This window comes from Paenibacillus sp. KS-LC4 (genome assembly GCF_036894955.1).
Classification (GTDB): domain Bacteria; phylum Bacillota; class Bacilli; order Paenibacillales; family Paenibacillaceae; genus Pristimantibacillus.
On sequence record NZ_CP145905.1, the window covers coordinates 2,348,529 to 2,579,214 of the forward strand.

The 230,686-nt window shown below is 49.6% G+C and carries 209 protein-coding genes, 5 tRNA genes, 2 pseudogenes, 1 CRISPR repeat array, 1 riboswitch and 1 other annotated feature (2 of these 219 only partly in view); of the genes and pseudogenes, 178 read left to right on the top strand and 38 right to left on the bottom strand.

The window, feature by feature from the left end; all coding sequences use genetic code 11:
• The 5 genes from V5J77_RS09975 to V5J77_RS09995 form a co-directional block, all read left to right on the top strand.
• Positions 1-1,266, top strand: the 3' portion of a protein-coding gene (locus V5J77_RS09975; protein WP_338555625.1) for a glycoside hydrolase family 125 protein. Its footprint begins 54 nt before the window's first position; only the last 1,266 of its 1,320 coding nucleotides appear in the window; its start codon lies off the left edge, out of view; the stop codon is at positions 1,264-1,266.
• On the top strand, positions 1,263-4,529 hold the full coding sequence (locus tag V5J77_RS09980) for a beta-galactosidase (protein WP_338555626.1): 3,267 nt from the start codon (positions 1,263-1,265) through the stop codon (positions 4,527-4,529). The genes V5J77_RS09975 and V5J77_RS09980 overlap by 4 nt, the downstream gene beginning before the upstream one ends.
• Complete coding sequence (locus V5J77_RS09985) at positions 4,529-7,333, top strand: alpha-mannosidase (RefSeq protein WP_338555627.1); 2,805 nt, start codon at positions 4,529-4,531, stop codon at positions 7,331-7,333. The genes V5J77_RS09980 and V5J77_RS09985 overlap by 1 nt, the downstream gene beginning before the upstream one ends.
• Positions 7,334-7,776: 443 nt before the next feature.
• The gene (locus V5J77_RS09990) at positions 7,777-8,181 is read left to right on the top strand and encodes a VOC family protein (RefSeq protein WP_338555628.1); all 405 of its coding nucleotides are present in this window, start codon (positions 7,777-7,779) and stop codon (positions 8,179-8,181) included.
• 391 nt (positions 8,182-8,572) lie between these two features.
• The gene (locus V5J77_RS09995) at positions 8,573-8,779 is read left to right on the top strand and encodes a hypothetical protein (protein ID WP_338555629.1); all 207 of its coding nucleotides are present in this window, start codon (positions 8,573-8,575) and stop codon (positions 8,777-8,779) included.
• Between the two features lie 110 nt (positions 8,780-8,889).
• On the opposite strand, the gene crtI (V5J77_RS10000) is transcribed toward V5J77_RS09995, so the two are convergent.
• Complete coding sequence (gene crtI, locus V5J77_RS10000) at positions 8,890-10,407, bottom strand: phytoene desaturase family protein (RefSeq protein ID WP_338555630.1); 1,518 nt, start codon at positions 10,405-10,407, stop codon at positions 8,890-8,892.
• Positions 10,408-10,639: 232 nt separating this feature from the next.
• Between crtI (V5J77_RS10000) and V5J77_RS10005 the strand changes: the two genes are divergently transcribed.
• The 10 genes from V5J77_RS10005 to crtI (V5J77_RS10050) all read left to right on the top strand — a co-directional run bounded on the left by V5J77_RS10005 (position 10,640) and on the right by crtI (V5J77_RS10050) (position 21,772).
• Positions 10,640-12,052, top strand: a complete 1,413-nt coding sequence (locus V5J77_RS10005) for an aldehyde dehydrogenase family protein (RefSeq protein WP_338555631.1) — start codon at positions 10,640-10,642, stop codon at positions 12,050-12,052.
• Positions 12,049-13,218, top strand: a complete 1,170-nt coding sequence (locus tag V5J77_RS10010) for a glycosyltransferase family 2 protein (RefSeq protein ID WP_338555632.1) — start codon at positions 12,049-12,051, stop codon at positions 13,216-13,218. The genes V5J77_RS10005 and V5J77_RS10010 overlap by 4 nt, the downstream gene beginning before the upstream one ends.
• The gene (locus V5J77_RS10015; RefSeq protein WP_338555633.1) at positions 13,215-13,757 is read left to right on the top strand and encodes a hypothetical protein; all 543 of its coding nucleotides are present in this window, start codon (positions 13,215-13,217) and stop codon (positions 13,755-13,757) included. The genes V5J77_RS10010 and V5J77_RS10015 overlap by 4 nt, the downstream gene beginning before the upstream one ends.
• A gap of 49 nt (positions 13,758-13,806) precedes the next feature.
• Complete coding sequence (gene crtI, locus V5J77_RS10020; protein ID WP_338555634.1) at positions 13,807-15,306, top strand: phytoene desaturase family protein; 1,500 nt, start codon at positions 13,807-13,809, stop codon at positions 15,304-15,306.
• Complete coding sequence (gene crtI / locus V5J77_RS10025) at positions 15,303-16,826, top strand: phytoene desaturase family protein (RefSeq protein ID WP_338555635.1); 1,524 nt, start codon at positions 15,303-15,305, stop codon at positions 16,824-16,826. The genes crtI (V5J77_RS10020) and crtI (V5J77_RS10025) overlap by 4 nt, the downstream gene beginning before the upstream one ends.
• Positions 16,810-17,682 carry a phytoene/squalene synthase family protein gene (locus tag V5J77_RS10030; RefSeq protein WP_338555636.1) on the top strand — a complete coding sequence of 291 codons (873 nt, stop codon included), beginning with the start codon at positions 16,810-16,812 and terminating at the stop codon, positions 17,680-17,682. Before crtI (V5J77_RS10025) ends, V5J77_RS10030 begins: the two co-directional genes overlap by 17 nt.
• Positions 17,679-18,404 carry a carotenoid biosynthesis protein gene (locus V5J77_RS10035; RefSeq protein WP_338555637.1) on the top strand — a complete coding sequence of 242 codons (726 nt, stop codon included), beginning with the start codon at positions 17,679-17,681 and terminating at the stop codon, positions 18,402-18,404. The genes V5J77_RS10030 and V5J77_RS10035 overlap by 4 nt, the downstream gene beginning before the upstream one ends.
• Before the next feature lie 61 nt (positions 18,405-18,465).
• On the top strand, positions 18,466-19,128 hold the full coding sequence (locus V5J77_RS10040; protein WP_338555638.1) for a lysophospholipid acyltransferase family protein: 663 nt from the start codon (positions 18,466-18,468) through the stop codon (positions 19,126-19,128).
• Complete coding sequence (locus tag V5J77_RS10045) at positions 19,104-20,300, top strand: glycosyltransferase family 2 protein (RefSeq protein WP_338555639.1); 1,197 nt, start codon at positions 19,104-19,106, stop codon at positions 20,298-20,300. Before V5J77_RS10040 ends, V5J77_RS10045 begins: the two co-directional genes overlap by 25 nt.
• Positions 20,276-21,772 (top strand): phytoene desaturase family protein, encoded by a 1,497-nt coding sequence (gene crtI / locus V5J77_RS10050; protein WP_338555640.1) that lies wholly within the window; start codon positions 20,276-20,278, stop codon positions 21,770-21,772. Before V5J77_RS10045 ends, crtI (V5J77_RS10050) begins: the two co-directional genes overlap by 25 nt.
• Positions 21,773-21,955: 183 nt before the next feature.
• Here the strand turns inward: crtI (V5J77_RS10050) and V5J77_RS10055 are convergent.
• The 4 genes from V5J77_RS10055 to V5J77_RS10070 form a co-directional block, all read right to left on the bottom strand.
• A tRNA-Pro gene (locus V5J77_RS10055) sits at positions 21,956-22,029 on the bottom strand.
• A 7-nt stretch (positions 22,030-22,036) separates the two neighbouring features.
• Positions 22,037-22,112, bottom strand: a tRNA-Thr gene (locus tag V5J77_RS10060).
• Between the two features lie 289 nt (positions 22,113-22,401).
• A complete protein-coding gene (locus V5J77_RS10065; protein ID WP_338555641.1) occupies positions 22,402-23,091 on the bottom strand; it encodes a pentapeptide repeat-containing protein in 690 nt (229 codons plus the stop codon).
• A 220-nt stretch (positions 23,092-23,311) separates the two neighbouring features.
• A complete protein-coding gene (locus V5J77_RS10070) occupies positions 23,312-23,530 on the bottom strand; it encodes a YrzA family protein (protein WP_338555642.1) in 219 nt (72 codons plus the stop codon).
• A gap of 164 nt (positions 23,531-23,694) precedes the next feature.
• A riboswitch (cyclic di-GMP riboswitch) is annotated at positions 23,695-23,778 on the top strand.
• A gap of 95 nt (positions 23,779-23,873) precedes the next feature.
• On the opposite strand from V5J77_RS10070, the gene V5J77_RS10075 reads away from it, so the two are divergent.
• From V5J77_RS10075 to V5J77_RS10095, 5 genes are all read left to right on the top strand, one after another.
• A complete protein-coding gene (locus V5J77_RS10075) occupies positions 23,874-25,640 on the top strand; it encodes a methyl-accepting chemotaxis protein (protein WP_338555643.1) in 1,767 nt (588 codons plus the stop codon).
• A 252-nt stretch (positions 25,641-25,892) separates the two neighbouring features.
• Positions 25,893-26,267, top strand: a complete 375-nt coding sequence (locus V5J77_RS10080) for a GntR family transcriptional regulator (protein ID WP_338555644.1) — start codon at positions 25,893-25,895, stop codon at positions 26,265-26,267.
• Between the two features lie 19 nt (positions 26,268-26,286).
• Positions 26,287-26,985: an ABC transporter ATP-binding protein gene (locus tag V5J77_RS10085; protein WP_338556689.1), complete on the top strand. Its 699-nt coding sequence runs from the start codon at positions 26,287-26,289 to the stop codon at positions 26,983-26,985.
• Positions 26,982-27,725 (top strand): hypothetical protein, encoded by a 744-nt coding sequence (locus V5J77_RS10090; protein ID WP_338555645.1) that lies wholly within the window; start codon positions 26,982-26,984, stop codon positions 27,723-27,725. The genes V5J77_RS10085 and V5J77_RS10090 overlap by 4 nt, the downstream gene beginning before the upstream one ends.
• A gap of 103 nt (positions 27,726-27,828) precedes the next feature.
• The gene (locus V5J77_RS10095; protein ID WP_338555646.1) at positions 27,829-29,007 is read left to right on the top strand and encodes a sn-glycerol-1-phosphate dehydrogenase; all 1,179 of its coding nucleotides are present in this window, start codon (positions 27,829-27,831) and stop codon (positions 29,005-29,007) included.
• 204 nt (positions 29,008-29,211) lie between these two features.
• Positions 29,212-29,586: a CRISPR direct-repeat array (repeat unit 33 nt; unit sequence GTCGCACTCCGTATGGAGTGCGTGGATTGAAAC).
• Between the two features lie 623 nt (positions 29,587-30,209).
• Here V5J77_RS10095 and V5J77_RS10100 read toward each other — a convergent pair.
• On the bottom strand, positions 30,210-30,578 hold the full coding sequence (locus tag V5J77_RS10100) for a DUF6713 family protein (protein ID WP_338555647.1): 369 nt from the start codon (positions 30,576-30,578) through the stop codon (positions 30,210-30,212).
• A 296-nt stretch (positions 30,579-30,874) separates the two neighbouring features.
• Between V5J77_RS10100 and V5J77_RS10105 the strand changes: the two genes are divergently transcribed.
• The 13 genes from V5J77_RS10105 (at position 30,875) to V5J77_RS10165 (ending at position 44,522) form a co-directional block, all read left to right on the top strand.
• On the top strand, positions 30,875-32,281 hold the full coding sequence (locus V5J77_RS10105; RefSeq protein ID WP_338555648.1) for a HAMP domain-containing sensor histidine kinase: 1,407 nt from the start codon (positions 30,875-30,877) through the stop codon (positions 32,279-32,281).
• A gap of 53 nt (positions 32,282-32,334) precedes the next feature.
• Positions 32,335-33,027, top strand: coding sequence for a response regulator transcription factor (locus V5J77_RS10110; protein ID WP_338555649.1), 693 nt, complete (start codon positions 32,335-32,337; stop codon positions 33,025-33,027).
• A gap of 85 nt (positions 33,028-33,112) precedes the next feature.
• Entirely contained in the window at positions 33,113-34,738 is a 1,626-nt protein-coding gene (locus V5J77_RS10115) for a DUF2339 domain-containing protein (RefSeq protein WP_338555650.1), read from the top strand.
• Between the two features lie 197 nt (positions 34,739-34,935).
• Positions 34,936-35,535, top strand: a complete 600-nt coding sequence (locus V5J77_RS10120; protein ID WP_338555651.1) for a nitroreductase family protein — start codon at positions 34,936-34,938, stop codon at positions 35,533-35,535.
• A 439-nt stretch (positions 35,536-35,974) separates the two neighbouring features.
• Positions 35,975-36,649, top strand: a complete 675-nt coding sequence (locus tag V5J77_RS10125) for a lytic transglycosylase domain-containing protein (RefSeq protein ID WP_338555652.1) — start codon at positions 35,975-35,977, stop codon at positions 36,647-36,649.
• 164 nt (positions 36,650-36,813) lie between these two features.
• Positions 36,814-37,968, top strand: coding sequence for a cysteine desulfurase family protein (locus V5J77_RS10130; protein WP_338555653.1), 1,155 nt, complete (start codon positions 36,814-36,816; stop codon positions 37,966-37,968).
• Between the two features lie 2 nt (positions 37,969-37,970).
• Entirely contained in the window at positions 37,971-39,200 is a 1,230-nt protein-coding gene (thiI, locus tag V5J77_RS10135) for a tRNA uracil 4-sulfurtransferase ThiI (protein WP_338555654.1), read from the top strand.
• Between the two features lie 176 nt (positions 39,201-39,376).
• Positions 39,377-40,054: a TerC family protein gene (locus V5J77_RS10140; RefSeq protein ID WP_338555655.1), complete on the top strand. Its 678-nt coding sequence runs from the start codon at positions 39,377-39,379 to the stop codon at positions 40,052-40,054.
• A gap of 245 nt (positions 40,055-40,299) precedes the next feature.
• Positions 40,300-40,782, top strand: a complete 483-nt coding sequence (locus V5J77_RS10145; protein ID WP_046230390.1) for a hypothetical protein — start codon at positions 40,300-40,302, stop codon at positions 40,780-40,782.
• Positions 40,783-40,840: 58 nt separating this feature from the next.
• Complete coding sequence (typA, locus tag V5J77_RS10150; protein ID WP_338555656.1) at positions 40,841-42,682, top strand: translational GTPase TypA; 1,842 nt, start codon at positions 40,841-40,843, stop codon at positions 42,680-42,682.
• A gap of 32 nt (positions 42,683-42,714) precedes the next feature.
• Positions 42,715-43,038, top strand: a complete 324-nt coding sequence (locus V5J77_RS10155) for a YlaH-like family protein (protein WP_046230392.1) — start codon at positions 42,715-42,717, stop codon at positions 43,036-43,038.
• A 128-nt stretch (positions 43,039-43,166) separates the two neighbouring features.
• On the top strand, positions 43,167-44,225 hold the full coding sequence (locus V5J77_RS10160) for an LCP family protein (RefSeq protein ID WP_338555657.1): 1,059 nt from the start codon (positions 43,167-43,169) through the stop codon (positions 44,223-44,225).
• Positions 44,226-44,306: 81 nt separating this feature from the next.
• Positions 44,307-44,522, top strand: a complete 216-nt coding sequence (locus V5J77_RS10165; protein WP_338555658.1) for a hypothetical protein — start codon at positions 44,307-44,309, stop codon at positions 44,520-44,522.
• Here V5J77_RS10165 and V5J77_RS10170 read toward each other — a convergent pair.
• Positions 44,519-45,148 carry a YhcN/YlaJ family sporulation lipoprotein gene (locus V5J77_RS10170; RefSeq protein ID WP_338555659.1) on the bottom strand — a complete coding sequence of 210 codons (630 nt, stop codon included), beginning with the start codon at positions 45,146-45,148 and terminating at the stop codon, positions 44,519-44,521. The two genes, V5J77_RS10165 and V5J77_RS10170, sit on opposite strands and share 4 nt — an antisense overlap.
• 117 nt (positions 45,149-45,265) lie before the next feature.
• Between V5J77_RS10170 and V5J77_RS10175 the strand changes: the two genes are divergently transcribed.
• Together V5J77_RS10175 and V5J77_RS10180 are read left to right on the top strand one after the other, a co-directional pair.
• A complete protein-coding gene (locus V5J77_RS10175; RefSeq protein ID WP_338555660.1) occupies positions 45,266-46,597 on the top strand; it encodes a PhoH family protein in 1,332 nt (443 codons plus the stop codon).
• 194 nt (positions 46,598-46,791) lie between these two features.
• The gene (locus V5J77_RS10180) at positions 46,792-48,075 is read left to right on the top strand and encodes an extracellular solute-binding protein (protein WP_338555661.1); all 1,284 of its coding nucleotides are present in this window, start codon (positions 46,792-46,794) and stop codon (positions 48,073-48,075) included.
• Here the strand turns inward: V5J77_RS10180 and V5J77_RS10185 are convergent.
• Both V5J77_RS10185 and V5J77_RS10190 read right to left on the bottom strand, forming a co-directional pair.
• Entirely contained in the window at positions 48,070-49,161 is a 1,092-nt protein-coding gene (locus V5J77_RS10185; RefSeq protein ID WP_338555662.1) for a hypothetical protein, read from the bottom strand. The genes V5J77_RS10180 and V5J77_RS10185 overlap by 6 nt on opposite strands.
• A 269-nt stretch (positions 49,162-49,430) precedes the next feature.
• Positions 49,431-49,667, bottom strand: coding sequence for a DUF2626 domain-containing protein (locus tag V5J77_RS10190; protein WP_056041661.1), 237 nt, complete (start codon positions 49,665-49,667; stop codon positions 49,431-49,433).
• Positions 49,668-50,032: 365 nt separating this feature from the next.
• Here V5J77_RS10190 and V5J77_RS10195 point away from each other — a divergent pair, with 365 nt between their 5' ends.
• From V5J77_RS10195 to V5J77_RS10355, 33 genes are all read left to right on the top strand, one after another.
• Positions 50,033-50,686 (top strand): RsfA family transcriptional regulator, encoded by a 654-nt coding sequence (locus V5J77_RS10195; RefSeq protein WP_338555663.1) that lies wholly within the window; start codon positions 50,033-50,035, stop codon positions 50,684-50,686.
• Between the two features lie 109 nt (positions 50,687-50,795).
• A complete protein-coding gene (locus tag V5J77_RS10200; RefSeq protein ID WP_338555664.1) occupies positions 50,796-51,800 on the top strand; it encodes a 2-dehydropantoate 2-reductase in 1,005 nt (334 codons plus the stop codon).
• 13 nt (positions 51,801-51,813) lie between these two features.
• Positions 51,814-52,209, top strand: a complete 396-nt coding sequence (locus V5J77_RS10205) for a DUF3397 domain-containing protein (RefSeq protein ID WP_338555665.1) — start codon at positions 51,814-51,816, stop codon at positions 52,207-52,209.
• Between the two features lie 174 nt (positions 52,210-52,383).
• Complete coding sequence (bshC, locus tag V5J77_RS10210) at positions 52,384-54,024, top strand: bacillithiol biosynthesis cysteine-adding enzyme BshC (protein WP_338555666.1); 1,641 nt, start codon at positions 52,384-52,386, stop codon at positions 54,022-54,024.
• Positions 54,025-54,051: 27 nt separating this feature from the next.
• Positions 54,052-55,311, top strand: coding sequence for an adenosylhomocysteinase (locus V5J77_RS10215; RefSeq protein WP_046230404.1), 1,260 nt, complete (start codon positions 54,052-54,054; stop codon positions 55,309-55,311).
• A gap of 170 nt (positions 55,312-55,481) precedes the next feature.
• Positions 55,482-56,525 carry a DUF4349 domain-containing protein gene (locus V5J77_RS10220; RefSeq protein WP_338555667.1) on the top strand — a complete coding sequence of 348 codons (1,044 nt, stop codon included), beginning with the start codon at positions 55,482-55,484 and terminating at the stop codon, positions 56,523-56,525.
• Between the two features lie 189 nt (positions 56,526-56,714).
• Positions 56,715-57,152 (top strand): division/cell wall cluster transcriptional repressor MraZ, encoded by a 438-nt coding sequence (mraZ, locus tag V5J77_RS10225; RefSeq protein ID WP_338555668.1) that lies wholly within the window; start codon positions 56,715-56,717, stop codon positions 57,150-57,152.
• A 77-nt stretch (positions 57,153-57,229) separates the two neighbouring features.
• Complete coding sequence (rsmH, locus tag V5J77_RS10230) at positions 57,230-58,180, top strand: 16S rRNA (cytosine(1402)-N(4))-methyltransferase RsmH (RefSeq protein ID WP_338555669.1); 951 nt, start codon at positions 57,230-57,232, stop codon at positions 58,178-58,180.
• Positions 58,181-58,200: 20 nt separating this feature from the next.
• Positions 58,201-58,602, top strand: coding sequence for a cell division initiation protein (locus V5J77_RS10235; protein ID WP_338555670.1), 402 nt, complete (start codon positions 58,201-58,203; stop codon positions 58,600-58,602).
• 9 nt (positions 58,603-58,611) lie between these two features.
• Positions 58,612-60,891: a penicillin-binding transpeptidase domain-containing protein gene (locus tag V5J77_RS10240; protein WP_338555671.1), complete on the top strand. Its 2,280-nt coding sequence runs from the start codon at positions 58,612-58,614 to the stop codon at positions 60,889-60,891.
• A 226-nt stretch (positions 60,892-61,117) separates the two neighbouring features.
• A complete protein-coding gene (locus V5J77_RS10245; RefSeq protein ID WP_338555672.1) occupies positions 61,118-63,061 on the top strand; it encodes a stage V sporulation protein D in 1,944 nt (647 codons plus the stop codon).
• A 104-nt stretch (positions 63,062-63,165) separates the two neighbouring features.
• Entirely contained in the window at positions 63,166-64,656 is a 1,491-nt protein-coding gene (locus V5J77_RS10250) for a UDP-N-acetylmuramoyl-L-alanyl-D-glutamate--2,6-diaminopimelate ligase (protein ID WP_338555673.1), read from the top strand.
• Entirely contained in the window at positions 64,653-66,119 is a 1,467-nt protein-coding gene (murF, locus tag V5J77_RS10255) for a UDP-N-acetylmuramoyl-tripeptide--D-alanyl-D-alanine ligase (RefSeq protein WP_338555674.1), read from the top strand. The genes V5J77_RS10250 and murF overlap by 4 nt, the downstream gene beginning before the upstream one ends.
• A gap of 4 nt (positions 66,120-66,123) precedes the next feature.
• On the top strand, positions 66,124-67,086 hold the full coding sequence (gene mraY / locus V5J77_RS10260) for a phospho-N-acetylmuramoyl-pentapeptide-transferase (RefSeq protein ID WP_338555675.1): 963 nt from the start codon (positions 66,124-66,126) through the stop codon (positions 67,084-67,086).
• A 168-nt stretch (positions 67,087-67,254) separates the two neighbouring features.
• On the top strand, positions 67,255-68,700 hold the full coding sequence (gene murD / locus V5J77_RS10265; RefSeq protein WP_338555676.1) for a UDP-N-acetylmuramoyl-L-alanine--D-glutamate ligase: 1,446 nt from the start codon (positions 67,255-67,257) through the stop codon (positions 68,698-68,700).
• A 44-nt stretch (positions 68,701-68,744) separates the two neighbouring features.
• A complete protein-coding gene (gene spoVE, locus V5J77_RS10270; RefSeq protein WP_338555677.1) occupies positions 68,745-69,842 on the top strand; it encodes a stage V sporulation protein E in 1,098 nt (365 codons plus the stop codon).
• A 169-nt stretch (positions 69,843-70,011) separates the two neighbouring features.
• On the top strand, positions 70,012-70,917 hold the full coding sequence (murB, locus tag V5J77_RS10275) for a UDP-N-acetylmuramate dehydrogenase (RefSeq protein WP_338555678.1): 906 nt from the start codon (positions 70,012-70,014) through the stop codon (positions 70,915-70,917).
• Positions 70,918-70,932: 15 nt separating this feature from the next.
• Complete coding sequence (murA, locus tag V5J77_RS10280) at positions 70,933-72,210, top strand: UDP-N-acetylglucosamine 1-carboxyvinyltransferase (RefSeq protein WP_338555679.1); 1,278 nt, start codon at positions 70,933-70,935, stop codon at positions 72,208-72,210.
• 84 nt (positions 72,211-72,294) lie between these two features.
• The gene (locus V5J77_RS10285; RefSeq protein ID WP_338555680.1) at positions 72,295-73,044 is read left to right on the top strand and encodes an FtsQ-type POTRA domain-containing protein; all 750 of its coding nucleotides are present in this window, start codon (positions 72,295-72,297) and stop codon (positions 73,042-73,044) included.
• 356 nt (positions 73,045-73,400) lie between these two features.
• Positions 73,401-74,648, top strand: coding sequence for a cell division protein FtsA (ftsA, locus tag V5J77_RS10290; RefSeq protein ID WP_338555681.1), 1,248 nt, complete (start codon positions 73,401-73,403; stop codon positions 74,646-74,648).
• A 16-nt stretch (positions 74,649-74,664) separates the two neighbouring features.
• On the top strand, positions 74,665-75,801 hold the full coding sequence (gene ftsZ / locus V5J77_RS10295; protein WP_338556691.1) for a cell division protein FtsZ: 1,137 nt from the start codon (positions 74,665-74,667) through the stop codon (positions 75,799-75,801).
• Between the two features lie 287 nt (positions 75,802-76,088).
• Positions 76,089-77,060: a sigma-E processing peptidase SpoIIGA gene (spoIIGA, locus tag V5J77_RS10300; RefSeq protein WP_338555682.1), complete on the top strand. Its 972-nt coding sequence runs from the start codon at positions 76,089-76,091 to the stop codon at positions 77,058-77,060.
• A 5-nt stretch (positions 77,061-77,065) separates the two neighbouring features.
• Positions 77,066-77,788, top strand: a complete 723-nt coding sequence (sigE, locus tag V5J77_RS10305) for an RNA polymerase sporulation sigma factor SigE (RefSeq protein ID WP_046230421.1) — start codon at positions 77,066-77,068, stop codon at positions 77,786-77,788.
• A 102-nt stretch (positions 77,789-77,890) separates the two neighbouring features.
• Entirely contained in the window at positions 77,891-78,673 is a 783-nt protein-coding gene (gene sigG, locus V5J77_RS10310) for an RNA polymerase sporulation sigma factor SigG (protein WP_338555683.1), read from the top strand.
• Positions 78,674-78,919: 246 nt separating this feature from the next.
• On the top strand, positions 78,920-79,198 hold the full coding sequence (locus tag V5J77_RS10315) for a YlmC/YmxH family sporulation protein (protein ID WP_046230423.1): 279 nt from the start codon (positions 78,920-78,922) through the stop codon (positions 79,196-79,198).
• A gap of 33 nt (positions 79,199-79,231) precedes the next feature.
• Positions 79,232-80,086, top strand: a complete 855-nt coding sequence (gene pgeF / locus V5J77_RS10320; RefSeq protein WP_338555684.1) for a peptidoglycan editing factor PgeF — start codon at positions 79,232-79,234, stop codon at positions 80,084-80,086.
• 5 nt (positions 80,087-80,091) lie between these two features.
• A complete protein-coding gene (locus tag V5J77_RS10325) occupies positions 80,092-80,808 on the top strand; it encodes a YggS family pyridoxal phosphate-dependent enzyme (protein WP_338555685.1) in 717 nt (238 codons plus the stop codon).
• A gap of 3 nt (positions 80,809-80,811) precedes the next feature.
• Positions 80,812-81,267 carry a cell division protein SepF gene (gene sepF / locus V5J77_RS10330; RefSeq protein ID WP_338555686.1) on the top strand — a complete coding sequence of 152 codons (456 nt, stop codon included), beginning with the start codon at positions 80,812-80,814 and terminating at the stop codon, positions 81,265-81,267.
• A gap of 34 nt (positions 81,268-81,301) precedes the next feature.
• Positions 81,302-81,550 carry a YggT family protein gene (locus tag V5J77_RS10335; protein WP_338556693.1) on the top strand — a complete coding sequence of 83 codons (249 nt, stop codon included), beginning with the start codon at positions 81,302-81,304 and terminating at the stop codon, positions 81,548-81,550.
• A 27-nt stretch (positions 81,551-81,577) separates the two neighbouring features.
• The gene (locus tag V5J77_RS10340) at positions 81,578-82,366 is read left to right on the top strand and encodes a YlmH/Sll1252 family protein (protein WP_338555687.1); all 789 of its coding nucleotides are present in this window, start codon (positions 81,578-81,580) and stop codon (positions 82,364-82,366) included.
• An 87-nt stretch (positions 82,367-82,453) separates the two neighbouring features.
• Positions 82,454-82,951, top strand: coding sequence for a DivIVA domain-containing protein (locus tag V5J77_RS10345; protein WP_338555688.1), 498 nt, complete (start codon positions 82,454-82,456; stop codon positions 82,949-82,951).
• Between the two features lie 68 nt (positions 82,952-83,019).
• Positions 83,020-83,320, top strand: a binding site (T-box leader).
• A 41-nt stretch (positions 83,321-83,361) separates the two neighbouring features.
• On the top strand, positions 83,362-86,451 hold the full coding sequence (gene ileS / locus V5J77_RS10350; RefSeq protein ID WP_338555689.1) for an isoleucine--tRNA ligase: 3,090 nt from the start codon (positions 83,362-83,364) through the stop codon (positions 86,449-86,451).
• 177 nt (positions 86,452-86,628) lie between these two features.
• Positions 86,629-86,976, top strand: coding sequence for a DUF5665 domain-containing protein (locus tag V5J77_RS10355; protein WP_338555690.1), 348 nt, complete (start codon positions 86,629-86,631; stop codon positions 86,974-86,976).
• Between the two features lie 113 nt (positions 86,977-87,089).
• Here V5J77_RS10355 and V5J77_RS10360 read toward each other — a convergent pair whose 3' ends face one another.
• Entirely contained in the window at positions 87,090-87,830 is a 741-nt protein-coding gene (locus V5J77_RS10360) for a TraR/DksA C4-type zinc finger protein (protein WP_338555691.1), read from the bottom strand.
• A 123-nt stretch (positions 87,831-87,953) separates the two neighbouring features.
• Between V5J77_RS10360 and lspA the strand changes: the two genes are divergently transcribed.
• The 4 genes from lspA (at position 87,954) to V5J77_RS10380 (ending at position 91,662) form a co-directional block, all read left to right on the top strand.
• Positions 87,954-88,478, top strand: coding sequence for a signal peptidase II (lspA, locus tag V5J77_RS10365; RefSeq protein WP_338555692.1), 525 nt, complete (start codon positions 87,954-87,956; stop codon positions 88,476-88,478).
• A gap of 127 nt (positions 88,479-88,605) precedes the next feature.
• Positions 88,606-89,454: an RluA family pseudouridine synthase gene (locus tag V5J77_RS10370; protein ID WP_338556695.1), complete on the top strand. Its 849-nt coding sequence runs from the start codon at positions 88,606-88,608 to the stop codon at positions 89,452-89,454.
• A gap of 126 nt (positions 89,455-89,580) precedes the next feature.
• Entirely contained in the window at positions 89,581-90,816 is a 1,236-nt protein-coding gene (locus V5J77_RS10375) for an LL-diaminopimelate aminotransferase (protein ID WP_338555693.1), read from the top strand.
• Between the two features lie 402 nt (positions 90,817-91,218).
• On the top strand, positions 91,219-91,662 hold the full coding sequence (locus V5J77_RS10380) for a hypothetical protein (protein ID WP_338555694.1): 444 nt from the start codon (positions 91,219-91,221) through the stop codon (positions 91,660-91,662).
• 235 nt (positions 91,663-91,897) lie between these two features.
• Here V5J77_RS10380 and V5J77_RS10385 read toward each other — a convergent pair whose 3' ends face one another.
• The 3 genes from V5J77_RS10385 to V5J77_RS10395 form a co-directional block, all read right to left on the bottom strand.
• Positions 91,898-92,995 carry an endospore germination permease gene (locus tag V5J77_RS10385; protein ID WP_338555695.1) on the bottom strand — a complete coding sequence of 366 codons (1,098 nt, stop codon included), beginning with the start codon at positions 92,993-92,995 and terminating at the stop codon, positions 91,898-91,900.
• A gap of 262 nt (positions 92,996-93,257) precedes the next feature.
• Entirely contained in the window at positions 93,258-94,463 is a 1,206-nt protein-coding gene (locus tag V5J77_RS10390; protein ID WP_338555696.1) for a Ger(x)C family spore germination protein, read from the bottom strand.
• An 18-nt stretch (positions 94,464-94,481) separates the two neighbouring features.
• On the bottom strand, positions 94,482-96,002 hold the full coding sequence (locus V5J77_RS10395; RefSeq protein WP_338555697.1) for a spore germination protein: 1,521 nt from the start codon (positions 96,000-96,002) through the stop codon (positions 94,482-94,484).
• 418 nt (positions 96,003-96,420) lie between these two features.
• Between V5J77_RS10395 and pyrR the strand changes: the two genes are divergently transcribed.
• From pyrR to V5J77_RS10470, 15 genes are all read left to right on the top strand, one after another.
• The gene (gene pyrR / locus V5J77_RS10400) at positions 96,421-96,966 is read left to right on the top strand and encodes a bifunctional pyr operon transcriptional regulator/uracil phosphoribosyltransferase PyrR (RefSeq protein ID WP_338556697.1); all 546 of its coding nucleotides are present in this window, start codon (positions 96,421-96,423) and stop codon (positions 96,964-96,966) included.
• Positions 96,967-97,866 (top strand): aspartate carbamoyltransferase catalytic subunit, encoded by a 900-nt coding sequence (locus tag V5J77_RS10405; RefSeq protein ID WP_338555698.1) that lies wholly within the window; start codon positions 96,967-96,969, stop codon positions 97,864-97,866. It abuts the gene before it with no gap.
• Between the two features lie 31 nt (positions 97,867-97,897).
• Positions 97,898-99,187 carry a dihydroorotase gene (locus V5J77_RS10410; RefSeq protein ID WP_338555699.1) on the top strand — a complete coding sequence of 430 codons (1,290 nt, stop codon included), beginning with the start codon at positions 97,898-97,900 and terminating at the stop codon, positions 99,185-99,187.
• A 62-nt stretch (positions 99,188-99,249) separates the two neighbouring features.
• Positions 99,250-100,401: a carbamoyl phosphate synthase small subunit gene (locus V5J77_RS10415; RefSeq protein WP_338555700.1), complete on the top strand. Its 1,152-nt coding sequence runs from the start codon at positions 99,250-99,252 to the stop codon at positions 100,399-100,401.
• On the top strand, positions 100,388-103,609 hold the full coding sequence (gene carB, locus V5J77_RS10420; RefSeq protein WP_338555701.1) for a carbamoyl-phosphate synthase large subunit: 3,222 nt from the start codon (positions 100,388-100,390) through the stop codon (positions 103,607-103,609). The genes V5J77_RS10415 and carB overlap by 14 nt, the downstream gene beginning before the upstream one ends.
• Positions 103,610-103,743: 134 nt before the next feature.
• Positions 103,744-104,475 carry an orotidine-5'-phosphate decarboxylase gene (pyrF, locus tag V5J77_RS10425; RefSeq protein WP_338555702.1) on the top strand — a complete coding sequence of 244 codons (732 nt, stop codon included), beginning with the start codon at positions 103,744-103,746 and terminating at the stop codon, positions 104,473-104,475.
• A 1-nt stretch (position 104,476) separates the two neighbouring features.
• Positions 104,477-105,124 carry an orotate phosphoribosyltransferase gene (pyrE, locus tag V5J77_RS10430; RefSeq protein WP_338555703.1) on the top strand — a complete coding sequence of 216 codons (648 nt, stop codon included), beginning with the start codon at positions 104,477-104,479 and terminating at the stop codon, positions 105,122-105,124.
• Positions 105,125-105,443: 319 nt separating this feature from the next.
• The gene (locus tag V5J77_RS10435; RefSeq protein WP_338555704.1) at positions 105,444-106,214 is read left to right on the top strand and encodes an ABC transporter ATP-binding protein; all 771 of its coding nucleotides are present in this window, start codon (positions 105,444-105,446) and stop codon (positions 106,212-106,214) included.
• Positions 106,180-107,253: an efflux RND transporter periplasmic adaptor subunit gene (locus tag V5J77_RS10440; RefSeq protein ID WP_338555705.1), complete on the top strand. Its 1,074-nt coding sequence runs from the start codon at positions 106,180-106,182 to the stop codon at positions 107,251-107,253. The genes V5J77_RS10435 and V5J77_RS10440 overlap by 35 nt, the downstream gene beginning before the upstream one ends.
• Positions 107,254-107,256: 3 nt before the next feature.
• Positions 107,257-110,184 (top strand): ABC transporter permease, encoded by a 2,928-nt coding sequence (locus V5J77_RS10445; RefSeq protein WP_338555706.1) that lies wholly within the window; start codon positions 107,257-107,259, stop codon positions 110,182-110,184.
• Positions 110,185-110,189: 5 nt separating this feature from the next.
• Positions 110,190-111,074, top strand: coding sequence for an ABC transporter ATP-binding protein (locus tag V5J77_RS10450; RefSeq protein ID WP_338555707.1), 885 nt, complete (start codon positions 110,190-110,192; stop codon positions 111,072-111,074).
• Between the two features lie 6 nt (positions 111,075-111,080).
• Positions 111,081-112,664, top strand: a complete 1,584-nt coding sequence (locus V5J77_RS10455; RefSeq protein ID WP_338555708.1) for an extracellular solute-binding protein — start codon at positions 111,081-111,083, stop codon at positions 112,662-112,664.
• A gap of 127 nt (positions 112,665-112,791) precedes the next feature.
• A complete protein-coding gene (locus V5J77_RS10460) occupies positions 112,792-112,956 on the top strand; it encodes a hypothetical protein (protein WP_172455662.1) in 165 nt (54 codons plus the stop codon).
• A 149-nt stretch (positions 112,957-113,105) separates the two neighbouring features.
• Positions 113,106-113,182, top strand: a tRNA-Ile gene (locus V5J77_RS10465).
• 21 nt (positions 113,183-113,203) lie between these two features.
• Positions 113,204-113,289: transfer RNA gene (locus V5J77_RS10470), tRNA-Leu, on the top strand.
• Between the two features lie 177 nt (positions 113,290-113,466).
• Here V5J77_RS10470 and V5J77_RS10475 read toward each other — a convergent pair.
• Positions 113,467-113,643 carry a hypothetical protein gene (locus V5J77_RS10475; RefSeq protein ID WP_338555709.1) on the bottom strand — a complete coding sequence of 59 codons (177 nt, stop codon included), beginning with the start codon at positions 113,641-113,643 and terminating at the stop codon, positions 113,467-113,469.
• Positions 113,644-113,901: 258 nt separating this feature from the next.
• Here V5J77_RS10475 and V5J77_RS10480 point away from each other — a divergent pair, with 258 nt between their 5' ends.
• The 8 genes and pseudogenes from V5J77_RS10480 to V5J77_RS10515 all read left to right on the top strand — a co-directional run bounded on the left by V5J77_RS10480 (position 113,902) and on the right by V5J77_RS10515 (position 121,095).
• Positions 113,902-114,636 carry an NERD domain-containing protein gene (locus V5J77_RS10480; RefSeq protein ID WP_338555710.1) on the top strand — a complete coding sequence of 245 codons (735 nt, stop codon included), beginning with the start codon at positions 113,902-113,904 and terminating at the stop codon, positions 114,634-114,636.
• A 23-nt stretch (positions 114,637-114,659) separates the two neighbouring features.
• Positions 114,660-115,289: a hypothetical protein gene (locus V5J77_RS10485; protein WP_338555711.1), complete on the top strand. Its 630-nt coding sequence runs from the start codon at positions 114,660-114,662 to the stop codon at positions 115,287-115,289.
• Positions 115,289-115,723, top strand: a pseudogene (locus tag V5J77_RS10490) (DUF6884 domain-containing protein); the annotation flags it as partial. The gene V5J77_RS10485 and the pseudogene V5J77_RS10490, both read left to right, overlap by 1 nt.
• Before the next feature lie 397 nt (positions 115,724-116,120).
• Positions 116,121-117,182, top strand: coding sequence for a hypothetical protein (locus V5J77_RS10495; protein WP_338555712.1), 1,062 nt, complete (start codon positions 116,121-116,123; stop codon positions 117,180-117,182).
• A gap of 309 nt (positions 117,183-117,491) precedes the next feature.
• Complete coding sequence (locus V5J77_RS10500; RefSeq protein WP_338555713.1) at positions 117,492-118,202, top strand: glucosaminidase domain-containing protein; 711 nt, start codon at positions 117,492-117,494, stop codon at positions 118,200-118,202.
• A 56-nt stretch (positions 118,203-118,258) separates the two neighbouring features.
• Positions 118,259-118,779 (top strand): annotated as a pseudogene (locus V5J77_RS10505) (gamma-glutamyl-gamma-aminobutyrate hydrolase family protein).
• A gap of 530 nt (positions 118,780-119,309) precedes the next feature.
• A complete protein-coding gene (locus tag V5J77_RS10510) occupies positions 119,310-119,831 on the top strand; it encodes a pyridoxamine 5'-phosphate oxidase family protein (protein ID WP_338555714.1) in 522 nt (173 codons plus the stop codon).
• 37 nt (positions 119,832-119,868) lie between these two features.
• Positions 119,869-121,095 (top strand): benzoate/H(+) symporter BenE family transporter, encoded by a 1,227-nt coding sequence (locus V5J77_RS10515; RefSeq protein WP_338556699.1) that lies wholly within the window; start codon positions 119,869-119,871, stop codon positions 121,093-121,095.
• Positions 121,096-121,175: 80 nt separating this feature from the next.
• On the opposite strand, the gene V5J77_RS10520 is transcribed toward V5J77_RS10515, so the two are convergent.
• Positions 121,176-122,606, bottom strand: coding sequence for a PLP-dependent aminotransferase family protein (locus tag V5J77_RS10520; RefSeq protein WP_338555715.1), 1,431 nt, complete (start codon positions 122,604-122,606; stop codon positions 121,176-121,178).
• 409 nt (positions 122,607-123,015) lie between these two features.
• Between V5J77_RS10520 and V5J77_RS10525 the strand changes: the two genes are divergently transcribed.
• On the top strand, positions 123,016-123,816 hold the full coding sequence (locus V5J77_RS10525; protein ID WP_338555716.1) for an alpha/beta hydrolase-fold protein: 801 nt from the start codon (positions 123,016-123,018) through the stop codon (positions 123,814-123,816).
• A 5-nt stretch (positions 123,817-123,821) separates the two neighbouring features.
• Here V5J77_RS10525 and V5J77_RS10530 read toward each other — a convergent pair whose 3' ends face one another.
• On the bottom strand, positions 123,822-124,745 hold the full coding sequence (locus V5J77_RS10530; protein WP_338555717.1) for an AraC family transcriptional regulator: 924 nt from the start codon (positions 124,743-124,745) through the stop codon (positions 123,822-123,824).
• Positions 124,746-124,976: 231 nt separating this feature from the next.
• On the opposite strand from V5J77_RS10530, the gene V5J77_RS10535 reads away from it, so the two are divergent.
• From V5J77_RS10535 to V5J77_RS10545, 3 genes are all read left to right on the top strand, one after another.
• Complete coding sequence (locus V5J77_RS10535) at positions 124,977-127,058, top strand: alpha-glucuronidase family glycosyl hydrolase (protein ID WP_338555718.1); 2,082 nt, start codon at positions 124,977-124,979, stop codon at positions 127,056-127,058.
• Positions 127,059-127,136: 78 nt separating this feature from the next.
• Positions 127,137-127,925 carry a Nif3-like dinuclear metal center hexameric protein gene (locus V5J77_RS10540; protein WP_338555719.1) on the top strand — a complete coding sequence of 263 codons (789 nt, stop codon included), beginning with the start codon at positions 127,137-127,139 and terminating at the stop codon, positions 127,923-127,925.
• Between the two features lie 264 nt (positions 127,926-128,189).
• The gene (locus V5J77_RS10545) at positions 128,190-128,420 is read left to right on the top strand and encodes a hypothetical protein (protein WP_338555720.1); all 231 of its coding nucleotides are present in this window, start codon (positions 128,190-128,192) and stop codon (positions 128,418-128,420) included.
• A 27-nt stretch (positions 128,421-128,447) separates the two neighbouring features.
• On the opposite strand, the gene V5J77_RS10550 is transcribed toward V5J77_RS10545, so the two are convergent.
• Together V5J77_RS10550 and V5J77_RS10555 are read right to left on the bottom strand one after the other, a co-directional pair.
• Positions 128,448-129,236 (bottom strand): VOC family protein, encoded by a 789-nt coding sequence (locus V5J77_RS10550; RefSeq protein ID WP_338555721.1) that lies wholly within the window; start codon positions 129,234-129,236, stop codon positions 128,448-128,450.
• Positions 129,233-129,877 carry a TetR/AcrR family transcriptional regulator gene (locus tag V5J77_RS10555; RefSeq protein WP_338555722.1) on the bottom strand — a complete coding sequence of 215 codons (645 nt, stop codon included), beginning with the start codon at positions 129,875-129,877 and terminating at the stop codon, positions 129,233-129,235. Before V5J77_RS10555 ends, V5J77_RS10550 begins: the two co-directional genes overlap by 4 nt.
• 212 nt (positions 129,878-130,089) lie before the next feature.
• On the opposite strand from V5J77_RS10555, the gene V5J77_RS10560 reads away from it, so the two are divergent.
• From V5J77_RS10560 to V5J77_RS10585, 6 genes are all read left to right on the top strand, one after another.
• Positions 130,090-130,233, top strand: coding sequence for an RAxF-45 family protein (locus V5J77_RS10560; protein WP_338555723.1), 144 nt, complete (start codon positions 130,090-130,092; stop codon positions 130,231-130,233).
• 167 nt (positions 130,234-130,400) lie between these two features.
• The gene (locus tag V5J77_RS10565) at positions 130,401-132,386 is read left to right on the top strand and encodes an ABC-F family ATP-binding cassette domain-containing protein (protein WP_338555724.1); all 1,986 of its coding nucleotides are present in this window, start codon (positions 130,401-130,403) and stop codon (positions 132,384-132,386) included.
• Positions 132,387-132,479: 93 nt separating this feature from the next.
• Positions 132,480-132,887, top strand: coding sequence for a LysM domain-containing protein (locus V5J77_RS10570; protein ID WP_338555725.1), 408 nt, complete (start codon positions 132,480-132,482; stop codon positions 132,885-132,887).
• A 194-nt stretch (positions 132,888-133,081) separates the two neighbouring features.
• Positions 133,082-133,714: a Bax inhibitor-1/YccA family protein gene (locus tag V5J77_RS10575; protein WP_338555726.1), complete on the top strand. Its 633-nt coding sequence runs from the start codon at positions 133,082-133,084 to the stop codon at positions 133,712-133,714.
• A gap of 256 nt (positions 133,715-133,970) precedes the next feature.
• On the top strand, positions 133,971-134,633 hold the full coding sequence (locus V5J77_RS10580; protein ID WP_338555727.1) for a ribonuclease H family protein: 663 nt from the start codon (positions 133,971-133,973) through the stop codon (positions 134,631-134,633).
• A 27-nt stretch (positions 134,634-134,660) separates the two neighbouring features.
• A complete protein-coding gene (locus tag V5J77_RS10585; protein ID WP_338555728.1) occupies positions 134,661-135,338 on the top strand; it encodes a uracil-DNA glycosylase in 678 nt (225 codons plus the stop codon).
• 160 nt (positions 135,339-135,498) lie between these two features.
• Here V5J77_RS10585 and V5J77_RS10590 read toward each other — a convergent pair whose 3' ends face one another.
• Complete coding sequence (locus tag V5J77_RS10590) at positions 135,499-136,488, bottom strand: S-layer homology domain-containing protein (RefSeq protein WP_338555729.1); 990 nt, start codon at positions 136,486-136,488, stop codon at positions 135,499-135,501.
• 186 nt (positions 136,489-136,674) lie between these two features.
• Positions 136,675-136,851: a YjfB family protein gene (locus V5J77_RS10595; protein ID WP_338555730.1), complete on the bottom strand. Its 177-nt coding sequence runs from the start codon at positions 136,849-136,851 to the stop codon at positions 136,675-136,677.
• 780 nt (positions 136,852-137,631) lie between these two features.
• Between V5J77_RS10595 and V5J77_RS10600 the strand changes: the two genes are divergently transcribed.
• The 3 genes from V5J77_RS10600 to V5J77_RS10610 all read left to right on the top strand — a co-directional run bounded on the left by V5J77_RS10600 (position 137,632) and on the right by V5J77_RS10610 (position 138,592).
• On the top strand, positions 137,632-137,775 hold the full coding sequence (locus tag V5J77_RS10600; protein WP_177217873.1) for a hypothetical protein: 144 nt from the start codon (positions 137,632-137,634) through the stop codon (positions 137,773-137,775).
• Positions 137,776-138,123: 348 nt separating this feature from the next.
• On the top strand, positions 138,124-138,369 hold the full coding sequence (locus tag V5J77_RS10605; RefSeq protein ID WP_338555731.1) for a YolD-like family protein: 246 nt from the start codon (positions 138,124-138,126) through the stop codon (positions 138,367-138,369).
• Positions 138,370-138,519: 150 nt separating this feature from the next.
• A tRNA-Val gene (locus V5J77_RS10610) sits at positions 138,520-138,592 on the top strand.
• Positions 138,593-138,965: 373 nt separating this feature from the next.
• On the opposite strand, the gene V5J77_RS10615 is transcribed toward V5J77_RS10610, so the two are convergent.
• Together V5J77_RS10615 and V5J77_RS10620 are read right to left on the bottom strand one after the other, a co-directional pair.
• Positions 138,966-139,847, bottom strand: a complete 882-nt coding sequence (locus tag V5J77_RS10615) for a DNA ligase (protein WP_338555732.1) — start codon at positions 139,845-139,847, stop codon at positions 138,966-138,968.
• On the bottom strand, positions 139,844-140,689 hold the full coding sequence (locus V5J77_RS10620) for a Ku protein (RefSeq protein WP_338555733.1): 846 nt from the start codon (positions 140,687-140,689) through the stop codon (positions 139,844-139,846). The genes V5J77_RS10615 and V5J77_RS10620 overlap by 4 nt, the downstream gene beginning before the upstream one ends.
• 130 nt (positions 140,690-140,819) lie before the next feature.
• On the opposite strand from V5J77_RS10620, the gene V5J77_RS10625 reads away from it, so the two are divergent.
• The 4 genes from V5J77_RS10625 to V5J77_RS10640 all read left to right on the top strand — a co-directional run bounded on the left by V5J77_RS10625 (position 140,820) and on the right by V5J77_RS10640 (position 142,448).
• A complete protein-coding gene (locus V5J77_RS10625) occupies positions 140,820-141,482 on the top strand; it encodes a hypothetical protein (RefSeq protein ID WP_338555734.1) in 663 nt (220 codons plus the stop codon).
• Positions 141,442-141,990, top strand: a complete 549-nt coding sequence (locus V5J77_RS10630; RefSeq protein ID WP_338555735.1) for an accessory gene regulator B family protein — start codon at positions 141,442-141,444, stop codon at positions 141,988-141,990. The genes V5J77_RS10625 and V5J77_RS10630 overlap by 41 nt, the downstream gene beginning before the upstream one ends.
• A complete protein-coding gene (locus V5J77_RS10635; protein WP_338555736.1) occupies positions 141,968-142,090 on the top strand; it encodes a cyclic lactone autoinducer peptide in 123 nt (40 codons plus the stop codon). Before V5J77_RS10630 ends, V5J77_RS10635 begins: the two co-directional genes overlap by 23 nt.
• 106 nt (positions 142,091-142,196) lie before the next feature.
• On the top strand, positions 142,197-142,448 hold the full coding sequence (locus tag V5J77_RS10640) for a DUF3892 domain-containing protein (RefSeq protein WP_338555737.1): 252 nt from the start codon (positions 142,197-142,199) through the stop codon (positions 142,446-142,448).
• Between the two features lie 102 nt (positions 142,449-142,550).
• Here V5J77_RS10640 and V5J77_RS10645 read toward each other — a convergent pair whose 3' ends face one another.
• Positions 142,551-143,276 carry an MBL fold metallo-hydrolase gene (locus V5J77_RS10645; protein ID WP_338555738.1) on the bottom strand — a complete coding sequence of 242 codons (726 nt, stop codon included), beginning with the start codon at positions 143,274-143,276 and terminating at the stop codon, positions 142,551-142,553.
• Positions 143,277-143,414: 138 nt separating this feature from the next.
• Between V5J77_RS10645 and V5J77_RS10650 the strand changes: the two genes are divergently transcribed.
• The 3 genes from V5J77_RS10650 (at position 143,415) to V5J77_RS10660 (ending at position 144,940) form a co-directional block, all read left to right on the top strand.
• The gene (locus V5J77_RS10650) at positions 143,415-143,618 is read left to right on the top strand and encodes a hypothetical protein (protein WP_338555739.1); all 204 of its coding nucleotides are present in this window, start codon (positions 143,415-143,417) and stop codon (positions 143,616-143,618) included.
• A gap of 226 nt (positions 143,619-143,844) precedes the next feature.
• Positions 143,845-144,408 carry a stalk domain-containing protein gene (locus V5J77_RS10655; protein WP_338555740.1) on the top strand — a complete coding sequence of 188 codons (564 nt, stop codon included), beginning with the start codon at positions 143,845-143,847 and terminating at the stop codon, positions 144,406-144,408.
• 217 nt (positions 144,409-144,625) lie between these two features.
• Positions 144,626-144,940, top strand: a complete 315-nt coding sequence (locus tag V5J77_RS10660; RefSeq protein ID WP_338555741.1) for a DUF1292 domain-containing protein — start codon at positions 144,626-144,628, stop codon at positions 144,938-144,940.
• 219 nt (positions 144,941-145,159) lie between these two features.
• Here V5J77_RS10660 and V5J77_RS10665 read toward each other — a convergent pair whose 3' ends face one another.
• A complete protein-coding gene (locus V5J77_RS10665) occupies positions 145,160-146,629 on the bottom strand; it encodes an aminotransferase class I/II-fold pyridoxal phosphate-dependent enzyme (protein WP_338555742.1) in 1,470 nt (489 codons plus the stop codon).
• Positions 146,630-146,752: 123 nt separating this feature from the next.
• Between V5J77_RS10665 and V5J77_RS10670 the strand changes: the two genes are divergently transcribed.
• From V5J77_RS10670 to V5J77_RS10680, 3 genes are read left to right on the top strand one after another with little or no spacing between them, the layout of a single operon-like run.
• Positions 146,753-148,039, top strand: a complete 1,287-nt coding sequence (locus V5J77_RS10670; protein WP_338555743.1) for an MFS transporter — start codon at positions 146,753-146,755, stop codon at positions 148,037-148,039.
• Positions 148,040-148,060: 21 nt separating this feature from the next.
• Positions 148,061-149,236: an MFS transporter gene (locus V5J77_RS10675; RefSeq protein WP_338555744.1), complete on the top strand. Its 1,176-nt coding sequence runs from the start codon at positions 148,061-148,063 to the stop codon at positions 149,234-149,236.
• A 44-nt stretch (positions 149,237-149,280) separates the two neighbouring features.
• A complete protein-coding gene (locus V5J77_RS10680) occupies positions 149,281-149,556 on the top strand; it encodes a hypothetical protein (RefSeq protein WP_338555745.1) in 276 nt (91 codons plus the stop codon).
• 132 nt (positions 149,557-149,688) lie between these two features.
• Here V5J77_RS10680 and V5J77_RS10685 read toward each other — a convergent pair whose 3' ends face one another.
• From V5J77_RS10685 to V5J77_RS10695, 3 genes are read right to left on the bottom strand one after another with little or no spacing between them, the layout of a single operon-like run.
• Positions 149,689-150,351, bottom strand: coding sequence for a DUF1054 domain-containing protein (locus tag V5J77_RS10685; protein WP_338555746.1), 663 nt, complete (start codon positions 150,349-150,351; stop codon positions 149,689-149,691).
• Between the two features lie 4 nt (positions 150,352-150,355).
• Positions 150,356-151,051, bottom strand: coding sequence for a response regulator transcription factor (locus V5J77_RS10690; RefSeq protein ID WP_338556701.1), 696 nt, complete (start codon positions 151,049-151,051; stop codon positions 150,356-150,358).
• A gap of 12 nt (positions 151,052-151,063) precedes the next feature.
• On the bottom strand, positions 151,064-152,233 hold the full coding sequence (locus V5J77_RS10695) for a sensor histidine kinase (protein WP_338555747.1): 1,170 nt from the start codon (positions 152,231-152,233) through the stop codon (positions 151,064-151,066).
• Positions 152,234-152,460: 227 nt separating this feature from the next.
• Between V5J77_RS10695 and V5J77_RS10700 the strand changes: the two genes are divergently transcribed.
• The 7 genes from V5J77_RS10700 (at position 152,461) to gndA (ending at position 160,751) form a co-directional block, all read left to right on the top strand.
• The gene (locus tag V5J77_RS10700) at positions 152,461-153,405 is read left to right on the top strand and encodes an ABC transporter ATP-binding protein (protein WP_338555748.1); all 945 of its coding nucleotides are present in this window, start codon (positions 152,461-152,463) and stop codon (positions 153,403-153,405) included.
• 12 nt (positions 153,406-153,417) lie between these two features.
• Positions 153,418-154,578: an ABC transporter permease gene (locus V5J77_RS10705; protein ID WP_338555749.1), complete on the top strand. Its 1,161-nt coding sequence runs from the start codon at positions 153,418-153,420 to the stop codon at positions 154,576-154,578.
• On the top strand, positions 154,571-155,725 hold the full coding sequence (locus V5J77_RS10710; protein ID WP_338555750.1) for an ABC transporter permease: 1,155 nt from the start codon (positions 154,571-154,573) through the stop codon (positions 155,723-155,725). Before V5J77_RS10705 ends, V5J77_RS10710 begins: the two co-directional genes overlap by 8 nt.
• Positions 155,726-155,968: 243 nt before the next feature.
• Entirely contained in the window at positions 155,969-156,526 is a 558-nt protein-coding gene (locus V5J77_RS10715; RefSeq protein WP_338555751.1) for an RNA polymerase sigma factor, read from the top strand.
• Positions 156,480-158,207, top strand: coding sequence for a DUF4179 domain-containing protein (locus tag V5J77_RS10720; protein WP_338555752.1), 1,728 nt, complete (start codon positions 156,480-156,482; stop codon positions 158,205-158,207). The genes V5J77_RS10715 and V5J77_RS10720 overlap by 47 nt, the downstream gene beginning before the upstream one ends.
• A 241-nt stretch (positions 158,208-158,448) precedes the next feature.
• The gene (locus V5J77_RS10725) at positions 158,449-159,045 is read left to right on the top strand and encodes a hypothetical protein (RefSeq protein ID WP_338555753.1); all 597 of its coding nucleotides are present in this window, start codon (positions 158,449-158,451) and stop codon (positions 159,043-159,045) included.
• 293 nt (positions 159,046-159,338) lie between these two features.
• A complete protein-coding gene (gene gndA, locus V5J77_RS10730; RefSeq protein WP_338555754.1) occupies positions 159,339-160,751 on the top strand; it encodes an NADP-dependent phosphogluconate dehydrogenase in 1,413 nt (470 codons plus the stop codon).
• A 39-nt stretch (positions 160,752-160,790) separates the two neighbouring features.
• Here gndA and V5J77_RS10735 read toward each other — a convergent pair whose 3' ends face one another.
• Positions 160,791-161,114, bottom strand: a complete 324-nt coding sequence (locus V5J77_RS10735) for a hypothetical protein (protein ID WP_338555755.1) — start codon at positions 161,112-161,114, stop codon at positions 160,791-160,793.
• Positions 161,115-161,252: 138 nt separating this feature from the next.
• Here V5J77_RS10735 and V5J77_RS10740 point away from each other — a divergent pair, with 138 nt between their 5' ends.
• The 6 genes from V5J77_RS10740 to ptsP all read left to right on the top strand — a co-directional run bounded on the left by V5J77_RS10740 (position 161,253) and on the right by ptsP (position 168,122).
• Positions 161,253-161,780, top strand: a complete 528-nt coding sequence (locus tag V5J77_RS10740; protein WP_338555756.1) for a shikimate kinase — start codon at positions 161,253-161,255, stop codon at positions 161,778-161,780.
• Entirely contained in the window at positions 161,781-163,076 is a 1,296-nt protein-coding gene (gene aroA, locus V5J77_RS10745; protein WP_338555757.1) for a 3-phosphoshikimate 1-carboxyvinyltransferase, read from the top strand.
• A gap of 48 nt (positions 163,077-163,124) precedes the next feature.
• A complete protein-coding gene (locus tag V5J77_RS10750) occupies positions 163,125-163,544 on the top strand; it encodes a CoA-binding protein (RefSeq protein WP_338555758.1) in 420 nt (139 codons plus the stop codon).
• Positions 163,545-163,700: 156 nt separating this feature from the next.
• Positions 163,701-164,324 (top strand): hypothetical protein, encoded by a 624-nt coding sequence (locus V5J77_RS10755; protein ID WP_338555759.1) that lies wholly within the window; start codon positions 163,701-163,703, stop codon positions 164,322-164,324.
• A 163-nt stretch (positions 164,325-164,487) separates the two neighbouring features.
• Complete coding sequence (locus tag V5J77_RS10760; RefSeq protein ID WP_338555760.1) at positions 164,488-166,374, top strand: glucose PTS transporter subunit IIA; 1,887 nt, start codon at positions 164,488-164,490, stop codon at positions 166,372-166,374.
• Complete coding sequence (ptsP, locus tag V5J77_RS10765) at positions 166,371-168,122, top strand: phosphoenolpyruvate--protein phosphotransferase (RefSeq protein WP_338555761.1); 1,752 nt, start codon at positions 166,371-166,373, stop codon at positions 168,120-168,122. The genes V5J77_RS10760 and ptsP overlap by 4 nt, the downstream gene beginning before the upstream one ends.
• A gap of 40 nt (positions 168,123-168,162) precedes the next feature.
• On the opposite strand, the gene V5J77_RS10770 is transcribed toward ptsP, so the two are convergent.
• Positions 168,163-168,699, bottom strand: a complete 537-nt coding sequence (locus V5J77_RS10770) for a type 1 glutamine amidotransferase domain-containing protein (protein ID WP_338555762.1) — start codon at positions 168,697-168,699, stop codon at positions 168,163-168,165.
• A 52-nt stretch (positions 168,700-168,751) separates the two neighbouring features.
• On the opposite strand from V5J77_RS10770, the gene V5J77_RS10775 reads away from it, so the two are divergent.
• The 15 genes from V5J77_RS10775 (at position 168,752) to V5J77_RS10845 (ending at position 182,833) form a co-directional block, all read left to right on the top strand.
• The gene (locus V5J77_RS10775; protein WP_338555763.1) at positions 168,752-169,177 is read left to right on the top strand and encodes a VanZ family protein; all 426 of its coding nucleotides are present in this window, start codon (positions 168,752-168,754) and stop codon (positions 169,175-169,177) included.
• A gap of 172 nt (positions 169,178-169,349) precedes the next feature.
• On the top strand, positions 169,350-169,763 hold the full coding sequence (locus V5J77_RS10780; protein WP_338556703.1) for a hypothetical protein: 414 nt from the start codon (positions 169,350-169,352) through the stop codon (positions 169,761-169,763).
• A gap of 150 nt (positions 169,764-169,913) precedes the next feature.
• The gene (gene ccpA, locus V5J77_RS10785; protein ID WP_338555764.1) at positions 169,914-170,918 is read left to right on the top strand and encodes a catabolite control protein A; all 1,005 of its coding nucleotides are present in this window, start codon (positions 169,914-169,916) and stop codon (positions 170,916-170,918) included.
• Between the two features lie 5 nt (positions 170,919-170,923).
• Complete coding sequence (locus tag V5J77_RS10790) at positions 170,924-171,622, top strand: 5'-methylthioadenosine/adenosylhomocysteine nucleosidase (RefSeq protein ID WP_338555765.1); 699 nt, start codon at positions 170,924-170,926, stop codon at positions 171,620-171,622.
• Positions 171,623-171,932: 310 nt separating this feature from the next.
• Entirely contained in the window at positions 171,933-172,106 is a 174-nt protein-coding gene (locus V5J77_RS10795; RefSeq protein WP_338555766.1) for a lysine biosynthesis protein LysW, read from the top strand.
• A 12-nt stretch (positions 172,107-172,118) separates the two neighbouring features.
• On the top strand, positions 172,119-173,015 hold the full coding sequence (locus V5J77_RS10800; RefSeq protein ID WP_338555767.1) for a RimK family alpha-L-glutamate ligase: 897 nt from the start codon (positions 172,119-172,121) through the stop codon (positions 173,013-173,015).
• A gap of 74 nt (positions 173,016-173,089) precedes the next feature.
• The gene (locus tag V5J77_RS10805; RefSeq protein WP_338555768.1) at positions 173,090-173,773 is read left to right on the top strand and encodes a degT/DnrJ/EryC1/StrS aminotransferase; all 684 of its coding nucleotides are present in this window, start codon (positions 173,090-173,092) and stop codon (positions 173,771-173,773) included.
• Positions 173,763-175,085 (top strand): DegT/DnrJ/EryC1/StrS family aminotransferase, encoded by a 1,323-nt coding sequence (locus tag V5J77_RS10810; RefSeq protein WP_338555769.1) that lies wholly within the window; start codon positions 173,763-173,765, stop codon positions 175,083-175,085. The genes V5J77_RS10805 and V5J77_RS10810 overlap by 11 nt, the downstream gene beginning before the upstream one ends.
• Positions 175,082-176,143 carry an N-acetyl-gamma-glutamyl-phosphate reductase gene (argC, locus tag V5J77_RS10815; RefSeq protein ID WP_338555770.1) on the top strand — a complete coding sequence of 354 codons (1,062 nt, stop codon included), beginning with the start codon at positions 175,082-175,084 and terminating at the stop codon, positions 176,141-176,143. The genes V5J77_RS10810 and argC overlap by 4 nt, the downstream gene beginning before the upstream one ends.
• Positions 176,143-178,029, top strand: coding sequence for a M20/M25/M40 family metallo-hydrolase (locus tag V5J77_RS10820; RefSeq protein ID WP_338555771.1), 1,887 nt, complete (start codon positions 176,143-176,145; stop codon positions 178,027-178,029). The genes argC and V5J77_RS10820 overlap by 1 nt, the downstream gene beginning before the upstream one ends.
• Positions 178,001-178,807: a 1-deoxy-D-xylulose-5-phosphate synthase N-terminal domain-containing protein gene (locus V5J77_RS10825; protein ID WP_338555772.1), complete on the top strand. Its 807-nt coding sequence runs from the start codon at positions 178,001-178,003 to the stop codon at positions 178,805-178,807. The genes V5J77_RS10820 and V5J77_RS10825 overlap by 29 nt, the downstream gene beginning before the upstream one ends.
• Positions 178,804-179,739 (top strand): transketolase, encoded by a 936-nt coding sequence (locus tag V5J77_RS10830; protein ID WP_338555773.1) that lies wholly within the window; start codon positions 178,804-178,806, stop codon positions 179,737-179,739. Before V5J77_RS10825 ends, V5J77_RS10830 begins: the two co-directional genes overlap by 4 nt.
• Positions 179,729-180,949, top strand: a complete 1,221-nt coding sequence (locus V5J77_RS10835; protein WP_338555774.1) for an MFS transporter — start codon at positions 179,729-179,731, stop codon at positions 180,947-180,949. The genes V5J77_RS10830 and V5J77_RS10835 overlap by 11 nt, the downstream gene beginning before the upstream one ends.
• A gap of 33 nt (positions 180,950-180,982) precedes the next feature.
• Positions 180,983-182,218: an ATP-grasp domain-containing protein gene (locus V5J77_RS10840; protein ID WP_338555775.1), complete on the top strand. Its 1,236-nt coding sequence runs from the start codon at positions 180,983-180,985 to the stop codon at positions 182,216-182,218.
• 63 nt (positions 182,219-182,281) lie between these two features.
• Positions 182,282-182,833 (top strand): NAD(P)H-dependent oxidoreductase, encoded by a 552-nt coding sequence (locus V5J77_RS10845; RefSeq protein ID WP_338555776.1) that lies wholly within the window; start codon positions 182,282-182,284, stop codon positions 182,831-182,833.
• 113 nt (positions 182,834-182,946) lie between these two features.
• Here the strand turns inward: V5J77_RS10845 and V5J77_RS10850 are convergent, their stop codons facing one another.
• Together V5J77_RS10850 and V5J77_RS10855 are read right to left on the bottom strand one after the other, a co-directional pair.
• Positions 182,947-184,185: an acetoin utilization protein AcuC gene (locus tag V5J77_RS10850; RefSeq protein WP_338555777.1), complete on the bottom strand. Its 1,239-nt coding sequence runs from the start codon at positions 184,183-184,185 to the stop codon at positions 182,947-182,949.
• A gap of 43 nt (positions 184,186-184,228) precedes the next feature.
• On the bottom strand, positions 184,229-184,864 hold the full coding sequence (locus tag V5J77_RS10855) for a GNAT family N-acetyltransferase (RefSeq protein WP_338555778.1): 636 nt from the start codon (positions 184,862-184,864) through the stop codon (positions 184,229-184,231).
• A 178-nt stretch (positions 184,865-185,042) separates the two neighbouring features.
• On the opposite strand from V5J77_RS10855, the gene acsA reads away from it, so the two are divergent.
• The gene (gene acsA / locus V5J77_RS10860; RefSeq protein ID WP_338555779.1) at positions 185,043-186,767 is read left to right on the top strand and encodes an acetate--CoA ligase; all 1,725 of its coding nucleotides are present in this window, start codon (positions 185,043-185,045) and stop codon (positions 186,765-186,767) included.
• 92 nt (positions 186,768-186,859) lie between these two features.
• Here acsA and V5J77_RS10865 read toward each other — a convergent pair whose 3' ends face one another.
• A complete protein-coding gene (locus V5J77_RS10865; protein WP_338555780.1) occupies positions 186,860-189,973 on the bottom strand; it encodes a transglycosylase domain-containing protein in 3,114 nt (1,037 codons plus the stop codon).
• 282 nt (positions 189,974-190,255) lie between these two features.
• Here V5J77_RS10865 and V5J77_RS10870 point away from each other — a divergent pair, with 282 nt between their 5' ends.
• Together V5J77_RS10870 and V5J77_RS10875 are read left to right on the top strand one after the other, a co-directional pair.
• The gene (locus V5J77_RS10870; RefSeq protein ID WP_338555781.1) at positions 190,256-190,783 is read left to right on the top strand and encodes a protease; all 528 of its coding nucleotides are present in this window, start codon (positions 190,256-190,258) and stop codon (positions 190,781-190,783) included.
• A 140-nt stretch (positions 190,784-190,923) separates the two neighbouring features.
• Positions 190,924-192,483 (top strand): flotillin family protein, encoded by a 1,560-nt coding sequence (locus tag V5J77_RS10875; RefSeq protein ID WP_338555782.1) that lies wholly within the window; start codon positions 190,924-190,926, stop codon positions 192,481-192,483.
• A 58-nt stretch (positions 192,484-192,541) separates the two neighbouring features.
• On the opposite strand, the gene rpsD is transcribed toward V5J77_RS10875, so the two are convergent.
• Complete coding sequence (gene rpsD, locus V5J77_RS10880) at positions 192,542-193,141, bottom strand: 30S ribosomal protein S4 (RefSeq protein WP_338555783.1); 600 nt, start codon at positions 193,139-193,141, stop codon at positions 192,542-192,544.
• A gap of 378 nt (positions 193,142-193,519) precedes the next feature.
• Between rpsD and V5J77_RS10885 the strand changes: the two genes are divergently transcribed.
• The 5 genes from V5J77_RS10885 to V5J77_RS10905 all read left to right on the top strand — a co-directional run bounded on the left by V5J77_RS10885 (position 193,520) and on the right by V5J77_RS10905 (position 198,352).
• Entirely contained in the window at positions 193,520-195,469 is a 1,950-nt protein-coding gene (locus V5J77_RS10885; protein WP_338555784.1) for a sensor domain-containing diguanylate cyclase, read from the top strand.
• A 205-nt stretch (positions 195,470-195,674) separates the two neighbouring features.
• On the top strand, positions 195,675-196,379 hold the full coding sequence (locus tag V5J77_RS10890) for a hypothetical protein (RefSeq protein ID WP_338555785.1): 705 nt from the start codon (positions 195,675-195,677) through the stop codon (positions 196,377-196,379).
• An 88-nt stretch (positions 196,380-196,467) separates the two neighbouring features.
• Positions 196,468-197,583 carry an aminopeptidase gene (locus V5J77_RS10895; RefSeq protein ID WP_338555786.1) on the top strand — a complete coding sequence of 372 codons (1,116 nt, stop codon included), beginning with the start codon at positions 196,468-196,470 and terminating at the stop codon, positions 197,581-197,583.
• Positions 197,584-197,686: 103 nt separating this feature from the next.
• A complete protein-coding gene (locus V5J77_RS10900) occupies positions 197,687-197,929 on the top strand; it encodes an HPr family phosphocarrier protein (RefSeq protein ID WP_338555787.1) in 243 nt (80 codons plus the stop codon).
• Positions 197,930-198,064: 135 nt separating this feature from the next.
• On the top strand, positions 198,065-198,352 hold the full coding sequence (locus V5J77_RS10905; protein ID WP_056038636.1) for a YlaN family protein: 288 nt from the start codon (positions 198,065-198,067) through the stop codon (positions 198,350-198,352).
• 318 nt (positions 198,353-198,670) lie between these two features.
• On the opposite strand, the gene cax is transcribed toward V5J77_RS10905, so the two are convergent.
• A complete protein-coding gene (gene cax, locus V5J77_RS10910) occupies positions 198,671-199,729 on the bottom strand; it encodes a calcium/proton exchanger (RefSeq protein ID WP_338555788.1) in 1,059 nt (352 codons plus the stop codon).
• A 150-nt stretch (positions 199,730-199,879) separates the two neighbouring features.
• Between cax and V5J77_RS10915 the strand changes: the two genes are divergently transcribed.
• On the top strand, positions 199,880-200,266 hold the full coding sequence (locus V5J77_RS10915; RefSeq protein WP_338555789.1) for an Asp23/Gls24 family envelope stress response protein: 387 nt from the start codon (positions 199,880-199,882) through the stop codon (positions 200,264-200,266).
• A 103-nt stretch (positions 200,267-200,369) separates the two neighbouring features.
• On the opposite strand, the gene ftsW is transcribed toward V5J77_RS10915, so the two are convergent.
• Positions 200,370-201,539: a putative lipid II flippase FtsW gene (ftsW, locus tag V5J77_RS10920; protein WP_338555790.1), complete on the bottom strand. Its 1,170-nt coding sequence runs from the start codon at positions 201,537-201,539 to the stop codon at positions 200,370-200,372.
• Between the two features lies 1 nt (position 201,540).
• Positions 201,541-201,885: a YugN family protein gene (locus tag V5J77_RS10925; protein ID WP_338555791.1), complete on the bottom strand. Its 345-nt coding sequence runs from the start codon at positions 201,883-201,885 to the stop codon at positions 201,541-201,543.
• A gap of 229 nt (positions 201,886-202,114) precedes the next feature.
• Between V5J77_RS10925 and V5J77_RS10930 the strand changes: the two genes are divergently transcribed.
• From V5J77_RS10930 to V5J77_RS10965, 8 genes are all read left to right on the top strand, one after another.
• On the top strand, positions 202,115-203,299 hold the full coding sequence (locus V5J77_RS10930) for an amidohydrolase (RefSeq protein WP_338555792.1): 1,185 nt from the start codon (positions 202,115-202,117) through the stop codon (positions 203,297-203,299).
• 264 nt (positions 203,300-203,563) lie between these two features.
• Complete coding sequence (locus tag V5J77_RS10935; protein ID WP_338555793.1) at positions 203,564-205,246, top strand: DNA repair helicase XPB; 1,683 nt, start codon at positions 203,564-203,566, stop codon at positions 205,244-205,246.
• A gap of 54 nt (positions 205,247-205,300) precedes the next feature.
• A complete protein-coding gene (locus V5J77_RS10940) occupies positions 205,301-207,157 on the top strand; it encodes a helicase-associated domain-containing protein (protein WP_338555794.1) in 1,857 nt (618 codons plus the stop codon).
• A 71-nt stretch (positions 207,158-207,228) separates the two neighbouring features.
• Positions 207,229-207,723 carry a YlbF family regulator gene (locus tag V5J77_RS10945; protein WP_338555795.1) on the top strand — a complete coding sequence of 165 codons (495 nt, stop codon included), beginning with the start codon at positions 207,229-207,231 and terminating at the stop codon, positions 207,721-207,723.
• 45 nt (positions 207,724-207,768) lie between these two features.
• Positions 207,769-208,032 (top strand): YlbG family protein, encoded by a 264-nt coding sequence (locus tag V5J77_RS10950; RefSeq protein ID WP_338555796.1) that lies wholly within the window; start codon positions 207,769-207,771, stop codon positions 208,030-208,032.
• A 205-nt stretch (positions 208,033-208,237) separates the two neighbouring features.
• A complete protein-coding gene (locus V5J77_RS10955; protein WP_338555797.1) occupies positions 208,238-208,675 on the top strand; it encodes a hypothetical protein in 438 nt (145 codons plus the stop codon).
• Positions 208,676-208,834: 159 nt separating this feature from the next.
• Positions 208,835-209,746, top strand: a complete 912-nt coding sequence (locus V5J77_RS10960) for a selenium metabolism-associated LysR family transcriptional regulator (protein ID WP_338555798.1) — start codon at positions 208,835-208,837, stop codon at positions 209,744-209,746.
• 11 nt (positions 209,747-209,757) lie between these two features.
• On the top strand, positions 209,758-210,621 hold the full coding sequence (locus V5J77_RS10965) for a PHP domain-containing protein (protein ID WP_338555799.1): 864 nt from the start codon (positions 209,758-209,760) through the stop codon (positions 210,619-210,621).
• 129 nt (positions 210,622-210,750) lie between these two features.
• Here V5J77_RS10965 and V5J77_RS10970 read toward each other — a convergent pair whose 3' ends face one another.
• A complete protein-coding gene (locus V5J77_RS10970; RefSeq protein WP_338555800.1) occupies positions 210,751-212,544 on the bottom strand; it encodes an NFACT RNA binding domain-containing protein in 1,794 nt (597 codons plus the stop codon).
• 189 nt (positions 212,545-212,733) lie between these two features.
• Here V5J77_RS10970 and V5J77_RS10975 point away from each other — a divergent pair, with 189 nt between their 5' ends.
• From V5J77_RS10975 to V5J77_RS11045, 15 genes are all read left to right on the top strand, one after another.
• Positions 212,734-215,526 (top strand): calcium-translocating P-type ATPase, SERCA-type, encoded by a 2,793-nt coding sequence (locus tag V5J77_RS10975; RefSeq protein WP_338555801.1) that lies wholly within the window; start codon positions 212,734-212,736, stop codon positions 215,524-215,526.
• Positions 215,527-215,647: 121 nt separating this feature from the next.
• Entirely contained in the window at positions 215,648-216,478 is an 831-nt protein-coding gene (gene dapF, locus V5J77_RS10980; RefSeq protein WP_338555802.1) for a diaminopimelate epimerase, read from the top strand.
• Between the two features lie 13 nt (positions 216,479-216,491).
• On the top strand, positions 216,492-218,390 hold the full coding sequence (locus tag V5J77_RS10985; protein WP_338555803.1) for a bifunctional homocysteine S-methyltransferase/methylenetetrahydrofolate reductase: 1,899 nt from the start codon (positions 216,492-216,494) through the stop codon (positions 218,388-218,390).
• A gap of 313 nt (positions 218,391-218,703) precedes the next feature.
• Positions 218,704-218,964 carry a DUF370 domain-containing protein gene (locus tag V5J77_RS10990; RefSeq protein WP_005548256.1) on the top strand — a complete coding sequence of 87 codons (261 nt, stop codon included), beginning with the start codon at positions 218,704-218,706 and terminating at the stop codon, positions 218,962-218,964.
• A gap of 13 nt (positions 218,965-218,977) precedes the next feature.
• Positions 218,978-219,595: a guanylate kinase gene (gmk, locus tag V5J77_RS10995; RefSeq protein ID WP_338555804.1), complete on the top strand. Its 618-nt coding sequence runs from the start codon at positions 218,978-218,980 to the stop codon at positions 219,593-219,595.
• 15 nt (positions 219,596-219,610) lie between these two features.
• Positions 219,611-219,820, top strand: coding sequence for a DNA-directed RNA polymerase subunit omega (gene rpoZ, locus V5J77_RS11000; protein ID WP_338555805.1), 210 nt, complete (start codon positions 219,611-219,613; stop codon positions 219,818-219,820).
• A gap of 642 nt (positions 219,821-220,462) precedes the next feature.
• The gene (locus V5J77_RS11005; RefSeq protein WP_338555806.1) at positions 220,463-222,532 is read left to right on the top strand and encodes a bifunctional aldolase/short-chain dehydrogenase; all 2,070 of its coding nucleotides are present in this window, start codon (positions 220,463-220,465) and stop codon (positions 222,530-222,532) included.
• 22 nt (positions 222,533-222,554) lie between these two features.
• Positions 222,555-222,926, top strand: a complete 372-nt coding sequence (locus V5J77_RS11010; RefSeq protein WP_338555807.1) for a sensory rhodopsin transducer — start codon at positions 222,555-222,557, stop codon at positions 222,924-222,926.
• A 32-nt stretch (positions 222,927-222,958) separates the two neighbouring features.
• Positions 222,959-224,179, top strand: coding sequence for an L-rhamnose isomerase (rhaI, locus tag V5J77_RS11015; RefSeq protein WP_338555808.1), 1,221 nt, complete (start codon positions 222,959-222,961; stop codon positions 224,177-224,179).
• Positions 224,176-225,642 carry a rhamnulokinase family protein gene (locus tag V5J77_RS11020; protein ID WP_338555809.1) on the top strand — a complete coding sequence of 489 codons (1,467 nt, stop codon included), beginning with the start codon at positions 224,176-224,178 and terminating at the stop codon, positions 225,640-225,642. Before rhaI ends, V5J77_RS11020 begins: the two co-directional genes overlap by 4 nt.
• A 28-nt stretch (positions 225,643-225,670) precedes the next feature.
• A complete protein-coding gene (locus V5J77_RS11025) occupies positions 225,671-226,429 on the top strand; it encodes a DeoR/GlpR family DNA-binding transcription regulator (RefSeq protein WP_338555810.1) in 759 nt (252 codons plus the stop codon).
• Positions 226,430-226,590: 161 nt separating this feature from the next.
• The gene (locus tag V5J77_RS11030; protein WP_338555811.1) at positions 226,591-227,319 is read left to right on the top strand and encodes a (Fe-S)-binding protein; all 729 of its coding nucleotides are present in this window, start codon (positions 226,591-226,593) and stop codon (positions 227,317-227,319) included.
• Positions 227,316-228,842, top strand: coding sequence for a LutB/LldF family L-lactate oxidation iron-sulfur protein (locus V5J77_RS11035; protein ID WP_338555812.1), 1,527 nt, complete (start codon positions 227,316-227,318; stop codon positions 228,840-228,842). Before V5J77_RS11030 ends, V5J77_RS11035 begins: the two co-directional genes overlap by 4 nt.
• Complete coding sequence (locus tag V5J77_RS11040) at positions 228,835-229,563, top strand: LUD domain-containing protein (protein WP_338555813.1); 729 nt, start codon at positions 228,835-228,837, stop codon at positions 229,561-229,563. Before V5J77_RS11035 ends, V5J77_RS11040 begins: the two co-directional genes overlap by 8 nt.
• A gap of 39 nt (positions 229,564-229,602) precedes the next feature.
• A complete protein-coding gene (locus V5J77_RS11045; protein WP_338555814.1) occupies positions 229,603-230,319 on the top strand; it encodes a FadR/GntR family transcriptional regulator in 717 nt (238 codons plus the stop codon).
• Positions 230,320-230,380: 61 nt separating this feature from the next.
• Here the strand turns inward: V5J77_RS11045 and V5J77_RS11050 are convergent, their stop codons facing one another.
• Positions 230,381-230,686 carry the 3' portion of a GNAT family N-acetyltransferase gene (locus V5J77_RS11050; RefSeq protein WP_338555815.1) on the bottom strand. Its footprint extends 165 nt past the window's final position, so the window shows 306 of its 471 coding nt (coding positions 166-471); the start codon falls outside the window, past its right edge; it ends in the stop codon at positions 230,381-230,383.

Below are 230,686 nucleotides of genomic sequence, written 5' to 3' on the forward strand. Positions count from 1 at the left end.
GCGGTTCAGCAGGTATTGGAAGAAGCAGAGCAGAAGCTTGCGCATCGCCCGAAGCTTGCGCAGCTGTTCAAAAACTGTTTCCCGAATACGCTGGAGACGACGACGAAGCTCTTGGACGACGGCACAACCTTTATTATCACGGGAGATATTCCTGCCATGTGGCTGCGCGATTCGGTGGAGCAGGTTATTCATTATGTGCCGCTGGCGAAAAATGACCCGTACTTGCGCCGTATCATTAGCGGCTTGATCAAGCGCCATATGGCCAACATTCTGATTGATCCTTATGCGAATGCCTTTAATGAATCGGCCAATGATTGGCACTGGAACACGACGGATGAGACAGACATGTCGCCGTGGGTGTGGGAGCGCAAGTTCGAGCTGGATTCCATCTGCTTCTCGATGCGTCTTGCTTATGCGTATTGGAAAGAGACCGAGCAAACCGATATTTTTGACTCCAGCTTTAAGGCAGCAATGCGCCGTATCGTGGAGCTTTGGAAAACCGAGCAGCGCCACTTTGAGCTTTCCCCTTACCGTTTTGTAAGGGACAACGGCATTCCTACCGATTCACTGCGAAATAGCGGAATGGGTATGCCGGTTAATTATACCGGAATGATCTGGTCGGGCTTCCGTCCGAGCGATGACGCTTGCGACTTCCATTACAACATTCCAGCGAATATGTTCGCGGTTGTAACGCTGCGGCAGATGAGAGAGATGGCGGAGTGGGTATTCCGCGATATGGCTTTTGTGAAGGAGCTTAAGCAGCTGGAGGAGGATGTCGAGCATGGTATTTTGCTGTATGGCATTTATCGTCACCCGGAATTTGGCCCTATTTATACTTATGAGACGGACGGCTTCGGCAACTATTGCTTAATGGATGACGCGGGCACGCCTGGCTTGCTCTCCATTACTTATTTGGGCTACACAACCGCTGATGATCCGATTTACCAAAACACGCGCAAATTTGCGCTTAGCAAGGAAAATCCTTTTTATTATGAAGGAACAATCGCGAAGGGCATCGGAAGTCCGCACACGCCGCAAGGCTATATTTGGCATATGGCGCTTTCGATGCAGGGCATTACTGCGAATAACGAGGAAGAGAAGCTGGCGATGATTGCTATGCTGGAAGCGACTGATGCCGATACCGGCTTTATGCATGAAGGCTTCCATGCAGATGATCCAGCCATTTTTACGCGAAAATGGTTTGCTTGGTCGAACAGCTTATTCTCGCAGCTTGTTTATCGGGCGATGAAGGATGGACTGCTATGAGCCAGCGGAATGTCATCATCTTTTATGATCCGTCCTTTCCTATAGCCTCGGAGTTCCCTTTGGAATTAGATGGTCTGCTTGCAGGAGCAGGCCGTGTTGTTCGGGCAGGCGAGCTTGCGGATGCGCTTGATGCTGCGAAAGCAGGAAGCTTCATCAATATGCATGCGCCTTACTTTCCGAAGCAGGCTTGGAGAGCTATCATCGGCTATTTGCGGCGCGGCGGCGGCTTGATCAGCTTGGGCGGCGCGCCATTCAAGCGTCCGGTTCGCCGCAGCGAGACTGGCGAGTGGCAGGTGGAGACGGAGCAGACGGCCTATCATCGCGAGCTTCATATTCATGAAATGCTGCCAGTCGCTGCTGCTCCCATAGCGGCGCTTGCAGCAGCGGAGGACCTTCCGCTGCTGGCGGGCAAGGAAGCGCTGTTCACTGTGGCGCCAACCTGGAATCTGGTGCCGCATGTGACGAAAAGCAGCGATTTGCCGCATCAAATGGGCTCTGCCGGCCCAATGGATGCCCATATTTACCCGCTGCTGAAGGGGATTTCCTCCAAGGGGCGCGAGGTAGCTGCGCCTGTCGTGCTTTGGGAAAATACGAAGGGGATTTTCGCAGGCGCGCGCTGGCTGTTCGTTAACCAGCCGCTGACGAAGGCGTTCTGGCTGGAAGGAGGAGCAGCAGAGCTTGCGCGCTGGGCAGCCTTTTGTGCCGCTGGTGTAACCGAGCTGTGGCTGAAGCCGAACTACGCTTCCTTCGAGCCGGGCGAGCGGGCGATGCTGACGCTACAGGTGCAGCAGCTTCGTCAGGAGCAAGCTGCCGGGTGCGAGTCCTCTGCTTATGAGCGTGCAGAGCAGAAAGCTGCTTTCGATGGACAGGCTGACCTGTACACGGCGGCGGAGTGGGATTTTGCTATAACGGTTGAGCATGACAGCTCGCAGCAGAATTGGACATGCCGTTTGCAGCAGAAGGCGGGCAAGCAGCAGCAGATTGTAAGGCTGCCCGTGCCGCTTGAGCTGCAAAGCGGCTACTATAAGGTCGTATGCCGAGCGGAATCGACGTCGGGCGAGGTGCGGATTTTGCGCCAGGGCTTCTGGGGCTTTGATCAAAAGCTGCTTACAGAGGGAAGCCCGGTGACGAGCGGACGGGATTATTTTCAGAAGGACGGGCGTCCGCTTCCTGTTGTTGGAATGACGTATATGACGTCGGATGTGGCGCGGAAGTTTCTGTTTTTGCCGAATGCTTCCGTATGGGACCGTGACATGGCGCAAATGCGCAAGGCCGGCATCAACTGGATTCGAACCGGTATTTGGACGGCATACCGCAATGTGATGCAGGTGGACGGCCATGCCTCCGAGGAGGCGCTGCGTTCGATCGACGCTTTTCTGCTGACGGCGAAGCGTCACGATTTGCAGGTGACCTTTACGTTCTTCTCCTTTACGCCGGAAACGTGGGAAGGGCTAAATCCTTATCTTGATCCGCGCAGCGTAGAGGCGCAGAAGCGTTTTGTGCGTGCGATCGTTTCTCGCCACAAGCAGACGATGAATGTCGACTGGGATTTGATCAATGAGCCGTCGATGTTTGATCCGCCGCGGATTTTCTCGAATGGGCCGCGTTCAGCGCGAGATCCTTTTGAACAGAAGGCTTATACCGCATGGCTGAAGCAGCGCCACGGATCGCTTGAGCGGCTCCAAGAGCTGTGGAATATGTCACCGGAGCAGCTGCCAAGCTATGAAGCGGCAGTGCCGCCGGAGCCGGAAGAAATCAACTTCGATGTGCAGGACATGCATCAGGGGAAAAATGGCACACGCTGGCTCGATTATGTGCTGTTCTCGATGGAGATGCACAATCGCTGGGCGAAGCAGCTGTATGCGGCGATCAAAGACGAATGCCCGGACCATATGGTAACGGTTGGTCAGGATGAGGCGCTGGGCGCTCAGCGCCCTTCGCCGTTTTTCTACGAGGAGGCCGCCGATTATACAACGGTTCACTCCTGGTGGCTGAACGATAATCTCGTGTGGGACAGCTTGTTTGCGAAAACAGCAAACAAACCGAATGTCGTGCAGGAAACTGGCATTATGTATGTGGAGACGCCAGATGGCAGAGCGAAGCGCTCGGAAACGGAGCTGCACAGCTTGCTGGAGCGCAAATATGCGTATGCCTTTGCGACAGGCGGTGCTGGTGCCGTCCAGTGGATCTGGAATACAAACTTCTATATGGACAATGCCAATGAATCGCATATCGGCGCACTGCGGGCGGATGGAACGGAAAAGCCGGAGGCGGATGTTTCGTATGATTTTGGCAGCTTTATGGAGCAGATTCGAGATTTATTCGAGGATCGCAAGCTGGAGGATACGGCGGTATTGTTCCCGTATTCCAACGACTTCTCCAATCGCAAGCTGGCGTTTGATGCGACAACGCGTGCGACACGTGTGCTCGCTTATGAGCTGAATACGCCATTCCGCGGCGCTTCGGAATATCATTTGCAGGAGCTGGAGGCGAATCCGCCGAAGCTGCTCCTTGTGCCGAGTGCGCACAACCTGGATGATGCGGCATTTGGTCGCCTAATTGCACTTGTAGAGCAAGCGGGCGTTACGTTATTATGGATGGGACCGATTGGCCTGGACGCTTATTGGAAAGCGAGCGATCGCTGCTCGAAGCTGCTTGGCCACCTTGAGCTTCGCAACGTGCAGCGCGAGGAACAGCTGCGTATTGGCGAAGCTGTCTATCCTGTTTCTTACGGCAATCGCCGAATTGCCGAGGTTTCGAAAGAGGTTCTAGTTAGCGGCGCTGCTGCGAGTGAAGCGGCTGTCAGTGATGCTGGCGCTGTTCATCGAGCAGCAAAGGGCGGCGACGAGCTTGTTGAGCTGGCTGTAGGCAAAGGACGTCTGATATGGAGTCCGCTGCCGCTGGAGCTCAACGAGCGTACGGAGCCGATTAAGGAGCTGTATCGTTATGCACTGGAGTCGGCCGGCTGCGAGCAGGAGCTGAATTGGCTGCAAGGCGGCAAGCTGCCGGGAATTTATGGGCGTAAGCTTACATTTAAGAGCGGCGCGCTATTCGTATTCGTATCCGAATCTGGATTCGATGCAAAGATTGAAGTGCAAGACCCGGCGACGGGAGGACGGTACGCTTTTTCACTGGAAAAGGATCGTTCTGTGCTGTTCGCAACGGATGCAAGCGGCAAGCTGCTTGCTGTCTATCGCCCCCATCAAGTAGAGGTAGCGGTTTCGCTGCCCGATCAACAGGAAGAAGGAAGAGGTGCGCAGTAATGGCTTCTAAAAGAAAAGCCCACATTATTTCCCACACACATTGGGATCGCGAATGGTATTTGCCATATGAGAAGCATCATGTGCTCCTCGTGAAGCTAATGGATACGCTGCTTCATACGCTGGATACGGACCCCGATTTCAAAAGCTTTTATTTGGACGGCCAGACGATCATTCTTGAGGATTATTTGCAGGTACGCCCGGAAAATCGGGAACGCCTTGAAAAATATATTAAAGAAGGACGTATTCCGATCGGTCCTTGGTACATTTTGCAGGATGCCTTTCTGACGAGCAGCGAAGCGAATTTGCGTAATTTGCAGCTGGGCCATCAGGATGCAAGCCGTTATGGCATCATTGCCAAGGTCGGCTACTTCCCGGATACGTTCGGGAACATCGGGCAGGCACCGCAAATTTTGCGACAAGCTGGCATTGATAATGCGATATTCGGCAGAGGCGTGAAGCCGACGGGCTTTAACAATACGGTAGCAGATTCAAATTATGAATCCTCATTCTCCGAGCTGCTGTGGGAAGGTCCTGACGGCTCGCGCGTGCTGGGCATTCTTTTTGCCAACTGGTATTGCAACGGCATGGAGGTTCCAGTAGACGAGCAGGAGGCGAAGCTCTATTGGGACAAAAAGCTGGAGGAGGCCGAGAAATATGCGGCTACTGGCGAGCTGCTGTTCATGAACGGCTGCGATCATCAGCCTATTCAGCAGGATTTGTCCGCGGCGCTGGCGACAGCAAGAAAGCTGTACCCGGATACGGATTTTATCCACTCCAACTTTGAGGATTATTTGGCAGCGGTAAACAGCGGACTTGACCGCGAGCTTTCGGTCGTGAAGGGCGAGCTGCGCAGCCAACGTACAGATGGCTGGTCTACACTTGTGAACACGGCTTCGGCACGCGTTTATTTGAAGCAAATGAATCAGCTCGGCCAAGCGATGCTCGAAAAGGTAGCGGAGCCGCTTGCGACGATTGCCCACAAGCTTGGACAGGAATACCCGCATCATCTGTTTACCTATGCTTGGAAAACCTTAATGCAAAACCATCCGCATGACAGCATTTGCGGCTGCAGCGTGGACGAGGTGCACCGCGAGATGGTCACTCGTTTTGACAAGAGCCGTCATGTTGCGGAGACGATTGTTGCCGATAGCACACAAGCGATTGCCGAAGCGGTGGATACCTCGGTATTCGCTTCGTATGGTGAAGCTGCACTGCCGTTCGTTGTTTATAACACGACAGGCTGGGAGCGCAGTGGCGTTGTAGAAATTGAGCTTGATGTGGAGCGTCTATACTTCCGTGAAGGCTTGCCGCTGCCTGAGGTGAATCGCCGGATGAATGCCGTCGATATTTCGGGCAGAGTGCTCGTAGACACTAACGGCGCAGCGGTTGCTTGCTCTGTGGAGGATTTGGGGCTGCAGTTTGGCTATGATCTGCCGGATGATAAGTTCCGCCAGCCTTACATGTGCCGCCGAGTGAAGCTGACGTTCGCTGCGGTGAACGTGCCAGCGCTTGGACTGTCGTCCTATGCATGGGTTCGTCATGCTGCTGGAGCAGAGGTTGGGTTGGCGGGCGAAGCGGTTGCGAGTGCGAGTACTAGTGCTAGTGCTAGTGCTAGTGCAGCGGCTAAGCTTGCGAATCCGGCTGTGCTTGAAAATGAATGGCTGCAAGTCGCTATCGCTGAAGATGGCTCCTATGATTTGACGGACAAGCAAAGCGGTCAAGTATACCGTGGGCTTGGTGTTTATGAGAATACAGGCGATATCGGCAATGAATATATGTACAAGCAGCCGGATAACGAGCAGGCGATTACGACGAAGGGCTTGAAAGCAACGATTCGTTTAGTGGAGCAAAACGCTTATCGTACCGCTTATGAAATCGTGCATGAATGGGAGGTTCCGGCTTCGGCGGATGAAACGTTCGAGCTTGAGAAGCAGGAAGCTGTTTATTACCCTGAGCGTAAAGCACAGCGTGTGACGGACATGGTGCCGCTCACGATTAAGACAGTTATTGCGCTTTCCAGCAGCTCCAGAAGCTTGGAACTACAAGCTTCGTTTAACAATCAGGCGAAGGATCATCGCGTTCGCGTGCTGTTCCCGACGGATGTAGAGACGGCGGTTCATCATGTGGATTCCATTTTTGAAGTCGCTGTGCGTGACAATGAGCCTTCGGCAGAGTGGGAAAATCCGAGCAACACCCAGCATCAGCAAGCCTTTGTTGATGTGAGCGGCGAGCAGGGCGGACTTGTTGTAGCGAACCTCGGCTTGAATGAATACGAAGTGCTGCGCGACGGGCGCAATACGATTGCTGTTACGCTGCTTCGGTCGGTTTCCGAGCTTGGCGACTGGGGCGTATTCCCGACTCCAGAAGCACAATGCCTTGGCGAGCAAAGCTTCCGTCTGTCGATCATTCCGCATAACGGCGACGGCGCTTCATCAGGTGCTTATGCACAGGCTTATCAATTCCAAGTGCCTTGGACGGCGAGCCAAACAGCGGTTCATGCAGGCGTGCTTGCACCTGTTGGCGGCTTGCTTGCTTGGGAAGGCGACAGCATGGCCTTCTCCTCGCTGAAAGTAAGCCAGCAGTCCGGCGACGCTGTGCTGCGCTGGTTTAATATGAAGCAGCAGGCGGCTGAGCTCAGCTTGTCGGATGCAGGCTTTATTGGCGGCAATGCTGCTGTTTTCAAGCAGCTGTATAAGAGCGATGTGCTGGAGCGTATAGGTGAAGCGATTGAAGTGAGCGCTGAGCAAGGGGCAGCTTTGAAGGTTGGTCCTTGTGAGATTGTGACGGTTGGGTTTAAGCTTTAGTATATGAGAGAGTATGCTTTATAAAAGTAGAAGGGAGGCCCTTATTGCCGTCAAGTTGAGGCGTAAGGGTCTTTTTTGTGGTTTGTTAGAGAAAACTAGCAGTTTGGCTGAGCTTTTTCGGGGAAAAGGAAATAGGTGAAAAAGAGTGAATTTTATCGTTACATGCAACAAATGGGGTGTGGTCGACAAACAATAATCACCCTCGATAAAGTTCGGGCCTATCACTCTTTTCCTATGATTTCTTCATAACAACACTGCTGACACACTGTTACTACTGACACACTGTTGTCAGTAGTGTTTTTGTATAGTAGGAGTAATTAATCGTAAAGGAGTAGGAGTAGGAGTAGGAGTAGGAGTAGGAGTAGGAGTAAGTGCGAAGCATTTTTGGTCCAAAATGCTATGTACGGTATTGTATCACTTATTATTAGGAAGGATGATATTTCGTGAATTTTGCTTCTGTACGCATCATTACTGATGATGTGGATCGTCTCGTCGAGTTCTATGAGAAAATTACGGGTGTCGCGGCGGAACGCCCAGCGCCGGTCTTTGCCGAACTCGTTATGCCATCGTGCACCCTGGCGATCGGCCACACCCAGACGGTGCAGCTGTTCGGCGCGGGTTCCGCTATGGCGGCCAATAATTACACTGTCATCATCGAGTTCCATGTCCACAATGTTGATGCCGAATATGAGCGCTTGAAGCCGTTTGTCAAAGAGTGGGTAAAGGAACCTACCACAATGCCGTGGGGGAATCGTGCTGTGCTGTTTCGCGATCCTGACGGCAATCTTGTTAACCTCTTCACGCCGGTGACCGAGGAAGCAATTAAACGGTTCGGTGGCAGGTATTGAAGAACAGTTAAAGTGAATGAGGCGAATTTCGTAATTCGTAATTTTACTGACTGCTGAATGAGACCATAGCGACGGGCTATGGTCTCTTCATTTTGTCTAGGTACTTCATAATTTTAGAGATAGGGACCTATTTCGCGATCTTCGCAGACGCTGGTAGCCTATTTGTAATTGTGCAATCCTTAGGGCATCTTTGTGAATATAGGAGGTGCTCGCATCCTTGGCGGGCTGACGTTCCGCTATTGGAGCATTTTTCCCCGTTTTGGCAGATGAGCGGACAGGAAAGCGCTTATTTCCTTGATTATTGTGTTAAAAAAGGGATTCGGGTGCCCTTAGCGACTGCTGTGTCCGCGAGCCCCTCCTAAAACGACAAATGAAGGATATAGCGGTTGCTGTGTCCGCCAAAGCTCAGTTGCCATCTTATCGCCTAAATGCGATCGAAACCGAAACCGAAACCGAAACCGAAACCGAAACCGAAACCGAAACCGAAACCGAAACCGAAACCGAAACCGAAACCGAAACCGAAACCGAAACCGAACAGTTTAGCTCAAACTCCTGCCACTTTCCCGTCACACTCTCGTTTTCAACGTTCGAAGGCTAACTCAGGCTTCAATGTCACAGCTAAATACAGCTCTAAAACTATAGTTTTACCTCGCAGAATCCCTATCTCGCATTAACTCTATCCCGCAGAATCCCTATCTCACAGTAACCCTACCCCGCAGTAAACCTGCCCCTAGAGCGGCTATCCGCCTGCTCTTTAATGAGGTCTGCCGTCAGCTGACCCGACAGCGTAACCATCGGCACGCCGCCGCCGGGGTGAGTGGAGCCGCCGACAAAATACAAGTTGTCGAGCAGCTCGCTTTTGCTCGGAATTTTGAAGCCGCCGTTCAGCTTGCGATCGGTGACAACGCCATAGATGGAGCCGCCGTTGGCGCCATAAAGCTGCTCCAGATCATTAGGCGTAAAGCTGTATTCGAACGAAATGTGCGAGCGCAGGTAATCGAGGCCCATTCGTTCCAGCTTATCCAGCACCAGCTCGCGATAGGTCTCTTTGTAAATGTCCCAGTCCTCGCCGGGCTTAAGCGGGGGAACGTGGGTCAGCACGAATAAATTTTGTTGTCCTATTGGTGACTGTGTCGAGTCGGAAATGCTGGATACTCCAATGTAGACGGTTGGGTCAGGCGTTGGGATGCCAGTGACAAACACATCCTGGAACTCCCGCTCTGGATTTTGCGAGAACAGGAAATTGTGATGGCGAAGCTGATCATAGGTTTTGTCGATGCCGAGCAGCAGCACGAGGCCGGATACGGTTGGAGCATATTTTCTCAGGCCATCTGCCGCCGCGGCAGTACCAGGATGATGGCCGAGCAGCTTGCGATGGGTCGGAATCGCCTCCAGATTGGAAACGACAAGATCGGCGCCAAGCACCGTACCATCCGCAAGTGTAACGCCCGTTGCCGTCTTGCCCCGTGTATTGATTGCTGCGACAGGCGTGCTCGTCCGAACCTCCACACCAAGCTCGCCGAGCAGCTTCAGCATGCCAAGCGCAATATTGTACATACCGCCCTTGACGTAATAAATGCCGAGCCCAAGCTGCACATGGATGAGCTGAGAAAGCACCGCTGGAGCTGCATAGGGCGAGGAACCAATATACATAATGAAAAAATCGAACAGCTGCCGCAAGCGTTTATCCTTGAAATAGCGGCTCGTGCTCTGATGCATTGTGCGAAGCGGGTCCATCGCCAGCAGCTCCTTCATGCTGTGCTGTCCCCGCAAATCCTGCAGCCCGCTTAAGCTTTTGCCATATACGCTTTTCATGCTGAGCTCATACATCTGCTGGCAGTATTGCAGGTAAGCCAGAAAGCCCTTGGCATCCTCCGGCGACACACGTCTTAGCTGCTCCAGCATCATCGGGAGGTCTCCGGTCACGTCGAACTGCGAGCCATCCTCGAAAAAGGTTCGCCACTGCGGCTCAACCCGCTCCAGCGTCATGTAGTCCGCCAGCCGTCTTCCTGCACTAGCGAATAGCTGCTCCAGCACCCAAGGCATCGTCAAAATGGATGGGCCTGTATCGAAATGAAAGCCTTCACCCGAGCGGATGTTCAGCTTGCCGCCAACGCGCTCCTGCTGCTCCAGGACGGTGACGCGATGGCCGTCAACCGTTAGCCTGATAGCGGCGGATAGGCCGCCTAGACCTCCGCCAATTACTATGATTTTTTTACTCGTCAATTGTTTCTGCCTCCCTTTTTACTAAAATCAAACGTCATTTTTCAAAAAAAATAGTTATATAAACGAAAAAGATGTTTTATAATATACCCAATGGTTAATTAATAAATAGATAGCTTCGATTCTAGCAGGTGCCAGCCTGTATTTAAGGTGTTGCCCATTATTGGTGAGTTAAAACCTGTTAGACCCATTTTGCCAATGAAAAACCGGCGGCTCCTGCTGGAGGGATGGAAGGATGAAGGAAATGCTTGCTGCCCGCGCAGCTGCTCCGAGGTGGAGGGAGCTGTCTGTGCAAGGCAGAATTCGGCATATCCGTTCGGTGCGCCAGCTGCTCGTCCGTGATTTGGACGAGTGGATTGCGCTGCTGGGCCAAGAGGCGGGCAAGACGCCAATGGATGCGCTGACGACGGATCTGCTCACGGTCATTGAAGCTATTTCTTATTATGAAAAAAATACGGCAAAGCTGCTGCGCTCCCGCCGCGTTCGCACACCGCTCTGGCTCGCAGGCTCCTCCTCGCATATTACATACGAGCCTTGCGGCGTGGCGGCCATTATTGCACCATGGAATTTCCCGCTGCAATTAACGCTCATTCCTGCGCTGGCGGCAGCTGCTGTAGGCAATACGGTGCTGCTTAAGCCATCGGAGAAGCTGCCGCTGCTGAGCAAGCGCATTGCCGCTCTAGTTGAGGAGGCTGCCTTTCCAGCAGGTGTCATTCAACTGATTGAAGGCGGGAAGAGGGAAGCGGAGCGCTTAATTGATGCACGTCCTGACAAGCTCTGGTTTACCGGAAGCGAGGCGGCCGGGCGCAGCGTGTTGGCGCGGGCAGGGGAGCTGCTCATTCCTTGCGTGCTGGAGCTTGGCGGCAAGGACCCGCTGATCGTATGTGCGGATGCTCATGTAGAGCGAGCTGCTCGCGCGGCAGTATGGGGTGCTTTTTTGCACAGCGGTCAAGTATGCATGAGTGTGGAACGAGTTTACGTACACGAAAGTATTTATGCGTCTTTTTTGGCTGCGGTCGTCGCTTATACGCAGGAGCTTAGGCAGGCGGGCGGCGGTTCTTGGTCAGAGGTAGGCGTACTCGGCACAGAGGAAGGCTGGTTTAAAGTGAAACGGCTGCTAGGCGATGCTGTAGCCAAAGGAGCTAGCATCGCAGCAGGAGGGCTGCTGCCCGGAACGGAGCCGCCGCTGTTTCCGCCGACGGTACTGACCGGCGTGACGGAGGAGATGCAGCTGATGCAGGAGGAGATTTTCGGTCCGCTGCTGCCCATTATGACCTTTCAGTCAGAGGAGGAGGTCATTCGGCTGGCAAATGCTTCGCCATATGGGCTTAGCGCAAGCATTTTTACCGCAAATCGAAAAAAAGGGCTTGCGCTGGCTGCTCAGCTGGAGACGGGAAGCTGCTCCATAAATGATGTTGTAAGGCATATTGGCAACATGCACCTGCCTTTTGGTGGGGTGAAGGCGAGCGGCTTCGGCCGCGCACATGGAGAAGAAGGGCTGCGGGCCTTTTGCCGCTCGAAGTCGATTATGGTGAATGCCGGACGCAGAAGCTCGCAAATCAACTGGTTTCCTTATCGGGAGCAGGCATTCAATGGGCTAAAGCGAGCCATTGGCTACATGTACGGGAGAAAGAAGGGGAAGCGATGAGCCTCTCGATGATTTGGGCCGTTTTTGGTTGGTTATGCGGCTGGCTGCTGCAAAATCGGGTAAGCAGGCTGCCTGAATTGGACGCTTTAGTCGAGCATGAAAGGGACAGGGCACAGGGAATTAATGGGGCGAGCGTGAAAAATAATGCAGTTCCGCTCTCTCTTTCCATTATTATTCCTGCTCGCAATGAAGAAGGCAACATAGGCAAGCTGCTGCATTCCTTAGGACAGCAGAAGCTGCCGAGTGTGGAGGTTATCGTTGTGGATGATGGCTCAGAGGATGCAACGGCAAGCCTTGCTGCCGCGCATGGTGCTGCTGTCATTAGGGCTGAGGAGCTGCCGGAGGGCTGGGTCGGCAAAAGCTGGGCCTGCTGGACGGGAGCCAAAACGGCGCAAGGCGAGCTGCTGGTGTTTCTAGATGCCGATGTGGAGCTGGGAATGAATGCTATGCAGCAGCTAGTCGCCAGCCAGAAGGAGGCAGGCGGCCTCGTATCGGTGCAGCCTTACCACCGTATGGAGCGAGCTTACGAGCAGCTGTCCGCTTTCTTTAATCTTATCGTCGTCGCTTCGGTTGGCGACGACAACCGCTGGGCTGGGGCGTTTGGGCCTTGTCTCATATGCCGCAGGGATGACTATTTTCGCATCGGCGGGCATGAGGCCGTTAGGGGTAAGGTGCTCGAGCATTTCGAGCTGGGACGGGCCTTTAGCTCGGATCAAATGCCAGTGTCCAATTTTATAGGTTATGACCGAATTACGTTTCGCATGTATCCCGACGGTTTATGCAGCATGTTACGGGGCTGGAGCAAAAGCTTCGCAGCAGGGGCCTCATCGACCGCACCTTTCGTAGCCTGTGCCGTCTCGGTCTGGCTGGCCGGAGCGATCTCGGCTGTGTCCCTTATGCTTTCTTCGCTTGCGGGGCAGGTCGAGGCGAATAATTGGCTGCTGGGCATAGGCATCGCAAGCTATGCGGCATATAGCGCGCAGCTTGCGCTGTGGCTGCGCAAGGTGGGGAGCTTTAAGTGGTGGATACCGCTGCTGTATCCGCTTCCGCTCGGTTTGTTTATTATATTTTTCGCCTATTCTTTGTTCTCTACCCACATAAGGCGGAAGGTGGCTTGGAGAGGGCGAGTCGTATCCATGGGTAAACGGGAGCGAGGCCATTTATGAGCGTTCAGGCCTTGCCTCCGCTGGCTGTCATTGCTCTTAATATTGGCGGCTGGCTTCTCGTCCATCTCGGTGCCTCCTATTTACTTGCGAGCCTGCCGCAGCGCTGGTTTACAGGAGCAGGCGGCCGAAGCGTTGAAACGGGGCGGAGCAGCAAGGAGAGGTGGCGCTTCGAGAGAAGAACGAAGGCAAAGCCGTCTTTTAAAAGCGGCGAGGAGCGTTTCTACGAGCAGGTGCTTTTCATCCGTGCCTGGAAGGATCGCATGCCGGATGGCAGCTTTTTATTCCGCAAGGGATTTCAGAAAAAAAGACTTGCTCGCCGAGGCAAGGCCTATTACAAGGAGTACCATGGGGAAACGCTTAGAGGAGAATGGGCGCATTGGCTATCCATCGTGCCTGCTCCAATATTTTTCATCTGGAACGAGCCTTTGTATGGCTATTTAATGGTTGGCTATGCGCTGGCGGCCAATTTGCCGTTTATAGCGATTTTGCGATATAACCGACTGCGGCTCAGGAGAATTTGCATGGGCAAGCGCATATGAGGGGCATATATAGAAAGCTGATTCTAGCAGGGGAAGGAAGAGACTATAAATGAAGACAAGGCATGTTGTCGTTGTAGGCGCCGGACCAGGAGGACTTGCTGCCGCCATGCTGCTAGCAGGTCAAGGCTATAAAGTTACGGTGCTGGAGAAGCAGCCGTACATTGGAGGACGGACTTCGCTGCTGCAGGTGGGCGATTATAAGTTTGACCGAGGCCCAACCTTCTTTATGATGCCTCATTTGCTGGAGGAATTGTTTACGGCAGTGAACCGAAGGCTTGCAGATTACGTGGAACTGATTGAGCTGGACCCGCTGTACCGATTGAAGTTCGGAGCTTCGGCGTTCGAGCCTTCTCGCAATATGGAGCAGACGCATGCGGAAATTGAAAGGCTGTTTCCCGGAGACGGGGCAGGCTATAGACGGTTTATGCGCGATGAGGAAATCAAGTTTAGCCGCGTGTCGCCGCTGCTGCAGCGTCCCTTCAGCAAGCCGCGCGATTATATGGCCAGAGATGTGCTGGCGGCTCTGCCTAGCCTTCATGCAACGGATACGGTGTATAACCGTTTATCCAAATATTTTAAGGACGAGCGGCTAAAATACGCCTTTACATTCCAAGCGAAATATTTAGGGATGTCGCCGTGGGAATGTCCGGGCACCTTTACGATTTTATCGTATATGGAGCATAAATACGGATTATTTCATCCCGTAGGCGGCTTGAATCGGCTTTGCGAGGCAATGGGCGAGGTCATTCGTGAGTATGGAGGCATCATTTCTACTGGAACTGGCGTGCAGCGCGTGCTGACAAAGAGCGGGAAAGCTAGTGGGGTTTTGCTTGCCAATGGGGAGAAGCTTGAGGCTGACCATGTTATTTTAAACGCGGATTTTGCGACGGCGATGAACGAGCTGTTTGAGCCGGGTGAGCTGAAGAAATATACGCCTGAGAAGCTTGCCAAGAAAAAATACTCCTGCTCGACCTACATGCTCTACCTTGGCATTAACAAAGAAATTAAAATGCCTCATCATACGGTATTGTTCGCCGGCGATTATAAGACGAATGTTAATGAAATGATGGCGCAGAAAAAGCTGTCCGCAGACCCGTCCATTTATGTCCATAATCCGGGCATCCATGACCAGACGCTCGCGCCGGAGGGCAAGACGGCGCTGTACGCACTCATGCCTGTGCCGAATTTGAGGAGCGGCATTGACTGGCAGGAGCAGGGGGCGCTAATAAGGGAGAAAATGCTGCACCGCATGGAGCAGGAGCCGGAGATGCGCGGCCTTTCCCGGCATATTGAAATCGAAGCGATGATAACGCCGCAGGATTGGCAGCAGGGACACGGCGTATACGAGGGAGCCACATTTAACCTGGCGCATTCCTTTAATCAAATGATGATGCTGCGCCCGCATAACCGCTTTGAGGAATATGGCAATTGCTGGCTCGTTGGGGGCGGAACGCATCCCGGCAGCGGGCTGCCAACGATTTTTGAATCCGCACGAATCAGCACCCGGCTGCTTATGGAGCAGGATCGGTTGAAGGAGGGGGCCATATGAATAACTTTGCTATTGCAGGCGGTGGCATCGGCGGCCTCATTGCGGCGCTGCTGCTCAGGCGACAAGGCAAGCACGTAACGATTTATGAGCGCATGAACCGCCTCGGAGGCAGGCTGGCCTTCGAGCAAAATGGGAGCTATTGCGTTGATCAAGGGCCGACGATTGTACTGCTGCCTGAAATGCTGCTGGACATTTTGGCGGAGGCAGGCATTGACCGCTCGCGAATCCCGCTCGTGCGCTGTGATCCAATGTACCGCATTCATTTTGCCGACGGCACCGTGCTGCATAAGTGGAGCGACAGAGAGCGCCAGCTGGAGGAGCTTGGACGCCTATTTCCGGGCGAGCAGGAAGGCTTCATTCGCTATATGGATGAGATGAAGCGTTCCTTCGTACAGGGAAAAAAAGCTTTCTTGGAGCGGCCGTTTTTGCGCAAAAGGGATTTTTTCACCGTGCGCAATATCGCTCTGCTGGCCAAGCTGCGGGCTTACAAAAGCGTGCGCGCCCTCGCTGCCGAATATTTTAAGGATAAGCGGCTGCACGACGCCTTCTCGCTGCAAACGCTGTATATCGGGGGCGCGCCATTTGAAGCGCCGGGCTTGTATTCGCTGCTTCCGTATGCTGAGCATGAATTTGGCGTTTGGTGCTTGAAGGGCGGCTATGCGAGCCTTATTCCGCTGCTGGAGGAGGAGCTCGCGCGCCAAGGCGTTGCTGTGAAAAAGAGGACGGCTGTCAACGAGCTTCTAATCAGCGATGGACGCTGCTATGGCGTGCGGACTGCCGAAGGGGATACGCGCTATGATGCGGTCATCTATAACGGCGAATTTCCATCTATTGCTGACGTACTGCCTGTGCAAGAGACCGCTCGCCCAAAAAATAAAATGAAGGATTACAAGCCTTCATCCGGCTGCGTGCTCATCTATTTGGGCTTGAACAAACAGTGGCCGGAGGCGGCGGCGCATCAGTTTTTTCTGCCGCCTTCGCTTGAGAAGGGGCTTGGGGAAATTTTCAAGGAAAATCGGCTGCCCGATGATCCGTCCTTTTATATTTTTTATCCGACCGCCTTTGATGATACTGCTGCACCAGCGGGGGAGAGTGCGATGTATGTGCTCATTCCATCGCCTGCCGCTCCGCATGTCGATTGGGCGCAGGAGACGGATAAACTCACCCTGCATGTGCTTAGCGAAGCGGAGCGCCGCGGCTTTCCCGGGCTGCGGGAAGCGATTCGCTGGCAGCACGTTCGCACGCCTGCGGATGCCGAGGCTGACGGCTTGTACAAGGGAGGCAGCTTCGGCATTGCGCCGACGCTGCTCCAGTCCGCCGTCTTTCGTCCGCAAATTGTGCCGTATGGCATTGAAGGGCTTTATGCCGCAGGCGCTTCGGTCCATCCCGGCGGCGGGGTGCCAATCGTTATGCAGGGTGCGAGGCTGCTTGCCCAGCATTTATCTACAGCAGCTACGTCTCAAAGAACAATGTCAATGTCCACTATGATCAAGGAGGTGCCGGATGGAAACCGTATTTAGCCTAAATCAGTGCGAGGCGATGATTCGCAAAGGTTCATCTAGTTTTTATAAGGCATTTGGTTTTTTGCCAAGCCCACGCAAAGAAGCGGTTTACGTCATATACGCCTTTTGCCGGATTATCGACAATGCGGTCGATGAGCCGGAGCATTCTCCCTATACAATAGACGAGCTGGAGGCGCACTTCACCGACTTAGAGCGGGCGGATGGACACTTTATATGGCCGGCGCTGCGCTGGCTGTTTCAGCATTTTCCAGTCAGCAAGCAGCCTTTTTTTCGACAAATGGAAGGACAGCGCCGAGATTTGGTGCTGACCCATTACGAGACGATGGAGCAGCTTGAGGACTACTGCTACTTGGTTGCGGGAACGGTTGGTGAAATGCTGCTGCCCGTCCTGCATAACGATCCGGACGAGCAAATTGTAGAGGCGGGCATTTATTTGGGCAAGGCGATGCAGATCGTCAACATTGTGCGCGATGTTGGAGAGGATCAAGGCCGTGGCCGTCGCTACCTGCCGCTAGAGCTGCTGCGTCAGTACGGCTATAGCGAGCAAAGCTTCGAGGCTGGGGTCATTGACGATCATTTTCGGGCACTGATTCATGCGCTGGAGCGCCAAGCGAAGGAATGGTTCCGCAAGGGGCTGGCGAATGTAAGCAGCTATCCGCCGGAAAGCGCGTTTGCAGTAGAGCTTGCGGCTGGCTTTTACGGGGCTATTTTGAATCAGGTGATCGCGAATCGTTATGAGGTGTATACGAAGCGGGCGGTCGTGGGGCCGCTGACGAAGCTGAAAATTTATAGATCAATTAAAGAGAAGTATTTGACGGATTGTGCGCTGGAAAGCGGAGCTGTATCGTTATGATGCGGAAGCTGTTCTTATTCTGGTATGCGGTGGGCCTCATTCTTATGCTGACGATTGGCGTTCCGACGCCGCTGGCCTTCTCGAACGGCTTGTTTCTCGTCTTTTATGCGATGTATGCGGTTAGCCTGGAGCAAGGCTTGCGCGAGCGGACTCCATTAGGCTGGGGGCGCATCGCATTTGTCGGGCTATCGACGTTCGGTGTAGAATGGCTGAGCGTGACAACGGGCTGGCCGTTTGGTGAGTACAATTATACGCCGGTGCTCGGTTTTCTGCTTGGCGGCGTGCCGGTAACGATCGCTTGCGCATGGGTCGGTGTATTTTTGAACGGCATGCTGCTGTCGAAGGGCGTCAATCGCTGGGCGCGGGCGCTGCAAACCGGGCTGTTTACCGTTACGCTTGATCTGGTGCTTGATCCGGTAGCTTATGCTAGGGGCTTCTGGCTATGGGAAGAGGACGGTGCCTACTTTGGCATTCCAGCGACGAATTTCATCAGCTGGTTTATGATCTCGGCGGCGCTGTCGCTGCTGTTTCCAGTTCGTGAAATTTCGAACGCTGTACGCCGGGAGGCGGCAAGGCTGGGCCAGCTCATGCTGCTCATGTTCGGTGTGCTTGGCATGAAGGAAGGGCTGTATGTGCCAATGCTCATAGCTGTCGCTGCGGCTGCTGTGCTGGAGGGAGTCGTGATTCGCTATCATTACATCGCAAAAAAACAGGTGGTTTGAGGCGGTATTTTCCCGCTACAATAAACACTATTTACTAAAACGGCATTTTCATGAAGTGTCGATGCGAGGAAAGCTGGAGCAGGCTCCGCCTGATCGTCCTTTGCTGATCATGATGAACCACAGCAGCTGGTGGGACGGGCTGCTCGTCTACCATATGATTCGGAGCGAATCGCAGCGGCAGCATTATATGATGATGGACGAGCGGCAAATGAAGCGCTATGCTTTTTTTCGCCGTATTGGGGCATTCTCGGTCAATAAGGAAAATTTACGGGAAACGGCAGCTTCGCTTCGTTATGCAGCTGATCTCATGCGAAGCGGTGGAGCCGTCTGGCTGTTTCCGCAGGGCGATATTTTTCATTTGGAAAGCCGTCCGCTGCAATTTCAGACGGGGGTCGGCTATTTGCTGGAGCGCTGCCCGGAAGCTGCTGTGCTGCCTGTAAGCTTGTATTATACGATGGGGCTGCATCAGAAAGCGTCTGCCTCCTTCTCTATTGGCAGCATGATCGAGGCGGACTGGCGCGCTCTGGGACGCAAAGAAGCGACCTTGCTGCTTGAACGCAGACTGGAGCAGCAGCTCGACGAGCATCGGCTCGCTGTTATTGCGAGTGCAGACGGAAAGCGGGATGGTTCTCGCCTGCTGCTGGCAACCGGGCGCTCGGTTAATGAGACGTTCGACCGAATGAAGGGGAGGACGGCGAAATGGAAATCGTTTTTTGGACGATAGCAGCCGTTCTGGCGCTGCAGCTGGTGTTCGTGGTTTGGAATTTGCGCCAGCTGCCGCAGCTCGGCGGCACGGGGGAAGGGCGGCTGTGGCTTGCTGGAGGCGAGGGGGCAGTCGCTGACTTGCCGCCAAGGCTGTCTGTGCTTATTCCAGCACGCAACGAAGCGGAGCGAATTGGAGCCTGCGTGCAGGCGGTTTTGGCGGCGGAGCAATCGCCGCTGCTTGAGGTGCTTGTGCTTGATGATCAGTCTGCCGATGGCACGGCTGATGTGGCGATGCTGGCCGCGCAGGGGGATAGGCGGCTGCGCGTGCTGCGGGGGGCGGACTTGCCAGACGGCTGGCTGGGCAAGTCGCATGCTTGCCAGCAGCTGGCGCAGGAGGCGCGCGGCGAATGGCTGCTGTTTCTGGACGCCGATGCGACGCTGCGGCCGGGAGCTCTGCATGCCGCGATGGACACGGCGCTGCGGCAAGGTAAGGGGCTGATAACGGGCTTCCCCCATCAGCAGACCGGATCTTGGCTGGAGCGGCTCATCGTGCCGCTTATGAATTTCACAATCGCCTGCCATTTGCCGATTAGGCTGGTGCGTAGTTCTGCTGACGCTAAATTCGTGGCGGCTCATGGCGCTTTTCTGCTGATCCATGCTGAAAGCTATGCAGCGATTGGCGGACATCACAGCTTCAAATCCGAGCTGCTCGATGATATGGAGATGGCGCGTGCGGTGAAGCGTGCGGACTTGCCCATGACGCTCGCCGATATAACGGGTCAGGTGAGCATGCGCATGTATACAGATGCAGCGGGCGTGTGGAACGGCTATAAGAAAAATATTTTTGCCGGAACGGGTCGTCAGACGGGCCTTCTCGCGGCACTGGGTCTATTTTATGCGCTCGTCTATTTGCTGCCGCCTGTTATGTTCATTGCAGCTTTGCTAGCTCATGCCGTTTTTTCGGCAGGGACGCTGGCAAGCACGCTTGCTCCCTGCCTGCTGCCGGCCGCGGTAGGCTGGCTGCTGGCGATCATTATTAAAGCGGTGATTGATCATCGCGGTCGTGTGCCAGTGTGGTTTGCTTTATTGCTGCCAGCGGGCATAGTTATGCTTATCGGCATTGCTGCGGCGTCATGGCGCGCAGCGGTGAGCGGAGAAGGGTATTTATGGAAGGGCAGGCGGTATCTATGAAGCGGGTTGTCATCATTGGGGGCGGCATCGGCGGTTTATCAGCGGCGGCCCGTCTTGCGCATGCAGGCTATGCGGTCATTGTACTGGAGCAGCAGGACAAAGTGGGAGGCAAGCTCCAGCGTATCCAGCTCGGGGAATATCGCTTTGATCGGGGACCAAGCACCATAACGATGACGGAGGCTTTTCGCAAGGTGTTTGCTTCAGTAGGCCGCCGTATCGAGGATTATATTGATTTTTATCGACTGGAGCATGGAACGCGCAACTGCTTTGCAGATGGATCAGTCGTGGATTTATCCGCTGACCCGGCTGTGATGGAGGAGCAAATTTCCCGCTATAGCCCGCAGGATGCCCGGCGGTATCGGGCTTTTATGGCCGAAGCGGCGGTGATGTATGGACAGGCGGAGCGTCATTTTATGAACAAAATGATGGTTTCCTGGCAGGATAAGCTGAACCCTGGACTGGCGGCAGCATTTGTCCGCATTCGCCCGCTGACGAAGCTGTCCGTGCTGCTGCGCCGTTATTTCCATCATCCGAACACACTGGCCTTGTTTGGACGATATGCGACCTATGTCGGCTCGGCCCCTGATCGGGCGCCAGCCATCTTCGCGATGCTGCCGCATGTGGAGGCGGAGCTTGGCATTTTCGGAGTTCGTGGAGGCACATACAGCATGGTTGAAGGACTACGACAGCTGGCGGAGGAAATGGGGGCGGAAATACGCACCTCGACACGTGTACAGCGCATTGTTGCCAGTGGCGGCCGAGTAAGCGGGGTAGAGACGGAAAGCGGTTTTGTGCCAGCTGATCTGGTTCTCGCGAACGGTGATGTGCTGTCCGTATGCCGGGATTTGCTCGAAGAACAGCTGCGGCCCGCGATGACAGACCGCAAAATGGCCAGCTACGAGCCATCGCTGTCCGGCTTTGTTACGCTTGCCGGCATTCGCAAACGTTACGATAAGCTGCTGCATCATACCGTATTTTATCCGCAGCGATATGGGGAAGAATTTGAGGCGATTTTCGAGCGCCGCGTGGCGCCAGCTAATCCCGCGATCTATATATGCTGCTCGGCCTATTCAGAGCCGGACATGGCGCCGGAAGGCGGCAGCAACCTGTTTATTTTGGCGAATGCTCCTTATACGTCGGACGCTTGGAGCTGGGAGAGAGAGGCGGAGCGTTATCAGGGACGTCTATTCAAGCAGTTAGCTGTCTATGGCTTGGAGGGTCTCGACCTTAATACGGAGCAGCTTGCTGTTTATACGCCGGAGGATCTGGAGCGGGATACATCAGCCTTTCGCGGCGCCATCTATGGCATTTCCTCGAATTCAGCGAAGCAGACGTTTATGCGGCCGTCCAATCGTGCGGATTTGCGTGGACTGTGGTTTGCAGGCGGAACGACCCATCCTGGCGGAGGGACGCCAATGGTTGCCATGTCGGGGCTGCTCACCGCAGAGGCGATGATTCGGCAGCATTCATGAATGGTGCTTTATTATGGTACAAAAGAAAAGCCGTGCTTAGTTAAGAGCAGTAATGCCCTGAAGCCAAGCGCGGCTTAATTCATATAAAGGTTGATGGAGCATGTCCGTGAACGGAATAAGGGTTGGAAAAAAATAAAAAACCCTTCTAAATTAGAGGGCCTGCTTGAAACAACTTATTAAATATCGGGACGACACGATTTGAACATGCGACCCCCTGGTCCCAAACCAGGTGCTCTACCAAGCTGAGCTACGTCCCGAAAAAAATGGTGCCGTCGAGAGGACTTGAACCCCCAACCTACTGATTACAAGTCAGTTGCTCTACCAATTGAGCTACAACGGCGCGGTTATGTATCGGACACAAGATGTATTATGCCATAGAACGCTAGGAGGATGCAAGACCTTTTTTTATTTTTTTCGAAAAAAAATTCGGGCAGCAGTCAAATACCCGAATAGAACTGATTTTTAACTTAACTCTTATCTATAAGATTGTTGCTTTGTTTGAAGGCGGTCCGTTCTTACGGCGATGTATCCCCCATTATTTCAACTTCCTCGGTACGATTTGAGCTTCTTACGAATACTCGCTTATTCGCAGGGTTGCGCCTGGTTGGTTTGGGATAAGTGCTTATCCTTTATTTGTTTCTGATTAAATCCGAAATTAAGATACCGTTTATTTTCAATCCAGTAATGTCACAATCAGTTATTTCAACATTTGATAAATCACAATTTTTTAATTGCCCATTAGATAGATTGCAGTTATGAAAACTTACTGGTTTATATCGCCCATCGGGATTATAATTCCCTTCTCCCTCCATAGGAAGAACCACATTATGAAATTCTGTACCAAATAGATGGACTTTGTCAATAACAGCATGGCTAAAGTTAGCATGCTGAATTTTAATTCCACTCATATTAACATCATTCAAAGTCATTTCACTCATATTTACGTTATTAATTTTCGTCTTCGCCAAACTGACATTATCAATGTCAAGTTCTTCAGCTCTAACCTCTTGCCACTTTGACCCTGATATATCCGCCTTTTGCAAATCCAACTGCTCTACCTTTAAGCTCATTTTCATATCTCCTTCCAGATTATAATTAAGCTGCTTTTGTTGCTTCGACATTCGACCTGCATTTCCCTTTATTACCCAGTTATCTAATCGCCCGTTATTTTTTATCTTCTTTAGGCTGACTTGAGCGTTCGCACAGGCGAGAATACTGCTTTTTGGCAAGCATCGAGGTCCATTAAACGTTTCAACATTTTCTTGCTCATCTGTTTGTGTAATCGAAGATGCTTCAGCAATGAACGCAAGTAAGATCATTGCTGAATCGAGCTTCGCGAGTATCCTCAGCTAAATTGGCAGTATCTTCTCTGGATTCAGGAAGGAGCGGTCTGCATGGCTTGAAAAAAGCTGCAACTGTTCCGGCTTTGGCAACTCATCAAAATGTTCGTATTGCCTTAACCAATCCATTTCCTTCATTGTCTCATTGAGAACTGATGTTCTCATTTATCATAACAGAAAAAAGGTTTAGTAACAATCCTTACGAAAAAGAGCCTTTAACTTTAAAATGAACGACTGCGCTGTACAGCATTTTCCCGCGATCTGGATGAAACACGGCATGGTGGCTAATTGCATGAACGTGTAGGAGCAGAGCCTTATTGGTTTCGATTTGCTGGTCAATTTGTTTTTCCAGCGTTCGTAAGTCGAATGCCTCAAAAAACTCGATCTTATCTTCGATTAAATCTAGGCGAAAATCCATCGTAAACCTCCTTAAATCTCTTTCATGTCTTGTTATGTCTGGCTATTAAAGCGGTGCTCAACATTAATTTAACGCATCATGTCAGCTTATGACGCTTTTTGTAATTTACAAAAAGGTTTCCCTAAATTATACTTTAAAAGTGGCAAAATAAATAGAAAATTACATACTGAAAAAGGCAAACTTATTGAAAAATAAGGGCGCAAAGTTATGGGCCTAAGGTATTGCGCTATGGCTGCCAAACCACCGGTGCAGGACTATAGACTGAGTCAGCTATTCAACCGGTAACGGTGGTTGAATAGCTTTTATTTTTTTCAGTGTAATTAGGAGAAATGGAGAGAAAATAGTGATTACCCGATTGAGAGAGGCAAAGTGGTTAAAATGGACCTCAAAAATTTCTGATTTCTTCAAGAGACAGAAGGTCACAACGAAGCTGCTGTTTATTACTTCCTTAATTACGTTGTTTAACGTAGTGGCTGGCGGTTGGATTTTTATGCAAAATGCTTCGGTTAGAAGTGCCGTGAATGCTTCAAATGAGCTTCAGGAGGCAAAAAAAGAATATCAAGGCGTGTCGGATTCGATGCTGCGAACGCTGCTTTCGATGATTGATGCTGTAGAAAATGGAAGTACTGGCGATGATGGGGTTAATTTGGCACTTAAGTCAATGCCCGAGCGGGTGGACAAACTGAAGGTGACACTAGCAGCCCTTGATGAGAAATATCCTCACGGAGATAATGGCAACGCCTATGCGAACCAAGGCAATGTGTTTGGTCTTGCTCTGGAGCAGCTTCGTGCAGAAAACGGCAATTATAGCCAGCTCTCCATTGAAGACCGTTCCGCCAAGGTTAAACAGCTTGTTAGTACATATACGATTGTTCTAAGCTTTGCTAATGAAACGGTAGAGAAATGGCTTGAAGTGGATTCAATCGCTACACAGGATGCTTTGAACAAAAGTCTTGCGGCTGCCAATATGATTATTATCATCAATATTGTGCTGCTTGCCGTATTGCCGTTCCTCATGTCCTATTCGTTAAGCCGGAATGTGAAAAAAGGCATCGTTGGCTTAATGAAGCGAATTGCCTCCTATCAAAATAACGATTTCACCTATGATGGAAAGCTGAATCGTCAAGATGAATTTGGACAAATTGACCGTTCGCTGGAGCAAATGGGAAGCGCGCTTCGCGATACGCTTCGTTCGACTATGGATGTCAGTACGGTTGTTCTGCAAGCCTCGCGCAATATGGGTGATATGATTGTTCGTAATCAGAATGCTTCCGAGCAGGTGAAAGAAGAGATTAGCAACGGCAAGACGATTTTGATGACCCAGTATGATGATGCCACTTCCATCTCTGCTGTAACAGAGCAAATATCGGCAAGCTCGCAGCAAATTGCTGCCTCCACCGAATATATTAACCGCGATATGAAAGAAATGAGAGAGTCGTCGCGCACAGGCTCCACCGATATGAAGGGCGTCGTGCAAATGGTCAATCAGACGGTGCAGCAATTTGCCCGAGTAACCGAATCCTTCGACCGGATTAATGAGCGTTACAATAATGTAACGAAGTTTTTGGGCGGTATTCAGGATTTGAACACTCAGACGAATTTATTGTCGCTGAATGCTTCGATTGAATCGGCGCGTGCAGGCGAGCATGGCAGAGGGTTTGCTGTAGTAGCAGAGGAGATTCGCAAGCTGTCGAGCCAGACGGACATCATCTCCAAAGATATTACGAAGGAGCTTAAGCTTATTCAGAACGATTTTGCCGACAGCAGCCAGAGCTTGAGCAGCTTCTCAGAAGTGATTGAAACGACGAAGCAGGCGTCGGTGACGGCGAGCGAAATGTTTAACGGCCTGGAAAATCAAAGCAGCGCCTTGTCCGAGCAAATGGGCGAAATCTCTGTCGGTATTGATGAAATTACAAAGGGTATTACCGATATTGTTGGTTCTGTTGACAAGCTTCTGCAAACCTCCTCGGAGGTGAATGGCAAAATGGAGCAGATGAGCGGAATGTCCGAGGATCAATTTGAGGTATCGCTTCAGCTTCAAGAGCTGGCGGAGAAACTACAGGGCTCTTCCACTAATTTGCGCGAGAAAGCGGCTGTATTCAAGGTGTAAGCTCGCTTTCTAATGGGAATAGAAAATGGAACAATGCAGATGAATGCTAAAGATGGAATACTAAAGAGAATAGTAAAGAGGGATAGTAAAGAGGAATAGTAAAGAGGAATAGTAAAGAGGAAATAGCTGCTTTCAGCGCCCGTGGGCGATTGGAGGCAGCCTTTTTTTATCCAGCCCTTTACAAAAACAGATTACTAGTGTACTATTAAGATATAACACTAACACGCTAACACATTAATACGGAGGTGACTTATGCCGATTGAATTTGACAACAACCAACCAATCTATATCCAGATTATGAACTACATTAAACAGCAAATTATTAGCGGGAAGCTTCATCCCGGCGATAAAATCGAATCGGTGCGCGAGCTTGCAGTGGAGCTGCAAATCAATCCTAATACGATCCAGCGTACTTTTCAGGAGCTGGAGCGTGAAGGCATCGTCGAAACAAGGCGCGGACTTGGAAGATATGTAACGAGCGAGGAGGCGGCTATTGTGAGTATAAAGAAAGAAATGGCGGCTGATTTACTTGGACGTTTCATTCAGGGGATGCGTGATTTGGGCTTTAAGCAGGAGGACATTGTAGCGATTGTTACGGAAGCGGTTAGCAAGGAAGAGCAGAAATAGGCGGGGGGAAAATAAAGTGATGAAGAAGATTGTTGAACTGCAAGCCGTAACAAAAAACTTCGGATCGAGAAAAGCGCTGCATAATATTCATTTGAACCTAGAGGCAGGCAAAATTATTGGTCTGCTTGGCAGTAATGGCAGCGGCAAGAGTACACTCATGAAGCTGGCTGCCGGACTTATTCAGCCAACCTCAGGAAGCGTTCGGATATGCGGAGAGCCGATTGGCATTGGGACGAAGGCGATTACGTCCTTTATGCCGGATCAGCCGGTAACCGAGTCGTGGATGCGGGTGAAGGATGCCCTTCGTTTTTTCAGTGATTTTTATAAGGATTTCGATCAGGAGAAAGCGGGGAGCATGCTCGATTTTTTGAAGCTGGATCGCAATGATCGTATTAGCTCTTTATCAAAGGGGATGAATGAGCGGCTGCAGCTCACGCTCGCGATGTCGCGTCAGGCTAAGCTTTATTTGCTCGATGAGCCGATAGGCGGCGTTGATCCCGTGGCCCGGGGTAAAATTTTGGACGCTATCGTTAAGTTTTATAATGAAGACAGCTGTGTGCTCATCTCGACGCATTTAATTACAGATATCGAACGGGTTTTCGATGAAGTCATTTTTATTCAGCACGGCGAAGTTTCACTGCGTCAGGACGTGGAGAGCATTCGCTCCAAGCATGGTAAAAGTGTAGATGAGCTATTCAGGGAGGTATTTTCAGAATGATAAACTTATTGAAATATGACTGGAAACGCAATGCGAATTTAATTATGGGCTCGGCGGCGGCGCTTATTATTTTGCAGGGAGCTCTCTCTTTTTTTAGTACAACTCGCAATTGGCAGCCTGCAATGTCGCTTACATTCATGTTCATGGGCTATTTATTCGTTGCCTTCATGCTGATCATATTTTCCTCAAAGACGTACTCTCACAACCTTAAATCGTACGGTCGCCGCTTATTGCCGCTGGCCACGTGGAAAACAATCGCTTCGCCGCTTCTGCTGCAATTCATATTATCGGCTGCGCTGAGTGGACTCGTGCTGCTTCATATTTGGCTGTTTAAATGGCTTGCTCCAAGCTCCTTTTTGGATGCAATGGGTCCGCCTAACTTCGAGACGGGTATCCTATTTTTTGTTTTAATATTTTGGACGCTCCTATTTTTGATGCTGATCGTCTATTTTTCGATTACAGTAGGGCATCTCTTTAATAAGAGGCTTTTTCCATGGGTAGCAATAGCCGCCTTCGTCCTGCTGCAATTTGTCATTGGCTATGTGGAGGAATTGTTGTTTAACGATAATTTATTCGGTACGATGACCGCAGATACTACCTCTTCAAGCTTGACCATCTTAATGTCTCCAACAGGCGATATTTCGATTGGAAACTGGGGCGTTATGTCGTTTGAAATCGTAATCGGAGCTATCCTTGTAAGCATCATGCTGTATTTGCTTGACAAAAAGCTGGATGCGTAGAGGAAGGTGCAGCGGAGACGTGATTGCCAAAGGTTGACAAACCTGCTATTAGCGCGTGACAATGCTCGTATACAACTTCGAAGATAGAAGGGACAACGAACTCATGACGCTAATGGAAAAATTCAAGCTGGCAGCCGCAGGCTATGATGCCGCTGTCGTTCAGTCTATTGAAATTGAACCGCTGCTTATTGAGTGTGGTGCTGCTGCGCAGGTCGCACCTTATTTGCAAAGGAAGGACTATCGCCACGTTTTAATCGTATCCGACAGCATCACGTACGAAATAATAGGAAAACAACTGGAGGCAGCAATTGCTGCAAGTGATATGGCCGTTAAGGCAACGCTGATCAAGCCTGACAAGCAGGGAGATGTCATTGCGGACGAAGTATCCATTGTTCAGCTGTTGCTTGATATTCAGCATTATGCTGCGGAAGTGGTCATTGCGGCTGGCTCTGGAACGCTTCACGATATTACGCGTTATGCTGCTTTTACGGCGGGGATTCCGTTTGTATCAGTCCCGACCGCTCCTTCCGTAGACGGCTTTAATTCCAAGGGAGCTCCAATTATAATTCGTGGTGAGAAGATTACGATCGCCGCGATTGGCCCGGACGCGATTTTCGCTGATCTCGATGTGCTGATGGAGGCTCCTGTCGCGATGGTCGCCGCAGGCTTTGGCGATATGCTCGGCAAATATACGTCCTTGTTCGATTGGTCTTACGGCTCGCTCGCGGGCGGGGAAGCTTATTCGGATATCGTGGCGACGATTACTCGTGACGCTTTAATGCAGTGTGTAGAAAATGTAGAGCTGATTGCATCACGCAGCGAAGAGGGCATTCGCGTGCTGATTAGCGCTTTGATCGAATCGGGTCTTGCGATGCTGCTGTTCGGGCAGTCCCATTCAGCCTCTGGCGCGGAGCATCATTTGTCCCACTATTGGGAAATGGAATATATTCGCCTCGGCAACCGTCAACTGCTGCATGGAGCGAAGGTTGGCGTCGCATGTGCAGAAATTTCTAGACTGTATCATCGCTTGGCGGCTGAGCAGGCGCCAGCCATTAGCGGGACGGAGCATGCGGAGCGTATCAGCCAGCTGATCGCGGAAATTCCGAATGAGGAGACGATTCGCGGCTGGCTTAGTCTGGTTGGTGGGCCGTCCACAACAGCTGAGCTCGGTGTGAGCGATGAGCTGCTGGCTCGCAGCTTGAGTCAGGCGCATCTGGTGCGGCCAAATCGTTATACGCTGCTGAGAGCGTATAACGAAGGGGCGGAAAGTAATATTCGATAGATAGCGGATGGAGTGACGTCGTGGTGCGAATGTGAAGCTCCCATAAAAACCCTAGGGGATTCGCACCTCAGAAATTGTAGAAATTTGTCGAATTTGAGTTGCTTCAAAAAAAGTCAAGGCTTGATCCAGATTTTTTTAGTCTTAAATTTATTGAAAAATGGGGTGATTGATGCCATGATGGGATCAATCACTTGTATTTTCGCTGTCGCACTCCGTATGGAGTGCGTGGATTGAAACCCCTCTATAGGGGGTTACGCCGTCTTTTTCACTTCAAGTCGCACTCCGTATGGAGTGCGTGGATTGAAACGTCTTAATGTTGCATTAGGCGTTGCCAGCCATGTGGTCGCACTCCGTATGGAGTGCGTGGATTGAAACCGTCCCCTTTGTATGCCGTTATCGTTGGTGCAATAGTCGCACTCCGTATGGAGTGCGTGGATTGAAACATCGTCTGTACCGACGTCAACCGGCTCAGGCACCGTCGCACTCCGTATGGAGTGCGTGGATTGAAACATTTGGCTGAACAATCGTGTCGTCAGCGCCCGGCTGGTCGCACTCCGTACGCAGTGCGTGAATTTCAACCGAAACGACATAGTAATAGGAAAGCGTCTCGGAATTTTCGCACTATTACACTGATAGGCAGCATGAGGGTGTGTGCAGACGATAAAAGAAATATTGGCAGTTTGGCGGACTCAGAAACCGCTATTTCAATGGAAACGGGTTATCTGAGAATCCTGCGGACTTAGGAGCAGCTATTGCTTCGCTGAACGTCATTTTGAGGCGATTATGAGGGTAATAGCGGATTTCCTGTCCGCTTAAGGGCTGAAATCGTATAAAAAGCCATAATAGCGGAAGCTCAGTCCTCTTAAAAAGGAAAAGTTTCCCATATGCCTCGTCAACGGCATAATCGCCTCCTTCAGTCTCCAAATTCGACTGCATAGCACGGGGTTGGCTTCAATCAAAGCCTTGATGCAATGTGGAGCAGGACAACTTGGTTTTGCAAGCTGGTCGTTGACCCAAAACCCCATTCGATTTAGAGAACAATCATTCTAATTTAAACAAACTAAATTAAACAAAAATAAGACCGCCAATAGCTACGGGCGGTCAAGCATTTTTCTAACCATTTGTATCTTCACCTCTAGCGCACCAACTCTAAGCCTCGTTAAACCCTACATATCTATACATATCCGAGCATATCCAGGCACTCACTTTATAACCATCAGCAACAAATGAATCGCCGCAATGATCCCCATTGGATAAATAAAGGCTCGCGAGAACGTATTTTTGAAGCCATTGCGGGGATGCTTTTCAAAAAAGAGATGCAAGATAGCATGGACGATAAAAAATAAATCCAGCACCCAAAACGTAACCGTCTGATAATCGCTGAACAGCAGGGCGAGTATAATCGTATACATCGGCAGATGAATGAAGGTGAACACCTTATAAGCCTTCGCATCGTCCATATCCTTAAGGAAGATAAACAATCGCCATTCCGAATGGCGGATCGCATCCATTTCGTGAAGCAGAAACAACGATAGATTGAACAAAAATAGCACAAGCAAAAAATCGGGCATAAGTGGCCTCCTACAATTTTATAACAGCACGGCAGTTTATGTATTACATTTATATGCTCAAATATACTCGAAAAAAATATAAGCCGCTTTCTCTATACGTGTAAATGACGATATAGTAACAAAATAACTATTTTGAGGTATGGCCAATAAATGTCCAAGCTCCTAATCTCATAAATAGGCAGACAGTACTATGCCAATCGGCGCACATATTTTCTCAGAGGCTTGACGCTTTCCGCGCTCCGCTATATGGTTAGAGCAGAGCATGATAGAGCATATAGAGAGAAGAGGGCTGCGGCGTGTTATTTGTCCTAATTGCCTTATGGGGAATTGCTTTAATTTTGATGCTGTCCGACCCACGTTCGGTTGTAAGCAGGCGGCTTAGCGGGGTACCTTTTACGGGTGGAGCCGGGGCGATGTCTGTCGTGCTGGATGAGCGAATTATTCCTTTTGTAAGTCATCATTATATGAATGAAACGGCTGACCAGCTGTTGTACATGCTGCAAGCATTTTGCTCGCTGCTATCCTACTACGGCTTGCCGTACACCTTCCTGCTGTTTGCCCTGGCGTATCGTCCAATTGAACGGTTGCAGCCGTATGAGCGTGTATTGCCGCTGCTGCTGTTTATTCCGATTGCGGCCTGTCTGCTGTTTACACCGGGCTATACAGAAACGTATCCGATTACATTTACAGTTGTTGTATGGTGGGCTGTGCCTTATGTGGCGGTCGGAGCGGTGAATATTTTATTGAAAAATCCGGGTTATTTGGCTCAGGCGAGACGCCACTGGATCGTATGCACATCGGTGCTGACTCCGGTGCTGTTTAGCGCAACGATGAATTATGTACTGCCAAGCCTTGGCTTCCTGCGGATGTGGGTGTACAATACCTGGTTTGTCGGCATAGGGGCGCTGGTTTTTGTTATAGGTCTGTTTACCTACGGATTTCTGGGGGTACGTGTATTTATCGACCGTCGCCGTCTGGATTCGACATTGCGAGCGGTTACATCAGGTACGGCTATTCTCAATCATGCAATTAAAAATGACGTCGGAAAAATGCGGCTCTTCGGCGAGAAGATGCGCGCCTATGCGGTATCCACGAACCAGGAGGAACTGCTTGCCGATGCGGAGACGATGCTGCGGACGACACGGCATATTCAGGAAATGATTGGCCGTGTTCATCATGGCACCGAGGATTTGGCGCTGAAGCCTACGCAGGAAGAGCTTGGGGAGCTGCTGCTCATGACGCTTGAGCCTTACAAGCTGATTGCCGAAGGCGTTCATTTTACAAGCAGCCTGCCTGATGGCTGGAGCTGTATGATTGACCGCGCGCAGGTTACAGAAGCTCTCGGCAACGTGATCTCGAACGCCATTGAAGCGATGGATGGCAAAGGCGCGCTGAGCCTTACAATGAAAGAGACGAAACGCGATATTATGATAGAGGTACGCGATACGGGGCCGGGTATGGATCGTACGCAGACGGCCAAAGCGTTCGAGCCCTTTTATACGACCAAGCGCGGGGGCAATACGAATTTCGGCCTTGGCCTGCCGTATGCGTATCATGTGATGCGCAAGCATGGCGGCTCTCTGCATATTCAGAGCAGGCTTGGAGCAGGGACTCTCGTATCAATGATATTTAAGAAAAAGGCGATTCAGGCGCGGCACGTATCGGAGCTCAACCCCGCATCCGGGCACAAAGAGTCAGAGTGATAAATAGAAAAAGAAATAGACAGAGATAAGGCTGAGAGAAGGGGAACATGCCGATGGAAAACATACAAGTGTGGATTGTGGAGGACGACAAGGATTGGCTGCGTGGGCTCAAAGCTTTTCTAGCGGCCCAGCCGAACATTGAAGTTGTATTCACTTCGGATAATCCGCAGGAGGTACGGGAGGCGCTCGCGGGCGAGCGCAAGGCGCCGGATGTCGTGCTCATGGATATTATGCTCGGTGATGAGCCAGCTGGCATTGAGCTGGCGGAGGCGACGGCGATGTCGACGGGAGCAAGGGTCATTATGCTGACGTCAATGGAGGAGAAGGAGCTGATTTTGCAGGCTTTTCAGGTGGGGGCGATCGACTACCAGATCAAATCCGACTTTGAATCGCTGCCTGCGGCAATCGCGGCGGCGGCAAAGCGCCAGTCTCCGATCAGTGCGGCGGCGGCGGCGCAAATGCGTGAGGAGTTTCGCAGACTGAAGCAGCTGGAGCGGGATTTTGAGGTGAAGAAGGTGCGCGATCTGATTACGCCTGCGGAGCTGCAATTGCTGGAGCTGGTCGATCAAGGCTATTCGCAGTCGCAGATGGCGGATAAGCTGTTCGTTTCCATTCGAACGGTCAAAAACCATATTAACCACATCCTCAAGAAGCTGCAGCTGGGCGGCTCGAAGGAGGCTGCGCAGCAGGTGAAAGCGCTTGGGCTATTAGAAAAAGATAATAAGGATGAAAATGGTACCACGTAAAGTTGGTACTATTTTTTTTGCCCTATTTTTCTAAAATAGAGCTAAGACCAAGTCACAAAAATGCAGTTAAACGGAGGTATAACCAATGAATATATGGATTCGCAAACAATGGACTTTGCTGCTCGGCGTGTTATTTGTCCTATCAGCGTTCGTTACTTTGTTCAAATATACGGTAGAGCAGGGCTGGGTAACGAATGCGATGAAAATCGGGCTGGGATTGCTGAGCGGCGCAGGCTTTGCCGCAGCAGGATTTTCGTTGATTAAGCGGGAAAAGTGGCCGCTCGTCGGCGAGCTATCAATCGGACTAGGCGCCTGCCTGCTGTATATGACGGCTGCCTTTGCAGGTGTCTATTATGAAATGTGGGACTCCATGACGGTATTGCTCGGCATGACAGCTGTTACTGCGGCGCTTACGGTTTATGCTTACCGCTTTGAATCGCGCCTGCTCACTAACATTGCTCTTACGGGCGGGTTGCTGTCGCCTTTGCTCATGCGTCCAGAGACGGATCAAGTATTTACGTTATTCCTGTATATGCTGGTGCTTAATTCCGCATTTTTCTGGCTCAGCACGGTGAAGAGCTGGAACGAGCTCAGACTGATCTCCTTTATCGGAAGCTGGATTATGTATATCGTTTATTTCTTCACCTTTGATCCGATCGTAGAAGGGGTATGGAATTTGCCGCTGCGCTACGCGCTTGCCGCATTTCTGTTTTACCAAATCGGCTTCCTGCTTGCTTCGCGGGCTAATAAACAGAGCTTTGACGGGATGAATATGTTTGCGGGACTGTCCAATGGCGTTATTTTTGGCTTCTGGTCGCTGCTGCTCATTCATGGTGAAGTGCATTATGCTTATCCGCTGGCGTTTATCGGCTTTGTGTTGCTGCTTGCCGGCTCGTTTATTCACTATCATATGAAGCACATGGAGACAGCCTCGGCTACGTATGGTTCTGCTGGTGTACTGCTGATGCTGCTCGCGCTTAATCAGGTAGGAAGCGGTCTGGCTGTTAAACCAATCGTTAATGTATTTCTATGGTCGACAGTGGCTGCACTGCTTGTTATAGCAGGCAAAAGGTTCCGTTGGCAGGCTATGAATTTGGCATCGCTCATTATATGGTTTACGACGGTATGCTATTGGTACGTCATCACATGGTTTACACCGCGCGGCGAATGGTTCGGCGTCTTCATTCCGTTTCTGAACTGGGGCGCAATGGCATGGCTGGCGCTTGCGGCATTGGGCTTCTATTATTCGGCACGGCAGACATTTGCGTCACTTGGAGATGCAGGCAACCGCGTAATGGGGAACATGTACGCGCTTTGCTCGCATTTAATAATCGGCGGCTTGCTGACCGTTCAAATGATTCGGTTGTTTCAGGAGCATCTTTATGATCTTCCAGGCATCTATATGCAGCTTAGCCTCTCGGCTTCATGGGGCGTATACGCGCTTCTGCTCGTATTGTGGGGGGTCAACCGCGGCCAATCGGTGTTCCGCTGGTTTGGCTTCTCGGTTCTGGGGCTGACGGCCATTAAAGCGATTTTCTTCGACCTGAATGGCCAGGAAAGCTTATACAAGGTGCTCGTTCTGCTGTTGCTTGGAGGAATCTCCTTCCTCATTGCTTGGATCAATGGCAAATGGAATAAAGTAAGAGAGCTTGGCGACCAATCTTGGGAGCAGCAAAGTGCAGAGTCCGAAATCAAGAAAGATAACGGGTGACTGTCGGCTCATGAAAAATGAACAATTGGGGAATGAATAAAGCGGTTCGAAAGCCTTATTTTGATCAAAATCCAGTGGAAAAGCTTGACTAAATGAGGGGTAATATATTATCGTTACTTACGTAAAGTAATTAATGTTACTTTGATGTGCATCTAATCAAGCATGAAGCTAAACCATTTAACGGGAGGTATTTGATTATGTCACAAAGCTTTTTGGAATCTGTACAAGCAAGACGTACTTACTACGGAATTAGCAAAGAAGCCGTCGTTTCTGATGAGAAAATCGTAGAATTGGTAAACGAGGCCGTTAAACATTCCCCTTCATCCTTCAACTCTCAAAGTGCTAGAGCAGTCGTTCTGCTCGGCGAAAATCATGATAAATTGTGGAGCATTGTGCTGGAAGCTCTTCGCGCAATCGTTCCTGCTGATCAATTCGCTTCGACAGAAGGCAGAATTGCTTCTTTCAATAATGGCTACGGCACGATTCTGTTCTTCGAGGATCACAATGTAGTTGCAGGCCTGCAGCAGCAATTCCCTTCGTATGCGGACAATTTCCCGCTCTGGTCGCACCAATCCTCGGGCATGCTGCAATTTGTAGTATGGAATCTGCTTGAAGAAGTAGGCTTCGGCGCTTCCCTACAGCATTACAATCCGCTGATCGACGAAAAGGTAAAAGCGACATTCGGCCTGCCTGAATCATGGGGCCTTATTGCGCAAATGCCTTTCGGCAAGCCGACAGCAGAGCCAGGCGAGAAAACATTCCAGCCGCTTGAAGATCGCGTTAAAGTATTCAAATAAGTATAAATCGCACGAATAAGCTTGAAAACGAATAAGCTCTAAAATAGAAACGAACAGCCTTCGAAGCAAACTTTGGAGGCTGTTTTTGTGCAAATATAAGAATGTATATGTTTTTCACTTATAAATAGGTTTATATTTCTAAGGCAAGCTCTTCACGCGTTCCAGAAGGACGACGAAGTCGTTTTTGCTTGGTGATGCGCTAATCCCCCGATAGAGTAAACATGCGTATTTTACGATTTGCTGGCGAATAGGGGTAAAAACATGTACAATAAAAACCGATACATCATTATAGAGCTTTCTAAATATAAGCATTTGTAAGTTTTCCCTTATAGATAAGCTTATCTTTTATCGCGAAACGGTTACTTTGCCGCCAATGGACGGCTTCGGCCGTTTACGCTTAGACCAGCAGAGCCAAGCGATTTGGTTCAAGGAGGAAATTATGAGTATCGATCCGCGCATTATGAAGCAAATGATCAAGACGCAGCTTGCTCCTAATCTTGACTTTAAGACAGCAGCAAATCCGCTAGGCACGAATAAGGATAAAAGTGTAACCTCGTTGTTCGACATGCTGCTGTCCCAATATATGCATGAAGCTTCGAACGGCTCAAGTGAAGACGCGGATGTATCCGCTCAGGCGTCCGAGGCGCTGGCACAGCTTGCCAGCATGAATAACGCTTATCAGGCGGAGGGCGAGACGTTTGCAGTTGGCTCGACTGACTACGATGCGATGATTGCACAGGCAGCCGCTCAATACGGTGTAGATCCCGCCTTGATCCGCGGCGTCATTCGCACAGAGTCCGGCTTCCAGCCAGATGTCGTATCCGGCGCAGGGGCCAAAGGGCTTATGCAGCTAATGGACGCGACGGCACGCGGCCTTGGTGTAACGGATTCTATGAATCCGCAGCAAAATATTAATGGCGGAACCCGTTATTTATCCTTTCTACTACGCAAATACAATGGCAATGAGCAAGTAGCTCTAGCCGCATACAATGCCGGCCCAGGTCGTATTGACCGTCTCGGTATTACGACAGACAGCGAGCTGATGGCGAATTTGGACAAGCTTCCTGAGGAAACGCAGCGGTATATTGTGAAAGTACAAGCAGCACGATACTAAGGAGCTGCGAGGAAATGAGTACCCGCATTTGTCAACAAACTAGCGAACCTTTATTTTTTCGCAGACTTAAGGCTGTAAAAGCACTTTTTTTAGATCACGAATGGCAACCCGTTTGCCGTCGCTGATCTTTTTATTTTTTCTAGTAGGAAAGGAACGTTCGGCATATGTTATATTTCGATCATTGCGCATCCTCGCCGCCTTATGAGGAGGTAATTGATACGCTGGCTGAGGTAATGAAGGCGCATTATGCGAATCCTTCATCCATTCATCAGGCCGGTGCAGACGCAGATAAGCTAATTTCGCGCTCACGCTCACTGCTTGGCGAGCTGTTTGGTGTAAAGGCTGAGGAGTGGCTGTTCACCTCTGGGGGCACGGAGAGCAACAATCTTGCAATTAAAGGAGCGGCAAAGCAGTACCAGAGCCGCGGCAAGCATCTCATTACGACCCAAATGGAGCATGCCTCTGTCTACGATACGTTCAAGCAGCTGGAGCAGGAAGGCTTCGAGGTCACTTATTTGCCCGTTGACAAGTCGGGGCAGGTAAAGCTGGAGTCGCTGCGGACGGCGCTTCGCGACGACACGATTCTCGTCAGCATTATGCATGTGAATAATGAGGTAGGGAGTGTGCAGCCGCTCGCAGCCATTGGCAAGCTGCTGCAAGCGCATCCGCGCACGCTATGGCATGTGGACGCGGTGCAAAGCATCGGCAAGCTGCCGATTGATTTGCGAGGCTGGGGCATTGATCTGCTCAGCGGCTCTGCGCATAAGCTGCGCGGACCCAAAGGGGTCGGCTATTTATATGTCCGCGAGGGTGTAAGCCTGACGCCGCTGCTTTCAGGCGGCTCGCAGGAGCAGGCCATGCGCGCGGGAACGCAAAATGTGCCCGGCATCGTAGCTTCAGCGAAGGCGCTGCGCATGGCGATGCAATCGGCACCGGAGCGGCGCGTGCGGATGTACCGTCTGCGTCAGCAATTGACGGATTTCATTGAGGCTGCGCCGGAGCTGATTTTAAATGGCGGAGCGCCGGAGAGCATGGCTCCGCACATTGTCCATTTTTCCTATCCGGGCATGAAGCCGGAGGTCATCGTTCACATGCTGGAGCAGCATGGCATTATCGCTTCTACGAAGTCAGCCTGCTCCTCGCGCGACAATAAGCCGAGCCGAGTGCTGCTTGCGATGGGGCTCGGGCAGGAACGGGCAGCCAGCGGCGTGAGAATTAGTCTGGGCGACGAGCATGCGGAGCAACATATTTCACAGCTGTGCGAAATGCTGCGCCTTACCATTAGCAAGCTTAAGCCGCTTGAAAGGAGCGCAAGGTAAAAATGATGTATGATAAAGTGATTATTCGCTACGGTGATCTGGCTATGAAGGGACGCAACCGCGGGATGTTCGAGAAACGGATGCTCCAGCAGCTTCAGCTGCGATTGAAGGATTTTACCGCGCTGACGTATTCGAAAATGTTCGGCCGCCTTTATATTAATTTGAACGGGGAAAATTATGCGCTCATCGCGGAAAAGGTCAAGGACATTTTCGGTATTTCCACCTTTAGTCCAGTCGTAAGCGTTCAGCCGGAGCTTGCGGAGATTCGGGCAGCAGCGCTTGCGCTGATGAAGGCTATCCCGCAGGAGCCAGCGACCTTTAAAGTAAGCGCAAAGCGTGCTTGGAAGAAGTTCCCTCATACGTCACAGGAGATGAACCATTTGGTTGGGGCGCATGTGCTGCGCGCGCTGGAAAATTTGAAGGTGGACGTCAGAATGCCCGAGGTGGAGCTGAAGGTGGATATTCAGGAGGAAGCGGCCTATATTTTCAACGAGGTCGTAGACGGTCCGGGCGGCTTCCCCTTCGGGACGAACGGCAAGGCGATGCTGCTGCTGTCTGGCGGCATTGACAGTCCGGTAGCGGGCTGGATGGCGATGCGCAAAGGGCTGGAGCTTGAAGCGGTTCATTTCCACAGCTATCCGTTTACAAGCGAGAAGGCGAAGGAAAAAGTGATTGAGCTTGCAAAAAGGCTTTCTTATTATAGCGGCGCCCCGCTCAAGCTGCATCTGGTGCCTTTTACGGAGGTTCAGACGACGCTTGCCCAGTCGGGACAGGACCCGCTTATTATTACGCTGATGCGCCGGGCGATGCTTCGCATTACGGAGCGTCTTGCGGAGCTTAGTGGCGCCCATGGCATTGTAACAGGCGAAAGCTTGGGTCAGGTAGCAAGCCAGACGCTCATAAGCATGGACGTCATTGGGCGGGCGACCGAGCTGCCGCTGCTTAAGCCGCTTGTTATGATGGACAAGCAGGAAATTATTAATGAGGCGGAGCGGTTGGGCACGTTTGCCACCTCGATCTTGCCTTATGAGGATTGCTGTACATTGTTTTTACCGAAATCCCCCAGCATTAATCCGAAATTGCGGTTTGTGGAAAAGGTTGAAGGTTATTTGAATGAGCAAAAAAATCTGAATCAGCTGCTGGTTCAAGCCGCGGAGCAAACGGAAGTGCTGATGATTACGCCAGAAGACACGGAAGCCGAAGCAGGTGCCGGGGAAGACCGCTGGTTCTAATAGCAACGAATAGCGGCATGCTGCAAGCCGCTTCTACACATCGGCCGTCTCACCATGAAAAGGGTAAGGCGGTCTTTATTTGTTAAGAGGCTGGAGAGCAGGGTTACCCGCTTTAGGCTTTCCGGCATATTCGCCCCAGCTTGGACATACAGGTGGTAGTATAGGGGGCGAGTATAATGGAAAGCTTTTTCATATTTATGCAGATCATTCTGATTAATCTTCTGCTCAGCGGCGATAATGCTATTGTAATTGCAATGGCGAGCAAAAATTTGCCGGAGCGTCAGCGCAGGCGGGCGATTTGGTGGGGAACAATGGCTGCTGTCGTCCTGCGCTGTGTACTGACGCTGGCGGCGATTTCCTTGCTACAGACTCCGTTCTTGCAGGCCATTGGCGCTGTAATGCTGTTTTATATTGCCGTGAAGCTGCTAGCGGATGCGGGCGAGCAAGGTGACGAAGACGGAGCTTCCCATAAAATTGGCCGAGCGACCTCGCTGCTCGCCGCGGTATGGACAATCGTGACGGCTGATTTTATTATGAGCCTTGATAATGTGCTCGCCATAGCGGCCGTGGCGAAAGGACAGACGATGCTGTTGATTATAGGAATCGCTTTAAGCATTCCGATGATCATTTGGGGCAGCCATTTGCTGACGAAGCTGCTGCAAAAATTTCCTTCGCTTATTTATATTGGCGCTGGTCTGCTCGGCTTTGCAGCTGGAGGCATGCTTGTGCATGATCCAGGCATGCACCGTCTGCTATTCAGCAGCTCAGCCACCGCTACTCAGGCGATTCCGCTGCTGAGCATCCCCTTCGTCATTATTATCGGCATCCTGATGCGCCGTTCGGCGATGTCTTAAGCCGATATGATTGCCAGAGGAGTCGACGGCAGAAGTTCGAAAAGGGACAAAACGACAGTATCGGCGTTTGTTGATTTTGTAAAACTCCCACAGGGAGAGGGCGTTTCGGGCGCTTTGCTAATTTTTTTTTCATGTTGCCATAGTTGCACTGGTATTTTCACTTCACTTCCTTTAAACTAGTAAAGATAAAAACTGTCGTCTTTCGTCAGGATATGCGTAAGGCGTTGTAAGGAGCGGAAGCGCGGATGCCTAATAACAAATATTCCGCTGGAATTATTGTGCTGCTGGCTGGTATCGTAATATTGCTTGGCAAACTGGGTGTGTTCAGCTTTTTGGGATCCAATTTTTGGCCGCTTCTCGTTCTTATTCCGGGAATTCTGCTGCATGTGCTGTATTTCGGCAGGTTGTTTCCGGCAGTTGTGCTTATTCCGGGAGGCATGCTGATCGTTTATTCGATATTGTTCATGCTTTGTATCATGTTCGGATGGGATACGCTCAAATATGTTTGGCCGCTGTTTATAACGGGTGTAGCGGTTGGGCTGTACGAGTACCACTTGTTCGGCGCATCCCGTGAACGCGTTTTTTTTAACGCCTCCGCCATTCTCGCTGTTACATCGGCTGTACTGCTGATTTTGGCGCTCGTTTGGAGCTGGGGGATATATGCGATTGCTATTATCCTGATTGCGGCCGGAGCATGGATGATGATGGGGAAACGATCCCGCTGGTAGACGGCAAGCAATCGGTTAGGATTATACAAAATTAGACAAATGGAGTGGATTATTAGTTATGCAAGCAAGAGAGAACATTCGGAACATCGCGATTATCGCGCACGTTGACCATGGCAAAACAACATTGGTTGACAAACTGCTTCAGCAATCAGGAACTTTCCGTGAGAACGAAGCGGTTCAGGAGCGTGCGATGGACTCCAACGATCTAGAGCGTGAGCGCGGCATTACCATTTTGGCGAAAAATACTGCGATTACGTACAAAGATTATTTGATCAACATCGTTGATACACCAGGACATGCTGACTTTGGCGGCGAGGTTGAACGTATTATGAAAATGGTTGACGGCGTATTGCTCGTCGTTGATGCTTTCGAGGGCTGCATGCCGCAAACGAAATTCGTATTGCGCAAAGCATTGGAATCGAACCTTAAGCCTATCGTCGTATTGAACAAAATTGACCGTCCTAATGCTCGTCCATCAGAAGTTGTGGATGAGGTGCTTGACCTGTTCATCGAGCTAGGTGCAAGTGATGAGCAACTGGAGTTTAATGTCGTTTATGCTTCCGCATTGATGGGGACTTCCAGCCTTGACCCTGACAAACAAGATGAGAACATGGAAGCGATGTATGAAACTATCATTAAACATATTCCTTCCCCAACAGAGAATGTAGAGGAGCCACTGCAATATTTGGTGACGCTGCTTGATTATAATGAGTACTTGGGGCGTATTGCGGTGGGCCGTGTAAACCGTGGTATCGTTCGTCAAGGACAAACCGTTGCCGTTATGACGCGCGATGGCGGCAAGAAGCAGGCTAGAATTGAGAAGCTGTTCGGCTTCCAAGGTCTGAAACGGATTGAAATCGAAGAAGCAGGCGCTGGCGACATTGTAGCGATTGCAGGTATTAAAGATATTAACATCGGTGAGACGATTGCTGATCCAGCAAATCCGGAAGCATTGCCGGTACTGAAAATTGACGAGCCAACGCTGCAAATGACGTTCCTTGTCAACAACAGTCCTTTTGCTGGCCGCGAGGGCAAATGGGTTACTTCCCGTAAACTCCGCGAGCGTCTGTTCAAGGAGCTTGAGACGGATGTTGCTTTGCGCGTAGATGAAACGGATAGCCCGGATGCTTTTATCGTATCGGGACGCGGTGAGCTTCACTTGACGATTCTGATCGAGAACATGCGTCGTGAAGGCTTTGAGCTTCAAGTATCGAAGCCGGAAGTAATCGTTAAGGAAATTGACGGCGTGAAGCAGGAGCCTTACGAGGGTCTGATCATTGACGTGCCGGAAGAAAGCATGGGCGCGGTTATGGAGAGCCTTGGCTCACGCAAAGCTGAAATGGTCAATATGGTGAACAATGGCACAGGCCAAGTTCGCTTGGAGTTCATCATCCCTGCTCGCGGTCTTATCGGCTACCGTACGTCGTTCCTTACCCTTACACGCGGCTACGGCATTATGAACCATGCGTTTGACAGCTACGGTCCGCTTGCCGGCTCTGGTGTTGGCGGCCGTCACCAAGGCGTGCTTGTCGCTACTGAGAATGGCGTATCGACTTTCTATGGCATGATGGGCGTAGAGGATCGTGGTATTCAGTTCCTGGAGCCAGGTACTGAAATTTACGAAGGCATGATCGTTGGCGAGCACACGCGTGACAACGATATTGTCGTTAACATTTGTAAAGAAAAACAATTGACGAATATTCGTTCCGCTGGTAAAGACGATACCGTTAAGCTCAAAACGCCTCGTCTGTTCTCCCTGGAGAGCGCGCTTGAGTATTTGAATGATGACGAATATTGCGAAATTACGCCGAAGTCGATTCGTCTTCGCAAAAAAATCTTGAACAAAAGCGAACGCGAGCGTGCAGAAAAACAACGCAAAACATCACAAGCTGGCGTTTAAGGCGCTAGCCGCCTGATTGGAGGTTTAACGGCATGCAGCAATGGTTTAGTGAACATTGGGTCGTTTCTTATTTGCTCATATTAGGATTCACGATTTATATTTTCAATACCGTGTTTCGGGCGAATAATGCGAAGCTGCCAATTTTAAAGGAAGTACTGGTGTACATTTTGATCGTATTCGGTTCTTTCGTGCTTTGGATTTTACAGGTGGATTCGCTGCCGATTATTCAATGTATGGGAATTGCTGTATTAATGATGCTTATGCTTCGCGGTCGCCAGCTGTATGACAAGCTGCAAAGTAAACGGGCAGGCAAGCACGCTGTAAAGGAATCAGACTCCGGAAGTAACGGCATATGAGACGTTAGCGTGTTCTTAAGATCGGATCTGCCTTCTACAGCAGCGATATCCGCGAGAATTCGTGGGTATCGCTGCTTCTTTGCGTAACAAGGCAGAAACGAAATACAACGGATTTGAAGGTGGTTGCTATGACCGAAGGCTCTAAAGGATTACCCCCAAGAACGGCTGCAAGCAGGCCGGGTAGTGCGAAGAAAACAGCTCCAAAGCCTAAGAAGAAAAAGAAAAAAGGCAGCGTATGGATCAAAATTATGTTTGCCGTGCTTTCTGTTCTTATTCTAATTATGTTTTATGTCGGTTATCTTGCTTACGTCGCTACCAATGCGGTTGATACGATTGGTACAGTGAATAATATCGTCGTTCCAGAAGAGGAGTCCGTTAAGAAAAAACCTACGGGCATGGTGCTGCTCGGTATTGATTCTCGTGAAAATGGCGGAGGTTTAAATACCGACGTTATGCTGGTCGCCATTTTTAATCCGAATACAAAATCAGCTTCCGTCGTCTCGATTCCACGTGATTCGGTGCTGCAAGTAGACGGGTATCGCGAGCGGAAGGCGAATGCGAATTACAGTACTTTCTTCAATAATGCCCGCACCGAGAAAAAAATGGACAAAGAAGCGGCAGAGAAGGAAGCAAAAAAAGAAATTCGTGATATGCTGTCGAAATATTTTGGCGTTGATTTGAAGTATACCGGTATTATTAACTTTAAAGGCTTTACCGACGTTGTTGATGCGCTTGATGGCGTTGAGGTGAATGTTGAGATGGATATGCGTTACCGAGATACGGCCGATGGCACAAACATTAATTTGAGCAAGGGCCAGCAGGTGCTGGATGGAAAAAATGCCCTCGATTATGTGCGCTATCGCAAATCGAATCAGGGAACGGCTGAGTCCAGCGACTTTGACCGCAATCGCCGGGAGATGGAAGTCATCGGAGCGATTTTTGATAAAATGAAATCGTTTGAGGGCGTTACGAAATATGATAAGGTCATCGGGGCAGTCGGCAATAATTTGACGCTCGATATGCCTCCATCCGAAATTAAAAATATGCTGAGTACATATTTGGGCATGGGCAGCTCCGACATTGCGTTCCAAGCGTTAAGTGGAACATGGAAGAGCCCATATGTATATGTTGATTCTACATCCCTTGAAGAAGCACGTGCGGTGCTTCAGGCAAAAATGGCTGAATAACCATAGACGTTGGATTCAATAATGGCTATAATAGGAGCTAAGGATACCGAATGCTATTCCTGTTAGAAGGAGGTCATGCTGATGACCGTGTTCCTAGCCGCCAATTTCGAGCAAATCATCGAAGCTGATAGCATGCCTCGTTTTAAGCGTGGCTTTGCAGGCGTGGCTATGACGGCAGCAGCTTGTCCAACAGCCGTATCGGTTATCTATACTTCTCATGAACAAGTATGTACGTCTATAAGAAAGCCTGACGATCTAAGGATCGTCAGGCTTTCTGTGCGTTTGCATGAGCGTTAATGCTTGTCCACATTCGTTGCATGCTTTTGAATTTGCTTCTCACGGAGCTGATGCTCGTGCTCCTGCATGTGAGATTGGGTGTGCGATTGCGTCTGTGACGGAGGCTGCTCCGGTTGATGTGGCGTTACATTGCGTGGTATTTGCGGGATGATGCGGCTGATAATATCGGCCATTTCTTCAGCGAAGCCCGTTATCGGCTTTCCGCGCCGAATATCGGCTCCCATTTCCTTCAACCGCTGAGAGACATCCATATCTGCTGTTACGACAGCATCCATGCCGTAAGGATCTTTATGGAAAGCCTCGGCAACGGAATATTTAATCGTACCGACACGTGCGCGATCCAGCTTGCTGTCGATATCAATGCCGACAACGGCTGTTTTGCCCAGCACGACGCAATGGGCATTGTTTACGCCGCGAACGCCTTTTGCCAGCTTTTCAAGATGCTCAGCAACTTCCTTATTTGTTTTTAATGGTTTAATGGAATCTTCCGCAAGCTGCTGCGCCTTTACTGCGCCATTCGCATGATTTTGATGTGGAGAGGGTGATGCCATTTCGTTTCGCTTGACGGTGCTGCAACCAGCCGCAATAACAGCGATTGCGATTATAACCAATAACCGTTTATACACGTGAGCCACCTCGTCTTTCTTGTTGCAGATCGTTATGTCAGAACCTAGTGTGCCCGCAGTATAGTATCGCTATGTATAGGCCTTTCAATTGAATGTCCACGCCGGGAGGGTTTTTTCATGAAAAAAATATTCGTGCTCGATACAAATGTGCTGCTTCATGATCCGCAAGCGATCTTCGCCTTTGGCGATAATGAAGTAATCATTCCCGCTGTGGTATTGGAAGAGATTGACTCCAAGAAAAGATTGGCTGATGAGCTTGGCCGCAATGCCCGCTCTATCTCGCGCACGCTCGATAAAATGCGTGAGCAAGGGCGGCTTCACGAAGGTATTCCGCTGCCTGGCGGCGGCATTCTCAAGGTAGAATTAAATCACCGCAGCTTCGTGCGGGTGCAGGAAATGTTCGGTGAGATGTCCAATGACAACCGAATACTGGCAGTAGCACTGAATTATCATTTAGAGCAATTGGATCGTCAGGAAATAAGCTCTGTCGTGCTAGTGAGTAAGGACGTGCTCGTCCGCATTAAAGCGGATGTGCTCGGGCTAATGGCAGAAGATTACATGTCTGACCGCATTGTAGCGCCTTCTGATGTATACGCCGGTTATGTGACGTTGTTCGTTCATCCTTCGATTATTGACGAGTTTTATTCGTACCGGTTTTTGACGGTGAAAAATTTACAGCTTGGCAGCAGGCTGAATCCGAATGAATTCGTCATACTGCGAGATGAAATGGGCACCTCCAAATCCGCGCTGCTTAAGGTGTCGCAGGATGGTTTGAAGCTGGAACCGCTGTTCCTCAGCAATGATCCAGTGTGGGGCATTACGGCCCGCAACGCTCAGCAGCGCATGGCGCTGGAATTGCTGCTTAACGATGAAATTCCGCTTGTCACCTTAACGGGTAAAGCTGGTACAGGCAAAACACTGCTTGCTCTAGCTTCTGGCCTGCTCAAGGTAGAAGATGAGCATAAATACAAAAAGCTGCTAATTGCTCGTCCGGTCGTACCAATGGGCAAGGATATCGGTTATTTACCAGGAGAGAAGGAGGAGAAGCTGCGCCCTTGGATGCAGCCGATCTACGACAATTTGGAATATTTATTCGATACGAAAAAATCCGGAGATATTGAAAAAATATTGATGGGTCTCGGTAGTATTCAAGTAGAAGCGCTGACCTACATTCGCGGTCGTTCTATCCCCGGCCAATTCATTATTATTGATGAGGCGCAGAACTTGACCAAGCATGAGGTGAAGACGATTGTATCACGCGTAGGAGAAGGCAGCAAAATCGTCCTCATGGGCGATCCGGAGCAAATCGACCATCCGTATTTGGATGCGACAAGCAATGGCTTAACGCATATTGTGGAGCATTTCAAAAAAGAAGGCATCAGCGGCCATATGACACTGGAGAAGGGCGAACGCTCCAAGCTTGCCCAACTGGCAGCTGATTTGCTTTAAGAGCTGAATGATAGTTTTGCATAAGTGGACTGCGACGAAAAAAGCGCAGTCCTTTTCTCTGTGCCTTCATCTATTCCATCAATCCCCGCTCTCTACTAACTTGGACAATACTTGTATTAATTGCTATGATATAAAATGTGCCGAGATGATGGCGGAGGGGAAGGGTTGCTGTGTCGATTAGGAAATACGCTACAATGACAGCGGTATTGGCTTTATTCATTATTATTTTTCTTCTATTAAACTTTAGCGATAGCACCCTCAATCGGGCTGAAAATTTAAATAGAGATACGAATGCCGAGCCGGCGGGCGGAGAAGAGCAGGCAGATCAATCGCAAATTTTAAATGTAACCGTTTCCATGGCTGAGGATGAGTTTTCTAAGCTTAAGGAAGCGACAAATAGCTATCAAATGAAGCATGTCAATACAATGGTCAAGCTGACGAATATTGCGGATGAAGGCGATGGCTATGCTCAGTGGAAAAAAGCACTGGAGCTTGGAGCGGCACCCGATATAATGCTCATGAATAGCGAATGGGTACGCGAGTTTGCAGTACGCGGCTTGTTGAATCCCGTCGATGTCCCAAGCACCTCTGACACGATGGCAGAGCGGCCCGCGAGGCTGCTTGATCCGCTGAGGTGGAACAGCTATTTGTGGGGTATCCCTGCTGATGCCAATCCCTATGTGACCGTGTGGAACAAGACATTGCTCGCTGATGCAGGCTTATCGAAGCCGCCAGCGGATTGGAGTGCTTTTACCAATCTGCTTCATAAGCTGGAAAGTGGTGCAAAAGCTTGGCAGGCGCTATATGTAGAGCCTCATAATGTCGCATCCCTGCTAGTTTGGCTCGACGAATGGACAGCTGCAGGAGAAGGGGCTGGAGCGTCCTATTTGAAATTTGACAGCAAGGCTGTGCAGGAACAGCTAAAACGCCTAGACTCGATTTCCGGACGAATTACTTCGTCAGCTTTGGCAGATTATAGCTTGTCCATTGGCACGCAAATGGAGGAACGGCATATCGTCGCTGCAAGTATTCCTTGGTCCATTTACAGCAAGCTTTCCGCGAAGGAGCAAAATAAGCTGCTGCTTGATAAAGGTGCGATGCATGATGTGTGGCTTGGAAGCAGGAGCTATGTCGTCGCGGGAACGAGTGAAATGAAAGAAGAAGCGTTTACGTGGATTAAAGAAATGGTGGAGATTGGCGGGCAGCAGCAAAGCTATGCTTTAACAGGGAAGCTGCCCGCCAAAAACTCCTTGTATACAGGGGGCGAAAATAGTATAGAAAGCGGTACGGCGAAAGCCGGAGGTCCACCGCAATGGTGGCTTAAGGTGCTCAATGGCGAGCCTTCCGCTCAGCCGCCCGATCCTGACTGGCACGAGCGCTTCCTGCATACGCAGCTGCTTTGGCAGCAATATGTAGAAGGTGAAATCACGATGAAAGCATTTATCCAAACTATACAAGCTATAGGGAAACCCCTATAGCTTAACTTGCAAGGTTACGATAAGCTCACCGTCTTTAATTTCCACATCGGTTGCTTGCAGGAAGGAAATAATGAAGGAGGGGTAGAAGCCAAGGTCAAATTGCTTCTCCAGCTCCTGCTTCGTCGTGTCAGGCAACGATAGACCGTTGAATAAAAGCTCGTCTACATGAAAAATAATGCCATTGCGAGGCTCTTGCTCAACTGTATAATGGCCGCTCACGCTTAATTCCAGCGCATCCCGCTTGCCATATGCAGTTAAGGAGCCATCCTCAAAAGAGAAGGAAAATTGCTCAAAGCGATCATCTTGTTCCCGTAGAAACTTATTCAAGGCATCTTCGGGAATACGTATCGTGTAAGTAAGGCCGCTAGTTTCCAAATACTGCTTATTATTTTGCAGCCAATCAGGCAGCTTCCGCATCGCTTTGGATAAGGCGCTGAAATGCTGTTTGACTTCATAAAGGCCAATTGACTCCCAGTAGCTGGTTAATTCCTCCATCATCAGCCGCAGCTTGTCGGCGTCCGAGCGTCCGGCAAGTCCACCTTCTATTTGCTCCTGCAGCGCAAGCACTCTGGTACGCTGCTCTGTGAGCCTTTGCTCGATTGAGGCGAGCTCTTGCTGCTTCTTGCCGAGTTGCTCGATTCCTTGTGCGAGCTGAGCATATTCCTCCTTGTACAGCTTCATCACATCGCGGTCATGCGCGAAAATCAAATCCGCATATTCCATGACCATCAAAAAATCCGATATGGATCGTGCTGATAACAAAGCGGTCAGCCAAATATCCCGATCGCCCATATAATATGCACGCAGTACTTTACCGGCTTGCTCGCGTTTGTGTTCGATTTGCTGCTCCTGTTGTTCCAGCGCTTGCTTGGCGCTTGCTGTTTCTTTGGTCAGGTCGGCCTGTTGTATCTGGATGCGCTTGATTTCATTATCCATTTCAACGACTGACAGACTTTTTTCCAGCAGCAGCCGGGTTTCCTCGCTATTGGAGGGCTCGGCGAAAGCAGGCATCACACACCAAAGGGTCAGCATGCCAGCCATCAGCGTAATCAGCGCAAGCCGTGTAGGAAAGCTTTGAAATGCCACGCTCGGCCTCCTCTCTTCTTGGCTATATAAAGGGAAGTTGATATCCTACAGCCACCATTATATGCAGCGAATTATTTTATTATATCTTACATTTGGAAAGGCATGAACAGGACTATAGGGCAATAATCGCGGCATTTCAGTATATTCAGCCTATTTAGCGCATCAAAAAACGGCGGACCCATGAGGATCACGCCGTCTTTTGCCAACATTAAAGCGGACACAAGGTGAAACGGCCGAAAGCTGTCCTTTGACAGCGCGGCGCGTTTCCTCTAGAAAGGATTGCCCATTTGGAACACGGTCCAATATGTAAAGCCTCCAAATGCAATAATCATGTAGCCCCAGAACATAACGATGTACGTTTTTTCTGTAAAGTTCAAATAGCCTAGAAATACGAAGGCTACTGCTTGGGCAAAAAACAATAATGCAAATTCTGTCATATGCCCAGCAAACGCCATAAGGCCAATAACAAGGGTCCAAAAGCCCAAAACCCGATACATACGTGCCATATCTGTATATCCCCCTTTCGCTTTGGACACGATTTTCTACAGATTATTATAACGTTTGTACAAATAGGTGTAAACCTGCTATTTCAAAATATAAGCATGAATTAGTTTGCTCCTAAAAATGCGCTTATAGTTCTCGGAGCGAAACGTCCCGCCAGAAGGACGACAAAGTCGTTTTTTGCTTGGCTAAGGACAACCTTTATTGTGAAGAAAATATGCTTTCTGCATAAGTTTGCACCAGAAACAGTCCGAATATGTATGAGGGCTTGAAAAAATGGTTATACAATTTAGTATCCAATAGATTCTATGAACTCTACCAAGGGCATAGATATAAGGTAAGCGTCTTTACGTTAGGAGGTTTTGGTTGCATGACAGCAGTCAGACAAGATGCGTGGAGTCCAGACGACGATTTAATTCTCGCCGAAGTGACCCTGCGCCATATTAGAGAAGGCAGTACCCAGCTTGGAGCTTTCGAAGAGGTAGGGGAGCGGATTGGCCGTACATCCGCAGCATGTGGATTCCGCTGGAACAGCTGTGTTCGCAAGCGTTATGAAGAAGCTATACAAATTGCCAAGCAACAGCGGCAGAAACGCAATTATTTGAAAAAACAAGCGATAGCGGCAACTCCGCAAGTATCTTCGCTGCCGGCTTATGAGGCGACAGAGGAGAGAGGCTTCAAGGCGGAATCGCAAGCGACGGAAGAATTGCTTTCCATTGATTCGGTTATTCGTTTCCTGCGTCAAATCAAGACAACGTATCACGATGTGGGACGTCAGCTCAAGTCGTTCGAGAAAGAGCTGAGAGAGAAGGAAGAGGAGCTTGGCCGTTTGCGGGGCGAAAATGAAAGATTGTCTCGTGAGGTGAACAACGCTCAAAGTGATTACCACACCGTCAATGATGATTACAAAACGTTAATTCAAATTATGGACCGTGCCAGACGGCTTGCCGTGCTGACGAATGATGAGGAAGCGAAGCCGCGCTTCAAGATGGATGCCAATGGCAACCTGGAGAGAATTGAATAGAATTGATAACAGCCCGCCGGTTGATTCGGTGGGCTGTTGGCGTCTTTAAAGGATATGCGTATAATGGAAGAAAGCGTAAGGAAGCGTAAGGAAGCAGGGGGTAGAGGGAATGCATATCGCTCTAGTAGGCGGGGGAGCGCTGGGTCTGCTTTATGCAGCGAGGCTGGCCATTACGAAAGCTGAGGTTACGGTATGGACGCGAACGGAGCGTCAGTCCGCTCTACTGGCAGAAGAAGGCATTCGCTTGCTGGAGTTAGGCGAAGCAGGAGGAGCCAGAGAAGCGTCACGGCATGCTGTAAAAATAGCAAGTGTACATAGCAGAAGCCTAGAATCGGCAGCAGCTGAAGCAGAGGCTGACTGCACGGGGCGGCAGGCGCCAGATTGGATCATCGTCGCCGTCAAGCAAGCAGACTTGACGAGAGAGCTGCTTCGAGCTATAAGGAAGCTCGCGGCGCCTGCTGCGGCTGTTCTTTTTTTGCAAAATGGCATCGGACATCTGGAGCTGGCGGCAGAGGAGCTTCCGGGGCTGCCATTATTTATTGGCGTTACGACCGAAGGGGCGCTGCGCCAAGATGAAAGAACGGTAAGGCATACCGGCAAAGGACAGCTTGCACTCGGCCCATCGTCTTTAAATAGTCAAGCAGCGGGCAAAAGGGATGAAAATCATCAAATTATGTTGCAAAATGCCTTGCAATTGGCAGGATTTACGGTGTTGCTGTCGAAGACAATGAACAATCGAGTTTATGAGAAGCTCCTCATTAACGCAATTATTAATCCGCTTACAGCAATATTTGATGTGACGAACGGCGAGCTGCCACAGCATTCGGCGAGGCTGCGGCTTATGCGCGCTTTATATGAGGAAACAAAAGAGATTTTACGTGTGGCTGGCGGGGCAGAGCTTGGCGAGGGCGCTTGGGAGAACGTGCTTGCTGTTTGCGAAGCTACCTCCGCCAACGTGTCATCAATGCTTAGCGATGTACGGGCAGGCCGTCCTACTGAAGTACAGTGGATAAATGGGGGCGTTTCCAGCCTAGCTAGACGTGGTGGCATGGAATCGCCGCTGAACGATGCCATGAGCGAAATGGTACGGCATTTGCAGGATGAACGGCTATAGGGAGGCGATACGGATGGGGATAATATGGGAGAGCATCAAGCATTTTTATGCTTATATGGCGGTTATTCCAGTAATACCTTTTCTCTTGATTTATTTTGGCTACGGAGCTATTATACGAGACCGCAAAAAAGCCTTTCGTCTGGCGATGGATATAACGACCGCTTTGCTGATCGGCTGTGTGGCGGTATTGCTTGATTCCTTGTTCAATAATTCCTTTGGTTTGTATGGCATTTTGTTGATTATGCTAATTGGCGGCGGCTTGCTGGGCAATGCCCAGTTCCGCAAGCGCGGCAGCGTCAATGTGAAAAGAATTTTTCGCGCCGTATGGCGGCTTGGATTTTTCACGATGAGCATGCTTTATCTGCTGCTTATGTTTATTGCCATCGGGCAATCTATTTTTTCGATATAATGGCGGACTGTAATTAGGCTGCTAATGGCTTCAGAACGGGTCTTTTTGCAAAGGCCTGTTTTTCTTTTTGACGCGCGCCCTATAACTTGTGTACAATTAATTTGTCTGTTACAGGCAGAATCATAAGCGTTTACGCTTAAATATATGGTTTCAATTAGGAGGCAGGGGTGGCTTATGTCTACCGAAACTTATTCATTACCAAGCACTCAGCCGCTCACCGACGCCTATGTTAACCTAACGGACTCAAGGCTTGAGTCCTTGTTTGGCTATCATCCGGGTCGCAAGGGCGATTGGGAGCTGCGTGCCAAGCGGCTTGCACAATCAGCGGGCACAAGGGCGGATGCTGCTTCAGTCGCAGCGGTGCTGCGCGATTACAATAGCAAATGGAACGCTGCGCCCGAGGCGCTGGCTGCCATTGATGCGATTGCGGAAGGCGCGCCCGTTATCGTTGGCGGTCAGCAGGCAGGGCTATGGTCGGGACCGCTTCTAGTTATACATAAAGCCGTATCCATTATCGGCGCAGCCCGTCATGCCGAGCAGCTGCTTGGGAGAAAGGTCGCTGCTGTATTTTGGATTGCTGGAGAGGATCATGACTGGGACGAAGCGAATCATGCCTATGTGCTGACCGCTGATCAAGGGCTGCGCAAGCTGGCGGCTGCCCGTCCGGAAGGGGCAAGAACATCGGTTAGCCGTACCGCTATTGAATCGGATACGTGGGCGGCACTTCTATCCGAGCTGGAGCAGGCGCTGCCACATTCTGATTTTAAGCCGGAAATTGTTCAGCAGCTTAGGCAGATTACGGAGCAAGCACAGTCGCTATCAGAAATGTTTGCCGGTGTAATCAGCTGCTTGCTAAGCAAGCATGGCATCGTTCTCATGGATGCTGATGATCCACAGCTGCGGAGGCTTGAGGCCCCTTTGTTCGAGAAGCTGATCACGCACAACGATGAGCTGGAGCAGGCGTATACAGCTGCCGCCAATCAGGTGAAGGAGCTTGGCTATCCTTTGCAGGTTGATGTAACGCCCGGCAGCTCTAATTTGTTTGTTTTCCAAGCAGAGAAAGGGCAGGAGAGAACGCTGCTATATAAGCAGGAAGGAAGCTTTCAAAGCCGCAAGGGCGATTTTTCGCTATCCAAGGAGCAATTGCTGGACATTGCGCGGCAGCAGCCAGAGCAGCTCAGCAACAATGTGCTGACACGCCCGCTGATGCAGGATTATTTGTTCCCGGTGCTAGGGACGGTACTAGGCGCCGCTGAAATTGCTTATTGGGCAATAACTGGGGAAGCTTTCCGCAAGCTGGATATGGAAATGCCGATTGTATTGCCACGCATATCCTTTACGCTTGTAGAGGGTACAGTTGCCAAGCATATGGGCAAGTACGAGCTGACGCTTGAGGATGTGGCCTTGCGCTTTGAGGAGCGCAAGCAGCAATGGCTGGCAGAGCAGGATCAGCTGTCCATAGAGGAGAAGTTTGCCGCAGCAAAGCAGGCGTTTGAGGATTTATACGCGCCGCTGCTGGATTTGGCTGCTTCGATACAGCCGGGTCTTGCCAAGCTCGGCGATACGAACCGTCAGAAAATCATCGAGCAAATCACTTTTCTTGAGACGCGCACGAGGGATGCCCATGAGAAGCAGTACGAGGCAGCTATTCGCCAGCTGGATCGTATTGCGCTGTCTTTGTGGCCGAGCGGAAAACCGCAGGAGCGGGTATTGAATATGACCGCTTATTGGAATCGTTACGGAACTTCATGGCTCGACAAGCTGCTGGAGGCTCCGTTTTCCCCGCTAGGCGGTCATCAAATCATTTATTTATAAATTTAAATTTGGAGGATGAATATACGCATGAGTACAATTGATAAAAGTATTATTCGTGATATTAAGCTTGCCCCTGAAGGGCATTTGAAAATTGACTGGGTCAGCGCTCATATGCCAGTGCTTTCGAGCATTCGTGAGCAATTTGAGAAGGAGCAGCCATTCAAAGGCTTGAAGGTGTCGATTGCGCTGCATTTGGAAGCGAAAACGGCTTATTTGGCTAAAGTCGTAAAGGCTGGCGGAGCGGAGGTTACAATTGCGGGCAGCAACCCGTTATCTACTCAGGATGACATTTGTGCGGCGCTGGTAGAAGACGGCATTACGGTTTTTGCAAAGCATAATCCTAGCCCGGAAGAGTATAATGAGCTGATTATTAAAGCAATCGAATCGAAGCCGGATCTTATAATTGACGACGGCGGCGAGCTGATTACGCTGCTGCACAAAGACCGCCCGGATTTGCGTGAAAATTTGCGTGGTGGCGCAGAGGAAACGACGACGGGTATTATTCGTCTGAAAGCAATGGAGAAGGATGGCACGCTGCAGCTTCCAATGGTTGCAGTTAATGATGCTTACTGCAAATACTTGTTCGACAACCGTTATGGTACCGGTCAATCGGTATTTGACTCGCTGAACAAAACGACGAACCTCGTTATTGCTGGCAAAACCGTCGTCGTTGTAGGCTACGGCTGGTGCGGCAAAGGCGTAGCTATGCGTGCCAAAGGACTAGGCGCCAAAGTTGTCGTTACGGAAGTGGATGCAATTCGTGCGGTTGAAGCACATATGGACGGCTTCACTGTGCTGCCGATGATGGAAGCGGTCAAGCTTGGCGATGTGTTTATTACAGTTACAGGCAACCGTGACAATATTCGCGGCGAGCACTACAAGGTGATGAAGGGCGGCGCTATTTTGGCGAACGCCGGACATTTTGATGTGGAGTTCAATATTCCGGAGCTTAAGGCGCTTTCTACTAATGTGCGCACCGTTCGCAACAACATTGAGGAATATCAATTGGAGGATGGCAGAAGCATTTATGTCATTGCCAAAGGCCGCCTTGTCAACTTAGCAGCGGGCGATGGCCATCCGGCAGAAATTATGGATACGACGTTTGCGCTTCAAGCACTGTCGCTTCGTTATGTAAACGAGCAATATAAAGCACTGGGCAAAAAAGTAGTTAATTTGCCTTATGAGCTGGACGAAAGCGTAGCACGCATCAAGCTGGAGTCGCTTGGTATCAGCATTGATACGCTTACAGCAGAGCAAATTGCATATCAGGATAGCTGGAACGTTTAATCTCAGCCCCTTAACGTGTAGCAACTAAGAAACACTGAAACGGTGAAATAGAGGAACAGCCGCTTCTGCCGCTCAAACGCGGTGGCAGCGGCTGTTTTTGTTTCCAATTAAGCAACCTTTTGTCAAAATTTACGTCTAGGACGTTAATTAGAGCAAAGGGGGCCATTTTTATGAACAAAATAGAGAAAACAAAATGGAGAATGAAAGAAAGCGCAAAGGAAAGCGCAACAGAAAGCTGTGTAAATAAAATATTCATTTTACTGCCGACATCGCTCATGCTTGCTATTATGCTGCTGCTTTCGGCCTGTTCGTCTGCAAACACCGGGACGGAAATGGGCACAGCCCAGAGCTCCAGCGTCAAGCTTGAGGAGCAGAGCAGCTTAAGCATGAGTGATAGTGCGGCTGCTGATGCGGAAACGAGCAAAGCTTTAGACAATAAATCGTTAACAGCAGCCCCGGCAGACAGTCCGATAGACAGCATGGCTATTGGTGGGGAAGCGTTTAACCAAAAGCTGATCTATACGGCTACAATGACGATGGAGGTTGACGATTATGAGGCGGCGGCCCAGCAGCTGCGTAATGCCATCCATCAGGCTGGCGGGTACATTCTTGCTTTTCAGGATGGTCAGTATGGCAATGAGCAGGGAGCAAGCTATACGATTAAAGTGCCGGCTCAAGGGTTTATGTCATTTGTGGAGCGGCTGGAGGGAATCGAGAACAAGCATCTGGAGCGCGAGCTGAAAGGAACCGATGTGACGGAGGAATACGTCGATTTGGAAGCGAGGCTGAAGGCGAAGCAGGTGGTGGAGCAAAGGCTGCTTTCCTTCATGGATAAGGCGCAGCAGGCGGATGACCTGGTCAAGTTTTCGCAGCAGCTTGCAAAGGTACAGGAGGAAATTGAACAAATTAAAGGGCGTACGCGTTATTTGGACAAAAATGTAGCTTTCTCCACGATTGAGCTAAGGCTGTATCAGCCTATTGATCGTACGTTCAAGACGGGCAAGGAAGAGCAATCGCTAGGCGGCAAGATGGCGGCATCCTTTAAAACGAGCTATGAGGGAACATGGAACGTCCTTCAAGGGCTGCTCGTCTTCCTCGCGGGAGCGCTGCCTGCACTCGTTATTCCTGTAATCATTGGGCTGGTCATCTGGTGGTTTGTACGGCGTTCCCGCGCCAAAACACCGCCTGCAAAGCCGGAGCAGGAGCAGCAATAAAGCGCAACAAGCTTGCTTGAATTGCTGGATACGAACGGTAAGATGATTATTTATTAATAAGGTCAAACATTTTAATAAAATCCTGCTCCTATGAGCAGGATTTTATTGTTGTATGGCGAATTACACTATGTTATGTGGGGGAAAGTGGAGCAAAGTGGGGAATTAGGGAGAGAGGGTGGAGGCGATCTTATGTTCATGGGCGAATATCAGCACAGCGTTGATGACAAAGGTCGGCTTATCGTTCCAGCCAAATTCCGTGATTCACTAGGCGCTTCCTTTATTGCCACCCGCGGTCTCGACAATTGCTTATTTGTTTATCCAATGAGCGAATGGACCGTGCTTGAGCAGAAGCTCAAATCACTTCCGCTCATGAAGGCAGATGCAAGGGCGTTCACTCGGTTCTTTTTCTCCGGGGCAACCGAATGCGAGCTGGATAAACAGGGAAGGGTAAACTTGCCGGGACATCTTAGAGATTACGCGAAAATTGATAAGGATTGTATGGTTCTGGGGGTTTCAAGCAGGGTAGAAATATGGAGCAAGGCGGTTTGGGACGGCTACTATACAGAGTCTGAGCAAACCTTTAATGAAATTGCCGAGAAGCTGGTCGATTTTGACTTCAACTTTTAAACGGACGATTTCAATAGCTTGCTAATGATGGAACTGGACAACGATGACTAGGGCAACAAGAACGGGAGGGCAATTGCGTGTTTCAGCATGTAACAGTACTTATGGAGGAAGCGGTTGACGGCCTGGCCATTAAGCCGGACGGCATTTACGTCGATTGCACGCTCGGCGGGGCGGGACACAGTGAACGCATTGCGTCGAGTTTGGGCGAGGGAGGACGGTTAATCGCTTTTGATCAGGATGATATTGCGCTGAACCACGCAAAGATCAGGCTTGCACCGTATTTGGATAAAGTAACACTTGTGAAAAGTAATTTCCGTTATTTGGAGCAAATGCTGCTCACCTGCGATGTGCCGGTTGCGGGCGGCGTACCTCAAGTCGATGGCATCCTGTTTGACCTTGGCGTATCGAGCCCTCAGCTTGATGAGGCGGAGCGCGGCTTTAGCTATAATCATGACGCGCCGCTTGATATGCGGATGGATCAAGGCGGGGCTATGACCGCGCATGAAATCGTCAATACATGGGATGAACGCGAAATATCGCGGATTTTATCCCATTATGGCGAGGAGAAGTTTGCCAGATCCATTGCCAAGACGATTATCAAGACGAGGGAAAGCAAGCCGATTGAGACAACGGGAGAGCTTGTGGAGCTCATCAAGCTGTCCATCCCTGCGGCCGCAAGACGCACAGGCGGACACCCTGCCAAGCGTACGTTTCAGGCGCTGCGGATCGCAGTCAACGATGAGCTGCGTGCGGAGGAAGAAGCTTTGGCCCAGGCGATTCGCTGTCTGAATCCAGGGGGCCGGGCGGCTGTAATAACGTTTCATTCCCTTGAGGATCGAATCTGCAAGCAACTATTTGCGAGCCTTTTAGAAAAATGCACTTGTCCGCCGGATTTTCCGAAATGTGTATGCGGCGGCACAGGAAAGCTTCGGTTAGTAAACCGCAAGCCGATCGTTCCGAGTGAGCAGGAGCTGGAGTCCAATCCACGTGCTCGTTCGGCCAAGCTGCGAATCGCAGAAAAATTGTGAGATCTTGAGGAGGTTCTGGAGTGGCCTATACGAATGGGAATTTGGCTCTGCAGCCGAAGAGAAAGCCGGAGCAGAAGCCAGCAATTAAGCAAAACAAACGGGTGGTCGTCAAAAGAAAAACGTTAACGATGCAGGAAAAGCTGCTGTACCTGTTTACTGTAATAGCATGCGTGCTTGTTGCAGGCGTTATTATTTTCAGGTATGCCGAAATTTATAAACTGAGTGTGGAAATTAAACATGTGACCAGTGAATATGAAGCGGTAAACGTCGAGCTGAAAGAGCTGAAGAAGCAGGTTGAAATGTTGAGCGATCCGGAGTTTATTCGGAAAATGGCGGAAAGCCAAGGGATGGTCAACAATTATCAGCCGGGAATAACGGTTAATACAGGCAAAGAGGAAACGGCTACTGCAATGGGTGAGTAAGGAGGACGTATGGTAAAACGAATCAGAATGCGCACGCTATTTTTTGGAGGGGTAATTACCCTCCTTTTTCTTATTCTAATTGGCAGAATTTTCTATGTGCAAGTCGTTGATAGAGACACTTGGTATACGATGGCAAAAGAACGTTGGGCTGATTCAGAAACTTTAGTAGCGAATAGGGGGACCATTACGGATCGAAATGGCAATGTGCTGGCGATGGATGCGCTTGCGTATAATGTGGCAGTCAATCCGAAGCAGATTGATAGCTTGGGTATTGCCGATAAGGTCGTAGAGGGGCTGAATGCGATTTTGAACAAGCCGCAGGATGGGCTGCGCAAAATCGTAACCGCCAAAAACGATAAAGGTGAATTTTACGCGCAGCGTGAGCTTCGTGATGGCGGCTGGAATATTGATAAATCGGTGGCTGACAAAATCAAAGAGCTGCGGGATGAGCTGAAGAAAGAAAACAAAGTAAATGACGTTGGCATTTATTTATATGATGATCAAAAACGTTATTATCCCCGCAATACGATGGCATCCCAACTGCTAGGCTATGTGGACAAGGACGGCAAAGCGCTTGCGGGCATCGAATCCTTTTTCAATGACAAGCTTAAGGGCACGAATGGTGAAATCAAGTATGAGAAGGACGGCAAGCGTGTTCAGCTAGCGGAAGGAGACGTCGTTTATGAGCCAGTCGTAGACGGACAGGATATTACGCTGACGCTGGATAATGAAATTCAGCATTATGTAGAGGAAGCGATCAAGCAAGTAGCAGATAAATATCAGCCTAAAAGCATCACGGCTATAGCTGCTGACCCTAATACGATGGAAATTCTCGCCATGGCGAATTATCCGACCTTTAATCCGAATACGTACTGGGATACGAACTTTGAAAATGCGTATAATCACGCGATTAAATCCTTGTACGAGCCGGGTTCAACGTTCAAAATTGTAACGCTGGCCGCTGCGGTCGAAGAAGGGCTGTTCAATCCAAATGCAGAATTTCAATCAGGGAGCATTAATGTGCCGGGTAATCCTGTTCGAGATTCGAATCGGGTAGGATGGGGGAAGATCTCCTATTTGGATGGCCTCAAGCATTCCAGTAACGTCGCTTTCGTAAAACTAGGCTGGCAAATGCTCGGCGGCGAGAAGCTCGTTGATTACATTAATCGCTTTGGCTTCGGTCAGCCGACAGGCATTCAACTGGGCAATGAATCCAAGGGTGTTATCAACATTAATCTGAGCATCCCCAGTGATATTGCACGGGCGTCATTCGGGCAAGGTCCCGTATCCGTAACGCCGATTCAACAAATTGCCGCAGTCGCTGCTGTAGCAAATGGCGGCAATTTGATGCAGCCGCAAATTATTAAGCAAATATACAATCCGAATACAAATACGACCCAGAAGTTTGAGCCGAAGGTCGTACGCAGAGTGATATCCGAGGAAACATCGAATAAGGTCGGCGAATATTTGGAGCAGGTTGTATCCGACCAATCAAACGGAACTGGAAAAAATGCCTATATTGAAGGCTACCGTGTAGCAGGTAAAACCGGTACGGCACAAAAAATTATTAATGGGAAATATTCCAAAAATAAATATGTCGTTTCGTTCATTGGCTACGCACCGGTAGAAAATCCGAAGGTCGTTGTCTATATAGTCGTCGATGAGCCGAATGATCCGCTTGCGGGCGGGGGTACAGTTGCCGCTCCAGCCTTCAAGGAAATCGTCTATAAAACGTTGCGGCACATGGGCGTTATGCCGGATAACGCGCTGGAGGAAGCAATTACGGATAAGAAAACGCCAACGGTTAAGCTGCCGGATGTTACCGAAAAGAATTTGTCTCAGGCGCAGGCCGAGCTTAAAGCACGCAATGTGATGTTTGAGGTTGTTGGCACCGGGACTACAGTAGTCAAGCAGGTTCCGGCTGCCGGGGAGAACATCGCTCCGACCCAGCGAGTGTACCTTGTTACCGAGCAGCAGGATAAGCTAACTATTCCCGATATGACGGGGCTGTCATTGCGTGATGCTCTGGAGGTTGCTTCACTGATGAATGTGCAGCTGCTTGCAGAAGGCGAAGGCTTTATCATTTCCCAGAAGGAAGACAAGCAGGGGGATAAGCGGATTTTGCGCGTACAGCTTTCGCCGCCAACTGGAGCAGAGGGTGCTATAACGGCAGAGGAAGCTTTAGAAAATGCAAAGGAGCAGGAGAACGCTGTTACAGAGGACGAGGCTTCTTCTAGCAGCTCGATGCAGGATGACGTAGAGGATACGCAGGAAATTCAAGAGCAATAGCCTTACTAGCACAAGCTGGTATGTACTAGTGTAAGAACTAGAGTAAGAGTACGTATAAGAGTAGGAGTAAGTGTAAGAGGAAGTTTAAGAACTAGTGTTAGCATTAGCGCAGCTAGCAAAGGAGACATGTCAGGGGCTTGTTCTATCTCCTCCGCCGTAGGAATAGGCTGGAAATGAGCGTCAGTGTACGCTCTGCCTTAAGCAAAGGGCGGAGGAGGAGCAAGCGATGAAAGTATCAAATGTGACGGTGCGCCGTCGACTGTTTATGGTGCTTATTTTTGGAATCATTGCATTTGCCGCTTTAGGTGCGCGGTTAGGCTATGTCCAGCTTTGGAAGGGCAGCGAGTTGGCTGAAAAGGCGGAAAACTCATGGCGCAGGGACATTCCCTATATGGCAAAACGGGGAGAAATTTGGGACCGCAATGGCGTCAAGCTGACTTACAATGTCACCTCGCCTACCATTTGGGCGATTCCTGCACAAATTAAAGACAAGCGGGCGACGGCTGATGCGCTCGCACCGCTGCTGGATATGAAGGCAGATGAGCTGTATGGCAAAATCAATACGAAAAAATCAATGCTCGTCCAGCTCCGTCCCGGTGGCCGTAAAATGACGCTGGAAAAAGCGCAGCAGGTGCGGGAGCTCGCGCTTCCTGGCATTGTTGCCGCCGAGGACAATAAGCGTTTCTATCCCTTTGGCAGTTTGGCGGCACATGTGCTAGGCTTTACTGGCATAGACAACCAAGGATTGACTGGTGTGGAAGCGAAGTATAATGACGAGCTTAGCGGCATTCAAGGGAATGTCTCCTTTCTGTCGGATGCGCGCGGCAGGCAGATGCCCAATTCCTCGGATACCTATGTGGAGCCGAAGGAAGGGCTGACGATGCAGCTGACGATCGACAAGCAAATTCAGGCTATAATGGAGCGAGAGCTGGACCAAGCGATGGCTCAGCATCAGCCCGACCAAATTATGGCCATTGCAATGAATCCGAAAAGCGGCGAAATATTGGGAATGGCGAGCCGCCCGACCTATGAGCCGGATAAGTACAAGGAAGTTGCGTCTGAGGTGTACAATCGGAATTTGCCAATTTGGATGACCTATGAGCCGGGCTCGACATTTAAAATTATTACGCTCGCGGCAGCCATTGAAGAGAAGAAGGTCAATCTGACCAATGAGCGATTTTATGATCCGGGTGCAATAGAGGTTGGAGGCGCAAGGCTGCGCTGCTGGAAGAAGGGCGGCCACGGCAGCCAGACTTTTCTGGAAGTAGTTGAGAACTCCTGCAACCCGGGCTTTGTGACGCTTGGACAGCGGCTGGGCAAAGAAAAGCTGTTCGAATATATTAAAAATTTTGGCTTTGGCACAAAAACGGGCATTGATATTGGCGGCGAGGAGAACGGCATTATGTTTAAGCTGAGCCGGGTTGGACCAGTGGAGCTGGCGACGACCGCGTTTGGTCAAGGGGTCTCGGTTACACCGATTCAACAAATAACCGCAGTCTCGGCAGCTATAAATGGCGGAACGCTGTACAAGCCGCATGTAGTGAAGGGCTGGATTAATCCGGATACCGGGGAGACGGTGGACACCGTAGAGCCGGAGGCGGTGCGAACGGTCATTTCCGAGGAAACGTCGAAGGCGGTTCGGGAAGCGCTGGAAAGTGTCGTAGCGAAAGGAACGGGGCGAAATGCGTTTATTGATGGCTACCGCGTTGGCGGCAAGACTGGAACCGCGCAAAAGGTAGTGAACGGCAAATATTCGCCAAACGAGCATATCGTTTCCTTTATCGGCTTTGCCCCAGCGGATGATCCTGAGCTCGTCATCTATGTAGCGGTCGATAATCCGCAAGGCATTCAGTTCGGGGGCCTCGTTGCGGCGCCGATCGTGCGCAATATGATGGAGGATGCCTTGACGGTATTGCAGGTTCCGCAAAGAGAGAAGCAGATTGGCAAGGTGTATAAGTATGGCGAGACGCCGATTGTCACTGTGCCTAATCTAATTGGCAAGACGGTGTCTGATATTTATGAGGACTTGAATATGAACTTCAACCTTAGCTCGGCTGGAACGGGACCGATGGTTATTAGGCAGGCGCCCGCTGCCGGAACACGAGTAGACCGCGGCTCTACGATCCGTATCTATTTAGGCGAAGAGGATGATATATCTCATACGCATTGACTATACTGGTAGACATAATAAATAATAAAGGACATAATGCTTGGTCAGGCAGCAAGGCTTCTTGTCTTCTTGTTTACCAAGCAATAGGAGGAGAAGATAGCATTATGAAATTAAGCGAATTGGCAAGCAGATTAATTACCTCCAAGCTAATTGGCAGCGGTGATATAGAAATTACATCCCTTGAAACAGATTCACGCGCGGTGCAGGCGGGCAGCTTGTTTATTTGTTTGCCGGGCCACACAGTGGATGGGCATGACTTTGCTCCGCAAGCGGCGGAGCGCGGGGCGTCAGCCTTTGTAGTGGAGCGCGAGCTGCCGCATATTGCGGCTCCGCAGCTCATTGTAGGGAGCAGCCGCCATGCAATGGCGGTGCTTGCGGACTATTTTTATCAGCAGCCTAGCAGCTCCTTGCATTTGATTGGGGTTACCGGCACGAATGGAAAGACGACTACGACGTATTTGATTGAGCAAATACTGAACGACCAGCGCAAGCCAGCTGGTGTTATCGGTACGGTGGAGCGACGCTATGCGGGAATAACCGAACCGATGTCCGGCACGACGCCGGAGGCGCTCCAGCTTCAGCGTTATTTGGCAGACATGCGTGATGCCGGAACGCAATATTGCGCGCTGGAAGTATCCTCTCATGCGCTGGAGCAGGGCCGGGTGAAGGGCTGCCGCTTCCGCACGGCGATTTTTACGAACCTGACGCAGGATCATCTGGATTATCACGGCACGATGGAGCATTATGCTGAAGCGAAGGGGCTGTTTTTCTCGCGGCTTGGCAATGTGTATGCTAGTGACGAGGCGGAGCGCTCTTATGCGGTACTCAATGCGGATGACCCAGCCTCGGAGGCTTTTGCAAAAGGGACAGCTGCGGATACCATTATGTATGGAATTGATCATGAGGCGGATGTCCGTGCTTCGTGTATTCAGATTACGGCGCAGGGCACGTCGTTCCATGTCGATACCTTTGCGGGCAGCGCGGATATTACGCTCAAGATGGTCGGCAAATTTAATGTGTATAATGCGCTTGCAGCTATCAGTGCGGCATTAATTGAAGGCATCGCGCTAGAACAAATCAAGGCGAGTCTTGAGAAAATGGCCGGTGTGCCAGGTCGCGTGGAATCGGTAAGCGCTGGTCAAAGCTTTGCCGTTATCGTGGATTACGCCCATACGCCGGACGGGCTCGACAATGTGCTGCGCGCAGTTAAGGAGCTTGCGCCGCCGCGCATCATTTGCGTTTTTGGCTGCGGGGGTGACCGCGATCGGACGAAGCGTCCGATAATGGGGGCGATTGCTGCTAAATACAGCGATTATGCGATTATTACCTCGGATAATCCGCGTACGGAGGATCCTGAGCTCATTTTGCGGGACGTGGAAGCCGGGCTTTTGCAAGGGAATGTGGACAAGAGCCGCTATGAGCTGCTTGTCGATCGTCATGCCGCAATTCAAAAAGCGGTTGAAATGGCAAGCCCCGGCGATGTAGTATTGATTGCGGGGAAAGGTCATGAAACCTATCAAATTATTGGAGGCGTAACGCATCCGTTTGATGACCGACTAGTTGCGAAAGAAGCGATAAGGGGATTATTACATTGATTAGACGTACGCTTGAACAAATAGGCGGCATGTGCAAGGCGGAGTGGAAGCCGTCTGATTCCGCCGTTGCTATCACTGGCGCAGGAACTGATTCTCGTAAAATTACAGCGGGGCAGCTGTTCGTGCCGCTGGTGGGAGATAAATTCGATGGGCATGATTATGTAGCTCAATCGCTTAAGGATGGGGCTGCCGCTGCACTATGGCAGCGCGGCCATGCCATTCCGCCAGAGCTTGCAGACGCGCCTTTGCTTCTGGTTGATGATACGCTTGCAGCGCTTCAAGCGCTGGCGAGCAGCTATCGCACCGAGCTTACAGGGCTTCGTGTTGTGGGCATTACAGGCAGCAATGGAAAAACGACAACGAAGGATATGGTTGCCGCGGTTCTCGGCACCTCGCTTCGCGTGCACAAAACGGCAGGCAATCTGAACAATCACATTGGGCTGCCGCTGATGGTGCTTGAGCTGGATGAGCAGACGGAGGTAGCTGTGCTGGAAATGGGCATGAGCGGCTTTGGCGAAATCGAGCTGCTGACGCAAATCGCGCGGCCAGATGCTGCGATTATTACAAATATTGGGGATGCGCACATGCTTCAATTGGGCTCGCGCGAGGGCATCGCGAAAGCGAAGCTGGAAATTGTGTCTGGCTTACAGCCTGGCGGGCTGCTGCTGTATAACGGTGATGAGCCGCTTCTTGTCTCAGGCTTGGGCGTGACGGCGCTGCCAGCTGGAGCAAGATTGGAAGCTTTTGGCCTAATGGACGGAAATCAGTGGACAGCTGCGAATATGAATATAGACGCTGTATCGGCTACCTTTGAGCTAAAGGTCGGAAAAGTCAGCACACAAGATGAGGCAGCTGTGCAAGCAGCGAATGAAGCAGCTAACGCAGCTAATACAGAAGCTTATGCTATTCCTATTCCGGGCAAGCACAATATTAGCAATGCGCTGGCCGCTATTGCGATTGGTTACCATTTTGGAATCTCTGGGGAGCGGATTCGCCAGGGATTGTCCAGCTTACAGCTGACAGGCATGCGTATTCAGCCAGTGAAGGCTTTCAACGGCGCAATGATTTTGAATGATGCGTATAACGCGAATCCGACTGCGGTCAGGGCGGCCATTGATTTGCTGGAGAGCGTAAACGGCTTCCGCAAAAAATGGATCGTGCTTGGCGACATGCTTGAGCTGGGACCGGATGAGGAGCAGCTTCACTATGAGACGGGCGTATTTATTACGCCAGCGAAAGCGGATGCCGTGCTTACTTGCGGACAGCTGTCGCGTCATACGTCGCGCGGGGTGAAGAGCAGCTTTGGCACTGCGGCAGACGCAGTGGACATTATTCATTTTGAAGAGAAAGAAAAGCTGGCGGAGTGGCTTAAACAGCAGCTTCAGCCTGCGGATATTGTGCTGGTCAAAGGCTCGCGCGGTATGCGTATGGAACAGATTGTCCAAGCTTTAGAGGTGGGGTGAGAGCATGGACATGATGATTATTTTATTCACACTAGGCCTATCTTTTTTGCTCGCGGCACTGCTTGGGCCCATTTGCATTCCCGTGCTGAAACGCATGAAATTTGGTCAGCAAATACGCACAGATGGACCGCAAAGCCATTTGAAAAAAAGCGGCACACCGACGATGGGCGGCATCATTATTATGCTGGCGCTGCTCATAGCCTTTTTGAATTTTGCTGATAAAACAGCGGATTTCTGGGTGCTGCTTACCGCATCGCTAGGCTTTGGCCTCGTTGGGTTTCTCGACGATTACATCAAAATCGTCTTCAAGCGTTCGCTTGGCTTGACTGCGCGCCAGAAGCTGTTCGGGCAACTGCTATTTTCGATTATCGTCTGTGCGCAGCTGTACCAGATGCACCATAGCACGGAAATTATCGTTCCCGGCACGTCCTGGAGCTTCGATATGGGATGGTTTTATTATCCATTTGTCGTCATTATAATGTTCGCGGCCAGCAATTCGGTTAATTTCACCGATGGGCTGGACGGACTGCTCGCCGGTACAAGCGCGATTGCCTTTGGCGCATTTACAATTGTGGCGCTGCAGGTGTCGGCTTATGGCTCTGCCATTTTCTCGGCGGCGATGATTGGAGCTGTGCTCGGCTTTCTGATCTACAATGCCTATCCTGCCAAAGTGTTTATGGGGGATGCCGGCTCGCTGGGCATCGGCGGGGGTATTGCTGCGGTAGCGATTTTGACGAAAATGGAGCTGCTGCTCATTTTAATTGGCGGTATTTTCGTACTTGAAATGCTGTCGGTTATTTTGCAGGTGGGCTCCTTCAAGCTGCGCGGCAAGCGGATTTTCAAAATGAGTCCGATTCATCATCATTTTGAATTGTCCGGCTGGTCCGAGTGGCGCGTTGTATCCACGTTCTGGGCGGTTGGCCTCGTGTTTGCGGTGCTGTCGCTGCTGTTGATACGCGTATTTTAAAATGTGATAGCAATATAGAGAAAGGATGGAAGGATCATATCCTTTCTTAAATTATCTTTCAAAAAAATAGGGATAGCAGCTTGCGCCTCAAGCAATACCGCGATTCTAACTTGCGAATTGCGGTGCTGCGGGGATCATGCTGCTGGCCTTTACAAGGAGCTGTCATTTATGGATCATCCGGCATCATACCGGGGCCGCCGCGTTGTGGTGCTTGGCCTGGCGAGAAGCGGAGTTAGCGTCGCAAAGGTGTTTCATTCCTATGGGGCGAAGGTAATAGTTAACGATAAGAAGGAGCAAGACCAATGTCCCGAAGCGGAGGAGCTAATCGCTTTGGGCATTTCTGTGCTTTGCGGTTCTCATCCAGACGATCTTATAACTGCTGATACAGCGCTGCTCGTTAAAAATCCGGGCATCCCTTATGAGGCTCCGCCTATCAGGCAGGCCGCAGCGGCAGGCGTCGAAATTGTGACCGAGGTGGAAGTAGCCTACTGGCTTTCACCGGCACCGATTATTGGTATTACAGGCTCTAATGGCAAAACGACGACGACAACCTGGATCGGCGAGCTGCTGGAGGCGGCGGGTAAAAATCCCATCGTAGCCGGCAACATTGGCCGTCCATTATGCGAAGCAGCAGTTGAGGCAACGAAGGACAACTGGCTTGTCGCCGAGCTGAGCAGCTTCCAGCTTAAAGGGACATCGGGCTTTCGTCCCCGCGTCGCCCTGCTGCTCAATGTAGTAGAGACGCATCTGGATTATCATGGCGGCATGGAAGATTACATAGATTCGAAGGCAAAGCTGTTTGCCAATCAGACGGCAGAGGATACGGCTGTGCTGAACTGGGATGATCCGGTTTGCCAGCAGCTTGCTGATCGTCTGGATGCTACTATTTTTCCCTTCTCGCTATATGAAAAGCTAAGCTTTGGGGTGGCGATTGAGCCTCCATACGTGAGGACAGCTGCGAGCGCTTCTTCAGGTGAAGATGAAGCTGCTGAAGTGCGCCATATCGTATGGAATAAGCAGGATGGGACGCAAGCGAGGCTGCTTGAAGTAGGCGAGCTTGGCATTCCAGGGCGCCATAATGCGGCAAATGCGCTTGCGGCCATTGCGGGATGTCTGGCAGCCGGAGCATTGCCGGAGCAGCTTATCGAGACGCTGCGGGGCTTTAAAGGTGTAGAACACAGGCTGGAGTATGTATGCGAAGTAAACGGGGTCAAATATTACAATGATTCCAAGGCTACGAATCCGACAGCGACGATGATGTCCGCTCACTCCTTGACTGCGCCAATCGTGCTGATTGCAGGCGGCCTTGATCGCGGCTCGGATTATATGGAGCTGCTGCCGCTGTTCCGTGACAGGGTCAAGGGGCTTGTAGCGCTCGGCGAGACACGCGGCAAGCTGGGGCATGTTGCGGAGCTGGCAGGTTTAGCAGCCGTTCAATTGGTCGAACCTGTTGAGGACGCCGAAGCGACCTTGCGCGAAGCGGTGCGGCAAGCTGCCGCGTTAGCAGCGCCAGGCGACATCGTATTGCTGTCGCCGGCCTGTGCAAGCTGGGATATGTTTACATCCTATGAGCAGCGCGGGCGCATTTTTAAAGATTCGGCGCATACCTTGTAAGTAGGGGGCTAGTCCCTACTTTTACATGCAAAGAGGTGTACGCTATGGCCAAAGCCAGGTCTGCCCCGGACGTATGGATGATCGTCTCCATTGCGCTCATTCTGGCTATCGGAATCATTATGGTATACAGCGCGAGCGCAGTGCTCGCTTTTCATGAATTCGGAGACCGCTATTATTACGTCAAGCGCCAGCTGCTGTTTGCCGGTCTCGGCGTCTGTGCGCTTTTCTTCACCATGAATATGAATTATCTCGTTTGGCGCAAATGGGCAAAAATCACCTTAATTATTTGCTTCGTTCTGCTCGTCATTGTACTGATCCCCGGTGTGGGCGTCGTGCGCGGCGGAGCGCGAAGCTGGCTCGGCATTAGCTCGTTCGGCATTCAGCCTTCCGAATTCATGAAGCTGGCGATGATTTTGTTTTTGGCAAAATGGCTTTCCGAGAAGCAGCAGACAATTACGCTGTTCGTCAAGGGACTGCTTCCTCCGCTTGGGATGGCGCTGCTCGCCTTCGGCCTTATTATGCTGCAGCCGGATCTTGGCTCCGGCGCGGTTATGGTCGCGGCATCGCTGCTTTTGATCTTTACGGCAGGCGCACAGCTCAAGCATTTGGGACTGCTCGCGCTTGCAGGCGCCCTGGGGCTTGTCGGCCTTATTTTGGCTGCTCCCTATAGGCTGCAGCGTATCTCGGGCTTCCTTGATCCATGGGCGGATCCGCTAGGCTCAGGCTATCAAATTATTCAATCGCTATATGCGATTGGCCCAGGAGGGCTTGTCGGGCTTGGGCTTGGCATGAGCCGACAGAAGTTCAGTTATTTGCCGGAGCCGCAAACGGACTTTATTTTCTCCATCGTTGCAGAGGAGCTTGGTTTTATTGGTGGTTCAGCACTGATTGTACTGTTTATGATCGTGGTATGGCGCGGCATTCGAACGGCTATATATGCGCCTGATACGTTCGGCAGCTTGCTCGCAGTTGGCATCACGAGCATAATCGGCGTTCAAGTGCTCATTAATATCGGTGTCGTTATCGGAATGATGCCTGTAACGGGCATCACACTGCCGCTCGTCAGCTATGGCGGTTCATCGCTTACGCTTCTGCTCACATCGCTGGGCATTTTACTTAATATTTCACGTTATTCAAGGTGAAGGAACAACTAGGCTTGCGACGCATGCCCATGCAATAAGCGGGCTTGCAGCCTGGCGCTATAGGCATTTGTCACACTACCCGGGCACAGGGCATAGGATACTCTTATAAATCGTGACCATCGCCGAGCGGGCCTGTTCTTCACCTTGAAGCAGAAGGAGGTTAGACAGCATGGAACATGTAGCTGAGCTGTTGGAAAATGCAAAAATTGGAAAAATACTCATTAATGAACGGCTGGAAAATCATACTACTTGGAAAATAGGCGGTCCTGCCGATATTCTTATTATACCGGATGGAAAGCAGCAAATGATGTCGGCTGTCCGGCTGCTTCATGAAAACGGCATACCGTGGACCCATTTGGGACGCGGCTCCAATATGCTGGTGAGCGACAAGGGCATTCGCGGCGTTGTCATTAAACCCCGGGGCGGACTGGATTATGTTCGCTTCGATGGGAACACTGTTCATGCCGGAGCGGCTTATTCCTTCATTAAATTGTCTGTGATGTCCGGTAAGGAAGGACTGACGGGCTTGGAATTTGCCGGTGGCATTCCGGGTACTGTAGGCGGGGCCGTCTATATGAATGCTGGTGCGCATGGATCGGATGTGTCGCGTATTTTCAAGTCAGCCGAGATTTTGCTGGGAAATGGTGAATTGGTAACCTACGGACCCGAGGATATGCAATTTTCTTACCGACACTCTGTGCTGCATGAGCGCAAAGGGCTCGTGCTTTCAGCGACCTTCGAGCTCGCGCCTGGAGACCGTCAGGAAATTGCTGCAACACTGGCCTCGTACAAGGAAAGGCGGCTGCGTACTCAGCCGCTGCAGCTGGCATGTGCGGGCAGCGTCTTCCGCAACCCGCCAGGCGATTATGCCGCCAGATTGATCGAGGAGGCGGGGCTTAAAGGCCACCGTGTAGGTGCAGCTGAAGTCTCCGGGCTGCATGCCAATTTTATCGTCAACACCGGGCAAGCGACAGCTGAAGATGTGCTTACCCTCATGGCTCACATTCAAGGCGTCATTGCGGATCGATATGGGATCAGCTTGGTGCCGGAAGTGCTGGTGGTGGGTGAGCGGTAAATCGGAGGTGAGACATTGGACAAATTGGTGATTGAAGGCGGGAAACCACTCTCAGGAACCATGGTTATCCAAGGAGCAAAAAATGCCGCTTTGCCAATATTGGCAGCCAGCTTATTGGCCGAAGGCGAAACGACGCTGGAGCATGTGCCAAAGCTGCTTGATATCGACGTCATGCTCAGCATACTGCGGGAACTCGGATGCCATGCGGAGCATGAGGGCGATACGGTACAGCTGAACACGGAAAGCCTTCATCTGTCCCATGTGCCGGAAAAGTTAATGGGTCAGATGCGCTCGTCCATCTTTCTAATGGGGCCGCTTCTTGCGAGGTTTGGTGAAGTTCAGGTGTATCAGCCTGGCGGCTGCGCAATTGGGCAGCGCAAAATTGATTTGCATCTGGAGGGGCTTCGGGCGCTCGGTGCTGATATTGAAGAAGTGGGCAATCGTATTATTTGCCGGGCAGATCGTCTCAAAGGTGCTGATATTCATTTAAGCTTCCCTAGTGTCGGAGCGACGGAGAATATGATGATGGCCGCGGTGCTTGCAGAAGGGCGAACGATGATTACGAATGCTGCTCGCGAGCCGGAAATTCAGGATTTGCAGCGGTTTCTGAATGCGATGGGTGCCGAGATGATCGGTGCTGGTACAGATACCATTACGATTAATGGCGTAAAGTCGCTTTCTCCCTGTAAGTACAGGATCATTCCTGATCGGATTGTAACCGGCACCTTAATGGTTGCGGCTGCTGCGACGCGCGGTCAAATTACTCTTCTGAATACTTGCCCCACCCACTTGTCTTCCTTAATACATGTGCTTCGTCGGTCAGGTATTCAAATCACTACCCACGATGATATAATAAAAGTTAGCTGTGCATCCCGACCCAGAGCCATTGAACGAATTGTTACTTCTCCATATCCTGCTTTTCCAACCGACCTGCAATCGCAAGTGATGGTGCTGCTGGCTCTTGCAGACGGAACAAGCATTATGAAGGAAACGATTTTCGAAGGCAGGCTGAAGCATGTTGACGAACTATCACGAATGGGTGCGGATATACGGGTTGATATGAATGCGGCTTTTATCCGGGGCGTTCCTCGTCTTTATGGAGCGACGGTGGAGGCAACGGACTTGCGCGCAGGGGCAGCGCTTGTAATTGCGGGCCTTGCTGCGCAAGGGAAGACGGTAGTGGAGCAAATACATCATATTGATCGGGGCTATGAGCGCATTGAAACGATGTTAAGCAGACTTGGAGCAAGAATTGCTCGCAATTCTCCTGTTCCTCAAGCTCCTAATAACTAGTGTATGCGCATAAGCGCCTGAATAGAAACACCCGGCTCCTGCTATTTGGGAACCGGATGTTTTTGGGGAAAGAAGGGACAAGTTATGAGCGCGCCGATGCCAGTGCTTAAAAAACCGGTAGGCAAACGAAAGGGCAATCGCAAGCTGCTTAGCGTGCTTGTGCTGCTTTTTGTCATTTTGCTGTCCGTATTGTTTTTTAATTCTTCCATTAGTAAAATTTCGGAAATTCATATTGAAGGCACTGCCTATACGACTGCTGCAGAAATTGGACAGGCTGCCGCTATTTCAGTGGGAGACGCTTTTTTTGGTACAACGTCGGCAACGATTGAGGAAGCGGTTAAAGCAATTCCGACCATTAATAATGTCACCGTGGACAAAGCTTTCCCAGGGAAGGTGACGATTACAGTAGAGGAATACCCTGTCGTAGCCTTTGAGCTGTTCAGCGATGGCCATTTGACAGCGCTGCTGGCGAACGGATCGGAGCTTCCAGCAGCCAACGAGGAGCTATTGGTTAATAAGCCTGTATTGTCTGGGTGGAAGCAGGGAGATGCTTACCGCGTAAAGCTTGCGGAGCAGCTTGGCAAAATTCCGGCGAAGCAGTTGTCGGATTTATCCGAAATTATGCCATATCCTTCTAAGGCGTATCCAGACCGCATCAAAATTTATACGCGCACGAAATTTGAGGTTGTGACAGCCATTTCATTGCTGAGCGAGAAAATCGAAACGATGAATGCGGTCATTGAAACACAAGAACCTGGAAAAATAACCCTGCTGCTAGCGGATACTTATGATTCTTTTATAAAAACAGATCCAGAAAATGAAGAAGGCAGTTGAAAAACATACTACTCATTTTTAGAAAACAGTGATAAGATTTTATAGGTGGACTTTTTTAGAATAATGCAAAACGACGTGCTTGGCGCTTAAACACCATATGAGTATTCTTAAAAATAGAGGGAAGGATCTGATAGTGTCATCCTTTCTCTATATTTCTCGGAATGAAACGCGCCTCGCCGCCAAAAGATGGAGACAACCGTTTCACCTTGATGAAAATTAAAATTCATATAGAGTTAGAAAAATAGTGCTCTTAAAAAGAGGGATACTATTAACTGCGTTGAATATGTAAAAAGGCGTTTTGTGATTAAACTGATACAAGCTGTATAATTTATAAGTTGAAACGGAGGTGCCGCGGGTTGAGCAGCAACGACATCATCGTCAGTTTAGACATCGGTACATCCAAAGTTCGTGCTATTATTGGCGAAGTGAATAACGGAGCCATTAATATTATTGGAGTTGGATCTGCCGACTCAGAGGGTATTCGCAAAGGAGCTATTGTAGATATCGACCAGACCGTTCAGTCGATTCGCAATGCGATAGAGCATGCGGAACGAATGGTAGGTATTCAAATATCAGACGTCTATGTAGGGATTCAAGGCAATCATATTGCTTTGCAAACCAATCATGGCGTCGTTGCCGTATCCAATGAGGACCGTGAAATTGGCGAGGAAGATATTGAAAGAGTTGTACAGGCTGCGAAAGTAGTAGCCTTGCCGCCTGAACGCGAGATTATTAATTTAGTGCCAAAGCAATATTTGGTAGACGGACTGGAGGGCATATCCGATCCTCGGGGGATGATCGGCGTGCGTCTGGAAGTGGAAGCCACTATTGTAACCGGTACTAAGACAGCGATACATAATTTGATGCGCTGTGTGGAGAAAGCAGGGCTCCGCATTTCTGGTGTCATATTGATGTCATTGGCATCCGGCGTTATATCGCTGACGAAAGATGAGAAAATGATGGGTACTGTACTTGCGGATATCGGAGCAGGCTCCTGTACGATTACGATTTTCGAGCAGGGTGGACTTGCAGCGACTTCTACGCTTCCTATCGGCGGAGAATACGTAACGAACGATATCGCATATGGTTTGCGTACCCAAAGTGATCAAGCTGAGAAAATCAAGCTGAAATACGGCTGCTCCTACATTGGCGATGCTGCGGAAGATGTGAAGTTCAAAGTTCTCCGTATGGGAAGCAATGTAGAGAAGGAATTTTCTCAAGTCGATTTGGCGAGCATTATCGAGCCTCGGATGCAGGAGATTTTCAGCCTGATCAAGCAAGAGGTTCGTCGTCTTGGTTATCATGACAAGGTCAGCAGCTATGTGCTGACTGGAGGAGCAGTGACAATGCCGGGCACATTGGCGCTTGCTCAAGCAGAGCTTGAATCCACCGTACGCGTGGCACTTCCGGATTATATCGGCGTGCGCGATCCTGCTTACAGCAGCGGTGTAGGAATGATTCAATACGTATCGAAATATATGGGAGTGCGCGGAACAACCAGCACAGTAAAAAAAGCCGCAAGCAGCCGCAAAACGGGTTCCACCGCTTCATCCAAACCCGGTATGTTCGAACGGATAAAAAATATGTTTAACGAATTTATTTGATCGGGGGAAATTGATGATGTTGGAATTCGACATGGAATTAGAGCAGCTCGCTCAAATAAAGGTTATCGGCGTCGGCGGCGGCGGCAGCAATGCGGTTAACCGAATGATTGAAAATGGGGTGAAAGGTGTTGACTTCATTACGGTCAACACGGATGCTCAGGCGCTGCACTTGGCAAAATCCGAGCATAAGCTGCAAATCGGCGACAAGCTGACACGTGGACTTGGCGCGGGTGCTAACCCTGAGGTGGGCAAGAAGGCCGCTGAGGAATCCCGTGATCTCGCACTTAACCAGCTGAAAGGCTCGGACATGGTATTTGTTACCGCAGGTATGGGCGGCGGCACAGGAACAGGCGCTGCGCCTGTTATTGCCGAAATCGCAAGAGAATGCGGTGCGCTGACTGTCGGCGTAGTAACCCGTCCATTCACCTTCGAAGGCCGCAAGCGTGCCGCACAAGCGGAAATGGGCATAGAAGCGCTTAAAGAGAAAGTAGATACACTGATCGTTATTCCAAATGATCGTCTACTTGAAATTGTCGATAAGAAGACTCCTATGCTGGAGGCATTCCGTGAAGCGGATAATGTGCTGCGTCAAGCGGTGCAAGGTATTTCCGACTTGATCCAAGTACCAGGTCTGATCAACCTTGACTTTGCAGACGTTAAGACGATTATGACAGAGCGCGGCTCTGCACTGATGGGAATTGGTGAAGCCAGCGGTGAGAACCGTGCAGCAGAAGCGGCGAAAAAAGCCATTATGAGCCCGCTGCTGGAAACGTCTATTGACGGCGCGCGAGGCGTTATTATGAACATTACAGGCGGCAGCAACCTGAGCCTGTATGAAGTCAATGAAGCAGCAGAAATTGTTATTTCCGCTTCTGATCCGGAAGTGAATATGATTTTTGGTGCCATCATTGATGATAATTTGAAGGATGAAATCAAAGTTACCGTCATTGCGACTGGCTTTGAACACAAGGGTGCTCCGGCTGCTAGACGTACGCCGCAGCAGCAAGGAGAATCAGAGACTCGCCAGCAGTCGGCAGGCTCGGGCTCCACGGCTGCTTCGACATCGTCTGTCAAGCCTTTTGGCGCTAGCACTTCGAGCGATCAGCTTGAAATTCCAGCCTTTTTGCGCAACCGTCCACGCAGCGATCGTTAGGTGGCGGTTTATAGCCTGCAATAAAGTCCGCTTTCCCTATTACCAATTAGGGAGCGGGCTTTTTGCGTTACTTGCCGTTAGGCAGCAGGTAGGCAAAAGCACTTTTAATGCTGTCAAACGACCGCTTGTCCTGCCGTTTTTTATTCGCACGCTCGACAAAAAAAGATGGCTCACCCCGTCATGATTAGACAGACTTTGAAATAGGATTTTAATATACTAGTCTCAATCGTTCTCACCGACGCCATGCATCAAGCTTGGCGGACGGTATTCGCGGGAAGGTGACGATTGTGGCTGTATATGTCGATGTCATGTTTGTGCGGGAGCTGCTGGTCGATGGCGGGCTGCTGCTGACGACAGCGTGGGCGAGGAACATTCGAGCCAAGCCCTGGCGGGTGCTTGCCGCTGCAAGTGTCGGTGCCAGCTACGTCGTGCTTATGCTTTTTCCAATGCTTTCGATTTTGTTTACCTTAGTTGTCAAGCTGGGCTTTTCCATACTAATGCTGTGGATTGCCTTTGGTTACGGATCGATTCAGCATTTCTTGCGCACGACAGCAGCCTTTTATGCTGTTAATTTCGTGGCGGCGGGAGCGATCATCGGCATTTATTATTTGCTGATGCAGGGCTCGGGAGAAGTATGGAGAACGATTGCCTTTGTCGATGGAAGCATGCATGTTGAGCTGAAAATGAGCCTTATTTATTTATTTGCAGCGTTTTGTATCGGGCTGTATATATACCGCACCGTGTTGACGCAGCGTCGTGAAAGGGAGTTGGTGCAAACTCATCTTGCCGATGTAAGTATTCACATTGAAAATCTGGAATTCCGCTGCATTGGATTGATTGATACGGGCAATCAGCTCTATGATCCATTGTCACGAACTCCGGTAATGGTCGTTGAAGCCGCTCTTTGGCAAAATGAATTACCACCTTCATGGCTGCAAAGCATTCGTGAGGCCGAGGTGGATCGTCTCGTAGCGGGCATGGGCGCTGACGTCTTTATTTGGCAGCATCGCTTGCGGCTCATTCCTTACCGCGGCGTGAACCGCGGCTCGCAGTTTATGCTGGCGCTAAAGCCGGATTTTGTCCGAATCGAGCGCGATGGCTCCAGTTACGTGGCGAAAAAAGTGTTGATTGGACTCGATGGCGGCAAGCTGACAGCAGACAGCTCGTATCAGGCAATCATTCATCCCGCCCTTGTGCAGACTCCACAAGCAGAAGCGAGGCAGGAGACTGAAAATAATACGATTATCGGGGAGGGATAGGCCGGATGCTCGTCAAGTGGAAATTGGTTCTGCAGTTATATTATTATCGGACTTTATTTTTATTCGGACTAAAGAGCGAAGAGATTTATTATATCGGTGGAAGCGAAGCGCTGCCGCCTCCCTTGACGCGGGAAGAGGAAGAATATTTGCTGGGCAAGCTGCCCTCTGGGGATACGGCTATTCGGGCGATGCTCATTGAGCGCAACCTTCGGCTCGTCGTATACATTGCCCGCAAATTCGAAAATACAGGCATCCATATTGAAGATTTGGTGTCCATCGGCGCCATTGGCTTAATTAAAGCGGTCAACACCTTTGATCCAGAGAAAAAAATCAAGCTGGCGACCTATGCTTCACGCTGTATAGAGAATGAAATTCTCATGTATTTGCGCCGCAACAATAAAACGCGTACCGAGGTTTCTTTTGACGAGCCGCTGAATATTGATTGGGATGGCAATGAGCTGCTGCTGTCGGATGTGCTCGGAACGGAAAATGATACGATTTACCGCAATATTGAGGAGCAGGTCGATCGCAAGCTGCTGCATAAGGCGCTCGACAAGCTGACGGAGCGTGAACGCATCATTATGGAGCTGCGCTTCGGGCTAGCAGATGGGGAAGAGAAGACGCAGAAGGATGTTGCCGATCTGCTCGGTATCTCTCAATCTTATATTTCGCGATTGGAAAAACGCATTATTAAGCGGCTGCGCAAGGAGTTCAACAAAATGGTATAAAAGGGCAATCCATAGAGTTGCAAAGCGAAGGTCAAAACAGGAATATTTCGGGCGTGCGAGGAGATAATGAACATTAATGTTTCTCCTTGGGAGGTAATCACGTTGGCACGAAATAAAGTCGAGATCTGTGGAGTGGATACCGCGAAACTGCCTGTCCTGACAAATGTTGAAATGCGGGAGCTGTTCACCGCTTTGCAAACCCGCAATGAGTGGGCAGCCAGAGAGAAATTGGTTAATGGCAACCTGAGGCTTGTGCTTAGTGTCATTCAACGCTTTAACAATAGGGGAGAGTTTGTAGACGACTTATTCCAGGTCGGCTGCATTGGACTTATGAAGGCGATAGATAATTTTGATCTTGGCCAGAACGTCAAATTTTCCACCTATGCCGTCCCGATGATTATCGGGGAAATCCGCCGTTATTTGCGCGACAATAACCCGATTCGCGTATCGCGAAGCCTGCGGGATATCGCTTATAAAGCGCTGCAAGCAAGAGACAGCCTGACGAATCAAAATTCGCGCGAGCCGACGATTTTTGAAATTTCCGAAATGCTGAATGTTCCCAAGGAAGATGTCGTGTTCGCGCTTGATGCGATTCAGGACCCGGTATCGTTGTTTGAGCCGATCTACCATGACGGCGGCGATCCGATTTATGTGATGGATCAAATTAGTGACGACAAAAATAAAGACGTGTCATGGATCGAGGAAATTGCGCTCCGCGAAGCGATGCATAAGCTGAACAATCGGGAAAAAATGATTTTGTCGATGCGTTTTTTCGAGGGCAAGACGCAAATGGAGGTCGCCGATGAAATCGGCATCTCGCAGGCTCAAGTATCACGCCTGGAAAAGTCGGCCATCCAGCAAATGCAGAAGCATGTTAAGACGTAGATGCACGTGAAAAAGATTCAGAGCTGCGTGAAGGCTTAGTTGTCACGCAGCTCGTCTTTTGGAAAGCAGGCCGGACAATGATGTCCGGTCTTTTTCATTATCTAAAGGCGGTTATTTTGCGAAAGAGGACATTTTGGGCGCGTCTTACATATACTAATACAAGGAACAGCATAGCTAGGTTCGGCTAGGCAGGGTGCCCGGTCATTAAAAAGTTATTCATCCCGCTGGAAAAGTGGTGAGCAGAAGATGAAAATATCTGATTTTCAGACGAAGGATGTCATTAATATTGTGGACGGCAAGAAGCTTGGACATATTACCGATTTGGAGCTGGATTTGCGGCAGGGACGTATCGATTCCATCGTCATTCCGCAGTATAGCCGCTTTATGGGGCTGTTTGGCGGGCCTGGCGGCGAGGTCGTCATTCCTTGGCGCAACATTGTGAAGATCGGGGCAGATGTTGTGCTTGTTCGCATGGATGAAACGAAGCAGCGCCTGGAGGAAGAGGATTTGCACGCCAGAGGATAACAGAGTAAACTGCATAAAGAGGTGATGACTCGAATGGAAGCTTTTAAGTGGAATCATTCAGCGAAGAATCCTTCGCTTTTTTTGTTGTCTAATTGGATGGATGAAAATAAACAGCTGACAGCCGGCTTTACCGGCCGCGATGGCGGTGTAAGCGCCGCGCCTTGGGCGACGCTGAATATGGGGCTGCATGTCGGCGATGAAGACCTAGACGTCGTTGTCAACCGCCAGCGGGTTGCTGCTGCGGTCGGCTTTCCCTTCGAGGCTTGGACCTGCGCGGAGCAGGTGCATGGCGCGGATGTCTACAAAGTAACCGAGCAAGACGCTGGGCGGGGCAGGGAATCCCGCAGCGATGCGATTGCGGATACCGATGCCCTGATGACGGATGTGCCCGGCATTTTGCTCGCTTCCTTTTATGCGGATTGCGTGCCGCTTTATTTTTATGATCCGGAGCATCAGGCGGTAGCGCTTGCCCATGCAGGCTGGAAGGGAACGGTTTCGAGCATTGCGAAGGTGACGCTTGAGGCGATGAATGCGGAATATGGCACAAGAGCAGAAAAGGTGCGCGCAGCCATCGGCCCGTCGATCGGAGGCTGCTGTTATGAGGTAGATCAAACGGTCACGAGCAGGGTGCAGCCAATTCTGGATACATTCGCTTTGCAGGGCGAGGAAGCGCGCAATAAGCTGATTAAGCTGCTGCCAAATGGCAAGGCAATGGTCGACTTGAAAGAAATTAACCGTCAAATTATGATGAAAGCAGGAATTATGCCGATCCATATCGAATTAACACAGTGGTGTACTGGGTGTCGTCGCGATCTATTTTTCTCCCACCGGATGGAGGGCGGCAAAACAGGACGAATGGCCAGTTGGATTGGAATTGCAAAGAGGTGACGAAATTGGAGAGCTCATTAACAGAGCGGATAGCAGAGGTACAGCGCCGGATCGATGCAGCGTGCGAGAGAAGCGGTCGTAAGCCGGAGGATGTGAACGTTATTGCGGTGACTAAATATGTATCGCTCGCTACAGCTGTACAGGCGTTTGACGAGGGGCTTCGCCATTTAGGCGAAAACCGCTTTCAGGACGCGCTGCCCAAGTGGGAAGCGATTAGCGGCGAGACAGCCGAAGGGGGCGATGGACAAGCCATTTGGCATTTCATCGGTTCGCTGCAAACGAATAAGGTTAAAGATGTCATAGGGAAGTTTACATACATTCACTCGCTGGATCGTTTGTCGCTTGCACAGGCGATTGAGAAGCGAGCAGCGCAGCTTGGCGTGCAGGTGCCCTGTATGATTCAGGTTAATGTATCGGGCGAACAATCCAAGCATGGACTTGAACCGGAGCAGCTGCCGGAGCTTTTGGAGGCGATAAAAGGCTTTCAGTATGTACAGCCGATTGGCTTAATGACGATGGCGCCTTATGAGGCTGAAGCTGAGCAGACCCGGCCGGTATTCCGTGCCTTGCGGGAGCTGAGGGATAAAATGAATAGGGAAGTGGCTTTGAACGCACCGCTGACGGAACTTTCCATGGGCATGTCAGGCGACTTTGAGGTCGCGATTGAAGAAGGCGCAACGTGGATTAGATTAGGAACGATACTTGTGGGAAAAGAGGGATGACGAATGGGCGTTATGAATAAGTTTATGAATTTTCTTGGTTTGCAGGAGGAAGAAGAGATCATTGAACGGGAAAGAAGCGTACAGCCAGAGGAGCCCGATCATGAAATTGAAACCTCTCCGTTCGAAGCACGTAAAAATACAAAGGGCAACAACATTGTAAGCATACATTCGCAGAAAAATGTACGAGTCATCTTGAGCGAGCCGCGCTCCTACGATGAGGCGCAGGATATTGCCGATCATTTGCGTTCGCGACGTGCCGTCATTGTAAACCTGCAACGTGTGCGTACTGACCTTGCGCTTCGCATAGTTGATTTCCTCAGCGGTACAGTGTACGCTTTGGGTGGCAATATTTCGAAGCTCGGCCCCAACATTTTCCTATGTACGCCGGATTCGGTTGAAATTCAAGGGTCGATTACGGAAATGATGGCAGAGGACAATGAATACTCCAAAATGAGGTGACCACCGATTGTACAGTAGTGTATCAGGGCTCATTATGAACCTTCAAAGTATTTACAGCTTTATGATTATTGGTTATGTTTTATTGTCATGGTTGCCGAATGCGCGCGAAAGCTTTATTGGCGTATTTTTAGGCAAGCTGGTTGAGCCGTATCTAGGCATATTCCGCCGTTTCATACCACCAATTGGCGGTATGATTGATATTTCCCCAATCGTAGCGATTTTTGCGCTTCGTTTTGTGGCAATGGGGCTCATTGCGGTAGTAGGCTTTATACTGCCTGGCTAGATTTCAAAAGTTAGGAAGGGAATTTCAATGAAATTACCTATATATGACCATTTCCACCCGGACGAGAAGCCATTCGTTGATCGGGCGTGGGAATGGGTAGAGCGGTCCGCACAGCAGCATGAGCTGAAGCGGACCGATTTTTTGGACCCGAGACAGGCACAGATTTTGCAAAGCCTCGTCAATCGTCATCCAGATGTGGAGTTGAGGCTGGATGGCGGCTATCCTGAGGCTGAGCGCTGCCGGGCAATTATTGGGCCGGATTATCGGGATTTGGATCAGGAGCTTGCCGCTATTTCCGTGCTGGAGGTTCAGGTAAGCGGCCCGAGCGGGACGAGCCAGCAGCTTGATCATGGCGATTATCTTGGCGCCTTGCTCGGCCTCGGCATCAAGCGTGACCGAGTAGGGGACATACACGTGCATGAAGGCTTCGCTCACATTATGATGACCGATGACATCGCCGACTATTTGAATGTTCATTTGCGGCAGGTGCATCGGTCGAGTGTGCTCACTGAAATGATTCCGCTGTCTTCCTTGTTGCCGGTTGTGCCGGAGCTGCAGGAAATGAGCTTTACAGTCGCTTCGATGCGGGTGGATGGCATTGCAAGCGATGTGCATCGAATTAGCCGGACAAAGATCGTCGATCCTATCCGCGCCGGCAGATGCCGGGTGAACTGGAAAACGGTGGAGGACCCGTCCGAGCAATTGCGCGAGGGCGATGTCGTATCCATTAAAGGGCTGGGCCGATTTAAAGTTTTGGAGGCGGATGGCGTGACGAAGAAAGGCAGAATTCGGCTGAGGGTAGGCAAATTTATTTAGCCCTATTGCAGGATTTTGCTGGCGGTTGTCGAATCCTTTCCACAGCAAATGTTTTCCGGTATGGAAATAAGTCGAGGAGGTGCGCCGATGCCGTTAACGCCATTGGACATACATAATAAGGAATTTGGTCGCCGGTTGCGCGGCTATGACGAGGATGAGGTCAATGAATTTCTTGATCAGGTCATTAAAGATTATGAAACGATTATCCGCGAAAATAAGGAGCTGCAAAACCAGATCCTTAATATGCAGGAGAAGCTGAACCATTTCTCAAACATCGAAGAGACGCTGAGCAAGACGATAATCGTCGCACAAGAGGCGGCTGACGAGGTTCGAAGCAATGCGAAGAAGGAAGCACAGCTCATCATCAAGGAAGCGGAGAAAAATGCGGATCGCATTATTAATGACTCGCTGAGTAAATCGCGCAAAGTATCGGTTGAGGTTGAAGAGCTGAAGAAGCAGGCGTCTATTTTCCGCGCACGGTTCCGCACGCTTGTAGAGGCGCAGCTGGAGCTGCTCAGCCAGGACGATTGGAGAACGCTTGATCCAGGCCAGCATTCGGAGCTGGAGCAGCTTTCCCGCGGTTAATCCGCGCAAGGCTGATTGACAATAGGTCAGCGATACGCTATAAATAGGATTAATGATTGTTCAGATGTAAAACTTCGTTGACGAGAACGAGTATGTATCGTTGCTTGATCCACAGAGAGTCGTTGCGTTGCTGCAAGACGACGTTCAAGCGGTTACAGAATATCCTCTCCGAGAAGCGGCGCCGAAACTTCGACTGACCAGCTGCGATTTAAGGCTGTATGGTAGAAGGAGTAAGGGCTGACGGTCTGTCCTCCGTTACAAGGACCGTGGATGCTAAGGCATTCACGCCAAAGGTGCCGTCCTTTAAGCTGCATATGCAGCGATGATGACGGAACAAGGGTGGTAACGCGAGCAAGCCTCGTCCCTTTACAGGGGCGGGGCTTTATTTTTTTTTCGGGAGGAATATGAAGATGCAACGTGTAGATGTGAAGGAAAAAGCAAGAACGCGCGAGCTTCGTGTATTGAAGCAGTGGGCAGATAACGATACGTTCAAAAAATCAATTGAAAACCGCGAAGGTAAGCCGAATTTCGTATTTTATGAAGGTCCTCCGACCGCAAACGGCGCGCCGCATATCGGACATGTGCTGGGCCGAGTCATCAAGGATTTTATTTGCCGCTACAAAACGATGTCCGGCTATCGCGTTGTTCGCAAAGCGGGCTGGGATACGCACGGTCTCCCTGTTGAGCTTGGCGTTGAGAAGCAGCTCGGCATTTCTGGCAAGCAGGAGATCGAGAATTACGGTGTAGAAGCTTTTATCAAAAAATGCAAGGACAGCGTCTTTGAATATGAGAAGCAATGGCGTGAGCTGACCGAGGGCATCGCCTATTGGACAGATTTGGATCATCCGTACATTACGCTTAAAAACGAATATATCGAAAGTGTATGGCATATTCTTTCGACGATTCATAACAAGGGCTTGCTGTATCGCGGCCACCGCGTCAGCCCTTATTGCCCTTGCTGCCAAACGACGCTTAGCTCCCATGAGGTTGCGCAGGGCTATGAAGACGTTAAAGATTTGAGCGCTACTGTCAAGTTCAAGCTTGCCGGCAGCGGCGAATCAGTACTGGCGTGGACGACAACCCCTTGGACATTGCCGGCGAACGTAGCATTAGCTGTCAATCCTGAGCTGGAATACGTTCGTGTCGCAAGCGGCGGCGAAGTATTTATCGTCGCTCAAAACCTGGTGGAGAGCGTATTTAAAGAGGAGCACGAGGTGCTGTCCTCGCTAAAGGGCTCTGAGCTGGTAGGCGAAAGCTACGAGCCGCCTTTCCGCTACGTTGCCGTAGAAAATGCGCATAAAGTGATTGCTGGCGATTTCGTAAGCGATACGAGCGGTACAGGTATCGTACACATTGCGCCGGCTCACGGTGAGGATGACTACAGAGTGGCACGTCAGAACGGCATCAGCATGCTGAACGTCGTGAACAATGCGGGACGTTACGTCGATGAGGTGACGGACCTCGCTGGCCGCTTCGTTAAGGATTGCGATGTAGACATTGTGAAAATGCTTAGCGAGCGTGAACTGTTGTTCTCGAAGGAGCGTTATGAGCATAGCTATCCGTTCTGCTGGCGCTGTAAATCGCCGCTATTGTATTACGCGACTGAAAGCTGGTTCATCGAGACGACGGCGGTTAAAGATCAGCTGATCGCTAACAACAATGGGGTAGACTGGTACCCAGGCCACATCCGCGATGGCCGCTTCGGTAAGTTCCTTGAGGATCTAGTAGACTGGAACATCAGCCGCAACCGCTATTGGGGAACGCCGCTGAACGTATGGATTTGCGAGGCGACAGGCAAGCAATATTCGCCGGGCAGCATTGCCGATCTGCGCGAGCGTGCAGTTGGCTTTGTGCCGGAGGACATTGAGCTGCATAAGCCTTACGTCGATGAAATCAAGCTGAAATCGCCGTTTGCCGAAGGCGCAGTTATGACGCGTACACCGGAAGTCATTGATGTATGGTTCGACAGCGGCTCAATGCCGTTTGCGCAGCATCATGTGCCTTTTGAAAATGCTGAGCGTTTTGCCGAGCAGTATCCGGCTGATATCATTTGCGAGGGCATTGATCAGACGCGCGGCTGGTTCTACAGCCTGCTTGCGGTATCGACGCTCTACAACGGCAAAGCGCCGTATAAAGCGGTTATTTCGACCGGGCATATTTTGGATGAAAATGGTCAGAAAATGTCCAAATCCAAAGGCAATGTCATCGACCCTTGGGAGATCATTAATGAGTACGGCACAGATGCATTCCGTTGGGCTCTGCTTGCAGATAGCGCGCCGTGGAACAGCAAGCGTTTCTCGCGTTCAATCGTAGGCGAAGCAAAATCCAAGGTCATTGACACCATTGTCAACACGCACGCTTTCTATGCGTTGTATGCAACCATTGATGGCTTTGATCACAAAACGCATGAAGAGCGTCATTCGGCAAATAAGCTGGATCGCTGGATCGTCTCCCGTCTGAACAGTCTGATCAAAACGGCTGTGAAAGGGCTGGACGGAAATGACTTCCTGAACCCGGCGAAGGCGATTGAAATATTCGTTGACGAGCTGAGCAACTGGTACATCCGTCGTTCCCGTGACCGTTTCTGGGGCAGCGGCCTGACCGAGGACAAAATCAATGCCTATCAAACGCTGCGTCATGTGCTGCTGACATTGGCACGCGTCATTGCGCCATATGCCCCGCTGCTGGCGGAAGACCTCTATGGCAATCTTGGCGGCGGAGAAAGCGTCCATCTCGCAAACTATCCTACAGCAGACGAGTCCGCTATTGACTTAACACTAGAGCAGGATATGGAGAGCGCGAAGCAAATTGTGGAGCTTGCCCGCAACGTCCGCAACGAAACGGGCATCAAGACGCGTCAGCCGCTGTCTGAGCTGATCGTGTCCCTTGACCGTGAGTTTGACGTCGCAGGCTATGAGGAAATCGTGAAGGACGAAATCAATGTCAAGTCGATTGTTGTGCAAAACAGCGACAGCGGATTTGTAGATTTTACATTCAAGCTAAACCTCAAAGTCGCTGGTAAAAAATACGGCAAAAACGTTGGTCCGATTCAGGCGCATCTGAAATCGCTGACGGCAGACGAGACGCGCGCCATTATAGCGCATGGCTCGCTCGCTATGGCCGTGGATGCGGAGGAGCTGTTCATTCCGGTCGAGGAGCTTCTCGTTGAGAAGCAAGCGAAATCCGGCTTTGCCTCCGCCTCCGGCAGCGGCATTACCGTAGCGCTGAACACCGACATTACGCCTGAGCTGGAGCAAGAGGGCTGGGTGCGAGAAGTCATTCGCGCGGTTCAAGATACGCGCAAAAAGCTGGATTTACCGATCGAGAAGCGCGTTGATCTTGTGCTTAGCGTCGATGACGAGCTTCGCGCAGCGCTTGAAGCATTCAGCCATGTGCTGAAGGAAAATGTATTGCTGAGCAGCGTTTCCTATGAAGAGCTGGAAGGCAGCGAGCGTATCCAACTGGGCGAGAAGGAAATTGGTATTTTGATTAAAGGGTAAGGCGAAGGCATAGGCGTACGTGCACGCGCACGCGTAGGTGCGAATAATTTTGTGCCGAGCTTCTTTTAAATCAGCATAAGAAAAAGGCGTTTAAGGATATAGTATAAGGAGCTATTAAAAAACGAGCATAACCAATGCTCGTTTTTTCCTTATTTTATGCCTGGGAGGGATGCCGAGATGAAAGAGCAGGAGCGCAAGCCGATTCGTTCCGTGAAGGATGAGCAGTCGCTTGAACATACGCTGAGCAAGCTGGATAGCAGGCTGAGCAAAATAGCGGCAGAAATGGAACGTACGCAAATCGCTGAATATGTAGATTTGCTCAATCGACCGTTTAGCCTCATATGGCGCAATGTGCTTGCTGGACTGGCGAGAGGCGTCGGGATCGCAATTGGCTTTACTTTTTTTGCAGCGACGATTCTTTATGTATTGCAAATATTAGGTGCGCTCAATTTGCCGATTATCGGCGACTATATTGCGGATATTGTTCGCATCGTTCAGATTCAGCTGGAAGGGAAAAACTATTAAGCAGCGGTTTACATACACGGCAACGCTCCGCTATTTATTCATAATGCCAGCAGGCAAGAGCAGGGCATCTTATGAGCAAATAACGGAGGCTGCCGTCTGTTAGCGAAATGGCTTTAACTGTCCGGCTCCAAATGATGGTCGCCTTCATTGCTTTCCATATAACGCTTATATTGTGAATTATGAATAATGGACACATGGCGTCCGGTTATATCGGTGGCGACGAAGCTTTCAAGCTGCTCCACAAAACCTTCATTTTCCTCTGAAGCGGAGCCAATATGCTCATAATCATATGCCTCGCGATTAGCAGACATGGCCGGGGAGTCCGAGTTGCCCCATTGCTCGACAATTTGCCAAGCGTCCTCGCCGTCGAAGCCGGCCCAGCCCGTGTATGCTTTTTCACTGGAATAGCCGTAAGGCAGCTGGATCGTTTCTTCCTCCACAGGACGATGATAAGTTAAATCCTGACGCGGGGCATGGTCCAGGCAATATAAGCAATCAGGGATGGCCTCCAGCCGCTCATAAGGTATCGGCTCCTTGCACACGATGCAGGTACCGTAGGTTCCGTTTTGAAAAGCTTCCAGCGCCGCGTTGATTCTGTTTAAATGCAGCTCCTCCTGCTCCAGCAGGGCAATGTCCTTACTGCGCTCGAATAAATCGGTTCCAGCATCTGCCGGATGATTGTCCACTGCTGACAGCTCGCTGTTGCTTGCTTTCCACTCGGAATCAAGTCCATAATGCCCGTTATGTTCAAGTCGCTCTTCAATGTCTTGTTTGTCTGATATTAATCGAGCATGAAGCTCGCTAAGCTGTTCCATCGTAGGCAGCCGCATGGGCAGGCACCATCCTTTGTTCATTTAGTCCTCCGCGCCGCAGAGGCTGGCTCATTCCATATTGACTATGCTACAATAGCTTGGGATATATGACGGAATGTTATGCAGACGGATAGGCCGTGCATGTACAACGAAAGGAGAAAGTAGATGCGTTATTACTACTACTGGATCGCTTTATTCGTATTTGTTGTAGATTTTATAACGAAGAAAATAATTGCGACAACGATGAATCTGGGTGATTTGATTAGTGTAATTGGAAATTTCTTTTACATTACTTCACATCGCAACAGGGGGGCTGCCTTTGGTATTTTGCAGGAGCAGCGATTATTTTTTATCGTCATTACGATTGTTATTTTAGCCGCGATTATCTGGTACATACAGACGACTCGGAAGCTCGGCAAAGCATGGCTGCTGACAGGTCTTGGACTTGTGCTTGGCGGAGCGTTCGGCAATTTTCTTGACCGGGCGATGTACGGCGAAGTTGTCGATTTCCTGTTGTTTAATTTCGGCAGCTATTCATTCCCGATTTTTAATGTCGCTGATTCGGCGATTTGCGTAGGTGTCGCGCTAATATTGATTGATGCCTTGCTAACCTCGAAACAAGAGAAGCAGGATCAACTAAGAAGTGAAGAGGATAAGGAGTCTAACCAGAATGAGCAGCAAACCGTTTAATGAGCAAGAAATAGAGCAAGAGCTTGAGCAGGAGGAGCAGGAGCAGGAGCAGGAGCAGGAGCAAGTGGGGTTTGTCATTGACGAGGATCAAGCTGGCGAGCGTCTGGATAAAGTCGTAACCGAAGCGATGGATGATCCCGCAATATCGCGTACGCAGGTACAGGAATGGCTTAAGGCAGGAGCCGTTACGGTAAATGGACAAACAGGCAAAAGAAATTATAAGGTTGCTGCCGACGACGTTATCGTCATTACAATTCCAGAACTGGAAGAGGCGATCATCGCTCCTGAAAATATTCCGCTTGATATCGTCTATGAGGATAGCGACGTCATCGTCATTAATAAGCCGCGTGGACTAGTCGTTCACCCTGCGCCGGGGCATTCATCCGGTACCGTTGTCAACGCGCTCATGTATCATTGCAAGGACTTATCGGGGATCAATGGTGTATTGCGTCCCGGCATCGTCCATCGCATTGACAAGGACACCTCAGGACTGCTGATGATTGCGAAAAATGATTTGGCCCACGCTTCGCTAGCCGCGCAGCTGAAGGACCATTCGATTACACGCAAATACATCGGCTTGGTGCATGGCAATTTGCCGCATGACCATGGCACAATTGATGCGCCAATCGGCAGAGATACGAATGATCGTAAAATGTTCACGGTCACGGAGCGCAACAGCAAGCATGCGGTCACGCATTTCATGGTTATCGAGCGTATTGGGGAAGACTATTCGTTAGTGGAGCTTCAGCTCGAAACGGGTAGAACGCACCAAATCCGTGTGCATCTAAAATATATCGGCTATCCGCTCGCTGGAGATCCTATGTATGGCCGCAATAAGACGGTGGCGCTTAAGGGGCAAGCCTTGCATGCAGCCGTGCTTGGCTTTAAGCATCCGCGCACAGGCGAGCTCATGCATTTCGAAGCGCCGATTCCTGGCGATATGAACCATGTACTAAGCATGCTGCGCGGCCGTTAAATCGAACACAGCTTGGCAGGTTTGCTGCTTTGAAGTAGCGCAAAAATACAAACTTTTGGGCAATTCCTTTATTAAGTCTCGGGGAAAAGTAAGCTATTCTTGTAGTTAAAGGATTGGTGATAAATAATGACGAACATTAACCATAATTACCAAGAGTTGCAAGGCAGCTATTTATTCTCTGAAATTGCTAAGCGTCGCACACAGTTTATTAAAGAAAATCCGAATGCTGAAATTATTAGCTTAGGAATTGGCGACGTTACGCGAGGCTTGCCGGAAGCGGTAGTTAAAGCGATGCATGAGGCAGTGGACGAGCTGGCTGTACCGGGCTCTTTCCGCGGCTATGGCCCGGAGCAAGGGTATGACTTCTTGATTAATGCTATTATCGAGAATGATTACAAAGCACGCGGCGTCGATATTCAAACGAACGAAGTCTTTTTGAGCGATGGCTCGAAATGCGACGTAGGCAACATTCAGGAGATTTTTAGCCAAAACAGCATCGTAGCCGTTCAAGATCCGGTTTACCCGGTTTATGTGGATACGAATGTGATGGCGGGGCGCTCCGGCAAATACAATACCGATTCGAAGCGTTATGAAAATATCGTTTACCTGGAATGCACAGCGGAAAACAATTTCACGCCAAGCTTGCCAGACCGCAAGGTGGATCTGATTTATCTCTGCTACCCGAACAATCCGACGGGCATGACGCTTTCCCGTGAGGAATTGAAAAAATGGGTCGACTATGCGAAGAGCAACAACTGCATCATCCTGTATGATTCGGCTTATGAGGCTTTCATTCAAGAAGTGGATGTGCCGCATAGCATTTATGAAATTGAAGGCGCGAAGGAAGTCGCAATCGAATTCCGCAGCTTCTCCAAAACAGCAGGCTTCACAGGCGTTCGTTGTGCCTACACTGTCGTTCCTCGCGAGCTGAAGGGCTTCGATGACAACGGCGTAGAAGTATTGATCAACGATCTGTGGAATCGTCGTCATACTACTAAATTCAATGGTGTTTCTTATGTAACGCAGCGCGGAGCAGCAGCGATCTACTCGCCAGAGGGCAAAGAGCAGATTAAAGCGCTTGTTGATTACTACATGACGAATGCCAAAATCATTCGCGACGGTCTTGCTTCGCTTGGCCTTGAAGTATTTGGCGGCGTCAATGCCCCTTACATTTGGCTTAAGACACCAAACGGCCTTGATTCATGGGCGTTTTTCGATAAGCTGCTTTCGGAGGCTAACATTGTTGGTACGCCGGGCGTGGGCTTCGGTCAAAGCGGCCAAGGCTACTTCCGCCTGACTGCTTTCGGCAGCCGCGAGAACACGGAAAAAGCGGTTGAGCGTATTCGCAAAATGTCGCTGTAACTCATTTGAATATGATGTCACGAAGGAGCTGTCCAGAAAGTCAGTGTAAACTGACTGCTGGACGCTCCTTTTCTAATGAATCCCGCGATGTTTCGAACGTAACAAACAAAATCGGAATTCTCATTAAAGAATGGCAATACAATCCCTCGGTGATGTGTTAATTAAGACAGTACTCTCTGCGAATTAAAAGTATATATTTTGATTAATCATAAAGGGTTAAGTTCAATAAATAACAGATAATCACTCTAAAACTTTTGAACTAGGAAAAAAGAACGAAAAATCAAAAAATGAATTTTTATTTGTACCTATAATATGTTAAAAGTGATATTATATAGGTGTGAGTTGGCCGACTCCTTCATCTAAGACATACCTTCAAAATAATATTTAGGAGGTAATTTTCTAATGAAGTTTGCTAGGTCGATTATACTAACCCTTGTTTTGATGCTGTCTCTAGCCACAGTAGCATCGGCAACTCCACTGAATCAGGACTTCTCTGAGCCCGCGAATAATTCTCCATTAACAACCTATCAATTTAGTCAAAACGAGGTCCATTCGTGGATTCAGTCACCAACAGATATTGACTTTTGGAATTTTGTTTCGCCCAAAACAGTTGTTCAACAAATCTGGCTGCAACCACCAAGCGGAACATTTTATGAACTGGCAATTTTTGAGTATCCTGGCGGGAGTTCTTTAGCACATGTATTTGCATATGGAGGCACTGCTTCGTTACTATATGTTTACCTTCAAGCAGGTAAAAAATATTCTATTATGATAAAGTCGCATAATGGCTCTTATGATGACACCTCTACCAACTTTTACACCGTTGGGCTGCCTGGTCTATTCTAGTCTAGTCGGGGCTGTCCAAAAGGTCAGTGAAAACGGACTATTGGATGCCCCGTTATTGCTGAATGTTTAAAATGGAGACAAAAAAATCGTCTTTCCTGTAAAATGGAGGTTACAACAAAACCCATTTACAGAAGGACGATTTTTTGCGTAATCAGATGGCTACTATAGAACAGTGCACCATGCATGGACGAGCAATTTTTTGATTTTTAATCATACGCCCATTTGACGCAGTTTTCTATTTTTGCTTGAATTTTTTTCTAATGAAGTAAGTGACCAAGAGCAGCGCAGGAAATATAAAAGCATAGGTAAGATCCCAGTCCACCCAGTAAGGTACGATGGTTTTCACATAATATAAAATGTTGGGGGCAATCATCAGAGCCAGTCCGAACATAAGGAAGGCAGTCGTGACAGTAAATGGCTTATAGGTCGTAAGCTTTAACAGTTGGGCGGTGCCAAGCGTAAAGGCGTAGAAAAACAAAACGGTTTTGAAGAAGGTGGAAATGACCCAGGCGGTAGCCATTAAAGCTTCAATACGCTGGAGAAATGCGCCTATATTTATTTTTTGTGTCAGCAAATAGGTCGAATAAATGTTGTGCTCCGTAAAGTATGCGCCTAGCACGGTCAAGGAAATAAACACGAGCAGGGCGAGCAGAAGAGAGGCGAATAAAGCTGCGAGCAAGACATCCTTATTCCGATGGGAGGAACGGGTGGTATACGGATAAATCATCATAAATGAGCATAGCTCCCCGCATGGATAAACGCTGGACAGCAGCGTCGCATGGGCAAAGGAGGTGGTTTCCGAGCCTAGGTATGGCTTTAGCTGCTTCAAATCTACCTGAGGCAACAGGCATATTATAAGAAACAAGCATATGGCAAGGAAGCAGGGCAATAAAATTTCTGCGCTTCGGGCAATCGGCTCTAACCCGTTCCACACTCCCCATAGCAAGGCGAGCACAAAGAGTAAGTGGATAAAGCGAATCGGTGTCTTCTGATACAGCTGCGTCGTTAGGAAATCACCGACCTCGCGAATAAAGGTTGCGCCCGCAAACAGGAAAAAATATAAATAGGCGCAGCTGATCAGAATACCGAGCCATTTACCAAGAATGCGCTCATTGATTTGAATCAAATTTAGCTGCGGGTACAAGCTGCTTACCTTAAGCATCAGCCATAGGAAAAAAAGTCCGAACGGGATGCCGAGCAGGGCGGCAATCCAGGCATCCTGCTGGGCATAGCCTGTTGTTACGGATGGAAAGATTAATATCATATCGCCAATGACCGCCAGAAAAACAAGAACGGACAACTGTCTTACGCTAATTTTGCCTCTTTCCAGCATAGGGACTCCCTTCATCATTCAAGAATGGAACAGCTGATCAAAAAATTGATTGAATGGCTCATATATCCAAATAATCGGATGAAGCGGACTGGGCGTAATTATCAAGTTTGCCGCTAATATGCTGCATGCTGTTCCAGCGCATAATAGCACGAAATAAACGGCTGCTTCGCGCTTCAGCCTTTGCTTGATTAGAGCAGGCATTTGTATCATTCCGAAAGAAAAAGCGACAGTGAGCACAATGAAGGTGGGCATGCTCATGGGTCTATTCCTTTAAATCCTGCAAAATCGAGTCGTCCAGCATACCGACGCGGCGTAATTTGCTGTGTGCCTCATACTCAACCTTAAGAGTGGTGAATTCATCTTCCCAGTTATCGCGCAGCTGTGCCCACAGCTTCGGCTTCTCGCGGCTAATGGCTAAGCCAAAGCCGAAAATATCTGAATGATAGCGCCTTTGAGCAGCAGTCACACTGCTTCTCATAAGCTGGATAAGCTTTTCTTCGCTACTATTTTGAATCGCCTTGATATCACTTTGATTAGAGATTGGTGTTGTGCAGCCATCTCCCAAAATACTTGAGGTGTTTGTAAGCGTGATATGAATAACAGGTTTTCCGGCAATGACTTTTACTTTTATGTCGGTGTTCGAGCGTAAAACTAATAGACTCAGCCTGCCCTTGTTGTCCGGACAAGGCAAATTGCCTGATGTGGTTTGTACATTGTTCGTGATGTAGTTATAGCCTTTGCTCTCCTGTTCATTCATCCACCCCAGCAGCTTGTCCTTCCTGAGTACACCCATTCCTGTGTAGGTGAGGGTTGCTTTGGGCTTGATGGAGGCTAAATTGTCCTTGCTGCCGCCCTCCGACCTGTTGCCTATGATTTCGATGCCGGTCATAACAGGCTCTACCCCCTCATTAATCATTTTTTCGAGCAATTCATCGGATTGGGTCGTAATAGTAGGTGCCCATGTAGTAGAAGAGTTTTGCAGCGAAAGAAACATGTTGTTGGCAGGGATCGTTTCCAGTGGAGTCAGCACATTCAAGATGTCAGCTGCTTTGGAATGCCGAGCAATCATAACAAAAAAGTCAGGGCGCATTTCTGGATGGCGGAGCATATTTTCCAGTTTGTCGGCAATGCCTGTACGGGCAACGGCTTCGCTGAACACCAGTACGCGAATATGGGAGATATAACCGTTACGCGGACTACTCAGGCTCATTTTATGAATGGCGTCTAAAATCGTTTGGGCCTCTGTCTGATAAAGCGTAACGGGTGTCGTCGTGCTTTTCCCTGAGTTGGAGGCGACCTCGGAGGGCACAACAATTTGAAAGGATACGCTCAGCATGTTGTTTTTGCCTTGATCAATACCCATGGCGAGCACAATACCCAAATCGTTCATTTCCTTGCGATCCCAGCAGCCAGGTAGAAGCAGCATAAGCAAAGCGGCCGTCAGCAAGGAAGATATTTTTTTGTTCATGGAGACTTCCCCACCTTTCTATAAGCGTTTCGACCGCTGCTTTTGCCTTGTTTTCTGTCCATTTCCGCTACTCAGAGGACGTCTTAGCATATGGGTCCACGGCATGCGAAACAGCGAATCCTTAATATCAGAGGCTGCAAATGGACCGAATGGACTCATATAGGGGGCACCGAATGAACGGAGGCTCGTCAAATGCAGCAAGATGACCAACAGGCCAATTAAAATGCCGTAAAAGCCAAAGGAGGCTGCCAGCAGCATAAGGATAAAGCGCAAAATGCGGACGGCGATCGACATGCCGTTTTCTGGAATGACGTAGCTCGATATGGCCGTTATAGAGACGATAATGACCATCGCCGCAGAGACGACGCCAGCATCGACCGCCGCTTGTCCGATGACAAGTGTTCCGACAATCGACACCGCTTGCCCGACCGTCTTCGGAATGCGCACGCCAGCCTCCCGCAAGATTTCATAGGTAAGCTCCATAAGCACCGCTTCAATAAAGGCAGGAAACGGAACGCCCTCGCGCTGCGCCGCCAAATTAATGAGCAGACTTGTAGGCAGCATTTCCTGATGAAAAGTCGTAATGGCGATATAGAAGGAAGGCGCAAGCATAGCGATAAAAAACGATAAATAGCGAATGAGCCGAAGGAGGGTGCTAATATCCGCACGCTGGTAATAATCCTCAGCCGATTGAAAAAAATGGACAAACAACGAAGGAACAAGCAGCACGAACGGCGTACCATCGACTATTATAGCGACCCGCCCTTCCAGAAGTGCAGCAGAGACGGTATCGGGCCGCTCGCTGTTGTAAATGGTCGGAAACGGGGTTAGCGTTACATCCTGAATCAGCTCCTCGATATAGCCGCTTTCCAAAATGCCGTCGATGTCAATATCGTCGAGTCTGCGTCGTAATTCGTCGAGCACGCTCCTGTCGACCAGATGATTTACATACAGGATGGCAACGGAGGTTTTGGTTACATTACCAATTTGCCGAGTCTCTATCCACAGCTGCGGATCTTTAATTCTTCTTCTAATCATTGTCATATTGGTGCGTAAATTTTCGGTAAAAGCTTCCATCGGTCCGCGAACGACCGATTGCGATTGTGCCTCCGTAATGGAGCGGTTCTCCCATCCGGCTGCGCTGATGGCGATAGCCAGTGTGCTGTTATCCAGCAGCAAAATAATAGAGCCGGATAGCAGGCGATGGAACAGGGATTCCATTTCTTCCATATAATCCGTATCTCCTGAAATCAATACATCCTCCTTTACATGCCTCAGTCGGTCAATTGAATTATCAAATTTCGGGGTATGCTCATTCGGGTAGCCCATGAGTGAAGCGAGCACTGATTGATGAAGCATTTGAACATCTATCATGCCTTCCATATACACGAGTGCGCCGGGCCATAGATGCAGGCAGGAAAAACGCTTGACGACGAGATCGGGGCTGCCGCCGATTTCGGTACGGATATGCTGGAGACATGCTTCGAGTGAAGTCGGCAGGCTGATTTTTTCATGCGGCTGAACGATTTGTGACTGCATCAAGTTCCCTCCTGCTGGCAAAATGTGCGTAGCTGCTGCTTAGTATGTCTGCAAACTGTAAAAAATATGTTAGTCATCCAGTCATAGGCTGGAGGCTCGTATTTACTGCCGCCGCCCCTTGACATCTTATGTCGAACGTGGGATAATTCCTTTGGTATAAAGTTGTACCTTTAACTCAGTCCTGTGAGGCTGGCAAGGTAGCGTGAATAGTTGATTAATCAAGCTGGGGACATGCAACTCCTCATCTTCCGCAACTCATGAGGTTGGCGGGGATGGATGGAATCCGCAGCGGTTAATCATGGGCTCCTTGCGAATACGCAAGGAGTCTTTTTTATAAAGCGCCTTGATGAGAGTTGGCAGTTCAACCTGCGCTAGGATGGGAGGTTACGTAACGGTGGAAGAAGAGCACTTGGTCATTATGGATGATGCAGCCATTCGCCGCGCACTCACCCGCATCGCCCACGAAATTGTGGAGAAGAACAAAGGCATCGACAACTGTACGCTGGTCGGCATTCGGACAAGAGGCGTTTATATCGCCCGAAGAATAGCGGAGCGCATTCAGGAAATCGAAGGCAAGCCGGTTGCGGTAAAAGAACTGGACATTACGCGCTATCGCGATGACGGCAAGGTATTAGGCAGTCGCACCGAGATGGAAGCGGGCATGATCGGCGAGATGGATGTCGAATTGTCGGTCGTACAGGACCGCAACATTATTTTGTTCGACGATGTGCTGTATACCGGTCGGACGATTCGCGCCGCGATGGATGCGGTGATGGATTGCGGCAGGCCGCAAAGCATTCAGCTTGCCGTGCTGGTTGACCGTGGTCATCGGGAATTACCGATCAGGCCGGATTTTGTAGGCAAAAATGTGCCATCCTCCAAACAAGAGCAAATCTCCGTTACGTTAACCGAGATTGATTCCTTAGACCAGGTGAAAATTATTCATCAGAGGGGGCAAGCCTAAATGACACTTTTACAGCTCAGACAGCGCAGTTTGCTTGGTTTGAAGGAGCTTGACGCAGAGGAAATTATTGCTATATTGGATCGTGCCGCTCATTGGGAGCAGCAGGAGACGAAAGTACAGAGCGTGCTGCCGGGCAAGTTTGCAGCTAACATGTTTTTCGAGAACAGCACGCGCACACGCTTTTCCTTCGAGGTAGCGGAGAAGCGGCTTGGGGCGGAAGTGCTGAACTTCTCGGCAGCCGTATCGAGCGTGCAGAAAGGCGAGTCGGTATATGATACCGTTCGCACCCTTGAGTCGATGGGCATAGACGTCGGCATTATCCGGCTTAAGCCGATTGGCTTGCTTGCCGAACTGGCTACGAAAATTAAAGTGCCGCTGATTAACGCAGGCGATGGCAACAACGAGCATCCAACACAGGCGCTGCTTGATTTATATACGATGCGCAAGCAATTCGGCGAAATTAAAGGCTTGACCGTCTCGATTATCGGAGACATTCTGCACAGCCGCGTAGCGCGTTCAAATTTGTACGCTCTGCAAAAGCTGGGCGCAACGGTGAAGTTTTGCGCTCCTGCGAACTTGCAGGCGCCGAGCCTTGACGCTCGTTATGTGACGATGGAGGAAGCGCTGAAGTCCGATGTCGTGATGATGCTGCGGGTACAGCTTGAGCGTCACGAAAGCGGCATGCTGAGCTCGGCTGAAAGCTACCGCGAGCAGTTTGGACTCACGGTGGAGCGAGCAGCGACAATGCCGGAGCATGCGATTATTATGCACCCGGCGCCGATCAACCGCAATGTTGAAATTGACGATGAGCTGGTCGAGCATGCCAGGTCCCGGATTTTTAAGCAGATGGAGCACGGGGTTCCGGTCAGAATGGCCGTCATAGAACGGGCTTTAAACTAACTTTTAGATGAAATCGGGAGGGTGAACCAATATGTCCTTGTGGATTATTAACGGCAGCGTATGGGATACAGCTGCAAGTGGCCTAGTGAAGCAGCATATTCGAATTGAGGATGGCAAAATCGCCGAGCTTGCAAGCGGCGAGGCAGCGCCAGATACAGGTTCAGCAGAAGTGATTGACGCAGAGGGCAAGCTCGTATCAGCAGGCTTTATTGATATGCACGTCCATTTGCGTGATCCCGGCTTCGAATATAAAGAAGACATTGCAACAGGGACGCGTTCAGCAGCGAAGGGTGGATTTACAACCATCGCCTGCATGCCGAATACTCGCCCGGTGACAGATACACCTGAAACGATTGAATACATTTTGAACAAAAATGCGAAGGAAGGCATCGTTCGCGTCCTGCCTTACGCCGCCATTTCCAAAAATCAGCTCGGACGTGAGCTGACGGATTTTGCAGCGCTGAAGGCGGCAGGCACGATTGGCTTTACCGACGATGGTGTCGGCGTACAAAGCGCCCAAATGATGAAGGATGCGATGGCGCTGGCAAAGTCGCTTGACATGCCAGTCATTGCGCACTGCGAAGATAATACGCTCGTTGAGGGCTTGTTCGTCTCGGAAGGCAAGTTCTCCAGCGAGAACGGACTGAAGGGCATTCCGAATGAATCGGAAGCGATTCATGTTGGCCGCGACATTTTGCTCGCCGAAGCGACAGGCGTTCATTATCATGTCTGCCACGTCAGCACCGAGCAATCGGTAAGGCTGATCCGCCTTGGCAAGCAAATCGGCGTCAACGTAACCGCTGAGGTTTGCCCGCATCATCTAGTGCTGTCGGACGAGGACATTCCAGGCTTTGATGCCAATTGGAAAATGAACCCGCCGCTGCGCACGCCGCGCGATGTGGCCGCGGTCATTGAAGCGCTGGAGGACGGCACGATCGACATGATCGTAACGGATCATGCCCCGCATAGCGCGGAAGAGAAAGCTCGCGGCATGCAGCTTGCGCCGTTTGGAATCGTCGGCTTTGAGACAGCCTTTCCGCTGCTGTACACGCAGTTCGTCAAAACCGGCAAATGGACGCTTGGCTTCCTGCTTGATCGTATGACGGCTGACCCGGCACGAGTGTTCAAGCTTGAGACAGGCCGCTTGGCAGCAGGTGCGCCAGCGGATCTGACGATTGTGGATCTGGATAGCGAGCGTGCAGTTGATCCTTCAACCTTTGCCTCGCGCAGCAACAACACGCCTTTCGGCGGCTGGAAGCTGCAAGGCTGGCCGGTAGCGACAATCGTAAATGGCAAGGTTGTATGGTCGGAGCAAGCATAAGAGCGTTAACTTGGATATGCTAATTGACATATAGGAATACGAAGACCTGAGGAGTGAGACGGATGCAAGCGAGATTATTATTGGAAGATGGAACATTGTTTACAGGATTATCCTTCGGCGCGGAAGTGCAAACGATGGGTGAGGTTGTTTTTAATACAGGAATTACGGGATATCAGGAAGTATTGTCTGATCCATCCTATTGTGGACAAATCGTCACGATGACTTATCCACTAATCGGCAACTACGGCATTTCGCGCGATGACTTTGAGTCGATTCGCCCTTATATCCATGGTTTTGTCGTACGCCGTAATGAGCCGGTGCCGAGCAACTGGCGCGCCCAATATTCGCTTGAGCAGCTGCTTAAGGAATATAGCATTCCGGGCATCAGCGAAATCGACACGCGTATGCTTACACGGATTTTGCGTCAGCATGGTACGATGAAAGGTCTGCTTACGACAGGCAACGAGCGCATTGAGGAACTGCAAGAGCGTCTTGGCTTATCTACACTGATGACGGATCAAGTGGCACGCACTTCGACAAAGCATGTATTTTCCAGCCCAGGCAATGGCGAGCGCATTGTGCTCGTAGACTTTGGCGCTAAAAGCGGTATTTTGCGCGAGCTGACTAAACGCGGCTGTGATGTCGTAGTTGTGCCTCATGACACGACGGCTGAAGAAATTCGCCGCCTTGCACCGGATGGCATTCAGCTTTCCAACGGCCCTGGGGACCCGAAGGATGTTCCACATGCGGTTAAAATGATTTCCGAGCTGCTCGGAGAGTACCCGATTTTCGGTATTTGCCTTGGACATCAGCTGTTCGCACTCGCTTGCGGCGCTGATACAACGAAGCTTAAATTCGGCCACCGCGGCGGAAACCATCCAGTGAAGGAGCTGGCGACGAACCGTTGCTATATTACTTCCCAGAACCATGGCTACACTGTACTTGAAGATTCGATTGCAAGCTCCGGTCTGAGCGTAACGCATATCAATAACAATGACCGTACGATTGAAGGGCTGAAGCATAATACGCATCCAGCATTTTCGGTGCAATACCACCCGGAGGCTGCTCCAGGACCGTATGATTCCAGCTACCTGTTTGACGAATTCCTGAGTATGATTCGCACACATAAATTAAACAACCCGCCACAGCGTCGTCAAGTCGTACTCGCGGAAACGTTGAAAGTGAAAGGGGAGCTTCAATATGCCCAAAAATAATAAACTCAAAAAAATTCTTGTCATCGGCTCCGGCCCGATTGTAATCGGCCAAGCTGCTGAATTTGACTATGCTGGAACGCAAGCTTGTCAGGCGCTTATGGAAGAAGGCTACGAGGTTGTATTGATCAACAGCAACCCGGCTACGATTATGACAGACACAAATATGGCGGATAAAGTATACATCGAGCCAATTACCCTTGAATTTGTATCGCAAATTATTCGTCAGGAGCGTCCAGACGGCTTGCTGCCGACGCTTGGCGGCCAAACAGGTCTGAACATGGCAGTAGAGCTGGCTCGCGCTGGCGTATTGGAAGCGGAAAATGTACAGCTTCTCGGCACGCAGCTGACAGCTATTGAGAAAGCGGAGGACCGCGATTTGTTCCGCGAGCTGATGCGCGAGCTGGAGCAGCCGGTACCTGAAAGCGACATCGTAACGACTGTAGAAGCAGCAGTGGCTTTTGCCAATGAAATTGGCTACCCGATTATCGTTCGTCCTGCCTACACGCTTGGCGGTACAGGCGGCGGAATTTGCGCAAATGAAGAAGAATTGCTGGAGACGGTTGCTTCAGGTATTCGTTACAGCCCAATCGGCCAATGTCTAATTGAAAAGTCGATTGCCGGCATGAAGGAAGTTGAATATGAAGTTATGCGTGATGCGAACGACAACTGTATCGTTGTCTGCAACATGGAAAACTTCGACCCGGTTGGCGTACATACTGGCGACAGTATCGTAGTAGCGCCTAGCCAAACGCTGTCGGATCGCGAGTATCAAATGCTTCGTTCCGCTTCGCTTAAAATTATTCGCGCTTTGAACATCGAAGGCGGCTGTAACGTACAGTTCGCGCTTGATCCACAAAGCTTCCAATATTATGTAATCGAAGTTAACCCGCGTGTTAGCCGCTCCTCGGCGCTGGCTTCCAAAGCGACAGGCTACCCGATTGCCAAAATGGCTGCTAAAATTGCCATTGGCTATACGCTTGATGAAATCGTGAACCCAGTAACAGGTCAGACCTATGCTTGCTTCGAGCCTACGCTGGATTATATCGTATCGAAAATTCCACGCTGGCCGTTTGACAAGTTCGTAAATGCAAACCGCAAGCTCGGCACGCAAATGAAGGCGACAGGCGAGGTTATGGCGATTGGCCGTACGTTCGAGGAGTCGATGCATAAAGCAGTACGTTCCCTTGAAATTGGCACGCATCGCATTCATTTGAAGGAAGCGGCAGACCTGAGCGAGGATGTGCTGCGCACGCGCCTTCAAAAGCCGGATGATGAGCGTATGTTCCTCGTAGCGGAAGCGTTCCGCCGTGGTTATGCATTGCAGGAAATTCAAGATTTGACGAACATCGACTGGTGGTTCCTCGACAAAATCGAAGGCATCATTGCATTCGAGGATAAAATTCGCAAGGAAGCGACGCTTTCTCGTGAGACGCTGTACCAAGCGAAGCGCAAAGGCTTCTCCGACCGTTCGATCGCTGAGCTTCGCAAAGAAGGCAACCCGAAGGGCAGCCTTACGAATGAGCATGATATTCGTGCGTACCGTAAAGAGCTTGAAATTGTACCTGTATACAAAATGGTTGATACTTGCGCTGCTGAGTTTGAAGCGAGCACGCCTTACTACTATTCAACATACGAGGTAGAGAACGAGGTAGCGCCTTCGACGAAGGAGAAAGTGCTTGTACTCGGCTCTGGCCCGATTCGGATTGGACAAGGCATTGAGTTTGACTATTCGACGGTTCATGCGGTATGGGCCATTCAGAAGGCTGGCTATGAAGCGGTTATTATCAACAATAACCCTGAGACGGTATCGACCGATTTCAGCACATCGGACCGCCTGTACTTCGAGCCTTTGTTCCTTGAGGATGTTATGAACGTTATTGAGCAAGAGAAGCCAATCGGCGTCATCGTGCAGTTCGGCGGCCAAACGGCGATCAACCTCGCAGCTCCGCTAGCCAAAGCTGGCGTGAAAATTCTTGGCTCCAGCCTGGAGAGCATCGACATGGCAGAGGATCGCAAAAAGTTCGAAGCCTTGCTTCGCGGCTTGAACGTTGCTCAGCCAGAAGGCAGCACAGTAACGTCTGTTGACGAGGCAGTTGCAACAGCTCAAAGACTCGGCTATCCAGTACTCGTTCGTCCTTCTTACGTCTTGGGCGGCCGCGCAATGGAAATCGTATATTCGGATGAAGATTTGCTGAGCTACATGGAAGTAGCCGTGAAAATCAACCCGGAGCATCCTGTCCTCATTGACCGTTATATGCTCGGTATGGAAGCTGAAGTCGATGCCATTTGCGATGGCGACACTGTGCTCATCCCAGGCATTATGGAGCATATTGAGCGCGCAGGCGTTCACTCCGGAGACTCGATTGCCGTGTATCCGCCGCAATCGTTGTCTGACAGCGTGAAGGAGCAAATCGTCGACATTACGATTAAAGTATCGAAGGCGCTGAACGTAGTCGGCCTGGTTAACATCCAGTTCGTTATTCATAACGAGGTTGTTTATGTCATTGAAGTAAATCCGCGTTCGTCACGTACAGTTCCGTTCCTGAGCAAAGTAACGAACTTGCAGATGGCTAACCTTGCGACACAAGCGATTCTTGGCACGAAGCTGGCTGATCTTGGTCATAAAGACGGTCTGTGGCCTGAAGATGAATATGTATCGGTTAAAGTTCCGGTCTTCTCGTTCGCGAAGCTGCGCCGTGTTGACCCTACCTTAACACCGGAGATGAAATCGACGGGTGAGGTTATGGGACGCGATGTGCAATATGCGAAAGCCTTGTACAAAGGCTTGCTAGGCGCAGGCATGAAAATTCCGACAACGGGCTCGATTATTGCGACCGTTGCGGATAAAGATAAAGAAGAAGCGCTCGAATTGCTTCGTGGCTTCTACAGCATTGGCTACAAAATCATTGCAACTGGCGGCACCGCAGCTATGCTGGAAGAAGCAGGCATGACGGTAACGACAGTGAATAAGCTGAGCGAAGGATCACCGAACATTCTTGATCTGATCCGTGAAGGCAAAGCACAATTCGTCTTCAATACGCTGACAAAAGGCAAAACGCCTGAGCGTGACGGCTTCCGGATTCGCCGTGAAGCGGTTGAGAACGGCGTCGTATGTATGACGTCGCTTGATACGGTTCGCGCCTTGCTGCGGATGATGGAAACCATCAACTTCTCCTCGCGTTCGATGCCTACACTGCTGCACAAATAAGTTTTAGCAAGCACGGCCAGCGCCGATTGCCTGCGGCCCGCAAATGGCTTTACCTTTGCGGGTGCGCGTGGCCCGGCGGATGGCCTTTTTAATGCGTATATTTGGCAAAAATACGGCAAAGGGGACGGTTAACGATGAGTTTGACACGGGAACGGGAACAGGCAGCCGGAAAAATTATGGTTGCGCTCGATTATGCGGATGCGGCTTCTGCAGAGCGCTTATTGAATGAGCTGGAAGGTATTCCTTGTTATATGAAGGTGGGCATGCAGCTCTTTTATGCGGCAGGGCCTGCTTTCATAGCGGGTCTTAAGGAACGGGGCTACCGTGTTTTCCTTGATGTAAAGATGCACGATATTCCGAACACGGTCAAAGGCGGCTCAGGCAGCGTGACCCGGCTTGGCGTCGATATGTTCAATGTCCATGCTGCGGGCGGAAGCGCGATGCTTGAGGCAGCGGTCGAGGGCATGGAAGCTGCGCTTGCTGCGGGTCAAGCAAGGCCGAGTATTATTGCGGTGACTCAGCTAACGAGCACCAATCAAACGACGCTCAATGAGCAGATTGGTATTGAGGGCACAGTTGAGCAGGCGGTTCTGCGTTATGCAGAGCTTGCCCGCGCTGCTGGTCTGAATGGCGTAGTAGCATCGCCTGCTGAAGTGCAGGCCATCAAGCAGGCATGTGGCGCTTCCTTCCAGACAGTGACGCCAGGCATTCGCCCGAAGGGTGCCGATATAGGCGACCAATCGCGCATTATGACACCAGCTGAAGCGTTAAAGCAAGGAACAGATTACATGGTAATCGGTCGGCCAATTACGGCAGCCGCTAATTCAAGAGCAGTATTAGAAGCCATTATTGAGGAGCTGATTTAAGATGAGCCAAGTTAAACTTTCAGAGTTGCCTAAAACAATTGCGGCCAGCCTGCTCGAAATCGGAGCAGTAGCCCTTAGTCCAAATGAGCCATTTACATGGACATCAGGTCTGAAGTCGCCGATCTATTGCGACAATCGCCTCACGATGTCTTACCCAGCTATTCGCGAGCTCGTTGCGGATGGCTTCGCAGCTGTTATCCGCGAGCGTTATCCGGATGTTGAAGTCATCGCGGGCACCTCGACAGCCGGTATTCCCCATGCAGCTTGGGTCGCGCATAAGCTTGGATTGCCAATGGCTTACATCCGCGACAAAGCGAAGGGTCATGGCAAGCAGAACCAAATCGAAGGCCGCATTGAGCCTGGGCAAAAGGTTGTTGTCATCGAGGATTTGATTTCAACTGGAGGCAGCTCGCTTAAAGCGGGGCTTGCCGTTCGCGAGGCAGGTGCCGAGGTGCTAGCGGTGCTAGCGATTTTTACCTACCAGTTCGAGCAGGCGACTTCGGCATTTGCCGAGGCAAACATGCCGCTTGAAACGTTATCCAATTATTCCGAGCTGATTGAAGCAGCCGTAGAGCTTGGCAAGGTGAAGAGCGATGATATGCTGAAATTGCAAGCATGGCGCGAAGATCCGCAATCGTTTGGCAAATAGTGCAAGCAGTGCTCCAGCCTTTTCCATCCGGAAGGGCTGGAGTTTTTTTATTATAGGCTCATTCATAAGTATTTTATTTATAATGGGTCTAAATCTCAACGCAGAACGATAGCTTAGCCGTCAGAAAACGGCTTCAGCCGTTTACGCTTGTCATGATTCAAGTTTACGTAAAAATTTTAAAATCTTCGGTGATTTTTGTAACTTTTTGCTGTAATCGTTCGTCTAACACGTTAAGATGAGAATTATGAAGTTTTTTTAATTGAGCAGCCTGATTGTCATCCTAGGGCGCTCTGCTTAAGAGGAGGTAGAGAAATCAGCTATGATATTTAGCAAGAAAAAAAAGGATGAGCAACCGGCACAGCAGCCCGACCTAGTGGAGGAAGAAAAGCAGGATCTAAAGCTAGAGAAAGAAGTACATAATGAAACACTGCTTTCCGTTGTGAATGTTGAACGGGTATTTCAAGCTGGCGGCGCGCCGTTGCGCGTGCTCAAAGGCATTAATATGCAGCTTCGCCAAAATCAGCTCGTTATGCTTCGCGGCCGTTCCGGCTCGGGCAAGACTACGCTGCTGAACTGTCTAGGCGGACTAGATACGCCAACGGAAGGCGAAATCTGGTTCAACGGCAGGCCCTTTCATAAGCTGAGCGACGACAAGCGTACACTTGTCAGGCGCAAGGAAATGGGCTTTATTTTCCAGGCGTTCGCCTTGATGCCGCTGCTGTCTGCGAAGGAAAATGTCGAGCTGTCGCTGAGGATGGCCGGCGTTCCGCGTGCAACGTGGAAGGAGCGGGTGAACCACTGCCTGGAGCTGGTTGGTCTGGAGAAGAGGATGAACCATCGGCCCTTCGAGCTATCGGGGGGAGAGCAGCAGCGCGTAGCTATCGCGAAGGCGATTGCCCATAAGCCGATCCTGCTGCTGGCGGATGAGCCAACCGCAGAGCTGGATTCAAACATGTCCGCTCAAATTATGAATGTTTTTAAAACCATTATTCGCACGGAACAAGTCACGATCTGTATGACGACACATGATCCTACTATTATGGAGGTTGCCGACCATGTCTATGAAATGGTTGACGGGAAATTTATTTAAGCGTCCCGCAATATTAAGTCTTGCTGCAATCATGTTAATAACTAGCGGCTGCTCCCTGCTGCCCGCTGAAGATGAAGAGGAAGTTTTGCCTTCCATTGCACCGCCTCAAATTTCCAAGAAGCCAGAGTACGAGGTAACGACAGCTACGCTGGAGACGAAGGTTAATGTTATCGGCAAGCTGATTTCGTCTCGCGAGGAGCCTGTTTTTTTCACTCTGGATGGTAAAAACCTGAAGGAGCTGAACATTAAAGTAGGCGATAAAGTGTCCGCAGGGCAGGTCATTGGCCAGCTTGATGTCGATTCCCTCTCCAAGACGCTGCGCATGGATAAGCTGGCCTTCCGCAAGGAAGAGACAGCGATGAAGGAAGCGCTGAGAACACGCGATGAGATGGACCCGATCGAATTTGAGGAAAGATTAATTTTATTTGAAGAGAAGAAGCAGGCACTGGTCGATCAGGAGTCTGACATTGCGAAAGCTACGCTGACAGCGCCGATTAGCGGAACGGTTGTTTCGCTCAACGTCGAGAAGGGGGCAGCAATTAAAGCATATAGCACAATTGCGGTCATTGCCGATACAACGACGCTTATTCCAGCAGCGAAGCTGACGAAGGATGAGCGGGCCAAAATCGTCGTCGGCATGCCGATTGTAGCTGAAATCAGCAATGCTGGCCAGTTCAAAGGCACGGTAAAAATGATGCCGTTAACCAATGACGATTCCACTGGCGGCAACAACGGTGGCGGCACCGGAACGAATACGGATAAAGAGAAGCCGGAAGATTTTATGCAGGTAGAAATTAAAAATATGCCAAAAAACTTAACTCGCGGCACCCCGCTTTCGATCAGCATTATTACGAAGCGCAAGGAAAATGTCATTGTAATCCCGCCATCTACACTACGTTCCATTGGATCGCGTACGTACGTGCAGGTCATTGATGAGGATGGCAAACGTGAAGTGGACGTAGAGGTTGGACAGCAAACGGCTACGCAAATCGAGATTTTGAAAGGCTTGGAGCCGGGACAGAAAGTTGTAGGTCGATAGCCGATGGGAGTGCCTCTATTGCGATTTTTGTTCCGCAAAATGTGGAACACCCGTTGGCTGACCTTTAGCGCCTTGGCGGGGCTGACGATTGCGGTTGCTTTTGCAACCAGCATCCCGATGTATGCGGATGGAGCGCTCAAGCGTGTAGTCGCTGCTTCACTCAAAGAGAAAAGCACCGGCTTGCCGGCAGGCTCGCTGCTGATGCGGTATCAGTCGCCAGGCGGCCAGACAACCAATCTTTCAGCCTTGACTGAGGTCGACCGATACATTAAAGAGGATGTACCGAATGAAATCGGGTTTGCTTATCAGCACTTTGTTCGCAGCTTGTCGCTCCGCGGCGCCGATGTCGTGCCAGAAGACCCGACTAAGGTGGATGCGAGCCGTACTCGTCAGATGACACTGATGTCGATGACAGAACTCGAAGGCAAGACCGAAATTACGCAAGGAAGCTGGTTTACCGACAAGGTCGATAAGGACGGCGTAATGGAAGCGGTCATGCTTGAAGAAGCGATGTATCGCAATGATGTTCATATTGGAGATGTTTTCGAATACCCGATTTATAGCGGACTGAATTTAACGCTGCGCGTCAAAGTCGTCGGTGCTGTCAAGCCGCTGAATGACACCGATCCTTATTGGTATCAAGGGCTTGAAGGACTGATGAATACGCTCCAGATTCACGAGAATGTGTTTTTGAAGACGCTGCTGGAGCAGCAAAAAATTCCGCTTAACAATGCAAGCTGGTATTATGCCTTCGATTTGTCACAAGTGAAGACGAGTCAGCTTTCACCGCTCGGAAGAACGCTGGATCGCTTAAATATAGAGCTGTATCAGCGTTTGACGGACACGAAGGTGGAAATTTCATTTGCCGATACACTCATTGAATTTAAGCGGCAGAGCTTGCAGCTTCAGACGCTGCTATTTACGCTGGCAGCTCCAATGCTTGCAATGGTGTTTTATTTTATCGCGATGAATGCCCGGCAGTCTCTCGATAAGCAGCGCAGCGACATTGCGGTGCTCCGCAGCCGCGGCGCTGGAACGAGGCAAATCATTTGGATTTATTTGCTGGAGGGCTTGCTCCTTGGGGCGATCGCTTTAGTATGCGGCCCGTTCCTCGGCTGGTTTATGGCGAAAAGCATCGGCTCGGCCAATGGCTTCCTGTCCTTCGTCAATCGGTCGTCCATCCCTGTCGGCTTCTCGACAGAGGCGATGATTGCTGGCGTGGCTGCCGTTGTGCTGGCGCTGCTCTCGACCATTATTCCGGCGATTATTTATGCCAGATCTTCGATTGTAAGCTATAAGAGGGATCTGGCACGCTCGGACCGCAGTCCGTTTTGGCAGCGCTGGTTTATTGATGTTTTGCTGCTTGGCGCAGCCGGATATGGCTGGTATATGTTCAATCAGCGCCAGATGCTGACCTTTCAGACGGGACTGACGACGGACCAGCTTAATGTGCAGCCGTTTCTGTTTTTCGTGCCGGCGTTATCCATTTTTGCAATGGGATTGTTTTTCCTGCGGTTGTTCCCGTGGCTGCTGAAGGTGTTTAACTGGCTGGGCCGCAAGTTTTTGCCCGTTCCGCTTTATTTAACGCTTACCCAGCTATCGCGTTCTTCCAAAGGCTATTATCCTTTAATGATTTTGCTCGTACTGACTCTCGGGCTTGGTGTATATAACGCATCTGCCGCCCGTACGATTGATTTGAACTCGACGGAGCGCACGCTGTATAAATTCGGTACGGACGTCGTCATTAAGACGAATTGGGACGGAACGCCAGAGATCAAATATACCGGTGGAAATAATGGAAACGGCGGCGGCAATGGCGGCAGCGGTGGAAATGGCTCCGGCGGTGGCGGGTCGTCAGGCGGCGGCTCTGGTGGTGCTGGCGGAGGGTCCGGCGGCGGTGGAGGCGGTGCGCAGCAGCCTGTGCCTACGCGCATTTTGTACAGTGAACCGCCGTTTGAGCTGTTCCGCAAAATGGAAGGCGTTGAAGCAGCAGCACGCGTGCTGCAAACGAAAGGGAATATCGTCGTATCGGGGCGCTCCATCGGTCAGGGCACGGTGATGGGCATCGACAATGTCGATTTCTCCAAGGTAGCTTGGTTCCGCAATGACTTGTTCCCCACACATCCGTTTACGTATTTGAACTACCTAGGGATGTATGAGCAAGCGGCGCTTATTCCAACTGGAGTAGCGGAGAAATATCAGCTTAAACCGGGAGATACCATATCGGTTGGCTTTACGGATGGCAAGCTGGATTTTGTGGTCGTAGGCATCCTGCCTTATTGGCCGACGCAATATCCGGATCAATCGCCGTTCGTCATTACGAATCTCGATTACATTTACGATCAGCTTCCGATTATGCCTTATGAGGTGTGGCTCAAAATGAAGGATGGCGCCAAGGTTGCGCCGATTTTGGAGGAGCTGCAAAGGCAGGACATTGATGTGGCTACCATCAAGGATGTACGCAATGAACTGATTATCCAGTCCAAGCTTCCGACTCGAGGTGGCGTATTCGGCATTCTCAGTCTCGGCTTCCTCGTATCGGTCATCGTTACATTGACGGGGTATGTGCTGTATTGGTTCTTTAATCTTTCAGGACGGGTCGTGCAATTTGGCGTACTGCGGGCGATGGGGCTGTCACGCCGGCAGCTTACGGGCATGCTCATGCTGGAGCAGCTGTTTACAGCGGGGCTTTCCATCGGTCTAGGCGTTTTGATCGGCAAGCTGACGAGTCTGCTGTTCCTGCCATTCCTGCAAACGGCGGAAAATGCGACAGAAACGGTGCCGCCGTTCCGCGTCGTCTTCGAAGCGAAGGATACGAATCAGCTGTTTATCGTCGTCGCTTTCATGATGATTACTGGAGCGCTGCTGCTCTTCCTGCATATTCGCAGGCTGCGGGTGCATCAGGCGGTTAAAATGGGAGAGGAGCGCTAACAGCTATGATCGATTGCGAAGGCTTAGTCAAAATTTACAAAACGGATGATCTCGAGGTTGTCGCTTTGCAAGGTCTTAATCTTAAAGTAAACCCGGGCGAGCTAATGGCGATTATCGGGAACAGCGGAAGCGGGAAGTCGACGCTGCTCAATATTTTGGGCGGCCTCGACCACCCGTCTGCTGGTCAAGTCAGAGTAGGGCCATGGGATTTGCTGAAAATCAACCCGGACGATCTCGTGAAATACAAGCGGGAAACAGTCGGTTTTATATGGCAAAATAATGCCCGCAACCTGCTGCCATATTTAACGGCATTGGAAAATGTCGAAATGCCGATGATGCTTTCGGGCAAGGTCGACCGGGCCTATGCCAAGCAGCTGCTGGAATGGGTAGGGCTCAAGGAGCGAATGCACAACAAGCTCCATCAATTATCCGGCGGGGAGCAGCAGCGGGTCGCGATTGCCATTTCCTTGTGCAATCGTCCGCAGCTGCTGCTGGCGGATGAGCCGACGGGATCGGTAGATACCGCCACGTCGGATCTGATTATGAATATTTTTCGCAAGCTGAACCGGGAAATTGGCATTACGATTGTCATTGTTACCCACGATCTGTCACTTGCGGGCAAAGTGGACCGTGTCGTTGCGATTCGCGATGGCTTGACGAGTACCGAGTTCATTAAGCGCAATCCCAATATGAATACGGTTGGGGGTGAGGAAGAGCAAACAGGCAAAGGGCTTCAGGCTGTGCATGAAGCTTATGTCGTCGTAGACCGGGTGGGAAGACTCCAGGTGCCGAAGGAATATTTAACCGCACTAGGCATCACAGATAAAGCGACAATGGAGTTTGATGGTGAGCGAATCGTCATTTCGCCGCCTAAATCATTAGGGGGGTAATATAGGATGGAGAAACGGTTGTCTAATAGAAAAATGATTAAAAAGTGGGTTGTGGTCCCTGCGACACTGATGGTGGCGACATCAATTTTGGCAGCTTGTACCGGCGGTGCCCAAAGTACAGCGGAGAAGCATGTCCTTCGTATAGGTGTACTATATGGCGGAGCAGATAATGAACCGTACTTCCGTTCGCAATATACCGATACGTATGAAATGATGAACCCGGAGGTCGATTTTGAAATCGTAAGCGCGATTGACTACTCGGATATGCGCTTCCAGACTCCAGATGAGAATGGCAATATCGACCAGCCAGATCCATATGCGAAAATGAAAGAGATGCTGACAGGCGATAATCCTGTCGATGTTGTTGTATTGGATTACAGCATGCTGCGCCGTCTAGTGCAGGATAACTTGCTGAAGCAGCTTGATCCATTGATCAGCCAAAGCAAATTCGATTTGACGGATTATGTGCCGACTGTCATTGACGGCATTAAATCGGCAGGCGACAACAACATTTATGCGCTGACGCCAACGTTCAGCTCATCGGCTCTTTTTTACAATAAAAAGCTGTTTGAAGAAAATGGCGTAGAGCCGCCTACTGACAATATGACCTGGAAGGACGTTATGGACAAAGCTCGTCTTATGAGCAAGGGAGAGGGCGCTGACCGCAAATATGGCATGACCTTCAGCCGTTGGAACGGCGGCGATTTCAACTCCGATGTCCAAACGTACAGCTCGGCGCTTCAATTGAAAATGTGGGATGATAAAGGCGAGAAAATGCTGGTCAACACGCCGCAATGGGAAACTGTATGGAATACGATCGCAGGATTGTACAGAGAAGACATTGTGCCGGACCAAGACGATATTAACAAAATCAATGAAGAGTCGAACAAGGCTTCCGAGGACGGCAACTACGTGTACAACCCGACGCAAGGCGATTTGTTTGCGAGTGGCAAAGTAGCGATGACGATTGCTGATTACTATTATGTGAACGAGCTGAACTCTACGATGAACAATGCCTCCAAAATTAAAGGCTTCGAGGCGTTTGATTGGGATGTCGTCACTTATCCGACCCATGAGGAAGCACCAGGCATTGGCGGCAATATTTCCTTCAGCCAGCTGATGGGGATTAATAACAATGCTCAGAACCCCGAGGATGCTTGGAAATTCATTCAATTTACAAACAGCAAGGAATGGGCGGAAATGAAATCCCGCAGCACGTATGAGCTTGTAGCGCGCAAGGAGTTCCTAAAGCCTAAAAACGGCATGAATTACAACATTGACGCGTTTACTTCCCTTAAACCGATTCCGCCGCAAAGCGTGGATACCGAGCAGTTGTTCCGCGACAAGCCGGGCATTTGGGAAGCGCAAAATGCTTCTTATGAATTGTTCCAGAAGGTCATTAAAGGCGATATCACTTCGAAGGAAGCGCTCGCTGAGTGGGAAACGAAGGGTAATTCTATACTGGAGAAGCTTAAGAAACAGCCGGCCAAGACAGATTCCTCCAATGCGGCTGACGGTGGCAGCACGGATGATGCCAGCACGCAAGTAGAGGAAGAAGAAACAACAGCAACAGAAGTGCCAGCAGGCTAAAAAAAGAGCGTCCCGTATGAAGCCTGAAATGGCTCTGTGCGGGACGTTTGTTTTTGCAGGTGTAAAAGTCGATGGATTACTGTATTTGGCCTTTATTGGGTATTCTAAGGAGTGAGGAGGGATACCAATGAGGTGGATCTATTGGGTTCGATTATATGAGACAAAATTTCAGGCAGGCTGCCTGGTGCGGAGAATGGAAAATGATTGGTGGATCTACGGCTACGAATGTCCGCAGGAGGTCGAGGTTTTTCGCTCCAAGCGGGGACGTTACGGCGTGAGATTTTTGATTTAATTAAAAAGATTAAAAAAATGAAGAAAAATGCTTGACTTCACTATCTCATATATTGTATATTAATTGATGTCGCCATTTCAAATTGATGCGCTGTACGAATGGAATATATAGCCGCTTTCTATTAAATCGTCTTACTAGACGTTTTATGAGGGCCCTTAGCTCAGTTGGTTAGAGCGGTCGGCTCATAACCGATTGGTCGGGGGTTCGAGTCCCTCAGGGCCCACCATTGTACACCTCAATCTATTATGCCGGGGTGGCGGAATTGGCAGACGCACAGGACTTAAAATCCTGCGGTAGGTGACTACCGTACCGGTTCGATCCCGGTCCTCGGCATACAGAAAACACCTTGAGAAATCAAGGTGTTTTTCTTTTGTGTACTTATACAAAATTAGAGTGCTGTGCATTTTAAACTAAGGACACAGGATTAATTAATAAACCTCCTTTAGCTATCTGACTAAATCAGATGACCATAGGAGGTTTTTTCGTAGCTTATGACTTGAAAAGCGCCGATCAGGCAATCTTTTTTTGAGCCTGAATAATTTCTTTTACTAACTCCTCAGATAAACTGTCTTTGTCAGAATAGCGTGCAGCTTGGATAGCAGGTTTGCTCATTTCAAGACATGCGGGCTTCTCTTGAATTGCTTTGACTAATAGGTATATCAGAACGATTGGTGCTTTTTGATCCATCTATATACCTATTATTTTTACCTAAAAGCAGGAAAATAGTCGTAAGAGGTCGAAAGTGTATGCCTTGGAATTATTTGTGTCGCTTATTCTTTGAACATTAACCTATTCTTTTAAGAGGAATCTTCATACTTGGGGGATTGATCATTTATTTCAAGGTTACGGATCAACATATCATATAAGCTGGATAGATGGCGCAAAGCAGATCAAGGCAGGATGAGACGAACGAAAATATAGAAAAAACAAAGATAGAGGTACCTAATGATATATTTACTTGCTGGACTAATGTTAATGCTAGTCATACTTTCAAAATCACCCATTTTTAAAGGCTTTATTGGCGAAGTTTCTGTTCGTTCAAAGCTAAAAAAGCTTAATCCGAAAGAGTATATCATTCTAAATGATATCATGCTTAAGAAGGCGGATGGAAGAACATCGCAAGTTGACCATATAGTGATATCGAAATACGGTGTGTTCGTCATTGAGACTAAAAATTATACAGGTTGGATCGTAGGCAATGAGAAAGCGGAATATTGGACACAGGTGATCTATAAGCGTAAAGAGAAGCTATACAATCCAATACGTCAAAATTATGGACATATTAAAGCGATAGAAGCTGCGCTGGATGACACTACGATTCCAATTATCTCTATTATTGCCTTCAGTACACGGGCAGATTTAAAGCTGGAGCCGATGAGTGCGGAGGTAATCTACACCACCAAACTGGTGCCTACCATAACGAAATATAATGTTCCCGTGCTGACGGGCAGCCAGGTAAAGCGTATACACGATATATTATCAACAAGCACGGTTAACGACAGACAAGAGAGAAAGCAGCATGTGAAGGTTATTAAAGAGAATCTGAACGTAAACAGAGCAAAAACAACTAGTGGCATTTGTCCAAGGTGCGGGAATCAATTGATGAAGCGTAATGGGAAAAATGGTGCTTTTATTGGCTGCAATAGCTATCCAAGATGTAGATTTACCAGCAATGCATAAATATTTGGATTGTGAGGGGTAGTATGAACACTGTATGCAGCGAGCTTCATCATTTTGCTTGGCAATTACCCAGGTACAACTTCACCTTCGATAAAAAGCTAATTCCGCAAAACGGAATATACCTCCTATTTGAAAAAGGAGAGCGAGGTCACGGCAGTGATCGCATTGTTCGAATTGGGGCACATACTGGCGTAAATCAACTTCGTTCACGGCTCATGCAGCATTTTACGAATGAGAAGAAGGACAGAAGTATTTTTCGCAAAAACATTGGAAGATGCCTCTTGCATCAAGCGAATGACCCTTATCTTGCCGTATGGGAGCTCGATGCGACTTCATCAAAAAATAAAAGTAGTTATAGTCATCTCATTATGCCCGATTATCAGAAAGAAATTGAACAGCAGGTTAGCAGCTATATGCGCGAGAATTTTACTTTCACAGTGCTGGAAGTTCCAAGCAAGGAAGATCGGATTTATTTTGAATCGAGAATTGTTTCTACTGTGTCCTTATGCAAGGAGTGCTCTTGCTCCCAATCGTGGTTAGGGTTGTCTTCTCCAAAAGCTAAGATTAGAGAGAGTGGGCTTTGGCAAGTAAACGAGCTGTACAAGACAGGCTTGTCAGTGGAAGATTTTCAAAGATTGGTGGAAAGTACCTAATGGACAAACGTTTATGTATCATCCCTTGCGGTTCAGCAAAAATATGGGATAAGCAGCCAACTGCGGGACCTCAGAAAGCGAAGAATGTATATACGGGGGTATTCGCAGGAACTTGTCAAAGATATGCGGAGGCTTTTTTTGACCACTGGGTTATTTTGTCCGCTAAGCATGGATTTCTATTTCCTGATGAAATTATTGAGGAGAGCTACAATGTAACATTCACGAAGCCATCTGATGGAGTAATAGGTATAGATCAACTGAAAGAGCAAGCTAGAACTAAAGGACTCCTTGATTTCAAAGAAATAACCGTCTTGGGCGGGAAACATTATATAGATCGTGCCGTGAGGGTGTTTGAGCAGGGGAGCTCACTAGATTTTCCGCTTAGCGATTGTAAAGGTATGGGCTATATGCTCCAAAAGCTGACGAGTGCGCTTGGCTCTAATGTTACAATCCCAACAAATGAGAAGAAGAGCGTAACAGAAAAAGCAAATGATTCAGACAGAGTGATGGGTAAGTATGCCCCATTGTACCATTACATAAGAATTCAAACAGATGAAACAATCACCTTATCGCTTGAGCAGATTGAATCAATCTTGGGCTTCAAGCTACCAGCATCAGCATTCAAATATCGTGCTTGGTGGTCGAATGATAAGACCCATTCACATGCAAAAGCATGGTTATTTGCTGAATGGAAAGTGGATATTGTAAGTTTGCCATCTATTAACTTTAGAAAAATGGATAAATTATGAGGACTATAATGAATTTTGTTTGTTTTGACTATCTGGGCTAAGTATATAAATTGGGATATAACTCAACAGGAGTGGATACCAAATGAAAATTGAAATAGCTGAATCTCTAATGTTGTCTTGGTTAAGACATGCAAAAAACTGTCAAATGGTTCAACTAAACTGGAAGCCATCGGTTAGTTCATGGGAATTACACAACGAAAACACCATTGAGTCAGTAATGAAGAGTACTGATGCATACTTTAGCGAGAAGCATGGGTTGGACTTGTTTAAGAAGAACAGCTCAGTAGGTCAACTTCTTCAACAGGGAGAAATTGATGCTCTTGGTATCGAGATAAACAGTGGCGGCGTTCTGAGCATATACGCAATTGATGTAGCATTTCATGAAAATGGACTGAACTATGGCTCCAAGGAAGAGACTATCGCCAGAGTTATGAAGAAGATGGTTCGCACAGCTATGATTCTCCACGGGTTCTTTAACGTGATTAAAGGGGAAATCATCTTTGCCTCGCCTAAAGTTTATGGGATCATTAGCAACCCTTTGCAGGAGTATCTCCAGGAATTACAGCAGCTACTTCAAAGCTTAGGATTGAACTTTCATTTCTCGTTTATCTGCAATGAGGATTTCAAAAATAAGATTTATAACGTTGTGACAGCGCTATCCAGCACAGTTGCAGATACGTCGGAGTTATTCATGAGGGCGGTTCAGATGTCAAATATGTTTGCTGACGATACTGGTGTTGCGAAATTAGTTAAGGAACGTAAGCAAAGGGCAATAGGGAGCATTAATAAAACCAGAGAAACGGGATTTGATGAAATGAAAATTGGTATTCTCGTCAAATCCACCTTTGTTAGACTAAGTCATGATGAGCAAATTGATCCAGCTGAAGTTGAACGGCTTCAACAAGTTGATTATTCTAAAAAGACGTTTAATATCAATTACCCTGTATTGAAGGAATATGATGCTATAAAATCTCTTTCTAGCCAACGTACAGTTAATGGCTATCCACGATATTATGCTGACCTTTATTTTGTCCGAGAAAAACGGTATTTGTTATGCAACCATTGGGTTGAGGAACAAAGTAGAAGCTACTTTGAGTCATGGTTAAACAGAGTAGGGACGAGGCAGCATTCACACCTAGAGTAATCCTCCTAGATGCTTCATCGGTGTGGTAACTGTAGTCCTAAAAAAAAGAGAAAGCGCCATTTGTAGCAATTTTCAGAGTTTCGAGATTTTAATTACTGGCATCCTTGCTGGACAAGCTGCTCGTGATGTCGGGGCTAATTTTCTACGTACTGTCGGTCTATCCTATCGCAAATGGCTATGATTTATGGCTAATGCCTACCGATTCGGGTGGGAGAACTACTTCTAAAACTATTGTTAAAATGATAGTTTCAGAACTATAAGTAATCGTTAATAGAGCTTCCCAAAGAGGAGCTAAAGGAGGAAAAGGCAATGACTCAGTATAGTCGAGCGGCGTTTATCGAGACATTAGCGCCTCATGTTTTGCGAGCTCGGCGGGAGGGATCGCCGATGCTGCCATCGGTGAGACTCGCTCAAAATATTTTGGAAACTGGCTGCAAAATTCACGATTGGAATAATCTTGGCGGCATTAAAGTCGGTAAAGGTAAGCCTAACGCCTACTGGCGTGGGAAGGCGGTCAATAAAGGAACATGGGAGGAGTACAACGGTAAGACGGTCAATATCACGGCTGCATTTAGGGCATATGATACCCTGTATGATTTTTACAAGGATCAAGATCTATTGTTTGGCCTCAGTCGTTACGCCCGTGTAAGGGCAGCTCAAACACCGGAGGAGCAAGCAGCAGCGCTGTGTGCCTGTGGATATGCGACTGACTCGGCTTATGCAAGCAAGCTGCTGGCAATTATTAAAGCGAATGACCTTAAAAAATATGATGTTGTTGAGGCAGATGCACATGAACATGCACATAAAGATGCACATACAGATGTAGAGGCAAATGCAGTAGCAGATGAACAAGAAATGAAGCTATCTGTGGCTCAGAAGAAAATGCTAGTAGCGGCGCTGCAATCCCTATTTGATCAAAAGGTAATTACAGACAAGACATGGATTGAGAAGGCGCAAAAAGGAACGCTTACCCTGTGGGAGTTGACCTGGCTAAATACGATTATACTCGCACGTAAATAAGTGAAAGCCCTACCGACCCAATAGTTAGTGAAGACGCAGGTGGAATTCCGTTTGTATTGCCACTTACCTCAGATGCAGAGAATATAACTCGAATAGCGGATATGTTTGACGGCTTTCTTTTTACAGGCGGGCACGATATTAATCCTGAAATTTATGGGGAGCAGATAGAGGCTGTTTGCGGAGAGCTGTGTCAGGAGCGAGATGTGATGGAGAGCGCCTTATTCAAACAAGTGATAGATTTGGATAAACCAGCATTCGGAATCTGCCGTGGATTACAGCTGTTTAACGCCTTGCTAGGAGGCATGTTGTATCAAGATATTCCGACTCAATTCAAGCCGGAGAGCAGCATTAAACATAAACAAGCTCCTCCATATTCTGAACCTATTTATCATGTGTACATAGAAAAGGAGAACCCCTGCACCGAATCATCGAAACGGAGAACCTTAAAATCAATAGCTACCATCATCAGGGGATTAAGGAGCTGTCCAAGCAACTAATTTCTGTGGCAAAGGCTGAGGATGGTTTAATAGAAGCGGTTATGATGCCTGAGAAAAAGCTTGTTTTAGCCGTTCAGTGACATCCAGAGTGTAGCTAAAAATCGGATATACATAACTTTAGGCTATTTGAGGAATTTGTAAAATCGTGTTAGAGGTTAAACTACAGTGTATGGATTAGCGCAGACATTGAGTCACATGCTACAATTGGGATAAACAATATGGAGCTATAACATCTATCAGTAGCTATATCTATTAAAGGAGGCAAGCGCTTTGAATTCAATATTGTTTATAGCGGGTTGGGCTATAGTTGGCATTTGTATTGGTGGTTTAATTGTGTTTATAAAATCCATGCCTAAGAAAAAATAAGCACGTCATGTTAATCTCGCCGCTTCAGCTGAAGCGGTTTTTCTTTTGCTAACTTTATGTATTTTATTCCCCTTGGTTCCCCCACTCGGCTATACCGTCCTTTTAAAAATTTATCATCAAGGATCTGAACTACTCTACTTAGTTGAAAATATGGACTGCTCAAATGCATAGTTTTTGGATGTACTCATTCAATCCAATGACTGATATACTTACGAAAATTCAGCATTTGAGGAGTGGCCTGAGAATGAATGGAGTTCGTTACAAAATAAGAGAAGTGTTGGACAGTGACCAAATAGATGCCTTTTTGCATAAAGCGCGAATTGGGAATCTGGGCATGGTTGATGGTCAGCTGCCATATGTGGTTCCGCTTAATTTTGTTTGGGCAAAGGGGAAGCTTTATTTTCATGGAGCCGCAGGCGGGAGGCGCAATCAGGTGATGAGTGCGAATTCCGAGGTCTGTTTTACGGTTTGCGAGGAATATGGAACTATTACCGATCCCGTACCTGCTAAGACGGACACGGCATATATGAGTGTTATGATTTTTGGAAAGGCCGAGCTTATTGATGATCTGGACGAGGCTACCTACATGCTGCAAGAAATGCTTCATAAATATGTGCCTGGCTACTATAATCGTCCGTTGTCCAAGCAGCATGTAGACAAATATAGGTCTGCTATTTTCCAATCACCTGTTCAAGTCTACCGGGTTGATCCTTATCATATTACGGCGAAAGCCAATCCAATCGAGGAAGAAAAAATGTACAAATAAGAAAAATGAGGTTGTTAACATGTTAAAGAGAGTGCAAATGAACCCAACATCATCTTCGCTGCGCGGCCGTGATTGGATATCGCCCACTATAGCTGCGTTAATTTCTGTCATTGTCAACTATGGGGGGACATTTATTCTCGTATTTCAAGCGGCAAAGGTCGCGGGTCTGAGTCCCGAAATGACCGCTTCATGGATATTGTCAATTTCCGTAGGCGTGGGGATAACGGGTATATGGCTAAGCTATCGCTATCGTGAACCGATCATTACAGCTTGGTCAACACCAGGTGTGGCTTTTCTTGTGTCGGTATTAGCGATAACTCCCTATGAGGAAGCGATAGGTGCTTATATGATCTCCGCTTTAGGATTTATTGTTCTAGGACTGTCGGGAATGTTCGAAAGGTTCGTCCGGCTTATTCCTCCGGGCATTGCTTCTGGACTGCTAGCAGGTATTTTACTACAGTTTGGTATATCGGCCTTTGGCGGAGCGAAAGCTGATCCTTTGCTGGTCATTGTCTTGTTTGCTGTTTATGTACTATTAAAAAGGTATACGTCCCGTTATGCTATCGTCGGCATTTTAGTTATTGGACTTATTTATTTGATCAGCTTGGGAAAAGTAGATTTCAGCACGATCAAATTAGCTATCGCTTCACCGGTATTCATCGTTCCTGCGTTTTCACTGCATGCTTTATTAGGTGTTGCCTTGCCGTTATTCATTATTACATTGACGGGACAATATATGCCTGGGATGCTAGTCTTGCGAAATGATGGGTTTAAGACGAGTGCGAATCCGATTTTGCTCGTAACGGGCTTGGGCTCGCTTGTAGCAGCGCCATTTGGCTCGCATGCTTTCAATGTAGCAGCTATTACTGCGGCGATTTGTACAGGGAAGGATGCGCACGAGGATTCAACAAAACGTTACATTGCGGGTATTGTCTGCGGCATTTTTTATATAGTTGTTGGGATATTTGGTGTTACGCTGGCTGCTCTGTTTCTAATTCTTCCAGCTACCTTCATCGCGACGTTAGCGGGGCTCGCCTTGCTCGGGACAATTGGCAGCAGCCTTGCGGGCGCTTTAACGGAGCCCAAGGGTCGTGAGACCGCGCTCATTACTTTTTTGGCAACGGCAGCAAATGTTACATTGCTTGGTGTTGGCGGTGCATTCTGGGGTCTGGTTGCAGGCTTGGCCGCACATCTTTTGATCCATGGACAATTTCGCCGCAAACCTAATAAGGCGAGTGGCATACAGCAAGGCGAACAAAAATAATAAGCAGCATGTAATAGGAATATAGGTACAAATGGGCAGAAAGGGCTGGGGTTGCTTTAGCTTAGCCGGAGCTGCTTAAATTATAAAAGCAGCTCCGCAAGACGCTGAATGCCCGTCTCTATTGCTAACTCGTCTACTTTAGCAAAGCCGAGCACCCATCCCTTTCGATCACTTTCCAAACCATAATTGCTAAGTGGATAAACACGTATGCCTTTTTCGAGCGCTTGGTTTGTAGCAGATTGTTCATCAAATGAGTTTTCCGCTTCAAGAAGCATATGCAAGCCCGTCTCTACACCGCTAAGTTTAAACCGTGCACTTAGACCGGTCGCGATGATAGCCTTTGTCATGGCTTCGTGTCTGCGCCGATATACATTTCTGACCCTTCTCATATGGCGCATGAAATGCCCGTGCTCGATAAAATGGGCAAGCGTCAATTGCTCCATAATCGGAAGATGGCGATAGGTTAATTCATGGACATGGGCAAGCTGGCGAATGGCCTCTGTTGGGCCAACAATGGCGGATATTCGAATGCCAGGAGCGACCATTTTGGAAAAACTCATCATATACAGCGTGCTCTGAGGCTGCTGGCTAAACAAGGTTGGGAGTGGGTCGCCGCGATATCGAAACTCGCTATCGTAGTCGTCCTCAACGATCCAAAACTGATGTTGAGCCGCCATATGCAGCAATTGCTGTCTGCGAGGCTCCGACGTAATCACCCCAACTGCACACTGATGTGAAGGAGTAACATAAACAAGCTTTGTTTGAGCGGGAATACGATCTGCTTGTATTCCGTAATCGTCGACAGGGATGGGAAGTACATTCATGTGCCGATATTTCATCGCCATCCATGAAGCAGGAAAGCCCGGATCCTCTACGCAAACGGTTTCTCCTTCATTTAACAGAGCTTGGGCAATTAAATCCAGACTATGCTGTGCGCCCGAGGTTAATATGATTTGATCAATATGGACGTGGACGCCTCGCTCAAGTGACAAATAACGTTGAATCTGCTCGCGCAGCGGCACGAAGCCATAGGGGTTGCCGTAAGCCCAGCTGGCTAAATCTGTTTTTTTGGAGGCTTGTAAAAAAGAGTGTCTCCAGTTTGTTTGAAAATGTTGATCCAAATAAGGCTCGTGCGGGCTAAAGTCGATCTCCACATTTCTATTTTCCTTGCCTCTGAACCAATGCTGCAACTGGCTGACTGCATCGTTTAATAAAGGCAGCTCAGGGGTAACAGGTCCCCCAGTTATAACTTCCTCCATAGAACGGCTTTTCTGGCTCCAGTCGCTAACTCGTGTTCCTCCGCGCCTGGAAGTAACCGTATAGCCTCGACTGAATAATTCCTCATACACAATCTGTATAGTTGAACGAGAGACACCGACGAGCAGGGCGAGCTCACGAGTAGGCAGCAGCAATTCGCCGGGAGGCCAATTTCCGCTCGTAATATTATGTATCGCTTGATCAAGCAGCTGCTGCCAGATGGGACGTGCGTCGTCACGGTTAACTTTGAGCATCTATTTCACCTCTAGTTGTGGTTTCGTCAATAATAGGGCTTGTTCTGTTCATGAATGGGAGCTCTTACTGTAACTTTAAACAAAATAAAGAAATATATCTATATTTATTCATTGCAGGCTCGACGAAAGGTTATAGGCTCTAATCAAAATAATGGATATAATCAAGCGTATAGAACTGTGCCAATGACGGTGATTGTGACCATTCTATTAGCTGCCCTTGCATCTAGGGATTTGACAAAAGGCACCTTAATTGGAGCAATAAAGGGATAAGGGAGTGGGAAGTCGAAGAATAGGTATAAGGAGGGCAAAATATTGGACGTATAAGAAGTCATGGACACGGTTATATTTGATGCTTGCAGCGCTCGAAAACAATCAGCCGCATACAAAAAATAGATAGGGGATATGAACAATGGCAATGATGCAGGTTCATTTTTATTCAAAGTCGATGAGAAGAGAAGTTACCTTTAATGCACTGATTCCATTAGACAAGTTTGAAATGCCGGGACAAGCGGCAGCGGAGAAAAAACCGATGAAGGCACTCTATTTATTAAATGGTTATACGGGAAGCTTCACGGACTGGATTAGCTACACAAGAATTAGGGAGCTTTCCAATAACCACCAAATCGCGGTGTTCATGCCATCCGGAGAAAATCATTTTTATGTGGACGACCCAGGCAAAGGTGAATTATTCGGAGAATATGTCGGCAATGAATTGGTTGCGTTTACAAGGGAAATGTTCCCTTTGTCAGCAAGAAGAGAGGATACCTTTATTGGCGGTTTATCCATGGGCGGCTACGGTGCGATCCGTAATGGCTTGAAGTATGCCGGGAATTTCAGCAAAATTATGGCGTTCTCCTCTGCCATTTTACCCTATCAAATTGCGGGAGCTGCTGAGGATTATCGGGATGGAGTAGCGGATTACAACTATTTTACACGGGTATTCGGCGACTTAAATCAACTGCTAGGGAGCGATAAAGATCCGGAAGCGCTGATTTTAAACCTAAAACGGAGCAACGAGGAGATTCCTCGTATTTATATGGCTTGCGGTACCGAGGATTTTCTACTCGACGTCAATCAGAAGTTCCATAACTTTCTGGTTGCCGAAAATGTTGAAGTCTCGTATACCGAAAGCCCCGGTGCCCATACATGGGACTTTTGGAATGATTACCTCGAAAAAGCGATCCTTTGGGCGCTGGATGATGAAAAATAACGGTTCTATTTGTTTTCGTCATGCGAGCGTCGATACTCACTCGGCGAGGCACCATGCCAGCGCTTGAACTGCCGGCTAAAATGCGAAATATCACGGTAGCCGAGAATGGCGGAAATTTGGCTGATTGACATTTGCGGATCATGAAGCAGCATCTTCGCCTCATGCAGCATCTCGTTAGAGAGAAACACGCGCGGCGATATTTCAAAAACCTTCCTAAACACGCGGTTGCAGTGGGAGACACTAATGCCAAGCTCAGCCGCAATGTCGTCAATACCGTAATGCTGGCTGACTGCAGCAGCATCCTGCTTGAATTGCTGGTAGATAAGACCCTGCAGCTTGTCGCGAATTTGATGAGCCAGTTGGACCTTCTCATAGGAGACGGAGGAGTGGAGGTCGGCCTCCGCAGAAAGGGCTTCCCAAAGCTGGCCGAACAGCTCAAACACAGCGGATTGAAGCCGCATCCGTTCCGTAAGCTTGACTGTGGAATGCTCAGCGAGCTGGCTCGACATTTCAATAACCTTGTTGAGAGCGGGCCTTAATTGCTGGACGACATGGCTATCGGTATCAAACAGAACAGAATCGAGCCGACTTAATAAGGATAAAAACATCCGATCATCAATGTCAAAATGCAGGCAAAAATATGTGAACGGTTTGCCATTCCCGCTTTTGCTGGAGTGGGAGGCGCCTGGCTGAAGGAACATGAGAGCCCCAGCCTGCTGGAAATAAGGACGGTCATTGACGATAAACAATTGCTCGCCCTCAAGCACGTAATTGATTTCATATTGGGGATGGGTATGCACCGGATAGTCCCATTGTCCGCTTACTTTGCGCAAATGCATGCCAAACAGGTTTATCGTTGTTTTGACATCGGGGACAATCGCTTCGCTAATGAATTGCCCCAGTTTAGGCGCTATAAAATTGGCTGCCATCCTGTAACGCCTCCGTTCCATTTCTCACAAATTTCCATGTCATGCTTCATTATGAGTATAGCGTATTTAGCCCGATTTGGGTAAATAATTGCTCGATTTGACAATGGCTTCGGCTTAACCTGACGTGCTAGGATGAAAATAAATCCTGCAAACGCTTTATTTTAATTTTAGTTAGCGATTAGGAAGGGGTAGCAGCATTGGCTAATCACAATAAGACGAGGTGCAAAAAAGATGAATGAGAATGCGAGTAAGCATAAGTCAGCGGAAAGCGGCTATCGTGCTTGGCTCAGCTATAACAAGGCTTTGCCAGGTGCGCAATTGGAGAAGAATCGCCAGTGGGGCGGCGCAATCGTTTCCTTGGAAGAACAGGAAACGATTCAGGCTGCGGCGGCTGAATTAAAGCTTGGTCTGGAAGCTATGCTGGGTCATTCCGTGTCAGCCTCTGCCGAGCAGGGGCAGCGTTATATCACGCTCGGAACGTTTGCTGCCTTAAATGTGCGCTATCAAGGCTTGTTTAGCGAAAAAGATATTCGGGCCGCAAAAGCGGAAGGGTTCGTTATTCGCACGAGCCATGCACATTCCTGTCTAGCAATCGGTGCTGCATCGCCAGCAGGTGTGCTTTATGGCGTATTTCATTTGCTGAGGCTTATAGGTACAGGCGCGGCAATTGATGAGCTTGATCTCGTCAGCGCTCCGGTAAACGGACTGCGGATGATTAATCATTGGGATAATTTCGACGGCAGCATTGAGCGTGGTTATGCCGGAAATTCTTTTTTGTATACAAATAATCGTTTTACGAAGGATCAGGAGCGGCTGCGCGATTACGCCAGAATGATGGCTTCGGTTGGCATTAATGCGATTGTGATTAACAATGTCAACGTTCATCAGGAGGAGACGCTGTTTATTACGTCCACCTACCTGCCGCAAGTGGCGAAGCTTGCTGCTATTTTTCGCGTTTATGGTATTCGTCTGTACCTCAGCATCAATTTCGCGAGTCCGATTCAAATCGGCGGGCTGGTGACGGCCGATCCGCTGGATCAGAAGGTGCAAGCCTGGTGGAGCAATAAAGCTTCAGAAATATACGCAGCCATACCGGATTTTGGCGGTTTTCTGGTCAAAGCCGATTCTGAAAATCGTCCGGGTCCCTTTACGTATGACCGCGACCATGCAGAGGGAGCCAATATGCTGGCGCAGGCGCTGGAGCCGCATGGCGGCATCGTCATTTGGCGCTGCTTTGTTTACAACTGCAAGCAGGATTGGCGCGACCGCACGACCGACCGCGCACGGGCGGCGTATGACCATTTTAAACCGCTAGACGGCAGATTTAACGATAATGTCGTGCTGCAAATTAAGAACGGACCGCTTGATTTTCAGGTAAGAGAGCCTGTATCGCCGCTATTTGGCGCGCTTGAACATACGAATCAGCTCATTGAATTTCAAATTACGCAGGAGTATACAGGGCAGCAGCGTCATCTGTGCTATCTTGTTCCTCAATGGAAGGAAATTTTGGAGTTTAATACATATGCGGAGGGTAAGCAGGCTCCGGTCAAGCGTATAGTGGACGGCTCCTTGTGGGGCAATTCGATAAACGGGATGGCAGCCGTCACTAATGTAGGAGCAGACTCCAACTGGAGCGGGCATTTGCTGGCTCAAGCTAATTTGTATGGCTACGGCAGACTGGCATGGAACCCGGAGTTAACCTCTGAACAAATTGCGAGTGAGTGGATACAGCTTACCCTAACTTTGGATACAGCTGTTCATGATGTCGCTCTCGGATTGCTGATGGATTCGTGGAGCATTTATGAATCGTATACCGCACCGCTTGGCATTGGCTGGATGGTCAATCCAGACCATCATTACGGTCCTAACGTCGATGGTTATGAATATTCGCCGTGGGGAACGTATCATTTTGCAGATAACAACGGATTAGGCGTTGACCGCACGGTGCAGACCGGAACCGGATACAGTGCGCAATATATGGGGACAAATGCGGAAGTGTATAATTCGCTGGAGCATTGTCCGGATGAGCTGCTGCTCTTTTTTCATCATGTTCCGTATACCCATGTCCTTCATTCTGGAAAGACGGTCATTCAGCATATATATGATACTCATTTTGAAGGGGTGGAGCGGGCGGCACAATTGCTTGCAGCTTGGAGCACTCTGAAGGGGCAGTTAGAGGAAGGGCTGTACTTGCAGGTTGAGGAGCGCTTGCGGGAGCAGGCTCGCCATGCGGAGGAATGGCGGGATCAAATCAATACGTACTTCTTGCGCAAAAGCGGCATAGAGGATGAGCATCACCGCAAAATCTATTAAGCGAAATGCTCGGTTGCAAAAGAAAGGAATGTGCACGGCATTTTCCATTAAGCTAATTTTGCAAGAAAGGTAGCTGCGATGAACATTACCATTGGACATGTGATTAAAGATTTGAAAGCAGACCTGGAGCTCCCTGATTCTACCGTTGATAGATTGCTCTTTGGGCATGAGCATACCGTGGTCAAAGGGATTGTTACAGCCTTTACAGCCTCGCAATCTATTATTGAGCGGGCATCCGCTTTGGGCGCCAATTTTATCATATCGCACGAGGGGATTTATTATAAACACCGTGAGCCGAGTGACTGGCTTCGCAACGATGCTGTAGTTGAGGTCAAAGCGGCTGCTATTGAACAAGCAGATGTCGGCATTTTTCGCCTTCATGATTATATTCATCGCTACCAGCCTGACCCTATCGAGGTCGGTTTGCTGCGTAAGCTCGGTTGGGTCGCTTCTGAAATGCACGCAGTAGGTGCCATTGTGGACATCCCGGCCATGCAGCTGATAGAGGTAGCCGAATATTTGAAGAGCAGACTGCACATTCCCTATGTGCGGGCAGCAGGGGAACCGACGATGCTGTGCGAGCGTGTCGGGGTTCTCGTAGGGTACAGAGGGGGCGGAAGCTCGGCGATTCCCTTGCTCCAGCAAGAAAATGTGGATTTGATTATAGCAGGCGAAGGACCTGAGTGGGAAACGCCGGAGTATATAAAGGATGCGCTGCACCAAGGGCGCAGCAAAGCTTTAATTATGCTCGGGCATGCCGAGAGCGAAGCGCCGGGGATGGAATATTTAGCAGAAAGGCTAGCGGAGAAATATCCGATGCTTCCTGTTCATTTTTTGGCAGATGAACCTGTATTCCGAGTGTTCTAAATAGGAAAGGATGTTTAAAGCATCGAATAGATATCGTGAAAACGGCATCTATTCGATGCTTTTTTGTTTAATCACAACAACTGAATTTTACATTTCATGGAACGATTATTTATTTTTCTAAATTATCAGGACATGTCCCTAGTTTTCTGGCAAGCTCATCTTTCCCTGTCAGCACCTCGGTCATAATGCCTGCTCCAATTCGAAATCCGTAAGTAAGGGTTTTTAAGAGGGAGATCAGCAGTTGAAGCGTTATACAGATCTGCTATGAAAAGTGTTTTAGAGAAAAATGAAGGCTGGTCATCGCAAGATATCGACGATCACACCGCATGGTCAATGATTCATTACGACAAAAGTCTGCTGCAATTTTTATCTACAGATGATCATATTGAAAGCATTCAGGCATTTTTCATAGAGCGATTGAAGGAGCTGTACAAGCTAAAGCAGCAAACTCCGGAATTGGAGTGGAAATCCAAGGGCAGCGGTGCTGCTGGCTAACGGAAAATACGGAACATACCCGTGTATTTATACCGACTTCATCATAATTGCCGCGCCATGGGACAAATCTGGCTGGAGCCTAAGCTCATTTTTTAATGGAAGCGAGGTAATTAAGTGAATTTCTGCCAGTCGATGCTGCTTAGCCAGCCGAAGCACGACGGTGTGATTTTTGCCCAAAACGAACGTGCATTGCTGACCGTCCCTTGAAAATTCGGCTCCCGTAAAAATAAGCTTATAGCTTTCAATCCAGTTTTCCAGATCGGGGACATCAATAACGAGCCTATCTATGCCTAGCGCGCCATTGCTATGGCTGATTTCTTGCTCTGTACACGCCAGCTCTGGATCATATGCACTCATTAGAAATGGCAAACGAGGCTCCTCGGGAACGGCCAGCCACCACGTTTGCTTGCGTCCATCAGGCAAGGTTTTACTCTTGTTGATCGTTTTTCCGAGCTTGGCGCCAGCCTGACTGATTTCCCGCACATTCGCCTCGGCCTGCTCTAGCTGAACGCTATCCAGTGCGTAATCATTTAAGCCTTCCTCACTGTTCAAGTAATGGAGGAAACGATTGACCATGGCTGGATGGAGTGGACGAAGCAGTTGAAAAACAGCTCGAAGCAGCCGATCTGGAAGATGGAAGGGCTTCGGATTGAACAGCTCAAGAAAAGAGCCATCCTGCAAATAAATGAGTGCATTATATGCTTTGGAAGGAGCAGTGCGGTAGGTTACGGTGAAACCGAGCTGTTGAAAGCTTTGCACAGCCTGCTTTAGCTGCTTTGTTTTGATTAAGACATGTCCGATCGCGAAGCGGTTCATGTTGCTTCCTCCTCTGATGTATTTTTCCTTAAAATCGTACTCCATCCCGCATATAAAAACGGAATCAGCAGCTGCATATATTCCAGCGCTTCCTCACGGCTCATTTGCGAAGCTACGATTTCCAGCACCTGCTTATAGCTTTGCTTAACAAGAATAGCTAGATGGCGAGGCAGCGGGGTTTGCGCCAGCAGGTTCATTTGCACCATTTTTTCAAGGTAGGCTTGGGTAGAGGCAAGGTCATGCTCGATTAAGGAATCCATATAATTTTCCCACGCAGAGCCCGCTGAACGATTGATTAATAAATCAAACACCTCAAATCGGCTGAAAATGAAGTCGACGACTTGAAGCAAGCCATCGCTAGACTCGGCTAATTCCTCAATTTTGTTGTTTTGCTCCAGCATCTTTAATTGGAAGCGCGCCAGCTTCTCGAAATGCTGCATGATCTCGTCGGCAGTCGGACCAACTAAAGCGGCGAACAGTGCATTTTTATCGTGAAAATAACGGTAGATGGCTCCCGTAGTCATTCCCGCCTTCTGAGCGATTGTACGCATATTTGCCCCTGCATAACCCATTTCCATAAACTCTGCTTTGGCATAGGCGAGCAGCCGTTTTTCGGTTTTTTCTGCTTTGCTTTCAGTCATCGCGTTTACCTCCAAAATAAAATAACAATGTTATTTTATCATGCGTGAATGCTTTTGACGATGCAGGATTGTGATACTAATCCGTTTTTATATCGGCTTGGGAGGCGGCAAAGATTTAAACGTGAAACAAACGTTAAATGAAGGCTTGAGATTGCCATAGCACCATGAATTATGTTAAATTAGAATAACTAACGTAAAGGGAGGTGAGGTAGGTGAATCACGAATGGGTCAATAACCGAATTAGCCAGCTGCCGATTGCTATGGCTGGCATTATGCATGCATTTTCCGCGAACGGGATCAGTCTGTCCATTTTTAATCATACGGATATACCATTCGCGAGAAGACGCCTACCTTAACCACAACGGATTGCTTTGCTATTCGAAGGGTCGCGGGCTTGTTGCTGCGGCTCTTTTTTGATTTTTAGGAAAGCATATGATGTTTCTATCGGTCAAAAGACAGCGACAGCCGGATCACCTTGTGTTTACAAGCTAGGGTCTTCCTCATCAATTAGGAGGATCTTCAAATGATCATTGTAAATATACAACAAATAAAAAAATACCACGCGGCAAATCTGGTGCTTGATGGTTTAACGCTTCAGCTTCAGGAGGGAGAGAAGGTAGGGCTCATTGGCCGAAACGGCAGTGGAAAATCGACGCTGCTGCGGCTGATTGCCGGACATGAGCAGGTTGACGATGGCATGCTGACTGTGAAAAGAGATTTGCTAATCGGCTACTTGCCGCAAATTCCAGCGGCGTTTGATTCGCTTACCGTCTATGAGGTGATGGCTTACGGCTTTCGCGAGCTGACGGCCTGCAGGCAGGAAATGTCGGAGCTTGAGCGCGAGATGGCAGGGGAAGAAGCGGCAAATGACGCTGTGAAGATGGAGAGGCTGCTGAACATGTACGCTGCTGCACAGGAAAAATTCGAGCAAGGCGGCGGCTACGACATGGATACGGCGATTGATCAAGTAGCCAGCGGCCTGCGCATTGACCGAAATTACGATCAGCGGAGCTTCGGCAGCTTGTCGGGCGGGGAGAAAACCCGGATTGTTCTAGCTTCACAGCTCGTTGTACGTCCAGCCTTGCTGCTGTTGGATGAGCCGACAAATCATCTCGATCTTAAAGGAATTGAATGGCTGGAGCAGTTCATTCAGCACTATGAGGGCGCTTGTGTAATCGTATCGCATGATCGTTATTTTCTTGATGCCGTCGGCACAAAAATGATTGAGCTGGAGGATGGCGAAGCCCATACCTATCACAGCAACTATAGCGGTTATCTGAAAGAGAAGGAGGAGCGGCTGCTCCAGCAATTCGCCGAGTTTCAGGAACAGCAGAAGGTCATTCGAAAAATGAAAGAAACGATTCGCCAGCTGGAAGAATGGGGGCGCGTTGGCGGCAATGAGAAGTTTTTCAAGCGTGCAGCGTCGATCCGCAAAGCGCTGGAGCGGATGGAAACGGTTAAGCGCCCGATTTTGGAGCGGAATACAGCTGAATTTGAGCTGATGCCGCTTGACCGCTCTGGTCGTCATGTCATCTCGTTTGAAGGCTTGACGAAGCAGTTCGGGGAACGAATGATTTTACGGGAGGCAGAGGGCAGTCTGCTATATGGCGAGAAAGTCGTGCTGCTTGGCGATAACGGCTCCGGAAAAACGACGCTGTTCAAGCTGCTGCTAGGCGAGTTGCAACCTGACAGTGGGCAAGTGGAGCAGGGCACACGTTTGGAAATCGGATATTTGGCGCAGCAGGAGCCGTTAAAGGACAATAAGCAAACCGTGCTGGAGTATTTCCGTCTGGAGGGCGGCTTGGAGGAAGGCGAAGCACGAAATGTGCTAGCTAAATATTTATTTTATGGGACGGACGTATTCAAGCCGCTCGCGGCGCTTTCCGGTGGAGAGTGGTCACGGCTGCGGCTCGCACTGCTTGTAAGACGCAAGCCCAATCTGCTGCTGCTCGATGAGCCGACCAACCATTTGGATGTGGCATCACGCGAGGCGCTGGAGGAGGCGCTGGAGGAATTTCCGGGCACGGTGCTTGCGATTTCGCATGACCGCTATTTCATCAATCGCTTGGCGAAGCGGGTATGGGAGCTGGGACACGGAAAGGTCGCTGCTTATATAGGCAACTATGACGATTTTAAGGCGAAGCGAGAGGAGCGGATTCAAGCTAACTCAACTGGAAAAGGAATGCAAGAAGCAGCAAGTGGTGCACGCAACGAGAAGAAGCGCTCGAATAGAAGTACGGCTGCTGCTGAAGCGCCCGCTACTAAGCAGAAAACACGGCGGGAAAATGCAGCAGCCCATTCGAGTACGTTAAAGTACAAGACAAAGCTTGAGCATGTCGAGCAGGATATTGCAAAGCTTGAGGCCGAAATTGCAATAGCAGATGCAGAGCTGGAACAAATCGAGCGGATGGGGGAAACGGCAAATCTTGAGCAGAAATGGACGGAGCGGGAAGAGCTGCAAGCAAGGCTGGATCAGCGTTTGGAACAGTGGCTGGAGCTGTCAAGCTAACGCCCACTCATCCTATTTGCAAAAAAAATTGTCACCAATTGCGCCCAAAATAATACGCTATATAGACAAATGACTATATCAAACGGAGGTATTATGATGGATCGTGCATTTTTTCCTGGTGGTGGCTTTGGCGGCGGGTTCGGTCGTCCTTTCTTTCGTCCGTTCCCGCATCCCTTTTTTCCTAACCGTGTGTTGTTCCCATTTTTCTTCTTCTCACCCTTTTTGTTTCCTTTTATTAGAGAAGGCAGCTCGGACGATATGATTTATGCTCAGCATCAGGCTCAGCAGGGTGAGACGCTGGCGGCAGTTTGTCACAAATATAATATTCCTCATGCGATAATGGAGGAAGCCAATCCTCATATTAACCCGGCTCAGCTGAATGCTGGAGAAATGGTATACATTCCGCGAATTTCTAATATGATGTGTCAAAAGACATATTCCGAGATGCCGGTTGGCAGCCAGCAAGCTCAGCCCATGATGTATCACGGGCAGCATTCTTAATCTTTTCATTTGCAAATGAGAATAAGCCGCCGATCACTTTGATTTGGCGGCTTATTTCTTTTATCTGTAAATATTCAGTTGCTAAATGCATAATCTGCTGAAAAGTCATGCTTACATAGAGTGTTATTATTAAAGGAATTAGTGTAAACTAGATAATAGATTAAACTAAATTTAATATTAAAGGAGCTTGTTTTATGGATACGATTCATTCGTCGCAGCTGTTACTGCCGAAAGTTTTTCGGGTTTTATTTCTTTCCCTGATTGTATCGCTTGTCGGCTTCTTGGTCGGTCAAGTTGTACCGCCTGTGCTAGCTATGCCGCTGTACATTGTGGAAATTGGTCTGCTGATTGCATTGCTCTTTTTACGGAAAAAGAAATCAATCGGCTACACGCTGATGTACAGCTTTATGTTCGTCTCCGGCTTGACGATGTATTTCGTCATTGTTAGCTACATTAGCCTTCTTGGCGCTTCGCTGGTGCTGCAAGGCCTTGGCGTTGCAATTCTCGCCTTTGGCGGCACCGCGCTTTATGCGATTAAGTCGAAGCAGGATTTTTCATTCCTCGGCGGCTTCTTGTTCGCTTCAACTATTGTGCTTGTACTCATGACGCTCGTTGGCTTATTCCTTCCGTTCTCGGGCACGACAGAGCTAATGGTATCCGGCTTCGGCATTTTGATTTTCATCGGTTGGACGTTGTTTGACTTCTCGCGTCTTACTCGCCAAGGCTTTAGCGATGAGGACATTCCAATGATCGTCGTGAGCATTTATTTGGACTTCGTTAATCTGTTCCTGTTTATACTGCGTTTCCTTGGTGCTAGTCGGGACTAAGGAGCTGCTCGTAAAGGAGCTACTCATCAGGGAAGAGCGATCAGCGCTGCTGATCGCTCTTTTTTTGAAAATACTAGGTAAGGACAGGATGGTTCCATCCCTTCTCTATATTTCTCGGACTGAAACGCGCCGCGCCGCCAAAGGACGGCTTTCGGCCGTTTTCCCTTTTTTAATTGTGCCGCTTTGGTGGACAGGAGCTGCATTTTTCGATTTAATAGAGGAATGAACGTTTGGTAAAGGTGGTAAGCACACGCTAATGGCGAAATCAAAATATTATGTCGTATGGGTAGGCAAGCAAGCAGGCGTATTTGCAACATGGAAGGAATGTCAGGAGCAGGTCAGCGGCGTTCAGGATGCGAAATATAAATCCTTTGAATCCAAAGCGCTGGCGGATGCCGCCTTCAAGGAAGGCTGGCGCAGCCACTGGGGCAAGGGGAAGAGTGCGACAAGCGGAGCAGGCAGCAGCTCGGGCGGTTTTAAGAAAACCGCTGCCAAGCCGCAGGAGTCTGGAGAAATCGACTACGACAGCATTTCCGTAGATGTCGGTACGCGGGGCAATCCGGGGCCGGTGGAATACAAGGGCGTCGATACACAGACGGGAGAAATTTTATTTTATGTCGGACCGATACCGAATGGAACCAACAATCTCGGCGAATTTATCGCCGTTGTGCACGCACTCGCTTATTTGAAGCAGAAGGGCAGCGCAAGAACGGTATACAGCGACTCTCGAACGGCACTAAGCTGGCTGCGTAATAAGAAGGTTGCTTCAACGCTCGTAAGAGACGCCTCAACCGCGAAAATTTGGGCACTGACCGATGAAGCGGAGAAATGGCTGAAGACGAACACCTATCCGAACAAGGTGCTCAAATGGAACACGGAGGAATGGGGAGAAATTAAAGCCGATTTTGGACGAAAATAACGTTGTACATAGAGAGGGGACTTCGCGGTGTTTCAGCAGTTGAACAATGATTGGGCGGATAAGCTGCAATCTGAATTTGAACAGCCTTACTTCAAGAAGCTGGAAGCTTTCTTGACGGAGCAATACAGCACGAAAACCATATATCCGAAGCAGGAGGATGTATTTAATGCGCTTAACTACACTTCCTATGAGGGCACGCACGTCGTTATTTTAGGACAGGACCCTTATCATGGAGTTGGCCAGGCGCATGGCCTGAGCTTTTCCGTGCAGCCGGGAGTAGCTGTGCCAAGGTCGCTCGGCAACATCTACAAGGAGCTTCATGCAGATTTAGGCTGCACCATTCCAGCCCATGGCTCGCTGCGGGCGTGGGCTGAGCAGGGAGTATTGCTGCTTAATACGGTGCTGACAGTGGAAGCGGCGGCAGCCAACTCGCATAAGAAGAAGGGCTGGGAAACGTTTACCGATCGTATTATTACTGCGCTCAATGAACGCGAGCGTCCGGTCGTATTCATATTATGGGGAAATCCCGCGCAGAAGAAGCTGGAGCTCATTGACACCGGCAGGCATAAAATCATTACCTCCGTGCATCCTAGCCCCTTGTCCGCCCGTGGCGGATTTTTCGGCAGCAAGCCATTCTCGAAGGCGAATGCTTATTTGCAAGAGCTGGGAGAGCGCGAAATAGATTGGAGCATCCCGGCATTATAGCTTTTCAAGCTAGGCGTACACGATGCTCCTACCTGAACGGCAGTTGCTGCCTATGCTCCAAACGTATGATCCAAACGAGAAAGCCGCTGAATGCGCGTAGTTGCCTGCGCGTTGTTCAGCGGCTTTTTGATTATGGCTTTAGTTGGAATCCATCATGTGATTAGGAAGCGACAGACGCACTGCTGCCCGCAGGAGCAGCAGAGGAGCTGCCTTGAAAGGCATCAGTGGCTGCTGGAAGGACAGGCTTGAATTTGGCATCCACATAAGTCGTAACCTTTACCTCTGTAATCACTTGAGGATACATTTGATCTGGTTTAGGCTCCGTGCGCTCAAGCTGAATAGTAGCTTGGTCGCCATCAAACGTGATGCCGGAAATTTGAATGCCATATCCCGGGTGTGGCACCGTTGCTGTTACCGTCACTTTATTAACTTCCGCATTAACGGCTGTAACCGTTAGTCTAGCATCTGTGAAGGGATTGTCAGATGGCTCTGGCTGGCTGACAGGTGCTTCAATTTCTTTCATTTTCTTCATAAAAGCAATGCCATCATGGAGCCATGCTGCAGCGTCACCACGTTTGATCGAAGCGGTTGGGTAAAAATTTTGCTTTGCATCAAGTGTTGCGATTTTGCTGAGGAGCAGCTTTTGGATATTACCCATGAAGTCTGGATTGACATCAGCCTCATCATTAAGCATTACGTACATTTCAATCATCGCATACGTCACTTTCTGATCTATCGCTTTGAACAAATGCTGAGCGAATTGCTCGCGAGTCATCATGTCATTTGCTTTCACATCCTTAGCTACACCAAGATCGTAGAAATGGGCGATGATGAAAGCTTGGGAATACCATTTGTCATCTTTAATATTCGTATAGTAGTCGGCTGCCAGCGGCTGCTTAATAAAACGAATATGATCAAAGTTAAGCTCCAGTCCTTTAACAATCATGGAGATGCCTTCTGCATAAGTCAGATTTCCCTTTGGACGGAAATTGCCGTTTTTGTCACCGGTAATAATGCCCTGCTGCTGGAGCGCTTCAATTTTTTTGGCATTAGGTTCGTTTTTGACATCGTTGAACGCCCAAGCGCTTTGTCCGATTGTCAGCATCATCATGGTCAAGATAACGATTAATAGTAGTGGTTTTTTCTTCATTTCCATTCACCTCTGTATATTTTTTGTTGCTTCTATGATCTCAGACGGTGCTATTTCTTTTATTGTTGCAGAACGAAGTAAAATCAATTCATTTGTTCGCATTTAGGCGAATGGACAAGTATGAAATTTCTGTAGGACATGAAAAAACGGGAAGGCTCAACCTTCCCGCTCCACACTTACCTGTAACTACACTTTGATATCTAGTAGGCTGCCTACATTTGGATTGACACTGAGCTCCATCATTTTGATAAGCCCTTGCGCCTGCACCTGCATCTGCTCTTGACCCATATCCAGCATGCTAATAGATACGGCCGTGCCAAGTGATGCTTGACTAAGTGACGTTGATAATGCTGCTATATCCATTATTCACCACCTCCACCTTTATTATCGGCAGGCATGGCGGAGGGATGAATACAACTAGGCAAAAAAAATAACTCGCATCGCTGCGAGTCACAACAATATATGTCGAAAAGAGAGTAAAGTCAGTATGCGCTTCGTACCTTAAGAAAAAATGAAATGAAGCTGATTTTTAGCTTAATCCTGTATTTTTATCATTTAGACCGCCCAAGCACTTTCTTGAACAAAAAAAGAACCCGCCGAAAGGCAGGTCGTCAAGGTTATACTATATAAATAGTGGGGGGTCATGTGTTTAGTATAGGTTAACCACCTTAAAATAAAATGAATGCTAACTGATAACAACCTTAAATTTAAAAATGAATGACATCCAACAGATTTTTATGAAGATAGGCAGGAGAAATGGCCGAAAGCCGTCCTTTGGCGGCACGGTGCGTTTCAGCCTGAGAAATACAGAGAGTGGGTGGCGAAATCATATCCTCTCCTATATTTCAAAAAAAATGGCCCGCTATTCAAGCGGACCCAACTGTATATTAAAAGGGAGTATGCTGCTAGTATGGATTAACCATCTGAAGATGAACTGAAACGAAGCTGAAATGAAAATAAAAAATCTCCCCTTGTGTCCGGGAAGCCTTGGCGCTGCGTTATTCTTTTTTCTCCTTTTTGACAAAGACTTCATCTCGCGTATCGAACGGCGAGGCGAATACCCATTTTGCCTGAAAGCCCAACCCTTTTAAGCGTTTGACCATATGATGCTGTGTACCTTAAAAAAAGGAGATGAGCAACGAAATGGGATATGAAGTAGGAAATGTAGGAGTAGGTCCAGGATACGGTGGCTGCGGAAATAAAGTAGGCGGTGCTTTCACAAGCCCAGGCGCTATTCTAGTACTGTTCATTCTATTGGTCATCATCATTTGCTCCTGTATGTGGTAATATAAGCAGCTTAGCACGATCCTGATATCCTGACCGCATCAGCAATTTCCTTAACCATGCATTTAAAGTTAAAAATAGAGAAGAAGCGTCCCCTTGCCAGGTATCTGGCAGGGGGATGTTTTTTTGAAATATAAGAATTTATAAGTTTTGCACTTATAAATAGGCTTATATTTCTAAGGCAAAGCTCTTCGCACGTCCCAGAAGGCCGACGAAGTTGTTTTTCCTTGCCTAATTTCATAATCTCCATGACAAATGCTTTAAAGAAAGGGTATGATTGAACGACGGGTTAAAAAAGGCATGGATGACAGCAACGGACATGTACTAAAACATAGAATGGAGACGGAGGCAATGGCAAAGAAACCAAAGCGCCCGACAAGGGACGAGTTTGAATTAGAGGAGCTCGGAGAGCGTCTGGTTGAAGCATATCAAGAGGGGATTGAGCTGCTTTTTGAGGTGTGGAACTGGGAAGAGCCTGTCGCGGGGGTCATCGTAAAAATGGATTCGCGCACAAAGCTGGTTCACGTAGCGAAAGGCGAAGCAATGACCAAAATACCTTTTATGGATATTATGAAGGTGAACAACAACGCAAGCTAGCCAAAGCGGGAAAAAATGAATTAAAGGCTTCGTTCTCCGATTTGTAGGAGGGAGAACGAAGCTTTTTGTTTGAAATTCCAAAAAAAGTAGTAGTGAAATGGTTGACTTTTCCGTTCAAACTTGGTATATTAATAAACGTCGCTAATACATGATCTGTTAGCTCAGCTGGGAGAGCACTATCTTGACAGGGTAGGGGTCAGTGGTTCGAGCCCACTACAGATCATACAATGAAAAACCCGCAATCCCTTATGGGACGCGGGTTTTTATCTGTTTAGCAGGTATTGTTTTTTGAACTACCGCAAAACGGAACATTGCAGCAGTCAAGCATGGCTTGTTTGTTCAGTTTACGCCTGGAGATTATGGATCAGCTACAGCAGCATTCGCCGCTTGATGGTATACGCTCTAATGGTAAGTATCGGGAGGCTGCATATTTAATCAACATCCTGATCCTTTATTCTGTTACGTATTCTTAGGAAACGAAAAAGCCTGAAATCCTTTCTATATGAGGGTTTCAGGCTTTTTTGCGTACGGTCAGTGAATATCGGACGGGGACAATCCGGCTTGAGCATCCACGAGCTTGAGCTTATTGCCTTTTTTCATTCGCCATCTCCAAACCCAAGTAATCTAGGCTGTCTTAAAATGCCTGATTCCGTAAATTCGAGCGCACTTACCCGGCAGCTGAAGGGAGGGGCAATCCAAACGATGTCAGATTTTTTCATACTATTAGAAAGGTCGTGGAAAGGGCATTCGCCCGGATGCTCCATCATAAATTGCTTTAGCACCTGCTTTGAGGCATTGTCCAGCCCAGATACATGCCCGATGTATCTTCCTTCATAGCGTAGGACAAGGCTTGATACCTGTCCGTCACGCTGTTTAATGCCGACGACGTCTGCAACTAAGCGGACTTCTTTTCTTTTTTTAAACCAATATTGATGTTTTTTTCCCTCCACATAAGGGCCATCTAATCTTTTTGAAATAATACCTTCCCATTCACGCTCATTAAGCCATTGCCAAAGCTGCTGTCCATCAAAGTGCAAATCGGTTACAAATAGACGAGGCGTTTTCTCAGGGAAGGAGGCCTGTAGCCTCTCAAAGCGCTCTTTAAAAGGGAGCTTCCGTATATCCTCGCCATCCGAGTTGAGCATGTCAAACATGACAAATAGAAGTCCATCATCTTTGACGCGTTTTCGGACCCCGAGCTTGGCTCTTTGAAAGTTCGGGCGTACACCGTCAAAATAAGCGATCTCGCCGTCCAAAATGCAAGGCCCAACGCGTATGGGTTCTAATAAGGACACAATTTCGGGGAAAGTGTGATTACGCGGCTCTAAACGCCGCCCAAACAGCTCTACACCTCCTTTTCCATCTAAACGGGCCAAAGTACGTACACCATCCCATTTAATCTGATAGCACCATTGCGGCCCTATCGGTATATCAGGTGAGGTTATCGGAGCCATAGGAACGGCGGGGAGCTGCATCATGATGCAGTTCCTTTTGCTTTGGAGGTGCGTTTTTTCTTAGGAGCCGGCGCAGGCGGTGTCGCGCTCTTTGTTGCATCCAGGCTGGCCTGAAGCGCAGCCATAAGATCAATGACATTGGTTCGGCCTGAAGCTGCTGCTGGAGCGGATACAATGTCAACACTTTGACCGGCTATTTTTTGCTGTATCAGCTCGGTCAGCGCGATGCGGTAGTCATCTGTATATTTAGCAGCGTCAAAGGGCTCGCTGAGCTGCTCAATCAGCATTTTAGCCATATCGAGCTCCTTCTCATTGACAGCCGCTTGAGCTGGTAGGTTTGGCACCTGGCTGACCGCACGAATTTCATCGGGAAAAAACATCGTCTCCAAACACAAGCAGCTGCCGACTACCCGAACCGCTGCAAGACTGCTTTTGGAGCGAATAGATATTTTGGCTATACCTATTTTGCCTGTTTGTCGAATTGCCTCTAGCAGCAGGCTATACGCGCCAGCGCCCGCCATGTCAGGAGAAAGGTAATATGCTTTTTGATAATAGACGGGATCGATTTCAGCGAGGTTTACAAAATCTAAAATTTGAATGATCTTGGCGGAATCTGGCTTGATGGCCTCAAGCTCCTCCTCATTAACAATGACATATTTATCCTTTTCATACTCGAAGCCCTTCACAATTTCGTCAGGGCCAATTTCCTTATTACAATGCCGACATGTTTTCGCATAATTAATCGGCATGCCACAATCCTTGTGTAAGCTGCGAAAGGATAGGTCCCTGTCCTCCGTCGCCGAGTGCATTTTAACGGGGACATGCACCAACCCGAAGCTAATTGCCCCTTTCCAGACGGTATGCATAGATGTCACTCCTTATTGTTTTAATTTAGAGTGTACATTTACTGGAAAGCTATTCATTTAGCATCAAAATCTGTATTGCATTCAGCATGTCCACATGCAATGATGGATGAAAAGATAAAGGGAGAAAATAATGATAGAGTTTGTATTATTTATGCTTTTTTCAATTATCGAAGGTTTTGGCATTCTCCTTCTTATGCTAAAGATTTACAGGCATGATACTTCCAGCTTTTACTCTGCTCTTATCGTCATAACGCTATCGAGCTTGCAGAGTTATTTTTTGAGGGAGGAGCTTGCGCTTGAAAGTATAGTTCCAGTCATTCATATTTTCATATTCGTAATATTCCTAAGTTTTATTAAAAAGATTCCGTTTTTTGCGTCGTTGATTATTACTGGATTGGGCTTTTTTATTTTTGCCATGATACAGGGAGCAATTGTAAACACATTTCCTTTCTTTTCAGTAGCAGAGATAAAAGCACAGCCATATATGGGATACTTGCTGCAGTTGTTCACTGCCTGTATTAATTTATCTATAGCTTGGGGCTTAAACAGGCTTAAAATAGGTTTTGTAGAGGAAATTTCTGAGAAAATGCGCTTTCCGCATGAACGGCGTGTAGTCGGAGGCTTTATTATTGCAATCTTAATAGGCTTTGCCTTCATTTTGCATCAGCGCAGCGAGATTCTTAATATCGTTTATTATTTTGTAACTGCGTTATTTTTCTTTGTGTATTCATACCTGAAGGAGGTTATGTTCAATGTTGGAAACTTTTTCGAGAAAACTGGCAATAAGCATTAAGGCCATTGTTCCAGAGCATCCAGCTTCGGCAGCGCGACTGCAATACGGTTTGTCATTAATTTTAAACGCTCTATTTATTATTTCAGGGGCGCTGCTCATCGCGTTATTTACAGGCAAGGTGAGCGGTGTATTAGCGGCTCTTATCTCGTTTGCGATACTTAGGCAGGCATCGGGTGGGCTACATCTTAAATCGGGAACGATGTGTGTTGTGGTGTCGATTGGGGTGGCGACGGCGCTGTCGTTCACACCAGCATTTTCGAGCGGAACGCTGTTCATAATCAATTTAATTAATCTTCTGCTTGCATTGTTATTCGCACCATCAGACATTGAGAAGCAGTCGCGTATTCCTAGACGCTTTTACCCGGTGCTAAAACTGATTTCGGCTGTAATTATATGTAGCAATTTATGGATAGAATCGTCTATAATTGGATTAACATTGCTAGTGCAGTGCGTTACCTTAATTTTGGCTAAGGTGGTGAGTACTCATGCTAAAAAAGCTGGTTTATAAATTGGCTACATTTTTGGACTGCACAGCTGTTCTTTCAGTAAGAACAGCAAGCTATCTTTACGTCAATCAACCAGAGACACCGGAAGAGCTTCTGAAATAGTGGAAGCCATCTCACATAAAATCCTCAAAAGCTGCGCATCCTATCGACTGAATGCCGAGTGGCGGGCGGTAATTACCGCTCTCAATACGAAGGAGGCGAGCTTGATATGAGCGCGAACGAATGGAGCAATGTGGAAAGGGATCATTTTGTAGCGGTTCAGAAAAATGGAGACGGTGACCTGACGAGCTTTAAAACGTCATCGGGCCGTGTACTGGATTATCAGACGGCGCTGCAAGAGGTACAGGCAGGGCAAATCGCTGGCGTGAATGCCTTCAAGGGCAAGGATGGCGAAATGTACATCCGTGGCGATGCAGACGGCGATCCTACGAACAATTTGGATCAGCTTCCGCTGTTTTAAGCGGCAAGCCTGAGCCTAGCGCAACGATAACAAAAAGAGCCTGACGCGAAAAAACGCCAGGCTCTTTTTAATATCGTTGCTGATCATACGAGCTACGCGTACCTACACCGTGTAAACTTCACGCTGCTGTACAAACCGCATTTTCCCGGTATGACCTATGTAATTTTCCATCGTATCCCCATAATGCATGAGCCATATCCTCTCCTGCAACGGCTCCGGCAGTGTCAGCAGCTCGTCGAGACAGGCATGTACAACACCTGGCGCAATCAGCTGGCAGTCGTGAAAAATCGTATCCACGCCATCCTCCACAAGCCGCTCCAGCAATGACGGACTGAACTTCATATCCGCCGAATAGAAGAAGTGACGATTGAAAATAAACGAATAGCTATCTTTCCCCACAATATGCTCGGTCTTTAGCAGCTTCACCGTCAACCCTGGATGCAGCTCATGCTGGGCGCCTTCCTCCAGCCGTCTCACTTCAAAAAAATCATCAATGGATTGCAAGGGTCCTTGCGTCAGCCCGCCGCGCAGCGTCTGCTCCCACAACGGCTCGACGAGCGAGGAGGCGATGTACAGCACGGGCTTTTTTCCGTAAAGAAACATCATTTGAAAAGCATATTCCTCCAGTCCGCCCACATGGTCGCCATGAATATGGCTGATCAGCACGGCATCCAGCTCATCGAACGAAAGCTTCGCTTCATGCAGCGCTTTGGGCAGCGTAATGCCGCAATCGACCAGTAATTTAAATCCTGGCACTTCAATTAACGCATTGTTATTATCATATTTCTTGGCAAAAGCACTCCCTGTTCCGATCATTTGTATATGCAATGGAACACCTCCGTCTTCGAAATCATCTCGCTACATTTAATGTATCAAATGATTGGCAAACTGACAAATAGAGATACCCTTTGCCGGAGACCTACATATAATGCAGGAGCAAGATCCGGCAGGGAGGACAGAGCAGCAATGAGCAAAGGAAAAGGCAAAAACGCTAAGAAAAAACAAACGTCAGGTGAACGGAAGCAGTACCAATATAAATTGGTGCTATCCCCCGTCTGCGAAGTGTGCCCGACACCTTGTGCAAGGGGACTCGCGTATTTGGAGCGAATGTCCGAGCCGGGCGCAGTTGGAAAAGGGGTTCCTTGCGTGCTCACCCGCACTTATCATTAACCGGAATATTTCCCAGGCAACCGCATATTTCTACATTTTTTTCGCACGGGCAAGCTGCTTAAATCCCTGCAAAGGTTGATCTAATAAAAGGGAGAGCGCAAGCCTATGCTGGAGACAAAATATAGCGCTGGTACAGGGCTGAAAAAGTTTCTGTAACAGCGCAACTCTATTCATTTTGAAGAGTATAACCATATATCCAGACAAAGCGGATGGAGGGTACTCACCTATGAAATTCAGAAAAATAGCGATCTTGCTGCTGGCGCTTTTTTTATGCAGCAGTACCTTAATGATTGCGAGTGCGGCATCGCAGACCGTGAAGGTTCTCCTCAATGGCAGCGAGCTTGAAGAAGGCGGCATTATGGTGGATGGCAAAACTTACCTGCCGATTCGGGAAATAGCCAATAGCCTGCAAACCATCGTCACTTGGGATGGGCAGAACAAGAAGGCAACCTTAACGAGACCGAATGTACATATTGTACTCATGCAGGATAGCAAGCTGTTTGGCAATGTGACGAAGGGCAACTCGTATACGTTCAGCGTATTGTCGCAGGTGGACAATTTGAAGACGGATATTGCCGCGGTTAAAGTATCCATATTTGATCCGTATGGCAGCGAGAAGGTCATTCAGACGCAGACCGATACGATAACGAAGGACAACTTTTGGTATCGGACAGAAGACTTGAAGTACAATTTCGAATATTCAGGGAAATATGCGGTGAGATTTTTCCTGAAAACGAGCGCATCCGATGATTGGACGCTCGTCTCGGAGAAGCTGATTTCTTCGCAATAACGGCGATTGCCTGTGCTTCTTCCAAGTGGAGCAAACGCGGGCTTTTTCGAAATATAAGAAATTATTAGTTTCAAGCTTATAATTTCTTATATTTCACCCTCGAAACGGTAGCTTTACCTCCGGATGACGGCGACAGCCGTTTACGCTTGTTTGACCGCTGCTAGGTCTCATGGTACGATACTCAGGTATGGATAATTGACTGAAATGGGGTAAAACAATGACTGAGCATAATCATGGCGCAGATTGCGGTTGCGGAGAAGACCATGAACATGAAGAAAGTGTATTTATTGTAACGGACGATGAGGGCCAGGAACGTGAAATGGTCATGGTTTATACGTTTGAATCCGAGAACAACGCTTATGCGGTATTGCTGGATCGCAATGATCCTGAAGCAGACGGCGTTATTTTCCGCATCGAGGAAGAGAACGACGAGGCATACCTCGTTGGGATCGAAGACGATGAAGAATGGGATCGCGTAACGAAGATTTACGAAGAAATTGCGATTACTGAAAACGCAGCAAAAGAAGAGTAGGCTTTCCTCTCTTTTCACTGACCTTGCAAGTCATCATGCACATTAGCTGTTTATACACAAGACACCTGCGTCACCAAGAGCGAATGCTTCTGGGACAGCAGGTGTCTTTTGTTCAAATATAACAATTTATAAGGATCACACATATAAATGGACTTATATTTCTAAGGCAAAGCTCTTCATCGCCATGGAAGGACGACGAGGCCGTTTTTGCTTGAACGATTAGGAAATGGCCGTTTCCTCGAAAATAACTTTAACGAATTCAACGTTGCGATCCTCTGGACCTTTAACAGGGAGGCCTACCTCCACATGCTCTACAATATAGTCAATATTTTTCTGGGAAATAACCTCGCCCGGGAGTAGAATCGGGATGCCTGGCGGGTAAACATAAATAAATTCGGCAATAATTCGGCCAGCCGACTCTTTAAACGGAACGACCTCGGTATGCCCGTAGAAAGCATCGCGCGGCGAGAGCGACAGCTGGGGAATATCTGGAATTTTGACAACGAGCTCGCGAGCCTCTGCGCCTTCGTGGAAGCTGTCTGACAGCGCACGCAGCGCGACCAGCAATTTTTCTACTGAATCGGATGTATCACCCGGCGTAACAAGGCAAAGAATGTTATACATATCGCTCATTTCAATTTCGAGGTTGAAATGGTCACGGAGCCAGTTTTCCGTCTCATAGCCGGTAATGCCGAGATGGCGGACATGAATCGCGACCTTGGTTGGATCGAGATCAAAGGTAGCCTCTCCACCTAATATTTCCCGTCCAAAGCAGTACAAGCCGGGAATTTCATTGATGCTCTTACGAGCATACTCGGCAAGCTCAATTGCTTGCTCGGCCAGCTTGTGGCCGTTGAGAGCCAAATTGCGGCGCGACGTATCGAGCGACGACAGCAAAATATAAGAGGTCGACGTTGTCGTCAGCATGCTTATAATCGTTTGTATACGGTGGGGATTAACTCGGCCTCCGCGCACGTTCAGCACGGAGCTTTGCGTCATGGAGCCGCCTAGCTTATGAACGCTCGTCGCTGCCATATCTGCGCCAGCCTGCATGGCGGACATTGGAAGCTTTTCATTGAAATGAATGAGCACCCCATGCGCTTCATCTACCAGCACAGGAATATCGAAGGTATGCACTAAATCGACGATTTCCTTTAGGTCAGCGCATACGCCATAATACGTCGGGTTGATAACAAGCACAGCTTTAGAATCGGGATGCTTGTCCAGTGCGCGCTTGACAGCACGTGTCGTAATGCCGTGATCAATGCCGAGATTTTCGTCACGCACGGGTGAAATAAAGATTGGACGGGCACCTGCAAAAATAATGGCCGCCATAATCGACTTATGCACATTGCGCGGGACGATAATTTTATCGCCGGGAAGGCAGACGCTCATGATCATTGTAATAATGGCACCGCTCGTACCTTGTACGGAAAAATAAGTATAATCTGCGCCGAAAGCATCGGCTGCAAGCTTCTGGGCTTCCTCAATAACACCGGTAGGCTGATGCAGGTCATCCAGCGGAGCTATATTTATTAAATCGATCGATAACGCGTTATCGCCGATAAAGGCACGAAATTCGGCATCGCTGCCTAACCCTTTCTTATGTCCTGGAATATGAAATTGGGTAGGATTCTGTTCCGCATGGCGGCGTAATGCGCTGAAGAGCGGGGTTTTGTTATGATCCATCGCTTTCATCCCTGCCTCTCTAGTTAAAATACAAACAAGGTTGAGTATAGCAAAAACAAGTCGGAATGCAAGCAGCTTTTTTCAAAACGCTTGCTTGCGGCAGAAACGGAGGCTCGATATTAAATGAAAGAACGTTCAGGCAAAAAGCCATCAGGCGTCGTTATTTGGCGCTCTCCTTTTATTATTCAACTTCTGATCATTATGTTTATTATTGAATTTGTAAAGGGAGCGCTGCTCATTTCCATTCTGCCTGTGTACATGGGAACGGTGCTTGGCTTATCAGCTTACGCAATTGGCTGGGCACTGGCGCTGCAATATATTGGTGACAATTTGTTTCGCAGCCCGATTGGCTGGCTCATTGACCGTTTAGGCTACCGCTCCGTCATGCTTGCGGGTATTATACTGACCTTTACGGCCGTATTACTGGTCGCTTTTGCCCAGCATACGAGCTGGATAGTTGTCGCTTGTCTGCTGCTAGGCATTGGGACGTCCCCACTATGGCCGTGCGTCATTACAGGAGCGACAGAGGAGGCTGGAGAGGAAGCGAATGGGCGGGCGATGAGTGTTGTCTATGTCTCCTGGCTGGTCGGTGTGGGCGCAGGACCAATTGTAATTAATTTCCTGCTATCCAGCTCGTATACGGCAGCTTTCCGCCTCATCATTGGCGGTATGATCGTCGTTGTGCTCACGACGATGTTTCTGCCCGGACGCGGTCGCATGAAGCAGCGTTCAGGTGCAGCGGAGGACTCAGCGTCACAGACGGCTCGGCATACAGCAGGGAAAGGTGATGCTGCCAAGGAGCCGTTCAAAGCTCGCGCCAGCCGTTATTTTGCCAAAGTAGGCAAGTCGCTGCATGCCAGCAAGCTGCTTTATCCGGCGATGTTTGTGCAGAACTTCTCGCTTGGTCTGCTGACGCCGATCTTAACGCTGTTTGCGCGTTCGGTGCTCCATCTGACGCCCGCTCAGTACAGCTGGTTTCTCATCGCTGGCGGGGCTATTACGGTGCTGGGGCTCATTCCGGTAGGGAAGCTTGTGGACCGGGTCGGGACAAAATGGTTTTTGCATGTCGGGTTTCTCCTCGCCGCCATTTCGCTGCCGCTGCTTGGCATGACCCGTTCACTGCCGCTTGTGCTTGTTATTGTGGCGATTGTAGGCATTGGCTATGCCTGCATCATTCCGGCCTGGAATGCTTTAATTGCCCAAGCGATTCCAAAGGCGGAGCGCGGTGCCGTATGGGGCTTCTTTTTGACGATTGAAGGCTCAGGCATGGTGCTGGGCACGATTTTGTCCGGCAAGCTGTGGGATACCTTCGGCCATCAGGCGCCTTTTCTAGTAAGCGGAGCGATGCTGCTTGTCTTATTTGTTCTCCATTTGTTCATTACCAGAAAACAGCCAGTTATGATAACATAACGTGTGGAGGGGATGAGCTTAATGGACAGACGCTTGTTAATTGTAATGGCTACCTTAATGACAACATTTATTGGCTTCGGGATTATTATCCCGGTCATGCCCGAAATTATTAAAGCTGCGGACCCGCTTGGCGCGGAGGCGCATACGGGCTTAATGCTCGCGGTATATTCGGCTGTATCGTTTGTGCTTTCTCCGATATGGGGAAGCCTGTCTGACCGAATCGGCAGACGGCCTATCATTCTCATTGGCGTACTTGGCTTCGCTCTAAGCTTTGTCTTATTCGGCTTGTCGTCGGGCAATTTGACGCTGATGTATTTATCCCGCGTGCTGGGTGGCTTGTTCTCCGGTGCAGTAACCTCGGTTATCGTTGCTTACGTAGCGGATATTACAACGCCTGAGGAACGCACCAAGGGCATGGGACTGGTCGGCATGTCAATCGGCCTTGGCTTTACGATTGGGCCTGGGTTTGGCGGGCTGCTGAGCCTCGTGTCGCTGGAAACGCCGTTTTATGCAGCCTCTGCGCTTGCACTGATTACATTCGTGCTCGCATGGGCCAAGCTCAAGGAATCGCTTACGCCTGAGCAGCGCCGCATGGGTGCAAGCCGCCGGGAGTCACGCTGGAAAGCTTTTACCGGGCCGCTGAAATATTTGTACATACTGGCATTTTTCGTCACGTTTACGCTTGCAGGACTGGAAGCGACCTTGCAGTTTTTCGGCATGAGGCGCTTTGATGTAACGCCGCTTGAGGTAGGGATTTTGTTTTTCGTCTGCGGCTTTGTGGGTGCATTAATTCAAGGCGGTGTCGTGCGCAGAAGGATCAAAGTGGGCGAGGAGGGCAAATACATTGCCATTGGCCTCGTCATATCCAGCATCGGCTTTTTCATGCTGCTTGCTGCGCATTCGCTTTGGTGGGCCACGCTTTCCTTGGCCGTGTTTGGCATTGGCAATGCGCTCATTCGCCCTTGTGTAACGTCTTTAATTACTCAGAAGACGACGGTTGGACAGGGGGTTGCCTCTGGTCTCAGCTCTTCGATGGACAGCTTGGGACGTATTGCGGGGCCGCTGGCAGGCACGTTCCTGTTCACACTGGATTTAAGGCTTCCCTATGTATCAGGGGGCATTCTATGTTTGGCAGCACTTCTGCTGCTCATGCAATTCCGTCAAATGGATAAAAAGAAGGCAGCAGCGCAAGCTTGATTTCTATAATAATGAGGATAGGAATACAAGGAGAGGAGACGTAGATGAAAAATACGGTTTTTCGCGCCTTGCTGACAGGAGTTGTCTTTGTCATTGTTTTTTATGGTGTGCAGCTAATTGGCGGCATCTATATGACGGAGCAATATGTCCCCGACATCATGGCGCAATATGAATCGGTTGACTATTTGCAGAAAAACGTAGCCGTCGGCTGGGTGGACAACACTCCTAGTTGGGCATGGCTGCAGGTATTGCTTGTCATGTTAGTTGGGGCAGCTGCCTATTATGTGGTAAGGCTATTGAAGCGCAAATTATCCAAGTGACCAGACTACTAACTTGCCGATCGTTTTTCATCAAGCAGGCACTTCTACGAAATCTGCTAATCGCTCAAAAGCCGCTGTACCTTGCAAGAGACAAGGGCAGCGGCTTTTGGCGTATGCAATATATGATGTGATTTATTCCTGCAAGAGCGAGCGGCGGTATAGCGGCAGCAGCGATTCATAGGTTGAGGAAGCAAGCTTCACAAGCGCTTCGCCATCACGCAAAATCGGGTCGTCAGCCGCAATATGCTGACCGATGAGCAGCTCGGACTTCTTGACGTCGCGGAAGCGGACGAGGGCTTGCTTCCATTGCTCCTCCGACATTTCACTGACGGGAGCGGATTCCTTTTTTGTATGATCAAGCGAAATGACATAAGAGGAAGGAACCTGCGCGATAATTTCATCCAGCTCATTTAAGTAGGCGGAGGCGATGCGGGATTTATTCGGCGTCTCGTAAATGAGGGCGAACCAAATAAACAGATGATCGTCAAACAGTCCCAATTGAAAATGCGGATGCGCCTTATACCCGCGCTTATTATTGCAAATCGCGAGCCACGTATCCTTAGGCGGATTAACGGAGCGGCGGGCATGCTTCGCTACATGCAAAAACATTTCGTCGCCTGCCTGCATGGACAGCTCGGTGCGCAAGCGCTCGCCAAGGGAGCGAAACTTAGGCTGGATTTTTTCCTGGATTCCCGCCATCCGCTCCGCTAGTCCCTGAAGCTGAAACACCTCGAAATCCTCTTGTGTAAATCCTTCAAGCTCGGTCCTGCTACTCTCTATCGTTTTTATGCTCATACGGTTATCTCTCCTTGCTTGGAATGAATGATAATTTCAAATAAAAAATCGCCATTTGCGTGCGATCCCGCAGCCCCAGCTTGTGCAGCATGTCGGAAATGTAATTTTTGATCGTACCCTCACTCAAAAAAAGCGATGCGGCAATTTCCTTATTTGATTGCCCTTCGGCAACGAGGCGAATAATTTGCTGCTCGGCCTGCGTCAAGCTGTAACGCTCTGCAAGCTCGCCGCTAGTACGTTCTTCAGGGGAAAGTACCGGCAGTGCAGCTTCTTCCGCATCTGGCATCGTAATCATGCCCGCCAGCTTGCGGGCAATATCGGGATGAATGAGCAGCGAGCCCTCGTAAACGGTTTTAATGCCATTAATAATGCGGCTTGGCGGTACGTTTTTCAGCAAATAGCCGCCGGCGCCGCAGCGGATAGCCTGCACGATATAGTCGTCATCGTCGAAGGTGGTCAGGATGAGGACGGCAGGGGGCTGCTCCAATGCCCGAATGAGCCGCGTGCCTTCGACGCCATCACAGCCGGGCATGCGAATATCCATCAATACGACATCGACCTTCGTCCTTTGCACAAAATCTGCTGCGGCTTTGCCGTCTTCGCATACGCCCGCCACGTGAAGCTCAGGGTCGAGCTGCAAAATAACCTGCATGCTTTCCCGAATAAACGGATCGTCATCTACAATTAATACGGTAATGATAGCGGCGTCCTCCTATCTTTTCACAAATCCATGCTTCTCGTCAGCGCCGCTAGCGCCTCCTAGCAGCGGGAGCTCGGTCGTCACGCTAAAGCCATCGTCCGCCCTCCAAGACAGCTTTCCGCCGATTAATGATATACGCTCCCGCATGCCGCGCATGCCAAGCCCTGCTGTAATGGCCCCTTCGGGCACAGCTCCATTGTTGGCAATCGTCAGGGCTACGGTGCGCGGTTGAAATAGCAGCGTAACCTTAACCCTTGTGGCGCCTCCGTGGCGAACCGCATTTGTAATGGCTTCCTGGGCGTTCTTGAACAAAATAAATTCCATACTCGGGTAGAGAGGAAGTGGGTTTCCTTGCACCTCAAAGGCGACGGCGATGCCGAGCGCTTCGCCGGAATCTTTAACGAGGCGATCCAGCGCATATTGCCTGGAGTCTCCTTCGCTGGGTACCGCGAGCCTGCGCACGGTTTGGCGCATCCGCTCCATGCTGTCCTGCAGCTGGTCGCGAATTTGCCCGACGGTCGCCTGCGCACGGGCAGGGTCCGCCTGAAACAGATGCAGCGCGGCCTCAGACATCATTTTCACCCGGATTAAGCGATGTCCGAGATCATCATGTATGTCTCGTGCAATCCGATTGCGTTCTTCAGTCTGTGCGTATTGCTCGATTTGCGAGGCATAGCTTTGCATGCGGCGCCTTGCGGCTTCCAGCTCCTCATGGCTATGTGCAAGCGCTGCATACAGCGCCTCTACTTGGCTTCTCTTGCCCTCCACCTGCTGGGTAGCCTGAAGCACCGCCCCAATCGTCAGCCACAACAGCAGCATAGCAGCCATCATGCTTGGCGCTAGCCCGCGCATGGCGATCCAGAGGCATATCCCTCCTGCCATGAGCCATATTGCGGCAAGCCCGGCTGATGGCTTCGTGCTTAATGCTGCTATTAAAGTAGAGAAGAGGAGCAGGAACAAGACGCCGCCAAAATGATAGGCGAACCATCCGAAGCCCAACAGCTCCATAAACAAAATCAGCACCACATATTTAGGAAACAGCGTAACTAGTTTAATGGCAGACAATGAAACCAAGACGCCGATCGTATAAATGGCATAGCTTGCGGATGAAATGGAGAATACGCTGATGACTGCGGGTACGGCAATCAATAGGCCGCGAAACCAGTAAAACGGTACAAACATGTCGGATTAGCTCCCGCATCGCCATAGGCTATTATCAGCCTAATGCGTTTTTACTTTTAATTTCTATCGTTTCATTATAGCATAATCGTCCAAAAACCGGCTGTATACAGCCAGCGCTAAGGATATGACTTTCGTCACCTTCAGCTTGTGACTTTGTAGAGCTGTATGCCCTAAGGGCGGCGTTTTATAATAAACACAAGATGATGAATGGGAAGGATGAGGCGTAGATGAGTCTAGTAACATTTCGAGATGTAGTTAAAAAATATGACAGCACCATTACCGTCAACCATTTGACTTTTGATATTGGCGAAGGCGAAATTTTCGGACTGCTTGGACCGAATGGCGCAGGGAAAAGCACGTCGATTCATATGCTTTCAGGCCTGCTTCCGCTGAGCGGCGGGGAAATTAAGGTGGGCGGCTATTCGATTCGCAAGCAGCCGCTTGAGGTTAAGCGTCTAATCGGGTTAGTTCCGCAGGAGCTGGCGATTTACGATACACTGACCGCTTGGGAGAACGTTGCCTTTTTTGCTAGGCTGTACGGTCTTAGAGGCAAGCAGCTGAAGCAGCGAGTGGAGGAATCGCTGCAATTTGTCGGGCTGCTGGAACGGGCGAAAGACAAGCCGCAAACCTTCTCTGGCGGCATGAAACGCCGGCTCAACATTGCCTGCGCCATTACGCATCGCCCGAAGCTGATTATAATGGACGAGCCGACGGTCGGCATTGATCCTCAATCGCGGAATCATATATTGGATTCGGTTCGAGAGCTGAACCGGCTGGGCTCAGCGATTATATATACAAGTCATTACATGGAGGAAGTGGATGCGATTTGCTCGCGAATCGGCATTGTCGATAAGGGCAAGCTTATCGCCTGCGGAAGCAAGGAGCAGCTGAGACAGCAGGTGGGGCAGGAGGAGCGAATTATTTTCGAAGTCGATCAGGCGCATCAGGCTGCGGCAAAGGAAATGGGCGAGCATCCGGCAGTTAAACAAATAGATGAGCAGGAAGGCATGCGGAGGCTTGAGGTTACCGTCAAGGAATCGCCCTCCGTTCTTCAGGATTTGCTGTTTATTTTGCAAAAGCATGGCATTTCGCTGCGGCAGCTCACGAGGGTCGAGCCGAATTTGGAGTCGCTTTTCCTCCAATTAACCGGCCGTTCGCTGCGAGATGAATAGGAGGTGTGGAATATGCGGACATGGTGGATTACGTTTACTTATGAATGGATCAAAATGAGCCGAATGCATACGCTGCTTGTCGTGCTCACCCTGCTTCCACTGCTATTGATTTATTTGCTGGGCAGCGCCTTTGACAGTGTCATTAAGCCAGCAAAGGTAGCGATATACAACAGCGATCAAGGAGCACAGCGAGCGAGTGTAGATGCTTTTTGGCAGGGGGCTGATGTCGTTCCGTACGTCATTCCCACAGTATTCACCAATGAGGACAAAGTGCGGGAGGCGGTGCAAAATGGCTCTGCCGATTACGGTGTTGTTATTCCTGCGGACTACTCTGACAAGCTTGCGGCGGGAGAAGCTGTTAGCTGGCGAACGTTCGACGGTAACGATGGAAGTAAAAATATTGCGGCAAATTCGGTCATTCGCTCGTACCTGTCTCAAGTAAACATGCAGTCTGCAGCTGTTAAGGTGCTTGGGCCAGAAAGCTTATCTGGGCTGGCAGGCAGTCAGAAGGAGGCTGCGGCGCGGGTTAACGTGCAGACGCTGGGCGGTGGATCAGATCAAACCTTTGGCTCCGTATCTGCAATTCAATATTATTCAGTTGCCTATTTAATCATGTTTTTGCAGTATGGCGGCATGACGGGAGCGGTTGCTTTGCTGCGGCAAAAAAGTGCAGGAACGCTCCAGCGCTTATTTGGCATCCCTACGTCGTTTGGTGCAGTTGTAGCGGGCATCATTAGCGGAGCCGCAATGCTCGGTGTCATGCAGGCCATTATTATCATTGTTGTGACCAAATATGTTTACGGCGTCGATTGGGGAGGGGCTTATTGGGGCATTGCTCTGATCTCACTGCTGACGATTATTGCCGGCTCTGGCCTTGCGCTCACGATTGCATCATTTGCCGCTACCGTCAAAACGATGCAGACGCTGTTCAACACCTTGCTGTTCAGCATGACCTTCTTAAGCGGAGGCATGGTGGCGATGATTCAGAATAAGCTGGGCCTTATCAGCAAGCTGAACATTAATTTCTGGGCGAATGCGGCGCTGCGTGGCTTAATGGATGGCTCAAGCCGAGTTCTTGTTTGGCAAAATATCGGTATTTTGGCCGCGATAGCCGCAGTTCTTGCTATTTTAGCTATTATTCGCTTGCCTAAGGTGGTGAAGCAGCATGCCTAGCCTGCCAATTGCGATGCAGCTCATTCGTCGAACGATGGGAACACGCCGGGGCTTTTTTCTTAATGTACTGCTTCCTGCAATCGCCTTGTCTGTTATTGCTGGCTTGTTCAGCAGCCTGCAATTCGGTAAAGAAGTCATTATAATCAGCAATGCAGATCGAGGAGCTATGGGCGCTTATGTGCTGGATACTGTAAATCAGGACTCGCTTTATGAGGTGAAAATACAGCCGGATTGGGCAGATAAGCAGGTCAGGGAGGCTGTTGCAGCTGGTGATGCGGATGCAGCGATTTTTATTCCAGCCGATTTTACGGAGCGCTTGCTTGCTGGCGAGCAGCCGCAGCCGGTGCTGTACCGCTGGACGGAGCAGCTGTGGAATGCCTCGCTGCTATCGTCCCTAGAGGCTCAGGCAAGCAGCCTAGCCGCTGCCGCTGAATTGCTGCAAGCGGCTGGTGGAGGGGGTGTTCTCGATGCCGGGAAGCTTAGCGAGCTGCTGGAGCAGCAGCAGGCAAGGCCTGCGGTTGCCTTGGAGCATACGCCGATGAAGCTAGGGGTAGTTGCTGCCAATCCGATTATGATTGGAGTGATTTTGCTTTTTCTCATGCTGCTGGTCAGCCAGTCTGTCGGCTTTATTATGGAGGATCGGGAAATAAGGACGATGGCCCGCATGTATACAGCGCCGCTTCGTGCCCTTGATATTGCTTTGGGCAATTACTTGGGCAGCATATTGGTGGGCACCATTCAGCTTGTGCTTGTGCTCTCGCTTACTTATTATGTGTTTGGATATTCGCCGGGCGTTTCCTTTGGTGCGATGCTGTTGGTCTTGGAAGCCTTCATGCTGGCCGCCATTGGCGTGATGACAGCTGTTGCAGGGCTTGTGCGAAATGCCCACCAGCTCAGCCAAATCAATTTGCTCATCGTTACGCCGACCTCGATGATCAGCGGTTGTTTTTTTCCGCTATCCATGATGCCGGAGTTTATGCAGAAGCTGGCCAATTTTATGCCGCAAAAATGGGCGCTGCAAGCGATTGACAAGCTCAGTACAGGAGCGGGACTCAGCGAAATTGCACAGCCTATGCTTATTTTAATGCTGTTCGCTGTTGTCCTGCTGATTTTCGGCGGAGCCGTGCTGCGTCCGAGTCAGAGATAAACAGCTAGCTTGCAGCAGCAAGCATTCAGCTTATCTATAGAATCGTTTAAAATAGTGCATGTACTTGCTTACTGGCGAAGTCCGCTGGTAGAGGAACATGCGCTATTTTTGTGTAGTCGTATGGTGGCTCAACATTCGTGAAAATAAAGGTTATAAAAAATTGAGAGCAGAAAATGAACCTTTTGACTCCTTTAATTGTTTATAGGGTGTACATGGCGAGTGCGAGAGGAGGAAAAGCGGGTTATGACGGAAAGAGAGCTGTTCGAGCAATATAATAGGGACGTGTATAAAACGTGCTACTACATGCTCCGAAATGCAGCGGATGCGGAAGATATATGTCAGGAAGTGTTTGTGACGGCCTTCCGCAAGGAATGGCGGCAGGTTGATCAGCTTAAAGCATGGCTGCTGCGTTTGACAGTTAATTCCTGTCTAAATGCAATCCGCCGCGCCAAAAACGGGCGGCTGAAAGAAAGCTTAAGCGGCTGGCTGATGCGCAGACACCCGGAAACGGTGGAGCAGGTGGTCGAGAAGCGGGAAGCGCATCAAGAATACAGCATGCTCGTGGAGCAGCTGCCGCTAAAATTTCGCACAGTAATAGCGCTGCGCTATATGCAGGAGCAAACACTGCCAGAAATAGCGGACATTCTAGGTATTCCAGTAGGTACGGTGAAGTCGCGGCTGCACAAAGGGTTAAAGCTGATGAAGCAGGCGCTGGAGGCCAAGGATGGAAAATATGAACAAGGAGGCATGCATTATGAAACTATTAGAGAACGAAATGATTCAGCGCTTGAAAAAAGCTGAACCGCCAGCCTATCCTGATTTTGAGGCGATGTGGCAGCGGATTGAGCATATAGGTAAGGAGGATGCTTTCAGCGGAGGGGAGGCGGTCGGGACAGCGGGTTTTCAAGTTAGCAGAGCAAGCTCGCAGCAGGGCAGCGATACGGAAGCGTCGGGGCGCGAAGCGGAAGCGGTGCACCTGTTGAAGAAGCCGCGCAGCCTAAAGCGTGGTCTAGTGATTGCGGCGGCAATTGCTTTAGTCGCGGCGACTCCTGTTTTTGCCTATCAATTAGATTGGGCTCATCTGTTGAATGGCAGAAGCGGTATTCAATCGGCTCTTGCTCAAGGCATGGGACAAAAAATCGAGAAGTCGTCCGTTCAGGACGGCGCGACCTTTACCATTCATACGGCAGTTGTTGATGACAACCGTACGGTTCTTCTTTACAGTCTCGCTCCAGCGGGCGGAGAGGCCGGTTATTTATCCTTTTCAGATATGCGATTGATGGATTCAAAGGGGAAAGCGATTGAAGGCAACTATTCGATGAGAGGCTGGGATGAGGCAAGCCATTCATATCGTGGTTATTTCGAGACGGAATGGACGCCGGAGCAGGTTGTGGAGCAGGTGGATTTTTCAGCGTCGGGGGCAAGCTTTATTTCGAACGCCGTCATCCCAATAGAGCTCGACCTGACTAGCGATGACATACAACGCTTTAATTTGGATCAGGATGGAATCGGCAAGCTGGAGGTTCAGCTTTTCAAGCAAAATGGGGATGAGGTTTTGCTTTCCTCCGCGCTCACCTTTACAGATAAAACAGTAGAGGGCTATGCGTTCCCTGAGTTAACAATCGAAAGCGGGAACAGTCGTGTTAAAACAAGCCGCAGCGGTACATTTGGGAAGCCGGGGCCTAATGGTGAATATACGATGCTGCAATATTTTAAGCAGAGTGATTTGACGAGCAGTCATTTAACCTTCAGCCTTAGCTATGCCCGTGAAGAAGGACGAATTGACGGAGGGTGGAGCATACCGCTTGAGCTAGACAAGCAGCAGATGCTTTCTGGCACGATTAAACATGACGTTCAGGTGCCGATTGATTTGCAGCAACATAGCTTTAAAATTGATCAGATTGTCATTACGCCAACCCAAATCAGGCTTACAACAAGCCATGAGCAAAAATATATGCAGTACCCCTTCCAAAATTATAAGCTAGATGTTGGAGGAACATTGTTAGAAGGTTACCTTTGGAGAGGCAATGAGCCTTATAATAATGCTATACGGTTTGAGCGTCCGCAGGGACTTGTCATTTCGGAGCAGACCCCGATTACGCTCATTCAAAGCTATGAGGTAACAGAGCATACGGATAAGGATGCAGTCATTCACTTGAGCAATATAAAGGAAGAAAAGCAGTACATGACGACGGAAGTGGGCGGCTATCCAGTTAAGTGGACCTATTACCGTAAGGGCTCAGATGTATTCCTGCAAAACGAAAGCGACGACAAAACGTTCGGCGGCGTCAACCAGACGTTCCGCGGAAAAGGGAGAGACAGAGTGCCTAGTGAAATACTAACCGCTAATTTCTCCGGCGACGGCATTAACAGCTCGACAGAGGTTTATCGGAACTACGAGGGAGACAGCCTTGATCTGTCCATCTATTATTACACGACGGATGCACCGGATAAGGAGCTGCGCACACCGCTGCTGCCATAAAAACGATAAGATGCCTCCTAAATAATTCGTAGGGGCGCGTTCAGCGCTTGCTGCAAGCCGCCCAAATGGGGCGGCTTGTATTATTTTTTTACCCAAAATCAGCTTTTGCTTTAAAATTAGTCAATAAACCAAGTTGCCAGAACATATGATGGAGTATAAGATAGAATCAAGAACAAATTGTCAGAACATTTAGTCAAATTTGTGAAAGGTGTTACGACACTGCCTTGAAGGAGGGATTGCCGTGAATAAGAGCCACGAAGTCGAGTATTGCAATTTGGAGCTGCGATTTGAACGGCGGCAAATCCAAAATCTCATCCGCGATCTCATTCAGGAAGGGTACTCCTTGTATTGGAGCGAAACGGAGGTTCAGTTTCTCATCTCGATACGAACAGGCCGCAAGCTTGTAAAGCTTAAGTTTCAGCGGATGAAGGATAGCTACAAGATGGTGGGAGACTATGTAATCCGGGACGAGAGGCTGTCGGAGCTGCTGGAAAAGCTCATTAATGATTCAAGAGGTCATGCCGTGGTCAAGCGAATGAAGGATCGTCAAATCGTCATTGAGAGCATTATGTTCGGTGAGATTATACGACTTGTGGAGGTGTCCGGTATGGAACATCGGATTATTTATCAGAAGAAGCCGCTTGTCACCATGGAAGAGATGATCAAGGCTTTCCAATCCAAACGAGCAGAGGAGCGCGCTCCGGTGCTGCGCTATGAGCTTGATTACGAGCTAGCCGTTCTGCATGAAGCTTTAGGAGCTAAAGATGAGGCGGCGGTTCTTTCGTCAAAAGCAAAGCTTGGCGAGCTGCGGCTGGAAATGCTGCAACTCGAATTGTAAACGTCGTCTATTTCAGAACAATGGTTGTACAAAATAGATCAAGCGGGAGCAGCCATTGCGGTTATTCCCGTTTTTTTTTGCATCTTGCTTAAAATAGTTGTAGAACAGCAGCATTGTTTGTTAGCATGAGGTCGCATTCTGGCGCAATATAAGGTAAACTTTCTAAAGCGGTCAATAAAACTGATGGTGTTTTGGTTATATTTTTAAACCCTACTAGTTTTCTTCTCCGCACAAAAGGAGTAAAATAGAGCTATTGTTGACCCAAATACAATAACAAAGGATGGAAGAACCAGATGTCTAAACAGCAAATCGGTGTAATTGGCTTGGCAGTCATGGGCAAAAACCTAGCCCTTAATATTGAAAGCAGAGGTTTTACGGTGTCGGTATTTAACCGCTCCCGCGAGAAAACGGACGACCTGATTCAGGAAGCAGCAGGCAAAAACCTCGTTGCAACTTATACGGTTGAGGAGTTCGTGCAATCGCTTGAAGTACCGCGCAAAATTCTGATCATGGTACAAGCAGGCGCGGGTACTGATGCTACAATTGACTCCCTGTTGCCGCATCTGGACAAAGGCGACATCATTATTGACGGCGGCAACGCTTATTTCCCTGACACACAGCGCCGTTCCAAAGCGCTTGAAGATAAAGGCATCCGCTTCATCGGCACGGGCGTATCCGGCGGCGAAGAGGGCGCACTGAAGGGCCCTTCCATCATGCCAGGCGGACAAGAGTCGGCTTACAAGCTGGTTGAGCCAATCCTTACAGCTATTTCGGCAAAAGTCGGCGACGACGCTTGCTGCACATACATCGGACCAGACGGCGCAGGCCACTATGTAAAAATGGTGCACAACGGCATCGAGTATGGCGATATGCAGCTGATCTGCGAAGCTTACGACTTGCTCAAAAACGTGCTTGACGTTAGCGTTGAAGAGCTGCACAGCATTTTCAGCGAGTGGAACAAAGGCGAGCTGGACAGCTACCTGATTGAAATTACAACGGACATCTTCTCGAAATACGATGAAGAAACAGGCAAGCCAATGGTAGATGTAATTTTGGACTCCGCTGGTCAAAAAGGTACTGGCAAATGGACAAGCCAAAGCTCGCTTGATTTGGGCGTTCCGCTTTCCATCATTACAGAATCCGTATTTACCCGCTTCCTGTCCGCAATGAAGGAAGAGCGCGTTGCAGCGAGCAAAGTGCTCAGCGGTCCTGCAAAACAACCATTCCAAGGCGACAGAGCGGCATTCATTGAATCCGTACGCAAAGCTTTGTTTGCAAGTAAAATTTGCTCTTATGCGCAAGGTTTTGCTCAAATGCGTGCAGCTTCCGATGAATATAACTGGAACCTGCAATACGGCGAAATCGCGAAAATCTTCCGCGGCGGCTGTATTATCCGTGCTCGCTTCCTGCAAAACATTACAGATGCTTACAACCGTGATGCGGATCTGCGCAACCTGCTGCTTGATCCTTACTTCAAGGAAATCGTTGAATCGTACCAAGGCGCATGGCGTGAAGTGGTATCTGCCGCTGTTGCTAACGGTACGCCAGTTCCTGCATTCGCAAGTGCACTTGCTTACTTCGACAGCTACCGTACAGAGCGTCTTCCAGCGAATCTGCTGCAAGCACAACGCGATTACTTCGGCGCGCATACGTTCAAGCGTCTGGACAAAGAAGGTACTTTCCACTACAACTGGATTCAATCCTAATCCAATTTTAATCGAGCCTTATCAGAGGAGCGAGCGGCATTATTCGTGCGGCTCGCTCCTTTTTGCTGCGATTAAACCGTAGGACGCCTCCTTCAGCCAGCTCCGCAAGCGGTCGGCTTCCTGATCGGAGGCGCGACCACGGTGAATGAGGCTCATGGCGGCCTCGGCAAAGCAATGAAAATTACGCAACAATCGTGGCTGCGACAAACCTGTTAAACCAGGATCCTCGTCGGCCACCTTTTTTTTAATATATTCGAGCATCCAGATGACATCTTCGCGGGATAGCGGATGTGTGGGGTTTAGCATACGGTTAATGCGCAGTTCCGCCTTTTGTGCGGCTGAGTATTCACGATCATTTGTCATGACGGCCACCCTCCTATCGTTCTAATTATTATCAACGATACGGCAAAACGAACTTTTTTATACCCGATTCGCTGCAAAAAATGATATGATGGTTGAAGAAATTAATAGGATACACTAATTTGATGGGGGCACTAGAGAATGAATCAGGAGGCAGGCCGCCACGGCAAAATTGTGCTGGTAGGCTTTATGGGAACAGGGAAATCGACCGTCAGCCGCCTGCTGGCCGAGCAGCTCGGTTATGCAAGATTCGATACCGATGAGGAAATCGAACGCTCGCAGGGCAAGCGGGTCGCGGAGCTGTTTGCGGAAATCGGAGAAGCAGGCTTTCGTGATTTGGAGAGCAGCATGATTCAAGAGCTGCTAAGCCGCGAGGAGCCAGCTATCATTGCGACAGGTGGAGGCGCTGTTTTGCGTGAAGCCAATCGTGATGCAATGCTGAGCGGGAGTCTCGTTGTCGCGCTCAAGGCTAGCGCCGAGCAGATTATTGCGAGGGTGCAGTCCGATTCGTCTAGGCCGCTGCTGCAAGGCGACGTTGCCGCGAATGTGAATCGGATTATGGAGCAGCGCAGGCACGCTTACGATTTTGCGCATCTTGTGCTGGATACGACATCGCTCAATGTGCATGCTGTATGCGCAACTATATTACAAACAAGGGAGACAAAATAAATGACAGATGTTTTAGTTACGCCAACCCCTAAGCTAAGCGGGGAAATTCAAGCGCTTTCCTCAAAAAATTATACAACCCGCTATTTGCTTGTTGCGGCTCTTGCTGAAGGCACGAGCACGATTTATTATCCCGCTCACAGTGAAGACAGCGATGCGATGCGCCGTTGTATTCGCGACTTGGGCGCTGTTGTCGAAGAGGACGAAGAGAAAATCGTTATTACCGGCTTTGGCCGCAATCCAAAGGATGTAAAGGAGCTGGACGTAGGCAATGCAGGAGCCGTTCTTCGCTTTCTGATGGCCATTGTATCGCTTTGCCCAGAGGTAACCTTCGTAAACCGTTACCCAGATTCCCTTGGCAAACGCCCGCACAGTGATTTAATTGATGCACTTGGACAAATTGGCGTACAAGTGACTCATAATGAAGGCAAGCTGCCGATTACCATTAAGGGCGGACAAGCAAAGGGCGGCAAAATTCAAGTGTCAGGCGCTGTTAGCTCGCAATTTTTGAGCGCCTTGCTGTTCCTGACTCCGCTGCTTGCAGAAGACAGCGAGATTGAGGTGCTGAATGATTTGAAATCAAAGGTTGTTGTCGGACAAACACTGGAGGTGCTGGAGCAAGCAGGCATCGTTATTCACGCAAGCGAGGATTTGATGAGCTACCGTATTCCGGGCGGCCAAAGCTATGCAGCCAAAACCTATTCTGTACAAGGTGACTACCCAGGCTCGGCAGCGATTTTAGCAGCTGCGGCAGTGACGCAATCGGATGTCATCGTGCATCGACTCGTTGAGAAAAGCAAGCAGGGCGAGCGTGCGATCGTGGATGTGCTTAAAATGATGGAAGTGCCGCTTACTCATCATAATGACATCGTTCATGTCAAGGGCAATGGCAGGCTGAAAGCTGTAGAATTTGACGGCGACCAAGCGACGGATGCGGTGCTGGCAATGGTAGCAGCAGCCGTATTTGCTGAAGGCACCTCACGCTTCTATGATGTTGAAAATTTGCGCTATAAGGAATGCGACCGCATTACCGACTATTTGAACGAGCTTCGCAAAGCGGGCGCGAATGTAGAAGAGCGTCAAAGCGAAATTATCGTTCACGGACGACCTGAAGGCGTTGAAGGCGGCGTTGAAATCAATGCGCATTATGATCACCGCGTCATTATGGCGCTCACGATTGTCGGACTGCGCTCGAAGCAGCCAATCCGCATCCGCGACGCGCACCATGTAGCGAAGTCTTACCCGATTTATTTTGACCATTTGAAGGCGCTTGGTGCGAACGTAGAGTGGGTAGAATAAGCTAGCGTTAGGGAAATAACGAGGTGGATGATGGGAGGAGTGGCTCATATGGCATTTGAAAATCCTTCGCGTGAGAAAATAAAGCAGCTTCTTGAGCAAAGTGCTACTGTAGCGGTGGTCGGCTTGTCGGACAAGCCTGACCGCGTCTCCTATATGGTATCGCAGGCCATGCAGGCGAAAGGCTATCGCATTATTCCGGTCAATCCGGCTGTGAAGGCGGCAGAAATTTTGGGTGAAACCCGCTACGAGACGTTAAGCGATATTCCATTTAAAGTGGACATCGTCAATGTTTTCAGACGCAGTGAGCACACCCCGCCAGTTGCAGAGGAAGCGGTTGCTATTGGTGCGAAGATTTTGTGGCTCCAGCTCGGCATAGCGAGTGATGAAGCGGCAAGCATCGCTGAAGCAGGCGGATTGCAGGTCATTATGGACCGCTGCATTAAGGTTGAGGATTCGATATTGCTGTAAATATAGGAAAGGATATGATTTGTCATCCTTGCTCTATATCCAAAACCTGACTGTAATAAAAAACCGAGCGACTTAGGCATAATAAGAAAGGCTTCACGGGCGATACAGTGTGTCGTTCATGAAGACTTTCTTTTTTAATGTCGAGGAGGACAACACGTGAATCAAATGTCGCAACAGCCAGGATATTTCCAAGGGCAGCAAGGTCAACTGGGTCAGCAAGGTCAATTTTCGAACCATTATCAACCATCAGGCTTTGTTCAGTCGCATTACCAAGGCCAACTGAGCCAACCGACCTTCAACCAGACCCAAAGCAGCATTGTGCAATCTCCATTTGGCGGTAATCAGGCGACGAATCAGCACAGCTACAGCTCTGCTGCATATATGCCAAGCTATCAACAAAATACAGGTTTAACGCATCAATATCAGCCAAATAGCGGTTACCAATCGTTCACGGCTCAGCAGCATATGCCAAGCTATACATCGCATCTTGGCTCAGCTAATTATGCTACAAACCCGGTCATTTCGCACTTAGGCTACCAGGCGAGTCCGCAGCAGCATTATGCACAGTCTCATACGGGGTACACGGGGTATGCGGGCCAAAACCAAAACTTCTCAAGCGGCGGATATGCAGGAATGTCCAATAACCAAAACCAAACGCATGGCGGCATGCCGGTGCAATCGGCGACAGGTCAAAATCCGGTATACCATGCAACGAACGCTTATGCACAGTCCGGTCCGGTCATTTCGCAATTGGGGTGGCAGGCTGGCCCAAATCGCTAAGCCAATCACGCAGGGCTTAAGCTAAGCCCGCCGCTGTTGCGTTATTATAAGGAACAATCATCAACAAGAGCGGGCCGAAAGGCCCGCTCTTCACTTTGACAAAACGTGCGGAAAGCCTTACCATCGAGGAAAAGACATTTTAATCAGCAAAGGGGGTACGAAAGTGAACATATTAGGAAGCCTGCAGCAGCTCGGAAGAGCATTTATGCTGCCAATGATTGTGCTTCCAGCAGCAGCCATATTTTCGAGCCTCAGTCAATTGCCATGGGATTATATTGGAATGCCGCAGCTTACGGTTTATTTGCAGGCCGCAAGCCATGCCATTTTTACTTACCTTCCTTATTTGTTTGCGGTAGGCATTGCGCTCGGCATGACAGGAAATGCGCTCGCAGCTGCTTTATCGGCGCTTGGCGGGATGTTCATTTATGTAGGCATCACGCAGACAGCTGTGCCGGAAATTGAGCCGACGGTGTTTATCGGAACGTTGATGGGTATTATCTCAGGCTTTAGCTACGAACGATTTAAAAATTTGCGTTTGCCTGAATACATACAGTTTTTCGGAGGGCCGCGGTTTGTGCCGCTGTTCGTCAGCTTTATATCGGTCTTATTTTCTATATTTATGATTGGACTCACGCCATATATTGAACGGATGCTTGAGGAGCTAGGAAACATTGTAGCTTCAGGAGGCGGGTTCGGTGTTTTTCTTTATGGCTTTGTCCATCGGATTTTGGTTGTGTTTGGCCTGCACCATCTTGTCAGCCATGTTTTCTGGTTCCAAATTGGCGGTTATACGATGGCGGATGGGACAACCGTGTATGGCGATTTGCCGCGGTTTTTCGCTGGAGATCCGACAGCAGGCGTGTTTATGGCGGGGATGTATCCGACGATGATGTTTGCACTGCCCGCCATCGCGCTTGCCATTATTCATGAGGCAAGGGAGGATCTTAAGCCTAAAATCCGCAAAACGTTTATGTACGCGGCGTTAGCCTCCTTTTTGACCGGTGTGACCGAGCCTGTGGAATTTGCCTTTCTGTTCGTTGCGCCCTATTTGTTCGTCGTTCATGCGCTGCTCTCAGGCGTCATTATGTGGGTGACGTATGAGCTGGGCATTCGCCATGGCTTTTCATTTTCGGGCGGAGCGATTGATTTTATCGTCAACGAGCATTTGGCTACGCGGGGCTGGCTGCTCATACCTATTGGTATCGTGGTCGGGCTCATTTATTATTTTCTATTCCGCTGGGCGATCGACCGTTTTCAAATTCCGACTCCAGGGCGCGAGGAAGGCTCGCATCTCGATGAGTGGGCTGGCGATATTCCGCAGCGTGCGCCGCTTATTTTACAGGCGATTGGCGGCAAGGACAATATTGTGAAAATGGAATCATGCATTACGCGGCTGCGCTTGAAGGTAGCTAATGAGAAGCAGCTTGATATCGCGGCGCTGCGTAATTTGGGAGCAGCCGGGGTCATTCGTCTTGGCGGCGGCAATGTGCAGGTCGTATTCGGTACGTATTCGGAGCTGATTCGCGGTGAAATTTTGAATACGATTCAGCGGGACCAACAGCAGGTGCTGTTCAGCTCACCGATGCAAGGAAAGATGATTGCGCTCAGTGAAGTGCCCGATCCGATTTTTTCCGGCAAGCTGGTTGGCGATGGTGTTGCCTTTATACCGGATAAAGGGGAGCTCGTCTCGCCTGTCAAAGGGGAAGTTATTCATATTTACCCGACCATGCATGCGATTGGCATTCGAACCCCGGAAGGGCTTGAGGTGCTGCTTCATATCGGCATTGATACGTCACTGCTTGGCGGCAAAGGTTATTTCAAGGCCGTTGTCAAAGAAGGGGACATGGTGCTTCCAGGCGAATTGCTCATTCGCTTTAATTTGCAGCAGGTGCGCAAGGAAAGCAAATCGCTGGCGACTCCGATGGTCATTACCAATTCGGATCTCGTGCGTTCATGGCGATTTGCACCATATAAAACGGTTAAAAAAGGACAATCTTCCGTAATGTCGGTCGTGCTTAAAGAGATACAAGTTGGAGGGGAAAGGCCATGATACAAGGTATTGGAGCGTCAGCAGGCATAGCGATCGGAAAATCTTTCGTATTGCCCAGCTGGGAGTGGGAGCTGCCGGAGCAGCGCATCGATGTAGCTGATTTTGCTCGTGAGTTCGAGCGTGTTTATGAAGGCATCCGAACGTCAAAATTCGAAATCGAGCAAATGAAGGACGAGCTGCGGGAAGTGGTTGGTCCTTCGGAAACCCATATTTTTGACGCGCATCTTGCGATTTTGGACGACCCGGTGTTTATGAATGAAATTCAAGGCATTATTAGCCGGCAATACAAGGCAGCAGAGGTTGCAGTCAAGGAAGCGATTGATCATTTTGTGACGATGTTTGATTTGCTGGATGATGAATATATGAAGGAGCGTGCGCTGGACATAAAGGATGTCGGCAATCGGCTGCTCAAGCATTTGCTTGGTGTGCCGGAAATTAAGCTGCCATCTAACACAAAGCCGTTTATTCTTGTCGCCAAGGAGCTTTCTCCTTCGCAGCTTGCCCATATTAATCCGCAAAATGTACTTGGCATTGTTACGCTGGCAGGCAGCACGACTTCCCATTCCGCTATTATGGCGAGGGCGCTCGGCGTTCCGCTCGTCGTTGGAGTGGAGGCGAAGCTGGAGGAACCGATTCAGACGGGCCAAATGATCGTGCTCGATGGCGGTGACGGTGTCATGTATGTACAGCCGCCTCAGGAGATTGTCGAGCTTTATTCAGCGAAACAGCGGCAGCAGCAAGAAGCAAAAACCCGTCTGCGCGATATCGTCGATCATAAGCCGATAACGCCGGATGGCAAGCGGCTGGAGCTTGCGGCCAATATCAGCTCCTTCAAAGAGCTGGAAATTGCTTTATCGAGCGGGGCGCATGGCGTCGGTTTGTTCCGCACCGAGTTTTTATATATGGACCGCAATCGCTTCCCGCGGGAGGAGGAGCAGTTCGAGGTATACCGCAGCGTAGCGGAGAAGCTTGAAGGCAAAACGGTCATCATTAGAACGCTTGATATAGGCGGTGACAAGCAGCTCGATTATTTTAATATTGCTGAGGAAGACAATCCGTTTCTAGGCTATCGTGCCATCCGCATCTCACTGGATCGCAAGGATCTGTTTAAAGTACAGCTTAGGGCAATATTGCGGGCAAGCCATTATGGACAGGTTAAGCTAATGTATCCGCTCATTTCCTCGGTTGAGGAAGTTCGTGCAGCAAATGCAGTCTTAGCTGAGGCGAAGCAGGAGCTGGAGCAGGAAGGCCAGCCATATAACCGGGATTTGCAGGTTGGTGTCATGATTGAGGTTCCGGCTGCGGTTATTATTGCTGATTTGCTGGCAGGCGAGGTTGATTTTTTCAGCATTGGCACGAATGATTTGGTACAGTTCACCCTTGCTGTAGACCGAATGAATGAGGAGATTTCGTATTTGTACGAGCCATTTCATCCCGCAGTGCTGCGAATGCTCAAGCTCACGATTGATGCGGCACGCCGAAACGGCATTAAGGTGGGGGTTTGCGGAGAGCTGGCTGGCGATGTTAAGGCGCTGCCAATATGGCTGAGCCTTGATGTCGATGAGCTTAGTATTTCATCGCATTCACTGCTGCAGGTGAAGGAGCGGCTGCTCCGCACAAGGCAGGAAGACAGCCGCTTGCTGCTTCCGAAGCTGCTGGAATGCCGCACAAGTGCGGACATACATGAGCTGCTTGGGAAGTTTATGGATGAAAATGATGCCAGAAGACAAAGCGCCTCTATGTCTTAAAGTATAACCATTTATGCCGCCAAAGGACGGCCTCAGCCGTTTACGCTTGGCCTTTGTACTGCTCTAATGCGTCAACGAAAGCTTTGGCGTATGGCGGGAGATCTGGCGGACGTCTCGCAGAGATGAGGTTTCCGTCTACGACAACCGCCTCGTCAAACCATTCGGCACCGGCATTTTCCATATCGTCGCGAATGCCAGGCGTGGAAGTGACCTTGCGTCCTTGCAATATTTTAGCGGAAATAAGCACCCAGCCCGCATGACAAATTTGTCCAATTGGCTTGCCAGCTGCGTTAAGCTCCTGCACAAGCTCAAGCACCTTAGGGTAGCGGCGAAGCTTGTCCGGCGCCCAGCCTCCAGGAACAAGCAGGCCAATAATGTCGCTGCTGCTTACTTCATCAAAGCTGAGGTCGGCAACGGCGGGCACGCCATATTTTCCAATATGCTTCTTGCCCTTCTCAGGACCTGCATAAAGAACGGTAGCTCCCGCCTCGCGGACGCGATATACCGGATACCATAGCTCTAAATCTTCAAATTCATCATCCAGCAGGCAAATAACGGTTTTATTGTGTAAGGTCATAGCGATTCCCTCCATTTCATATTGTCTTACCTATTGTATCGAAGGAGAACTTATGAAGCAAACCATAGCAAAGCGTACGGTAAGAGTGCTCCGCTGTATTCCAGCCGTATTTGTCATGGCAGCGATTTTTGCCGCATCAGCGACGACGGGCGAAGAGATGAATACGCTGCTGCCCTTTTTTCAAAAGCTTTTTCCGCAAATGGTCAGCTTTGATTGGGGACATTTTGTCGCTTATTTTATGCTCGCCGCCACTATAGATTTTGCTATCGGAGCAAGGGCCGACCGTCTGGGCATGAAGGTCATCATCGTCGTATTATGCGGCCTTTATGGCATAACCGACGAATTTCACCAATCTTTCGTAGGCGGAAGAATGCCGGATGCAGCCGATGTCCGCAATGATATGATCGGAGCAGCCATATGGGCTGCTTTGGTGGCGCTGCCGCCCGTGCGTCGGTTATGGCGATGCATTGCGAGGTAGTGTGATGGAATTTAATTTTTCTTTTATCATTTAGAATGCTAATAGTAAAAATTACATGAGGATGAAAGCAGGATTTATCGCGAAAAAGGTCGAATATTTTACGCATCTCAAATTATGAGCATATACGGAGATGAAGGGCGGTACAGCCGTCCGCGTGAAGGAGTGGACCAACTTGGAAAAGCGGTGTCATTGTGGCGACATCATGAAGATGAAGCTGCGAACCGTCATTTATTCTGGGAAAGTGGAAATCGACAATGTGCCTATTTATTCCTGTGTAGCCTGCAGTCGAAGTGAAGTGTTTCCAGAAGTAAAGCCCGATTTGACTGGCCTGATTGCTCAGCTGGGCGCGGAGCCATCCAAGCAAACCTTTCTATTCGATGAATGCAATGAATGGGCGAGCCTGCTCGTTACTGCCATAAACACGAAGAAGCAATCCGATCCTGCTGCGGTGGAACGGCTTATTCAGGAGCGTATTGATGCGCTGCTGGATCTGCTGCTGCTTGCTCAAGGGCTTGAGGATGAAGGTTGGATAGCGGATATTACGAAGCGGCTGGGCCAAATTAGCCGACCGACAAGGCATACATAATGCAATAAAGGAATGAGCTTGCGGGCAGAGGCTTGTTCAGAAATGAAGGCGCCTAGTCGCTAACATTGCGAAAAGTAATATTTTGTCGTATGATTATTCTATTGTGCAGTGGGCGAAAGTGAAAAATCTGAGATAATGGAGAGAAGGACCTTGACGGTAACCATTTATGATGTAGCAAGAGAAGCAGGAGTATCTATGGCTACGGTTTCCAGGGTTGTCAATAACAATCCGAATGTGAAACCCGCAACCCGCAAGAAGGTTTACGAGGCCATTGAGCGTCTGGGATACCGTCCTAATGCGGTAGCTAGGGGCCTTGCCAGCAAGAAAACAACAACAGTTGGTGTCGTAATCCCCGATATTTCCAATGCTATTTTTGCTGAAGTGGCACGGGGTATTGAAGACATTGCGAATATGTACCACTATAACATTATTTTGTGTAATGCGGACAAGAAGAAGGATAAGGAAATCCGCGTTATTAACACGCTGCTGGAGAAGCAGGTTGACGGTTTGCTTTTTATGGGCGGTGCTGTAACGGAAGAGCATATGCAGGCGTTCAAGACAACGAATGTCCCAATCGTATTATGTGCAACGACGGATGAGAACGGTGAAATTCCTTCCGTTGATATTAATCATGAGGAAGCAGCTTTTGATGCGGTCAACAAATTGCTGGAGCAGGGCCACCGCCGCATTGCAATGATCAGTGGCACGCTGCAGGATCCTGCGAATGGCTATGCTCGTTTCCAAGGGTATAAGCGGGCGCTGGAGTCGGCTGGTATTGCCTATGATGATACGCTTGTTCGTATCGGCAACTACCGCTATGAATCGGGCATTGATGCCATGAAATATTTTATTGAACTGGACGAGCGTCCGACTGCGGTATTCTCGGCGACAGATGAGATGGCCATTGGTGCTATTCATATGATTCAGGACTCTGGTCTGAGCGTACCAGGCGATGTCTCCGTAATTAGCGTAGATAACAGCCGTATGGCTTCGATGGTTCGTCCGCAATTGACGGCTGTTGCCCAGCCTATGTATGATATCGGAGCTGTATCCATGCGTCTGCTCACGAAGCTGATGAATAAAGAAAACGTCGATCACTCCAAAGTTATTTTGCCGCATGAAGTGATTGTGCGCCAATCTGTTGGAGGGGTATAGAAAGCATGACTTTTAACACAATAGGCATCATTGGGGCGATGGTAGAAGAGCTTGAGCTTCTCGGTCAGCACGTCCAAGTCACTAGGGAAACGGTGAAGGCTGGCATTACTTATTATGAAGGTCAATTTCATGATAAGACCGTTATTTATTGCAAATCCGGTGTTGGCAAAGTCAACGCTGCTGTATGTACGCAAATTTTAATTGATTTGGGCGCGGACTGTGTGTTGTTTACCGGCGTTGCCGGAGCCGTTGATCCGGCCCTAAATATTGGGGATATCGTCGTATCTACAAGCTGCATTCAGCATGATATGGATTGCTCGCCGCTTGGCTTCGCACGCGGTGAAATTCCATTTCACGTGCGGTCGGAATTTGTAGCAGATGAGCGACTCGTTCAACTGGCTGTTGATGCAAGCAACCGCTTGTTTGAAGGACATAGTCTACAAGGCATTGTATTATCCGGCGACCAATTTATTGCGAGCCGTGAGACAGTTGCCTTGCTGCGAGAAACGATGAATGGTGCTTGTGCAGAAATGGAAGGCGCTTCGGTGGCTCAAGTATGCGATATGAATGAGGTGCCCTTCGTGATCATCCGTTCCATGTCGGATAAGGCAGATGGATCTGCACATGTCAATTTCCCAGAGTTCACTGTGCAAGCGGCGGCTAATTCCTATGCCATTATTGATGACATCGTTCGACATATATAGTTCATAAGTAGGTGAGAAACCGCCATCCGGGCATTCGGATGGCGGTTTTTTATTTTTGGAAATGGATATAGAAAACAGGAAATAGATAGAAATAATTATATTCCGATAGGAATTATCTATTTTAATTGACAACGATAGGAGAGACATTGTACGATTCATCTTGCCACCAGCATTTTACTATTTTTGGTTAAATGAGGAGGAGAGAACAAAAAAGATAGATAGAGCTGTGCGATAGCGAGTTAGAAGACTGAATATTCTGAAAATGTAGCTGTTGGCGAAAAATAAACTTGTGGATAGGTGGAGATTGGTAATGGCGGACGTTAGCTGTATCGTATGCAAATCGGAAATTAGTGTGGAGTCTGATGCAATAAGCGGAGAAATCGTAGAGTGCTCATCATGCGGGCAAGAGCATGAGGTCCATGCTGTAAATAATAGCATTTCAGTAGCATTAGCCCCCGAGATTGAAGAAACTTGGGGCGAGTAAAGGAGCCTGATCATGAAGCAGACAAATACGGATATTTTGCTTTGTGTAACGAAGCTGCGTGAGGAGGAGAAGCGGATTTACGAGCTGCTCCAGCAGGCAGGTCATCATGTTCAGGTGAATTTGGACTCAATGGAGCTGCCTCTTGAGCAGGGGTGGGCAGATCAATATGGTGTCGCGCTCATTCGCTGCCTCTCTCAGAAAAAAGCGTTAAGCCGCTCAACGATGCTGGAACTATCCGGCATTGAAACGATCAATTCCGTTAAAGCGATTAACATTTGCACCAACAAGATCCATCAAGCACTGGTGTTTCAAAAGCATCATATTCCGCAGCCCCGCTTCAAGGTAGCTTTTACCGCAGACAAAATCCTCGAATCGTTCGAGGATTTTGGCAACATATTTGTAATCAAGCCGCCGAGCTCTTCTTGGGGAAGAGGTATTGCCCGCATTGTCGGCAAGGAATGCCTGGATGGCTGGATCGCGGCAAGAGAATCGCTTGATCCGACCCAGCAGTCCTTTCCTGTGCTCGTACAGGAATACGTGGACAAAGGGGATTATGATATTCGCGTCGTCATTGTCGGCAAGCGGCCAATCGTTGCGTTTCGGCGGGTATCGGTCGACAACTGGAAGACGAATACGCATTTGGGAGCAGAGGTTGAGCCCATTGCTATCAATCAGGAAATAGAATGGATTAGCGGCAAGCTGGCCGAGGTGCTTGGTGAAGGTATCTATGGTTTGGATTTATTTTATGATTATCAGCATAAACGATATCTCGTATGCGAGGTCAATCAAAATCCGGAGTTTTCGAAGTCTTGGAAAATTCATGGTGTCGACGTGGCCGCCCATATTGCGCTTTATTTGCAGGGAAAATTAGCAACTAAATCAATGCCGAGACAGAAGGTAAATGCATAACCATAACGCATCTTAGCCTATTCAGCCCCCATTCAAAACCTTGAAAGCAAGTCAAGAATAAAGGAGAATCGGCAATGGCCCATACGACAATTATTACAGCGCCAGAGAAGGTGACACCCATAATCAAAAAGGAGCAATATTTTTCGCTATCCTTTGTTTTATCCCGTGTGCTGAATTCCGGCGTCATCATGAGTATTGAAAAAAATGAGAATGAACTAAAGGGGCTTGAGAAAAGCATTGGCAAGCTAACACAGAGCAAATACGTCTCCTTGTTCAATAGCTACACAGGCGCTGTGCATGCCGCGCTTTGGGGTCAGGATATCGTCCATGGCTCGCTGACGCGCCTAGAGGGGGCAAGCGAGCAGGATCAGCGTTTTTTAAACTGGCTGGGAGTGGGGCTGGTGACAGATGCGGAAGTAGAGCAAGGCTTTGAGAAGGTCAGTGTTACGTGGGACAATTTGCCGCTTCTTGAACATGAGTTGCAGCAGAAGCTACAGCAGCCCCCGGTGCTGGTGCTCGATTTTACGGAGTTGGGCTTCGGCCCTTGTGCCGCTATTGCCGCAAATGACGAGAGCGTCTGGACCAAAGCGGAACGTTTGAAAATATTTGGCGCCTTCGATCTGAAGACGATGTGGACGCAGGAGGAGTCGGAGCCGGATATCCAGCCCGGCGCACAGTTCAACTATAGGCTTAGCCCGCTCGTGGCGGCATGCGTCAAATTATCGCTTTTAAGGAGGAACAGCAGCCATGAAGACTGACTTTATCCGTAAGCCGCTGAGCTTGCCGTCCGAAGCCTGGATTAATGAGCAGCTTGCTTATTATGGGGGGCCAGCGGTCATTCCCGAGGATAGCCGGAAGACGACCTTTCCGTCCATTACGAAAGAGGACATCGTGCAAATGCTAGTGTCGATTCAGCAAAGCCCGGAAGAGGTTATCCATGAGTTTACAGAAAAATACCGTGGCTACGTCGGGGCGAATTACGCGATTGCTACCGCAAGTGGAACGTCAAGCCTGCATTTGGCGCTCGTTGGCGTAGGCGTACAACCGGGCGATGAGGTCATCGTTCCTGCGTTTACGTTCATTGCGACCGCACAGGCCGTAGTGGCGGCGAAAGCGATTCCTGTGTTTGTGGATATTGATCCACTAACCTATAACTTGAATCCCGCGCTCGTGGAGCAGGCGATCACGGCGAGGACGAAGGTCATTATGCCGGTTCATGTCCATGGCTTGCCAGCTGATCTGGCGCAGCTCAGGGCGCTCGCTGACAAGCATCATTTGCGGCTGGTAGAGGATGCTTCCCATGCGCATTCTGCTTCGATTGGCGGTCAGCTTTGCGGGTCTATCGGGGATGGAGCGGGGCAGAGCTTAATGGCGGACAAAAACTTCCCCGTAGGGGGAGAGGGCGGCATCGCCTTTTTCAAGGAGCGGGTGGATTATGAGCGGGCACTGACCTTTCTGCATGAGACGGGCATTGATTACCGAATGTCCTGGATCGCTGCGGCATTTGGCATTAGCCAGCTGGAGCGCTTGCCGTATTATGATGCGATTCGGGCTAGAAATGCGAGCTACTTAACGAATATTTTAGCGCAAACGAGGCTGTTCAAAGGCCCGTATGTGCCTGAGGGCCATAAGCACAGCTACAATATGTATCGTATTAAGCTGGACCCGGAAGCAGCGGGGCTGGGAGATTTGCCGGATTACCAAGTGAAAGAAGCTATTCAGGAGCTGGCAGCAAGCGAGGGCGTGTTTGCACGGGAATGGCAAAACGTGCCGATTCCGGGCCATCTGCCTTTTCAAAACCGCAAGGGGTTCGGCAGGGGGTATCCCTTTACGCTGTCGGAGCGCAAAGACTTTGGCTACCACATCGACCACTTCCCGGAGACGCTGAAGATGCTGCGCTCAACGCTGACCATTTGCCGCGAGCTGCGTTCGCCCATTGAATATGAGCGCATAGCCGCGTATGCGCTGGCGTTTCAGAAGATTGATGCGAACCCGTCTATTATTCGTGAACTCGTGCTTAAGAATACGGCGGCCAAAAAATCATATGAGAGGGATGCGAGACTCGGATGAGTGTAATCGAAAGCAGCGTGAAGCGCGTCGCTATTTTGGGCGGCAATGGCTTTACAGGAGGGGAGCTTTACCGGCTGCTAAAGCGGCATCCTTATTTTAAAGTGGATTTTGTATCCTCGGAATCGAAGGCGGGGCTGCCGCTGGATAAGTTTTTTGTTTCGGCGGCTCGCCAGAAGCGGGCGGATGGCGGGAAGTTTCAGAAGCTGGCTGCGCTTGCCGGACATTATGATTTCATCTTTTCCTGCTTGCCAACGGGTGTATTGCCTAGGCATATCAGTCACATTGCTGAGCATGCCGAATATGTGATTAATGTTAGCGGCGATTATCGGCTGAACGATCAGGAGCTGCTGCGGCAGCATTATCCAGAAAGCCTCAACCATCCAGCGGTAGGGGGCAGCCATTATTTTATCCCAGAGTTTAGCGAAATTAATTTGGAGGCGAAGGTGGTCAATTTGCCGGGCTGCATGGCAGTCGCCACGATTTATACGCTGTTTCCGCTGCTGGCCGCTAATCTGATCGAGCCACGCGTCATCTCAGACGCCAAGACGGGCTCAAGCGGCGGCGGGAAAGCGAGTACAGAGCATCATGCGGAGCGCGCCCATAATTTCCGTCCATATAAAGTGCATGGGCATCGTCATCGGCCGGAAATTGAATTTGCGCTGGAGGAGCATTTGGAGCGTTCCGTAGAGCTGCAATTTTCCGTACACAGCTTGGATTTGCCGCGGGGCATTCTCGTCACGTCCTACTCGCTGCTGAAAGAGCATGTTAGCGAAATTGATGTGAAAAAAGCGTTTTATGGCGCTTACGCGACCAAGCCGTTTGTCCATTACTTTAATTCCAAAAACGGCTCCTACTCGTATCCCATGATTAAAACGACTACAGGAACGAATTACGCTGAAGTCGGGGCGTATGTGGAGGGCCGCAATTGCGTCTCGATTGCCTCCATCGACAATTTGATTAAAGGTGCGGCGGGTCAAGCGATCCAGGCTGCGAACCTATATAGCGGCATTGCGGAGGAGGCAGGCTTACAATTTGAGCTGGAGGGGGCGTGGCCTTAATGTCAAGCCGGAGCTTGTATGTCATTAAACTCGGGAGCAGCACGATTATGCATCATCCCGAAGTGTTCGCCGAGCTTAATGCTTTGGTGCAAAAAGGAAGGAAGGTGCTGCTTGTAGCGGGTGGAGCAGAAGGCATCCGGCAAAAATACGAGCAGTTGAGCAGGAGCATTCCGGTTCTCACTTTAGCGAATGGAGACGAGGCGCGGTACTGCTCGCCATCGGAAATGCCGCACATTCGGGCGGCGTATCAGGAGTTTATTTTAGCGAAGGTTCATGCGCAATTAAAAGACTATCAGCTGAGCGTATTCGCCCAAATTGGCGGCGACAACGAGGTTGTGCTTGGACAAAAAGCTAAGCCGATCAAAGCGGTCAAGGATGGAAAAATCGTTATCGTTCGCGATTCTCTGTTCGGCTCCTTTACAGGGTGCAACGTCGATTTTTTACAGGCTACGCTGCACGTATTCGACGTCGTATGCTTGACTCCGCCTATATATGACCGCGAGCTAGGGGAATACATTAACATTGATGCGGACATGCTGGCGGCTCATTTGGCAACTGAGCTTGCAGCCGAGCATCTGCGTTTTGTGACAGGCACGGCAGGGCTTTTGCAAAATGTGGATGAACCAGCTTCTACAATTGCTGACGTCTATTTAGGTGATGAAATTCACTCCATTCAAGGACGAATGAAGCAAAAGGTACGGGCGGCCAATTATGCGATCAGCCAAGGCATTTGCGATGTAAGCATAACGGGACCTCATTCGCTGAATCAGCCCGATACGGGTAAAACGTGGTTTTGGAATATGCAGCGTGATGTCAGCGGGACGGATTTGCTTAGAAAAGCGATTCGGATACCATCCGTATCGGGCGATGAGTCGGAGCTTGCCAGCTACTTGGTGAATGCGGTGCAGCTGCCGGGGGTCAACGGCTTTGTCGATGAGGCTGGCAATGCCGTGTTTCGCAAAGGAACAGGGCCTAACCAGCTGCTGCTGCTCGGCCATTTGGATACCGTCCCTTATAATTGGCAGGTTACCTGCGATGAGGAGCGAATTGCTGGCCGGGGAACGGTCGATGCCAAGGGCAGCCTGCTGAGCTTCATTCACATGCTGTATGCTGCGGAGGTGCCAGAGGATGGCTCGCTGCTCGTCATCGGAGCCGTGGAGGAGGAGGTCTCCTCGTCCAAGGGTGCCTTCTATGTAAGGGATCATTACCGGGCGGATGCGGTTATTATCGGCGAACCGAGCGGGGAGGACAGCTTGACGCTCGGCTACTATGGGCTATACAAGCTAAGCATCTCGATTAGCAAGCCGCAGGAGCATTCCGCTGGCAAGGATAGCCTTAGCGTGCTGGATCAGCTGTATACAATTGTTGCGGATATTCGGGAGCAGGTCAGAGGCGTTGATCCGAGCAGCTTATCCTCTCTTATTGATATAAAACATAGTAATCACAATGGAATACTTAGTGCTATTGGCCTTTTAAACTTTAGAATTTCCCCGCTTGCGGGCAAGGATTATGCAAAGCAGATCCAGCTGGATTATGGCGATGGCGTGACAGTTTCCGTGCTGCGTGCCACGCCAGGCTTCGCAAATCCGCGAAACAGCCCCTTAGTGAAAGCCTTTGTACGCAGCTTTGCGAGCAAGGGAAAAGCCATTCATTATATTAAAAAGCGCGGAACAAGCGATATGAATACGCTGGCCACTACATGGGAAGACGTGCCGATGGTCGCTTACGGCCCAGGTGATGCAAGCCTCGATCATACGAACGAGGAGCATTTGCTGCTGAGCGAGGTGCATGGAGCAAGAGCGATATTACAGGGCGCTATTGAGGAATGGTATCGCCTGAAATCGGAGGAGGGTTCCTATGGGTACGCTGGCACAGTCGCCAAGTAATTCAGCAGGCCTTGAGGAGCTGCTGGCGAAAGCGCAGGCCGCGCGCAGCTCTATTATTGATATGGCGGCTCGCGAGACGGGCTGCCATATCGGAGGCAGCTTATCCGTCATTGATTTGCTTATTGGCGCTTATGCCAAATTTCATCAGGACGCAGACACGGCCATCGTGCTGAGCAAAGGTCATTCCGCAGCGGCATTATATGCAGTGTTGTATCAGTATGGGATTCTATCGGATGATCCTGCCGCCTCCTACGGCGGAGCGGAATCGCTGTTCACCGGGCATCCCAATCCGAAGCTGCCCGGCATTCCGTTTGCGACAGGCAGTCTCGGGCATGGGGTAGCCTATGCAGCCGGCTGGGCGCTCGGACAGAAGCTGCGGCGCACGAGCGGGATAGGGATAGCGATAGGCGGCGATGGCGAGCTTCAGGAGGGCTTGTGCTGGGAAACGGCTCAGCTCGTACAGGCGAAGGGCATAACGAATTTTATTTATGTCGTCGATTGCAACGGAGGACAAAATGATGGCCTGCTAGCCGATATTTCGCCGTTGCCGAATTTGCGAGAGCGATTTGTTGCGTTTGGCTTTCAGGTCAAGGAGATCGACGGGCATGATCTGGAGCAAATTATTGCAGCGCTGGAGCCGGATGGGGAGAAGCCGCTGGCGATTTTGGCCCATACGGTGAAGGGCAAGGGTGTTGCTGCCATTGAAGGCAATCCACACGCCCACTATGCCAAAATTTCCGAGAAAATAGCGCTGAAATGGAAGAGGGGCTTGCAATGAGCAGCTTAGCAGCAAGAGAGGCCTACAAGGATGAACTAACGAAGCTGGCAGCGGATCATACGAATATTATTTGCCTTGAGGCAGACTTGGGCGGAAAAGAGCATCCTTTTCAGCAAAGCTATCCGGATCGTTTTTTTAATTTAGGCATTGCAGAGCTCGCCAGTGTAGACATTGCCGCGGGGCTGTCGAAGGCCGGCTTCGTCCCTTTTTTCTCAACCTTTGCATCATTTGCCGCCTTGCGGGCGGCGGAGAGTGTGAAGCTGGCGCTAGGCTATATGGGCGAAAATATTAAAATCGTCGCGGCCTATGGCGGGGTATCAGGCGGCTGGTTCGGAACGACGCATCATTGTCTGGAGGACATCGCGGTTATCCAGTCGTTCCAGAACATTCGCATCGCTTGTCCGCATGGGGAAGCGGAGACGAGGCGGGTTGTACAGGAGGCCGCAGCGTCGAGCGAGCCCTACTACATTCGTCTGGCGCGCAATGACAAGTTTGACAGCCTCGCCCGTGATGAACAGGGAAGCTGCCGCGAGCTGCTGTTCGAAGGGACTGTCCGCAGCGATGCGCCGCTGTGCTTGGTGTCGATTGGCGAGCAGGCTACTGAATTGTGCAGCCGGATCTATCAGGAGAACGCGCTGGTCAATCATGCGCACCTTTGCTATGTAGACCGCGACAGCCTGAAGCGATATAAAGCAGAGCTGCAAGCGGCAGCGGAAACGTTTCTCGTCGTCGAAGAGCATCGGGCGGCTGGCGGCACAGCGTCGAGTCTGTCTCTGCTGCTGCCGGAGAGCCGAGTTTACTCTCATGATTGCGGCGAGGAATGGCCCATCTATGGCGGCAGCCATGCAGACGTGCTGCATTATTTAGGCTTTGGCTATGAAGCGCTGACAAGGCAGATTGCAGAGCTCGGAGGAAATAGCGATGATATTTAGCGTGCTGCGGCCAGCAAAATTCCGTTATTTTTTTCTCTCGGACATCATTTCCGGCTTTGGAGTAGGGATGAGCACCATTGGCGCCAACTGGTTTCTAATGGATCAGACGGGCTCGATTAGCGCCATTGGCTTTATGCTGGCTCTCAATGTCATTGCGGGCTTCCTGATCTCGCCGTTTGTCGGCAGCTTGACTGACAAGTTTAACCGCAAGGCGATCATTCAGTGGACGTATTTTATTCGTGCGGCAGCGGTGCTGGCTATTATGGGCTTGTTCTTATGGACCGGCTTCCATATTGAATATTTATATTTGTTTACAATCGTGAATGGCATGGGCTGGACGATCTATATGTCGGCCTCCCGCAGTCTGGTGCAGGAGCTGCTGCCCGAGAAGGACTTGATTAAGGGCAATTCCTTAGTTGAGATCAGCCTGCAGGTGGGGATGTTTATGGCGGGAGCAGCCTCGGGCGTACTGTATAAATATTCGGGCTTCGAAGTCATTCTGCTCATTAATGCGCTTGTGTTCATTATAAGCAGCCTGCTGCTGTACCGGGTCAGCTATGAGGCGATTGCGGTTGAAAATAAAAAAGAACCGTTTGTATCCAGCTTTAAAAATGGACTCAGCTATTTGGCGGAGCGCCCGTTTATTTTTTTCCTCGGCGTAATTGCCATTATTCCATTAGTATCCACGATGATTTATAATGTCGTGCTGCCAGGCTATGTCAGCGATGCGGTGAAGGGCGACTCGGTCGTATTCGGCTTGTCGGATATGTTTTATGGCGTTGGCGGGCTAATATCCGGCTTTATTGCCGCTCCGCTTGCTGCGAAATTATCAAAAAATACGACGATTGCTTTATTTTTCGCTGTAGCTGTCGGTGTCTTGCTCGCCATCGCCTTTAACACATTTGCGCTTGTCCTATATTTGGGCAGTGTGCTTATTGGACTCAGCAATTCCTCGCTGCGAATCGTCATGACGACGACGCTGATGGAAACGGTATCGAAATCCTACATGGGCCGCGCCATGTCGGTATGGATGGCGATCTCGCTGCTGCTTCAGACGGTGTCTGCGTCGGCGCTGGGCTTGCTTATCGACCATTATTCCGCAGCCGCAGGCTTTCTCTGTATGAGTGGGCTGATGCTCGTCGGGCTGATTTTGCACCGAATGCTTGTAGCTAGCAGCGGCGTGAAGGCGAAAAAAACGCTGGAGGTATAAATTCATTATTCTATCAACTAAAGGAGAATGGCTATGACCGAACCTAAAATCGTCGCTTTTGTGGAGCCTAGCTTCTACGGAGTGAGCTTTGCAAGAGCGGCCTTTCAGCAGGGCTGCAAAGTAATTTCGATTGTATCCTCTGTGGATAACCCTCGCTTATACGGCTATGAAGGCATCTATCACGATTTAATAGTTGCAGATATTCGAGATGAGGAGTCTGTATATGGGGCGATTCGCAGCTCAGCGTATTTCGGCAAGCTGGATGCTTTAATTCCGGCGACCGACTATGCCTCGCACTTGACGGCAAAGGTCGCAGAGCGGCTGGGACTTAGAAGCGTGCCGTATGAGGCGGCGTTGAAATCAAGAAATAAAGATTTGGCCCGCGAAGCCTATGAGGCCTTTGGGGTGCCCAGCGCCAAATACAGGAAGGTGAGAACCTATGAGGAAGCGGAGGCTGCGGCTCGTGAAATTGGCTATCCAATCGTACTTAAGCCGACCAATTGTGCAAGCAGCCAAAATGTCTATTTTATTTCCGGGCAGGATGAGCTAAAGGCTGCGATGGCAATCATCTCTGATTTTAAAGTGACGTATATGGATTTCAAAGTGAGAGAGGAATATTTGGTTGAAGAATATTTGGAGGGTCAGGAGTTCAGCGTGGAAATTTTTCTTGAAAATAGCGAGCCAGCCTTTGCGGTCGTGACCGAAAAAATAACGTCGCCGCTGCCTTATTTCGTCGAGGTTGCGCATACGCTGCCGACCTCCGTGCATACGGATAAGCAAGCGGAAATTATTGAAACGGCGGTAAGCGCACTGCGAGCCATTGGCATTACGGATGGTCCTAGCCATGTGGAGGTGAAGCTTTCGGAGCAGGGTCCGCGAATTATCGAGGTGAACGGCAGACCGGGCGGCGATAATATTTCCTCCGATTTGCTCGTTCAGGCGCTGGGCGTTGATTTCTTTGAAGCGACCGTCCACTATTATTTAGCCGAGCCGGTAAACGTTCATGCAAGCCGCAGCCGGGCAGCGGCCATTGCCTATTTGCTGGCTGAGAAGGACGGCATCGTAGCGTCCGTGGAAGGGCTTGAGCATTTGCAGACAGGAGAAGCGGTCGTTCGTTCACATATTTCCGTGCGGCAGGGGGATCAAATTTCCGTAGCCAAAAGCTCGGATGACAGGCTCGGCTATGTCATTACCGTAGCCGACACGCCGCAGGAGGCGAAGCAGGCCGCGCTTGAATTAATAAACAAGGTGGAGCTTGTCTATCAATAAGCTAGGTATCAGTAAGCTAGGCGGGCCAGCTATATCCAATAGACACAGGAGGACGACAAGCAGATGACGAACATTCTGATTGTTAACGGACATGATTATTATGACAGAGCGCAAGGGAAGCTGACCCAGACACTCGTTGCAGCGGCAGTTTCACAGCTTTCGAAGCAGCATGTCGTTCAGACAACGACGGTTGCTGATGGCTATGAGGTCGAGCAGGAAATTCAAAAATTTCAATGGGCAGACGTTATTATTTTTCAGACGCCTATTTATTGGTTCAGTATAACAGGGCTGCTCAAAAAATATATCGACGACATTTACCTGCCGAATATTTTCTTTGGCAAAGCGAAGGAGTTTGGGCGCGGCGGCCTGTTCACTGATAAGAAGTATATGCTGTCGCTCACATGGGGGGCGTCCGCTGCTGCGTTTTCCGATCCAGCGAACTTTCTGGAAGGGAAAAGCGAGGATGAGGTGCTGTTCAGCGTACATAAAACTCAACAATATTGCGGGCTGAAGCGGCTGCCTACCTTCTCGCTTTACTCTTCCATGCGCGAGCCAGATGTGGAAGATGGCTTAGCGAGGCTTGAGATTCATTTGAAAAAGACGTTCGAGCTTTGATGAATGGAGGAGAGAGGGTGAGGAGAGAGGGCTTCGATAGCTTGTTTGAAAGCATGGTCGAAGCTCCTCACGCCGCATTATTTCCTTGCCGTCCTGCTTTCGGCGAGAGCCGCTTATAAATCCTGGATCGCGATTTCGCAAATTGTACGATTTTTGGCTTCAATTTCACTGCGGCGGGGAATAGGCGGAATTTGCGCCAAATCGTCCAGCCACCATTGGGGCAGCTCACTCGGGCTGCTTTTTTGCCATTTGTCGAGCCATTGCTGCGGCAGGCGCAGCTTGCTCTCAAGAGGGCGTTTCACTTCTTCAAGCGCTTCTGCCTCTAGTTCTGCTGTAGTTTTGCCTATAAGCTCGGCTGCAATTGGATGATCGATCATCGTCAGCCATACGAGAGCCCATGCACGCGGAACGACGCGCCATAGATCGTAGCCGCCACCGCCCAGAGCGACCCATTTGCCGCCCGTATAGGTATGCGCAAGCTCGTGAATGATAGCGGGCATTTCACTATAAATGCGCATGCTGCAATGAATATGCGACAGCGGATCATAGGCGTGAGCGTCGCAGCCATGCTGGCTAATAATAATATCAGGCTTGAAGGCGGCTGTGACCTGCGAAATGGAGGTGCGGAAGCATTCCAGCCAGGAATCGTCCTCCGTATAAGGCTCCATAGGCAGATTGAAGCAGGTGCCAACGCCCGCATCGGTTCCTTTTTCATACACATAGCCGGTGCCTGGGAAAAGAAACTTGCCCGTCTCATGGATGGAGTAGGTGCATACATCGGGATCATTGTAAAAAATCCACTGCACCCCGTCGCCATGATGGACATCGGTGTCAATATAAAGCACCCTCGCGTTGTACGTTTCCCGCAAATGCTTAATGGCTACAGCTGCGTCATTATAGACACAGAAGCCGGAACCGCGCTCTGGAAAAGCATGATGCAGCCCGCCTGCCATATGATAAGCATGCAGCGTTTGTCCGCTCATCACCAGCTCCGCCGCTTCTACGGAGCCTGCAACGATAGCTGCCGCTGCCTCATGCATGCCAGGGAAGAAAGGCGTATCCTCCGTATTAAGTCCAAATTGCCCGGAGCTGTCCTGCTCTTCCGGTGCAGGCGCCAGTGAGCTGAGCTGCCTAACGGCTTCTATGTAGTCCTCGCGATGCGCCAGCGCGAGCATTTGGCTGCTTGCTTGGCGGCTGGTCTCATGCCATTGCTCCTCGGGGAGCGCGCCCAGTGTTTGAAGCAGATCGACCGTAAGCGTCAGCCTGATCGGATTGAAAGGATGCTCCTCGCCAAATTTATAAAGCGAGCAGTCTGGCTGATGCACAAAAATAGCATTTGACGGCACAATCATAAACGAATCACGTCCTCCTCCGGCCCATTACGCCGCTCTATCCTTAATACATAAACCGCTGCCGAAACCGAACGCGGTCAAACTGTTCGATTGATGCCAGCGGCACTTCGCTGCCAATCCGCACCATCAGGCAGTTGGCGGGATGGGAGCAAATTTCCGGATCATCGGTTGCGTACCAAATCATATCAACTGACTTCATCAGCTTCTCCATCATCGTGCGATAGTCCCAGACGCTGAGTCCCGTGCTTTTCAAATCCCAATGCCAATAATATTCCGTTGTGAAAATAATCAGGTTTTCCATCTGCTGCTCCGCGAAGGCGAGCTGGATCATTTTTTTGCCGAGCCCATAGGAGCGGTAGTCATTAGCTACTTCGACAGCGCCAAGCTCGACCAAGTCGATCATATTTCCTTCGGACCAACGCTCCAGCTCATCAGGGTAATGGAAGGTGACATAACCGACGATGCAATCGGCTTCCCGGGCTAAAATGATGCGCCCCTCCGCCAAACTGGCGATTTCAACTAGCGCTTGATGCTGTTCCGCAGGCTTGCGAAATGCATCAAGGTCTGGATGCATAGCAAGCAGCATTAGCTGCTCAGCAGGAACAGGTCCTTCCAGCACAAGCTCTCGGCCATCTGCGAGTATAATTTTGTCCTGCTGGTAGTGTTTGCGATGCTGCAAGGCATACTCCCCTCTCTGTGGTGCTGCCTAAAAGGTAAGGCTTGTTCTACTAATGGTTATAGCAAACATTTGGCCAAATGAAAAGCATAGTCGAAAATAAAGCAGATATGTTATAATCGTCCATGTAAGCGTATTCCACTCGGTAAAGGTGTAATAGATTTGATGGGAGAGTGATAGAATGTCTGATCTACATCAAGAGCGAATTTCAGCAGTAGCTAATAATTCTAACCTGGTTGATTATGATGAAGCTGTAAAAACCTTCCGATGGGAAACGATTGAGCAGCAGTTCAGCTGGCACCAGACCGGAAAGGTGAATATGGCTTATGAAGCGATAGATCGCCATGTATCTGTAGGCAAGAAGGATAAGGTTGCCCTTTATTACAGTGACAGCTCGCGCGACGAGTCCTACACATTTGGGCAGCTGCAAGCGCAATCGAATCAATTTGCGAATGTGCTGCGGGGGCTCGGCATTACGAAGGGCGAGCGCGTATTTGTGTTTATGCCGCGAACGCCTGAGCTGTATATAAGCGTGCTCGGAGCGCTCAAAGTCGGTGCTGTTATCGGCCCGTTATTTGAAGCGTTCATGGAGACAGCGGTCAAGGATCGCCTTCAAGACAGTGAAGCGTCTGCCATTATAACGACGCCAGCGCTGCTCAGCCGGATTAAGCGCGATGAAATTCCATCGCTGCGGCATATTATCGTTTATGGCGATGAGGTGCAGACAGATGACGTAATCGTCGATTACGCCGCTGAGATGGAGCAGGCATCGACCGATAGCGAGATTGAATGGCTCGGGCGCGAGGATGGCCTTATTTTGCATTATACATCTGGTTCGACTGGAAAGCCTAAAGGCGTCTATCATGTGCAAAATGCGATGATTCAGCATAAATATACTGGCCAGATTGTCCTCGATTTGAAAGAGGATGATATTTACTGGTGCACCGCCGACCCGGGCTGGGTTACGGGAACATCCTACGGTATTTTTGCGCCATGGCTTAATGGGGCAACAATTGTCGTAAGAGGGGGCAGGTTCAGTCCGGCAGATTGGTATGGCACGATTCAAAAATACGGCGTCACCGTCTGGTACAGTGCCCCAACAGCGTTCCGCATGCTGATGGGCGCAGGCGATGACGTCGTATTGAACTACGATTTGTCCAGCTTGCGCCATGTGCTCAGCGTGGGCGAGCCGCTTAATCCGGAAGTTGTTCGCTGGGGGATGAAGGTTTACCAGCAGCGTATTCACGATACGTGGTGGATGACGGAAACGGGCGGACAGCTAATTTGCAATTATCCATCAATGACGATTAAGCCAGGCTCCATGGGCAAGCCGCTGCCGGGTGTGGAAGCGGCGATTATTGATAATCAAGGCAATGTGCTGCCACCATATCGGATGGGCAACTTGGCGATTCGCACGCCATGGCCTTCGATGATGCGCAAAATTTATAATAACCCTGCCAAATACGCGGAATATTTTCATCTGGAGGGCTGGTATGTATCGGGTGATTCCGCCTATATGGATGAGGATGGCTATTTCTGGTTCCAGGGCCGCATTGATGATGTCATTAATACAGCAGGCGAGCGGGTAGGGCCGTTTGAGGTGGAGAGCAAGCTTGTTGAGCACCCTGCGGTTGCAGAGGCGGGTGTTATTGGGAAGCCTGATCCGATGCGCGGCGAGATCATTAAAGCTTTTATCGCCCTGCGCGAAGGCTATACGGCATCCGATGAGCTGAAGGCGGAAATTGCCCAGTTTGTGAAGGTGGGCTTGTCTGCACACGCGGCACCGCGGGAAATTGAGTTCAAGGATAAGCTGCCGAAGACGCGCAGCGGCAAAATTATGCGTCGTGTGCTGAAGGCATGGGAGCTGAATTTGCCAACAGGCGATTTATCAACGATTGAGGATTAAGGACAAAGCTCAAAAAAGCTCCGGTTCCATGCAACGTTAGTTGCGGAACCGGAGCTTTTGTTTTAGAGCGATTCATCTATAAAATATAATAGTTAACCGCCAATGCTTACTTTCGAGGAAGGAGCAGACTGCCCGGCAGCGTTCTCTGCTGTCACATAGAACGCTCCTGCTGCAAGCGGCGAGGCGTAGACGAAGCTCGTCTCTGCGGTAGTGCCTATTTCTACATACTTCCCATCGTTGCTCGCGGCAAAATAAACATGGTACACCTTGACCTGCTCGTCGGCTGCACTTGCCTGCCAAGACAAGGTAACGCCCGTTTCATTGCCTTGCGCGGAAAGGCCAGCAGGGGCTGCTGGTGCAGACAAGCCGATTTCTGGCGTTGGCCGCGCATCAGGTCCTTGTTCTGGATCGCCGCTTTGCTCAGGCGGCTGTGCCGGATTTAGTGGATCAGGAATTTCAGGTGTCACAGGTGCTTTGCCAAAGCGAACAATTTGGCTAGGTGCTGATTCCTTGCCTGCAACATCTACCGCTGTTACATAGAAGCTGTAGCCGTTGCCCGCACTGACGGTAAAGCTCGCGCTGTAGGTGTCTCCGAGCAGGATGGAATTTCCTACTTTGTTAAAGGAGCCTTCGTTAACAGCTTGATATAACCGGAAGCCGACAACATCATTTTGGCCCGGAGCGGAGAAGGAAAGGCTGACTACTCCCTGACCGATTGATATGAGTGCTACATTGCCCGGTGCGCTTGGCGCGCTTCCGTCATCCTTACGAGGATCGACCTTGGAAGGCGCGTTTTTGTCTGCATCCGCCGGCAAGTAGTAGCTTAGCGCTCTGCGGCTGCTAGCCGGAACGCGAGAAAGCACTTTGCTGATTTCATCCATAAGCTCGTCAAGCGGCTTCTTGCGCTTAATAACCGTCTGCTGCGATATGAAATCGGAAGGCGTTGCATCTTGAGCGACATAATTGACGCCGTTGTAGCGTATGAATGACATATTCACAAGGGCATCATCCGCTTGCTTAGGAATATACTTTTTGTTGAACCAGTCGGTTACGAGCATGCCCGCTGATCTTGTTACTGCGGTAGGCAGCTTGCCGCTGGCACTAGATACAGTAGCTTTAACAACGCCATCAGGCTGCTTGAAAGCCTTGGTCGCAAACATGTCCGGCTTCTGCTCGGCAAGCTGATTCATCATCTTCGCCCAAATTTCGCGGGCGCGCTTGCGGCTGTCGCCTTCGAGCGTGTAGATCGGTTTCTCATAGCCGGCCCATACGCCAAGCGTGACATCAGGGGTGAAGCCCATGAACCAGACGTCGCCGTAGTTTTGCGTAGAGCCCGTTTTGCCCGCATACGGAATTTTACCGTAGTTTTTGAGGCGGGATGTAAGCGAGTTCGCTGTACCGCTTGGGCTGGAAATAACGGTGCGAAGCATATCCGTCATTAAGAAAGCGGTCTGCTCAGAAAATACGCGAGTCGGCTTGTGCTGATGCTCGTAGACGATTTTGCCGTTAGCATCGGTAATCTTCGCGATCATATAAGAATCATTGTACAGGCCTTGATTCGGAATCGAACCATAAGCACTCGTCAATTCTTCAACGGACACCCCGATGCTGAGTCCGCCGAGAACGCCAGTTTGTGCGGCATCATCTGCTGGCTGCAGCGTTGTAATACCGAGCTTTTTAGTAAACTTCCATGCTTCCTTAATCGTAACCTCATCAAGGAAAATCTTTAGCGCTGGCAAGTTAAGCGAGCGATTGAGCGCTTCGCGAGCGGTAACGAGACCGCTGTAACGATTATTTGCATTTTTTGGAATATGATAGCTGGAACCGCTGTTTTTCAAAATAATCGGCGCATCATCCAAGACGCTTGCTGGTTGGATCAGCCCTTTATCAATAGCCGGCAAATAGGCGGCGATAGGTTTCATCGTTGAACCTGGCTGCCGAGTCATCTGCGTAGCAAAGTTCATCTGCTCCTCGTAAAAATCGCGGCCCTCCAGCATGCTAAGTATAGCTCCGGTTTTGTGGTCAACGAGCACGGCTGCAATTTGCTCAATGCCTTTCTCCTTACTGTCGGGAGTGAAATTGCTCGGGTCATTTCCAATATCGCGCATCATTTTATAAATATCTTTGTCAATCGTCGTATGCACCTGATAGCCGCCACGGAGCAGATGCTCACGCGCTTCTTCAATCAGATCGGCGTTTTCCTTCTTGCGAAGATCGGCTACGGTCAGTGTCGGGTCCTGCTGCATAAGCATGACTTCAGCTGCTTGACGCTCCGCCTCCAGCATGAGGTAAGGATAGGTCGTATAGGCTTTCGCTACTGGCTTCGCGAGCGAGCCGCGAATATCGAATTTTTTCGCCTCATCATACTCCTGTTGGGTAATGCGCCCAGTCTGCAGCATTCGCATCAATACGGTTCCTTGACGCTCAATCGCGAGATCAAAGCCGCCCTCATTGAACTGTCCTTTGCCGTTAAACGCGGTATAAGCGGAAGGACGCTGCGGCAATCCGGCCAAATAAGCCGATTGCGCAATGTTCAGCTTGCTCAAATCGGTAATGCCAAACACACCTTTGGCAGCCGCCTTGATGCCATATAAATTGTAGCCGCTTGAGCCATTTCCGAATGGTACTTTATTCAAATACGCTGCAAGAATTTCCTTTTTCGTCAAATAACGCTCCATTCGCAGTGCAAGAAAAATTTCCTTCACTTTACGGCTGTCCGTCACGTCTAGGCTTAGAAATACGCGGCGTGCCAATTGCTGGGTAAGCGTACTGCCGCCTGTCTGCGTATCTTCATTAAGCAGCTTTTGCTTGACAGCCCGTCCCAAACCGTTCAAATCGACGCCATAATGCGATTCGAAATTATTGTCTTCAATAGCAAGCACAGCGTCAATAACTTGCGGGGGAAGCTCATCGTAATCAACTAGAATACGATCTTCTTCCGTACGAAGCTGTCCAATAAGGGTATCATCATTAAAGAAGACAAAGCCTGTAACTGAGTTTTCGTTTATTTTCTCTTCAATTAAGGTTCGCGGTCGTACTTCTTCTCCTTTAACCAAAGAGGCCACATAGCCTGTAACGGCTCCCCCCGTTAGCAAACCGGCGAATATGACGAGGTAAACAAGCCACTTTACTGTCAGCCATGTTACGAGTCCAAATGTGCGCCAGCCGCTTCTGCGGGATGATGATGGTTGTTGATCTTCCTGCATATGAATTTACTCCTCCTCCAATACACCCAACTATTATAGCATAAAACACCAGTTCGAAAAGAGGTAACCTGATTGACTTCGCTCATTTGCTATGTTATGGATGCACGAAAAACGACATACCCAATATTTGAAGGGAATTAATAGTATGACAAAAAGAAATATAGCCTAGTAATCGAATTAAAAAGGGCAATTCCATTTGAGAATTGTGAAACATTTCCCAAGCAAACGCGTATTAAATAAAAACAGTTATAACAGCATTTGGTTGCAGAAAGGGGGGGCAAGGTGGAAGCGTTGTTCTGGGGCTGTCTGATTGGCGGCGTGCTTTATGCAATTGTAAGCGTTATATTTGGCGATATCCTTAGCTCCGCTTTTGACGGAGCACTCGATTTCCTCGCCAGCGAAGGTTATGGCTGGCTTCAGCCTACCTCGCTCGTAGGGGGGATCACCGCCTTTGGCGGCGCAGGGCTGCTGCTGCAAAAATATTCACCACTGACAGCTGGAATTGTAATTGTCCTTGCTGGATTAGTCGCAATTGTCGCAGGCGGAGGCGTTTACTTCCTATATGTGAAGCCGATGAGTGAAAGCGAAAATTCCACAGCCGTCTCGATTCATGATTTTACGGGGCGGCTTGGTGAAGTATTAGTGCCGATACCAGCGATAGGCTGCGGCGAGGTGCTGATGCCGGCAGGGGCAGGATACTCCAATCAAATTGCCGCAAGCTTTGATGGCGAGCCGATTCCAAGCGGCGTTCGTATTGTCGTAATTGAAGTAAAGGAGCATACGCTGTATGTTTCTCAGCTTGAAATATAGAGAAAGGATATGATTTCGCTATCCTTTCTCTATCATTCTCGGATTGAAACGCGCCGCGCCGCCAAAAGACGGCGACAGCCGTTTCACCTTAACCCACTGTTATAACTGGCTATTCGACAAACAGAGAGGAGCTTGATGCTATGCCTGAATTTTTGCTTATTCCAATCATTGTTGTTGCTGTATTCGTCGTACTTGGTCTCGCGTTCTGGGCGCGCTACAGAACGGTTAGCCCGGATGAGGCGATGATTGTAACCGGCTCATTTCTTGGAAGCCGCAATGTCTTGATGGATGATAGCGGTCGGCGTATTAAAATCGTCAGAGGCGGAGGAGCCTTTATACTGCCGATCTTCCAAAAGGCTGAATTTCTTTCCTTGCTCTCCCATAAGCTGGATGTTTCTACCCCAGAGGTGTATACGGAACAGGGCGTTCCGGTTATGGCTGATGGTGTTGCTATCATTAAAATTGGCGGAATCGTTGAGGATGTTGCAACTGCTGCCGAGCAATTTATGGGTAAGCCGACAGAAGAGCTTAAGAGCGAGGCGCAGGAAGTGCTGGAAGGACATTTACGGGCGATTCTTGGTTCAATGACGGTAGAGGAAGTGTACCGCAACCGCGATCGGTTTGCCCAAGAGGTGCAAGGTGTAGCAGCTAAAGATTTGAAAAAGATGGGTCTGCAAATTGTCTCCTTTACAATCAAAGATTTGCGCGACAAGCACGGGTATTTGGATGCGCTCGGCAAGCCTCGTATCGCGGCTGTGAAGCGGGATGCGGACATTGCACAAGCTGAAGCGGTGCGTGATGCAAGAATCAAGAAGGCGAGCGCTGAGGAGGAAGGACAGAAGGCTGAGCTGCTGAGGGATACGAATATCGCTGAAGCGGAGAAAATGAAAGAGCTCAAAATCGCGTCCTTCAAAAAGGATCAGGATACCGCGAAAGCGGAGGCGGATCAGGCTTATGCGATTCAAGAGGCTCGTGCAAAGCAAAGCGTAGTCGAAGAGCAAATGAAAGTTGAGCTCGTGCGTAAAGAGCGGGAGATTGACCTCGAAGGGAAAGAGATTTTACGCAGAGAGAAGCAATATGACGCCGAGGTGAAGAAAAAAGCGGATGCCGATCGTTATGCAGTCGAGCAGGCGGCAGAAGGGGAGAAATCCAAGCGACTGCGCGAGGCGGATGCGCTCCAGTACAGCATTGAAGCTGAAGCGAAGGCTATGGCTGAGCAGAAGCGGCTGGATGGCTTGGCCGTAGCGGATGCTGAGCGCGCCAAAGGTACGGCAGAAGCCGAAGTAATCAGGCTGCGCGGCTTAGCGGAAGCGGAGGCAAAGGAGAAGCTGGCAGAGGCGTTCGAGAAGTTCGGAGAGGCAGCGATTCTCGATATTATTGTGAAAATGCTGCCTGAGCTGGCAGGCAAGGTCGCTGAGCCAATCAAAGGCATTGATAAGCTGACGGTTGTCGATACAGGCAATGGCGAAGGGGCGATGCGTCTGAGCAACTACGTCACTTCCCTGATGGCAACAGCGCCAGAAATGCTGAAAAGTGTAGCAGGCATTGATGTTAATGCTTTAATGAAGGGTTTGACGACGAAAAATACATCATCCGCTGCTCCAGTGCTGCCTGCTGCTCCGGATAAAGCTTCCTCAGCGAGCGATGCCTTGCTTCAATTGCTGTCAACGAAGGAAGCTGGTCAAGAGGACAACAGCTAGCCATTATAAGCAGACAAAAAAATCCCTGGCATCATAAGATGACCAGGGATTTTCGTTATTAACGGCTGTAGAACTCGACGATTTGTTTAACGTCGATTTCTTGCGTCAACTCAGCACGCTCTGGGAAACGAACGTACTTGCCTTCAAGCGCTTGGTCGTTAAACTCAAGGTAGTTAGGCAGGTGATGACGGCCTTCAATAGCTTCTTTGATCGTTTTCAGACCACGGCTGCGCTCGCGCAGGCCGATTACGTCGTTAATTGATACAGTGTAAGAAGCGATGTCGACTTTTTTGCCGTTAACTGTAATATGACCGTGAGATACCAATTGGCGTGCACCAGCACGCGAGTTGGACAGGCCAAGACGGTAAACGAGGTTATCCAGACGGCTTTCCAAAAGCACGAGGAAGTTGTCGCCGGAAATACCTTTCAATTTAGCTGCTTTATCGAACAAGTTGCGGAATTGCTTCTCGTTCAAACCATACATATGGCGCAGCTTTTGTTTTTCTTGCAATTGAACGCCGTAGCCGCTCAGTTTCTTGCGTTGGTTCGGGCCGTGTTGGCCTGGTGGAAATGGACGTTTGAGATCTTTGCCCGTTCCGCTCAGGGAAATACCAAGGCGGCGGCTTAATTTAAATTTAGGTCCTGTATAACGTGACATGCGTCGTGTTAACTCCTTCAACAAATGGGATTTTTGAAGATGGGGTTGTGTTTCGCGGAACAAGCTCAAATGCTCAAGTCAAAACTTAGAGCCTAACAAGCACCTCAGCCGCAGGCCTGTCAGTGAACTTATTCTCGAGGGTGACACAAAACCGTACGCCCATGTATTCAACAATTAATATTATATGAAATTCAAGCAGAAAGTCAAGAAAATTCAATGTTTGTACTTTGTATCATCGTTATGGGGTCTTTAGGCCTATATACCAACTGCCAATTAGTGCAATATTCTTAAAAATAAAGTATGATGAAAGTATCTTCTTCATACATAGATGACTGCTCATCTCCTTGTTTAGACCGACAGAAGGGTTGGGTGTTGCAGATGAACAATCGAAACCGAGATGGAAATTCTAACAACCATTTTGCTCAGGCTGCGGCTCCTGTAGAGCAGTTGCAACCTGAAATATGGTTTATGCACGAAGATATTAACGATGCGGACAAGCCCTATTTAATGCCGTTGCTTCACGAAAGCTTCGGGCAATGGTTCAGGGAAGCAAGCGAAGACAAAGAAGCGATGCAGGGCAGCTCTTTCTTATTTGACTGGGAACTGCATTTAATTGATAGCACGGGTGCTGTGGAAGGGCAGGAACTGTTGTGGCACGAAGAGCTGCGGCTGCTAGCTGCACAAGTGGCTGCGACAGGCAGCTTAGCTACGCTGTCATTTGGAGACCCGCTTAATTATGCTGCTGCTGTTCCTGTCCGCAAACGCTCGAATAGTGAGCCCTTTAGCATATTTATACATATTGCCACAAGCAGTGCCGTCGAAGCCGAGCAGCAGGCAAGGCTTGGCGCCCTTCATTTCCGAAGCTGCTTCTATCGCGCTTTTGAACATATATATGTCCAGGATTTGCTGCTCCAGCAAACACGAACGGAGAAGGACGCAAAAATGCGGGATGCGCTTTTTATGGCAGCTAAGCGATTGTATGATCAATTCGATGTTACTGCCGTGCTGTCCGAAATGCTGAGCAGCTTGGGCCAGCTTTACCCAAGCTCCGAAGTTAATTTGTTTTTGTCACAGGACCATTTGAATGGCGACGTGCGCGTCAAGCCGCTTATTTTTAAAAATGCAGCACACGACATTGTCGCGAAAGCTTTCATGGAAGGCAAGCCGATGACGCAGAAGCAGCGTGATGGCACGATACGCCTTGCGGTTCCAATGAACGGCAAGCAGGCTGCTTACGGCGTGCTCTGCATCTCGATTGACGCTGAGCGCTGGGATATTGCAAATATGCCGGCCTTCGTGCTGCTTGCGGATACGGCGGGTTCTGCGTTTGAAAATGCCAAGCTTTACGAGCAGTCCAATTTGCTTATCAATGAGCTTCGTGTCATTAATGAACTGGCGAAACGGCTGAATCAATCGCTGAAGCTTAAGGATATATTCAAGTTTGCGATGAATGAGCTGCTTAATATTTTTGAAGCTGATTATTGCTCTATTCTCCAATTGGATAAAGATCGCAATCAATTTAAAGTGATGTCCAGCAATATTCCAATGCTTGCACGCGAGCAATTTGTGCCGGATTACGGCTTTAGCGGCATTATTAACCGCACGAAAGAACCGCTTATTTTATCAGATTATTGGCAAACCCGAGTCGTAACGTCTAAAATGATGGATCACACTGGCTCTCGCTCGCTTATCGCCGCACCTATTATGGTTGAAGATGAAGTAGTGGGCGTGATCATGGTTACACATAAAAACCCTCATTATTTCTCCTACGACAACTATAAGCTGCTCCAAATTATGTCCACACATATTGCCTTGGCGGTGACGAACGCTTCGCTGCATTCAGAAGTGAGGCGGATGGTCATTACGGACAATTTAACGGGGCTGCACGCCCGCCACTACCTGAATGAGCAAATTCTGAGCCGTCAGCGCAAAGATCCGCTAGGCTCACTTGTACTCGTCGATGTTGACCATTTTAAGCGCATTAATGATACATTCGGTCATCAGGTTGGGGATCGTATTTTAATTCAGGTTAGCGAAATTATACGGACCACGATTAGGCAGGGAGACATCGCTGCCAGGTGGGGCGGAGAGGAGCTGGCCGTATATTTGCCAGGCATCCGTTCTGAACAGGCTTTTCGGATTGCTGAACGTATACGTCTGCTTGTGGAAGAGGAGACGGACCCTAAAGTGACGGTTTCCTGCGGCGTGTCGGAATGGACGTTTGAAAATGAGAAAATCAGCGTTGAATCGTTATTTTATCGTGCAGATATGGCCTTATATGATGCGAAAAACAACGGAAGAAACTGTATTCGACTTGGGGTAGGGTAGAAGCTTCAACTGGACAATCGGGTATTGAATGATCTTGTGAGGAAGAAGAGAAGCGCCATGGGCATTTTGCTCAGGCGTTTTTTATTTTTATATCCAGAAGGCCGCCTTTGTTCCATTAAACAATACCTGCCCTGAAAGGAATAAGGAGTCTGCTGCTTCGGGGAAGCTAATGATTAGGAAATGCAACCTTAGGAGGGAAGCGGAAATGAGAATAAAAAAGTGGACTGCTCTATTACCTTTACTAGCAGTGACGGCTTGGCTGAGCGGCTGTATGAATGTGGCAGACAAGCGAACACCGGAGCAGTGGCTGACTTTATCAGCTGCTGGGCTTGCGGCAACGGATAAATACAGCTTCAGCGGCTCGACTGCTATTATTGGAGCAGATGGCTGGAGCTACACTCCGCAGCGCTTCTCGGGAGAGGTGTTGAATCATGAACAGATTAGATCGTATGCAGGGACAGCAGCGAATGAGAGCGCATCTCGCACGCCAGCGCAGCTGCTTAAGGAGCTCCAGCAGTCGACTAATATGGCAAGCATTCAAACAGAGTCCACAGCGGAGGGCTACCTTGTGCTTCATGCGGCTCTTGACAAGGAGACGGCGAAGAAAAGGTGGGAGAAGCGCCTGACGGCAGAAATGGAAGCTCTCGCGAGCCGGGCTCCCTCAGTGGATGGAGCGCTGCGGCAGGAATGGCTGCGCACGTATGAGGCGTCTCATCAGGAGCTGAAGCAAATGCTGGCTACCTTAGAGGTGGATGGACAATACGAGCTGACCATCGACCGCAGCAGGCTGGTGCCGCTCCAGTTGGAAGAGCAAACGACATTTGCTTATCAAAAACAGGGCAAAAGGATCATGGAGAAGCGGACGACGAACATTTCGCTTAGCGCTTTTGATGGTTCTGCTTCGCCATGAAGGGTGCACGCGCCTGTTAAACATGTTACGATGGGGTTGGCAGTAAACGTCAAATATAGAAAAGCAATGATTTGGAGGAGAGTTTAACATGCGTGACCCAAGAATTCAGCAGCTAGCTGCCAATTTGGCAGGCTATTCCATTGGCGTTCAGCCGGGAGAAAATGTACTCATTGAAGTCATCGGCTCGGAACGCGAGTTGACGAAAGCTCTAATTGAAGAGGTAGCAAAGCTCGGCGGAAGACCATTTGTAGAAATTACAGACCCTGCGGTAACACGTACGCTGCTGCGAAACGGAAGCAAAGAGCAAATCGAAGAGTGGACGAAATATGATTTGCAGCGCATGAAGCAAATGGACGCTTACATCGGCATTCGTGCGGGCGGCAATGTCAATGAAATGAGTGATGTGCCGGAAGATAAAATACGGCTGTATGAGCAAATTTACCGCGATGCTGTACATATGGATCAGCGGGTCAAGCGCACGCGTTGGGTCGTTATGCGCTATCCGAACGAGTCGATGGCGCAGCTCGCAAAAATGAGCACGGAATCATTTGAGGATTTTTATTTTAACGTCTGTAATTTGGATTATGCGAAAATGGATAGAGCGATGGACCCGCTTCAGGCTTTGATGAACAAAACCGATCGTGTAAGAATTGTATCGCCAGGCACCGACCTTACTTTTTCCATTAAAAATATCGGCTCCAAAAAATGCTCCGGCCACCGCAACATTCCGGATGGAGAGGTTTTTTCGGCTCCTGTGCGAGACTCGGTACAGGGTACCATTTCCTACAATGCACCGAGCGTATATTCAGGAGTAACCTTCTCAGACATTTGCTTCACGTTTGAAAATGGAAAAATCATCAAGGCGACAAGTAATGATACAGCCCGCTTGAATGAGATTCTGGATATGGATGAGGGCGCACGTTATATTGGCGAATTTGCGATTGGCTTTAATCCGCATATTTTGCACCCGATGAATGATACTTTATTTGATGAGAAGATCGCGGGAAGCTTGCACTTTACACCGGGCCGCGCCTATGATGAAACGGACAATGGAAATCGGTCTTCCGTACACTGGGATCTCGTACTTATACAGCGTCCAGAATATGGCGGAGGGGAAATTTATTTCGACGATGTGCTTATCCGCAAGGACGGCCACTTCGTAATTCCAGAGCTCGAAGCATTAAATTCCGAAAATTTGAAATAAATGAAATAGAAGCGTTTAACAATTTGCCTCTTGCCCGATCAATGATTTCAGGTTATCATGATTTCGAAGGTAAGCTTTACTAATTTAATTGGAGGGGTTCCCCATGTCTAACAACGCAGCTATTGTAGAAATATCCCAAGCAGCAGGTCAATTCCGCTCATCAATCGTTCTGCAAGCAGACAACAAATATATTGATGTTAAAAGTATTTTGGGGTTGTTCACTACGCTGGTAGGCGGTCACTCCTACGAGCTTCACGTCCACGGACCAGATGCTGAAGAAGCAAAAGTCGCAATGGCAGCTGTTTTCGCTAAGCATAACCTGAATGTTGCAGTCGTTTCTGAATAAACAGGTTATACCAGTACATGCACCTCTTCGCTAGCCGAAGGGGTGCTTTTCTGTTTTGTCCTTGTATATTGGCTCTTTTTCGTCTAATATAAAGGGTATAGACGACGGCGGGTACACGCATTAAGGGGGAAAACGATGTCTTCACCGGAAGTCACGGTTCAATTGCATGAGAAAGCTCTTCGTCTCCTTATGGAGGATGCGGCTAAAATAGAAAAATTGATTGAGGTTCAGATGGAGAACTTGACGACCCGTCAATGTCCGCTGTACGAGGAAGTTTTGGACACGCAGATGTATGGATTCTCGCGGGAAATTGATTTTGCAGTACGCGCTGGATTGATCGCTGAGCATAGCGGCAAGGAGCTGTTAAGCCGATTGGAGCGCAATCTGGCTCAGCTTTACGAAGCGTTGAATAGAAAGGAGTAGGCGTTTTATGCGGCCTGCTCCTTTTTTTTGTTGGTCCTCCTTTGTTTCTATCTGTAAGCTATCTGCTTGTTTTAATTGTTCTACATTTCCTTGTTTCCTTAAGAAGGAACATTTTTGCGGCTTTTGTCTTTATTTTGGTGGGAGTGTGTTGAAAAAGGCGGGGCGGAGCAAAAGGTTTGGAAGTGAGAAGCGGTAGCGCTCGCCTTTGCTCTTGGATTTCCACCATTGAGATGGTGTATCAGGGAATCCAAGAGTAACAGCGATTGAACTCCAAGCCTTTTGCGCAGCCCAGATCCTTTTTCAGCGCGCTCCCATCCTTTATACCAAATAAAAAGCAATGCCCAAAATACAATAAACCATTAGCAGCAGCGCGCCTTCGTACCAATTGGTCTGGCCGTCACCCGATACAGACTTCGCTATAAAGACAGATACCGCAATAGCGGTCAGCTCAATCGGTGTGAAAATAATGTCCATCGTCTTGCCCATAACGGCGCTGGCGATAATGAGCACGGGAGCGACGAACAGGGCGATTTGCAGGCTGCTTCCAATGGCAATTTCGACGGCAGCACCGATTTTATTCCTCATCGCCAGCATGATTGCTGCACTATGCTCCGCGGCATTGCCGACAATGGCGATGATGAATGCGCCGACAAACAGCTCAGACAGCCCGAAACGCGTTGTAAACGTATCTAGCGTGTGGACCAGCCACTCGCTAATAAAAGCGACCATCACGGTGGCGACAACGAGCATGAGGACGGAGCGGCCCTTAGACCAGGCAGGCTCGTCGCCATGGTCATTACTCATTTCGTTGTCGGCAAGCATCTGCTTGTGCGTCACCATCGAGAACAACAGCCAGAGCACATACGAAAGGATCAAAATGCAGGCCACGGTCAGGCTGAGGAAATGATCCTTTTCCAGAGAGAAATGCTCGGCTCCAACAAATATCGCTGGTACGAACAAGCCGATGACAGCGAGCATCATCAAGGTTGAGTTATGCTGAGCAAGCTGATGATTGAAATGCTGCTGCTTGTATTTGAGTCCCCCGGCGAGCAGACTGAGCCCGAGAACAAGCAGCAGATTGCCGATAATGGAGCCCGTTATGCTCGCTTTTACCATGTCGAATAGCCCTTCCTTGACGAGGAAAAAAGCGATAATCAGCTCGGCTGCGTTGCCGAAGGTCGCATTAAGGAAGCCGCCGAGCCGCTGGCCGGCATAATGAGCGACGCTCTCGGTCGCTTGCCCGAGAAAGCCCGCTGCAAATACAATCGCTATAGCGGAAACAGCAAATTGCAGCGTCATGTCTAGGTGGGCGAAATGAGCGATTGCACTGAAGGCAAACATGACGATTAATCCGGTGAAAAACAGCTTTCGTCTCACGTGGACACCCCTTTGTGATAATCTGCAAACCTGTTATTTAATATATCCAATTCTATTCGACAGATAACCGTTAATTTAATCGACAAAAGTTGCTTCCGGTTAATTCATCCAGTACAATATACATATATAGCAAATGGAGGAGTGAAGAAGATGACCGAGGACCTAAAAACAGGCATTATTCGTATTTCTGATGACGTAGTAGCAACAATCGCGGGACTCGCCGCACTTGAGACTCCAGGTATAGCAGCCATGTCTGGCGGAATTTCCGAAGGGCTAGCAAAACGGCTAAGCGGAAAAAACGTGCAGAAGGGTGTTTCCGTGGAAGTCGGACAACTCGAGGCCGCAATTGATTTGCGTATTATCGTTCACTATGGCATTCCGATTCAGGAGGTATGTCGTCAGTTGCAGCTTAACGTAAGGGAAACGGTATCGAACATGACTGGTCTTCAAGTCGTTGAAGTGAATGTGAAAGTAGAAGGCGTTGTGTTTAAGGAAGAAGAGGTTCTTGAGGAAGCAACGGCTCCGCGTATAAAATAATCGGTGATCGCTTGTCGCATCGTGCGGCTAGAGCTGCTCATTCTGATATAAAATAACAACAATAAACAAGCTTCCGCGCCTCATAGCAGGTGGGAAGCTTGTTTTAGCTTTGACGTTTGTTTTTCGGTTTTGCATTGCGATTCGCTTCTCGTGAAATGCTAAGCAAAACGCCGATACACATGAGACAGGCCATAAGCGACGAGCCGCCATAGCTGATGAAAGGAAGCGTTACTCCCGTCAAAGGTATAGTGCCAGTTACTCCGCCGATGTTTATAAATGCCTGAATGCTGAACAAACCTACAATGCCGACGCCGATAATGGTGCCGTAATGATCCGAGCAGCGCAAAGCGACGATCAGACCACGCCATAAAAAAGCTAGAAAAAATAAAATAAAAAGCGAGGCTCCAATAAAGCCAAATTCCTCCGCGATGATGGCAAATATAAAGTCATTATACGCATAGGTCAAATAATGCAGCTTTTGTACGCTCTCGCCGAATCCAGCCCCGGTCAAGCCGCCATGCCCTAAAGCCTGTAACGAGGAAACGAGCTGAAGTCCTGTATCCTGCTTGTCCGCGACAGGGTCCAAAAAAGCAGTAAATCGCGCAATCCGGTAAGACCACTTTGTCGGGCTGATCGCCATAGAAATGCTGACTACAACGGAAAGCACGAGCCCCATTAGTCCGCCGGTTACGAATACCTGCTTCAGGTTGGCACCACCGGCCATAATCATAATGGTTGCGCAGCCTGCGAGCACCATACAGGAGCCCAAATCCGGCTGCTGCATAATTAGGAAACAGATGAAGCCAGTAACAAGAAGGACGGGAACGAGACCTTTTTTGAAGTCGCGGAATTTCTCGCCTTTTTTGGAAATAAGCGCTCCCAAATATAAAATAAGCGCCAGCTTTGCGGGCTCCGTTGGCTGTATAGTTAGCGGCCCTAACTTCAGCCAGCTGTGAGCACCGTTAATGTTATCACTCACAAAAGGAACGATTGCAAGCAGAATAACAACAGGAATAAAGAAAAGTAAAAAAGATTTCTTGTAAAACTCATAACGTATATTCATCATTAAAAGCATGAGGAATACGCCTACGGCTGCAAAAGCAGCCTGTTTTTTAACAAAATAAAGCGGATCATTCAAATACTTTGGTGAATACAAGGCAATGCTTGAGCTCGCGCTGAATACCATCACGAGCCCAAAACCGACGAGCAGAAGCGTGAAAATAAGAAGCAGAAAATCTGGCCTGCCACGGCTGCCGTTTTGCGTTTTGCTCATACTACTCAAGCAATTGCTTTAGTTGCTGCAATCGCTGCGTAGCTGTGTTCAAAATAGGCTGCGGCACCGGGGATTCGTACTCCATACCATGCGGGAATGTTGCTTTGCCGATGTATACGGCTTCAATCGCAAGTACAGCATGTGGAGACTCAAGCTTTCCTTCAACGGCACGCGTGTTGATGCGCAAAAAGTACTCAGCGTTCGTAGCTTTATCTTCCAGTTTCAAATCATATGTAGCGCGGTAGTATTCCCATTGCCAACGAACAAAGCCGAGCTTTTCTGCTGACTCATCCAAATGGAACAGCTCGCTCTGAACACCGTTCAAACCGGTATTCTCAATAATCATGATGTTTCCTCCTCATTATTCATAAACCAATTGTTGAACATTCATTTCTCATGATAGTATGTTTCCCCAGTCAGTGCAAGCCTTACCCGTGACTACAAAGCAATCAGAAATCAACATTCCTGCAATTAAGCTTACTCATGTGAGCTTCGTTCTGTTAAAATAGAGTAAGTTTATACGCTTGAGGCGATAGGTCTGTCATTTATGTAAAAGGTGAAGGAGGTTTGCTGTTATGTTGACCAGTGTCTATACGTTAGAAAAGCTGCAACATCTTTATCCAGAGATGGTACAGTGGCGGAGATACCTCCATCAGCATCCTGAACTATCCTTCCAAGAGGAGAAAACCTCAAGATGGATCGCAGGAAAGCTGACGGAATTCGGCTGCGAGTTTGAGGAAGGTGTAGGCGGATATGGAATTGTTGTGACGATAAAAGGCGAACAGCCAGGGCCAGTCGTGGCTCTGCGCGCCGACATTGATGCGTTGCCGATTCAAGATGAGAAGCAATGTGACTATGCGTCAACGGTACCTGGAATCATGCATGCTTGCGGGCATGATGGCCATACGTCGTCGATGCTGGCGATAGCTAAGTTTTATCAGGAGCATCGCGGAATAATTAAAGGAGAGCGGAGGCTATTATTTCAGCCTGCTGAGGAAGTGACGCCGGGCGGCGCCATTCACATGATAAAGGACGGCGTGCTTGAAGGCGTGGATGTCATCTATGGCATTCATCTGTGGACTCCGCTCCCATTTGGGCAAATATCGTCAAGAGCTGGCGCTTTCATGGCCGCAGCCGATGAATTTACAATTGAAATTATCGGGCTGGGCGGACATGGCGGTATGCCGCATAAAGGAATTGATACGATTGTAGTCGGGGCCTCTCTGGTGCAGTCGATTCAATCAATTGTTAGCCGGAGCATCAATCCGCTGCATCCGTCGGTTATTTCTATAGGATCTTTTCAAGCGGGAACGACGAATAACGTCATTGCCGAACGCTGTGTAATGAAAGGCACGGTTCGTTCATTCGATGAGGAAAGCCGTTATTTCATTCATGAGCGGTTGAAGCAAGTCATTGAGCATACCTGCCAAATGTACGGAGCCAATTATGACTTCCAGCTTCGCATTGGCTATCCAGCCGTCATCAATAATGAGCATGAAGCGGAACGTTTTTTCCGTGTAGCTGAGCCGATGCTGGGAGAGGGTAATGCGGTGCGGGGCGATGAAATGATGGTAGCCGAAGATTTTTCTTACTATCTGGGCAAGGTTCCCGGCTGCTTTATGATGGTAGGGGCAGGCAATGGCGAGGTGTCCACCAGTTATTCGCATCACCATCCTAAGTTTGATTTCGAAGAAGGCGCCATGCTTAAATCCGCAGAGCTGCTTATACGGTTGGCTGAAGATTATGTGTCAGAGCCATAGATGGTCGGAGCATTAAACTAAACGCTGGATAAGTATGTTAATAGCAGTACGATGAACGTAAGAGCCTGTCACGAAAAACGGTGGCACGCTCTTTTTTTTGTGCGAAACGAGCTTTGACGACTAAGGAAACAACAACGTGTGCATTTGCATAAAATAGGGCTTTCTTCCGCATACTGCTCCTATAGGTGGCCATTATGGCCGAAGCGTTGGTCTTGCAGTTTTGCGAGCGGCATACAGTTTGCTGACAGAGGAGGAGGGCTTTCTATGCTGAAGCCAAGCGGCAAGCCGCTCATTGTTCAAAGCGATATGACGCTTTTGCTCAATATGAAGCAAGCCGGTGCAGAAGAGGCTGCTGGAAGGCTGCTTGCTATCGCAGAGCTCGTTAAGCGCCCGGGAGGGTGGCATACGTACCGGATGACTGCCATGACGCTATGGCAAGCCTGCGCGTCAGGCCTCTCGGCAGAGGATGTCATGGCGCTGCTGATGAAGTATGCAGCATCAAGCATTCCAAGCTACACGGAAATGAGCATACGCAAATGGATGGGGCGATACGGCAAATTGTACCTTGAGCTGGCAGGAGACAGGCTCATGCTAAGCGGCAGCGCAGAGCTAATTTCGGAGCTGGCTCGCCATCCGAATATAGGGCCGAAATTTACAAACTTGGATTTTACAGCCTGCCAGAATGGTTTAGGTGTGGTGATTCGCGGGGAAGAGCGAGGGCTGCTCAAGCAGGAGCTAGCTCGGCTCGGTTATCCCGTCATTGATCGGGCGGGCTATCACGCCGGTGAGTCGCTGCCGGTGCAGCTGCGCGAGGAAACGCGCCACGGCAAGCCATTCAAGCTGCGAGGATATCAGCAGCAGGCGGTAGATGTTTTCTGCGCTGAAGGCTCCGTGCATGGCGGAAGCGGAGTTGTCGTGCTGCCATGCGGAGCTGGCAAGACGGTTGTCGGGCTGGCGGCACTCGCAAAGCTAAGCAGCGCCACGCTGATTTTGACCTCCAGCACGACCTCGGTCAAGCAATGGAAGCGCGAGCTGCTGGACAAAACTACGCTGCAGGATGAACACATTGGAGAATATGCAGGCGGGCTGAAGCAGGTGCGTCCGGTGACAATTGCCACCTATCAAATTTTGACGAGCCGTAAGGCAAAGTCGGCAGACTACCCGCATATGAAATTATTTTCCGAGCGTGATTGGGGACTCATTATTTATGATGAGGTGCATTTGCTGCCTGCACCCGTATTTCGAATGACGGCAAATATTCAAGCGACGAGGCGCCTTGGTCTGACGGCAACGCTCGTTCGTGAGGATGGCTGCGCGGAGGATGTTTTTTCCCTCATCGGTCCGAAGCAATACGAATGGCTGTGGAAGGCGGTAGAAGCAGAGGGACATATAGCGGCTGTTCATTGCACTGAAATTCGCATACCGCTGGATGAGGCTGTCCGCAAGCGTTATACAGCGGCCAATCCCCGCTCTCAATTGCGGCTTGCTGCAGAAAATCCATTGAAGGCAGCCGTCATTACGGAGCTGCTGAAGCGACATCAGGGCGTGCCAACGCTCATTATCGGTCAATATTTAGATCAATTGCATGCGGTTGCCAAAACGCTCGCAATTCCCGTTATAACTGGGGAGCTGGAGCAGGATAAACGCCAACTGCTGTATGATCGTTTTCGCTCGGGTGAGGCTCCCGTGCTGGCGGTTTCAAAGGTTGCCAATTTTGCAGTTGATTTGCCGGATGCGGCAGTAGCCATTCAAATATCGGGCAGCTATGGCTCGAGGCAGGAGGAGGCTCAGCGCATTGGGCGTATTCTCAGGCCAAAGCAAGGAAGAAATGAAGCATGGTTTTATACCGTTGTTAGCGATGGCACTAAGGAGCTGGATTTTGCGCTTAGGCGCCAGCTATTCATGGTGGAGCAGGGATATCGTTATGCGTTGGAATCGCGGGTGTAGCCTTTTCTTAAATTTGGGAAGAAATCCGATGCAAACTTTGTAGGGGGAGAACAAATGTACGTCCACGAGCTCGCCGACAGGCTGACGGATTATCGGCAGCAAACGTTTATGGAAGCACCGATGTGGTGGTATGCGGTTAAAGAAAAGAAGCAGTGGAGCGATGCGGTTAAGGATCGCCGTTCCGTGCTTGAGGCTATTCAATCGCTATCTTCTACGACGCTTGCGGTGCTCAAAGCGGTTATGAAGCTTGCGGGGGCTGATCCCGCTTCTGACGAGAAGCTTTTTCGCCTCGGCCCGAAGCTGGCACGAATGTCAGGAGCGGAGTTTCGCTGGGCTCTGGATGAGCTGCAGAGTGGCGGACTCGTATTTTCGATTAGCCGCAATTGGGGCGAGCGCGTTTATTTTGTGCCGCGCGACAGCTTCGCGCTATGGCAGCAGCTGCTGTTTCCATTTCATTTGGAGGAGAGAGCGCTGAATGCTTTGCCAGAAGGTGAGGTGCAGCTCCGAGCACCCGAGAGGCTGCTTGGGCTTCAATTGCTTGATGCCTGGGCGGAGCTTGCGCGTAGCGGGCTTGTGCTCACGAACAAAGGAGTTTTGCCTAAAAAAATAATTGCTCGTCTAGGAACCGCCGTGTCGATTAGTGAGAAAAACATCGCTCGCTTGAATATATCCATTGATAGGGTAAGTAAATATGGGTGTATAGCTGCCTTTATTTTGGAAACGGCGACAAAGCTAGGTGTGCTGGAGGAAGAGGAGGAACGGCTCGTATGGGTAAAGGACAAGCTGGAGCAGTGGCTGATTTTAAGCAACTCTGCCCGTGAAGCTTGTCTGCACAGCCTGATTGTAGAGCATTATTTATATAGGCAGCCGCTGTTGGCTCATGCGGCAGCCGCACTGTCTGCCCTTTCCGCGGGGCAATGGTACGAGGCCAGCGATTGGTTGCACCATGTGCAGAGCGAGGCTGCGTCTGCAACTGGCTTATTGGCTTCAGGTGATAGGCAGCTGCTGCTCAGTTGGCTGGACACGCTGCATGCTTTTGGCTGGCTTGAGCGGATTGAGCTGCCTGAGAATTGCAGCTGGTTTCGCTGGATAGTGGACCCCCAGCAGGGGGCAGCTGATTCCTCAATACCGCTTCCAAATGAAAGTGAAGCTGTCATCGTGCAGCCAAACGGAGAAATTATCGTCCTTCCAGAATGCGACGGGCGTATACGCTGGGAGCTGGAGCTTATGGCTGAACGGGTGAGCGAGGAACAGCTGGGACTGTATCGGCTTAGCCGCAAGTCGATTGAACGGGCGATTGCTTTCGGGAGAACGGAAGCAGCGATGCAAGCTTTTCTGGAATGGGCTTCCGGGAGCCCGGATGCGGCAGCGGAAGCAGCGCCATTGCTGCGAGACTGGGGAGGCAAGCTGGATCATCTAAGCAAGCTGGCATCTGGCGGAGGGAGCGTAGGAGGAGAGGGCAAAGAGTATCCCTCCTTTCACACGAGCTCTCAGTCATTTCCAATGGCAGATTTGCGGACATATCCGGTTTATAGAATGGTTGTATCCAGAGCAGGGCAGGAGGACTCGCTTAGCCATTATGAGCTTATCCAGCATGAAGATGAGGACAAGCAGGTCGTCTATGCAGGGCTTAAGCAAATACCCGCGAGCTGGTTGAACCAGCGACGCGCCTACCATCATTCCACAAGCCGGGAGATTATGGAGCGTGCGCTGCAGTGGCAAACGCCAGTCGAGCTGCATCTGGTGGGGGAAATTGTTTCTTTTGTGCCGTGGGAGCTGCATTTGGAATCCAATAGCTGGTCCATCACGGGCAGCTTCTCAGGAGCGCAATATGGGGTAAGTGTGAGATTGTCGCCTGAAAGCTGGCAGGCCATGAGGCTGCTTGTTCCAGGAATTAATTTTCATACATAAAATGGTATGTACTATTTAAGCTAGTATGCTATGATAGATAAGGAAGTAAGCGAATGAGATGAGGTGGAAAAATGCCTGCTACTAAGGAGCTCTCGGCTGTTCTGCCCATACACCCTGAAGGTGCAAGCGGTGTTTCTTCGCTCGATATGGCGTCGCTGCTGCTTTGTGCTTACGAGCTGGGTGATTGGATTAATCAGTCGGCTGAGGTTGCCGAATATTTATATTGGAAAGACGCAGTCAGCGAGGATGCTGATGTTAAGACGCTGACCAGGAAGTTCGAGAAGGCGAAAGAGCTGTTTGAGGAATGTCAGCGTTTTGGACGGTTTCATCCCGATTTTCATGCAGCTAAAGATAAAATGAAGGCGGTAGAAGCTGAGCTGGCTCAAATTGAAGCGGTCGTTCGTTTCAAATCGGCGGAGCAGGCTGTTGATACTATGCTGTTTGAGGTATCACGGACCATTGCAGAATCCGTATCGGATACGATTAAAGTGCCGAGTAATGAAGCAAGCGGCGGCGGTTGCGGAAGCGGCGGCTCCTGTGGCTGTGGAAGCGGCGGCTGCGGCTAGGCGGCTCTGCTCGGTGTGAATTTTACACAGGTGGAGGGAATAGTATTGTTACCTGAACGGACGGGTTATATTATATGGGTCAGTGACCTGAAGGCGGCAAGAACGCTTGAAAAACACGGCACCGTTCATTACATGTCGCGCAAAATGCATTATGTCGTCATTTATGTGAATGCCGAACGTGCCGAAGAAGTGCTGCGTCATATTGGACGTCTGCCTTTCGTACGCCGAATCGAACGTTCCTTCCGGAATGAGCTGCGAACGGAATACACGAAAGACAGTGAAGACAAAACAAGGTTTTACAGCATGTAGCTGCTAGAAGTGAACAGGCTGTGTGCAATAGCCCAGATGGGGGAAACCCCCTGGGCTATTTTTTATGCACAATAGGATTCAGTATATCTCGTGAATAGTTATTTTTAAAATTCAGCATTTTTTTCTGTTGTAAAATCGGCTAATCATGGTAAAATAATTGATATCATAGTCATAAAGGCCTGGTTCTTTAGGAGGAGGATTCGTGATGAAGGACAAGTTGACGAAACGATGGAGCACCTATGAAACGTTCTATGTCGATCTGGGCGATATGAAAGTTTCTGATATTGTCATTACGAATCATGCCCGTAGCCGCTGGATGGATCGTGTTGAACATGAGAAAACCGGCTATGAGGACATCGCAGAGTTTTTGTGGGAATGCTTGAAGCAGGGTCGAGTCGAGTCGTATTATCGCAATGAGCAGGATGTTTATTTAATTGACAATGATTTGGTATTCGTTGCTGAGTTTTCATCTTCCCTGACAGATACGGATATTTTGGGAAACCCGCTGCACAAAATGATTATTGTGACCTTCCTTGGCCGAATGTCGGAAACGATGGAGCTAAGAGATTTGAAATCCTACTATTCTTGGCTGCGCCACTCTCGGCGGATGACGCTCGTTAAAAATAGCCGCAAGAAAAAATAAACCGGCCCTTATACTTACTTAAAAATGAAAGCGCAACTTCGATTCGCAAGCATGGTGAAGCAGCAGCAAGCCGTGAGATGAACGAGGCTTGCGCTTTTTCGTGCGTTTTGGCCTAGCCATATAGTATAATATAGGGCATAGGAAAGGGTGGGCGGACAGATGGCGCTTAATTTTCATCAACTGCATATTTTTTATACCGTTGCGGAGCGGGGCAGCTTCTCGGCTGCAGCGCAAGCGCTCCATATGACCCAGCCGGCGGTGACGATGCAGGTTCAGTCGCTGGAGGATTATTTTGGAACGAAGCTGCTGCTGCGCTCAACGAAGCGGATCGAGCTGACGGAAGCGGGGCAGGAATTGATGCCATACGCGAGACGCAGCATTGAGCTAATAAGAGATACAGATCAAGCGATGAGCTTGTTTACGAAGCAATTAAAGGGACGGCTACTGCTGGGAGGCAGTCTGACGATAGGCGAATACATATTACCGCGGCTGCTTGGGCCCTTTGGGCAAGCTTATCCGGACATTGCCATCAGCATGAAGGTGATGAATACGGCGCAAATTATGGAGGATATTATTAATCACCAGCTGAATTTTGGACTCATTGAAGCGCCAGTCAATCATCCAGATATGCAAATGGAGGCTGTCATGAGCGACGAGCTGCATCTCGTTGTGCCGCAGGGACATCCGCTAGCGGGGCGGACGGATGTGACGCTTACCGAGGCAGCGAGCTATCCATTTGTGCTGCGAGAGCAAGGCTCTGGAACGAGGCTAGTGATGGAGGAGCAGCTTAAGCGCAAAAATATTGATCCTGCTAGCTTGAAGGTCGTCATGGATCTTGGAAGCACTGGCGCGGTAAAATGTGCGGTAGAAGCAGGCCTAGGTATTTCATTTCTGTCCTCCTCATCGACCAAGCATGAAATTGCGCTGGGCCTGCTGCATAGCGTGCCGATTGTGGATACGAAGTTTAAACGGCAGTTTTATTCTATTTATTTGAAGTCGGCGCTGCTGCCGATTTCTGCGGTCACTTTTTTAACGTTTCTTAGGGAAAATGATTTGAGGAAATGGCTATGAGGAGTGAAGTTATGGGAAAGGTAGACTTACATACGCATACGACAGCTTCGGACGGCACAGGCTCTCCCAGCAGTAACGTACAGCTTGCAAAGGCAGCCGGCCTTTCAGCTATTGCGATTACCGACCATGATACGATGGCTGGTGTGGAAGAGGCGCTTGCGGAAGGCGAGCGTATAGGCATCACGGTGGTGCCGGGAGTAGAGCTTAGTACGGTGGCAGATGGTCAGGACATACATGTGCTCGGCTATTATGCGAATTGGCGGGATGAATTATGGCAGCAGCGTCTTACGGGGCTGCGTTCTGTCCGTGACATTCGCAATGCATTAATCGTTGCCAAGCTGGTAGAGCTGGGCATAGACATAACGCTTTCGGAGGTCGAGAAGGTTGCGCTGGAGCACTCTGGAGGCGCGCTGAGCGAGAAGACGGTAGGCCGTCCGCATATCGCAGAGCTGCTCGTTCGTAAAGGAGCAGTCTCCAACATGCGGGAGGCGTTTGACCGTTATCTTGCTTCGGGAAGCGCAGCCTATGTCAATCCGCCTCGTGTAAATCCCTATGAAGCGATTAACTGGATCAAAGAAGCGGGTGGCGTGAGCGTGCTGGCTCATCCAGGCTTATACGGCAACGACGAGCTGGTAGAGCAATTGATACGCAGCGGCGGCGTTCAGGGCATTGAGGTGTATCACTCTGACCACGGGCCGCAGGAGGAAGCGAGATATTTGCGGCTTGCTGAGCAATATAGCCTGATAATAACCGGAGGCTCTGATTACCACGGTGAACGGGAAGGCAAAGTATTTCACGGCGCAATTGGCAGCCGGACGGTGGATGTAGGTGTCTTGAAGCAAATGAAGTCTGGATTGAGCAACGTGAATTCGTAAAGATAGATATGAATTAACAAATAGGACGTGAACAGCTGTGCTTAGCAGCGGGTTCACGTCCTTTTTGTAAAAATATACGAATGTATAAATATCACCCTTATAATCAATCGGCAGGCCGATTGTTCTATTTTAGGTGATTTTTGATGGCAGTGCTTTAATGCGCTGCTCGTCTGGCGTAATGAAAAGCGTCTTCTGATGGTCATAGATGACGAAGCCGGGCTTGGCTCCGCTCGGCTTATGGACATGGCGAATCAACGTATAGTCCACCGGGATCATACTGGATGATCTTGCCTGGCTATAATGCGCTGCCAGCATGGCCGCTTCTTCAAGTGTAGCATCGCCGAAGCTGCCGCTGCGAATGACGACATGCGAACCCGGGATGTCCTTCGTATGCAGCCATGTGTCGGAGGAGGAAGCGAGACGGTTCGTCAAATATTCGTTTTGCGTATTGTTTTTGCCTACGTAAATCGCAATGTTTTCGGAAGAGGTGTAGCAGAGCAAGGAAGGGTTGGCTGCCTTTTTACGTTTTGGTCCACGCTTGCTGCTGCGATCACGCAGATAGCCCTGCGCAACCAGCTCCTCGCGAATTTCCTCTGTATCGGCAAGCGACGCATTATCGAGCTGCTGAAGCAGGGAGGACAAATAATCAATCTCTGCCTTTGCCAGCTCCATCTGTTCCCCAACGACAGCAATGCTGTTCTTGTGCTTCGTATAGCGGCGGAAATAGCGCTGCGCATTGTCTGACGGCGTGAGCTGAGGATCAAGCTCAATCGTGACGGTTGCTTGATTTTCATCGTAAAAATTAACGAATGTCGCTGTTTTATCCCCGCGCTGAATTTGATGCATGTAGGCGGTAAGCAGCTCGCCAAGGACGCGGTATTTATCGGCATCCTGCGCGTCAACCAACGTTTCTTCCAGCTTATTTATTTTTTTGATGTTTTTAGCTTTTTCGTTCTGCACAAAACGAAGCAGGTCGGAGGCGCGCTGCTTTACTGTATCCCGCTCGGCTTTATCGCCATAGAAGGCCTCCAGCATTTCGCTGACGGTAGCGAAGCTTGCAATTTCCCCTTCCAAATGAGTAAGCGCTGTGACGGAAAAATACGATTTGCCTTTAGCATTCGTCACGATGACAGGCTCAAATTCACCCAACTTTGCTTTGTCCATTAAAGCAGAAAAGCTCGGCCATAAGGCAGCTGAGGAATCATTGGCGCGGTGCGCAATCTCCTTGGCAAGCAGCGGGCTCAAACCGCTGAAAGCTTCTACCAGCTGCTGTGAAACGGGAGCATCTGCACGAGCTTGCTTCTCCGCTGCCGGCGTGTTGTCAGCTTCGCCATCAGCTGCTTCCGTGCGAGCTGGCTCCGGCTTGTGGAATGCTTCGCGGAACTGTTCTTCTCGGGAAATGGAAAAAGGGTCAAGCTTTCCTTGGTCTGGGGGAGCTACATAGCTGCTGCCTGGCATGACGATGCGGAAGCTGCTGATGGAGGGCGTGACATGATGGATGCCATCATGGATGATGCCCGTAGCTGGATCCATTAAAATAATGTTGCTGTGCCGCCCCATAATTTCAATAATTATGCGTTTCAAGGATAAATCGCCGAGCTCGTCGCGGTGCCGAATATCAATATGTATAATTCGTTCCCTTCCGATCTGGCTAATCGCTTCAATGACGCCGCTCTCGCAATATTTGCGCAGCAGCATGCAGAACATGGGGGCTTCCATTGGATTGACATAAGTGCCCGTTGTCCAATGAAGCCGCGGATAAGTAGGGTTGGCTGAAAGCAGCAGCTTGCCGCTCATTCCGGCTCCGCGAATGCTGAAAACAAGGTCGTTTGCTGTCGGTTGGTGGATTTTATGAATGCGTGCGCCGATGCAGCGCTGCAAATCCTCGGTTATTGCATGTATGACAATGCCGTCTAAGGCCATATTTTTCTAGCTCCTTTATGTTTCAGGTCACTGAAGGGCTCCTGAAATCGGTACGTATCTCTCTATCATGCCATAGTTGAAGCAAAAACTTAACCCCTTGTTGGGATATTTTGCGGGTTGTCCGAATACATTTAGGCTTGAGAGGCTGTCCGAGGGGCGCTGAGGCATATACGGGAGGGAAAAGAAGCGATGGAACAATTGAAATGGCATCAATTGGGTAAAGGGGAGCTGACGCAAGCGCTGAACAGCATCCCGGAGCAGGGGCTGGCTGCCGCTGAAGCGGCGGAAAGATTGCAGCGGGATGGGCACAATGAGCTGACCGAAGGCAAGCGGGTATCGCCGATTATGCTGTTTCTTAATCAGTTCAAGGATTTTATGGTATTGGTGCTCATGGGCGCTACTCTTATATCGGGGCTTCTGGGCGAATATTTGGACGCGGTAACGATTATCGCTATTATCGTCATTAATTCCGTGCTCGGCTTCGTGCAGGAGTTTCGTGCAGAAAAGTCGCTGCATGCGCTAAAAGAAATGTCGGCCCCATCAGCCAAGGTTTTGCGCGGCGGGCAATTGATGGACATTCCAGCGAAGGAACTGGTCGTTGGCGATGTCATAGTGCTGGAGAGCGGGGATCGGATTCCAGCAGATGTACGGCTGCTTGAGGCGAATAGCTGCTATACGGAGGAGTCGGCCCTAACCGGCGAGTCTGTGCCTGTAGGCAAGCATGCGATGGTGATCTCTGAGGCGGAATTGCCGCTCGGTGATCAGCGCAACATTGGCTTTATGGGCACGATGGTCACGCGGGGCACCGCGAAGGGCATGGTCATTCGTACAGGAATGAAAACGGAGATGGGCACGATTGCTGAGCTTATCCAGCAGACGGAGTCGATGGAAACGCCGCTGCAGCACAGGCTGGAGCAGCTTGGAAAAATTTTGATTGCCGTCGCCATCGGTCTGACCATTATCGTTGTTGCAGCAGGGATTTTGCATGGACAGCCTGCTTATGGCATGTTTTTGGCTGGCGTCAGCTTGGCTGTTGCGGCAATTCCGGAAGGCCTGCCTGCTATTGTAACGATCGCACTCGCGCTCGGCGTGCAGCGGATGATTAAGCGCAAGGCCATCGTCCGAAAGCTGCCGTCGGTGGAGACGCTTGGCTGTGCCTCGGTTATTTGTTCAGATAAAACGGGCACTCTGACTCAAAATAAAATGACCGTCACGACCATTTGGATGGGCGGACGGCGCCTCGATGTAACCGGGCAGGGCTATGAGCCCGTCGGCACTATTATGGAGGGCGGGGAGCCCGTTGATATGAAGCACGACGCCTCGCTTAAACGGCTGCTGCAAATTGCGGCGCTGTGCAACAATGCTTCGATTCATCAGCTGGAGCCAGAGGAAGGACGCAAGCGAAGTGGCAAAAATGCAGGGGCGTCGAAGCAGGAGTGGGTGCTGAGTGGCGATCCAACTGAAGGCGCACTCGTTGTGCTGGCGGCGAAGCTCGGCTTAAGCGCCAAATCGCTGGAAGGACTGTACAAGCGTGAGCGTGAGTTCCCGTTCGATTCGGAGCGCAAGCTAATGTCGGTGCTCGCATCCCATCAAGGGGGGCGCGTCATTTATGCGAAAGGCGCTCCAGACGTGCTCATGCATAAGTGCAGCTATGTGCTGTGGGATGGCAAGGTTGTTCCGTTTACAGGCACGCTTAAGCAAAAATATGCCGAGGCCAGCGAAGAGATGGCCCAGTCAGCACTGCGTGTATTGGGTCTCGCTTACCGTGACCTGCGGGCGACGGATAAATGCAATAGCGAGACGGAGGCGGAGAGCCAGCTTGTATTCGTCGGGCTTACGGGCATGATTGATCCGCCGCGCCGCGAAGCGAGGGAAGCGATTGCGGTATGCCGCCGCGCGGGCATCAAGACGGTGATGATTACAGGCGATCATCAGTTGACAGCGGAAGCGATTGCCGGCCAACTCGGCATTATGCCGCGCGGCGGCATCGCGATGAGCGGGAAGCAGCTGGAGAGCATGAGCGATGAGCAGCTTGATCGTCTCGTTGACAATGTATACGTCTATGCCCGCGTATCGCCGGAGCATAAGCTGCGCATCGTCAAATCGCTTCAGCGCCAAGGACATGTCGTTGCGATGACAGGGGATGGAGTAAACGATGCTCCAGCTATTAAAGCAGCGGATATCGGTATTTCCATGGGGATTACGGGAACGGACGTATCCAAGGAGGCATCCGCCCTTATTTTAAGCGATGATAATTTCGCATCCATTGTTTCGGCTATTGAGGAGGGGCGGAATATTTATGAAAATATCCGCAAATTCATCCGTTACTTGCTGGCCTCCAATGTCGGCGAAATTATGACGATGCTGCTTGCGATGATGGTAGGCCTGCCGCTGCCGCTCGTGCCGATTCAAATTTTATGGGTCAATCTGGTGACCGACGGGCTGCCGGCGATGGCGCTTGGCGTCGATCAGGCAGAGAAGGATTTAATGAGCCAGAAGCCGCGTTCGGCGAAAGAAAACATTTTTGCCCGCCGCCTTGGCTGGAAAATTATTAGCCGCGGATTGCTGATTGGCTTATGTACACTGGGTGCATTTTGGCTTACGCTGATCGAGGCGCCGGGAAGCGCCGAGCATTTAGTAAAGGCGCAGACTGTTGCGTTTGCAACACTCGTAATGGCGCAGCTCATTCATGTGTTTGACTGCCGCAGCTCGCGATCGATTTTTCACCGTAATCCCTTACAAAATCGGTATTTGGTGCTCGCCGTATTATCGTCGCTCATTATGATGCTTGGCGTGCTTTACATTGAGCCGTTGCAGCCTATTTTCAAAACGGTACCGCTTGGCCTGCGCGAATGGTGTCTCGTCTTTGTTGCTGCGGGAATTCCGACGTTCCTTATGGGTATTGGCAGCGTACTGGGCACATCCAAGCCTAAAAACAAATCCAGCAAGCTGACGTTTGGCTCCAAAATGTCGACGAGATAACATAAAAGTACAAATGTTGATGTATTTAGTGAATAGTGTTTATCCAAGCTTTGCAGTATGCTATCATTAATCAGATACTTATATCTATTAATGATAGCCGCGGCAAAGGAGCGTAAATATAATGAACTTCACTAAAATGCATGGATTAGGAAATGATTTTATCGTTATTGCAGGTGAGCAGCAGCTGCCTGATAACGCAGCACAGCTTGCTATCGAATTATGCAACCGATTTTTCGGTATTGGCGCAGACGGCCTCGTATACATCTTGCCCTCAGAGCATGCGGATTTCCGCATGCGGATCATTAACTCTGACGGCTCTGAAGCAGAGCAATGCGGCAATGCCATTCGCTGCGTCGCAAAATACGTTTATGACAACGGCTTGACTAATAAGGAGCTCATTTCGATTGAAACGCTAGGTGCAGGTGCGCAGGCGGTACAGTTGAGAGTAGAGGGCGGTAAAGTTCAAACCGTGCGCGTAGATATGGGCGAGCCGATTTTGAATGGCCTCGCGGTGCCGACTACAGTTGATCAGGAGCAGGTTGTAGAGCATCCGATTGAAGTAGACGGCCATGAGTTCCACTTTACTGCTGTATCTATGGGCAATCCGCATTGCGTAATCTACGTGGATGATGCGGCTAATTTCGACTTGGCAGCATGGGGGCCAAAGCTGGAGACTCACCCTATGTTTCCACGCAAAATCAACGTGGAATTTGTAACGGTCAACTCCCGCGAGCATACGGAAATGCGCGTATGGGAACGCGGTGCTGGCCCAACGCTTGCCTGCGGTACAGGCGCTTGCGCGACGGTTGTTGCATCGGTGCTGAATGGTTACACAGACCGGACGGCAACGGTATCGCTGAAGGGCGGCGATCTGCTCATTGAATGGAATGAAGCGGACAATCACGTATATATGACAGGGCCAGCGGCTGAAGTTTTCCGCGGCTCTTTATAAGGCGGATATGGCTATGGGAGAGATGAACAGCAAACCGGATTTGCGCTCAGCAATTGCTGAGCGCATCTTGACGGGGGACGGCGCAATGGGGACCTTTCTCTATCAGATGGGGTTCCCTGTCGGCGTTTCCTACGAGGAATTTAACATTTTACGCCCGGATGTAATCGAAAATGTTCACCGCCGCTATTATGAAGCGGGAGCGCAGGTTATCGAAACGAACACGTTTTCGGCTAACCTGGAGAAGCTATCCATTTACGGCTTGGAAGCCGAAATGGAAGCGATTAACCGTGCCGGTGTCCGCATTGCCCGCGCTGCATCTGGCCCAGATGCTTACGTAGTAGGCGCCGTGGGCTCGATTCGCGCCGGAAAGCTTAAAAATACAAGAACCGTCCGCGTCAGCGATGCATACGAGCGCCAAATGGCGGCGCTGCTGACGGAGGGCGTTGACGGCTTTATGCTTGAAACGTTTTATGATTTGGACGAAATGCTGCTGGCACTTCGGATTGCCCGCAAGCTTACGGATATTCCTCTCATCTGCCAATTCGCAGTTGAAGACGTTGGCCGTACGCAGGATGGCGTCAGCCTGAGACAGGCGTTCGACCAGCTTACCGAGGAAGGCGCAGATGTTGTTGGCTTTAACTGCCGAAGCGGCCCGAATGGAATTATGAGGGCGATGAAGGCGATTGAAGGTGAAGCAACATGGCCGCTTTCGATTTTTCCGAACGCTGGTATTCCTGACTATGTGGATGGCAAGTATACGTATGCGGCAACGCCAGAATATTTTGCAGCATCTGCCCGCGAATTTGCCGATTACGGAGCACGTATTGTCGGCGGCTGCTGCGGTACGACCCCTGAGCACGTCGCTGCTATGGCTGCGGCGCTGAATCACTATTCACCGCAAAGCGGTTTACAGGCGGCTGCTGAAAAGGCGGCTGTTGCAGAAGCAGAGACTCTAATGATTAATGAACAGCCACCGGTGAAGGCGGACATTCCGAATGCTAATGTTCCAGCCGAGCCTAACATCGTTGAAACGGTTCGTGAGCGTCATACCGTTATTGTCGAGCTGGACCCGCCTCGCGATTTGGATATTAGCAAATTTATGGCGGGGGCAGCAGCGCTGAAGGCATGTGGAACGGACGCGGTTACGATGGCGGATAATTCGCTGGCCGTTACGCGAATGAGCAATTTAGCGCTCGCTGCGCTTGTGCAAGAGAAGGTCGGCTTGCGACCGCTCGTGCACATTGCCTGCCGAGATCGCAATTTGATTGGTACGCAGTCCCACTTGATGGGTCTTGATGCGCTAGGCATTGACCACGTGCTCGCAGTAACCGGCGATCCGGCTCGCTTTGGTGATTTGCCAGATTCCAGCTCCGTATATGATTTCACCTCCTTTGAGATGATTCGCATGACGAAGCAGCTTAATGAGGGGATTGCCTTCTCGGGCAAGCCGCTGAAGCAGAAAGCGAATTTTATCGTTGGTGCTGCTTTCAATCCGAATGTGAAGCATTTGGACAAGGCGGTGCAGCGTCTGGAGCGGAAGATTAAATCGGGCGCCGATTATATTATGACCCAGCCAGTGTACGATCCGGCTTTGATTAAGCAAGTGGCAGAGGCGACAAAGCATCTTCCGATCCCTGTGTTTATCGGTATTATGCCGCTTGCGAGCGGGCGCAATGCCGAGTACTTGCACAATGAGGTGCCGGGTATCCAGCTGTCAGATGAAGTTCGCCAGCGGATGGCTGGACTTGAAGGAGAAGCGGGGCGTGCTGAAGGCGTCCGAATTGCCAAGGAGCTTCTGGACGAGGCAGTGCTTCATTTTAAAGGCATTTACCTGATTACGCCGTTTATGTTCTATGATATGGCGGTACAGCTTACGGAATATGTTTGGGAGAAAACAGGCGTTAATCGTTAATCGTATTGATTTCAGCTTGGCAATTTGCGCTTTGCCCTTGTTCGTTGCGCCAAAATCATTTAAGATGTATACTAATGAATACTGCCTCCCTGACTGTTTAGAATAACAAGTCGAGGACAGGCTGTCGTACAGTTCGGATGTTGTTTATACGTCCGCCTAGCGGAAAACGTATGCCCCGGACTTTTTTCGTCAACAATAATGCAATAGTTCTGCCGTTATTTGGCAGGTGAAGTGCATTCATCGTCCAAATACTTATACTTATTATCTTGTTTATTCGGGCAGTTGCACGAGGGAGACCGGAGGGGGAGCTTACTTGGCTATTAAACTAATTAATATTGGCTTTGGCAACATTGTGTCAGCCAACCGCATTATTTCAATCGTGAGCCCCGAATCGGCACCGATTAAGCGGATTATCCAGGAAGCGCGCGACCGCCATATGCTTATTGACGCCACATATGGAAGACGTACGCGAGCGGTAATTATTACGGACAGCGACCACGTTATTCTATCAGCAGTACAGCCGGAGACGGTAGCACACCGTCTTTCTACTAAGGATGACGATAACGACGAATAGTACGGGGAGTCTTATGAATAAGGGATTGTTAATTGTATTGTCCGGTCCATCCGGCGTAGGTAAAGGGACGGTATGCTCCGTTCTGCGAAAAAAGATGCCTAATCTCGTATACTCTGTTTCGGCGACGACTCGTTTGCCACGGCAAGGGGAAATTGATGGCGTCAACTATTTCTTTAAGACCCGAGAGCAGTTTCAGGAAATGATGGCTTGCGATGCCCTGCTGGAGCATGCAGAGTATGTCGGAAATTGCTACGGTACGCCGCGCGATTTCGTTGAACGGACGCTGGCGGGCGGCCAGGACGTCATTTTGGAAATTGAAGTTCAAGGCGCTTTGAAGGTTAAGGAAAAGTTTCCGGAAGGCGTGTTTATTTTCCTTGTGCCCCCGTCTTTGGATGAGCTGAAGCAGCGCATTACGGGGCGCGGCACGGAGTCGCAGGACACGATTAATCATCGGATGACGGTGGCGAAAGAAGAGATGAATCTGCTTAGTCATTATGATTATGCAGTCGTGAATGATGAGATTGAAGCTGCTTGTCATCGGATTGAGAGCATTCTTACTGCCGAGCATTGCAAGGCAAGCAAATATTTAGCAGAGCTGGGCGAGCTGCCAGCTGCAATCGAGAAAGCCTAAGCGAGGAGATGGAACATGTTATACCCTTCTATTGATGAAATGGTTAAGAAAGTCGACAGCAAATACTCGCTAGTCGTTGCAGCATCCAGACGCGCGCGCATGCTGCGTAATGGTGAGAAATCCGAGCTTAAAGCGCCAAAATCGGCGAAATTTGTCGGTGTAGCACTTGAAGAGATTTACGGCGATATCGTTGTCGTAGAATCAAAGGAACCGATCGAAGAGTAAGCTGCTGGCCTCGTGGTCAGCTTATATGGTATTCACGGGAGCAACCGCCATTTATGGCGGTTGTTTTTTTGTTTCGGAAATTAGGATATCCATGCAAAGTAAAATGGGGCCGCAGCTCCTTGCTTAGCGCTTATTTGAAACCAAGCTGATCTGATGGTTCAAGGCTTAAGGAAGCTCAGTAAGCGAGTGCTGTAGGGCTACACGGCTACAATGCCGCAAGGCCGCACGGCCTCAAGGCTCGGGACACGCTGCCTCCGATTTGAAGGACCTAGCTTCCGCTAATCTGGCTTTTTAGTCGATTTGAGGCTGTAAGCGGACAGGGAAGTCGTTATTACCCTCGTCAGTCTATCTAAATACTGTTTGGCAGCGAAATAGCGTCTCCTGGGTCCGCCCACTCTGCCATAACCATCATTTGGTTGAAATAGCTGCGGCTGTGTCCGCCAAAAGCCCAGACACCCAGCTGTGAGGGGATGATTAAGAGGCCAAGGGCGGGCTTAGTAAGTAAAAATCATGTTGTTATTGCCTTGCATGATTTCTCTCGTAAAAATCTTTGTTTTTGTTTGAAATATGTATTTTCAAAGATAAACAAATATGATAGTATAAAAACAAGCAAAAACAAATATGATTTCGGAGGTTTGCAAAATGGTACAATCTTTATGGAATGCCTCTCTTGCAGCGGAAGTTGAAGCAGGCTTAGGTGAGCTCGTATACCGTTCTAATATTATTGGCGCTGATCGCCGTGTATGTAACTGGGGAGGCGGCAACACTTCCTCGAAAACAACAGTAAAGGATTTCCGCGGCCGTGATGTGGAAGTCATGTTCGTTAAAGGCAGCGGCTCCGACCTTGCGTCGATGAAAGCAGGCAATTTTACTGGCCTTCGCATGGAGGATATTCGTCCTTTGTTCGAACGCTCGGAAATGTCTGATGAGGATATGGTAGCGTATCTTGTTAACTGTATGATTGACTCCAAGCACCCGCGCGCTTCTATTGAAACGCTGCTGCATGCATTTCTGCCGTTCAAGCATGTGGATCACACGCATCCCGATGCGATTATTAGCTTGTGCTGCGCAGACAACGGCAAAGCAGTAGCGAAAGAAATTTTCGGCGACCGTTTCGTCTGGGTTCCTTATGTACGTCCTGGCTTTACTCTTTCCAAGATGATCGCGGAGGGCGTGCTGGCTAATCCGAAGGCTGAGCTAGTGCTTATGGAGAAGCACGGTCTGGTAACTTGGGGCGAGACGTCAGAGGAGTGCTACGCAAAAACAATTCAAATCATCAGCGAGGCTGAAGCTTACATTGAAGCTCGCGCGGATGAGTCGAAGCTGTTTGGCGGCGTGAAGCATGAGGCGCTGGCGGCTGACGTTCGCAGAAGCATTGCGGCACAAGTGATGCCGACGATTCGCGGAGCGGTAAGCGACGAGAAGAAAATGATTTTGACATTCGATGACGAAGCTGATGTGCTGCAATTTGTTGGCGGACATAACTCGGGAGTCGTATCTCAAGTTGGTGCAGCTTGTCCAGATCACCTCGTTCATACGAAGGTCGTTCCATTGTTCGTGGATTGGACACCAAACGCAGACGATGTAGAAGGTCTGAAAGCGAAGCTTAAAGAAAGCATTGCTGCCTATAAAGAACAGTACAAAGCCTATTTTGAGCGAAACAAGCATGAAGGCGATGTTATGTTCGAGGCGGCTCCACGCGTCATTTTGATTCCAGGCGTAGGTATGATTAATACCGGAAAAAGCTGGGCTAACTCCAAAGTCAGCGGCGCGCTTTACCACCGTGCAATTGCTGTTATTAGAGGAGCGACAGCTCTAGGCGAGTTCGTATCGCTTAGCGAAAATGAATCCTACAACGTTGAATATTGGCCGTTGGAGCTTTATAAATTGTCGCTTGCTCCAGCTGAAACAGAATTCTCCCGTAAAGTGGCGTTTATTACAGGCGGCGCTGGCGGAATCGGCAGCGAAACAGCTCGTCGCCTCGTTTCAGAGGGTGCTCATGTCGTGCTTGCAGACTTAAATCTGGAAGGCGCCGAGAAAGTAGCAGCTGAAATCAATGAGAAGTATGGCGAAAACCGGGCGATTGCCGTTAAAATGGATGTAACGAGCGAGGAGCAGGTTGCTGCTGCTTATGCAGATACGGCGCTTGCTTTCGGCGGTGTTGATATTATCGTCAACAATGCGGGCCTTGCAACATCGAGCCCATTTGACGAAACGTCGCTCAAGGAATGGAATTTGAACATGAACGTGCTTGGCACAGGCTATTTCCTTGTTGCTCGTGAAGCATTCAAGCAAATGAAAACACAGGGCATCGGCGGCAACATGGTATTTATCGGCTCGAAAAACTCGGTATATGCAGGTAAAAATGCATCGGCTTACAGCTCCGCTAAAGCGCTGGAAGCTCATTTGGCCCGCTGTATTGCAGCCGAGGGCGGCGAATTCGGCATTCGCGTCAACACGGTACTGCCGGATGCTATTTTGCAAGGCTCGGCCATTTGGAACGGAAGCTGGCGCAATGAGCGTGCAGCAGCCTACGGTATTGAGCCTGATCAGCTGGAAGAGTATTACCGCAAGCGTACAACGCTGCTCGTTAATATTTATCCGCGTGATATTGCTGAAGGCATCGCGTTCTTTGCTTCATCGAAATCGGAGAAGACGACTGGCTGCATGCTGACGATTGACGGCGGCGTACCAGCAGCGTTTACCCGCTAAATTTATTAGGAGAGATGCGGATATGTATAAAGCTCAGGGAGAAAAGCATTGGTTTATACCGGACGGTTACATTCCAGAAACGAGCTCCGGCTCGCTGCCTAGCCATGAGTCCATCTGTGTACTGAATACTTCGTCAGAAGAAGCATTGCTGCGTATTACGATCTTCTTCGAAGATCGTGATCCAATGACTGATATTCTTGTCGTGATTCCTGCCAGACGTACAAAGCATGTCCGCACCAGCTCTTTAGGCAAAAACGGAGTGCCGATTCCAATCGGCGTTCCGTATGCCATTGAGCTGCAAAGCGACATTCCGGTCATTGTACAATACAGCAGACTCGATTCCACGCAAGCGGAAAATGCCTTAATGTCAACGATGGGCTATCCCATTAAATAATATAATATTTTAAAGTGGAAGGGTGTTTGAATATGTCCGATCGCGCGTATCAGCTATTGGAAGAACAGCAGAAGGATAGAGGGATTAATCTGGATGCCGTCAAAGAGCAATTGAAAACGCTTAAAATTGAAACGCCTTCATGGGGCTACGGCGATTCAGGCACGCGCTTCAAGGTTTATCAGAAGGAAGGCGTTCCACGCACGCCATTCGAGAAAATCGAGGATGCGGCGCAGGTTCACCGTTATACCGGTCTTGCGCCATCGGTTGCGATTCATATTCCTTGGGATAAGGTTGATGATTACGGCAAGCTGAGAAGCCATGCCGAAAATCTGGGCCTTAAGATCGGCGCAGTTAATCCGAATTTGTTCCAGGAAGACGAATACATGCTCGGCAGCGTAACGAACGCGAATGAGAAAATTCGCCGCAAAGCAACCGATCATTTGCTGGAATGTGTGCAAATCGCCAAAGAAACAGGCTCGCGCGATATTAGCCTATGGTTTGCAGATGGCACCAACTATCCGGGCCAAGGCGATATTCGCAAGCGTAAAGCATGGATGCAGGAGTCGCTTGCTGAAATGTACCGTGCACTTGATCCTCATATGCGAATGCTGATTGAATATAAATGCTTTGAGCCTGCGTTCTACCATACTGATCTCGCAGATTGGGGCATGTCGTATAACTTGGCAATGAAGCTTGGACCTCAGGCGGAGGTGCTTGTGGATACGGGACATCATTTGCAGGGTGCGAACATTGAGCATATCGTTGCTTATTTGATTGATGAGAAGCGCCTTGGCGGCTTCCACTTTAACAGCCGTAAATATGCGGATGATGATCTCATCGTAGGAACGACGAATCCGTACGAGCTGTTCCTGATCTTCTATCAAATTTTGCTCGCTAGCCAAGATAATGATGAGGCAATTCGCAACAACGTTAGCAATATTGCTTATATGATTGACCAATCGCATAGCATTGAGCAAAAAATTCCAGCGATGCTGCGTTCCGTGTTGAATGTACAGACGCAATTCGCGAAAGCGCTGCTGATCAATCACGATGAAGTGGCAGACGCGCAAAACAGAGATGATGTGCTGGGTGCTGAAGATGCCGTTCGCAAAGCTTTCGAATTCGACGTAACGCCGCTGCTGCACGCGGTTCGTGAGGAGCAGGGCCTAGCGCTAGACCCAATGCGCGCGTATTTGGACAGCAGCTATGGCAAGGATATTCTAGCGAGAGGCAAGGGCGGTGCCAGCTGGTGACCATTCTTGCTTACGATTTAGGGGCGAGCAGCGGAAGGGCGCTGCTTGGCCGCCTCGTCAACAACAAGATCGAAGTGGAAGAAATACATCGGTTTTCGAATGATCCGTTGCAAGTGGGAGAGCGTCTGCATTGGGACGTTCTTCGCTTGTATTATGAGATTAAACAGGGCTTGGTCAAAGCGAAGCAATTAAATGTAGATCCGCAAAGTATTGGCATTGATACATGGGCGGTAGACTTCGGCCTGATTGGAAGCAACGGCGAGCTGCTCGGAAATCCTTATCATTATCGAGACCGTCATACAGATGGCTTGATGGAGAAGGTTTTTGAGATGATTCCGCAGGCGGAAATTTTCGAACGGACGGGCATTCAGTTTTTGAGCTTTAATACGATCTATCAGCTCGCTGCTTTGCAGCAAAATGGATCACCGCTGCTGCGTGAAGCCCAGCATTTTCTGATGATACCAGATTTGCTGAGGTATTATTTGACAGGCGATATGGTTAATGAGTTTTCCAATGCGACAACGACACAGCTGTATAATCCACTGACAGGGGATTGGGACAGTAAGCTAATTGAACGTCTTGGTTTAAATCGCAGCATGTTTGGGAAGATCGTTCAGCCAGGTACGGATGCTGGGCGTATTCGTTCTTCCGTGAGAGACGAGCTTGGCGTTGGAAGTATACCGGTAATCGCTGTAGCTGAGCATGATACGGGATCAGCGGTAGCGGCTGTGCCCGCTCTTCAGCGTCCATTCGCCTATTTGAGCTGTGGCACCTGGTCGCTGATGGGGACAGAGGTAGAGCGTCCAGTCATTAATGAGACAGCTTATCGCTTGAACTTTACGAATGAAGGCGGCGTTGACGGTACGTACCGCCTACTCAAAAACATCATGGGCCTCTGGATTGTGCAGGAGCTGAAGCGCGAATGGGATCAAGCGGGACGCGGCCAATCGTTTGCTGAGCTTGTAAAGCTGGCGGGGGAAGCGAAGCCTTTCACTGCTTTCATTGATCCTGATGCAGCGGTGTTTTTGCCTCCAGGCGGCATGGAGGCGCGTATTCGTGCCTATTGCGAGCAGACGGGGCAGCAGCTTGAGCACAGCCAGGGTGCAATTGTGCGTTGTGTATTGGAGAGCCTCGCGTTAAAATATCGTTATGCTCTGGAATTAACGGAGCAGCTTTCCGAGCAGCAGTTTAACGGTCTTCATATGGTAGGCGGCGGCATTCAGAATAAGCTGCTTTGCCAGTGGACGGCTAATGCAATTGGCAAGCCGGTATGGGCGGGCCCGGTTGAAGGCAGCGCAATCGGTAATATGATTGTGCAGTGGATTGCCCGCGGCGAGCTGGCTGATATTTGGGAAGCGCGCAAGGTGATTCGGGATTCCTTCGAGGTGGAGCATTATGAGCCTGCGGAGCAGCAAGCATGGCAGGACGCTTACGGCCGGTTTACACAGGTGACGGGGCTGTAATTTTTTTGGAAAGAAAGGAGGGCGGCTTATGCTGGTTGCGGAGCGTTATGAAAAAATCGTACAGCTGGTGAATGACAGAGGCAGTATAAGAGTGTCCGAGCTCAGCGAGCTATGCGGCGTAACGGAGGAGACGATACGGCGCGATTTGGATCGCTTGGAGCAGGCAGGCAAGCTGCGGCGTTCGCACGGCGGCGCGGTGAACGTGAAGGATCAGCAGCCGGAGACGCCCTTTACCGAGCGGGAAATTACCCACGCGGAGGAAAAACGGCAAATTGCACAGGAAGCGATTAAGCTTATTAAGCCGAAGGATCGCATTGTACTGGATGCGAGTACGACGGCTTGGTATATGGCTTCGCATTTGCCGGACATACCGCTCACGGTATTGACCAATTCCATTAAGGTCGCGCTGGAGCTGAGCACGAAGGAGAAGATTGAGGTCATCTCCACTGGCGGGCTGCTCGCTTCGCGCTCGCTGTCCTACGTTGGGCCGCTAGCGGAGCGTTCACTCGATGCGTATTACGTCGACAAGCTGTTTTTATCGTGCAAGGGCGTACATTTGGAGCGGGGAATTAGCGAGTCAAGCGAGCTGCAGGCGCGCATTAAGCTGAAAATGATCGGCATTGCCGAGCAGGTCGTACTGCTGGCTGATTCCAGCAAGTTCGGCGTACAAGCTTTTACACAGGTGGCAGAGCTAAGTGAAGTCCATTCCATTATTACGGATAAACGGATAGGGACGGACACCGTTGCCGAGCTGAAGGCAAGATCAATGGATTTGACCATCGTGTAATGCGGCGTTTTAGCAAGCGGGATTTGTCAGAGACGGCTGGGAAGGACTTGCAGAATTGTAATTATTTCCAGCTGCCTTGCAGTCCCGTTTGCTTTATCCAACTTGTCTGACAACCTGATATTATACATTTGTTATTTATCCGAGCAAAAGAGGTGCTAAAGGTGAAGGTATCCTTATTTATTACATGTCTAAGTGACGCGATGTATCCTAGAGTCGGAGAAGCGATGGTTCGATTGCTGGCAAAATACGGCGTACGGCTTGATTTTCCAACGGTTCAAACCTGCTGCGGACAGCCTGCCTTCAACAGCGGCTATTGGAAGGAGGCGCGAGAATCTGCGAGGACGATTTTGGATGCGTTTGAGGATAGTGACTTTGTCATTTCGCCTTCCGGCTCCTGTACAGGAATGATTCATCATTATCCGAAGCTGTTTGAAAATGACCCCGTTATGCTTGCGCGAGCCAATAAGCTTCAGCAGAAGTCCTATGAATTCACTCAGTTTCTCGTTCAGGTGCTTGGGGTGAAGGATGTTGGCGCGGTATTCCCGCACAAGGTAACCTATCATCCATCCTGTCACGGAAGCCGTCTGCTTGGCATCAAGGAGGAGCCGATGGAGCTAATGCGTCATGTCAAGGGGATGGAGCTTGTGCCGTTGCCGTTCGCTGAGGACTGCTGCGGGTTCGGGGGAACCTTCGCCGTCAAGATGGCTGACATTTCTGGCGCCATGGTGACAGAGAAGGCGGATCATGTGCTGGAGACGGAAGCAGAGGTATTAGTCGGTCTTGATCTCGCCTGCCTGATGAATATCGCTGGTAATTTGCGCTACCGCAACGAGCCGGTGAAGGTGATGCATTTGGCTGAGCTATTGTATGAAGGGGTGAAGCAGGCATGAGTGCACCAGCAGGAACGAAAGTGCCGCCGACGGTCAAAGGGCGGGCGGATTTGGCGTTGAACGATGAGTTTTTACGTAAGGCGGTAAAGTTTACGACGGAGCGACTTCGAAACGGCAAGCATGCAGCTACAGCCGAGCATGGCAATTGGGAGGATTGGCGCGAGCGAGGACGGCAAATTCGTCTGCATACGATCGCCCATCTGGATTACTATTTGAATTTGTTCGCTGACAATGCTCGGGCGAATGGCGTTCATGTGCATTTTGCTTCGACGGCGGCTGAAGCGGTCAAAGTATCGCTTGCCATCGCCAAGCAGGTAAAGGCAAAATCAATCGTAAAGTCCAAGTCGATGGTTACCGAAGAGCTGCATCTCAATCATGCGCTTGAAGAGCTCGGCATTGAAGCGATTGAAACCGATTTGGGCGAGTATATTATTCAGCTTGCCGGCGAGACGCCTTCGCATATTATTATTCCAGCTATACACAAAAATCGCTTTCAAATTGCTGAGCTGCTCTCTAAGGAAGCAGGAGAGACGCTTGAAGCGGATACGACGATACTCGCGGGCTTCGTCCGCAAAAAGCTGCGGGAAAAGTTTCTTGAAGCGGATATCGGCATGACGGGCTGCAATTTTGCGATTGCGGAAACCGGGTCGATGGTATTGTTTGAAAATGAAGGTAATGCGCGTATGGTGACGACGGTGCCGAAAACCCAAATTACGCTGATGGGCATGGAACGGATTATTCCTTCCTGGACGGATCTTGAAGTGATGGCGACGCTTCTGCCGCGGTCAGCGACCGGGCAGAAGCTGACGATGTATATGTCCGGCATTACCGGACCGCGCCGCAATGAGGATGCCGATGGACCAGATGAAATGCATATCATTATTGTAGATAATGGACGTTCAAATCAGCTTGGCGATCCTGAGTTTCAGGAGCTGCTCAATTGCATTCGCTGCGGCGCTTGCCTCAACGCTTGCCCAGTATACCGCCACATTGGCGGTCATGCCTATGGCGGAACGTACAGCGGACCGATTGGAGCGGTGCTGACGCCCGCGCTCCAAAAAAACGTCGGCGATTGGGATGATATTGCCAACGCTTCTAGCTTGTGCGGCGCCTGCTATGAAGCCTGTCCGGTCAAAATCCCGCTGCATGAAATGCTCATTTATTTGCGCAGGCGCAAGCAAGAGGGCGGGAAACGCGATTTGGCGGAAGCGGGCGGCATGAAAGGATTTTCAGCCATTATGGGCAATTCGGGTCGCTTCAAGGGGGTAGTCAAGCTGGGCAAGCTGGGACAGAAGCTTGTTTCACGCAACGGTGAAATTAGGCTTAAGCTTGGGCCGCTGAAGGGCTGGAACAGCTACCGTGTTACGCCAAGCCTGCCGAAGCAGTCGTTCCGCGATAAATGGGGCACGCTCGAAGAGGAGCTTCGCCATGGTCTGAATGAGCTAAGTCCAGATGCACGCAGCCGGATGGAGCAGCTCGTTCGCAGCAGAGAGCAAAATGGAGGAGGGCACGGACATGGCTGAGCAGACGCATGAGCAATGGCTGGAGGAGCTTGCGGCGGATTCCCGCCGCAAGCAGGAAGCTTTTATGAATGATATCGCAAATAAGCTTAGACGTCCGCGCGTACTGGAGAAGCCAGTGCATCCGTTCCGCGGTGCCCCGGACTTTTGGCAGGAGTATGAATGGACGCTGGAGGAGCGAATTGAACGCTTCACGGCGAATTTTCGAAATAATGGCGGTCATGTCAGTCATTTGTCCTCGATGGACGAGGCGAAGCAGTTTATTAAGGATAAGGCGGCGGAGCTTGGTGCGCGTTACATGATTCGGCAAAACCAGCCGGAGCTTGCCGGGATGAAGCTGGAGGAAGCACTTCCTGACGTGAGCTTAAGCGTATGGAATAGCGATGAAAATGAAAATTGGAAAGCGCGCGCGGCCGAAGCGGATTTTGGGGTTGTTGTGGCTGATTACGCGGCTGCCTATACGTCATCTATTGCGGTAATGTCTGGAAAGGACAAAGGGCGCTCTGTCAGCCTGCTCCCAACTGTTCTCATCGTCATTATTCCGCTGGAGCGGCTGAAGACGAAGCTGGGTGAGATTTTAATTCCGATGGATGAAGCGGGCCGTGAGAGCTTGCCAGCGGGCGTTCATTTTATTTCAGGGCCAAGCCGATCATCCGATATTGAAAACGACCTGACCATTGGTGTTCATGGTCCTGGCGTAGTCTATGCGCTGCTGGTCGGTTAGAATGTTGGGCTATTTTTCAGGTGAGCTTAGGAAGAGGAGGTGGGTAGCCTGCAAGTAACGAAGCTGACTAAGCGGAACCATTACGAGGAAATAACGGCGCAAATTAAGCGGATGATCGTAGATGGGGAGCTTAAGGTCGGAGACAAGCTGCCGTCCACGAAGGAAATGTCCGAGCGCTTTGGGGTAGGGAGGTCTACGACAAGGGAAGCGCTCAGTGCGCTTAAAGCGATGGGACTGATTGACATTCGCCAAGGTGGCGGCTGTACGGTCATCAGCACGCTGCCCGCGGAGTTTGAGCTGCCCGAGCTGCAATCGCTGCGTATGAATCGCAAAACGCTATTGGAGCTGCTGGAGGCGCGCCAATCTTTTGAGGTATCGAATGCCGCTATCGCTTCGTCTAAACGGACGGAGGAGGATCTGGCTGTATTGAAGGAGCTTGTCGTTCAAATGAAGGCAGCCGCAGGCAATGACCTGGAAGGGGAGCGCACCGACCTGCTATTCCATTTGACGCTCGTGAAGGCGACTCATAATACGATTTTGGTCCAGCTTTTTGAGACGGTCATGAATCAGGTAGAAACGGCTATTCGTGAAATTCGCAGGGTTGAGCTATATGCGAACCGCTCGGTGGCGGAGCAGCTGTACGAGGAGCATTTGGCTATCTATAAGGCGGTTGAAGCGCAGGATGCCGAAGCGGCAGCGCTGTCGATGAGACAGCATCTGCATCACGTGGAAAGCATTTTGATGAAATATGTTTAACCAGCAGCGGCAGTTCTGACGAGTAGTATCGTCCAGAGCTGCCGCTTTTTGCTTTTTATTTTTAAAGCGGCTTTTCCATATGCACACACGCCACATGCTCACCGGAAGACCGGAACCTTACTGAAATATCGAAAGGCTTATAGCCTAGCTTTTTGTAAAAAAGCAATCCTCTTGTATTTGTGTTATGGCATAAAAGGTTCAGCTTTGTTACGTTTAATTTTTCCTTGGCGATCATTTCCATCGTTTCGATCAAAAAGCTCGCTGCTCCTTTGCCGCGATAATCAGGGGAGACAATGACATTGCCTAGCCAGCATTCTTTATTGTCATCCTTATAAAAGTTAGCGTAGCAGACAACGTTCTCCCCGTA

Excerpts from the sequence above, each read along its gene's own strand:
- V5J77_RS10090 (WP_338555645.1), top strand. The coding sequence starts at position 26,982 with ATGATAAACTTATTGAAATATGACTGGAAACGCAATGCGAATTTAATT.
- V5J77_RS10145 (WP_046230390.1), top strand. The coding sequence starts at position 40,300 with ATGCCTAATAACAAATATTCCGCTGGAATTATTGTGCTGCTGGCTGGT.
- V5J77_RS10660 (WP_338555741.1), top strand. The coding sequence starts at position 144,626 with ATGACTGAGCATAATCATGGCGCAGATTGCGGTTGCGGAGAAGACCAT.
- spoVE (WP_338555677.1), top strand. The coding sequence starts at position 68,745 with ATGGCCAAAGCCAGGTCTGCCCCGGACGTATGGATGATCGTCTCCATT.
- V5J77_RS11010 (WP_338555807.1), top strand. The coding sequence starts at position 222,555 with ATGTATAAAGCTCAGGGAGAAAAGCATTGGTTTATACCGGACGGTTAC.
- V5J77_RS10415 (WP_338555700.1), top strand. The coding sequence starts at position 99,250 with ATGCAAGCGAGATTATTATTGGAAGATGGAACATTGTTTACAGGATTA.
- V5J77_RS10220 (WP_338555667.1), top strand. The coding sequence starts at position 55,482 with ATGAACAAAATAGAGAAAACAAAATGGAGAATGAAAGAAAGCGCAAAG.
- rhaI (WP_338555808.1), top strand. The coding sequence starts at position 222,959 with ATGTCCGATCGCGCGTATCAGCTATTGGAAGAACAGCAGAAGGATAGA.
- V5J77_RS10600 (WP_177217873.1), top strand. The coding sequence starts at position 137,632 with ATGGGATATGAAGTAGGAAATGTAGGAGTAGGTCCAGGATACGGTGGC.
- V5J77_RS10085 (WP_338556689.1), top strand. The coding sequence starts at position 26,287 with ATGAAGAAGATTGTTGAACTGCAAGCCGTAACAAAAAACTTCGGATCG.
- ptsP (WP_338555761.1), top strand. The coding sequence starts at position 166,371 with ATGATACAAGGTATTGGAGCGTCAGCAGGCATAGCGATCGGAAAATCT.
- V5J77_RS10120 (WP_338555651.1), top strand. The coding sequence starts at position 34,936 with ATGTCACAAAGCTTTTTGGAATCTGTACAAGCAAGACGTACTTACTAC.
- V5J77_RS10850 (WP_338555777.1), bottom strand. The coding sequence starts at position 184,185 with ATGATTGTGCCGTCAAATGCTATTTTTGTGCATCAGCCAGACTGCTCG.
- V5J77_RS10155 (WP_046230392.1), top strand. The coding sequence starts at position 42,715 with ATGCAGCAATGGTTTAGTGAACATTGGGTCGTTTCTTATTTGCTCATA.
- V5J77_RS10345 (WP_338555688.1), top strand. The coding sequence starts at position 82,454 with ATGCCGTTAACGCCATTGGACATACATAATAAGGAATTTGGTCGCCGG.
- V5J77_RS10900 (WP_338555787.1), top strand. The coding sequence starts at position 197,687 with ATGTCTAACAACGCAGCTATTGTAGAAATATCCCAAGCAGCAGGTCAA.
- V5J77_RS10695 (WP_338555747.1), bottom strand. The coding sequence starts at position 152,233 with ATGTTTGTACCGTTTTACTGGTTTCGCGGCCTATTGATTGCCGTACCC.
- V5J77_RS10395 (WP_338555697.1), bottom strand. The coding sequence starts at position 96,002 with ATGCAGTCACAAATCGTTCAGCCGCATGAAAAAATCAGCCTGCCGACT.
- V5J77_RS11035 (WP_338555812.1), top strand. The coding sequence starts at position 227,316 with ATGAGTGCACCAGCAGGAACGAAAGTGCCGCCGACGGTCAAAGGGCGG.
- V5J77_RS10335 (WP_338556693.1), top strand. The coding sequence starts at position 81,302 with ATGAACCTTCAAAGTATTTACAGCTTTATGATTATTGGTTATGTTTTA.
- V5J77_RS10525 (WP_338555716.1), top strand. The coding sequence starts at position 123,016 with ATGGCAATGATGCAGGTTCATTTTTATTCAAAGTCGATGAGAAGAGAA.
- thiI (WP_338555654.1), top strand. The coding sequence starts at position 37,971 with ATGATGTATGATAAAGTGATTATTCGCTACGGTGATCTGGCTATGAAG.
- mraZ (WP_338555668.1), top strand. The coding sequence starts at position 56,715 with ATGTTCATGGGCGAATATCAGCACAGCGTTGATGACAAAGGTCGGCTT.
- V5J77_RS10070 (WP_338555642.1), bottom strand. The coding sequence starts at position 23,530 with ATGGATTTTCGCCTAGATTTAATCGAAGATAAGATCGAGTTTTTTGAG.
- V5J77_RS10975 (WP_338555801.1), top strand. The coding sequence starts at position 212,734 with ATGGAACAATTGAAATGGCATCAATTGGGTAAAGGGGAGCTGACGCAA.
- V5J77_RS10450 (WP_338555707.1), top strand. The coding sequence starts at position 110,190 with ATGATCGATTGCGAAGGCTTAGTCAAAATTTACAAAACGGATGATCTC.
- V5J77_RS10935 (WP_338555793.1), top strand. The coding sequence starts at position 203,564 with ATGCTGAAGCCAAGCGGCAAGCCGCTCATTGTTCAAAGCGATATGACG.
- typA (WP_338555656.1), top strand. The coding sequence starts at position 40,841 with ATGCAAGCAAGAGAGAACATTCGGAACATCGCGATTATCGCGCACGTT.
- V5J77_RS10665 (WP_338555742.1), bottom strand. The coding sequence starts at position 146,629 with ATGGATCATAACAAAACCCCGCTCTTCAGCGCATTACGCCGCCATGCG.
- V5J77_RS10285 (WP_338555680.1), top strand. The coding sequence starts at position 72,295 with ATGAGCGCGCCGATGCCAGTGCTTAAAAAACCGGTAGGCAAACGAAAG.
- V5J77_RS10180 (WP_338555661.1), top strand. The coding sequence starts at position 46,792 with ATGACAGCGGTATTGGCTTTATTCATTATTATTTTTCTTCTATTAAAC.
- carB (WP_338555701.1), top strand. The coding sequence starts at position 100,388 with ATGCCCAAAAATAATAAACTCAAAAAAATTCTTGTCATCGGCTCCGGC.
- V5J77_RS10895 (WP_338555786.1), top strand. The coding sequence starts at position 196,468 with ATGCGTGACCCAAGAATTCAGCAGCTAGCTGCCAATTTGGCAGGCTAT.
- V5J77_RS10750 (WP_338555758.1), top strand. The coding sequence starts at position 163,125 with ATGGCATTTGAAAATCCTTCGCGTGAGAAAATAAAGCAGCTTCTTGAG.
- ileS (WP_338555689.1), top strand. The coding sequence starts at position 83,362 with ATGCAACGTGTAGATGTGAAGGAAAAAGCAAGAACGCGCGAGCTTCGT.
- pyrR (WP_338556697.1), top strand. The coding sequence starts at position 96,421 with ATGGATGATGCAGCCATTCGCCGCGCACTCACCCGCATCGCCCACGAA.
- V5J77_RS10065 (WP_338555641.1), bottom strand. The coding sequence starts at position 23,091 with ATGATCTTACTTGCGTTCATTGCTGAAGCATCTTCGATTACACAAACA.
- V5J77_RS10515 (WP_338556699.1), top strand. The coding sequence starts at position 119,869 with ATGAACCCAACATCATCTTCGCTGCGCGGCCGTGATTGGATATCGCCC.
- V5J77_RS10545 (WP_338555720.1), top strand. The coding sequence starts at position 128,190 with ATGAAAAGTGTTTTAGAGAAAAATGAAGGCTGGTCATCGCAAGATATC.
- crtI (WP_338555640.1), top strand. The coding sequence starts at position 20,276 with ATGGAAGGGCAGGCGGTATCTATGAAGCGGGTTGTCATCATTGGGGGC.
- V5J77_RS10460 (WP_172455662.1), top strand. The coding sequence starts at position 112,792 with ATGAGGTGGATCTATTGGGTTCGATTATATGAGACAAAATTTCAGGCA.
- V5J77_RS10375 (WP_338555693.1), top strand. The coding sequence starts at position 89,581 with ATGACGAACATTAACCATAATTACCAAGAGTTGCAAGGCAGCTATTTA.
- V5J77_RS10115 (WP_338555650.1), top strand. The coding sequence starts at position 33,113 with ATGAATATATGGATTCGCAAACAATGGACTTTGCTGCTCGGCGTGTTA.
- V5J77_RS10165 (WP_338555658.1), top strand. The coding sequence starts at position 44,307 with ATGACCGTGTTCCTAGCCGCCAATTTCGAGCAAATCATCGAAGCTGAT.
- V5J77_RS10830 (WP_338555773.1), top strand. The coding sequence starts at position 178,804 with ATGAGCAGCTTAGCAGCAAGAGAGGCCTACAAGGATGAACTAACGAAG.
- V5J77_RS10640 (WP_338555737.1), top strand. The coding sequence starts at position 142,197 with ATGAGCGCGAACGAATGGAGCAATGTGGAAAGGGATCATTTTGTAGCG.
- bshC (WP_338555666.1), top strand. The coding sequence starts at position 52,384 with ATGTCTACCGAAACTTATTCATTACCAAGCACTCAGCCGCTCACCGAC.
- V5J77_RS10125 (WP_338555652.1), top strand. The coding sequence starts at position 35,975 with ATGAGTATCGATCCGCGCATTATGAAGCAAATGATCAAGACGCAGCTT.
- V5J77_RS10700 (WP_338555748.1), top strand. The coding sequence starts at position 152,461 with ATGAGTCTAGTAACATTTCGAGATGTAGTTAAAAAATATGACAGCACC.
- V5J77_RS10875 (WP_338555782.1), top strand. The coding sequence starts at position 190,924 with ATGCCTGAATTTTTGCTTATTCCAATCATTGTTGTTGCTGTATTCGTC.
- V5J77_RS10005 (WP_338555631.1), top strand. The coding sequence starts at position 10,640 with ATGAAGGAAATGCTTGCTGCCCGCGCAGCTGCTCCGAGGTGGAGGGAG.
- V5J77_RS10740 (WP_338555756.1), top strand. The coding sequence starts at position 161,253 with ATGAATCAGGAGGCAGGCCGCCACGGCAAAATTGTGCTGGTAGGCTTT.
- V5J77_RS10480 (WP_338555710.1), top strand. The coding sequence starts at position 113,902 with ATGATATATTTACTTGCTGGACTAATGTTAATGCTAGTCATACTTTCA.
- pyrF (WP_338555702.1), top strand. The coding sequence starts at position 103,744 with ATGAGTTTGACACGGGAACGGGAACAGGCAGCCGGAAAAATTATGGTT.
- V5J77_RS10685 (WP_338555746.1), bottom strand. The coding sequence starts at position 150,351 with ATGAGCATAAAAACGATAGAGAGTAGCAGGACCGAGCTTGAAGGATTT.
- V5J77_RS10985 (WP_338555803.1), top strand. The coding sequence starts at position 216,492 with ATGGGAGAGATGAACAGCAAACCGGATTTGCGCTCAGCAATTGCTGAG.
- V5J77_RS10140 (WP_338555655.1), top strand. The coding sequence starts at position 39,377 with ATGGAAAGCTTTTTCATATTTATGCAGATCATTCTGATTAATCTTCTG.
- gndA (WP_338555754.1), top strand. The coding sequence starts at position 159,339 with ATGTCTAAACAGCAAATCGGTGTAATTGGCTTGGCAGTCATGGGCAAA.
- lspA (WP_338555692.1), top strand. The coding sequence starts at position 87,954 with ATGCGTTATTACTACTACTGGATCGCTTTATTCGTATTTGTTGTAGAT.
- V5J77_RS10485 (WP_338555711.1), top strand. The coding sequence starts at position 114,660 with ATGAACACTGTATGCAGCGAGCTTCATCATTTTGCTTGGCAATTACCC.
- V5J77_RS10035 (WP_338555637.1), top strand. The coding sequence starts at position 17,679 with ATGATGCGGAAGCTGTTCTTATTCTGGTATGCGGTGGGCCTCATTCTT.
- V5J77_RS10205 (WP_338555665.1), top strand. The coding sequence starts at position 51,814 with ATGGGGATAATATGGGAGAGCATCAAGCATTTTTATGCTTATATGGCG.
- V5J77_RS10735 (WP_338555755.1), bottom strand. The coding sequence starts at position 161,114 with ATGACAAATGATCGTGAATACTCAGCCGCACAAAAGGCGGAACTGCGC.
- sepF (WP_338555686.1), top strand. The coding sequence starts at position 80,812 with ATGGGCGTTATGAATAAGTTTATGAATTTTCTTGGTTTGCAGGAGGAA.
- V5J77_RS10510 (WP_338555714.1), top strand. The coding sequence starts at position 119,310 with ATGAATGGAGTTCGTTACAAAATAAGAGAAGTGTTGGACAGTGACCAA.
- V5J77_RS10805 (WP_338555768.1), top strand. The coding sequence starts at position 173,090 with ATGGCCCATACGACAATTATTACAGCGCCAGAGAAGGTGACACCCATA.
- aroA (WP_338555757.1), top strand. The coding sequence starts at position 161,781 with ATGACAGATGTTTTAGTTACGCCAACCCCTAAGCTAAGCGGGGAAATT.
- V5J77_RS10100 (WP_338555647.1), bottom strand. The coding sequence starts at position 30,578 with ATGCCCGATTTTTTGCTTGTGCTATTTTTGTTCAATCTATCGTTGTTT.
- V5J77_RS10595 (WP_338555730.1), bottom strand. The coding sequence starts at position 136,851 with ATGGATATAGCAGCATTATCAACGTCACTTAGTCAAGCATCACTTGGC.
- V5J77_RS10865 (WP_338555780.1), bottom strand. The coding sequence starts at position 189,973 with ATGCAGGAAGATCAACAACCATCATCATCCCGCAGAAGCGGCTGGCGC.
- V5J77_RS10590 (WP_338555729.1), bottom strand. The coding sequence starts at position 136,488 with ATGAAGAAAAAACCACTACTATTAATCGTTATCTTGACCATGATGATG.
- V5J77_RS10715 (WP_338555751.1), top strand. The coding sequence starts at position 155,969 with ATGACGGAAAGAGAGCTGTTCGAGCAATATAATAGGGACGTGTATAAA.
- V5J77_RS10635 (WP_338555736.1), top strand. The coding sequence starts at position 141,968 with ATGCTAAAAAAGCTGGTTTATAAATTGGCTACATTTTTGGACTGCACA.
- V5J77_RS10930 (WP_338555792.1), top strand. The coding sequence starts at position 202,115 with ATGTTGACCAGTGTCTATACGTTAGAAAAGCTGCAACATCTTTATCCA.
- V5J77_RS10705 (WP_338555749.1), top strand. The coding sequence starts at position 153,418 with ATGCGGACATGGTGGATTACGTTTACTTATGAATGGATCAAAATGAGC.
- pgeF (WP_338555684.1), top strand. The coding sequence starts at position 79,232 with ATGGAAGCTTTTAAGTGGAATCATTCAGCGAAGAATCCTTCGCTTTTT.
- V5J77_RS10360 (WP_338555691.1), bottom strand. The coding sequence starts at position 87,830 with ATGAACAAAGGATGGTGCCTGCCCATGCGGCTGCCTACGATGGAACAG.
- V5J77_RS10795 (WP_338555766.1), top strand. The coding sequence starts at position 171,933 with ATGGCGGACGTTAGCTGTATCGTATGCAAATCGGAAATTAGTGTGGAG.
- V5J77_RS10580 (WP_338555727.1), top strand. The coding sequence starts at position 133,971 with ATGGCGAAATCAAAATATTATGTCGTATGGGTAGGCAAGCAAGCAGGC.
- V5J77_RS10625 (WP_338555734.1), top strand. The coding sequence starts at position 140,820 with ATGATAGAGTTTGTATTATTTATGCTTTTTTCAATTATCGAAGGTTTT.
- V5J77_RS10670 (WP_338555743.1), top strand. The coding sequence starts at position 146,753 with ATGAAAGAACGTTCAGGCAAAAAGCCATCAGGCGTCGTTATTTGGCGC.
- V5J77_RS10570 (WP_338555725.1), top strand. The coding sequence starts at position 132,480 with ATGATGGATCGTGCATTTTTTCCTGGTGGTGGCTTTGGCGGCGGGTTC.
- V5J77_RS10195 (WP_338555663.1), top strand. The coding sequence starts at position 50,033 with ATGACAGCAGTCAGACAAGATGCGTGGAGTCCAGACGACGATTTAATT.
- V5J77_RS10080 (WP_338555644.1), top strand. The coding sequence starts at position 25,893 with ATGCCGATTGAATTTGACAACAACCAACCAATCTATATCCAGATTATG.
- dapF (WP_338555802.1), top strand. The coding sequence starts at position 215,648 with ATGAACTTCACTAAAATGCATGGATTAGGAAATGATTTTATCGTTATT.
- V5J77_RS10615 (WP_338555732.1), bottom strand. The coding sequence starts at position 139,847 with ATGATGCAGCTCCCCGCCGTTCCTATGGCTCCGATAACCTCACCTGAT.
- V5J77_RS10030 (WP_338555636.1), top strand. The coding sequence starts at position 16,810 with ATGGAAACCGTATTTAGCCTAAATCAGTGCGAGGCGATGATTCGCAAA.
- V5J77_RS10720 (WP_338555752.1), top strand. The coding sequence starts at position 156,480 with ATGAAACTATTAGAGAACGAAATGATTCAGCGCTTGAAAAAAGCTGAA.
- V5J77_RS10840 (WP_338555775.1), top strand. The coding sequence starts at position 180,983 with ATGACCGAACCTAAAATCGTCGCTTTTGTGGAGCCTAGCTTCTACGGA.
- V5J77_RS11005 (WP_338555806.1), top strand. The coding sequence starts at position 220,463 with ATGGTACAATCTTTATGGAATGCCTCTCTTGCAGCGGAAGTTGAAGCA.
- V5J77_RS10010 (WP_338555632.1), top strand. The coding sequence starts at position 12,049 with ATGAGCCTCTCGATGATTTGGGCCGTTTTTGGTTGGTTATGCGGCTGG.
- V5J77_RS10835 (WP_338555774.1), top strand. The coding sequence starts at position 179,729 with ATGATATTTAGCGTGCTGCGGCCAGCAAAATTCCGTTATTTTTTTCTC.
- V5J77_RS10530 (WP_338555717.1), bottom strand. The coding sequence starts at position 124,745 with ATGGCAGCCAATTTTATAGCGCCTAAACTGGGGCAATTCATTAGCGAA.
- V5J77_RS10130 (WP_338555653.1), top strand. The coding sequence starts at position 36,814 with ATGTTATATTTCGATCATTGCGCATCCTCGCCGCCTTATGAGGAGGTA.
- V5J77_RS10475 (WP_338555709.1), bottom strand. The coding sequence starts at position 113,643 with ATGGATCAAAAAGCACCAATCGTTCTGATATACCTATTAGTCAAAGCA.
- V5J77_RS10790 (WP_338555765.1), top strand. The coding sequence starts at position 170,924 with ATGACTTTTAACACAATAGGCATCATTGGGGCGATGGTAGAAGAGCTT.
- gmk (WP_338555804.1), top strand. The coding sequence starts at position 218,978 with ATGAATAAGGGATTGTTAATTGTATTGTCCGGTCCATCCGGCGTAGGT.
- V5J77_RS10095 (WP_338555646.1), top strand. The coding sequence starts at position 27,829 with ATGACGCTAATGGAAAAATTCAAGCTGGCAGCCGCAGGCTATGATGCC.
- V5J77_RS10800 (WP_338555767.1), top strand. The coding sequence starts at position 172,119 with ATGAAGCAGACAAATACGGATATTTTGCTTTGTGTAACGAAGCTGCGT.
- ftsW (WP_338555790.1), bottom strand. The coding sequence starts at position 201,539 with ATGAGCAAAACGCAAAACGGCAGCCGTGGCAGGCCAGATTTTCTGCTT.
- V5J77_RS10960 (WP_338555798.1), top strand. The coding sequence starts at position 208,835 with ATGGCGCTTAATTTTCATCAACTGCATATTTTTTATACCGTTGCGGAG.
- rpoZ (WP_338555805.1), top strand. The coding sequence starts at position 219,611 with ATGTTATACCCTTCTATTGATGAAATGGTTAAGAAAGTCGACAGCAAA.
- V5J77_RS10905 (WP_056038636.1), top strand. The coding sequence starts at position 198,065 with ATGTCTTCACCGGAAGTCACGGTTCAATTGCATGAGAAAGCTCTTCGT.
- V5J77_RS10555 (WP_338555722.1), bottom strand. The coding sequence starts at position 129,877 with ATGACTGAAAGCAAAGCAGAAAAAACCGAAAAACGGCTGCTCGCCTAT.
- V5J77_RS10250 (WP_338555673.1), top strand. The coding sequence starts at position 63,166 with ATGAAATTAAGCGAATTGGCAAGCAGATTAATTACCTCCAAGCTAATT.
- V5J77_RS10620 (WP_338555733.1), bottom strand. The coding sequence starts at position 140,689 with ATGCATACCGTCTGGAAAGGGGCAATTAGCTTCGGGTTGGTGCATGTC.
- V5J77_RS10015 (WP_338555633.1), top strand. The coding sequence starts at position 13,215 with ATGAGCGTTCAGGCCTTGCCTCCGCTGGCTGTCATTGCTCTTAATATT.
- V5J77_RS10940 (WP_338555794.1), top strand. The coding sequence starts at position 205,301 with ATGTACGTCCACGAGCTCGCCGACAGGCTGACGGATTATCGGCAGCAA.
- V5J77_RS10820 (WP_338555771.1), top strand. The coding sequence starts at position 176,143 with ATGTCAAGCCGGAGCTTGTATGTCATTAAACTCGGGAGCAGCACGATT.
- V5J77_RS10890 (WP_338555785.1), top strand. The coding sequence starts at position 195,675 with ATGAGAATAAAAAAGTGGACTGCTCTATTACCTTTACTAGCAGTGACG.
- V5J77_RS10550 (WP_338555721.1), bottom strand. The coding sequence starts at position 129,236 with ATGAACCGCTTCGCGATCGGACATGTCTTAATCAAAACAAAGCAGCTA.
- mraY (WP_338555675.1), top strand. The coding sequence starts at position 66,124 with ATGGACATGATGATTATTTTATTCACACTAGGCCTATCTTTTTTGCTC.
- V5J77_RS10945 (WP_338555795.1), top strand. The coding sequence starts at position 207,229 with ATGCCTGCTACTAAGGAGCTCTCGGCTGTTCTGCCCATACACCCTGAA.
- V5J77_RS10535 (WP_338555718.1), top strand. The coding sequence starts at position 124,977 with ATGAATGAGAATGCGAGTAAGCATAAGTCAGCGGAAAGCGGCTATCGT.
- V5J77_RS10215 (WP_046230404.1), top strand. The coding sequence starts at position 54,052 with ATGAGTACAATTGATAAAAGTATTATTCGTGATATTAAGCTTGCCCCT.
- V5J77_RS10845 (WP_338555776.1), top strand. The coding sequence starts at position 182,282 with ATGACGAACATTCTGATTGTTAACGGACATGATTATTATGACAGAGCG.
- V5J77_RS11025 (WP_338555810.1), top strand. The coding sequence starts at position 225,671 with ATGCTGGTTGCGGAGCGTTATGAAAAAATCGTACAGCTGGTGAATGAC.
- V5J77_RS10540 (WP_338555719.1), top strand. The coding sequence starts at position 127,137 with ATGAACATTACCATTGGACATGTGATTAAAGATTTGAAAGCAGACCTG.
- V5J77_RS10500 (WP_338555713.1), top strand. The coding sequence starts at position 117,492 with ATGACTCAGTATAGTCGAGCGGCGTTTATCGAGACATTAGCGCCTCAT.
- V5J77_RS10565 (WP_338555724.1), top strand. The coding sequence starts at position 130,401 with ATGATCATTGTAAATATACAACAAATAAAAAAATACCACGCGGCAAAT.
- V5J77_RS10370 (WP_338556695.1), top strand. The coding sequence starts at position 88,606 with ATGGATGATCCCGCAATATCGCGTACGCAGGTACAGGAATGGCTTAAG.
- V5J77_RS10825 (WP_338555772.1), top strand. The coding sequence starts at position 178,001 with ATGGGTACGCTGGCACAGTCGCCAAGTAATTCAGCAGGCCTTGAGGAG.
- V5J77_RS10040 (WP_338555638.1), top strand. The coding sequence starts at position 18,466 with ATGCGAGGAAAGCTGGAGCAGGCTCCGCCTGATCGTCCTTTGCTGATC.
- V5J77_RS10390 (WP_338555696.1), bottom strand. The coding sequence starts at position 94,463 with ATGAACAAAAAAATATCTTCCTTGCTGACGGCCGCTTTGCTTATGCTG.
- V5J77_RS10775 (WP_338555763.1), top strand. The coding sequence starts at position 168,752 with ATGAAGCAAACCATAGCAAAGCGTACGGTAAGAGTGCTCCGCTGTATT.
- V5J77_RS10175 (WP_338555660.1), top strand. The coding sequence starts at position 45,266 with ATGAAAAAAATATTCGTGCTCGATACAAATGTGCTGCTTCATGATCCG.
- V5J77_RS10455 (WP_338555708.1), top strand. The coding sequence starts at position 111,081 with ATGGAGAAACGGTTGTCTAATAGAAAAATGATTAAAAAGTGGGTTGTG.
- V5J77_RS10340 (WP_338555687.1), top strand. The coding sequence starts at position 81,578 with ATGAAATTACCTATATATGACCATTTCCACCCGGACGAGAAGCCATTC.
- V5J77_RS10710 (WP_338555750.1), top strand. The coding sequence starts at position 154,571 with ATGCCTAGCCTGCCAATTGCGATGCAGCTCATTCGTCGAACGATGGGA.
- V5J77_RS10240 (WP_338555671.1), top strand. The coding sequence starts at position 58,612 with ATGGTAAAACGAATCAGAATGCGCACGCTATTTTTTGGAGGGGTAATT.
- V5J77_RS10385 (WP_338555695.1), bottom strand. The coding sequence starts at position 92,995 with ATGCTGGAAAGAGGCAAAATTAGCGTAAGACAGTTGTCCGTTCTTGTT.
- V5J77_RS10605 (WP_338555731.1), top strand. The coding sequence starts at position 138,124 with ATGGCAAAGAAACCAAAGCGCCCGACAAGGGACGAGTTTGAATTAGAG.
- V5J77_RS10915 (WP_338555789.1), top strand. The coding sequence starts at position 199,880 with ATGACCGAGGACCTAAAAACAGGCATTATTCGTATTTCTGATGACGTA.
- V5J77_RS10885 (WP_338555784.1), top strand. The coding sequence starts at position 193,520 with ATGAACAATCGAAACCGAGATGGAAATTCTAACAACCATTTTGCTCAG.
- V5J77_RS10965 (WP_338555799.1), top strand. The coding sequence starts at position 209,758 with ATGGGAAAGGTAGACTTACATACGCATACGACAGCTTCGGACGGCACA.
- crtI (WP_338555634.1), top strand. The coding sequence starts at position 13,807 with ATGAAGACAAGGCATGTTGTCGTTGTAGGCGCCGGACCAGGAGGACTT.
- murB (WP_338555678.1), top strand. The coding sequence starts at position 70,012 with ATGGAACATGTAGCTGAGCTGTTGGAAAATGCAAAAATTGGAAAAATA.
- sigE (WP_046230421.1), top strand. The coding sequence starts at position 77,066 with ATGCTCGTCAAGTGGAAATTGGTTCTGCAGTTATATTATTATCGGACT.
- V5J77_RS10410 (WP_338555699.1), top strand. The coding sequence starts at position 97,898 with ATGTCCTTGTGGATTATTAACGGCAGCGTATGGGATACAGCTGCAAGT.
- V5J77_RS10380 (WP_338555694.1), top strand. The coding sequence starts at position 91,219 with ATGAAGTTTGCTAGGTCGATTATACTAACCCTTGTTTTGATGCTGTCT.
- V5J77_RS10200 (WP_338555664.1), top strand. The coding sequence starts at position 50,796 with ATGCATATCGCTCTAGTAGGCGGGGGAGCGCTGGGTCTGCTTTATGCA.
- V5J77_RS10970 (WP_338555800.1), bottom strand. The coding sequence starts at position 212,544 with ATGGCCTTAGACGGCATTGTCATACATGCAATAACCGAGGATTTGCAG.
- argC (WP_338555770.1), top strand. The coding sequence starts at position 175,082 with ATGAGTGTAATCGAAAGCAGCGTGAAGCGCGTCGCTATTTTGGGCGGC.
- V5J77_RS10405 (WP_338555698.1), top strand. The coding sequence starts at position 96,967 with ATGACACTTTTACAGCTCAGACAGCGCAGTTTGCTTGGTTTGAAGGAG.
- pyrE (WP_338555703.1), top strand. The coding sequence starts at position 104,477 with ATGAGCCAAGTTAAACTTTCAGAGTTGCCTAAAACAATTGCGGCCAGC.
- V5J77_RS10520 (WP_338555715.1), bottom strand. The coding sequence starts at position 122,606 with ATGCTCAAAGTTAACCGTGACGACGCACGTCCCATCTGGCAGCAGCTG.
- V5J77_RS10575 (WP_338555726.1), top strand. The coding sequence starts at position 133,082 with ATGGATACGATTCATTCGTCGCAGCTGTTACTGCCGAAAGTTTTTCGG.
- V5J77_RS10630 (WP_338555735.1), top strand. The coding sequence starts at position 141,442 with ATGTTGGAAACTTTTTCGAGAAAACTGGCAATAAGCATTAAGGCCATT.
- V5J77_RS09980 (WP_338555626.1), top strand. The coding sequence starts at position 1,263 with ATGAGCCAGCGGAATGTCATCATCTTTTATGATCCGTCCTTTCCTATA.
- ftsZ (WP_338556691.1), top strand. The coding sequence starts at position 74,665 with ATGTTGGAATTCGACATGGAATTAGAGCAGCTCGCTCAAATAAAGGTT.
- V5J77_RS11040 (WP_338555813.1), top strand. The coding sequence starts at position 228,835 with ATGGCTGAGCAGACGCATGAGCAATGGCTGGAGGAGCTTGCGGCGGAT.
- V5J77_RS10770 (WP_338555762.1), bottom strand. The coding sequence starts at position 168,699 with ATGACCTTACACAATAAAACCGTTATTTGCCTGCTGGATGATGAATTT.
- V5J77_RS10445 (WP_338555706.1), top strand. The coding sequence starts at position 107,257 with ATGGGAGTGCCTCTATTGCGATTTTTGTTCCGCAAAATGTGGAACACC.
- V5J77_RS10435 (WP_338555704.1), top strand. The coding sequence starts at position 105,444 with ATGATATTTAGCAAGAAAAAAAAGGATGAGCAACCGGCACAGCAGCCC.
- V5J77_RS10355 (WP_338555690.1), top strand. The coding sequence starts at position 86,629 with ATGAAAGAGCAGGAGCGCAAGCCGATTCGTTCCGTGAAGGATGAGCAG.
- V5J77_RS10110 (WP_338555649.1), top strand. The coding sequence starts at position 32,335 with ATGGAAAACATACAAGTGTGGATTGTGGAGGACGACAAGGATTGGCTG.
- V5J77_RS10650 (WP_338555739.1), top strand. The coding sequence starts at position 143,415 with ATGAGCAAAGGAAAAGGCAAAAACGCTAAGAAAAAACAAACGTCAGGT.
- V5J77_RS10495 (WP_338555712.1), top strand. The coding sequence starts at position 116,121 with ATGAAAATTGAAATAGCTGAATCTCTAATGTTGTCTTGGTTAAGACAT.
- V5J77_RS10680 (WP_338555745.1), top strand. The coding sequence starts at position 149,281 with ATGAAAAATACGGTTTTTCGCGCCTTGCTGACAGGAGTTGTCTTTGTC.
- V5J77_RS10810 (WP_338555769.1), top strand. The coding sequence starts at position 173,763 with ATGAAGACTGACTTTATCCGTAAGCCGCTGAGCTTGCCGTCCGAAGCC.
- V5J77_RS10955 (WP_338555797.1), top strand. The coding sequence starts at position 208,238 with ATGAAGGACAAGTTGACGAAACGATGGAGCACCTATGAAACGTTCTAT.
- crtI (WP_338555635.1), top strand. The coding sequence starts at position 15,303 with ATGAATAACTTTGCTATTGCAGGCGGTGGCATCGGCGGCCTCATTGCG.
- V5J77_RS10675 (WP_338555744.1), top strand. The coding sequence starts at position 148,061 with ATGGACAGACGCTTGTTAATTGTAATGGCTACCTTAATGACAACATTT.
- V5J77_RS10160 (WP_338555657.1), top strand. The coding sequence starts at position 43,167 with ATGACCGAAGGCTCTAAAGGATTACCCCCAAGAACGGCTGCAAGCAGG.
- rpsD (WP_338555783.1), bottom strand. The coding sequence starts at position 193,141 with ATGTCACGTTATACAGGACCTAAATTTAAATTAAGCCGCCGCCTTGGT.
- murD (WP_338555676.1), top strand. The coding sequence starts at position 67,255 with ATGGATCATCCGGCATCATACCGGGGCCGCCGCGTTGTGGTGCTTGGC.
- V5J77_RS10190 (WP_056041661.1), bottom strand. The coding sequence starts at position 49,667 with ATGGCACGTATGTATCGGGTTTTGGGCTTTTGGACCCTTGTTATTGGC.
- V5J77_RS09985 (WP_338555627.1), top strand. The coding sequence starts at position 4,529 with ATGGCTTCTAAAAGAAAAGCCCACATTATTTCCCACACACATTGGGAT.
- V5J77_RS10925 (WP_338555791.1), bottom strand. The coding sequence starts at position 201,885 with ATGATTATTGAGAATACCGGTTTGAACGGTGTTCAGAGCGAGCTGTTC.
- V5J77_RS10045 (WP_338555639.1), top strand. The coding sequence starts at position 19,104 with ATGGAAATCGTTTTTTGGACGATAGCAGCCGTTCTGGCGCTGCAGCTG.
- V5J77_RS10245 (WP_338555672.1), top strand. The coding sequence starts at position 61,118 with ATGAAAGTATCAAATGTGACGGTGCGCCGTCGACTGTTTATGGTGCTT.
- V5J77_RS10440 (WP_338555705.1), top strand. The coding sequence starts at position 106,180 with ATGTCTATGAAATGGTTGACGGGAAATTTATTTAAGCGTCCCGCAATA.
- V5J77_RS10655 (WP_338555740.1), top strand. The coding sequence starts at position 143,845 with ATGAAATTCAGAAAAATAGCGATCTTGCTGCTGGCGCTTTTTTTATGC.
- V5J77_RS10315 (WP_046230423.1), top strand. The coding sequence starts at position 78,920 with ATGAAAATATCTGATTTTCAGACGAAGGATGTCATTAATATTGTGGAC.
- acsA (WP_338555779.1), top strand. The coding sequence starts at position 185,043 with ATGTCTGATCTACATCAAGAGCGAATTTCAGCAGTAGCTAATAATTCT.